This is a genomic window from Rhizobium sp. Rhizsp42 (assembly GCF_047304155.1).
Lineage (GTDB): Bacteria > Pseudomonadota > Alphaproteobacteria > Rhizobiales > Rhizobiaceae > Rhizobium.
Map to the genome: position 1 here is coordinate 1 of NZ_JBGLYS010000006.1, position 210,618 is coordinate 210,618.

Sequence of the window (210,618 nt, forward strand, 5' to 3'; positions counted from 1 at the left end):
GCCAACCCGCTCTTTTGGTTTTTTGTGTTTTGGGGGCCTCTTAAAACCCCGCCCCTAAAAAAATTGATCAGGCTGCGCGCTTCAGCGCGTCGCCGATAATCGAGACGATCGTCTCGATCTGATCCTTTTCGATGATCAACGGCGGCGAGAGCGCGATGGTGTCGCCGGTGACGCGGATTAGCAGCCCCTTCTTGAAGCAATCGACGAAGACGTCATAGGCGCGGGCGCCGATCGCACCTTCACGCGACGAGAGCTCGATGGCGCCGACCAGGCCGAGGTTGCGGATATCGACGACGTTCGGCAGGCCCTTCAGCGAGTGAAGCGCTTCCTGCCAGGTTTCCGTGAGACCGGCGCCGCGCGTCAGCAGGCCTTCTTCTTCGTAAACCTCAAGCGTGGCGATGCCGGCGGCGCTGGCAACAGGGTGGCCGGAATAGGTGTAGCCGTGGAAGAGCTCGATGGCGTTCTCAGGGCCGGTCATCATCGCGTCATAGACCTTGCGGCTTGCAAACACAGCACCCATCGGGATCGCGCCGTTGGTCAGGCCCTTGGCCGTGGTGACGAGATCGGGCACGACGCCGAAGTAATCGGTCGCGAACGGCGTTCCAAGGCGTCCAAAGCCGGTGATGACTTCGTCGAAGATCAACAGGATGCCGTATTTGTCGGCGATCGCACGCAGGCGCTCCAGATAGCCCTTCGGTGGCAGGATAACGCCGGCGGAACCGGACATCGGCTCGACGATGACAGCCGCAATGGTTTCCGCGCCGTGCAGGGCGACCAGACGTTCCAGATCTTCGGCAAGCTCGATGCCATGGGCCGGGAGGCCCTTGCTGAAGGCGTTGCGCTCGACGTCGAGCGTGTGGCGCATGTGATCGGCCGGGATCTGCGGGAAGACGCGGCGGTTGTTGACGAGGCCGCCGACGGAGATGCCTCCGAAGCCAACGCCGTGATAGCCTTTTTCGCGGCCGATGATGCGGGTGCGGGTGCCCTGCCCGATGGCGCGCTGATAGGCGATGGCGATCTTCAGCGCCGTGTCGACGGATTCAGAACCGGAACCGGTGAAGAACACGCGATCAAGCTGCGCGCTCGGACCACCAGGGGCGATCTTGGCAAGGCGCTCGGCGAAATCAAATGCGATCTGATGGCCCATCTGGAAGGTGGGGGCGAAATCCATGGTCATCAGCTGACGCTCGACAGCCTCGGCGATCCGCTTGCGGCCGTGGCCTGCATTCACGCACCACAGACCGGCGGTACCATCCAGCACCATATTACCGTCGACATCGGTATAATACATGCCTTCGGCGGAAGCGAGCAGACGGGGGGCCGCCTTGAACTGGCGGTTGGCCGTGAACGGCATCCAGAAGTTATCGAGCGACGGGCTGTTTGCTTTGCTGATCTGGTCCATGAGGTCTCTCCGGAATGGTGATGATGAAGTGATCGGCCAATTCAGATTCTCGAACAAGCCCTTTTCTCGCTGTTTTCAACCCATTGAAAATCATGGCCTTCAAAGTCGAATGTTGTTATATTTCGAACATTCGAAACTTTGGAAACACCATGTCCGTCGATATCGGCCAGCGCTTGCGCCATTTGCGCATGCTTCACAATCTTTCGCAACGCGAACTGGCGAAGCGGGCGGGCGTTACCAACTCCACCATTTCGCTGATCGAATCCAATTCATCCAACCCATCGGTGGGCGCCTTGAAGCGTATTCTCGATGGAATCCCGATCGGCCTGGCCGAGTTCTTCGCCTTCGAGCCGCAGAAATCGCGCAAGGCGTTTTACGCCGCCGAGGAGCTGGTTGAGATCGGCAAGGGGCCGATTTCCTATCGGCAGATCGGCGAGAGCCTGTTCGGTCGACAGCTACAAATCCTCAAGGAATGCTACCAACCGGGCGCCGACACAGGCAAGGTCATGCTCGTGCATGAAGGCGAGGAAGGCGGCATCGTGCTTTCGGGCCGCATGGAAGTGACGGTCGAAGACGAGCGCCGCATCCTGGGCCCCGGCGATGCCTATTATTTCGAGAGCCGGCGCCCACACCGCTTTCGCTGCGTCGGACCGGTCCCATGCGAGGTGATCAGCGCCTGCACGCCGCCGACGTTCTGATGCAACGTCAATTGGCGGACGAACATCAGGACCCCAAACCTAAGTATAGTGTGGCCGGTCTTCATGTCTGGCTATGGTTGCTTCGCTGCAAAGATGCGGGCACAACGTGCAGGGACGAGCACGCCCGCATTCGAAGCGACAGGATGAGGAGCTCCGCGAAATGACCCAGCTCTGGAGAAATGCCGTGAGTGACATGCGACGAGCGACCGTGGTGCAGCCGGCATCCCCCATGGTGCTGATCGTCGATGACGACATTTCCGTGCGCGAGCCGCTTGTCGATCTCTTTCAATCGGTCCGGATCGATGTGTCCGCTTTCGACAGTCCTGCAGCGCTTCTTGCCGGCGCGGACCTGAAGCGGCCGGGGTGCATTCTGCTCGACGTTCGTCTCCCGGGGCTGAGCGGCCTCGATTTCCAGGGGCAGCTGGAGCGCATGGGAAGCAAGCTCCCGATCGTCTTCATGAGCGGTTTCGGCGATATTCCGATGAGTGTGCGGGCGATGAAGGCCGGCGCGGTGGATTTTCTCGTCAAGCCGTTTCGCGATCAGGACCTGCTCGATGCCGTTTCCACGGCGATAGAGCGCGACGCGGTGCAACGCCGCGACAATGCCGAGGGCGATGCTGTCGTTACCCTGGCCGAGACGCTGACCCCGCGCGAGCGTGAGGTGATGATGGCGGTCAGCAAGGGGCTGATGAACAAGCAGATCGCCTATGATCTCGGGATCAGCGAGATCACCGTAAAGCTCCATCGCGGCAACGTCATGCGCAAGATGGAGGTTCGCTCGGTCGCCGATCTCGTGCGCAAGGTCGAGCTGCTGGCCACGCGCCAGCCGTAACAACTGACATCGACAGCCCGCTTCCGGTTGACTTGACGGCTGGAGCAGGACTAGCTGCGCGCGATCAAGCCGCGACTTGATTGCTGATGAGGCGGTGCAGGTGCGCCGACAAAACAGCGGATCGATATCAAGAGGAATAGCCATGTCGGCCACACCCCGCCCCGCCCCGATTTCCGAAACCGAACGCCGCGAGCGGCTTTCGACGCTGCGCAGCCGCATGGGTGCCGCCGGCGTGGACGCCGTGCTCCTCGGCTCGACGGAGAGCTTGCGCTATTTCACCGGCCTTGTCTGGCATCAGAGCGAGCGGTTGGTCGGCGCGCTGATCACCCAGGCGGACCTCTTCTACGTCGTGCCGGGTTTCGAGCGCAGCCGCGTGGACAGCCTGCCGAAACTCGACGGCGCGATCGTGACTTGGGAGGAAGACGAAAACAGCGCCGAGACCGTAGCCGCCCTGCTCACGGCGAAGGCCCGCGTTGCGCTCGACGACGCCTTGCCGCTATTCGTCTATCACGCGCTTGCCAAGGCGCTCGGCGCGGAGCGCCTTGTCGATGGCGCCCGCCTGATCCGCGATATCCGGCTGCGCAAGTCCGCGGCCGAAATCGGCATCATCCAATACGCGATGAACCTGACGCTAGAAGTCCACCGCCGCGCGCATACCTATATCAAGCCCGGCGTCCTCGCATCGGATGTCGTGCGCTATATCGACGAACAGCACCGCGCGCTTGGTGCTGCTGATGGATCGAGCTTCTGCATCGTCTCCTTCGGCGAGGCGACCTCGCTGCCGCATGGCGCCGACGGCGAGCAGACCTATGCGGCCGGCGATGTCATTCTGGTCGATACCGGATGCCGGATCGACGGCTATCATTCCGATCTGACGCGCACCTATGTCCTGGACGAGCCGGATGCGGACTTTGCCCGCGCCTGGGCGATCGAGCGCGAGGCGCAGCAGGCCGTTTTTGACGCCGCCAAGCTCGGCGCCGCCTGCTCCAGCCTGGATGACGCGGCGCGCGCGGTCATGGTTCGCCATGGCCTTGGGCCTGATTACGCGCTGCCCGGCCTGCCGCACAGGGCCGGCCACGGCCTTGGCCTGGAAATCCATGAGGAGCCCTATATCGTACGCGGCAACAAGACGGCGCTTGAACCTGGCATGTGCTTCTCGAACGAACCGATGATCGTTTTCCCCGACCGCTACGGGATCCGCCTCGAAGATCATATCCACATGACCGAGACGGGCGCGGCATGGTTCACGCAGCCAGGCAAGAGCCCGACCGAACCGTTTGCGTGAGATGCACGACATCGCCTGACTGAGCTGTCGCCGGACAGAATGGAAGCGAGAGGCCGCTGCCCGCGCAGCGGCCTCTCATCGTTTTACGGCGACGGTCCCCACTGCCCCCTGTTCCAAGCGGCATTTGCTGATAAGTCTTGCTCTCGGGGAATGGAGGAGGATGTGATGAGCCGCAATATTGTTCTGGTGGACCCTTTGCCACGAACGCTCGATCTGATCATGAAGCCGGATGTTCGCCGCCGGCTGGAAAATCTCGGCGAGCTGGTGATTTCCGAAGATCGGCAGATGCCGGCTGAGCAGGTCGACGCATTGCTTCCCGAGACGGTGCTGATCTTCGGGCAGACGGACATGCCGCGGGAGCGACTGGACCGGGCGCCGAAGCTGAAGGCGATCATCAATGTCGAATCCAACTTCATGCCGAATATCGATTACCAGGCCTGCGTGGAACGTGGCATCTGGGTGATCACGCCGGCATCGGCCTTCGCATCGCCCGTGGCTGAGGCGGCACTCGGCATGGCGCTCGATCTTGCACGCGGCATCACCCGGGCCGACCGCGACTTCCGTGTGGGAACCGAAGAATATGGGCTGGCCGGCAACGACGGCGTCTTCCGCTTTGCCGGCGCGCCGGTCGGGATCATCGGCTTCGGCGATCTCGGTAGGCAGTTGCGTGATCTGATCCGCCCGTTCAAGAACACGGTGCGCGTGTTCGACCCATGGCTGCCCAGCGAGGTCATCGAGCGGCTGGATTGCGTGCCATCCAGTCTGGACGAGACATTGAGCGAGAGCCAGGTGGTTTTCGTCTTCGCCAGCGTGACCAGCGAGAACGAGCACTTCATCGGCCGTCGCGAGTTTCAGCTGATGAAGCCGGGCGCCGCCTTTCTGCTGATGAGCCGCGCGGCAGTGGTCGATTTTCCCGCGTTGCTGGAGGCGGTGAAATCCGGCCACATCATCGCCGCGACCGACGTCTTTCCGGAAGAGCCCGTGGCCGGCGACGACCCCGTGCGCGGTTTGCCGGGTTTGCTGCTCTCGGCTCACCGCACCGGCGGCACGCGCGATGCCTTCTACGAACTCGGCACAATGGCCGTCGCCGATGCCGAACTCATCATGAAAGGCCTGCCGCCGCAGCTTTGCCGGCGTGCGGATCCGGCAACGGCGAGCCGTTTGCGCTCCAAACCGGTGGCGATGTCCTGAGATCGTCTTGGGATAGAGCAGAAAATAAAAAAGCCTGTCGCGGGAGGAGGTGCGACAGGCTTTTTAAAACAAATGAACAGCAGCTGGGAGGAGGAGTGCTACTGTTCGCGCAAGTCCCTCTGGGAGGAGGAGTGAGGCACTTGCAAAGTCGAAGCTCTGCGGAAGGAGGATGCATCGCTTCGATGGATATGTATGTACACACCCACGCGCCTAAACGGTAGGCAAGTTTGCGCAAGGCAGCCATGCGCCATGCGCTTGGCGCGGAGCTCTCGATATGGCCGTCGGAGCACGAAGCCCCTGTACTGATCGACCGATCCAACTATAGAACCAGCAGTCACGCGGAAATGCTGGTGAAAGGCGACACTGAATGCTGCGCTGGGGAATTCTCGGAACGAGTTTCATCTCGAACACGGTGGCCGAGGCCATCAATGGCAGCGACGGATCGGTGATCGGCGCGGTCTTCGGTCGCGATCCCGAGCGCCTCGCAGCCTTTGCCGACCGCTACGGCATCTCCGTCAGGCATCCCAGCATCGATGCGCTTGTCGACGATCCCGATATCGACGTGATCTACGTTGGACTGCCTAACAACGTGCACCACGACGCGGTCATCAAGGCGGCGGCACGCGGCAAGCCGGTGCTCTCGGAGAAATCGCTGACCACGACGATGGAAGAAGCGCATGCGCTTGCCGCCGCTGTCGAGCAGGCCGACATCTTCTTCCTTGAAGGGCTGATGTATCTCAGCCATCCCGTCATCTTCGAACTCGGCGACATCATCCGGTCCGGCCGTCTCGGCACGATACGCTCGATCTCGGGCGCCTATGCCGCCGATATCTGGCGGGTCGTCAATCCCGCGGGCGGCGGAACGCTCTACAATCTCGGCTGCTATCCGGCCTCGCTGATGCACTACGTCATCCAGACGGCCTTCGGCGCCGACGCCTTCGCGGATCGCGTGATCTCGGGACATGGCAACCGGTCGAGCCACGACGGCAACATCTGCGACGCGGCGCTCACCACCCGCTTCGGCTCGGGCGTTTTGGCGACGCTGCAATCGACGGACAGCTATGGCATGTCGTTCGACTTCACCGTGCGTGGCGACCGCGCCTCGGTCCGATTCCTCACCAATCCGTGGCTGCCCGTTGCCGGCGACAATCTGCTGGAGATCGAGGAATACGGCCTGCCCGCGGAACGCATCGTCGTTCCGTCGGACCATGACGCCTTCGGCCATCAGGTTCGCCTCGTCGAAGACTGCCTACGCAAGGGGCTGAAGCAGGCGCCGCGCCCCTCCCCGCGCCTTTCCGATTCGATCGAGATCATGCAGTTGCTGACCGAATGGGAGCGATGCTGCCGGGCGTAACCGGTCGTCCAGCTTGAGAAAAAGATCGATCCGGTTATATAAAATCATCATGATAACGTCAGCACAGATACGTGGCGCCCGCGCGATGCTCGGTCTCCAGCAAGCCGAACTGGCCGATGCCGCCGGCATCTCCGTAGCGGATCTCGACCGTATCGAGCGCGGAGCCGAAAGCGCCGACGCCACACTTCTCGCCGTCAAGCAGGCGTTCGAAGCCTCGGGCATCATCTTCGAAGCGGACGGAGAATTGATATCAGGCGGGCCGGGCGTGCGGCTGGCGCAATCGGCGGGCAAGTCGTTCGACACGGTCGAGACGGAAGTTGTTCAATATCCGGAATTCATGAAGAACGACGCACCTCCCGGTGCCGGCGGGTGAAGTTGAGGTTGAGGTTGAGGTTTGTGAGATGAGCTACGACTTTCATGTCGGCCAGAAGGTCGTGTGCATCGATGACACGTTCAAGCATGTCAGCATCGATCAGGGTATCCGCAAGGGCGAGATCTACACGCTGCGCTGGGTCGGCGAATACACGCATTATATCGACGGCACCTTCTTCGGCGTGAAGCTGGAGGAACTGCATCGCGGCAACGACGACGGTCCTGAGGGCTACGGCGCCGCCGACATGCCATTTCGCGCCACCCGCTTCCGCCCGCTGGTCAAGGACAAGATTTCATCGCTGCGCAAACTGCTTGCGCCAACACCCGATGCGCCGGTGGAGCCGAAGGTGAAGGTCAAGAAGAAGGAAGAGGTCTGAGCTCGATGCCATATGGCCTCATCGAACCGACCCATTAATTTGAGGACAATTCTTGAATAGCGTTTCCGATCTCGTCGCCTCCGCAAAGACCGTTCACGCACGCTATCTGGCAGGTCGCATGGAGCGTGAAACGGTCAGGGAGTGGGTCATCCGACTTGGCTCCTATCCTCAGCCGCACGGCGACCGGGTGCGCGAGGCAGCAGAGTGGTTTCGCGCCGCCCAGACCGATCCCGTCCCGCTCGAAGTCAAGCTTGTCGATCTCGATCGCCTTTCCGCAATCGTTTCAGGCTGACCGAAATAGGTAGTCTTCGCGCAAAACGAACCCATAAATGGCGCTTGAACTTCCCAGAAGTTGCGTTACACTCAACTTACATAATTCGTCTCTGACGGCTGACCACGGAGGTACTGGCAGTCGTTGTCGAGACGGGTCGAGGAAGGTCGGTGCGGTTTCGCCCCGGCCTTTTTCTTTACCGGATTGGCTGAAAATATGCGCCGGCAGGCTGCAGCGGCGGTGGAAAAAGCTACCGCGCCGCCCTGCTGGTCCTTGGCGGGTTCCACGATACTGCCTGATTGCGGCCATCGCGCTTGGCCTGGTAGAGGCCTTGATCGGCCCCAAGAATAAGCTCGGCGGCGCTTATCTGTTGCTTCCAGTTGGACTTGCCGAAATGCCGATGCTGGCCGTCACCACACCATATTCGCTGCCGGTGTGAGCGATAGCCCGCGCGAGCAAACTGCTGCGGAACTGCTCCGCCAACGCCAGCGCCTTGGTCTCATCGGTATCGGGCAGCAGAACGACAAATTCCTCGCCGCCGAACCGCGCCAGCACGTCCTGCGGCCGGTTCATCGTGTGGCGCAGGCAATCCGCAATCGCCTTCAGACACGCGTCGCCTTCAGGATGGCCGTAGGTGTCGTTATGGGCCTTGAAGCGATCGACGTCGATCATCAACACCGCCATTGGCCGGCGTTCCAGGCGGCTTCGCTCCACTGCAACCGACATCGCGTGGTCAAAGGCCCGGCGGTTGAGCAGCCCGGTCAGCGCGTCGGTCTCTGCGAGGCTCTTCATCTGCTCGGCGACAGTCCTGAGCGCGAATTCGGCCTGCTTCATCGTCGTGATGTCTGAGACCGCAACGAGCGCCATGCCATTGTCGGCGACACGGGTGCGCAGGCTGAGCCAACGTCCGTCATAGAGTTCGATGTATTCTTCCTTGTCGAAGAACAACGCAGCGGCGGCTTCCGACAGCCATTCATCGGTGATCTCCTGACGGAAATCCCGTCGCTCATTCGATTCCACGACCTTCTTCAGTATCTCGCGAATATTCGTTCCGGGCACCCGGACCTCGCCCGACAGCGGAAAGAGCGCCGCATATTGCGTGTTGCTGAAGACGAGCGTGCCTGTCCGATCGAACATGGCGAAACCATCCGACATGCCGGCCATGGCGAGCGACAGCAGATCCTTGCTCTCGCGCAGTTCCTGCTCGATCTTTCGTTCCTCGGTTACATCGCGCGTCGCGCCCGCAAGCCCGATGACGGTGCCGGTCCGGTCGCGTAGCGGCACCTTCGATGTCGAATAGCAACGATCGCGGCCGCCTTCGCTCAGATACTCGATCTTGTCCAACTGCGACTGCCCGCTCTCCATCAGGGCCTGCTCTTCAGCATAGAGCATCTCCGCGCGGCGTTGCGTCGCCAGTTGGAAATCGGACGCGCCGACCATGGCCGCCGGTGACGGGTAGTGGTGGTGCTCGGCAACGTTCTTGTTGACGATGACGAACTTGCCTTCGCGGTTCTTCACGTAGTGAAAGTCGGGCGTCTGCGTCAGCGCCGCCGACAGGATATCGCGGTCATGCGCCATTCTTTCGAACTGGATCAAAACAAAGGCGGCGATCATCATGCTGAGGAAATTGAGAACCGTGATCGGGAACCCGACGAGTTCGACGGCGCGTGCATTGGCCTGCGACGTCAGCACCGACATGACCACCAGCAGCGTGGCCGATACCGCGATACCAAGCACGGCCGCATCGGCCAGCCTGACCTTGCGCCTTCTCACGATCAGATAACCGCAGAGACCGACCATACCGACGACGCATATGCTGGTTACCCCGTCGACCGCACCCGCCCCGCCCTCGGAGAGGCGAAACACCGAGGCGATCACGATCGTCAGGAGCACGGAGAAGGGGCCGCCAAACAAAGCCGAAACCGCCACCAGCGTATAGCGGAGATCGACGAAAACGCCTTGATCCAGCGGCACCGCCAGCATCATGGAGCAGATCGCACCGAGGCCCATGGCGATGCCGAACGCCTGGTTGCGCCGGCGCTCGGACAGGGCACGCGTGTGATAATAGGCGTGCGACCACAGCGATATTGCTAGCGCGGTGATGGCGAGGTTTCCGAGCAGTATCTGCCAAGTTGCGTTCATCGATGGTCTGGTCTGGAACTCAGGACAACAGAGAACCCAACTACATCAATTTTCTTTCCGTCCCTTTAATCCGCAGCGGCAGCTTCTCGCCTCGCGGGCAAGCTCATCCTGCCGCCGCTAGAGCGCCTGAAGACACGGCGCAGCGTCGCCGCAGTCGGTATCATTGCCCGCGCAGGGCGCTCCAGAGCCGGTCGCCTTGCCCACCGCTTATGTTCGCCTCGGCCAACATTTGGCTGGAGAACAGCGCCCCTGGCCCGAGATCGGCGCGCCGGTCCCTGACATGGTCGAGCACCGTTCCCGTCTGCAGGTCGATCCTCAGCGTGTCGCTCACCGTACCGTCGCGCGAGGTGCCCCATACGCGGATATCGATCGAGACGGCGCCGACGGGCGGTCGGCCGATGATCATGCCACCATGCGTCACCGTCATCCAGTCCGGCAGCGCGCGGCCGTCGGACAGCGTCACGCTGAAGGTCGTCTTGTCCGTCTGGCTGCCATAGGCAGGCAGGATGTAGAGGAAGTTCTCGTTGAAGATCGTATCGACCGTGAACCAGGTACTGTCGTCACCCGATCCGGCAATGTGAATATTCGATCCTCCCTTGAAGAAGCCGATGTGGATATCGTCAAGACGGCGCCCGCTTTCGATCCATTCGGAAATCTGGCGCACGGCATGCAGCACCGCGCCGTGGCGCGGCAGCGAACCGATGCCGTTCAGAGGCTGCGCGGCGTTGACGACGGCGTCGATCGGGCCATCCACCGTGATATCATCCGATATCGCACCGAGATCGTCCATGATCTCCTTCGATGCCCCGCCAATCTCCTCCGGGCGGTCGCCGAAGTCAGGCGCGCCGGGATCGTTCGGATCGACCGGGAACACGACCGGCGGATCCCTTTCGAGCGGCGGACGTTCGCCTAGCGGTGTTTCCGGCGGCTCGGTCGGCGGCTCCGTGGGCGGCACTGCAGCGCCAACGGCAATGGTGACCGTGTAGGTCGATGTCGCGTCGCCGTCGGAGACCGTGAAGGTGAAGCTGTCGCCACCTTCATAGCCGGCCGCCGGCGTGTAGCTGTAGCTGCCATCCGGGTTGACGGCGACGACGCCGTGGGCTGCGGCCGATCCGAGCTGGTAGGTGATCGGCGATCCCTCGACATCGAAGGCCGGCGGCAAGGTGCCCGTGACGGTCTGGTCGCGTCCGACCGCGATCGCCGTGCCGGACCCGACCGGCGCGTCGTTGACCGGGGTGACCGTGACGAACACGCGGTAGACGACGGTCGCCCGACCATCGCTCACGGAGTAGCTGAACTGGTCCGTGCCGTTGAAATTGCCGTTCGGCGTGAAGACATAGCGACCGTCCGCGGCAATCGTGACGACGCCGTGGGCGGGCCCGGCGGCAACCGCGTAGCTCAGCGGATCGCCATCGGGATCGGTGGCGACGGGGAGCCTGCCGGTAAACGTCGTATCCTCGGCAATGGTCAGCGTCGTGTCACTGCCGACGGGTGCGCCATTCACCGCGCCGACGGAGACCGTCACGGTATAAACCGACGTCGCCGTGCCATCGGACACCGTATAGGTGAACTGATCGCTGCCGCTGAAGCCAGCGTCGGGCTCGTAGCTGTAGTTGCCGTTCGGGTCGATCGTGACCGTGCCGTGGACGGGATTGGCGCCGAGACCATAGGTGACCGGCGCGCCCTCGACATCAAAGGCCGGCGGCAGGGTGCCGGTCGTGACCGTTCCCTCCTGCACCGAGATCGACGTATCCGACCCGACAGGCGCATCGTTGACGGCGGTGACGGTGACGGTGACGCGATAGACGTTGGTGACCGTGCCGTCGCTCACCGAGTAGCTGAAGCTGTCGGTGCCGTTGAAATTACCGTTGGGTGTGTAGCTGTAGGTCCCATCGGCATTGATGCTGACCGTGCCGTGACCGGCAGCAGTCGCCAGGCCATAGGTGATGGCATCGCCATCGGCATCGGAGGCCGTCGGCAACCGTCCGGTGAAGCTCGTGTCCTCGGCGAGCGAGATGGCGGTATCCGATCCGACCGGTGCGTCGTTGACTGGCGTGACCGTAACGAACACGCGGTAGACCACCGTCGCCCGGCCATCGCTGACCGAGTAGCTGAACTGATCGGTGCCGTTGAAATTGCGATCTGGCGTGAAGGAATATTGCCCGTTCGCCGAAACGGTCACAACACCATGCGCCGGTCCCGCGGCAAGGCCGTAGGTCAGCGCGTCGCCATCCGCGTCGGTCGCGGCCGGCAACTGGCCGGTAAACGGCGTATCCTCGGAAACGGTCAGCGTCGTGTCCTGGCCGGCGGGCGCGCTGTTGACGGCGCCGACGGAGACGGTGACGGTGTAGATCGACACCGCCGTTCCGTCGGAGACGGTGTAGGTGAACTGATCGTTTCCACTGAAGCCGCTGTTGGGCTGGTAGGAGTAGCTGCCGTTTGCTCCGATCACCACGGTGCCGTGCGCGGCCTGCGCGCCCAGTCCATAGGCGACCGGGCTTCCCTCGATATCGTAAGCCGGCGGCAGATTGCCAGTCGCGATCGTGCCCTGCTGCGCCGAGATCGACGTATCGGAGCCGATCGGCGCATCGTTGACGGCGCTGACGGTCACCGAGACGCGGTAGACGTTGGTCGCTGTTCCGTCGCTGACGGAATAGCTGAAGCTGTCGGTGCCGTTGAAGTTGTTGTCGGGGGTGTAGCTGTAGGTCCCGTTGGCATTGATGCTGACGGTCCCGTGGCTTGCCGCGCCGGCGAGAGCGTAGGTGACCGCATCGCCATCGGGATCGACGGCCGGCGGAAGCTGGCCTGAGAAGGCCGTATCCTCGGCAAGCGAGATGGCCGTGTCGGCGCCGACCGGCGCGTCGTTCACACCCTGGACGTCGATTGTCACGGTATAGGTCACCGTCACGGTTCCATCGAACAAGGTGTAGGTGAACTGGTCCGGCCCGGCATAATTCGCCTGCGGCACGTAGCTGAAGGTGCCGTCGGGATTGACCGTGACGGCACCATGGGCGGCCGGCGTGCCAAGGCCGTAGACGATGGTGTCGCCATCCGCGTCGGAGGCTGATGGAAGCGAGCCGGTAAAGCTCGTATCCTCGGAGATGCTGATTGCCAGATCCGAGCCCGTCGGCGCATCGTTTTCGGCACCGACATTCACCGTCACGGTGTAGACGGACAGCACAGTGCCATCGGACACCGCGTAGGTGAAAGTATCAGTCCCAGAGAAATTGGCGGCGGGGACGTAGGTGTAGCGGCCGTCGGACTGCACGGTGGCCACGCCGTGGCTCGGACCGTTCTGCAGCAGATAGGTCAGCGGATCGCCATCGACATCGACGGCGCGCGGCAGCGTTCCCGACGCGGAGCCGTCTTCATCGACAGAGATCGAAACGTTGCTGCCAACCGGCGCGTCGTTGACCGCAGTCACCGTGATCGCGACCGTGTAGGTCGAGACCGCCTGGCCATCGGTCACCTGATAGGTGAAGCTGTCGGCGCCGTTATAATCGGCTGCCGGCACGTATCGGTAGGTTCCGTCGGGATTGACGGTCACCGAGCCATGCATGGGCTGCGTGCCGACGACATAGCGAACCGGATCGCCGTCCACATCGCTGGCGGCCGGCAACACACCGTCGAAGGGCACGTCCTCGGAGACGGTGATCGCGGTGTTCGATCCGACCGGTGCGTCGTTGACCGGCGTCACGGTGATCGAGACCGTGTAGGTCGATTGATCGATGCCGTCGGAGACGGTGTAGGTGAAGCTGTCGGTGCCGTTGTAGTTGGCGTTCGGCCGATAGGTGTAGGTGCCGTCGGTATTGACGGTGACCGTGCCGTGCGCGGCTGGCGCACCCAACCCATAGGTGATCGCGTCACCGTCCGGATCAGTCGCGAGCGGCAGCGTTCCGCTGGCCAGACCGTCTTCGGCAACGGTGATCGCGGCGTTGGAGCCGCTCGGCGGATCGTTGACCGCGCCTACGGTGACATTGACCACGTAGGTCGTGGAATCCCTGCCATCCGAGACGCTGAAGCTGAAGCTATCGGAGCCGTTATAGCCGGGTGTCGGCGTATAGCTGTAGCTGCCGTCGGAGTTGATGACCACGGTGCCATTGGAGGCCTGGGCGGCGAGCCCGTAGGTGATCGGGTCGCCGTCGGCGTCGGTGGCCGGCGGCAGCTGACCGGTGACCGTTTCGTCCTCCTCGGTGGAGATCGAGGTTCCCGAGCTCATAGGCGCATCGTTGACCGCGGTCACGGTGATCGAGATCGTGTAGGTCGACGTCGCCTGGCCGTCGGAGACGGTGTAGGTGAAGCTGTCGGGACCATTATAATTTGCGGCCGGCACGTAGCTGTAGGTGCCGTCGGAGTTGACCGTCACCGTGCCGTGCGCCGCCTGCCCGCCAAGCCCGTAGGTCAGACTGGGGCTGTCCACGTCGGTCGCAACAGGCAGCTGTCCGTTCAGCGTCTGGTCCTCGGCCACCGTCGCCGTCGCATCCGAACCGACGGGCGCGTCGTTAACAGGCGTTACGGTCACCGCGATCGTGACGGTCGTGACACCGCCCTGTCCGTCGCTGACGCTGATGTCGAAACTGTCGGTGCCGTTGAAATCGGTGTTGGGCGAGTAGAGGTAGCGGCCCGCTGCATCGATGACGACGGCGCCGTTGCGCGGGCCAGTTGCCACCGCGTAGGTCAGCGGGTCGCCATCCGGATCGGTGGCGGCCACCACGCCCGACACCGGCACATCTTCGCGCGTCTGGATCATCGAGCCGGTCGCGACAGGCGCATCATTGACTGGCGCGAGAATGATCGTTGCCCGGTCTGTATCGGTCTGGACGCCGCCGGCGCCGCTATTGCCGCCGTCGCTGGTGACCATGGTCAACGTCACCGGCGCATTCGAATTCAGGAGCGGATGATAGACCGGGGCCGATGCACCGGCGAGGTAGGCGTTGATATCGCCGAGCGTGCCGGTGAGCGTGATCGCGCCCGAACCGTTGCCGGTCACGGCCACATTGCCGCCGGCGGTAGCCGTCAGCGTGCCGGCATCGACCGAGAGCGTCACCGTCATGGTGCCCGATCCGGCATCGACATCAGAGATCGACAGGCCGGCAAGCGGCAGCGCCGTATCCTCGGTGCCGTTGAAGGTCGGCGGCAGGCTGTTAACAGGCGCGTCGTTGACGCCTGTCACCGTGCCGCTGACCGTGCCTTGCACGCTCAGGGTTCCGTCGGAGACCGTGTAGGTGAAGCTGGCATTGCCAGCGAAATCGGGCGCCGCCGCGAAAGTCAGCGTACCATCGGAATTCAGGGTTACCGTTCCTGACGCGAGCGCAACGCTGCCACCGACACCGATCGACTGACCGTTGATCTCCGTTATCGTCAGCGTATCGCCATCGGGATCGCTGTCGTTCGCTAGGACCGGAATGACCACCTGGCCGTCCTCGGCGACGGTGAAGTTGTCGTTGACAACAACAGGCGCATCATTGACCGGATTGATGGTGATCGTCACCGTCGCCGTGTCGGTACCGCCATTTCCGTCATCGATGCGATAGACGAAACTGTCGGTGCCGTTGAACCCTGCGGTCGGCGTGTAGGTGAAGGTGCCATCGGCATTGAGTACGAGAGCGCCATGCGCGGCATTCGTCACCAGGGAAACAGTGAGCGGATCATTATCGGGATCGGTGTCGGGGCCATTGCCGTTGGCGACGAGAACCGAACCGCTCAACTGGCCGCCTTCGTTCATCGTGAAGGCATCGTTGACCGCATCCGGCACCGGGTTGGTCACCGTCCAGGCGAAGCTGCGAACGGCTTCGCCGCCGAGGCCGTCTCTCGCCGTGATCGTGACGTTGTAGACCGCGCTGCCGGTCGCGCCGGAGGCGTTCGGGAGGATGTTGCCGGTGATTTCGCCGGTCTGGGTGTTGTAGACGAGACCCGGCGGCAGGCCGGTGATATCGAAGGTCAGCGGATCGCCATCGACATCGGTGAACTGAGCACCAACAGGCAGCACGATCACGGCACCATCGAGGCTTGCCTGTGGTGGCAAGGCCGGCGCATTCGGCGCGTCGTTGAGGCCGGTGACGGTAACCGTCAGCGTCGCGGTGGAGGTGCCGCCATGGCCATCGGAGATCGTGTAGCTCACCGATGTCGTCGCGGTCGCACCGGCGGCAAGGCCGTCGAGGTCCGTGCCTGGGTCGAACGTATAGGAGCCGTCGGCGGCGATCAGGAAGCTCCCGCCGCCCTGGCCGGGGGTTGCGACCCCGACATTGCCGGTGGCCGCACCGACGCCGACAACGGTCAGCGTGTCGCCATCCGGATCGCTGTCTGCACCCGGCCCGCCGACGATCACATTGCCTGAAATCGCGGTGTTCTCGGTGGTCGCGGCGGCATCATCGACGGCAACAGGCGGATCGTTGACCGCGCCGACCGTGATCGTAATCGTTGCCGTGGCGGTGGCGCCGCTCGAGTCCGTGACGACCACGACAAAGCTGTCTGTGCCGTTGAAGTTTGGATTGGGGGTGTAGCTGTAGGTGCCGTCGGGGTTGACGACAGCGGTCCCGCTCGCGGCTGCGGTCTGAAGACCATAGACCAGCGTCGCCGGCGCGTCATCGATATCGGTTGCAACGATCTGGCCCGTCGCCGTGCCGTCTTCATTCATCGACACCGCGACATCCTGCAGAACCGGCGCATCGTTGACCGGGTTGACTGTCACGGTCACCGTATGCGTGACGACGGCGGTGCCATCCGAGATCGTATAGGTGAAGCTGTCGGCGCCGTTGAAGTCCGCGGCCGGCGTGTAGACGTAGGCGCCGGTCGGGTCGATCGTGACGCTGCCATGCGCCGGCTGGCTGCCGACGCCATAGGTCAGCGGATCGCCATCGACATCGGTCGCCGCCGGCAACCGGCCGCTGAGGGCCGTGTCCTCGGGCGTCGTGACCGCGACGTCGGAACCGACGGGGAGATCGTTGGCGCCCGATACCGTCACCGTGAAGGTCGCGGTCGAAGTACCGCCCTGGCCGTCGGAGATGGTGTAAGTGATGCTGGTGGTGCGTTGTTCGCCGGCCTTCAGATTGTCGAAGTCGGTGCCCGGCACGAATGTGTAGCTGCCATCGGTGCCGATCACGAACCGCCCGCCCGCCGAGCCTGCGATCGACGCACCAACATTTCCGGCAACGCCGTTGACGGCGCTGACCACGATCGTGTCGCCATCCGGATCGCTGTCCGCGCCATTGCCATTGTCGGCGAAGACCGAGCCGGCGTTATCAGTGTTCTCGCCGGTGCTGGCGGCGTCGTCGCGGGCGATGGGCGCCGGGTTGGTGACCGCGATGATGAAGGTCTGGTTCGCCGAGCTCGTGCCGTCGCTGGCAAATACCGTGACCAAGTAAGCGCCGCCATTGAGCTGCGACGCGTCGCGGTCGACCGTCCCGGTGATGACGCCCTGCGACGAGATCGAGAGACCTGTCGGCAGGCCCGTCGCGGTGAAGGTCAGGCTGGGCGTATCGATATCACTGAAGTTGCCCGAGACATCGAAGCTGATGGTCTGCGCATCCTGATAGGCCTGGTTGGCGATCGGCGTACCCACGGGTGCGTCATCGACCGGCGTGACGGTGACAGTCATGGTGTAGGTGACCGTCGAGCGACCATCGGAAACGCTATAGATGAAGCTGTCGCTGCCGTTGAAATTGGCTGGCGGCGTGTAACGATAGCTGCCGTCGGCGCTGATCGTGACGACGCCATTGGCGGGCGGCGTGGCGATGGCATAGGTCAGCGCATCGCCATCGGGATCTGTCGCGATGGGCAGGGAGCCGGTCGCAACCGTATCCTCGGCGGTCTGGAAGTTCCCGTCACTTCCGATCGGCGCGTCGTTGACGCCGACGACGGTGACCGACAGCGTGGCGTCCGCCGTGCCGCCATGGCCGTCCGATACCGCGTACGTCACCGAGGTAACCCGTGTTTCGCCGGCCTTGAGGCTCTGGAAATCGGCGCCGGGATCGAAGCGATAGCTGCCGTCGGTGTTGATCACGAAGCTGCCGCCCGTCGAGCCGGCGACCGCCGCGCCGGGCGCGCCGGTACCGACGGCCGAGACGACGAGCGCGTCGCCGTCAGCGTCGGTATCGTTGCCCAGCACACCGGGCACGGCGCCGACAATGGCGGTGTCTTCATCCGTGGTCGCCGTGTCATCGACGGCGACAGGCGCGTCGTTGACGGCACCGATCGAGATCGTCGCGACCGCCGCGGCCGAGGTCGCGCCGCCATCGTCGGTCACCGTGATCGAGACGGTGCGGTCGCCCGTAGTCGGGTTGTCGCTTCTGTTTTCATATTGAATGGCGCGCAGCAGGGCGCTCGTCGCCGCGTTGCCCATCGTGCCGCCGGCCGCATTGGTGATGGAGAGCGCATTAGCGCCGTCATAGCTGAAGCGGAAGGTCGTGCCGCCGAAGATGATCGTGCCGGTGTTGGCCGTACCGTAGACGATATCGACGGAGCCGTTCAGGTGGATGATCTCGGAGCCGGCATTGGCAAAGCCGCCAAGCGCGACGTTCAGCGACGTGATGCCGTTCTCGACATCGAACACGGTTGCATCGCCGCTGGCGATCGCGACCGGTGCATCGCCCTCGTTGAACGAGACGGTGAGATCGACGCCGGCGCCGGCGCCGTTGAGATCGACGACGCCGACATCGTTGACCGCCGCGACGGTAATGACGATCGATGCTTCCGCAAATCCGCCATTGCCGTCACTGATGCGGTAGGTCAGAGGGACCGTGCCGTTGAAATCGGCCGTTGGCGTGAAGGTCAGCGATCCATCGCCGTTGAGACGGATGATGCCGCCCGCAACGGCAACCGTGCCATTGGTGGCAATCGGCTGGCCGTCGATCGCAACGATCGTCAGCGGATCACCGTCGGGATCGACATCCACACCACCGCCGGCCGTGCCGACGCCGGTAATCGGGTTGAAGGTAACGGCTGTATCTTCATTGGTCGCGACCGCGTCATTGGCGGCGATCGGCGCCGGGTTGCTGACGGAGAAGACGAACTGCGTCGAGACCTGGCCGCCATGGCCATCGTCGGCGGATACCACGACAGTGTATGGGCTGCCGGCCGATGCATTGGCATCCAGCGTGCCGCTGATGAGACCGGTCGCGGGGTCGAAGCCGAGGCCGGGCGGCAGGCCGTTGACAGAGATCGCCAGCGTGTCGCCATCGACATCGCTGAAGAAGCCTCTGACATCGAAGCTGACGGCAGAGCCATCGGCCTGCGCGCGATCGGGGATCGGGGTCGCCACGGGCGCATCGTTGACGGGATCGACCGTGACCGTCACCGTCGCCGTGTCGCTGCCGCCATTGCCATCGTTGATCGTGTAGGTGAAGGAAGCGGTTCCAGCGTAGTTGGCGGCAGGCGTGAAGCGCAGCACCTGCGCGCCGTTAACAAGCACGAGCTGCACCGAGCCGTTGGAGATCGGCACGGCCGCGCCATCGACACTCAGGTTGACGCCGTTGACGAGAACGATGCTCTTGGCATCGCCGTCGGTATCGACATCGTTGGCGAGCACATCGATATCGACAGGCTGGTCCTCCTGCGTCCTTGCCGTGTCGTTCATCGCGTCGGGCGCGATGTTGCGGATGACATAGGTGAAATCGGATTCGGCGGTGAGGCCGCCGTCGTCGGTAGCGATGACCTTGACCACGTAATTGGAGAGGCCCATGGGGCCGGATGCGCCGGCGCTGATCCGGCCGCTGATGATGCCGGTTTCGGGATCGAAGGTAAGGCCTGGTGGCAAGCCTTGAACGTCATATGTCAGCACCCCGCCCTCGGGATCGGCGAAATAGCTCGAAATGTCGAAGCTGATCGTGTCGCCGTCATTGCGCTCCATGTCGGCGATCGGAGTTTCGATCGGCGCGTCATTCTGGGCGCCCACCGTGATCGTCAGCACGCCGGTGCTGAGGCCTCCCTGGCCGTCGGTCACGCGGTAGACCACCGTGTCGATGCCGTTGAAATCTTTTGCGGGCGTATAGTTCAACGTTCCGTCGCTGTTGACGGTCACCGTGCCGTGGCCGGCCTGCGGCGGGAAATCGGGATCGATCGTCAGCACGTCGCCATCAGGGTCGGTATCGTTTCCAAGCACGTTGATGTTGAGAAGGGGCACGTCCTCGGTGGTGGTCGCCGTATCGTTGACGGCGGTCGGAGCCGGATTAGTGACGGTGAGGTTGAAGGTTGTCCTGAACGTGCCGCCCTGGCCATCGTTCGCCACCACTGCCACCGTATAGATCGGGCCGCCCTTTGATGCGTCGGCGGCGATCGTGCCGGTGATAACGCCATTCGCGTCCATCGACAGGCCTGCCGGCAGGCCGGATGCCGTAAAGGTCAGCGTATCGCCATCGACGTCGCTGAAGAAATCGCTGACGTCGATCGGCTTTCCATCGAGCGACTGGCCATCAGCGAGTGTCACCGCGGGAATGGGCGTTGCCGTCGGATTGTCGTTCACGCCGGTGACCGTGACGGTGATCGTCGCCGTATCGCTTTCGCCATCGGCATCCGTCACGCGGTAGGTGACCGACGTCGTGCGGGTCTCGCCGGCGCCAAGATCGGCGAAATCCGTGCCCGGATTGAAGGTATAGACCCCCGTGGCGCTGACAATGAAGGTACCGCCGTTCGAACCGGCGACCGCCTGGCCGACGCTTGCCGCCTGGCCGTTGATCCGGTCGATGGTCAGGGCGTCGCCATCGGGGTCGGTATCATTGGTCAGCGCATTGCCGCCACCGCTGGCGTTTTGCCCGACCGACAGAGAATCGCTGAACGCCTTGGGCGGGAAGTTGCTGATTATCCAGGTGATCGTGCGCGAGATCGTGCCGCCCTGCCCGTCCGCTACGTTGATCGTTGCAACATAGGGCTCGGGGCGCGACGCGTTGTTTGGAAGTGACCCCGAGATCACGCCGGTCGCGGCGTCGATCTGCAGGCCGGGCGGGAGATCGGTCGCGGCATAGCTCAGCGTATCGCCATCGCGATCGGAGAAATAGATGCCGGCATCAAAGGAGACGGTCTGGCCGTCGCTGTCCATCTGAGCCGGAAGCGGGCCGCTGACATCGGGCGCGTCGTTGACGGCATTGATCGTGATAGTAACAGTCGCCGTCGAAACGCCGCCCTGCCCATCGGAGATGGTGTAGATGATCGTGTCGGTGCCGTTGAAATCGGCAGCCGGGACATAGGTGATCGAACCGTTCGCCGCAAAGGTCAGCGTCCCGTGCCCGGCGGAGGCGGCAATCAGGCTCAATGTATCGCCATCCGGATCGGTGTCCGCTCCGGCGGTGCCGCTTGCCGTTCCCGCGCCGGTGATGACGTTGAACGTCGCGGACTGATCCTCGTTGATCGCGAGATTGTCGTTGACAGCAGTCGGGCCCGGATTGGTCACCTGGAGCTCGAAGGTCTGGGACACGGACGCGCCAGTGCCATTTGGCCCGTCATGCGCCGTGACCGTGATCTGGTAGAAGCCCGCGGCGCCGCCCTGGCTGGCGTCATGGTCGATCGTGCCGAAGATGAGACCGGTTGCCGCGTCGAAGCTCAGACCGGCCGGCAGCCCCGTGATCGTGTAGTTCAGCGTATCGCCATCTGGATCGTCGAAGAAATCCGAGACGCGATAGATCAGCTGCTGCCCATCGGCCCGCACGCGATCCGGTATCGGCTTGGTCCCCTCGGGCGCGTCGTTCTGCGGGATGATCGTGATCGTCACCGTCGCGGTATCGACGCCGCCATTGCCGTCGTCGATCGAGTAGCTGAAGCTTTCCTGACCGTTATAGTTCGCGTTCGGCGTGAAGCGCAGCACCGGCCGATCGGTCGGGCCGGCGACCAGTTGAACCGTGCCGTTCGTCGTCGCGACTGCCGGGCCGTTCAGCTGCAGCACCACATTGTTGACGCGGATGACCTCGTCATTGTCGCCATCCGGATCGCCATCATTGGCGAGCACGTCGATATCGACGGGCGTGTCCTCGTTGGTGGTCGCGAAATCGTCGCGCGCGATCGGCGGCAGGTTGAGGATGGTGTAGTGGAAGGTGACCGAGGTCGTGCCGCCCTTGCCGTCCGATGCCGTCACCGTCACCGTATAGACAGCCTCGCCTGTCGGACCCGAAGCTTCCGGCGCGATGCGGCCGGAGACCAGGCCGGTGGCCGGATCGATGGTGAGCCCCGCAGGCAGGCCGCTCGCGGCATACGTCAGCGGATCGCCATCGGCATCCGAGAAGAAGGCGGAGATATTGAGGCTGTCCGTATCGCCGTCGTTCCTCGTGCGGTCGGCGATTGGCTGGCCGACGGGTGCGTCGTTGACCGCGAGCACGGTGACGGTGACCGTCGCGGTCGCCGTTCCGCCGTTTCCGTCGGAGATCGTGTAGGTGATCGTATCGGTGCCGTTGAAGTTGGCGTTCGGCTGATAGGTGATCTGGCCGCCGGAGCCAAGCGTCACCGTGCCGTTGGCGGCGCTGGCCGCCGTGACCGTCAGCGGATCTCCATCGGGATCGCTATCCGGCACGCCGCCGCTCGCCGAGCCGTCGAGCACGTTGAAGGTGAGCGGCGTATCCTCCGTCGCGGTGACCGCATCGTTGACGGCGACCGGCGGCGGGTTGCTGACCGAGAAGGAGAAGCTCTGGCTGGCCGTGCCACCATGGCCGTCATTGACGCTGATGGTCACCGTGTAGACGCCATTGCCCGTTGGTCCGCCGACGCTCGCCTGGCGATCGATCGTTCCGGTCACCACGCCGGCCGCGTTGATGGACAGGCCGACCGGCAGGCCGCTTGCGGAATAGGTCAGCGTGTCGTTGTCGGCATCCGTAAAGAAGCCGGAGACATCGAAGGTGACGGCTGCGCCATCGGCGCCCGAGCGGGCCGGAAGCGGAGTACCGACCGGCACATCGTTGACGCTCGCGACATTGACCGTGACCGTATACTCGTTGCTGCCACCCTTGCCATCGCTGACGACATAGGTGAACCGGTCGGTCCCGTTGAAATTGGCCGATGGCGTATAGCTGTATGTGCCATTTGGATTGACGACAACGGTGCCGTGGGCCGGCGTCGTGCTGCCGGCGGCATAGGTGATCGCATCGCCGTCCACATCGGTCGCGGTGGGCAGGGTGCTCGAGATAACGCCATCTTCATCTACGGAGACGGTGGTATCAGAGGCGACGGGCGCGTCGTTGACCGGCGTGACGGTCCCGCTGACGGTGGCCGTCGCGGTGCCGCCATTGCCGTCTGAAATGGTGTAGGTGAAGGATGGGGTGCCGTTGTAGTTGGCAGCCGGCGTAAAGGTCAGCGTGCCATTCGCATTGAGCCTGACGCTGCCGCCGGTGATCGCCACGGACCCGCCGGACGCAATCGCGGTGCCGTTGATCGCGGTCACATTGAGCGCATCGCCATCCACGTCGCTGTCGTTGCCGCGGACATCGAAGGTCACGGCTGTATCTTCAAGCGTGGTGAAGCTGTCGTTGACGGCAACCGGCGCGTCGTTCACCGGCGTCACGCTGCCGCTGACGGTAGCCGTCGCGGTGCCGCCATTGCCGTCGGAGATGGTGTAGGTGAAGCTCGGGCTGCCGTTGAAATTCGCTGTCGGCGTGAAGGTCAGCGTGCCGTTGGCGTTCAGCCGCACCGTGCCGCCGGTAACGGTTACCACCCCACCGGTCGCGATATTGGCGCCATTGATGGCGGTCACGGTGAGCGTGTCGCCATCGACATCGCTGTCATTGCCAAGCACATCGAAGGTGACGGCCGTATCCTCTGCCGTCGTAAAGCTGTCGGCGACAGCGACGGGTATATCGTTGACCGGCGTTACCGTACCGCTGACGGTTGCCGTCGCGGTGCCGCCATTGCCGTCGGAGACCGTGTAGGTGAAGCTCGGGCTGCCGTTGAAATTCGCCGTCGGCGTGAAGGTCAGCGTGCCGTTGGCGTTCAGCGTGACGCTGCCGCCAGTGATCGTCACGGCATTACCGACGGTGATGCCGGTGCCGTTGATCTGCGTGATCGTCAGCGCGTCGCCATCCGGATCGCTGTCATTGGTAAGAACGGCGATGGTGACGGCTTGGTCCTCCGGCGTCGTGAAGCTGTCGTTCTGCGCGACGGGCGGATCCTGGACGGGGTTGACGGTACCGTTGACGGTTGCCGTCGCTGTGCCGCCGTGGCCGTCAGAGATGGTGTAGCTGAAGCTCGGATTGCCGTTGTAGTTGGCCGATGGCGTAAAGGTCAGCGTGCCATCGGCGTTCAGCCGAATGCTGCCGCCGGTGACGGCGACCGAGCCGCCGGACGCGATGTTCGAGCCGTTGATCTGGATCACGGCAAGCGCGTCGCCATCGACGTCGCTGTCGTTGGCGCGCACATCGAAGGTGACCGCCGTATCCTCGTTGGTGGTGAAGCTGTCGTTGGCGGCAACCGGCGGGTCCTGCACCGGATTGACGGTGCCGGTGACGGTCGCGCTCGCCGTGCCGCCCTGGCCGTCGGAAATCGTGTAGGTGAAGGTCGGCCTGCCGTTGTAATCGGCCGTGGGCGTGAAGGTCAGTCGGCCATCCGCATTGAGCGTGACCACGCCGCCGGTGACGGCAACCGAGCCGCCGGTAATGATGGCGGTGCCATTGATCGCCGTGACGCTCAACGTACCGCCGTCGACATCGCTGTCATTAGAGCGCACGTCGAAGGTGACGGAGGTGTCCTCGTTGGTGGTGAAGCTGTCGGCCACCGCGACCGGCGCATCGTTCAGGCCGGTGACCGTGACGGTCACGGTTGCCGTCGAGAAGCCGCCCTGACCGTCGGTGATCGTGTAGGTCACGGTGGTGACACGCGTTGCGCCGGCAGCGAGATCGTCGAAGGCGGTGCCGGGGTTGAAGGCGTAGGTGCCATCGGCGTTGATCGTGAACGTCCCGCCGTTCGAGCCGGCCACGGCCTGGCCGACACCGGCGCCGCTGCCGCCGACCGCGGAGACGGAAATCGGGTCGCCATCGGGATCGGAATCGACACCGTTGCCATTGTTGGCGAAGACTGAGCCTGAGAGCGGAGAGTTCTCGTTCGTCGCCAGATTGTCGGCGGCGGCCACCGGAGGCGGGTTGAGAACGGCCCAGGTGAAGCTGCGGTTCGCTGTCGCCCCGCTGCTGTCGGTTGCCGTCACCGTGACGGCATAGGGACCGTTGACGCTGGCGCTGCGGTTGATGGTGCCGGAGATGACACCGGTGGTGGCGTTGATCGTCAGGCCCGGAGGAAGGCCGGTCGCGGTGAAGGTCAGCGTGTCGCCGGTATCGGGATCGCTGAAATTGCCGCCGACATTGAGCGTCACCGTCTCCGCATCGTTGCCGGTCTGGTTGGCGATCGGCGTCGAGATTGGCGCATCGTTGACGCCAGTGACCGTCACCGTGACAGTCGCCGTCGAGAAGCCGCCATGGCCGTCGGACAGCTGGTAGGTGACGCTGGAGGTGCGGCTCTGGCCGGCCGGAAGATCGGTGAAGGTCGTGCCCGGATTGAACACCGCCGCGCCATTGGCGCCGATCGTGAAAGTGCCGCCGTTCGAACCTGTAATGGCAAGCCCGACATTGCCGGCGACGCCGTTAATGGCCGAGACCTGCAGCACGTCGCCGTCGACGTCGGTGTCGTTGGCGAGCACGTTGAGGCTCGTGCTGACGCCGGCATTGGTCTGGGCGGTATCGTTGACGCCAACAGGCGCGTCATTGACCGAATTGACGGTGACGCTGACCAGATATTGCACCGTAACCGTGCCGTCGCTGACGCTGTAAGTGAAACTGTCGGTGCCGTTGAAATTGGCGGATGGGGTGTAGGTGTAGGTGCCGTTGGGATTGACCACGACGGTGCCGTGCGATGGGGCGATCGATCCGGCGCCATAGGTCAGGCTGTCACCATCGACATCGGTCGCAACAGGCAGCGTGCCGGAGAAGGCCGTGTCCTCGTTGGTCGTGATCGCTGTATCGGAACCGACAGGCGCATCATTGACCGGGGCCACGGTGATTGTCGCCGTATCGGTATCGGATAAGGCGCCGCCGCTGCCGGTATTGCCATTGTCGTTGGTCACCATCGTCAGCGTTACCGCGCCATTGGCGTTGGCGGCGGGGTTGAACACCGGCCGGGTGCCAGCTGCGGCAAGGAAGCCGTTGATGTTGGAAAGTGTGCCGGTCAGCACCAGCGTGCCCGATCCGGAGCCGCTGACCGTGACGCCGGAGCCGCCGGTGGCGGCGAGCGTGCCGGAATTGACGCGGAGCGTCACGGTGATCGAGCCGGAGCCGGCATCGACATCAGCGACCTGCAGGCCGGCGAGCGACAGCGCCGTATCCTCGTTGGTGCCGAAGCTCGCCGGCAGCGTGTTGACCGGCGCGTCGTTGACGGCCGTGACATTGAAGGTGAAGCTGTTCGGGCTCTGGTCGGTATCCTGGCCGCCATTCGCCGTGCCGCCGTTGTCGCGGACCTGGAAGGTGAAGGAGGCGAGCGCGGTCCCGTTGGCATTGGCTGCCGGTGTGAAGGTGAGGTTGCCGAGATTGGCGGCGGAGATCACCTGGCCGGCCGTGACGGCGGTGCCGCCGAGGGAGAGTACGCCGTTGGTCGGCAAGGTGGTGATGACGACGGCGGCAAGGCTGTTGGCCGGGCTGTCGTTGGGATCGGTAAAGCCGAAGCTCGCGGCCGAGAAGGTGTAGACGCTGTCCTCGTTGATCGTGACGGTATTGTCCGTGCCGGCTGGCGCGTCGTTGACTGATGTAATCGCGATCGTTGCCGTGTCGATATCGACGAGCGACGGGCCGCCGGTATTGCCGTTGTCGTTGGTGGTCATCGTCAGCGTGACGCTGGCGGTGGAATTGGCTGATGGTGTAAAGCTCGGGCGCGTTGCTCCAGCGAGATAGGCGTTGATGTCAGTCAGAGTGCCGGACAGCGTCAGTGCCTGGGAACCGGAGCCGCTCACCGAGACACCGCCGGCGCCAAGCGCCGAGAGCACACCGGAATTGACCGACAGCGTCACCGTCATCGTGCCGGAGCCGGCGTCCTGATCGCTGATCTGCAGGCCGGCGAGGCCGAGAGACGTATCCTCGATCGCGGTGAAGGAAGGCGGCAGCGTATTGACGGGTGGCGTGTTCACCGAAGCGACGGCGACACTGACCTGCGCGGTCTCAGTCACTCCGCCCGAGGTGACGGTGTAGGTGAAGGTCGTCACGCCATTGTAGTCGAGCGTCGGCGTGAAGATCAGCTGGCTGGAGGCATTCAACCGCACCGTACCGTTGGCAACGGTGACAGCCGCGCCGCCTGCGGTGATCGCGGTGCCGTTGACGGCGGTGATCGCCCGACCCGGGTTCTCGAAGCTGTCATTGGCGAGCACCGAGATGACGGCAGGCACGTCTTCATCCGTCGACACGGAATCATTGGCGATGTCGGCGACCGGGGTGATGGTCACCGGGATGGTGCTGGTGGCGCTGAGCGAACCGTCGGAGGTCTGGACCGAAATCTGAGCCGAGCCGTTATAATCAGCAACCGGCGCATAGCTTGCGCCCGCGAGCGCCGTATTGATCGCCGCCGTGGTGCCGGTGAAGGTCATCGTCTGATCGGCCGTGCCGTCGCCCGCGCTGAAGGACAGGCCGGATGTGCCTGAAAGCGAGAAGGAGCCGTTGGTGACGGTGACGGTGACCGTCAGCGTTCCATTGTCGACATCGGAGACGACGATCGCATTGCCGGCGGAGGACGAGAAGACGATGGAGGTGTCTTCTGCCGTCGTCTGTGCTGTCGGCACGGTGTTGACGGGCGCGTCGTTGACCGGGTTGACCACGATGGTGACTGTTGCGGTCTCCGTCACGCCGCCTGATGTGACCGTATAGGTGAAGCTCGTCGTGCCGTTGAAATTGGCTGCCGGCGTGTAGGTGATCGTGCCATCGGCGGCGAAGGTGACGGTGCCCTGGCCGGCCGGGGGCTGCGTGACCGATGTGATCGCCCTGCCCGCATTCTCGAAATTGTCGGCCGAGGCGCCGTTCGTGCCGGTGATGGCGTTGAAGGTGATGGCCGTGTCTTCATTGGTCGTCAGGTTGTCGGCGACAATATCGGCGACCGGCGTGATTGTTATCGCCACCGTATCGGTGTCGGTCAAAGAGCCATCCGTCGTGACGACGGTCAACTGCGCCGCGCCGTTATAGTCGGCGGTGGCCGTGTAGGTGAGGCCCGCCAGCGCCGCGTTGATCTGCGCGGCCGTGCCGGACAGCCGGACCGATGACGTGCCGTTGTTGGCGATCGTCGCACCGGTTCCCGTCGTCACGTTGGCGATGCCGTTGGTGACGGTGACCGTCGTCGTCAGCACGTCGCCATCGACATCGGCGACCGATACGCCTGAAACCGCCAGCGGCGTATCCTCGGCAACGGTTTGGGCGCCCGGAACGGTATTCACCGGCGCATCGTTGACCGGCACGATGGTCACGTTGACGGTCGCGGTCTCGGTCACGCCACCCGAGGTGACCGTGTAGGTGAAGCTGGTGCTGCCATTGACGTTGGCGGATGGCGTGAAGGTCAGCGTGCCATCGGCGTTGAGGCGGACCGTGCCGCTGGTGACGTTGACGACGCCGTTGGCAACGATGGCCGAGCCGTTGATCGCGGTGATCGTGTGGCCGGCGTTCTCGAAGCTGTCGTTCGCATCGACGGCGATGACGACCGCCGTGTCCTCGTTGGTCGTGGCTGTATCGTTGGCGATATCCGCGACCGCGGTTATCGCGATTGTCTGCGTGTCGGTGTCGGTCAGCTGGCCGTCGCTGCTGGTCATCGTCAGCGTGACGCTTCCGTTGAAATCGGCGACCGGCGCATAGTTCGGCCGAGCGGTGCTTGCCAGATAGGCGTTGATGCTCGTGAGCGTACCAGACAAGGTGATCGTTGCGGTACCCGAGCCGGTGACGGTCACGCCCGGGCCGTTTGCGGCCGTCAGCACACCGGAGCCGACCGACAGCGTCACGGTCGCCGTGCCCGAGCCGATATCGGGATCAGCCACGGAGAGGCCGGTCAGCGACAGCGTACCGTCCTCGTTCATCGTCCAGCCGCCCGCAGGCAGCGTGTTGACGGGTGGGTCGTTGACGGGCGTGACCGCGACCGTCGCAACAGCCGTGTTGGACGCCGCCGCACCGTCGGATACGGTGACGTTGATCGAGCGGGTGACCGCACCCGGATCGTCGGAAGTAGACGCATAGCGGATCTGGCCGAGCGCCGTTTGGTAGGCGGCCTTTGTTGCCGAGCCGGTCAAGGTTAGCGTGTAGGTCGAGGCGTTGTAGCTGGCGGTGATGCCAGATGGCAGCGTGCCGGTGACCGACAGCACATCGCCCGCCTGCCCGTTGGAGATCACGATCGTCGCCGATGCCATGTTGGTGTTGTCGACGTCGGCGACGAGAACGCCGGTGTTGACGATGGCAACGCCGGCGGCGTTTTCCGTGTAGCTGGTCGCGTAGCCGGTGCCGGCTGCGGATGTGTCGAGATCGAGCGTCGGCGCGTCGTTGACGGCGATGACGGTGATGGTTGCCGTATCCACGTCGGTCAGCGCGCCGCCCGACCCGGTGTTGCCGCCGTCGTTCGTCGTCATCGTCAGCGTCACCGCGCCGTTGAAATCGGCCACGGGCGTGTAGACCGGCCGCGCGGTGCTGGCGAGGTAGGCATTGATGCTGGCGAGCGTGCCTGACAGCGTCAGCGACGCGGTGCCGGAGCCGCTGATCGTGACACCCGATCCGGACACGGCGGTCAGCTGTCCGGAATTGACGCCGAGCACGACGGTCATCGTGCCGCTACCGGCATCGACATCCGAGATCGCAAGCCCGGTCAGCGCGAGCGCCGTATCCTCGTTGACCGACCAGCCGCCCGCCGGCAGCGTGTTGACGGGCGCGTCGTTGACGGGATCGATGGTGATGGTGCGCGTGTCGATATCGGTAAGCGCACCGCCGGAGCCGGTATTGCCGCCATCGTTGGTCGTCATCGTCAGCGTCACCGAACCGCTGGCATTGGCGGCCGGGTTGAATTGCGGAGCGGCGGCCGACGCCAGATAGGCGTTGATCGCCGAAAGCGTGCCCGACAAGGTCAGCGACGCCGATCCCGATCCGGAAATGGTGACACCGGCGCCCGAGATCGCCGAAACCGTGCCGCCGGAGACAGCAAGCGTCACCGTCATCGTGCCGGTGCCGGCATCGACGTCGGAAATCGACAGCCCGGAGAGCGCGATGGACGTGTCCTCGCTGGTGCTCCAGCCGGATGCCGGCAGGCTGTTGACCGGCGCATCGTTGACAGCGCTGACATTGACCGTGACGGTGGCCGTCTCAGTGACCCCGCCCGCGGTGACAGTATAGGTGAAGGTGGTCTGCCCGTTGAAGTTCGCGGATGGCGTATAGACCAGCGTTCCGTCGGCGGCGAAGGTGACGCTGCCCTGCCCGGTGGGCGGCTGCGTGACCGACGTGACGGCGCGGCCGGGATCCTTGAAAGTATCGGGCGTGGCGCCATTGGTGCCGGTGATGACGTTGAAGGTGATTGCCGTGTCTTCGGCCGTCGCCACCGTATCCGGCGTAATGTCGGCAACCGGGGTGACCGTGATCGCGACGTTGTCCGCGTCCGTCAGCGAACCGTCCGACGTGGAGACGACGAGCGTATCCGAGCCATTGTAATCGGCGCGGCCGGTGTAGCGCAGCGAAGCGAGCACGCTGTTGACCTGCGCAAGCGTGCCCGAGACGGTGACCGAGGCCGTGCCGTTGCCGGTGACGGTTCCCGCTATCACCGAAGGCGACAGCGTGCCGTTCGCGACCGACAGCGTGACCGTGACGGAGCCGCTGTCGACGTCACTGACGGAAATGCCGGAGATCGCCGTCTGCACGTCCTCGCTCAGCGTGACTGACGTCGGCACCGTATTCACCGGCGCGTCGTTGACGGCGATGACGTTGACGGTCGCGACCGCGACATTCGAATTGGCGGCGCCGTCGTTGACCGTGACGTTGATGCTGCGCGGCGTGGTGGATGGGTTTTCCGAACTCGACAGGAAGCGGATCTGCTGCAGCGCGGTCTCATAGCTCGCGCGCGGGGCCGAACCCGTAAGCGTCAGGGTGAAGGTCGTGGAATTGTAGCTCGCGGTGATGCCTGAGGGCAGCGTGCCGGCGACAGCCAGAAGGTCGCCCGCCTGACCATTGGTGATGACCGCCGACAGCGAGGCCATGTTGGCGCTGTCGATGTCGGTGATCACGCCATCGGTATCGGCAATCGCAACGCCGGGGTCGTTTTCGGTGTAGGTCGTGGTAAAGCCGGTGCCGGCGCCCGATGCGTCCAGATCGAGGATCGGCGGATCGTTGACGGGGGTTATGTTGATCACGGCGGTATCGGTATCGGTCAGCGGGCCGCCGGTGCCGAAATTGCCGAGGTCGTTCGTCGTCATCGTCACCGTGACGCTGCCATTCGCATCGGCCACCGGCACGTAGACGGGAGCCGCGCTCGATGCCAGGTAGGCGTTGAGATTGGCAAGCGTGCCGGTCAGCACCAGCGTGCCGGTGCCAGAACCTGAGACGGTGACGGAGCCGCCGGCCGTAGCGGTCAAGACGCCTGTCGGCACCTGCAGCCGGACGGTCATCGAGCCTGTGCCGGCATCCGGATCGGTGATCGACAGGCCTGTCAGCGCGACGCTGGTGTCCTCGTTTGTCGTCCAGCTCACGGGCAGCGTATTAACAGGCGCGTCGTTGACGGCGGTGATCGCAACGGCGGTGACGGCCGTGTTGGAATTGGCGGCGCCGTCATTGACGGTGACGCTGATGTTGCGCGATGCGGCGGCGCCGTTCAGCGTCGGGTTGTCGGAGCTCGAGGTGTAGAGCACCTGGCGCAGTGCGGCCTCGTAATTGGCCTTGGTGGCCGAGCCCGTCAGCGTCAGGGTGAAGGTGGTGGCGTTGTAGCTGGCGGCGATGCCCGCCGGCAGGGTGCCGGTGACCGTAAGCAGGTCGCCGGCCTGGCCGTTTGTGATCACGATCGCGGCCGAGGCCATGTTGGTATTGTCGACGTCGATGACGCTGCTGTTGGTATTCGAGATCGCGACGCCGGTGCCGTTTTCCGTGTAACCGACCGAATAGCCGGTTCCAGTCGTCGAGCCATCGAGATCGAGCACGGGCGCGTCGTTGACCGGGTTGATGATGATGTTGCGCGTATCGACATCCGTGAGCGCGCCGCCCGTGCCGGTGTTGCCGTTGTCGTTGGTCGTCATGGTCAGCATGACGGTGCCGTTGGCATCGGCGACGGGGACGTAGATTGGGGCTGAAGCAGACGCGAGATAGGCATTGATATTGGCGAGCGTGCCGGTCAGCACGACGGTGCCGGTTCCGGACCCCGACACGCCGACGCTGCCACCAGCTGTTGCCGTGATCGTGCCTGAAGCGACGCTCAGCGTGACCGTCATCGAGCCGGTGCCGGCGTCGAGATCGGTGACCGAAAGGCCCGACAGCGCCAAGCTGGTGTCTTCGTTGGTCGTCCAGCTGGCGGGCAAATTATTGACCGGCGCATCGTTGACGGCGACGACCGAGATGGTCGAGGTGGCGACGGCCGACGACAGGCCGCCGTCATTTACGGTGACGTTGACGACGCGCGGCGTCGTGCTTGGATTGTCGCCGGTGTTGGAGAAGGTGATGGCCTTGATCGCCGTGGCATAGCTCGCCTTGGTGGCCGAGCCCGTCAGCGTGACGGTGACCTGCCCGGCAACGGACGTGTCGACCGATCCAGTGATGCCGCTCGGCAAGGTGCCAACGGTCAGCACATCGCCGGCCTGCGCGTTGGTCAGCACGATGGTGGCGGAGCGCATGTTGGTGCTGTCGAGATCGCGCACATCCGTCGCGGCGCTGCCGATCGACACGCCGGCGCCGTTTTCCGTGTAAGTCGTCGTATAGTTGACGCCGGCAACCGTATCGACATTGCGGAAGGCGCTGACATTGTCGATGAAGATATCATCCGTGCTCGGCGTCAGAAGGCCGCCGGCTGCGGAATAGCTGAAGACGAGGTCGCCCGTGGCGACCACCGTCGAGGGCAGGTTGATGGTGACGGCGGTGCGACCCCAGGCCGTGGTGCCGGCGGCGGATGCGGCGACCGTGGACGGTGATCCGGTCGCACCGTTGAAATAGGTGATCGTTGCAGTGTTCGGCGTACCGTTCAGTGTACCCGTGGTGATGCGTGCATAGAGCACGCCGCCGATGGTGACATCCACGGTCGCCGGCGTGTTGTTGTCGTTTGAGATGCCGAGCAACAGATCGTTGCTCCAGCCCACATCGAACGTCAGCTGCGCTGCACCAGATGGCGCAAGACCGTCAGTCCAGCCTGACACGTTCGCTTGTGTGAGAGTGCCGGTTCCGCCGTTCAGCGTCCAGGCAAAGCCGCCATTGGCCTGGGCGCCCGTGCCGCCGACCGTCCAGCCTGTCGAGCCCGGCGTGCCGCCATTGGTGATGATCTGCGTTGGCGTCGTGCCGGAATTGAGATCGACGATGGGGGCCTGGGCATAATAGCCGAAGTCGGCCGCGAGGTTGGCGGCGCCGATCGTGGCGAGAGCGAGCTGCTGGGTCGTGCTTCCGGTGGTAAGCGTCGCCGTACCAAGTACACCGTTCGCGTCGGTGACGCGCACGATGTACTGGCCGGGGAGAACGCCGGTGAAGAGATAGTTGCCGTTGGCGTCGGTCGTATCCGTCGCCAGAATGCGTTCGCCGGTGCTGACAAGGCCGTCGCCGTTGACATCATCGATCAGCTGCACCGTGACACCGCCGATGCCGCCATCGCCGGTGTTGAAGGTGCCGCTTTTATCGTTGTCGGCGAAGATCTTATCGCCGATCGTTCCCGTCGGCGGCGTCCAGCGCGCGGCGTCGGAAATGCCGGTGAGCGCGGTCGTGCCGTTGGTCGTGATCGTGACAGCCGATCCGATGGCGGCGCCCGTGACCGGATTGATCTGGCGGATATCGGTGCCGATCAGATAGGTGTTGCCGTTGATATCGCCGCCACCTTGCGCACCTGTGCCGCCCGTGGCATTGGTGATGCTGTCGATAATCGCGCCGGTCGTCAGATTGTAGCGGGTAATGCCAAGCGTGGTGATGCTAAGCAGCGTGTTGTTGGTCGCATCTATGGCGAAGTCGCCCCAGTCGTTCGCAGCCGTGATCTGTGCGCCGAATGCCGTCGCGCCGGCCATGGTGCGGCCGTTGTTGGTGAAGGTGATGCGGTAAATCTGGTCGTTGCTGCCGGAAACGTTCTCGACGCCGAGATAGAGGCCGCCGTTGTAGAATGTCGCGGCGCCGCCGCCGACGCCGGTCGTGCCCGTAACAATATTGGTCGCGGCACCCGTGGTCAGATCGGAATCGACCAGGATATGGGTGTTGTTGATGTAGTCATAGGCAAACAGAGCCCTGTTGCCTGAAACGGCGTTGCTATCGGTGTAGTAGATCAGGCCATTTGACTGATCGGCCGCCAGCGAGTTGATGGTGTCCGACATGGTGATGCCGCCGACGCTTCCCGGCACCGTCGTAATCATCGTCGCCTTGCCGGTCAGCACGTCGACGCTGTAGATCGAGCGCCCGGCCGAGACCAGTAGCGCCCCATTGCCGTTCGACGAGGCGATGTTCAGCGTATCGGCGTAATCCGCATGGCTCTTGTCTGTGCCGATCAGGTCGGAGGCGATATCGCCATCGTGATATTCGAGATCCCAATTGCCGCCGAGGGCAGCACTTCCGGTCGGGTCGGTTGAGGCAGCGACGTCGGCGCCGGTGAGGTAGCCGAGCATCTTGACGGCATTCGTGCCCGTTTCGCCCTCAGCGAAATTGCAGCCATAAACGAGAATATCGGCATTGTCGGTCAAGGAGCCGCGTATCGACGTCAGGTCGGCGGCGTAGTCGGTCGCCATCGTCGTTGCCGTCAGCGACGCGGAACCGAGTTGCAGGAAGCCTTCCTTGCCGTGCGAGATGATGTGGATCGCCTCGACATCGTGCATGGACGAAAGCGTCTCGGCGAGTTCGTGAACACCGTTCTCGTTCGGATCGACCACGATGATCTTGAAATTGTCGCCCAGGTCTTTGACCAGCGCCTGGTAATCGGGCACGGAGGAATCGATCACCACCACCTGACGCGGCTGTGCGACGGCTGATGTCTCGGGTGCTGCCGAGGCGGCCTGGTGTTCGGCAAGTGCAGCGACCAGCGCATCATGGCCATCGCTGGCGCCGTCGTGCTGCGAGGTCTCGGCGGAGCCGTGATCCCCTTGATCCTGGTGAGCTTTTTCCTGGGATTTTTCCACGGTCGCCGCGCCGGCAGCGTCGAATGCGATGCGTTGTTCCAACTCCATCAACATCGAGCCGTATTTCGGCTTGGCATTCCTACCCCGCACCTTTTCGATGCGGTCAGGGGCGGGGCGAACGTAGCGTTCGTTCATGGGGTTTCCTCCACGACAGATCGTTTTCGTTTGGCCGGGTGCCCTATTCGCCCGGCATGTCAGCTTTGTCAGTCAGCCTCAAAAACCGACTCCCAATGTCGGCTTTCGCAACCGTAGTGAGCAGAGAATTAACAATTTCCTAATTTCGACCAACAGGAATTAGTCAACACTAAATCAACCATGACAGGAGCCCGTCACCGTATCCATCCGACACATCATTTAGCACACATCAATAAAGAATGCCCTGAAAGATTGTGTTTTGTTAAGTGTTGATTAACCATGTTAGCAAAGACTGAACGTACTCAGACGACAGTTTCGTATTGCTAAAGCGCGTTCTGATTGCCGAATTTACGCCCCGCAATTGCATATCCGTAGACACGAGCTACCTGCGGCTTAGTCGTATACGGAACAGGTTCGAGGAATGAATGGAATGAAACTCCCAGTCTTTCTAATGGTTTCCGTCAGTCTGATTGCGACAGGATGCACCGTTACCCCCAAACCGCTGCCCCCAGAAGCGCATGCAAACTTCGGCAAGGAGAGACTTGCCCTTGCCACCGCAAATCAGGAGCCCATCTCCGATAGGGTGGATTTGTACGAAGCCATGGCAAGAGCCCTCAAATACAATCTTGACACGAAGGTAGAGGTTATGCAGGCGGCGCTAAAATTGCGGGAGGCGGATTTGGTGAGCTATTCCGCACTGCCTAAGATTGTAGCCGGCGCAGGGTATGCCGGCCGCAGCGAAGCGGACCCCACCGAGGCCTCTACTCGCGATGATAGTATTGTTACGGCCGACCTAACATCCTCCTGGAACATCCTCGATTTCGGCCTCTCCTATGTGCGCGCTAAGCAGGCGACCGACGAAGTGCTGGTTCAGGACGAGATGAAGCGGCGGATGGTCAACAAGGTCATCGAGGATGTGCGCACGGCCTATTGGCGCGCGGTGAGCTACCAGCGTCTCGTCGGCCGCATGCGCGCGCTGGAAGGCCGCGTCGCCCGCGCGCTCAAGGATACCCGCAATCTTTCGTCCAACGGCGAAACGTCGCCGCTGGTGGCGCTGACCTATGAGCGCGAACTGATCGAGGTCAAGCGCGAGGTGGAGCTGCTGGAAGGCGAACTGCTGGTCGCCAAGACGCAGCTTTCCGCTCTGATGAACGTGAAGCCCGGCACGGAATTCACGCTTGAGGTTCCCAAGCGCCGCGATACGCAGCTGAAAATCAGCTACACCTCGCAGGAAATGTTCAATATCGCCGCGACCAACCGCCCGGAGATGCGCGAAATCTCCTACCGGCTGCGGATCAACGAGCGCGAAGTGGATGCGGCGCTGCTCGACCTGCTGCCCGGAATCAACCTTTACGCTGGCCCGAACTACGATTCCAACGACTATATCGCCACCAACGACTGGGTCTCCTGGGGCGCCAAGGTCAGCTTCAATTTGATGAAGCTCGCGACCCTGCCGGCGGTCAACAAGAAGATCGAGGCCGAAAAGCAGATGCTGGATACGCGCTCGCTTTCTGTCGCGATGGCTGTGATGACGCAGGTCCATATCAGCCGCGCCCGCTATGCCCACCTGAAGCACTCCTATTCGACGGCGGCCGCACTTTCTAACGTCTCGCACCGGATCCTGACCCAGGTGCGCACCGAGACGGACGCGCAGAAGACCAGCGAGCAGATGCTAATCCGCGAGGAGATGAACGCGCTGCTCGCGGATGCGAAGCTCGACATGGCCTATGCCGACCTGCAGAACGCCTATGCGAACATTTATGCATCGCTCGGCATCGATCCGTTCCCGCAAACGCTGCGCACCACCCTACCCGTGAAAGAAATGGCTGGCGAGTTGCGTGACATGTGGCTGGAGCGCGGTGAATTGAAGACAGACCTCGTTGCGGCGAAATAACCGCCGGCATGGGAGACCGTGATGAAGCACATAGCGGCATCCGTTCTGATGATACAGCTCTTGGCAGGTGGCGCAGCTTACGCCGCCGGCAATGATGCGGCGGATGCCACGGCATCGCTGGAAGGGCTGCGCGGCATCGTTCGCGCCGCCGATGAAGCCTCGATATCGAGCGATCTCGGCTTTGCCATCGCCACCCTGCCCTTCAAGGAAGGCGAGAGCTTCAACAAGGGCGATATCCTCGCCACCTTCGAATGCGGGGATATCCAGGCCCAGCTCAAATCCGCCGAGGCGGCGCTGGCGGCCGCGCAGATCGCCGTTGCCAATGACGAGCGGCTGGCACGCTCGAATGCTGCCGGCAAATTCGAGGTCGACATATCGCGCGCCAAGGCAAACCAGGCAGCAGGCGAGGCTGATGCCTATCGCAGCAAGCTTGGGCGCTGCACGATAAGAGCGCCCTTCGACGGCCGGATCGGCGCCATGCCCTCCCACGCGCATGAAACCCCGGAACCGAGCCGCCCGATCATGCACATCGTCGCCAGCAACGACTTGCTTGTCGATGTGCTGGTACCCTCCGTCTGGCTGCGCTGGCTGCGCGAAGGCGAAGCGTTTTCGTTGAGCGTCGACGAGACCGCCAAGACATTGCCGGTCGACATTATCAGCATCGGCGCGACCGTCGATCCGGTCAGCCAGACGGTGAAGGTGACCGGGCGTTTTTCCGGCCAGGCCACCGGCGTCCTGCCGGGCATGAGTGGCCCCACAGTGTTCAAAATCCCGAGTGAGTAGGCATACGCAGATGCAAGGTGTCGAAAAGCCAGCCAGCGATCCCATCAAGCTTCAGCCACCGGCAGCGGCCGCCGCCCAGCACGCCTACGAACTGTTGCTCAGGATCGAAGCCGATGCGCGCCGTGTCGAAAGCGTCGGCGAACTGCGCTTCCTCATCGCCAACGAGACAATGAAGCTCACCAAGGCCAGGCAGATCTTCGTGCTGTCGGTATCCAAGGGTGTCTTCAAGGTCGAGACGGTCTCTTCGATCGGCGCGGTGGACAGAAACGCCCCGCGCATCCGCTTCGTCGAGGGCGTCATCAGGCAGCTGTCGCGCGAGGCAGGGCTCGCGAAGATCAAGGCCTTCACCCTTCCCGCCTATTGTCCGCCCGGCGAGATCGAGCAGGACAGCTATCCCTTCCGCTTCATGGCCTGGGTGCCGTTTCAGTTGCGCGACGGCCACATCTTCGCGGGCATGCTTTTGGCGCGCGAAACGCCATGGCCGGAGGCGGATCTGCTGCTGGCCGAAAGGCTGGCCGAGACCTATTCCCACGCCTGGCGGGCGCTGAGCGGACCAAGACGCCTGAAGCGCAATCTGCCGATCAAGCCGCTGATCGGTACCGTCGCAGTGCTGGCGATCGCCGCGATGTTCATACCCGTACACATGACGGTGCTGGCGCCGAGCGAGGTGGTTCCGGTCGCGCCGGAGATCGTCGCGGCACCGCTCGATGGCGCGATCGAGGAGATCCTCGTCAATCCGAACGCAACCGTCGTCAAGGGACAGCCGCTCTTCAGGCTGGCCGACACCGCCCTTCGAAACGAGCTGCGCGTCGCCGAGCAGGATGTGAAAGTGGCGCAGGCGAAGCTGATGCAGATCAGCCAACGCGCCATCGCCGACCCGGAAGCCCGGCGCGATCTGGCGGTCACCCGAAGCGAATTGAGCGTCGCATCGGCCAAGCGCGACTACGCGGCCGACATGCTGGCGCGCACCAGCGTGAAAGCAGAAACCGACGGCGTGGTCATCTTCACCGACAAGCGCGACTGGATCGGCCGGCCTGTGTCGATCGGCGAGCGCGTGATGGAAGTGGCCGACCCTAAGCGCGTTCAGCTACGCATCGACGTGCCGGTGGCTGATGCCATCGCGGTCGAGAACGGCGCTGCTGTCAGCGCGTTTCTGGATGCCGATCCACTGCACCCGGTCGCGGCGAAAACGCTGTCCTCCTCCTTCGATCCGCAGATGATAGAGGGCAACATTCTGGCCTATCGCATCTATGCCGGATTTGACACGGTGCCGGAGCGCGGCCTGCGTCTCGGCATTCGCGGAACATCGCAGATCTTCGGCGAGAAGGTGCCGCTGGCCTATTATCTGTTCCGGCGGCCGATTGCCGCGATCAGGCAGCGGCTGGGTCTATGAGTGTATCACCCTCGCCCGATCTCAGACTGCCGCCCCTGCGCGAGGATCTGCAGATCGTGCGCGGTGGCACTAGCCTGTCTGGCGAGCCGGTCTGGATCGTGCTCGACCCGGTCCGCAACCGCTTCTTCCGCATCACCTTCGAAATGTTTCAGCTGCTGACGCTCTGGAACTTCGCACGCTCGCTGCGCGGCCTCATCCAGGCCGTGCAGGCGCAGTTCGGACGGCTTCCCGAGCAGGAAGAAATCTATGCCGCGATGCGGATGCTGGAGACAAGCTTTTTCGTGACCGAGCCGGCATCCGCGACATGGCGCGCACTTCATGCCAGCGCGACGCGCCGCCATTCGCTCTTCATGCGGCTGATCCACAATTACCTCTTCTTCCGTATTCCGCTGGTCAGGCCGGATCGCTTCATCCGCAAGACAGCCCCTTACATCACCGGGCTCTTCAGCCCTGCCTTCCATGCTTTCACCATATGCGCCGCCATTCTCGGACTCTATCTGGTGTCCCGGCAATGGGATGCCTTCACCGGCACGTTTCCCTACATCTTCACGCTCGAGGGCATCGTGGTCTCGGTAATCTCGGTCGGCTTCATCAAGTCGATGCACGAGTTGGGCCATGCCTATGTCGCGCACCGCCATGGCTGCCGCGTTCCCACCATGGGTATCGCCTTCATGGTGCTGGTGCCGCTGCTCTATACTGACGTCAGCGATGCATGGCGGCTGAAGTCGCGTTTCGATCGGCTGAAGATCGACACGGCAGGCGTGCTGACCGAGATGCATATCGCCGTCTTCGCGCTGCTTCTCTGGGTGTTTCTGCCCGACGGGCCGTTTCGATCCGCGGCTTTCGTTCTTGCGGCGACCGGCTGGGTGCTGAGCCTGATCGTCAATCTCAATCCCTTCATGCGTTTCGACGGCTACTACATCTTCGCCGATCTCCTTGGTGTCGAGAACCTGCAGCCGCGCGCTTTCCGGCATCTGCGTTGGCGGATTCGGAACCTCCTGTTCAACACCGGCGAGGAACGGCCCGATCGCTTCGGTCCGAAGCTCGACGTGATCGTGACGCTCTATGCGATCGCCACGACGATCTACCGGCTGTTTCTCTATTTCGGCATCGCGCTGCTCGTTTATCACTTCACGATCAAGATCGTGGGCGTGATGCTGTTTGCCGTCGAGATCGGCTTTTTCATCCTTCGGCCGATCCTGTCAGAACTCCGGGAGTGGTGGACCATGCGCCATGACATCATCACGAGCAGACGCAGCTATCTGTCGCTGGCGATCTTCCTTGCCATCGTCGCATTGCTCTCGCTGCCGATCTTCAAGAGCGTGTCGGCCCCGGCGGCGCTCTATCCCAACGAGTTCACGCGGCTTTTCCCGATGGAGCCGGGAAAGATCGAGGCGATAGGGATCAAGCGCGGCGATGTCGTGAAGAAGAACGACGTACTGTTTTCCATCGTCCGCCCCGAGTTGCAGCAGGAGCTTCGCACCACCGAGATCGAGGCGGAGCTGACGCGCTACCGCCTGGCACGCGTGCTGGCCGATCCACAAAACCTCGTCGACCGCGGTATCCTTCAATCGCAACTGGCCGCACTCGAGGCCAAGCGTGACGGGCTTGCGCGCCGGCAGGCATCGCTCATCGTTCGCGCGCCGTTCGATGGCACTGTCATCGACATCGATCCGCAGGTTCATCTCGGCCGCTGGATCAGCCGCAAGGATCAGCTCGCGACCATCGCTGGCGCGTCCGGCATGGCGGCGCGCGGCTTCGTGTCCGGCAGCGACCGGGGGCGCCTCGAAGTCGGCGCCACCGGCCACTTCATCCCCGACGACCTCACGCAGTCCTCGCTGCCCGTGCAACTCACCTCCATCGCCTCGGCGGGCGCCTCCGAGATCGATATTCCGCAGCTGACATCCGAATATCACGGCGAGATCGCGGTCCACCCGCAGAACGCCCATGAACGTCTGCGCCTCAGCCCTGTTTCGGCACAGTATGCGATTGCCGCAGAGGTATCCGGCAAGGCTTTGTCGGAGACCGTCAGAGGCGTGGTTGTATTGAACGGCAAAGGCGAAAGTATTGCCGGCCGTGTCTGGCGTCAGGTTGTAAAAGTTCTGGTCCGCGAGGCCGGCGCCTGACGTTTTCGTAACAACTATGAAACCATAGGCGGCACCGTACCCTTGAATAGCTTACCAAGGATAGTATTTGAGATGATGAGGAATCGACTGAAAGGATGCGAAAATGCGCCTCTTCAAGAGAAGAACAAGTCATCATGGTCTGTGGCAACGCGACAACGCGGGCCGCGCCTTTGCGAGCCACGGACGCTTTCGGCTGACGATCAATGGTGCGGACGAACGCTGGTTCTATCGCGTTACGGATATGCGCGGTGAACTGCCCGCCGTCGACAGCAGCCCGTTTGCGAGCGAGCAAGAAACGCTGAGGGCCGCGCAGGCCGAACTTGAGGAAAACGCCGACCAGCTACCGGCACCGGCAGAATACTAGTGTTTCCGGTAGACGCCACGGCGATAGCGCTTGTCAGCCCGTAGCACCGGTGGCGGTTTTCGCCTTCACCAGATGGCTGTCTGTCTTACCCAGCCAGATCATGGCCAGCCGATCACCGGTCTGCTTGGCCAGATACATGTAGTTATCAGCACGCTTCACGAAGGAAGCCGCGTCGTCCTCCGGCTGCAGGAGAGTGACACCCATCGCGGCACCCAGTTCGACAACCACGCCTTCGACGGCGATCGGCTTGAAGATGCGATCGACCGCATCCTTGAGCGTGAGCTCCACGTCGTTCAGATGCGCGGGATCGACCTCCAGAAGAACGACGAACTCGTCGCCGCCGATGCGCGCGATGAAATCATTGGCGCGGAAGCTGTCGCGGAACCGGCTGGCGATGATCCTCAGCACCTCATCGCCGGCGGCGTGCCCCATGGTGTCGTTCACAGCCTTGAAGCCGTTGAAATCGATGAAGGCCAACGCCAGGAGCTTGTCGGTGTCGTCGCGCCGCTCAAGGTGTTCGGCCAGAACTTCGTCGAAGCAGGCGCGATTGGGCAGGCCCGAGAGCGCATCGGTGCGCGCCGAAGCGCGAAGCGCAAGCTCGATCTCGTGTTGATGGCGCACGCGGGCCGATACGTCGAGAATGACTTCTACATCGAAGGACACACCATCGATGACAGTGCGCTGCGCGGAGATCAGCGTCGGCAGGATCGTCCCGTCGGCATGGCGGATATCCACTTCCTCCAGCACGTACCCGCCGTCTTCGGCGAGCATGCGATGGCGCCGATCGCGTGCCGGGCTGCTGATCGCGGCCCCTTCCGCTATCAACGTTCTACCGCTGATATCCTCCCATTTCAGGCCCGTAAGCCGGAGATAGGCGTCGTTTACCTTGAGGTAGCTGGATGTCTCGGTATCGCTGGTCGACACAGCCATGGCGATCGGTGCGAACTCGAACATTCGCATCAATATCGAAGTCAGGATCTCTGGTGGAAGTATCTCTTCGTCGGCCATACACGTGATCGCAACAAGTATGGCTGGTTGTGTAACAGACGAAAGTTAAGCTCTTCTGACTTAAAATGCTAATTTACCAAACACATGGCGACGATGAATTCTCGGGTTCCGTGCGCGATAAAATCGGAGCCGCCGCTTTGCAACCGGTGTGATTGCACCTATCTTGCGTCATCATCGTCAACGAACAAGGGCTCCTGTGTTTCTCGAAATTGGAATTGTGGTCTTGCTCACCATCCTGAATGGTGTGCTCGCCATGTCGGAATTGGCTGTCGTGTCCTCAAGGGCCGCCCGCCTCAAAGTTCTCGCCGATCACGGAAGCAGAGGAGCCGCACAAGCCATAAAACTTGCCGAAAACCCCGGCAGGTTCCTGTCAACCGTGCAGATCGGCATTACGCTCGTCGGCGTTCTCTCCGGCGCGTTCTCGGGCGCCACGCTCGGTAGCCGCCTGACAGCCTGGCTGCAGCTTCAGGGCATGTCGCCGACCGTGGCCGATGCAGTGGGCGTCGGTACCGTGGTCATCGCCATCACCTACCTGTCGCTGATCGTCGGCGAACTCGTGCCGAAGCAGATCGCGCTGCGTGAGCCGGAAGCAGTGGCCGCAAAGGTTGCGCCCGCCATGGCGGTCTTGTCGAAAATGGCACTGCCGCTCGTCTGGCTGCTTGATGCCTCCGGCAAACTCGTGCTGAAGCTCTTGGGGCAATCCGGCAAGGGCGGCGACAATGTCTCCGATGAGGAGATCAAGACGGTTCTCGCAGAAGCGCAATCCGCAGGCGTGATCGAAAGCGAGGAATCCGCCATGATCTCCGGCGTTATGCGCCTTGCCGACCGCACGGCGCGCGCGCTGATGACGCCGCGTCGCGATGTCGAGATCATCGACGTCGACGACAGCCTGGAGGAGATACGCGCCCAGTTGCACAACACCAAGCGCTCGCGCCTGCCGGTCAGAAAGGGCAGCTCGGACGAAGTGTTGGGCGTGCTCGCGGTCAAGGATTTCTACGACGCGATGTCGGTTCAGGGCACCGCCGACCTGAAGGCGATCACGCAGGACGTGCCGATCGTCTCGGATCTTTCCAATGCCATCAGCGTCATCCAGGCGATCCGGACGTCGCCCGTGCACATGGTGCTTGTCTTCGACGAGTACGGACACTTCGAAGGCGTCATTTCCTCCGGTGACATCATGGAAGCGATCATGGGCGCGCTGCAGGATGGTCCGATCGACGAACAGGCGATCGCGCGCCGCGACGACGGCTCCTATCTGGTCTCTGGCTGGACGCCGATCGACGAGTTCGCGGAATTCATGAGCCTGAAGCTTGGCGACGATCTCGAATACCAGACCGTCGCGGGTCTCGTTCTCGAAGAGCTGAAACACCTTCCGGTGCTGGGAGAAAGCTTTACCAAGGACGGCTGGCGCTTCGAAGTCATCGACCTCGACGGGCGACGGATCGACAAGATCCTGGTGAGTTCGCTGGACACGCGCCAGACGGCCGACGTCGAGTAGTCGGGTTGGAAGACATGTCGCGAGCGGTATCCATACAGGATATCCGCTCGCGGCGTAATGCCTATCAGCGTTTCATGTCAGGGCAGATATACGGCACCTTGGCGACGCTGTAGCGGTGCTCGACCGTATCCTTTCCGGCTTTCACGCTCAGTGTCAGCTGGCTCGGCGAAACCGATTTCACCTTCGCGGTGATTTTGGCGCCATCCTCGTCCCAGGTAACGGTATCGTGAGAAGTGCGGCTCCATTTGCGTAGCGCATAGGTTTCCCAGCAGGAATCCATCAGCAGACTGCCATCTGCCATGAACACCATCATCACGCCGGGAAGACCGGATTGCGACTTGGTCTCGATCCACGCGCGACCGACAAGCGGGTCGGCGGGCGGCGTCTCAGCCGCCGCAATCGGCGCGACCATCGTTGCCATGGTTCCCGCCGCAATTGCCAACATCTTGTATAGATTATTCAATTCACGCTCCTCCATTCTGGAATCATATCCCAAGAGATAAGGATCGAAGCGACAGGATTGTGGCCGCCGCACGCTTTTCTTGCAGTCACGTCGCTTTGCAGAAGGCGCGACAAACGGCCACCCGGCTGCGCGCGCCTTCCCCACCTTCCGCGCCGCGCCCGATCCGCCGAACGCCCAAGCAATGAGTCCACGCGTGGCCCAACTGTGCCGATAATTCATTCCTCATAAACGATACGTTAGGGAACTGTTGACCATAATCGACTGCACAGCGACCTCGCCGATCGCAAGAATCCGGCTCTCGCACCCCATCAACAATGACGGAAGTCGTGTTCGTGTACCATGCAGTCTTTTCCGTTCCCGTGACCATGCTGACCCTGGCTGTGTCGCTAGCCGCGCACCGGATGGTGATGATCGCCCTGGTCATATTCGCGGCCATGGCCGGCGCCGCGCAGGCAGCCGCCGACGACCGCGCGCTCAAGCTCTATTTCACCCACACGGGAGAGCGGGCCACCATCGTCTTCAAGCGCAACGGCAAGTTCGATCCGAAGGGCCTGGCGCAGATCAACCGCTTCCTGCGCGACTGGCGCCGCAACGAGCCGACCAAGATGGATCCGCGCCTGCTCGATCTGGTGTGGGAAGTCTATCAGCGCAGCGGTGCCAAGGAGCCCATCCACGTCGTCTCCGCCTATCGCTCGCCCGCCACGAACAACATGCTGCGCACCCGCTCGCGCACCACAGGCGTCGCCAAGAAGAGCCAGCACATGCTGGGTAAGGCGATGGACTTCTACATTCCCGGCGTGAAGCTCGCCACGCTGCGCGCGCTCGCCATGCAGATGCAGGTGGGCGGCGTCGGCTATTATCCGACGTCCGGCTCGCCCTTCGTGCATCTCGATGTCGGCAATGTTCGCGCCTGGCCGCGCATGTCACGTCAGGAGCTGGCACGGATCTTCCCAAGCGGCCGCACGCTGCATCTGCCGGCCGATGGCCGTGCCTTGCCGGGCTATGAGCTGGCGCTTGCCGACCAGAAGAAGCGCAACCGCCCTGTCGCAATCGAGACCATCCGTACGCCTGAAAGCGATGACGACGAAGGCGGTCCGGCACCCTCCCGCGCTCTCGTGACGGCGATGCTGCCGGTGCCGCAGACCCGCGCCGAACGCGGTCTCGAACTTCAACTTGCACGGCCGACGCCGCGCGCCGACAATACCGATAGCAAGGTTCCCGACCTCGCCGCCCTCACCGTGCCACTGCCGACCTTCCGGCCGGCGCTGGATGAAACCGTCACGGCAAGCGTTCCACCGCCAGCTACGCCCGTCCTGCTCGCCACCGCCGTCACCGGCAAGGGATCGGCTGGCCAGCTGCTCTTTGCCCTTCACGCAGGCGGCTCGCTTGCCGGCGGCGCGGCGAAGCGGCCCGACATGACCGCGGTCGCTCCGCGGGAGCCGCAGATCGTATCGGCAGGCGTTGGCGCCATGTCCGGCAAGGCGCTGGTTGCCTGGGCCTTGCAGCCACCGGGAATGAAGATCGAGATGACCGCACCGCGGCCATCAGGCATGCGCCTGACGACGCTCGAAGATGTCGGTCCTGCGATCGACAGCGATGCCGACGAATTCGCAGAAGACGAGTTCGACGAGGACCGGTTCGCCCTCGACGGCTAGGACGAGCCTTCGGCGGTCCCGCCACCAATCATCAGTATTGCGTGAAATCGCCGGTTTCCGATTGCAGCAGCGTCAGCGGATAGCGGGCCGGATGGTGCACGAGCGCCGTCATGTTGACCGGGCGATTGCGGTCGTCGAAAGCGATCTGATCGACCGTCAGGACTGCTGCCGGCGGCGCCAGCTGCAGCAGGCGCGCCTCGTCCTCGCCCGCCAGACGGGCGCTCAGCGTCGTCTGGCCACGTTTCGGAAATATGCCGTAGCGCTGGCGCAGTTCTTCATAGAGCGAGCGGTTGGCGATGCCCCAATCGAGATCGAGCAGCCCCGGCACGCGCCCGGCCGGGATCCAGTCGGTCTGGATCACCGCCGGAATATTGTCGAGCAAACGCAGGCGCGATAGCACCACGACCTCCGCGCCGGGAGCGAGAAAGAGCGGCCTGCTGACTTCGAGCGGCGCGCGGACGAGGCTTGCCTCGATCAGCTGGTGGCCCGGCGCACGACCATTGGCCAGCGCGATGCTGGTGAAACTCTTCAATACCTGCAGCTCGAAGCCGCCACCGCGTTCCGTGACATAGAGCCCCTTGCCGGGCTGGCTATGAACAACGCCCTGCTGGATGAGTTCGCGCACTGCGTGGCGAATGGTGATCCGGCTCACATCATAGAGATCGACGAGCTCGCGCTCGGAGGGCAGCTTGCCGCGCAACGGGAGACGGCCATCGCTGATCGCCGCAAGCAGCGCCTCGTACACCTGCTTGTGCAGCGGCCGGGGGTCGTCGCGATCGATGACGCCGCGTGTTGCGATCAATGTGTCCTCGGTTTCGAGCGTCTTCAAATTCGATTTCCCTGGGCCATAGCCGCCTCTGCCAATGTCATCTTCAACGCAATTCTCTCGAAAGTCCATATTGACATAACTGGTCATAACCAGTCCTATTATCGCAGGGAGCCAGAAGAGCTTCGAAAATGCCGTGCATTATCACAATCAAGGGAACCCACCATGCTTAAGAAGAGCCTTGCCGCACTCGCGTTCTCCGCCGCCCTTTGGAGCGGAACGGCCCACGCTGAGACGATTTCCGTATTTTGCGCGCCGACGGAATTCGAGCTGTGCACCAATGTCGCCAATGCCTGGAAGGAGAAGACGGGCAATGAAGCGAAGATCAACAAGATGCCGGCGCTCTTGGACGACGCCATCCCGATCTATCAGCAGCTGATTGCCGCAAAGTCGACCGATATCGACGTCCTCTTCCTGGATGTCATCTGGCTCGGCATGTTCAAGAACGGCCTTCTCGACCTGAAGACCGTGATCCCACAGGCCGATCAGGACAAGCACTTCGCCTCGACGCTCAACGCCGCCAAGCTCGACGGCAATCTTGTCGCGATGCCCGCCTACATGGACGTCGGACTGATGTTCTACCGCAAGGATCTGCTCGAGAAATACGGCAAGCAGCCGCCGAAGACCTGGGACGAACTGGCCGCGACCGCCAAGGAAATCCAGGACAAGGAGCGCGCTGACGGCAAGGGCGACATGTGGGGTTACGCCTGGCAGGCCAAGAGCTACGAAGGCCTGACCTGCGACGCGATCGAGCTCGTTGCATCGAACGGCGGCGGCACGATCATCTCCGATGACGGCAAGGTCACGATCGACAATCCGAAGGCCGCCGAAGCGATCGAAAAGGCCAAGGGTTGGATCGGCTCGATCAGCCCCGAGGGTACGCTGAACTATGACGAGGAAGCCTCGCGCGCCGTCTTTGAATCCGGCAATGCCGTGTTCCACCGCAACTGGCCTTACGTATGGGGCACGTCGCACAAGGAAGGCAGCGCCGTTGTCGACAAGGTCGGCGTCATGCCGCTGCCCGTCGGCATGGAAGGCCAGAAATCGAGCGGATGCCTCGGCCCGATGTATTACGGCGTCTCGAAATACAGCGCCAAGCCTGACGTCGCGGCCGATTTCGTGAACTTCATCACCGGCCCCGACATGCAGAAGAAGCGCGCGCTGCAGGATGCGGTCAACCCATCGATCCCGGCGCTCTACACCGACCCGGACGTGCTGGCCAAGATCCCCTTCCTCAAGGACAACCAGCAGGCCTTCGCCGATAGCGCGGTCCGTCCTTCGGGCTATACCGGCACCAGCTACAACCGCGTGTCGCAAGCCTTCTATCGCTCCGTCCATGACATGCTGTCCGGCGGTGGCGATATCAAGTCTGGCCTGACCTCGCTCGCCGGGCGACTGGAAAAGCTCAAGGAAAGCCGTTGAGCCTCGACTGAACGCACGAGGGCAGGCGGTCAATCGGTCTGCCCTCGTCTCGCGCATCGCAAATCGCCGCCATCAGGGGGCGAGCCTTTTATCGTGATCAAGTCCGGGTGAAAAATGGCATCGGTTTCGCTTGAATCCGTTTCGAAGAATTTTGGGACGCACACCGTCATTCAAGGCGTCGACCTCAGGATCAACGACGGCGAGTTCGTCGTCTTCGTCGGCCCTTCCGGCTGCGGCAAGTCAACGCTTCTGCGCATCGTCGCGGGCCTTGTCGCCGCATCCAAGGGTGTGGTGACGATCGGCGGCGAGGACGTGACGGATGTCCCGGCCTCGAGACGCGGCGTCGCCTTCGTCTTCCAGTCCTATGCGCTCTATCCGCATATGAGCGTCGCCCGCAACATCGGCTTCGCGCTGGAAACACTGGGCATGGCCAAGGACGCGATCAGCCAGAAGGTTTCGTCGGTGGCGCGCATGCTCAAGGTCGACCACCTGATGGATCGCCGGCCACGCGAACTCTCCGGCGGCCAGCGCCAGCGCGTGGCGATCGGCCGGGCGCTGGTGCGCCAGCCCGAAATCTTCCTGTTCGACGAGCCGCTCTCCAATCTCGATTCCGATCTTCGAATGGAAATGCGCATGGAGATCGCCAAGCTCCATGACGACCTGAAGACGACGATGATCTATGTCACCCACGACCAATCCGAGGCGATGACGCTCGCAGACCGGATCGTCGTCCTGAACCACGGCCGCATCGAGCAGGTGGGAACACCGCAGGAACTCTACCATGCCCCCGATAACCGCTTCGTCGCAAGCTTTATCGGTAGCCCCCGGATGAACTTCCTGGCCGTCTCGCCGAAGACAGGCTCGGACACCGGCACGATCGTCGGTCCCGGCAATCTCTCGATCGCCATGGTCGCCAACAATCCCTCGGGCCCAATCGCCGAGATCGGCATCCGGCCTGAGGGACTGCGGCTTGTTGGCGCGAACGAAGGCCGCATCACCTGCACGCTGGAACGCGTCGAAGATCTGGGCCACGAGCATTTCGCCTATTGCCGGATCACCGACGACACCGTCTGGGTGATCCGCGTCGCGAAGGCGCCTGCGCATGATCTCATCGGTCAGCCTGTCGGCCTGGATTTCGCTGACGCCGCCGTCTTCGCCTTTACGGCGGACGGCAAGCGCGTTCTGCTCAGCCAGCCGGCCAGCGAACAGGCGAGCCAGCCATGAGCGCCAAACTCGCCCGCCGCGATTACCGGGCCGCATGGCTGTTTCTGGTTCCCGTCATCGCCGTCATCCTGTTGGTCGCCGTCTGGCCCTTGAGCCGGACCTTCTTCTTCTCCTTCACCGACGCCTATCTCGACGACCCCTCCGTCTACTCCATGGTCGGTCTCGACAACTTCATGGAGGTCATCAACGACCACAGCTGGTGGGTTGCCGTGAAGAACACGCTCGTGTTCACCATCATCTCGGTCGCGATCGAGACGGCGCTCGGGCTTGCGATCGCCTTGCTGCTCAACGAGATGATTCCGGGCCGTGGCCTCGCGCGCGCCGCCATTCTGGTGCCATGGGCCATTCCTGTGGTGGTCGCCACCAAGATCTGGGAGTGGATGCTCAACGACCAGTTTGGCGTCATCAACAAGATCCTCACCGGGCTAGGCGTCGTCGATCACGGTATTGCCTGGACGGCCAGCAGCTCGCTGATCATGGGCGTCGTCATTTTCATCGACGTGTGGATGACCACGCCTTTCATGGTGCTGCTCATCCTCGCCGGTCTGCAGCTGATATCGCCGGAGATCTTCGAAGCCGCCGAGGTGGACGGCATTCCCGCCTGGAAACGCTTCTGGTCGATCACCCTTCCGATGCTGCGCCCGGCCATCGGCGTCGCCGTTCTTTTCCGCGTTCTCGACGCGCTCAGAATGTTCGACCTTGCTTACGTTCTGGCTGCGAGCAATGAGAACGTCATGACCGTATCGATCTATGCGCGCGACCGGCTGATCAGCTTCCAGGAGCTCGGCGTCGGCTCGGCAGCGTCGACCTGGGTCTTCCTGCTCGTGGCGCTGGTCGCAATCATCATCATCGGGGTTCTTCGCCTCGACAAAGCGGCGGGGACCTGATCGATGGCCAATGCAATCGCACAAAAGGCGCTGCGCAAACCCGCCGGCTACTATCGCATGAGACGGCGCGTGGTGCGCGGCCTGCAGATTTTCGCGCTGCTGCTCGTGCTCGTCTATACGCTGTTCCCATACTACTGGGCCTTCGTCTCCTCGACGAAGCAGGGTGCAGCACTCTATCGCTCAGCCCTGATGCCGGCGCTGGATTTCACTTACTACCGGCAGCTGATCGACAACCCGGTCTTCATGGGATCGCTGCTCAACTCGGCCTATGTCGCGATATCGACGACCTTCCTGTCACTGATCATCGGGCTGTCGGCCGCCTACGCGCTTGGCCGTATCGAGTTTCCGCAGCGGCGCGCAATCCTGATGATCGTCTTGATGATCTCGATCTTCCCGCAGGTGGTGGTGCTCTCGGGCATGTTCGAGCTGATCAACTGGCTGGGGCTCTTCAATCGCCCGAGCGCGCTGATCCTCACCTATCTCCTGTCGACCGTGCCTTTCACGACGTGGATCCTCACCACCTTCATCAGGGAATTTCCACGCGAACTGGAGGAGGCCGCCATCATCGACGGCTGCTCGCACTTCCGCATCCTGATGAAGGTGCTGCTGCCGCTGATGGGGCCGTCGCTCGCAAGCACCGGCATTCTCGCTTTCATCCTCGCCTGGAACGAGTTCCTGTTCGCGCTGACATTCACGCTAACCGACGAGAACCGCACCGTGCCGGTGGCGATCGGCCTGATCGCGGGTACAAGTCGCTATGAGTACCCGTTCGGGCAGATCATGGCGGCCTCGATCACCGTCACGCTCCCCCTCATCGCCGTCGTACTTATCTTCCAGCGGCGGATCGTGGCTGGCCTCACCGCCGGCGCCGTCAAAGGCTGACAGATACAAGGATCAAGACCATGGACATGCTTGTGAAGCTCTACGAGCTGAAGCGCGACCCAGCCCTCGACGAACGCATGACGTCGCAAGGTGTCACCATCCGCCGCGTGCTGGTGCCGGAACTGCCGGCGCTGACATCATGGATCGAACCGCGCTTCGGCGCCGGCTGGGCGGCCGAGGCGACCGCCGCCACCATGCGACAGCCGACCACCTGCTTCATCGCCATTCAGACGGGGGAGCTCATCGGCTTTGCCTGCCACGAGGCGACCGCCAAGGGGTTCTTCGGCCCCACCGGCGTTGATCAGGCAGCCCGCGGAAAGGGTGTCGGCCACGCCCTTCTTCTGGAAACGCTGCTTGACATGCATGCGCAGGGCTATCCCTATGGCGTGATCGGCGGCGCCGGGCCGATGGATTTCTACCGCAAGAGCGTCGGCGCGATCCCGATCGAGGGCTCGGATCCGGGTATTTATCGAGGCATGCTGTCGCTCGCCCACCCCAGCGAAATCTCCTCGTAAAGGACACGATTTCGGACGCATCGGCGCCGGATTTCAGCCTTTGATTTCAAAAATACCTGTCATGCCGGCGCGGCGCTGCTTCGCCGGTACAGCAGGCGTTGTGGCCTGTTTCGACGCTGTCGGCGACCGGTGCATCTGTCACAAAAATTGATTTTAAGATGGACAATTTTTGTATATCGCCCTATATACGCAGATAAGGAGAACAGCGCTCCATCGAAATGATAGTATCAATATTCGAATACATGACCTTTTGTCATATCGGATGGATATTTTCGATAACATATATTTTCCTCGGACGAATTTGATTTATGAAATGTCGATTTGTCTCAGCAACACAATGGATAATACATCCTGATCCAGAAGACATTCTGCAGATCGTGGACGTATGCGAATAAAGGAGAATGCCTGGCCTCTCGAGCTCGGCGCCAAGATTATATGAATGCTGCAACTGAAACAGACGCGCCGACATCATCGGCTTCGACCAAGATCAGTCTCAACAACATCTACAAAGTTTTCGGCGAACATCCGAAAAAAGCCCTGGCGCTACTGCGCGCCGGCAAGTCAAAATCCGAGATCCATGCAGCAACGGGCTGCTCGATCGGCGTAAACGACGCCAGTTTCGATATTCGCGCCGGCGAGATCTTCGTCATCATGGGCCTGTCGGGCTCCGGCAAATCAACGCTGCTGCGTCTCCTCAATCGGTTGATCGAACCCACATCCGGATCGATCAAGATCGATGGCCGCGATATCACCGACATGTCGCGCAGCGAGCTGATCGCGCTTCGCCGCCGCGATATCAGCATGGTCTTCCAGTCCTTTGCGCTGCTCCCCAACCGCACCGTTCTCAGCAACGCCGCCTTCGGTCTCGAGGTCGCAGGCGTCGGCGAAGCCGAGCGTCGCGAGAAGGCATTGGCCGCGCTGAAGGCCGTCGGCCTCGATGGCTACGCCGACAGCCGCCCGGATCAGCTTTCCGGTGGCATGAAGCAGCGCGTCGGCCTTGCCCGCGCGCTCGCCAGCGAACCCACAATTCTCCTCATGGACGAGGCCTTCTCGGCGCTCGACCCGCTGATCCGCACCGAAATGCAGGACGAACTCGTTCGCCTGCAGTCCGAGCACAGCCGCACCATCGTCTTCGTCAGCCACGATCTCGACGAGGCGATGCGGATCGGCGATCGCATCTGCATCATGCAGAACGGCAATGTCGTGCAGATCGGCACCCCCGACGAAATCGTCACCAAGCCGGCCAACGACTACGTCCGCTCCTTCTTCCGCAATGTCGATGTCGCGCATGTCTTCAAGGCGGGCGATGTCGCCCGCAAGTCGCAGGTCACGATCATCGAGCGCGAAGGCGTTTCGGCCGCGGCGGCACTCGAGCGGATGAAAAACTACGACCGCGAATACGCAATCATCCTCGGCCGCGACAAGACCTATCACGGCATGATCAGCCAGACATCGCTGATCGAAAAGATCAGGGCAAAGACGGCGGATCCCTATCGCGGCGCCTTCCTGCCCGAGATCGAGGCCATTCCGGCCGACGAGCCTCTGTCGAACGTTCTTGGCAAGGTGGCGGCCAGCCCCTGGCCGGTCCCGGTCATCGACGGCGGCAAGCGCTATCTCGGCTCCATCAGCAAATCCGCGCTGCTCGAAACGCTCGACCGCGCCGGCTGATCACAAACACATCGGATAAATCATGAACTTCGATATCGGAAACGGCATCGACGCTGCCGTCAATTATGTGCTCGACAACTTCTCACCCGTGCTTGATTTCATCGCGGCCGCGATCGGCTTCGTGACGTCAGGCATTCAGAGCGCCCTGCTTGCGATCCCCATGCCCGTTGGCATCGCGATCTTCGTGATCCTGTCGCTTTGGCGCGTCGGCATCGGCTTTGCGGTCTTCACCGCGCTCGGCCTGCTGCTCGTCAACCACATCGAGCTCTGGGGCCCGATGATGGAGACCCTGTCGCTGGTCATCGCCGCGACGCTGATCGCGATGCTCGTCGGCCTACCGCTTGGCATTGCCATGGCCCGCAAGGATTCCGTCGCCGCCTTCGTGCGCCCGGTCCTCGATCTGATGCAGACCATGCCAGCCTTCGTCTACCTGATCCCGGCCGCCATGTTCTTCGGCCTCGGCGCCGTTCCCGGCGCGATCGCGACGGTCATCTTTTCGATGCCGCCGGTCGTCCGCCTCACCAATCTCGGCATTCGCCAGGTGGATGGCGAATTCATTGAAGCCGGCAATGCCTTCGGCTGCACGGCAACCCAGCTTCTGTTCAAGGTGCAGCTTCCGAACGCCCTGCCCTCGATCATGGCGGGCATCAACCAGACGATCATGCTGTCGCTGTCGATGGTCGTGATCGCCTCGATGATCGGCGCAGGCGGCATCGGCAACACGGTTCTGACCGGCATCCAGCGCCTCGACGTCGGCACCGGTTTCGAGGGCGGCATCGCCGTCGTCATCCTCGCCGTCATTCTCGACCGCATCACCCAGAGCCTGGGCAAGCCGCGCGCCGCATTCTGGCAGGGCTTCTTGCGCAAAAGCGAAAGCGAAGAGCTGAAGCCGGCGACGGCCTGATCTCCAGCAACCCATCATGGCGGGCCACGGCCGCCTGCCAAATGCGAACCTTCACAAAAGGAGCACTCATGTTCAAAACACTCGCAACCCTCGGCCTTGCCGCCGCTCTCGTCAGCGGCGCGGTCACCTCGACCATGGCGCAGGACGCCAAGCCGGTGAAGATCGGCTGGGGCGCATGGTCCGACGCCGAATTCGTAACCAAGCTCGCCGCCAAGCTGATCGAGACCAAGCTGAACCAGAAGGTCGAACTCGTGCAGGCTGACGTCGCGCCGCTCTACCAGGGTGTCGCGCGCGGCGATCTCGACACGATGATGATGGCCTGGCTGCCGCAGACGCATGCCGACTACTATGCGAAGGTCAAGGACAAGGTCGACACCCTTGGCACAATCTACGACGGCGCGAAGCTCGGCTGGGCGGTCCCCGACTACATTCCAGCCGATCAGATCAGCTCGATCGAGGACTTGAAGAAAGCGGACGTGCAGCAAAAGCTGTCCGGCACCATCCAGGGCATCGATCCCGGCGCGGGCCTTACGAGGCTGTCGCAAAAGACGCTGAAGGACTATGGGCTCGATGGCTACAAGCTGCAGATCTCCAGTGAGGCCGGCATGCTGACGACGGTCGACCGCGCGATGCGCGGCGAGAAGTGGTTCGTGGCCACCGCCTGGAGCCCGCACTGGATGTTCGGCAAGCACAAGCTGCGCTATATCGATGATCCGAAGAAGTCGCTCGGCGAAGCCGAACATGTCGATATCCTCGCCCGCAAGGACTTCAAGTCCGACAATCCCAAGGTCGCCGCCTTCCTGTCGCGCATGAACCTGCCGATCCCCGATCTCGAAGCGGCGATGTTTGCCGCGCAGGAAACGTCCTACGACCAGGCAGTGGATAAATATATCCAGGACCATCCAGACCAGGTGAAGAGCTGGATCGGCGACGAAGGCTGACCGCATTATCGCGCCTCGCCCGATTTTCGGCGGGGCGCGACCCTTCGACCGAACAGGAGCGATGAATGTCTATCGACCGCCTGCAACCGACCGACGCCGAAGATGATACGATGGGTGGGCGCATGTCGCTCGCTCGCGACGCGGTGAAGCTCTCCATCGAAGCCGCCGCGAGAAACCTCGGCATTACGCCCGATACCTGGGCATCGTGGGAAAACGATCGCGCGGCGCCGGCCGCCGGCAATCTGGAAACGATCGCCGATACGCTTGAGGTCAGCCTCGCATGGCTGCTGCGCGGCCACGGGGCGGGACCCACATGGCCGGTTGCGAACGATAACGCGCATCGGCCGAGCTGAACGGAAAGCCGCTATGCGGCCGACCGATCACCGCACACAAGAACAAGGAAATGACAATGGATACGAAAGCGATCACCGCCGAACTGGCACAGCATGTCCCTGTTACCTCCACGCTGGAGAACGTCATCGAGGACGTCGCACCTGTCGATCTCGCGGACATGCATACGCTCTATTCCGACATGGGCTGGCTGATTGCCGAGCGGTTCTCGACGCTTGAGGACAAGCAGCGGGTGTTCGAGCTGATCGAGCTCGGCATGCGCAATGGCGACGGAAGACTGAAGGACGCCGTCTCCACCGGGCTGATCGAGGCAATGATTTCGCGCACGGGCGCCCAGCCGGCGCGATGGCGCCAGATATCGGCCGAGCTCGGCCCGCTCTCGTCCGCCTACGTCAGGCAGTAATCAGACAGAAAGGCCGGCTGGCCGCGCGATTTTCAACGCACGGCTCGCGGTTTGGGTTTGCGTGGGGGCGCCGACCTGTCATACGAAGACCCGCAAGAAACAGACGCAGGACTTTCCCCACCATGCCAAACTCCCTCATGCCCGTTTTCGACGGCCACAACGACGTATTGCTCCGGCTCCAGCATTCGGGCATCGCGCAGCCGGCCAAGGCGTTTATCGAGGGAGAAGCGACGGGGCATATCGATCTTCCCAGGGCGCGCGCCGGCGGCCTGGCAGGCGGGCTCTGCGCCATCTACATCCCCTCGCCCAGCATGGGGAAGGACGCCAATGGCGACTTCCTGACACCGGCGCAGCCGGAATCGCTGAACCGCACCCTGGCGATGGCCCGCATTCTCTTCGACATCGAAGCGCAGCGCGCCGGCGGGCTGAAAGTCTGCCGCACCGCTGCCGATATCCGCCAGTCGATCGAAACCGGCGCCTTTGCGGCCGTGATGCATATCGAGGGCGCCGAAGCGATCGCCGCCGATCTCGATGCGCTCTATGTGCTGCATCAGACCGGACTGCGCACGCTTGGACCAGTGTGGAGCCGGCCGAACATTTTTGCCTACGGGGTGCCGTTCCGCTTCCCGTCATCGCCCGATATCGGCCCCGGCCTGACCGACGCCGGCAAGGATCTGATCCGCGCCTGCAACGAGCTCAAGATCATGGTCGACCTCTCGCATATGAACGAGCAAGGCTTCTGGGATATCGCCAAGCTCTCGAACGCACCAATCGTCGCCTCGCACTCCAACGTTCACCAGATCAGCCCGCACAGCCGCAACCTCACCGACCGGCAGCTCGACGCGATCCGCGACACGGGTGGTCTCGTCGGCATCAATTTCGGCGTGCTCTTCCTGCGCGATGACGGCACGCGCAACGCCGACACCAGCCTCGACCTCCTGGTGCGCCACGCCGCCTATATCGCCGATCGCATCGGCATCGACCACGTCGCCCTGGGCTCGGACTTCGACGGGACAACGATCCCGGCAGCGATGAAGGATGCGACCGGTCTTCCTCTGTTGATCGACGCGTTCCGCGCCGGCGGCTTCGATGAGGAGGCGCTGGTCAAGATCACCCACGCCAATTGGATCAACGTGCTCGAGCGCACTTGGGGCGGCTGAGCCGATGCCAACCGCAGCATAAACCGCCGAAAACCACGGACTATTTGGAGACGTGTTCCGGCTTCCCCCTGGTCTTCGTGGAAGCGAAGTCCTCAAGCTGCTTTTCGGTCATCGAATCCACCATCTCGCGGGATGCGCCCTTGAGCTTACTCTTCGGCGTTTCACCGCGTTTGGCGGACAAGGCCGCGCCGGCTGCCTTCTGTTGCGCTTTCGATTTTGCGGGCATGATCGTCTTCTCCCTTTCATTGTGAACTCACGGCGACAGCGAAGGTTCCTGCAAGCTTGCTCAGTCATTCCAACCGCGCGATAGAGTTTCTCGATCGCCGATCCTTTCCTTTTCGAAAGAGAGATTTATCTAACGCTCTGTGACTAAAAGATTTTTCAACGGAGTGGGATCCAAATGGCTGCATCTGTACTGATCGGAATACTGATAACCTTCCTGGTCATCATCCTTGTCTTGTACCTTGTCGCCCGCCTGCCGATCGACGCCAGAGCCAAGCAGATCGTGCAGATCATCGTCATCATCATCGGCATCATTTCGCTTCTGAAATATCTGGCGGTTTTCTAAGGCCGTGGCTCGATCGATGGAGGGATCGCATTGAGCCTGATCCGTGGCAAAAGCGCCGAGAAGACGAAGGCCAGCTTTCCGGAGCTGTTCTTCGATCTCGTCTTCGTTTTCGCGCTCATCCAGCTGTCGCACACGCTGGTCGAGGACTTCAGTTCGACGACGCTGGCGGAATCGATACTGCTGATCCTGGCGATCTGGTGGCTGTGGGTCTACACGACATGGATCACCAACCTGCTCGACACCGACAAGGAAGCGGTGCGGCTGCTGCTCTTCGCCCTTATGTTCGGCGGCATATTGCTGGCGATCGCGTTGCCCGAGGCCTTCAAGCATCAGGGACCGGCATTTGCCGCGCTATACTGCGCCATGCAGCTCGTGCGCTCGGTTTTCATGCTCTACGCCTACAGGGGCGTCGACCGGCCCTCATACCTCACCTTCGTGCGCATCACCGTCTGGGTGGTCGCTTCCAGCGTCTTCTGGATGATCGGCGGCTTCGCCAGTCTTGAAGCGCGCGTCGCCTTTTGGGCCGTCGCGCTTTTGATCGAATACGTCTCGCCTTTGGCCCGCTACTGCGTGCCCGGATTGGGGAGTTCCCCGCGTGAAACGCTTGACATATCGGGCGAGCACATGGCCGAGCGATGCGCGCTCTTCGTCATTCTCTGTCTCGGCGAGACGATTCTAACCACGGGCAGGACCGCGGCGGAGCACATGCAGTCGAACCTCTCCGTCATGGTGTTCTGCAGCGCGTTTTTGACGACTGGCTTCATGTGGTGGATCTATTTCCACCACGGCCAGCAGAAGGCCGCAGACAAGGCGGAGGCGACCTCGGCGCCCGAAACCGTGGCCCACGGTCTTTTCACCTACGGCCATCTGCCGATCGTCGCCGGCATCATCCTGACCGCCGTCGGCGAGGATTTCAGCCTGTCGCATCCCGAAGAGCACAGCAGTCTGAAGACCACGCTCGCGATTCTCGGCGGGCCCGGACTGTTTCTGATTGGAAATATCTGGCTAAAATTGACCGCCGCGCGCAAGCTGCCGCTCTCTCACATCGCCGGGCTGGTGATCCTGCTGGCGACCACCGTTCTGCTGCCGGTGCAGCAGAATTTCACGATACAGATGGTGAGCACCGTCACGCTGCTGCTCGTCGCGCTGTGGGAATATCTGGCATTGCGAAAGGCGAACGCGACCACCGCCTGAGCCGCAATGGCCCACTCATTGACACATAAGCGAAACGCCGCATCCGGATCGCCGAAATGACGACCCGGATGCGACCAATCCGAAGCTTAACCGGCAGCGCCGATCTTATCCTGCGTCTTCGTGTCGAAGTCGCTGGCGTCGTGACGTTCCCACAGTTGGCTCGACGGTTCGCCGGAGAGACGGTTGACCATGCGCCCGCGCTGGACAGGCTTGCGCTCGCCGATCTGATCGGCCCAGCGCTGGATATTCTTGTATTCCTGAACCTGCAGAAACTCCGCCGCTTCGTAGATCCAGCCCTTCACCAGCCCGCCATACCAGGGCCAGACGGCCATGTCGGCGATGGTGTATTCGGCACCGCCGAGATATTCGCTCTCGGCAAGACGGCGATCGAGCACGTCGAGCTGACGCTTGGCTTCCATGGCGAAGCGGTCGATCGCATATTCGATCTTGGTCGGCGCGTAGGCATAGAAGTGGCCGAAGCCGCCGCCGAGATAGGGCGCGCTGCCCATCTGCCAGAACAGCCAGGAGAAGCATTCGGCGCGGGCGGCCGGCTCCGTCGGCAGGAAGGCCTGAAACTTTTCGGCGAGGTAGGTGAGGATCGAGCCGGATTCGAAAACGCGGATCGGCTTGGCGCCGCTGCGGTCGACCAGCGCCGGGATCTTGGAGTTCGGATTTGCCTCGACGAAGCCGCTGCCGAACTGGTCGCCATCGCCGATCCGGATCAGCCAGGCATCATATTCCGCACCGCTGTGGCCGGCGGCGAGAAGCTCCTCGAGCATGATCGTCACCTTGACGCCATTCGGCGTGCCGAGCGAATAGAGCTGCAAAGGATGGCGCCCGACCGGCAGTTCCTTCTCATGCGTCGCGCCGGCAATCGGCCGATTGATATTGGCGAAACGCCCACCGCTGTCCTTGTTCCAGGTCCAGATCTTTGGCGGCGTATACTCAGTCGAATTGGCCATGCTTTGTCTCCAGTGGTGGCGTCTTCATGCGATACGCAACCTGTCTCGATTGCGCTGAATGCGGATAGGTGCGCGTCAGATCTTTCGCCCGACCTCGGCGATCATTTCGAAGGATTGCAGGCGCGCACTGTGATCATAAACGTCGGACACGATCATCAGTTCGTCGGCACCGGTCTCCTCGACCAACCTCTCCAAGCCGGCGCGAACCGTTTCGGGCGAGCCTATGATCGAGCAGGCGAGCATCTGCTGGGCCTGCGCCTTCTCCATCGGCGACCAGTAGGTCTCGATGTCGTCGATCGGCGGCGGGCTCAGGCCGCGCGTGCCGCGAAACATGTTGGTGAAGGACATCTGCTGTGTCGTCGCAAGCCGGCGCGCCTCCGCATCGGTTTCGGCGGCGATGACGTTGACGCCGACCATAGCGTAGGGCTGCGACTGCTGCTCCGATGGCTTGAAACGGGTGCGATAGATTTGCAGCGCCTGGAGAAGAAGTTCCGGCGCGAAATGGGAGGCGAAGGCATAGGGCAGACCGAGTTCGGCCGCGAGCATGGCGCCGAAATTACTGGAGCCCAGAATCCAGAGCGGCACTTCGGTGCCGGCGGCCGGAACCGCCTGTATCCGCTGGTTCGGGCCGGCGGGCGCGAGAAATGCCTGCAGCTCAAGCACATCCTGCGGGAACTGGTCGGCTGACTCCGGCGAGCGACGCAACGCGCGAAGCGTCATCTGATCCGTTCCAGGCGCGCGGCCGAGGCCTAGATCGATGCGATCGGGAAACAGGCGCGCCAGCGTGCCGAACTGTTCGGCAATGACATAGGGAGAGTGGTTCGGCAGCATGATGCCGCCGGCGCCGACGCGGATCGTCTTCGTGCCCGCCGCGAGATGGGCGAGAACGACGGATGTCGCGGCACTCGCGATCCCGATCATGTTGTGGTGTTCGGCAACCCAGATGCGCCGGTAACCCCACTCTTCCGCATGCGCGGCCAGATCGCGCGCGTTGTCGAGGGCGCCACGGGCGTCCGTCTCCTCCGTCACGCGAACAAGTTCGAGGATGGAAAGAGCGGCCATGGCAATACCTTTGTAATCAACAAGTGGAGGCAACCGCTGAAGACGGCTGCCCTAATCAAAAGGTATATGGAGTCCGCGACGCGCCCGAACAATGGTTGAGACGTCTGCTTTTTTGAGATCGGCCGTCGCCCGGCCGATGAGCCCCGCCTACGCGGCTGTCTTGCGGTTCCAGCGCCCGCTCATCTTCTTGGGATTGTCGCCGGCAATCAGGAGTGCGCCGAGGCTCGAACCGCGGCGTCGCCGCCCATCACGCCATTAAGGTTGGCGGCACCCTCGGCCCGCACGCGCGGCAAGCTCGCCGGATACTCCCGCTGCACGAAGTCGATGATCTTCTCGCGCATTTCGCAGCGCAGGTCGAAGGTCTTCGGCGCATTAGAGGCCGAGACGAGGATGCGGATCTCCATGACGTTTTCGCGGAAATCGGTGACCTGCACGGCGACCACCCGCTTGTCCCAGAGCTTGGAGGCGGCGGCGACTTCCTCGACTTTCGTGCGGATGACGGTAACAGGCACAGAATAGTCGAGGTAGATCATGACGGTCCCGATCAGCGCCGAGCTCTCGCGCGTCCAGTTCTGGAACGGGTTTTCGATGAAATAGCTGAGCGGCAGGATCAGCCGTCGCCAATCCCAGAGCTTGACCACGACATAAGTCGAGGTGATCTCCTCCACGTTGCCCCACTCGCCCTCGACGATCAGCGCATCGTCGATGCGGATCGGCTGCGTGATCGCAAGCTGTATGCCGGCGAATACATTCTTCAGCACCGGCTGCAGGGCGAGGCCGAGCACGATGCCGGCAACGCCGGCCGATGCGAGCAGGCTCACGCCATATTGCTGTACGGCCGGAAAGGTCATCAGTCCTGCGGCGATCGTGATCGCGACGATCATGAAGGCGGCGATGCGCTCGCCGATGCGTGATTGGGTGACGTGGGTGCGCGCTAGCAGATTGTCTTCAGCGTCGAGCTTGAAGCGGCGCAGATAGACCGTCATCCAGATGTGCAGCGTGGTCTTGCTGATCCAGCCGACGACGGCGATGAAGCCCAAGAGCAGGATATGGCGGATGAACTCCGCCTGCGGCGTCGTCAACGGCGCGATGGTGGCGCCGAGCGAGAGCGTCAGGGTGAGGATGCTTAGCCTCAGCGGCCGGCGACCGCGCGAAACCAGCGACCGCCAGAACAAATCCCGCGTTTCGACCACGCGGCTTAGAAAGCGAAAAGCGAGGCGATGGATCATCAGGCCCACGGCCAGTGCGGCGGCTAGCACACCGATGCTGACCAGCCACGCAGGCAACCATGCGGTTGCCTCCTGAAAGTCGAGAATGAAGCGTTCCATACGACATGAGCTAGAGTGCAATGCAGCATGGGAAAGGTCGGGCGGAGAAAATCAGGGTTTTCGTGACCGGTCGTGCTTGCGGGAAACATCGCGCTCCAGGCGAACGCGCGCCGGTCTCAACGTGAAGTCAGAGCCAGCGAAACCGTGCCCTGCCGCGTCGATCGATGCGGTGAAGCGCGATCGGCGTTGATCTGCCGCTGATCGTATCGAGCAGGCGGATGCTCTGTTTTCCGGCCACGAGCGCGAGAAATCGCGGGCAACCGCGAATCGTTCCGCCGCTATCGTTCTCGGTAAAAATGCAGGGCACGGAGAGAGCCGTCCCATACACGTTCATTCGTCCACTCTTTGGCATGCGCAAATCCTATCGCTTTGCGTCGCCGTGTAGTGGAGCCGTGATTCCTTCATATGACAATTGCGTGATAATTTTGGACATGTGTGAAATTGTCGGCGCCACGCGATTTCGCGGTCGCTGATAGTGCCCGCGCGAAGGCGCAGGACGACACCAGCTGCGGGCAAGGCCCGCGACTTAACCTTCTTCCCGGCAGCGGGCACGGCCCCTGTTTGGGGAGAGACCACCTGCAATTTCAGGTTCAGACAAGCCACACAACCTACCTTCGGCTCTTAGCTGCGCGGGCTTGGGTGACCGATTCTTCATTCAGACCTTGGGCCGGAAGCCGCCTGCCGTTCGCTATCGGGGTTTCGACCTGGCTTTTTATTGACGCCATTTGAACATTTGGGATTGATGAGCATGACGACCGTTGCATCCACGCTGACGATAACGCAGATCAGATCCCTGTCGTCCGCGGCAGTCGCAGCATGGACAACCGACGACATCGCGTCGCTGTCCACGGCCCAGGTCAAGGCGCTATCGTCCTCTCAGATCGCGGCGCTCGACGTCGAGGACGTCGAAGCGATGAATTCGCAGCAGCTGAGCGCAATCGCCAAGACTTCCATCGTCGGCTTCACCTTCGATCAGCTGCACGCGCTCAACAAATACGCCATCGAGAGCCTGACATCCGTCCAGGTCTCGGCGCTTACCACATCGCAGCTGGGCGCCTTGACGACCGAGCAGTCGGAAGCGCTGACCCCGAACCAGATCAAGGCGCTGTCCACCGCGCAGCTCGCGGCACTCAGCCCCGAGGATATCGCGACCTTTTCGACTGCCGATATCGCCGCCATCACCAAGGCCATCCAGGGTCTCGGGACGGCGGCTCTCGCGGCTCTGTCTCCCGACCAGATCGCGGCCTTGAACACAAGCGCCGTCGCGTCGCTCACGAGCAGCCAGGTCGGTGCATTGAGCGCCGATCAGGTCGAAGCGTTTACGCCGGCGCAGACAGCGGCGATGACCTCCTCGCAGCTGGCAGCACTCGGGCCTGATGACATCGCCATGCTGTCGCTCGAAGACATTGCGGCGATCAACACCAAGGCCATGAAGGGCCTGAACCTGTCTGCTCTGTCGCCCGACCAGATCGCGGCGATGACAACGGCGCAGGCGAACACGCTGACGACGGCGCAGCTCGCCTCGCTCGATGTCGGACAGATCGAAGCCCTCTCGCCGGGCCATATCGCCGCGCTCAGCTCCAGCGCGCTGGCGAGCCTGACGACCGCACAGATCGAAGCGCTCAGCCCCGAGCAAATCGAAGCCTTCACGCCGCAGCAGGTGAAGGCACTCAGCTCCGACCAATTTGCCGTCCTCAACCCCGATGGCATTGCGGCCTTCTCGGTCGCCGATATCGCGGCCATCAGCAGCAGGGCAATCGCCGGCATCAGCCCCGATTCCATCGCGGCGCTGTCGACCGCGCAGATCGCCGCTCTCGGAACCGGCTCGATCGCGAGCCTGACGACCGGGCAGCTCGAGGCCCTGAACGACGACCAATTCCGGGCACTCTCCCTGGTCCAGGTGAAGGCGCTGAGCTCCGGGCAGCTGGCAGCGCTCGACGCCGCCGATATCGAAGCCTTCTCGACCGCCGCCATCGCCGCGATTTCCAGCCGCGCCATGTCGGGCCTGAGCACGGATGCGATCGGCGCGCTGTCGTCGGCCCAGATCGCCGCCATGTCCACCAGCCTGATCGCCAATCTCACCGGCAGCCAGCTCGAAGCCTTGAGCGCCGACCAGATTGCGTCGTTCTCGACCAGCCAGATCACCTCGCTGGGCGCACAGATTGCTGGCTTCAGCACCGGGCAGCTGGAAGGTCTCTCGACCGGCAAGATCGCAGCACTGAGCACGGCCGCAATCGCCAGCCTGACGACCGACCAGATCGACGCGCTGAGCGTGGAACAGGCCGAGGCCCTGACGCCCGCGCAGGTCAAGGCGCTGAGCGCGGCGCAGATCGCGGCCTTCGGTGCCGACGATATCGCAGCCTTTTCGACAGCCGATATCGCCGCGATCACCAGCAAGGGCTTTACCGGGCTCAGCATGGATTCGCTCTCCACCGCGCAGATCGCGGCGCTTTCCACCGCGCAGATCGCGAACCTTGGAACGGACCAGCTGGCTGCGCTGACCACGGACCAGACCGAAGCGCTGTCGCCGACACAGGTGAAGGCGCTGAGTTCGGTTCAGCTCGCCGTGTTCGACGCCGAGCACCTCGCGACCTTTTCGACCGACGATATCGCCGCGATTACCAGCAGGGCCGTTACCGGCCTGACCACCGATATCATCTCGACCTTCTCCACCGCCCAGATCGCGGCGTTGAACTCGACGACGATCCCGCGGCTCACAAGCATGCAGATCGCAGCACTCAGCACCGACCAGGTCGAGGCTTTGACGCCGGCACAGGTCGCATCGCTGACCTCCGTTCAGCTCGCAGCGATCGATGCCGACCACATGGCGACCTTCTCGACGGCCGATATCGCCGCGATCACCAGCAAGGCGATCCCCGGTCTCAGCACCGATATCATCGCAACCTTTTCCACCGGCCAGATAGCCTCGTTGACGACGGCACAGGTGAGCGCGCTGAAGACGACGCAGCTCGCGGTTTTGAGCACCAGCCAGGTCGAGGCATTCACTCCGGCGCAGGTGGCATGGCTGAGTTCGCTGCAGCTCTCGGCGCTCGGCGAAGACGGCATCGCGACCTTCTCGACAGCCGATATCGCGGCGCTATCGAGCAAGGCAGTCCCCGGCCTCAACGTGTCCAGCCTGTCATCGGGCCAGATCGGAGCCTTCACGACTACCCAGATCAGCGTGCTGAAGACGCTGCAGATCTCCACGCTCGGCACAGACCAGGTCGCTGCCCTCTCCGCTGCCCAGATTGCCGCCTTGAGCACCACGTCGATCGCTAGCCTGACGACCGACCAGATCAACGCCCTTAACTCGGCGCAGGTCGAGGCTCTCTTGCCGCTCCAGGTGATGTCGCTGACTTCGCTGCAGCTTGGCGCGCTCGACGCCGGCGATATCGCGACCTTCTCGACGGCCGATATCGCAGCGATCACCAACAAGGCCCTGCCGGGCCTCAGCACGGATGTACTCGCAACGCTGTCCACCGCCCAGATCGCGGCCATGAGCACGAGTGCGGTCGCGAGCCTGACAAGCGACCAGATCGGCGCTCTCAGCACCGCGCAGGTCGAAGCCCTGTCGCCGGCGCAGGTGAAGGTTCTGAGCTCCGCGCAGATGGCGGCGCTCGGCGCCGATGACATCGCGACCTTCTCCACCGCCGATATCGCGGCGATCACCAACAAGGCTATCTCGGGCCTCAGCGGCGACGCTATCGAAGGACTGACGAACGAGCAGATCGCAGCGCTCAACACCAGCGCCATCGCCAGCCTCACCAGCCTGCAGATCGCTGCGATGAGCACATCGCAGATCGAGACACTGTCGCCCGTACAGGTGGCGGCGCTGACGTCCCTTCAGTTCTCCGCGCTTTCTGCTGAGGACATCGCGACCTTCTCGACCGCCGATATCGCGGCAATCACCAACAAGGGCTTGCCCGGCCTCAGCGCCGATGCGGTCGCGGGCCTGACCACCGCGCAGATCGCGTTGTTGAGCACGAGTGCTTTGGCCAGCCTCACGAGCACCCAGGTCGCAGCACTCGGCACCGACCAGATCGCCAAGCTCTCCATCGTGCAGGTGAAGGCACTCACATCGGCGCAGGTCGCAGCACTGGGCGACAATGTCGCCGTTCTCTCCACGGACCAGATCGCCGTCCTGACGCCATCGGGGATCACGGGCCTGACATCCGATCAGGTCGACGCGCTGAGCAGCGCGCAGCTGCATACGCTTAGCACCAGCCAGATCGCAGCGATGACCACCAAGCAGGTGGCGGGGCTCAGCACGGGCGACATGGCCGGACTGACCACACAGCAGCTGGCCGCCATGAGCTCGTCCGGCGTCTCCGGCCTTTCGACCAGCCAAGTCGCGGCCCTTAGCAACACGCAGATCCTGGCGCTCTCGACCAAGCAGATGGCGGCACTAAGCTCCTCTCAGATCGGCGCGCTGCGCACGGACGACATCGCGGCACTCTCGACAGCGCAGATCGCTGCTCTCTCGGTTGGTGGTATCACCGGACTGACCTCGCAGCAGCTGGCGGCACTTTCGACCGCACAGGCAGAGGCGCTCACCAGCAACCAGGTCGGAACGCTGAATTCCAGCCAGCTCTCGGTCCTCGGGCCGGATGATGTCGTGACCTTCTCCACCAAGGATATCGCCGCGATCACATCAAGCGCGCTGGGCGGCATGTCGACGGACACGATCCGGGCCCTGACGACGGCGCAGATCGCCGCGCTGAGCAAGAATGCGATTGCAGGCCTCACCACCCAGCAGCTTGCGGCACTCAGCACCGCCCAGGCGGAAGCGCTGACCAGCAGCCAGATCAGCGGCCTGAGCTCGTCGCAGCTCGCGGCTCTGACAGCTGATGATATCGCGACCTTCTCAACCAAGGACATGGCCGCCATCGGCTCCGGCGCCATCGCCGGCCTGTCGACCGGCACAATCGCGGCGCTCTCGGCGAGCCAGATCGCGGCGCTGAACACGGCGGCGATCACGGGGATGACGACCGGCCAGATCGCGGCGCTGCGCACCGATCAGGTGGAAGCGCTGACGTCGGCGCAGATCGGAGCGCTGAGCTCGAAGCAGACGGCGGCTCTCAGCACCGACGATATCGCCATCCTGTCGGCGAAGAACATCGCCGCGATCAACTCCGGCGCCATCGCCGGCCTGTCGGCAGCCGCGCTCGCGACGCTGACGACAAGCCAGATCGCGGCCCTCAGCACTGCTGGCATCGCCGGCCTGACCGTCGATCTCATCAGCGCGCTCAGCAGCGACCAGATCGGAGCGCTGACCACGAGCCAGATCGCGGCCTTGAGCTCGCGACAGATCGGAGCGCTTGGCACCGACGACCTCGCATCGCTGACGACCGCGCAGGTCGCGGCATTGAGCACGGCCGGCTTGCCCGGTCTCAGCAGCGACCAGATCGCGGCATTGAGCACCGACCAGACCGAGGCCCTGACCAGCCTGCAGGTCGGCGCCTTGAACTCAAGGCAGATTGCCGCCCTGGGCACAGACGATCTCTCGCATTTCTCCATCGCCGACATCGCCGCCATCGGCTCGGGCGCGATCCTTGGCCTTTCGACAGCCGCGATCAGCGCGCTGTCGACGGCCCAGATCGTCGCCATGAGCTCGGCCGGAATTTCGGGTCTGTCCAGCGGCCAGATGGCCGCGCTCGGCTCCAACCAGGTGGAGGTGCTGACAACAGCGCAGATCGGCGCGTTGAGCTCCAAGCAGGTCGGGGCGCTTGCCACCGACCGTATCGCGGCGCTTTCGATCGACCAGATCGCGGCCTTGGGCACGGCGGGGATCGCAGGCCTGACCAGCGATCAGATCGGCGCGCTCAGCGTGCGCCAGGTCGAGGCCTTCACCAGCGTTCAGGTGGGCGCGCTGAACTCGAAGCAGATCGCCGCACTCGGAACGGATGATCTCGACAGTTTCAGTACCGCCGACATGGCCGCGATCACCTCCAGCGCGATCGCAGGGATTTCGACATCGGCGATCGCCTCGCTCTCGGGCGACCAAATCTCTGCCCTCAGCCCCACCGGCATTGCCGGCCTCACCAGCGACCAGATCGGAGCGCTGCGCACCAACCAGGTGGAAGCACTGACGACCGCCCAGGTCGGCGCGCTGACCTCCAAGCAGATCGCGGTGCTGAACACAGCCGACATCGGCGCGTTTTCGCCGGAACAGATCGCGGCGCTGAGCACGGCTGGCATAGCGGGGCTTTCGACCAGCCAGCTGGTTGCGCTGCATAGCGACCAGATGGAGGCGCTGACCAGCATCCAGATCGGCGCCCTTTCCTCACGGCAGGTCGCGGTTCTGACGTCTGGCAATCTCGACAGCTTCACCACGGCCGAGATCGCGGCGATCAGCTCGTCGGCCATCTCCGGCCTGTCGACCGCAGCGCTTGCCTCGCTTTCGCCAAGCCAGATCGCAGCGCTGAGCACCGCAGGCATTGCCGGTCTCAGCACGGACCAGATCGCGGCTCTCAGCGTCGACCAGGCTGAAGCGCTGACCAGCACGCAGATCGGCGTGCTGAGCTCCAAGCAGATCGCCGCACTCGGCACGGATGACCTCGACAGCTTCACCACCGCCGAAATCGCGGCGATCAGCTCGGCCGCCATCTCCGGATTGTCGCCGACGACGATCGCCTCGCTATCGGCCGAACAGATCGGCGCGCTGAGCACGGCGGGCATTGCCGGTCTCTCCACCGCCCAGATCGCGGCCCTGAGCACAAGCCAGGTCGAGATGCTGTCGACAGGCCAGATCGGCGCGCTGGGCTCGGCCCAGGTGGCGGCGCTCAGCACCGGCGATATCGCCGTGCTCTCGGTCGAGCAGGTGGCGGCGCTGAGCGCGCAGGGGATCGCCGGTCTCGGCAGCGCCCAGGCCGGCGCGCTGAATATCGATCAGATGGAAAGACTGTCGACAAGCCAGATCGCGGCGCTCAGTTCGGATGCGCTGAAGGGGCTGACCTCGTCCAGCCTGGACGCGCTGACGCCCGCCAAGCTCGCGGCGATCAGCTCCGGCGCCATGAAGGGGCTGTCGACGGGCTTCATCGCGTCACTCTCCACCGAGGAGATCGCGGCTTTCGGCAGTTCCGGGATTTCCGGCCTGACCAGCGATCAGATCCACGCACTGAGCACGGATCAGTTCAGCACCTTCTCCACCAACCAGATCGCGGCCCTGAGCTCGACCGGGCTTGCCGGCTTGACGACCGACCAGTTGCAGACGCTGTCGACCGAAGAGTTCGCGGCGATTACGCCGACCTCGATCAAGGGACTGACGACAGCGCTGTTTTCAACCCTGCCGTCGAACGACATCGCTGCGCTGACCACGGGTCAGGTGGCGGCGCTCAGCTATAGCCAGGTCGTGGCGATGAGCACGGCGCAGATCGGCATGCTTTCAACGACCCAGATCGGCGCGCTCAATGTCGTTCAGGCCGCGGCTCTCGGTCCGGATGACCTCGCTGGCTTCTCCCCCGAGAGCATCATCGCGCTGAGCTCCAGTGCGGTTTCGGGCCTGAGCACAAGGGCGCTCAGCGCGCTGACGGTGAGCCAGGCCGAAGCCTTCACGCCGGCGCAGATCAACGCGATGACCTCAGCCCAGGTGCAGGCGCTGACCAACGGCCCGCTCTCTGGCGCAAGCGCCGCCGCTGCGACCACGACGACGGCCACCACGCCGCCGGAGACAGCGACCTCGGCCGCAACGGCATCGGACACGAGTGAGCAGGCTCAGGTTGCGTCGGTGATCATGTCCTATCTCGAATAGGGTCGGCACGGTTCGAATGCGACTGCGGGCGCGGCGTTACTCGATGCCGCGCCGCCTGATTTCTTGCCGGAGCAGCGCCATTGGCTAGGCGGCACCGCTGTGGATCAGCCGCGATACCGCAATGCGTCCACGAGTACAGCAAAGGCGGCGGATGGCTGGCGGCGGCTGGGGTAATAGAGATGATAGCCGGCAAATGGCGGGCACCAGTCCTCCAGCACGCGCACAAGCCTGCCGTCAGCAAGATGCTCGGCCACCATATCCTCCATCACGAAGCAAAGGCCGAAGCCGGCGACAGCCGCACGAACGATCATGCGGACATTGTTGAAGGTAAGCTGGCCGTCGACTCGAACCCTGACTTCGCGCCCGTCCTTTTCCAGCTCCCATGTATAGAGCCCGCCCGCGCTTAGCAGGCGCAGGTTTATACAGGTGTGGTCGGCAAGATCCTGCGGCAGGACCGGCTTGGTCTTGCCTTCGAAATAGGCCGGCGACGCAACCACTGCCATGCGCAAGGCGGGACCGATGCGCGTCGCGATCATGTCCTTCGCCAGCGCCTCTCCCAGCCGGACACCCGCGTCGAACCGTTCGGTAACGATATCGATCAGGCCGGAATCAATGCTGAGCTCGACGTGAATGTCGGGATAGTCGACGAGCATTCGTTCGAGCGTCGGCCAGAGCACGGTGTTGGCTGCATGCTCGGACGTCGTGATGCGGATCGTTCCGGCCGGCCTTTCGCGCAGCTCGCTCAGCGAACCGAGCTCCGTGGCAATGCTATCCAGCGCGGGCCGCAACGTACCAAGCAGGCGCTCGCCTGCTTCGGTCGGCGCAAGGCTCCGTGTCGTGCGCGTGAGAAGCCGGACGCCTAACCTTGTCTCCAAACGCCTGATCGTGTGGCTGAGCGCCGATTGCGAGGTACCAAGCTTGGCTGCGGCGCGCGTAAAGCTTTGCTCTTCCGCCACCATCAGGAAAGCATTCAGATCGACCAACTCTTCGCGCTGCATTCATGAACCCCGGACATAACTCCACCGACGTATAGCGCCGATCTCGCCGATTGTCTCGCTCGCTGAAAACGCAACCGGATAGAAGGGAAGAACGAAGCGCTGGGTGGTATTTCGCTTGACGAGAAATTCGATGCTCCGCACGATCCGGCACGAGCCGCCGGCGACCGTTGGGACATGACCGGAATTGATCGATGCGTTATTTTAGAGTTCATATTTACCGAGCCGTTTCATGCCCGGCTTGCCACCAAGAGAACCGCCTAGGCAATGTAGATGACCGAAGATCCTGATGTCGTAGTCGTTGGCGCCGGCGCCGCTGGCACAGGCGCTGCCCGCGGTCTCGTCGAAGCCGGGTTGAAGGTCCTGGTTCTGGAAACCCTCCCTCGGACCGGTGGCCGCGCCTTCACACAACAAGCGGCAGGCAGTGTCGTCGATCTCGGCTGCGGCTGGCTGCACTCCGCCGACAGAAATCCCTGGGTCGGCTTGGCTGGCGAGATCGGCTTTGATGTCGATCGCGGACCGTCCGCCTGGGGTGATCAGTTCCGTGATCTGGGTTTTACCCAATCCGAACGAGATGATGCGTATCTGGCGTTTGAACAGTGGACCGAGCGTGTTGCGACCAATCCTCCTCGCTCCGACGTCGCCGCCGACGCAATCGATCCGGCGGACGGGTGGACGAGTTATCTGCAAGCGCTGAGCGGCTACATCAGCGGAGACGAACTCGAGCGCATTTCCTGCAAGGACTACGCCGCCTACGACGAGGCCTCGACTGATCTCAACTGGCGTGTGCCCGCGGGCTACGGCACGCTTGTCAGCGCCGCAATGCCTGCTCAGGCGATCGTCAGCCTGTCCACGCCCGTTGAGGCGATCGCGCTTGAGGGGCGGCGCATCGAGGTCAAGACAGCTTCAGGGACAGTGCGCGCCAGAGCGGTGATCGTCACCACATCCACCAACGTATTGGCAGGAGATTCGATCCGCTGGCCATCCGCCTTGGACCCCTGGCGGCAGGCGGCGCAGCGTCTGCCTCTCGGCTGGAACGAGAAACTGTTTTTCGAAATCACGGGATCGGCGCCCTTCGAGGATGAGACCCACCTCATCGGCGACCCCCGGGATGCATCGACCGGCAGCTACTATATTCGGCCGTTCGGCCAGCCCGTGATCGAGTGCTACCTGGGCGGTGCGGGCGCGCGCCACGTGGCAGATGAGGGCTCTGAGGCTGTATTCGCCCGCGCGTCGGATCAGCTCGTGGGTCTCTTCGGCGGCGACATCAGGCGCAATCTTCGTCCGCTCATAGCGTCGGATTGGGCAAGAACGGCTTCGATCGGAGGCGCGTATAGCCACGCCCTGCCCGGCCAGGCCGACGCCCGTATCGCGCTTGCCAAACCCTTCGACGAGCGCGTTTTTTTCGCCGGCGAGGCCACCGACACGACCAATTTCTCGACCGCACACGGTGCGCTTCAAAGCGGGCAGCGCGCGGCGCGCGAAGTCATCGCAGCGCTTACTGTCATCCACTCGTAGCGCCGCGGGGCTACTAGATACCAACGGGCGCGGCGCCGTTTGTCCGCATGCAGTTGGCCAACATCGGAGACGTGCCGATCGACACCCTGACACACAAGCGGGCAGTGGCGACAAGCGGGAAGCGCGGCGATTCACCGGTTTGAAACCTGTTTGTGCGACAAGGACGGTTCAAGGGCAGCGCCCTGAAGGCCAAGCCGTGTTGCACTGAGGTACGGAAAAATGAGACCGTTCGCCGTTCTTTCCGCGAGAGTTGTTCTTGCTGCCGCTCTCTTCAGCGCCGCCGCTCCGCTGGTTGCCAACGGCACCGAGGAATGGATCGGATCATCCCGCCAATGGTCGATCGGTTATGTCCATAATGGCGGCGAGCCCTATTGCGCGCTGGTTTGGGACAGCATGACGGGAAAGACCGTCGAATTCCGCGAAAGCCTCAAGGATGCCTCCTGGATCATCAAGAACGATGCATGGTCGCTCCCGGAGCACCTTTCCACACAGGTTTCGGTAACAGGCAAGAGCAACAGCATGGAGGTGCCCGCCATCGGCGCCGACAGCAAGAGCCTGCGTGTCTGGAGCCTGCCTGGGAATTCTAACGCGGGCGGTGTTCAGGGCATTATTCGCGCCGCACTCCGCGGAATGGCTGACATCAATGTCTCGTTCCAGGGCAACGAGCCCGACTGGGTCATTCCGACATCGCGGATCTATCCCATGCATGCCACCTATGCCGGCTGCATCGAGCGGCTGTCGAACAAGAAACCGGTGAAGATCGAAAGCGCCACGACGAACCCGTTCTGAAACTTTGAGCGCCGGAATCCGGAATGCTTTCCCAGCGCAGAATCCGAGCCCTCGATCCCCTCGCCGCTCGTTATTCATCCGTCTAAAATAGCACTTGCCACCATGCAGCCGCTGGCGATATATCCAGCGCAGGGTTGGAGACGTTAAGGTGCTGTCTCCCTCCGTCGGTGCCTGACGCGTGAACTTCGAACCACGTAGGACGAGCCTGATGGACTTTTGCAGATTTCCCGGATTGGCGCCGAACGCGCCGCTTTTCGTAGATCATGGTTCGCCTGCCTGCATGCGCTCGAAACTGCCACTTTTCGCCTGCTGTCGTTAAGACAGCTAACCGAACGGCGGACGAGCGCGGCGAGCATTTCGCGTTGCAGGCTTTCCATTTTCGTTTGCCGGATATGCAATGAGGCTATTCAATGGATAAATCACCGAACCCACCGGCGCTGTTAGGTCGCCTGTGGCTGGTATTGCTCGGCGTGGTCGTCACGCTCGCCGGGCTGTTTTTCGCGGTCGGCGGCGGCAAGCTCGTCTCGCTGGGCGGCAGCTGGTATTTCCTGCTCGCCGGCATCGGACTTGTGATCGCTGGCCTGCTCATCATCCGGCGCAAGCCGCTGGGCGCCCTGCTCTTCGGGCTCATCTTCGTGCTCTCGGCCATCTGGGCAATCTGGGACGCCGGCTTTGAGTTCTGGCCGCTGATCTCGCGACTGCTGGCGATTGCCGTCGGCTCCGTCGTCGTTGCGCTCTCCTTCCCGCTGCTGCGTCGCTCGGCTGGCCGCACGCCCGCTTACGGCGCTTCGTTCGGCCTTGCTCTGATCCTCGCGATCGGCACCGGCGCAGCCTTCTACGGCATGTTCATTCCGCATCCGCCGGTCGTCGCCACTGGCGCCGGCCCGGCCCGCACGCCGGTCGATCCGGCCCGCGAGCAGAAGAACTGGGAAGCCTACGGCAACACCTCGGGCGGCAGCCGCTTCGCGGCGCTCGACCAGATCAACGTCGATAACGTCAACGATCTGAAGGTCGCGTGGGAATACCACACCGGCGACACGCCGATCAGCCCCGGCGCCAACGGCGCGGAAGACCAGGAAACCCCGCTGCAGGTCGGCGATCGCGTGTTCGTGTGCACCCCGCACAACAACGTCATCTCGATCGATGCCGATACCGGCAAGGAAATCTGGAAGGCCGAGATCAACGCCAAGTCGTCCGTCTGGATGCGCTGCCGTGGCCTCGCTTACTTCGATGCGACGCGTGCGCTCGAACAGCCTTCGGCACCGAACTCCACGCCGGTTACCGCGGTTAACGTCGCACCCGGCGCGCTTTGCGAACGCCGCATCCTGATGAACACGATCACCGCCGAGCTGATCGCGCTCGACGCCGACACCGGCGCTTTCTGCCCCGATTTCGGCACCAACGGCCGCGTCGACCTCAAGGTCGGCATGGGCCAGGCGGCTGATCCGAGCTACGTTCTGACCTCGGCGCCTACGCTTGCCGGCACCACCGTTGTCGTCGGCGGCCGCGTTGCCGATAACGTCAGCACCGACATGCCTGGCGGCGTCATGCGCGGCTTCGATGTCGTGACCGGCCAGCTGCGTTGGGCATTCGACCCGGGCAATCCGAACATCACGCTTCTGCCGCCTCCGGGCGAAAGCTACACGCGTTCGACCCCGAACGTCTGGGCGTCGATGTCTTATGATCCGGCTTCCAACACCGTCTTCATGCCGGTCGGTAGCCCGTCAGTCGACCTTTACGGCGCGACCCGCACGGATCTCGACCACAAGTACGGTGCCTCGATGCTGGCGCTGGACGCCACCACCGGTCGTGAGAAGTGGGTCTACCAGACCGTTCACAACGATCTGTGGGATTTCGACGTTCCGATGCAGCCTTCGTTCATCGACTTCCCGAAGGCCGACGGCACCACGGTTCCGGCTCTGGTGTTCGGCACCAAGGCGGGTCAGCTCTACGTGCTCGACCGCGCAACCGGTCAGCCGCTGACCAAGGTCGACGATGTCCCGGTCAAGCCGGGCAACATCCCGAACGAGCCTTACGCTCCGACCCAGAAGCTCTCCGTCGGCATGCCGCAGATCGGCGCCAAGACGCTGACCGAAAGCGACATGTGGGGTGCGACGCCGTTTGACCAGCTGCTGTGCCGCATTGCCTTCAAGGGCATGCGCTACGATGGCGTCTACACGGTTCCGGGCACCGACCTCGCGCTCAACTTCCCAGGCTCGCTGGGTGGCATGAACTGGGGCGGTCTTTCGACCGATCCGAACTCCAACTACATCTTCGTCAACGACATGCGCCTCGGCCTGTGGATCCAGATGAAGGAAGCCGCACCGACCAAGGCCGTCAACAGCGGTGGTGAGTCCGTCAACACCGGCATGGGCCTCGTGCCGATGAAGGGCACGCCTTACGCGGTCGACAAGAACCGCTTCCTGTCGGCGCTCGGCATTCCCTGCCAGGCTCCGCCCTTCGGCAGCCTGACGGCAATCGACATGAAGACGCAGAAAATCGCCTGGCAGGTTCCTGTCGGCACCGTCGAAGATACCGGCCCGCTCGGTATCAAGATGGGTCTGCCGATCCCGATCGGCATGCCGACGCTCGGCGGCACGCTCGCCACCCAGGGCGGCCTGATCTTCATCGCCGGTACGCAGGACTTCTACCTGCGCGCCTTCAGCACGGCGACCGGCAAGGAAGTTTGGAAGGCCCGTCTGCCCGTCGGCAGCCAGGGCAGCCCGATGACCTACAAGTCGCCGAAGACAGGCAAGCAGTACGTCATCATCTCGGCCGGCGGCGCACGCCAGTCGGATATCCGTGGCGACTACGTCATCGCCTACGCTCTGCCGAACTAAACGTCAGCGCAAAGCAACAGAAAGGGGCCGTTCAGCGGCCCCTTTTTTGTGCATGAACGAGATTTGTCACATATCGTGCAAAAAAGAGTGAAAACCTATCTGCGCCCTTGGCGATCTGCCACGTCGGCTGCATAATGTGAGTCTGACGAGTATCGCGGCTATCGGCTACAGACTGTCCCGAACTTCGTAAGCGCATTGTAATAAAATAGTCTGACGCGTTCTTATCTCGCGAGCCGACACGTAGCGATCCCGTCCTCATTCAACCGGCCGCGGGAGAGCAAAGATGCAGAAGAGCGAAAGCGACGTATTCGATCTGTTTTCGGAGATCTATACGAACGCCGCGCAAGAAGAGCTAAGTCTCCAGGAATACCTCCTGGCCTGCCGTGATGACAAACGACTATATGCCACCGCGCAGGAACGCATGGTGGAAGCCATTGGCGAACCTAAACTAATCGACACCAGCGCCGATGAGCGATTAGGCCGCATATTCTCCAACCGCACCGTCAAGATTTATCCCGCCTTTGCCGATTTCTATGGAATGGAAGACACGATCGAGCGGATCGTCGGCTATTTCAGATATGCCGCGCAGGGTCTCGAAGAGCGCAAGCAGATCCTCTATCTCCTCGGTCCCGTAGGCGGCGGCAAGTCGTCTCTCGCCGAACGGCTGAAGAAGCTGATGGAGCGCTTCCCGATCTACACGCTGGCGATCGACGGACAGGTAAGCCCGGTCTTCGAATCACCGCTGGGTCTCTTCCAGCCGGAGCGCATGTCCGATCTCTTGGAAGACAAGTACGGGATTGCCAGGCGCCGGCTCACCGGGCTGATTTCCCCCTGGGCCACCAAGCGGCTCGACGAGATCGGCGGCGATATCTCGCGCTTCAGCGTCGTCAAGCTGATGCCATCGAGACTTCGCCAGATCGCGATTGCCAAGACCGAGCCGGGTGACGAAAACAACCAGGACGTCTCGGCGCTGGTTGGCAAGGTCGATATTCGGCAGCTGGAGAACTACAGTCAGGCCGACCCCGATGCCTATTCCTACAGCGGCGGCCTCAACCGCACGACGCAGGGGTTGCTCGAATTCGTCGAAATGTTCAAGGCGCCAATCAAGGTGCTGCACCCGCTGCTGACGGCAACGCAGGAGGGCAGCTACAACGGCACCGAAAACTTCGGCGCCTTCCCCTATCAGGGCATCGTGGTTGCCCACTCCAACGAATCCGAGTGGCAGCAATTCAAGAACAACCGCAACAACGAGGCCTTCCTCGACCGTATCCTCGTGGTCAAGGTGCCCTATTGCCTGCGCGTGACCGAGGAACGGCAGATCTACGAGAAGCTGTTGCGCGAAAGCGAGCTCGCCAAGAGCGCCTGCGCGCCGGAGGTTCTTGAAAATCTGAGCCGCTTTACGGTGGCGACACGCCTGATCCGCCATGAGAACTCGCCGCTCTACACCAAAATGCGCGTCTATGACGGCGAAAACCTGAAGGACACCGATCCCAAGGCGAAGTCCGTACAGGAATATCGCGATGTCGCCGGCGTCGACGAAGGCATGAACGGTATCAGCACCCGCTTTGCCTTCAAGGTGCTCTCGGAGACCTTCAACTACGACACCAAGGAAGTCGCCGCCGATCCCGTGCACCTGATGTATATCCTCGAGCAGGCGATCAAGCGCGAGCAGTTTCCGAAGGAAATGGAGGCCAGTTACCTCGACTTCATCAAGTCGGAAATCGCCACCCGCTATGCCGAGTTCATCGGTCACGAAATCCAGAAGGCCTATCTGGAATCCTACAGCGAATATGGCCAAAACCTCTTCGACCGCTACATATCCTATGCGGATGCCTGGCTGGAGGACCAGGATTTCAAGGATGCCGATACCGGGCAGATCCTGAACCGCGAAATCCTGGACAGCGAGCTCTCGCAGATCGAAAAGCCTGCCGGCATCGCCAACCCCAAGGATTTCCGCAACGAAGTGGTGAAGTTCACGCTGCGGGCAAGGGCGCGCAATGGCGGCCGTAATCCGGCATGGACAAGCTACGAGAAACTGCGCGAGGTGATCGAAAAGCGGATGTTCGGTCAGGTCGAGGATCTGCTGCCCGTCATCAGCTTCGGCTCCAAGAAGGACAGCTCGACCGAGAAGCAGCATGACGAATTCGTTCAGCGGATGATCGAGCGTGGCTACACCGCGCGCCAGGTCCGCCGACTGGTCGATTGGTACATGCGGGTGAACAAGGCCGGTTGACGATGCCAAAACCGGAGCCAAAGCGAGGGATTGGCGTATGCCGAATTTCATCGACCGCCGGCTTAACCCGAAGGACAAGAGCCTCGGCAACCGGCAACGATTCCTGAAACGCGCCCGCGACGAGCTGAAGCGGGCGATCAAGGATCAGATCAAATCCGACAAGATAGCGGATGTCGACACCGCCCATGGCGTTCCGATGCCTGCGCGCGGCGCCGGCGAGCCGAGCTTCCGCCCCTCTTCCACATCGGGCAATCGGGAACATGTGCTGCCGGGAAACAAGGAGTTTTCGGCGGGCGACCGGATCTCCAAGCCCGATGGCGGCGCGGGCGGCGGAGGTGGACATGGCGCGGGTGGCGGCGGAAGCGATGACGATTTTCAGTTCATCCTGTCGCGCGAAGAGGTGCTCGATCTTTTCTTCGAGGACCTGGAATTGCCCGATCTGGTCAAGCTGAGCCTCAAGGAAACAGTAACATTCAAGCCGCAGCGCGTCGGCTTCACCACCTCGGGTTCTCCCACCAACATCAATATCGGCCGCACCATGCGCAACAGCTTCGGCCGGCGCATGGCCTTGCAGCGGCCGAGCGAGCGACAGGTGAAGCTCATCACCGATGAGATCGCCGCTCTCGAATCCGAGACGCCGCTCTCGACCGAGACCCGCCGCAAGCTGACAGCCCTACGCGACGAGCTGACGACGCTGGAGCGCCGCCGCCGGCGAATTTCCTATGTCGATCCCGTCGACGTTCGCTTCAACCGCTTCGAGCGCCAGCCGGTGCCGAACGCCAATGCCGTGATGTTCTGCCTGATGGACGTCTCGGCCTCGATGGGCGAGCGCGAGAAGGATCTCGCCAAGCGCTTCTTCGTACTGCTGCACCTCTTCCTCAAGCGCCGTTACGGCCGGATCGACATCATCTTCATCCGGCACACAGACGAGGCGCATGAGGTCGACGAGGAGACGTTCTTCTACAGCAAGCAGAGCGGCGGCACGGTGGTTTCCACGGCACTCGAGGAGATGCAGCGGATCATCGAGTCGCGCTATCCGGCCGACATGTGGAACATCTACGCGGCCCAGGCTTCCGACGGCGACAACAGCAGCGGCGATTCCGAGCGTTGCGCAGCACTCCTGCGCGGCGACCTGATGCGGCTTTGCCAATATTACGCCTATGTCGAGATCATCGACGAACGCGAGACCGAGATATTCGGTGCCACCGACAACGGCACCTCGCTATGGCGTGCCTACCGGACCGTCGATGGCGAGATCCCCAACTTCCACATGGCCCGCATCGCAAGACCAGGCAATATCTACCCGGTCTTTCGCAAGCTCTTCAGCCGCAAAGCCGGCGCGCGTACGCATAACTGAGGGAAGACCGACATGGCGAAGCGAGCGGAGAGTTCCGAGCTGCTGTTTGAAGGCTCCGACTGGAATTTCGGAACACTATCGATCGTCCACGACGCCATCCAGGATATCGCGATCGGCGAGATGGGGCTGGATATCTATCCGAACCAGCTGGAGATCATCTCATCGGAACAGATGCTGGACGCCTATTCCTCAGTCGGCATGCCGCTAATGTACCAGCACTGGTCCTTCGGCAAGCGCTTCATTTACGAGGACAGCCTCTATCGCAAGGGCCACCGGGGACTCGCCTATGAGATCGTCATCAATTCCAACCCCTGCATCGCCTATCTGATGGAGGAAAATACGATGGCCATGCAGACGCTGGTCATCGCGCATGCTTCCTTCGGGCACAACCACTTCTTCAAGAACAACTATCTGTTCCGCCAATGGACGGATGCCGGCGCCATTCTCGGCTACATGGACTTCGCCAAGAAATATATCGCCAAATGCGAGGAGCGGCACGGCACCGAGGCGGTCGAGGCGATCCTCGATTCCGCCCATGCGCTGATGGACAATGGCGTCTTCCGCTACCGCCGCCCTCCCCGCCTCTCCTCCGAGAAGGTGCGCGAGCGGGCGCGTGAACGATTGGAATATGAGGAGCATACCTATAGCGACCTCTGGCGCACCCTGCCCTCTTCCGTCGACAGCCGTGATCCGCACGAGGCGGAGCGCAATGCCTCCGAACGCAAGAAAGCTCTCAACCTGCCGGAGGAGAACCTTCTCTACTTCATCGAGAAACACAGCCTGATCCTGGAGCCCTGGCAGCGCGAGATCCTCAGGATCGTGCGCATCATCGCCCAATATTTCTACCCGCAACGGCAGACCAAGGTGATGAACGAGGGGTGCGCGACCTACGTGCACTACACGATCATCAACCGCCTGTTCGACCAGGGCAAGATCAGCGAAGGCAACATGCTGGAGCTTCTGAGCAGCCACTCCAACGTCGTCTTCCAGCCGGGCTTCGACGATCCCCGTTTCTCCGGCATCAACCCCTATGCGCTCGGCTTCGCGATGATGCAGGATATCGAACGCATCTGCACCAATCCGACCGACGAGGACCGGAACTGGTTCCCCTCCATGGCCGGCAACAACGACCCGATGGGGACTTTGCGCGACGCATGGGCGAACCACCGCGATGAATCCTTCATCCTGCAATATCTGAGCCCAGCCGTGATCCGCAAGTTCCGGCTCTTCCGGCTGTCCGACATGGCGGCCGACAAGTTCTGCGAGGTTTCATCCATCCACAACGAGCGCGGCTACGCGGAAATCCGCTCGGCTCTCGCCCGCAGCTACGATGTCAGCGCCAGGCAGCCCGATATTCAGGTCGTCGACGTCGATCTCCTCGGTGACCGCCGGCTGCGGCTGAAGCACACCGTCAATGACGGCCTTCTTCTCGAAGAGACCAGCCGAAACGAAACCCTCACCCATATCCGCCACCTCTGGGGATACGAGGTTAGCCTCTCCGGCGTCGATGGCGCGACCGGCAACGTTCTTTACGATCATTCGACCGGATAAGGGGCCTGACAAACGACGGACCCGAGCCCCTCCGCTCTCAGCTTTGCAGCGTGACAGGCCCTCCATTGCTGCGGACGAGTGACATCAGCATCGGTCCGATCGCGAACTCACCCTTCTCCGTACGCCGCGTCAGGTCTCTCAGATAGCCACCGGCCGAGTTGATCTTGGTGGCGCGCTGGAGAATGCAGGCGATGACGGTCGCGGCGTTGTCGTAGCCCATGATGGTGCAGGCGTCGTGATAGGCCGACGGTGTGACGCCCAGCATCGATTTGACGACGGATGCCGCGCTGATGAGATCCCGCCAGCTGCGGATGCCACCACCGGGCCCATAGGCTGCGATATCGGGGCATGCCTGCAGCACGAGACCGAGCGGGAAGGATTTCAGTTCCGAACCCCGGTTATCCCCAGCCTTTGATTCGACCGTCAAAGCTCTGTCATGGGAGACAATCATCTTAGGCTCAGGCAGGGACGGATTGATGACAACAGCAGGCGTACCAAATGATGCGTTGTCCGCATCCTTTCGATCTTGCTCGACCTTATACCCATCCGCGTGTTGCTCGTTCGCGATTTGAGCAGGCGCTTCAGAATCAAGAATAGATTCGGAATTGGAATTCTGTATGTGGCGCTCATTTTGATAGGGATTGGCGCTCAAATTTTGCAATTTTATTTGTAGATCCAGATGGTTAAGCACTTTCAGGCGCAAACGTTCGATGAGATCGCAAACAACCTCCAGCTCGGTGGTCGTTGGAGCACGCGGAACGCTCTCGACGATGTCGCGAAACTCGTTGAAAGTCTGAGCCCATTCGCCCGGAACCTGGTCGGCGATCGCGGCTTCGATCAGCTTGGCGATATCCCGGCGAAACAGGCTGATCTGCTCACGCAAATGCTGGACATACAATTTCTCCGCCACGACCTTGGCAGCCAGATGCTCGATCTCCTCGGCGCGGGCAAGCAAAGGCGCAAGCGAAAAGCCGAATGCATCGCGAATGGAGCCGGAGCGATCCTTGCGCGCATAACGCTTTCCGTTCGGGCTGTCCTTGCGGGTCAAAAGGCCGGCATCGACAAGCGCTGCAAGATGACGCCGAATGGTCTGCTCGGCCATCCCATGAGAGCGCAGGGACAGCTGGGCATTCGAGGGAAACACCACCAGCCCGCTTTCTTCCGACAGTTCGTTCTGCGGATAGAAGCTCAGAAGCGCGTTCAACACGGCGAGCGCACGATCCGTCACACCGAGCAAGGGCTTGGCCTCGCACAGAGCGCGGTAGAGCTTCCACTTATCGATCGAATATCCCGGCTTGATCTGCTGGGCTCTGATCTGATTTGCGAGCATGCCAAGCGACATCGCTCGCCGCCCAAAGGGCGTCGTTACAAATTGGCCTTCCATCACCTTCACCTTTTCCAAGGCAAAAGAAGTTCGTCCACCAAAACGGTGCCAAAGATGCTTGACAGTGATTCGAGGAAGTGCGATTCTCTAGCTGCTAAACCAATGAGAAGAGCTTCCGCGACGGCAACGTCCGGGGGCTTTTTTCTTTTGCGGCGCTATCCTTTGCTCTTGTTGTCTACGGACTGCAGGAATTCGCCGTGAAGCGTCTCCATGCGATCATTCAGAAAATCGACGAAACTGGTCGGCACCGCCTTGGTGAAGCTGATGCGCGGACCTGATTTCGGGTAGCTGACGGTGGCCAGAAGAAAACCGTTCGCACGGATCTCGGCCGTCTGCGGTGTCTCGATGGCGGCAGGCTTTGCGGCAGCGGTCTTGAGGGCCGCAAGTGCCAGAGCGAAGCGATCGGTCTCCGAACTGCGTTTGATCTCCGAGAGGGCCTCTTCCACGCATTCGGCGGCATCGGGACGCGCCAGGAAAATATCGACAAACTCGATCCAGCGTCGACGACCGATATCCGGCGCCGAACCGATGACGAGCATGGTGGTGCGCGGAATGGCAGATGCGATGCGCAGCATTTCCGAGATATGCGACTTGCCGGTGGCCAGCGACGCCGAAATGATGTCGCGCTTGTATCCTGCCTGTTCCTGAGACAGCGCGAAGGCGCATTTCTCGATGAAGGACAGATCGTTGCGGTTGGCGTTTTCTTCGCCTTGGAAGACGATCGCTTCTTCGTCCGTGAGCTCACGAACGATCGCCCGAAATTTCAGGCCGAGTTTCTTGGCGGCTGCCAGACGGCGGCGACCGAAGACGATCTGATAGGGCTTGGGGCCATTCTTAAACGGACGGATCAGGCCCGGCACGATCTGGCCGCGCTCGCTGATCGATGCGGCGATATCCTCGATGGCGCTATCGTCATAAGCACCGTCGAAGCGATCGGGAATGGTCGAGGGTGCGACGTCATCGGGATCGACATCGACGATATGGTCGCCATCCTTCAGCAGGCGATCGAGAACCTCGCCCTTCTCCTGAATCTGGCGCACGCCGGCAGCGACCTTCAAAAGGTGCGGCGAAGTTGTCTTGGTCTGTGGCGGTGTCGCCGATGGCTGGTCGAGCTGACCGAGCACATTGGCGAACATGCCCCGAGAGTCTTTGCGGCTCATTCACGCCCCCATGCATTCCAGAGTAGTTTTTCGATCTCGGCGTTCGAGGCGTTGATCGATTCCATTGCACGGTCATAGGTCTTCGGTGCGGAGAACCTGGAGCGCTGCACTTCGTAAAGGCTCTGCTTCCAGGTCAGCGCATCGGCAACGGCCGTGGATTTCGTCACCATGTTCAGCAACAGATCATCGCCGAAGACCTGACGCATCAGCGCGGTCATGTTGGCCTGCGGGTGATCGTTTGCTTCGAACTTGGTGACGAGGAACTTCGCGAAATCCCACTGCGCCGAAGCGCCCATGTCGCTCAGGATCTGCATGTAGGAGGATGCGAGCTCCAGGAACTTGCCGGTGGAATCGACATCCAGCATATGCGCCGGCACCGGAATGATGACGGCGGTCGCAGCGGTCAGTGACGACAGCGTCAGGAAGTTCAGCGACGGCGCGGAATCCATGAGGATCACGTCATAGTCGTCGGCAACCTGCTCGAGCGCCTGCGAGACACGCAGCAGGAAGCTGGTGCCACCGCTCTTGCGCATCTCGAGAGCAACCGCGGTTTCGAACTCGGTGAGGTCTAGACCGGCGCAAATCACGTCGAAGCCTGCGATGTGGGTCTGGTGAATAAGCGAACGCGTCGGCTTCGGATCCTCGAAGCGGATCGCGGCATAGAGCGTTTCGTCTTCGCGCGGATTGAAATCCGCAAGGTTCCCGTGGAGGCTGGTCAGCGATGCCTGCGGGTCGAGATCGACGGCCAGTACGCGGTAGCCCTTGAGAGCGAGATAGTGGCCGAGGTGGATCGTGGTCGAGGTCTTGCTAGATCCGCCCTTGAAGTTGGTGACGGCCAGAACTTGGCAGGCTTCGCCGTTGACGCGCCGCGGGTTCATCCACTTCTTGCGGCCCTTCTCGGCGAGCGTCATGCGCAGTTCGAGTATCTGTTCCAGAGAATACATGCGGCGGCCATTGGCCGTTGTCTCCGGCGCCGGCCCTTTTTCCTTCACGACGATCTGGCGGATGTAGGCTTCGGAGACATCCAGAAGCGACGCGACTTCCGACGACGTGAACTTCCGCAGCTCTCTGCGGGCGTCAGGTGGATATTGTGCCATCGATAGGTTTTGCAGAGCCAGTTCCAGCTTCGTGGAAAAGCTCTGCATGAAGTCGAGGCTGCTCAAGTGCCGGTTCACGATTCTATCCTCAATTCGGGTTCAATAACCTAAGCGCCGAGATGGTTAATGCTGAGTTAACCCGCCTGTTGTTTCGCTAAAAAACGATAATTCGCACTTTTTGCGTAGTTGAAGAAGTAGCGCGATTCGCAATTGGCTGCAAATTGCCGAGTTCCCCGCGGGGAACGTCGATTTGGCCACCCATCAGGCGGCAGCGGCGCTCTGTTCCCCGCGGGGAACTCGATCGGTCGATCGAGGGTGTCGCGCCCCACAGGGCCATGGCCCGGTTGTCGTCGGCTTGCTTCGTGCGCGCCGATGATCGGCGACTGCAGCTGATCCCAGTAAGATCATCGAAACGATAACACGGCCCGCCGTCGGCGTCTCGCCCCGTGAGGGGTTTTGAACAGGTGGTTCACGCGTCGTCGTGCTGCGACCGACGCATGGCCGGCTGCCGTTGGGAGGGCGATGCTACCTGTCCGGTGCCGACGGATGGTGCTCCCCTCTCCCTCCTCGGCCGCATGCCTGAGGCGCGCAAGCCGCCTGTCCGATGTTGTTTGGAGAGAGGTTGTGTGCTGCATCGGTCACACGAGAGCGCCTGCCGGTGCCTCACTCTATATCTCCAGACACCCAAGTCGCGTGCCGGTCGCCGCGATCTCGTATGTCGCCGGATCTTCTCAATCGTGGTGGCGCCGGGTTGGCGATGGCGCCAAAACAGAAAGGGCGCTCAACTCTTTCGAGGAGCGCCCTTCGTTCCCGGACAGCAAAAGCGTGTGAGCTCTCGGCTCACTCTGCAGGCTATCGATACGGGTGTGAAAGATAGATGATGCGGGGATTAGCTGATTTCAAGAGTGGACGGCGGGTGACGAATTGACCGGCGGATTACGTCCCGCCCCCGATAGAGACGTCTTCGCTCCGACCTTCATTTTCAGTCGCAACCGCGGGCGAGGGGTTGCGCTCGCGCCTTCGAGCCCGAGCCGGGTTGCCGGATCGCAATCCCTGAGCAGACACCGATGACGGATCGATGCCCGCTTTCTTCGCACGAGTCTTGACGATCAGATTGACCGACTGCGGTGTCAGCATCCGTCGCGAGACATTGCCCCATTGATCGATTTTCCGGAAGACGGGACCGGTATCTATGTCGCCTTCCCGTATCCATTCCATCAGTGCCTTGGCCGCCTCGCCAGACAGGTTCAACTGGTTGCCGCGTTCCGCCGCGCCGATCCTGACGGTCAACCGAGTGCGACGGGAATGCCTTTTGTGAATATCGTTGCCGCCTCCGAAGGACAGGTCTTCGACGCGGAGATTGGCGACATCCGCGCGACGCTGGCCGCCGGCCTCTGCCGCCAGCAACAGGATCGCGCGATCGCGGCGACCGACGATGCCGTCTTTCTTGCAGGTCTGGAGAAGACGGCGGAGGATATCGTCTGTTATTGGCATGGCGCTCATTGCGACCGGCGTGTGCCCGCCATTGTGCTTCGCCTGCTTGATGGCCCCTTTGACAGACGCGCTGTCGAAGGGGCCGGACAGGCCACGCTCTCGCGTCAGCAATGCCCAACTTGCGATCCGCCGACGAACGGTCGAAGGGGCATGTGGGAGGGAGCCTCTGAGAAGGGTCCGCTGGCGCAGACTGTCCTCGACGTGGCGCGGCATGCAATCACTCTGTCCATCCGGCGCATCGGCTGCACAATGAAGGTGCTGCGAGATGAAGGCGTGAACCATCTCTTCTGGCGTTGGCCAGGGCAGGGGCCTCTCAGTGGTGGCGCGAGCCCAAGCCTGAAGATAACCCAAATCAGAGGCGAGAGCGCGGAGTGTATTCTGCGCGATATTTCTCTGCGCCAGTCTTTTCAAGATAAGGGTATCTTCGTCCGTCAGTAGCTGCGCGAGCTGATCGCGCCGGTCGAATGGGAAGATGCTATCAAGAATGTCGAGCGTCTCCGCGCGCGAAAGCGCCTGCGGATCGAGCGTCTCTTGAATATTGGGGTGAATTTTCCGCATGCCGTGCTGATCGTCAACCGTAGAAAGTCGCGACTATACAGACTCTCCGACTCGATAGCGATCACTATCGATAACTGGCAAAAATGATCCCCGAAAATGGCTCGTACGAGTCAGTAAAGAAAACCGCTCGTTATCTTCCGTATTGGAAAAATACCGTTTCAAAACAATGCAATGCTGATGGTGAATCTTCTCTGAAGATCGCACTCTTCGCGCTCGCTCCAATGCAAACTGTATAGCAATTACCGTGCGATCTGGCAATCGCCTCCAGGCCTAAGCGCCGTTTTCATCAGCGAAATCGCCGCCTTCTTTCCCAATCGAACGCCGGTCTTCGCGGCAGCGGAATAATCGGCCAGGCGGAAAGAGCTGTCATATTTATAGCCTCAGCGCCCTCGCATCCTGCGCAGATAAAATGCTAGCCTGCCGTAAAAGAAGACTGCGGAGGCTTGATATGACGAAGAAGACGCTTGGCGAGAGGACACTGGGGGACTGGCAGGCGCTTGCCGAGAAGGAACTTCGCGCTTCGCCGGATACGCTCGTGTGGAAGACGCCCGAGGGAATAGACGTCAAGCCGCTCTATACCGAAGCCGATCAGAGCGCTGTCGCGCAGCCGGGCTCGCTTCCGGGCTTCGCACCCTTCACCCGCGGTCCGCGCGCGACCATGTATGCGGGCCGGCCCTGGACGATCCGGCAATATGCCGGCTTCTCCACCGCCGAGGCATCCAACGCATTTTATCGCAAGGCACTGGCCTCAGGCCAGCAGGGCGTTTCCGTCGCCTTCGATCTCGCTACCCATCGCGGCTACGATAGCGACCATTCGCGCGTCGAGGGGGATGTCGGCAAGGCGGGCGTCGCGATCGACAGCGTCGAGGATATGAAGATCCTGTTCGACGGCATTCCGCTGGAGAAGGTCTCGGTGTCGATGACGATGAACGGGGCGGTGATTCCGATCCTTGCGAATTTCATCGTCGCCGGGGAAGAGCGAGGCGTGTCGCGGGCCGCCCTTTCCGGAACCATCCAGAACGACATCCTCAAGGAGTTCATGGTCCGCAACACCTACATCTACCCGCCCGAGCCCTCGATGCGGATCGTCGCCGATATCATCGAGTACACCTCCAGGGAGATGCCGCGCTTCAACTCGATTTCGATTTCCGGCTATCACATGCAGGAGGCAGGCGCGACGCTGGTGCAGGAGCTTGCCTTCACGCTGGCCGACGGGCGTGAATATGTGCGGGCGGCGATTGCCAAGGGGCTCGATGTCGACGAGTTCGCCGGCCGCCTGTCCTTCTTCTTCGCGATCGGCATGAACTTCTTCATGGAGGCCGCCAAGCTGCGCGCCGCGCGCCTGCTGTGGACGCGGATTATGGAAGAGTTCGCGCCGAAGAAGGCGTCGTCGCTGATGCTGCGCACGCATTGCCAGACGTCGGGCGTCTCGCTGCAAGAGCAGGATCCCTATAACAACATCATCCGCACCGCCTTCGAGGCAATGTCTGCCGTGCTCGGCGGCACGCAATCGCTGCACACCAATTCCTTCGACGAAGCGATCGCGCTCCCCACCGAATTCTCATCGCGCATCGCCCGTAACACCCAGCTGATCCTCCAGCACGAAACGGGCGTCACCAAGGTGGTCGATCCGCTGGCCGGATCCTACTACGTCGAGAGCCTGACCAACGAGCTTGCCGAAAAGGCCTGGGCGCTGATCGAAGAGGTGGAAGGGCTCGGCGGCATGACCAAGGCCGTCAACGAGGGGCTGCCGAAGCGGCTGATCGAGGAAGCCGCGACCCGGCGGCAGGCTGCGGTCGACAAGGGCGACGAGATCATCGTCGGCGTCAACAAGTACCGGCTGGAAAACGAAGAGCCGATCGACATTCTCGATATCGACAACAGCGCCGTGCGGGCCTCGCAGATCAAGCGTCTGGAAGAGACGCGGCGGCGCCGCGACGCGGCCAAGGTTGCGGAAACGCTGGACCGGTTGCGCGAGGTGGCTGAGAGCGGGGAGGGCAATCTGCTGGAGGCTGCGGTGGAAGCGGCGCGGGCGCGCGCCAGCGTCGGCGAAATCTCGGATGCGATGCGGCGTGTTTTCGGCGATCACACGGCGGAGCCCGAGGTCGTGAAAAACGTCTATGGCAATGCCTACAGCGATGAGCCGGAGCTGCAGCAGTTGCGGACGCGGATGACCGCGATTTCCGAAGCACTGGGCGGGGCGCCGAAAATCATGGTCGCCAAGCTCGGACAGGATGGCCATGATCGCGGCGCGAAAGTCATCGCTTCGGCCTTCGGCGACATCGGCTTCGATGTGCTGGCGGGGCCGCTGTTTCAAACACCGGAGGAAGCGGCGAATCTCGCGATTGCAAGCAAGGTGCATGTGGTCGGCATGTCGTCGCTGGCCGCCGGCCACAAGACACTGGCGCCGCAGCTGATCGATGCGCTGAAGGCGAAGGGCGCCGAGAACATCATCGTGGTGGTCGGCGGGGTCATCCCCCGCCAGGACTATGCGTTTCTCACGGAGCATGGCGTCGCGGCGGTGTTCGGGCCCGGAACCAACGTCATGGATGCCGCCAATTCGGTTCTCGACCTCCTTGAAGGCAAGCGCCGCAACCAGTGAGTTGGTCGTCTTCCCCTGTCGCCCGGTTCGGCCGCTAATATAAAGCGCTGGCTTGCGCTCCGCCCCACTTCCCCAAGTCGATGTTTCCGCTACATAACTGGCGGGAGCAACCGGTCGACGTCCATGAAACCTGATGAATTTGATTTTCTCGCCCATGACGGCGAGCTCGCCCGGCTTATCCGCGGCTTCGACTGGGAGAAGACGTCTCTCGGTCCACCTGCGCTTTGGCCGAACGCCGTGAAGGTCACGACCTCGACCATTCTGCAGTCGCCGGTGCCGATTGTGACGCTATGGGGCGAAGACGGCGTCATGATTTATAATGATGCCTATTCGGTCTTCGCCGGCGGTCGGCATCCGCAGCTCCTGGGATCGAAGGTCCGCGAGGGGTGGCCCGAAGTCGCCGATTTCAACGACAATGTCATGAAGGTCGGACTGGCCGGCAAGACGCTCGCCTATCAGGATCAGGAGCTGACGCTGTTCAGAACGGGCAAGCCCGAACAGGTCTTCATGAACCTCGATTATTCGCCCGTCATGGACGAGGACGGTCGTCCGTGCGGGGTGATCGCGATCGTGGTCGAGACGACGGCAAAGGTGGCAGCGGAGCGCTGGCGCAATGGCGAGCAGGAGCGGCTGCGGCGCATGTTCGAGCAGGCGCCGGGCTTCGTCGCGATGATGCACGGCCCTCGTCACGTCTTCGAGCTGACCAACGCGGCCTATAACCAGCTTGTCGGCGGGCGTAGTGTTATCGGCATGTCGGTGCGCGATGCGCTGCCGGAGCTTCGCGGGCAAGGCTATTACGAGCTGCTTGATCAGGTTTACACATCGGGCGTCGCTTATGAGGGACGCGCGCTGCCTGTCGACCTGCAGGTTTCGCCCGACGATCCGGTAGAGCGCAAATATGTCGATCTCGTCTATCAACCGGTGACGGAACCGGATGGCAGCATCGTCGGCGTCTTCGTGCAAGGGTCCGATGTCACCGACCGCGTCGCGGCCGAGGAGGGGCTGCGGGCATCCGAGCGGCAGAGCCGCCAGATCATGGACGGGGCCATCGACTACGCCATTCTCGCTCTCGATCTGGATGGGATCATCCTGCGCTGGAACGAGGGCGCGCGCCGCATTTTTGGCTGGACCGAAGACGAGGTCGCTGGCAAGCATTGGCAACTGCTCTTCACGCCCGAGGATCGCGCGGCCGATAAGGCGAACGAGGCGATGGCTGCGGCACTGAGACAGGGCAACGCCCATCACGACCGGTGGCATCTTCGCAAATCCGGCGAACGCTTCTGGGCCAATGGTGAGATCCGCCCGATCCGCGACGAGGATGGAACGCCCGTCGGCCTGGTCAAGGTTCTGCGTGACCGCACGGAAGAGCACCTGACGGCGCTGGCGCTGAGTGACGCAGAGGCGCGGCTGCGCCGGGCGCAGGAAGCCGGTGGCGTCGGCGTCTTTTCGCTCGATCTGGAAACCAATGTCCTCAACGCCACGCCTGAATTCTGCAAGATCTACGGATACGAGGATGCCGGCGATGTCCGCATCGAGACGCTGGAAGGGCTGATCGTCGAGGAGGACCGCGAGATCAGCTCCAACGGCAGGACGCGCGCGGCGGGCGCCTCGCCCCTGAACGTCGAGTATCGCATCCGCCGCGCCGATAACGGCCAGAAGCGTGTCATCGCCCGCAAGGGAGAGTTCGAGCGCGACGCCAGCGGCAAGCCGCTGCGCTTCGTGGGCGTCGTGCAGGATGTGACCGACCGGCGCAAGGCGCAGCGTGAACTGAGGGAAAGCGAGGCGCGGTTCCGCGCGCTCGCCCAGGCTATCCCCAATCACGTCTGGACGGCGCGGCCCGACGGCCAGCTCGATTGGTTCAACGAGCGCGTCTATGAATATGCCGGTGCCGCACCCGGCGAACTCGATGGCGGCGCCTGGACCAAGATCGTCCATCCCGACGATTTCACCGCCATGGCCGACCGCTGGCGATCCGCCTTGTCATCGGGTGAGGCCTATGAGACCGATCTCAGGCTGCGGCGCGCCGATGGCTCCTATCGCTGGCACATCGCTCGCGCGGTACCGTCGCGCGACGAGGATGGCCGCGTTTTCCGCTGGATCGGCACCAACACCGACATCGAGGACCAGCGCGAGACCCGCGCGAAGCTTGAGGCGCTGAACGAAACGCTCGAGCAGCGCGTCGCCGAGCGCACCGCCGATCGCGACCGGATGTGGCGGCTGTCGACCGATATCATGCTGGTCGCCGATTTCGAGGCCAAGATAACGGCGGTCAATCCGGCATGGAAGACGGTCTTCGACTGGGAGGAGAGCGAGCTCATCAACCGGTCGTTCCTCGACTTCATCCATCCCGAGGACATGGCGACGACGCTGGCCGAAGTCGGCAAGCTCAGCGAGGGCGCAACGACCTTGTCCTTCGAGAATCGTTACCAGGCTAAGGACAAGAGCTACCGCACCATTTCCTGGACCGCGGTTCCCTATGACGCGTCAATCCATGCGGTCGGCCGCGACGTGACGGAAGAGCGCGAGGCGGCTATCGCGCTCCGCAACACCGAGCTTGCCCTACAGCAGGCCCAGAAGATGGAGGCCATCGGCAATTTGACCGGCGGCGTCGCGCATGACTTCAACAATTTGTTGCAAGTGGTGGCGGGCAATCTCCAACTGCTGTCGCGCGACGTTATCGGCAACGACAAGGCGCAGCGCAAGATCACCAACGCGCTGGCCGGCGTGGAACGCGGCGCCAAGCTTGCGGCCCAGCTCCTCGCCTTCGGCCGCAGACAGGCGCTCGATCCCCGCGTCGTCAATGCCGGCCGGTTGATCCGCGGCATGGACGAGATGATCCGGCGCACGATCGGCGAAGGCGTCGAGGTGGAGACCGTCGTCTCGGGCGGGCTGTGGAACACGCTGGTCGATCCGATGCAGATCGAGAACGCGCTCCTCAATCTCGCGATCAATGCCCGCGATGCGATGGAGGGCTTCGGCAATCTGACGATCGAGGCCGGCAACGCCTATGTCGACGACGCCTATGCAAGGCAGCATCAGGATGTCGTGCCCGGCCAGTATGTGTCGATTTCGGTGACCGACACCGGGGCGGGCATACCTTCCGACCTCTTGGACAAGGTGTTCGAGCCGTTCTACTCGACGAAGCCGGAAGGGAAGGGGACGGGGCTCGGCCTCTCCATGGTCTATGGTTTCGTCCGGCAATCGGGCGGACATGTGAAAATCTACAGCGAGGTTGGACACGGAACGACCGTGAAGATGTATCTGCCGCGTTCGCTGCAGCAGGAAGACCTTCAAGTCATCGATCCGCATGCCCCCGTCGAAGGCGGGCCGGAGACTATTCTGGTCGCCGAGGATGATGAAGGCGTGCGCACCACCGTGGTCGAAATGCTGCAGGAACTCGGCTACCGCGTTCTGAAGGCAGGCGATGCGGCGGCCGCTCTTTCGGTCATCGAAAGCGGTATCCACATCGACATGCTCTTCACCGATGTCGTCATGCCCGGACCGCTGAAAAGCAGCGAGATGGCGAAGAAGGCGAAGGAGCGCTTGCCGGGCCTCGCCGTTCTCTTCACCTCCGGCTACACTGAAAATTCCATCGTTCACGGCGGCCGGCTCGATCCCGGCGTGCAGCTTTTGTCGAAGCCCTACACACGCGAGGCGCTCGCCCGCAAGATCCGGCATGTCATCGACGAAACGCAGAAGAACGCGGAGCGCCGAAAGGAGACGTCCATCGCAGCCATACCCGCGCCCGTCTCGCCGGCCGCGTCGCAGGCGCTCCGGGTGGTTCTGGTCGAGGACAATGCTCTGATCAGGATGGCAACCGCCGACATGCTGGCCGAACTTGGCCATGAGGTGATCGAGGCCGAATCCGCCGAGGAGGCGCTTCCGCTCTTTGGCAGCGAGCCGATCGATGTGCTGGTGACCGATCTTGGTCTGCCAGGCATGTCCGGAGACGATTTCTGTCGCGAGGTACGCAAGCGCTGGCCTGAGATCGGCATCGTTTTCGCGACTGGTTCGGAGAAGAAACCCGAGATGGACGACAGTTCCAGGACGGTCCTGCTGCTCAAGCCACACGGGCTGGATGAGCTGAAAAATGCCTTGGACGCTGTCGGGGGCACGAGCTGAGCGGGCGATGCCGCTCGGAAAGGGTAGGCGAGCGATACTCTGCTCTCAAGGTTTCAAAGCGGACGGCCAAACCCTGGCCGTCCGCTTTTCCAATTGACCGGTGTGGCCCTTACCGAGTGCCTGCCTGCAAGCCGGCCGCATCGGAGAGGATCGCGGTTGCTTCGTTCAAGAGAACGTCCTTGGCCTTCTTGCGCGCATTCTCAAGCGCGATATCGGCCGTCAGGCTGCGCTCGTTGGATTGCAGGCCGTCGTCGTTGGTGGTGTCGACGCCATCGTCCAGCTGTGCGCGCGACTTCAGCCGGTTTTCGCGGGCGGTCAGTTCCTTGCGGCGGTCGGCTTCGTTGAGCGAGATCACGCCCTTGTCGCGCTGCGCCTTCAGTTCGGCAACGTCCTCGATAAGACGCTGGAAGTCCGGGTCGGTTTCCACACGCTTGTCGTGAAGGGCCTGCAGCTTCGGCAGTTCCGCCTTGAGGTTGCCGGCCTGCTTGTAGCGGGCGGGCTTGATCTGCGCCCAGGGGAGCGCGTTGTCGTAGCTGGTTTCGCCGAAGGTCTTAGGGTCCGAGAGACCGGGCAGGGCGATATCGGGGGTGACGCCGCGCAGCTGCGTGGTACCGCCGTTGACGCGGAAGAACTGCGCGATCGTCAGCTTCAGCTCGCCGAATTTCGGCTTGTCGTTGCGCGCCACCTGGTCGAGATTGACCACGGTCTGCACGGTGCCCTTGCCGAAGCTCGGTTCGCCGATGATCACGCCACGGCCATAGTCCTGGATAGCGGCCGCGAAGATCTCGGAAGCGGACGCCGAGCCGCGATTGATCAAGACGCCGACCGGGCCGGTCCATGCCGGCGTCGGCAGATCGTCGCTTTGAACCTCGACCTTGCCATCGGCGCCGCGCTGCTGGACGACCGGGCCCTTGCCGACGAACAGGCCGGTGAGGTCGATCGCTTCGGCGAGCGAACCGCCGCCATTGTTGCGCAGGTCGATGAGCACGCCGTCGACCTTCTCCTGCTTGAGTTCGGTCAGCAGCTTGGCGACGTCGCGGCTGGCGCTTCTGTAATCCTTATCGCCCTTTCGGCGGGCTTCGAAGTCTTCGTAGAAGGCCGGCAGCGTGATCACGCCGATCTTGCGGGTGACGTCGCCATCCTTGACAGGGAGAACGGCCTTCTTGGCTGCCTGCTTGTCGAGGCTGATCTTGTCGCGCACGAGGCTGATGACGCGATGACCACCATCGGCGCCGGCGTCGGCGGGCAGGATATCCAGGCGGACGATGGAATCCTTCTCGCCGCGGATCAACTGCACGACTTCATCGAGACGCGTGCCCATCACTTCCTTGATCGGACCGTCGGCGCCCTGGCCGACACCGGTGATGCGGTCGCCGACCGCGAGCTTGCCGGATAGCTGCGCCGGGCCGCCGGGAACGAGTTCGCGGATCGTCGTGTAATCGTCTCGCTCCTGCAGCACCGCGCCGATGCCAACCAGCGAGAGCTTCATCGAAATATCGAAATCGGCCGATGCGGTGGCGCCGAAGTAGTCGGTATGCGGATCGATCGATGTCGAATAGGCGTCCATGAAGGACTGGAAGACGTCGTCGCTCTTGTATTTATAGGCGCGCTCGAGCGCGTTCTTATAGCGCTTGTCGAGCGTGTCGCGAATGGTGGCTTCGGTCTGGCCGCCGAGTTTCAGCCGAAGCCAGTCGGCCTTCACCCGCTTGCGCCAGAGATCGTTGCTCTCGGCTTCGGATTGCGGCCAGGGTTTATCGTCGCGCACCAGCGCGTAGTCTTCCTGCGCGGTGAAATCGAAGCCCTTCTTCAGGAGATCGCGCGCATAGGTCATGCGATCGACGATGCGCTGTTCGTAGAGGTTGAAGATCGAGAAGGGGAGCTTCAGGTCTTCCGTCTTGATCGCGTCGTCGATCTTGGTGCTGTCGGCCATGAAGGTGTTGATGTCCGACTGCAGGAAGATCATCCGATCCGGATCGAGCGACTTGATGAAGCGATCCATGATCTTGACGGAGAGGCTGTCGTCGAGCGCGACCGGCCGATAGCTGTAGCGCGTCAAGAATTGCGCGCTCAGCTGTGCCGCCTGCTCCTGCTGCTTTTGCGGCGCCAGAACCGGCACCGCTCCCATGTCCAGCGCATGGGCCGTGGGCGCAATCGCCAGGAGAATGCCGAGGAAACTGTATTTAATGCGCATCAAGCTCTGATCCAATTCCGACTGCTCGCGTTTGTCTACAATGTAGGTGGAGCAATTATGGTTTTTTAGCAACCGGGTTGATTGGACGGACGAAGGCTGACGACGATATCATCTACAACTTTTGGTGAGACCGGCGTTATGGCGGGCACTCGCGGGGATAAGGACGTGCCGCGACATCAGAAGCGCGGCGGCTGAATGCCCTGAGATCGGTATGCCGCGATCACCGTATTGGCCATCAGCATGGCGATCGTCATCGGCCCGACGCCGCCGGGCACCGGCGTTATCGCACCCGCGATCTCGCTGCACTCCTCGAACGCCACGTCGCCGACGAGATGGGTCTTGCCCTCGGCATTGCCCTCCACCGGCACGCGGTTGATGCCGACATCGATCACCGTTGCGCCAGGCTTCACCCAATCCCTGCCGACCATCCGCGCCCGGCCGACCGCCGCCACAAGAATATCCGCCGTCCTGCAGATCGCGGGCAGGTCCCTCGTGCGGGAGTGCGCGGTGGTCACGGTCGCATTGGCGGCAAGGAGAAGCGCCGACATCGGCTTGCCGAAGAGGTTCGATCGGCCGATGACGACGGCGCTGAGCCCCGAGAGATCGCTGCCATGGACGCCGCGAACAAGCACCATGGCGCCGGCGGGGGTGCAGGAAATCAGCCCTCCATCGAGATCGCCGGTCGCAACCTTGCCGGCATTGACCACGTGCAAGCCATCGACATCCTTCTCCGGACGGACCGATTGCGTGATTTTCTCGGCATCGAGATGGGACGGCAGCGGCAGTTGCACGAGGATGCCGTGCACGGCCTCGTCCTCGTTCAGGCTTGCAACGAGGGCTGCGATTTCGTCCTGCGTCGACGTCGCCGGAAGCGAGTGCTGGATAGAAGTGAAACCGCAGTCCTTGGCCATCCGCCCCTTGGCGCCGACATAGGCGTGGCTCGCCGGATCGTCGCCGACGATGATCACCGCCAGCCCCGGGGGCACGCCAACGCGATCACGCAAAGCCTCGGTCGCGGATTTCACGGATTGGATGACGGCGGCGGCGGATTGCCGTCCGTCGATCAAGCGAGCAGCCATCGAAGACCTCGTTGAGAAGAGAATTATGGGAAAACTGGGGTGGGGAGGGCAGGCGATGTTGTCGTCTGCCCGGTCACCTCAAACGAGCGTCTTGGCGGCTGCCAGGACCTCTTCGCCGACATGAACCTCATGGCGGGTCTCTGGATATTTCCGGTCGCGGACATCGTTGGCGAACGCCCGGAACGCTTTCACGCGCAGTTCCTGCAGGCGCGCTTCCTCGGCGGCGAGATCGGCATATTGCTTGCCGTGGCGGGGCACGCGGCTCGTGCCGGTTCCAAGCACGTCGCAGGAGAAGAGATACTGGGAATCGCAGACGGCGCCGCAGCCCATTCCAAGCGTGATCAGCGGCGTCGAGCGCGTGATCCACTCCGCGATCGCGACGGGGACAACCTCCATCTCGACCGCCCAGGCGCCGGCCTGCTCATAATCTTTCACGCGACGATAGATCGAGGCCGCCTCCTCAGGCGTCTTGCCGATCGAGCGGAAATTCGTCCACGTGGCCCAGCGCGGTACGAGGCCGACATGGCCGCTGACGGGAATGCCCTCCTTGGCCATCGCTTCCAGCAGGCGCAGCGAGCCGGCGAAGTAGATGCAGCTGGCGCCGAGATCGAGCGCGCGAAAGCCCTCGCGGATGGCGCTCGATTCGTCGTGGATGGCGCCCTGTACATGGGCTGCCTGGATGAAGACGGTGGGGGCGGCCTTGCGTATCCTCGGCAGTTGCTCGTCCACCTCGCAGGTGAACATCTCTATGCCGGCCTCGGCGGCGGCTGCTGCCTCCGCCGGGCTATCGACATGCATGGTCAGGAATTGACGCTTGCCCTTGAGCGCGCGCAGATCGGCTACGGTCAATGCACGGGTCATGCCTGGTTGCCTTCCTGCGCTTCCTTGCGGGCGTTCTCGCGTTGCAGCTTCTTCTGCCAGCGCGCGTTCATCGCCTCATCGCCATCCTTGGTGCCGTCGTGCCAGGTGCCGAACCACTTGTCGAACGGGATCAGGCCGTCGGCATAGTTTACCTCGAAATACTTGTGGTGGAGGTAGTGGGCATAGGCATGCGTATCGAGCCCGCCTTCCTCGCCCGCCTCGATCTTGTCGAAGCCGACATGGCCGACCACCGCGCCGAGCGCCAGCGAGTGCAGATTGTAGATGGCGACCAGCGGATGCGAGGATGACCTTCTGTTCAGTCATAACCGGCGTGCTTCTGACTTTTCTCGGCCTGCCGATGCCGCTCGGCATCATCGGTGCGCTGCTGACCGGCGCCTTCTGCGGCGCCATCTCCGGCATCGTCATCGCCAAGTTCAAGATCCCGCCCTTCATCGCGACGCTCGGCATGATGCTGATCCTGAAGGGGCTGTCGCTGGTGATCTCGGGCGTCAAGCCGATCTACTTCAACGACACGCCGAACTTCCCGATGATTTCGATCGACTCCTTCGTGGGCCAGATCGTGCCGGGTCTCGAAATTCCGAACGGCGTGCTGATCCTCTTCGTCGTCGCCATCATCGCCTCGATCATCCTCAACCGAACGCTGCTCGGCCGCTACATCTTCGCGCTCGGCAGCAATGAGGAAGCGGCGCGTCTTTCGGGCGTCAATGTCGACCGCTGGAAGATCGTCACATATGCGCTCGGCGGTCTCGTCTGCGGCATCGCCGGCCTTCTCATCGCCTCGCGCCTCAACTCCGCGCAGCCGGCGCTCGGCCAGGGCTACGAGCTCGATGCCATCGCGGCTGTCGTCATCGGCGGCACTTCGCTCAGCGGCGGCCGCGGAACGGTGCTCGGAACCATCATAGGCGCCTTCATCATGTCGGTCCTGAACAACGGCCTGCGCATCATGGGCGTGGCGCAGGAATGGCAGATCGTCGTCACCGGTATCATCATCATCGTTGCCGTCTTCGTCGACATGATGCTGCGCAAGAAAAACTAAGCAGGGAAGGGAGCAGCACAGGGGATTTCTGACTGTTTGGATACCATTTTCGCCGCCCGGAGGAGGACGGCCACCATCAACGGAGGAAGACATACAATGAAAATGAAAACTGCAATCGTCGCACTCAGCCTCGCTTCGGCTCTGTCCGCGCCCGCCTTCGCGCAGGAATCCTATTTCGCGATCATCTCGAAGGGATTTCAGCACCAGTTCTGGCAGGCCGTGAAATCGGGCGCTGAACAGTCGGCGAAGAAGAATGGCGTCACCATCACCTTCGAGGCGCCGGAAACGGAAGCCATGATCGACAAGCAGATTGACATGCTGAACGCTGCGATCGCCAAGAAGCCGCAGGGCCTCGGTTTCGCAGCGCTGGACTCGCAGGCGGAAGTGCCGCTCCTGAAGAAGGCGCATGAAGCCGGCATCCCGATCGTCGCATTCGATTCCGGCGTCGACAGCGATCTGCCGCTCGCGACCTGCTCGACCGACAACCTGAAGGCCGCCGCCGCCGCCGCCGACAAGATGGCGGAAGCCGTCGGCAAGGCCGGCGAGATCGGCATGCTCGTTCACGACCAGACCAGCCAGACCGGCATTCAGCGTCGCGACGGCTTCAAGAACCAGATCGAGAGCAAATATCCCGACATCAAGATAGTCGACATTCAGTACGGCGGCGACCCGCTGGTGGCGACCGAAAGCGCCAAGGCCATGCTTGCCGCGCATCCTCAGATCAAGGGCATCTTCGCCTCCAACGAAGGCTCGGCGATTGGCCTCCTGCAGGCGGCGCGCGAAAGCAAGGCGAAGATCATCGCCATCGGCTTTGACTCCGGCAAGCAGCAAAGGGCCGCGATCGCGGACGGGTCCGAATATGGCGCGATCACCCAGAACCCTGTCGGGATCGGTGAATGCGTCGTGGATTCGCTCGCCAAGGCGATCAAGGGCGAGAAGCTCGACAAGGTCATCGACACCGGTTTCTACTGGTACGACAAGAGCAATCTGAGCGACCCGAAGGTTTCGGCCGTTCTCTACGATTGATCCTCCCCGCGGTGGCCTTTTAACCGGGGCCACCGCCCGCTTTTTCGGTTCGCCTCACGAACCATTGACGGCCCATCTTCTCCAGCGCCCATCCGGCCCCTCCAGCCCTAGGCGCACGACGGCGGTACCCAGGCGATGTTCTCCCCGCCCCGGTGCCGCCGTTTTTCGTTTTCCGTTCCCCAGCGCAAAACCTGCCCGCACACCGAAATTGGGAAAATGATGAGAAAACGTTTTCTCACGTTGACTTTGCATTTGGGAAACGCTTTTCTCACCTCCGCGAGAAGGAGGAGATCGCGTGGTCGCTCGGAGCAACCGTGTCACAATTCATGACGTCGCCAAGGCTGCGGGCGTCAGCGTTTCGACCGTGTCGAAGGCGCTGAACGATACCGGCCGGATGGCGTCGGAGACGCGCGAGAAGATCAAGTCGATCGCGGCCGACGTCGGTTTTCGGCCGAATGCTTTGGCGCGCAGCCTCCTCTTCAACAGAAGTTTCACGGTGGGGCTCCTCACCAACGATACCTACGGTCGCTTCACGCTGCCGCTGATGTCGGGGATTTCAGAAGCGCTGGTCGATCATGGCGTCTCGGTCTTTCTCTGCGCGATCGAGGATGATCCGGTACTCGCCAAGGTTCATGTCGATGCCATGCTGGACAAGCAGGTGGATGGCATCATCGCGACGGGCAAGCGGGTCGACAGGTCTCTCCCGGTCGATCTCGCTGGCCTGCCGGTGCCGGTTGTCTACGCCTTTACCGAGGGCGTGCCGGGAAGCGTCATCCTGACGGCGGACGATTCCGACGGCGCGCGGCTTGCCGTCGAGCGGCTTCGCAAGGTCGGGCGGAAAAGAATTGTCCATGTGACGGGTCCCGACAGTTTCGTCTCGGCCGTGGAGCGCGCCGATGCCTTTCGCCAGGCCGTCGGTCCGGACGCGCTCGTCATGCACGGCGCATGGACGGAGGCCTGGGGGCATGAGGCCGTCGCCATGCTTTGGGGCGGCGGCAAGGAAACGCCCGACGGCATTTTCTGCGGTAACGACCAGATCGCGAGAGGCGTGGTGGACGCCTTGCGCGAGAAGGGCGTTCGCGTGCCCGAGGATGTGTCGATCATCGGTTTCGACAACTGGGAGATCTTCGCCGACCAGACGCGGCCGGCGTTGACGACGGTCGACATGAATTTGAAGGAGCTCGGCCGAACGGCCGGGCTGACGATCTTGGATCTTGCCGAGGGGCGAACTGTCGAGCCCGGCCTGCGCAAGCTTCCATGCAAGCTCGTTATTCGCCAGTCCTGTGGTGGAAACCGGGAAATCTAAAGGGAGGCGGGGCGCGGTTGCCCCAATGATTGGAGGAAATCATGCATAAGAGAATGCTTGCAGCGACGGCATTGCTGTCGATATTCCTGGCCTCGGCGGCATCCGCCGAAACCGTTAGCATGTGGGTGCGTTCGGGCAGCGGCGGCGGCGCCTTCAAGGCGGTGATCGACGCCTATAACGCGGCCAATCCCGACAAGGTCGAACTCACCGAAATCCCCTCGGACCAGATGGTCCAAAAATACGCCACCGCGGTTGCCGGCGGGCAGGCGCCCGATGCGATCTCGCTGGACCTGATCTACACCCCGTCCTTCGCCTCCGCAGGCCAGCTCGAGGACATGACGGATTTTGCCAAGTCGCTGAGCTATTTCAACGCGCTGGCGCCCGCGCACGTCAAGCAGGGCACCTATGAGGGCAAGGTCTACGGTCTGCCGCTTCTGGTCGAGACCTCCGTCTTCGCCTGGAACAAGGGCCTGTATAAACAGGCTGGCCTCGATCCGGAAAAAGCCCCTGCGTCATGGGAAGAGATCGCTTCCAATGCCGAGAAAATCCATAAGCTCGGTGCCGATAATGCGGGCTTCTATTTCTCGGGCGGCGGCTGTGGCGGCTGCATGATCTTTACATTCGCACCTCTCGTGTGGGGTGCCGGCGCGGATATCCTCTCTGAGGATGGAAAGACCGCGACACTGGATACTCCCCAGATGCGAAAGGCCGTCGAAGACTATCGTACGATCGTCAAGTCGGGCGCCGTGCCTGCCAGTGCCGCGACCGATAACGGTGTGGACTTTCTGAAGTTCCTCGGCGGCAAGATCGGCCAGCAGAGCCTCGGCGCTTTCGCCATCGGCACGATGATCACGCAGCATCCCGAGCTCGACTTCGGCGTGGCGATGATCCCCGGCGTCGACGACAAGCCGTCCTCCTTCGCCGGCGGCGACAACATCGTTGTTACCAAGGGCACGCCGCATGTCAGCCAGATCCAGAAGTTCCTGGAGTTCGTCTATTCCGAGGAGGGGCAGACGATCATGGCCAAGAATGGCAGCCTGCCGACGCGCACCGATATCGCCGAGCAGGTCCTGAAGGGACAGGATCCGCGCCTGCTCGTGGCCGCCGAAGCGATCAAGGTCGCCAAGACGCCCTACACGCTGCAGTTCAACGACCTGATCAACAGCCCGAACAGCCCGTGGTCGCAATTCATCAATGCCGCCATGTTCGGCGATGACGTCGACGGCGCATTCGCCAACGGCCAGGCCGACATGCAGTCGATCATCGACAGCGCACAATAATGCTTCAGGACGGGATCGCGACCCGATCCCGTCCTGTCATTCCCCAAAATAGAACGAGATCAAAGATGACGACTGAAATCATCTCCGTCTCTCCGAAGCGCAGGCGGCGGCGGAGAGGGGGCTGGCGGGGCGTCGCCTATATCGCGCCCGCAATCGCTCTGGTGACCGTGTTCTTCGTGTTGCCACTGCTCTTCACCGTCTGGATGAGCCTGCACCGCTGGCCGCTCATGGGCTCGCCGCGCTGGATCGGCATCGGCAACTACACGCGCATGTTCAACGACCCGCGTTTCTGGACATCGCTCGGCTTCACCGCGCAATACACGCTTGTTGTCACGATCGCGATCTTCGCGCTGGCCTTTCCGCTTGCCTTTTTCGTCGACAAGCCGCGCCGCTTCGTGTCGGCGTATCGAACGATTATTTTCCTCCCCGTGGTCATCGGTCTGGCTTCGGCGTCGCTTCTGTGGGTCTGGCTCGCCAACGTCGATAGCGGCCTGTTCTCGCCCGTCTTCGAAATGCTGGGCCTCACCCAAGGGCGGCGCAACCTGCTTGCGACCTTCGACAGCGCCTTCCTGACGATCATCGTCATGGTCGTTTGGAAGGTCGCCGGCTTCACGATGATCATTCTCTTGACCGGGCTGCAGGGCATTCCATCGGAGCTGACGGAGGCCGCGCGCATCGATGGCGCCGGCGCCTGGCAGCGCTTTCGCCACCTGACGCTGCCCTTGATGCGCAGAACCATGGCGCTTGCGCTCATCCTGTCGGTCACCGGTTCGATTCTCGCCTTCGACCAGTTCTACATCATGACATCAGGTGGACCGCAAAACCGCATGATCTCGATCGTCTACTACATCTTCAACCAGTCCTTCGTGTCGTTCAACTTGGGTTACGGCGCGGCTCTTTCCATCGCGCTGCTCGTCATCCTGGTGGCGCTCAGCATCGTGCAGCTCTGGCTGCTCAAGGTTGGGGAGGATCGTCCATGACCGGCCGTACAGTCCTTCGCGCCCGCCGCAATGCGCGGCGCGCCACAAGCTATCACGTCGCCGGTGCCGCGATCGTCGTGTTCTTCCTGGCGCCGTTTGCGATCATGCTCATGTCATCGTTTCGCCCGCGCAGCGAAACGGCGCTGCCGCCATGGCCGCTCACCGGCATCAGCCGGCTCAGCGTCGATGCCTACCGGACACTCGATACGTTCGGCGCTGGCATCTGGCATCATATGCTGAACTCGCTGATCGTCTCGGTCGCGACGGTTGTGCTCACCGTGGCGATCAGCCTGCTCGCCGGCTACGGCTTCTCGCGCTATCGATTTCCGTTCAAGAACGTGCTGTTCATCCTGATCATCGCCACCTTGATGATCCCGTTCCAGTCGATCCTGACGCCGCTCTTCATCATTCTCTCGCGGCTGGGGCTGAACAATTCGCTGTTCGGGCTGACGCTCGTCTACGTCACGCTGCAGCTACCCTTTTCCGTCTTCATGATGCGCAATGCGTTCGACGCGGTGCCCAAGGAGATCGAGGAAGCCGCTCGCATCGATGGCGCGCGCGATCTCGGCCTGCTTGCCCGCGTGCTGTTTCCGCTGGTGCTGCCGGGGGTCGTCACCGTCGCGATCTTCGCCTTCCTCAATGCCTGGAACGAGTTCTTCGCCGCACTCGTGCTTTTGTCCAGCAACGAGAAATTCACGCTGCCGGTGCTGATGACCGCCGTGCGCTCATCCAGAATGGGCGCCATCGATTGGGGCGCGGTGCAAGCCGGCGTCGTCGTCATGGTCATCCCCTGCTTGCTCGTCTTCCTGCTTTTGCAACGCTTCTACATGCGCGGCCTGATGGCCGGCGCCGTCAAGTAATTCAAAGGAGAATTTGAAACATGACTACCGAAAACAAGAGCCAGTTCCGCCCGGTCGCCGTTCCTGATGTCGAGCTCAATGGCTTCTGGGGCAAGTGGCAGGATGCGGTGTGCGATTCCACGGCGGCGATCCTGCTCGATCGCTGCGAAAAGGCCGGCATGATCCAGGCGATCGACGTGAACCAGCCGAGCCCCGGCGTCGTCATCCCGATCGACGAGAAGTGGACCGGCTCGACGCAGATGTTCTGGGATTCCGATCTCGGCAAATCGATCGAAACCATCGCTTACTCGCTCTACCGCAAGCCGAACGCGGAGCTTGAGGCGCGCGCCGACGCCATCATCGACATGTATGAAAAGCTGCAGCAGGAAGATGGCTATGTGAACGCCTGGTTCCAGCGCGTGCAGCCCGGCAAGCGCTGGACCAACCTGCGCGACCATCACGAGCTCTATTGTGCCGGCCATCTTATGGAAGCCGCCGTCGCCTATTACCAGGCAACCGGCAAGCGCAAGCTGCTCGACATCATGTGCCGCTATGCCGACCACATGATCACCGTCTTCGGCCATGGCGAAGGCCAGATCCCCGGCTATTGCGGCCACCAGGAAGTGGAGCTCGCGCTGGTAAAGATGGCGCGCGTCACGGGCGAGCAGAAATACCTCGATCTCTCCAAGTTCTTCATCGACGAGCGCGGCCGGCAGCCGCACTTCTTCACCGCCGAAGCCATTCGCGGCGGTCGCGATCCTAAGGACTATGTGCACAAGACCTATGAATACAGCCAGGCGCATGAACCCGTGCGCGAGCAGGAGAAGGTCGTCGGCCACGCCGTGCGCGCCATGTACCAGTATTCCGGCATGGCCGACATCGCGACCGAGTACCACGACGACACGCTGACGAACGCGCTGGAGACGCTGTGGGACGACCTGACGGTTAAGCAGATGTATGTCACCGGCGGCATCGGTCCGGCTGCGATCAATGAGGGCTTCACCGATTATTACGACCTGCCCAACGACACCGCCTATGCCGAAACATGCGCCTCCGTAGGCCTCGTCTTCTGGGCAAGCCGCATGCTCGGCCGAGGCCCGAACCGCCGCTATGCCGACGTCATGGAACAGGCGCTGTACAACGGCGCGCTGACCGGTCTTGCGCTCGACGGCAAGACCTTCTTCTACGACAATCCGCTCGAGAGCACCGGCAAGCACCACCGCTGGGTCTGGCACCGCTGCCCTTGCTGCCCGCCGAACATCGCCCGCCTCGTCGCCTCGGTCGGCTCCTACATGTACGCGGTCGCCGACAACGAGATCGCCGTTCATCTTTACGGTGAGAGCAGCGTCAAGGCCAAGCTCAAGGGCGGTAACGTCAAGCTGACGCAGCACACCGATTATCCGTGGAATGGCGATATCCGTATGGACGTCGATGTTGATGTTGATGTCGGGGGCACGGCCGAATTCGGCCTCGCGCTGCGCATTCCCGAATGGGCCGAGGGCGCCTCGCTGAAGGTGAATGGCGAAACGGTCGATCTGGCTTCGTCGGTCATCGACGGCTATGCGCGGCTCAACCGCGCCTGGAAGAAGGGCGATGTCATCGCGCTCGATCTTCCGCTGGAGCTGCGCCCGCAATACGCCTCGCCGAAGGTCCGCCAGGACGTCGGCCGCGTCGCGCTCGCCCGCGGCCCGCTGATCTATTGCGTCGAGGAAACCGACAACGGCCACGATCTCAACGCCTTCGTCGTCCCGAAAAAGCTCGCCGGTCACCGCACAAAGACGATCGAAGGGCTGAACGGCGCGGTTGCGGTCGAACTCGACGTCTCCAGGGAAGACGCCAGCGGCTGGAACGGTTCGCTGTACCGCACCCGTCCGGCAGAGCAGGTGCCGGCAACCGTCACGCTCGTGCCCTATCATCTCTGGGACAACCGCGAGCCGGGCGCCATGCTGGTCTGGCTCCAGACCGGGAAGTAGGCCGATGGTCCCGATGGAAACAGCGAGCGTCTCGCTCAAGGACGTGCGAAAATCCTATGGCAGCCTGCCTGTCGTGCACGGCATCGATCTCGATATCAAGGAGGGGGATTTCGTCGTGTTCGTCGGCCCCTCCGGCTGCGGAAAATCGACGCTGCTCAGGATGATCGCCGGCCTGGAGGAGGTGACCGATGGCGAGATCAGCATCAAGGGGCGGGATGTCACCGATCTCGACCCTTCCGATCGCGGCATCGCCATGGTCTTCCAGTCCTATGCGCTTTATCCGCACATGTCGGTGCGCGAAAACCTCGCATTCGGCTTGAAGATGGCAAAGACTGACGCGGCGGAAATCAAGCGCCGCGTCGACGAGGCGGCCGGCATCCTGAAGATCGACCATCTTCTCGATCGCCGCCCCGGCCAGCTTTCCGGCGGCCAGCGGCAGCGCGTGGCCATCGGCCGCGCGATCGTTCGCGAGCCCGACGTCTTCCTGTTCGACGAGCCTTTGTCGAACCTCGACGCGGAGCTGCGCGTCTCGATGCGTATCGAGATCGCCAGGCTTCATCGTGAGCTCGGCAACACGATGATCTATGTCACGCACGACCAGACCGAGGCGATGACGCTGGCTGACCAGATCGTCGTGCTTCGAAACGGACGGGTCGAGCAATCGGGATCGCCACGGGAAATCTACGAAAACCCGTCCAACATGTTCGTCGCCGGCTTCATCGGCTCGCCCAGGATGAACTTCCTGAAGGCGGTCGCTCAGGGCAATGGTCGCTTCGACATCGCACAGAAGAGCTTCGAGGATCAGGGGCTGCCGGCGAGCCTTCAGCGCGGGACGGAATTCATGATCGGCATTCGGCCGGAGCATATCGTGATCGGCGAGACCGGCGATCGGTCGATCGCGGCGCGCGTTGAGTTTTTCGAATATCTCGGCGGCACGCGCTACATCTATTGCGCGCTTGAGGATGGGCAGAACTTGGTCGTCGAGCAGCGAGCCGGGCCGGATATCGAGCCGGGTGCCGTTATCGCGCTCGATCTGTCGTCCAGCCAGCGGCTGTTCTTCGATGCCGAGGGAAGGCGGTTGCGCGCTTAGAGGCTCTCAGGCTCGGGCGAACGGGAACAGCTTCCCTCGGAAAAGAAGCACGATTGTTCTCGCCGCCAACAAAGCGATCGCGGCCGTCACCAGCCAGAGCAACGGCATGGCGAGCGTCGACAGGATGCCCTGTTCGCCGCGGGCGACCATACGGATCAGATCGGTGGCGAGCGCGGTCAAACCGAAGGAGAAGGCCCAATAGGACGCAGCGAATGGCTGCTTCATGACCCATGGGAGAAGGCGAAGCGCCAGAAGCAGCTGCAGCATGGCGTAGCCCACCATGGCATGGGCCAGCAGATCCGGCGATCCGTTCGTCACGCTCAGATAGGCGGCGGCGCCGACTGCCGGCGGTGCGAGCTGGATGCCGATCGTCGGACGCAGGGGCTCGGCCAGTTCCGTTGCATTGAGCAGCCGGTTCAGGATGACGGATTCCATCGCCAGCCACGAGAAGAAGCCCGCGCCGAACGCCAGTTGCGCCAGATCGGAATAGCCGAGTGCCGCGCCGACGATTGCCGCGACATAGCATCCGGCAACTGTGGGGAGATAGAGGACCGGCGTCGTCGTGGTCGGATCGCGCCCGCCCTGCCATAGGGCACCCGTCCGCCATATCGCGAAGGCGAGCGTCCAGAGCAGGCCTATCCAATAGAATGCCAGCGCCAGCGCGCCGGAAAACGGCGCGACCATCGCTGCGCAGAGCATGGTGGCGACACCGATGAGGCCGATGAAGCAGCACTGGACGGGATGCTCTATCTCCTTGCGCGCCTCCTCGGCGAAGAGGATCCACTTCAGTCCATAGAGACAAATGAGAACGAGCCAGACGGCGAGCGCGAGAAGCGCAATGCCGTCTCCGACAGCAGTGGGAAGCGCGAAGTGGCCGGCGGCCGCGCGCCAGGCGTTGGAAAGGCCCGCGATGCCGAGCACGATGCCGAAGGCCGATGCGGGAACGACAGGAAGCCGCCTTCCAGTGGCTGCGGTCGCCTGATCCGGTTGCGATGGCATTGCGGTCATGTGGACTCCGAGGCTGGAACGGATGGTTACGACGACTGAAATGCGTTCTTGCTGACGACGATGCCGCCGCCAAGGCTTCGGCCCGGGCCCAAGGTATAAAGAGCCTGTTGTATCAGTATTGCAACAAACGGCGGGGCCAAATCATCGAAATTCTGCGAGACCCTCTCAATGCCTGTGTGGCAGCGACTCTTTGCCCCGGCCTGCTCAGGCCTGGATGGCTTGCGCTGATCGACCGTAACGTCCTAATACGCGGCCGCGTAATTTAGACGAGGCCGTTTTAAGAATGAAGTCGAAGTCCAGCCGTGCATCACACGAAGCGATCGCGCTTGCCGCTGATGTCAGCGTCAGCACGGTCGATCGTGTCCTGAACGAACGCGGCGGCGTTACGGAGGAGAAGGCGCGTTGCGTCGTCGAGGCTGCGGCGCGATTGGGCTTCGTGCGGGTTCTTCCCGAGATCTGGCACACGACGAAACGCATCGAAGTGATCCTGCCAAAGAATTCGACGCCGTTCTGGCAATCGCTGGATGATGCCTTTGTCCGCCACGGTGCCGCGCTGCCGCGGCACTATGTGATGCAGCGGACGCACTTGAAAGAGAACGATGCGGCGCTTTGGCGACGCGCCATCCTCAACCCCGCCGCGCCGAGGGCGGCCTTGATCATAGCGGCCGATGCCGGAGCCGAAATCGCGCCTGCCTTGCAGGAGGTCATGGACCGGGGCGAGATTGTGGGGACATTGACGACGGAGATTCCGGGCCTGTCCGGCCACACGCATAGCGGCATCGACAATGTTGCCGCCGGTCGCACGGCCGGCAAGCTGATGGCAGGGCTGCTTCGGCGCGAAGGCGTGCTGGCCGTTTTGCCGCCACATGAGCGGCGTGTTGAACATACACAGAGGATCGAAGGCTTCCGCCAGATGGTCGCGGATCGGTTCGAGGTACAGGTGCATCCGACCTATGACCGCAATCACAAGCTATCCAGTCTTGTGACAAACCTGCTCGATAAATACGGTGTGGTGGGGATTTATGACACTGGCCACGATTCGGTCGAAATCGGCGAGACACTGAGAAGACGTGCCGATCGGCCGGTCTGGATCGCGCATGAGAAGAGCAGCGTTCACCAGTCGTACCTGAAAACGGGAGTTCTCGACTTCGTTCTAGATCAGGATCCGAATCAGCAAGCATCTCATGCGCTCCTTGATGTTCTGCACCGGTGTCGCGAAGAAAAGTTCATGCTCGTGCCGGTGCAGAAGCGGGAACTGAGGATTTACTGTAGCGAAAATCTCTAAGATAGCGGCACGAAACCCAACAGTTGACAATGCGCAAACTTGATGGACTTCCATCAAGGAACATTGTTGCTGCATTGCAGCAGCCGGATTAGTCCTTTTGTCGCAGCGCACAAGACATCTTGTCGCGGGTGCTGCGAATTCGCCAATGGGCAAAACCAATTCTCGGACGCGGTAGTGGCATCGTCGATGCAAATCGAAGGGTGCCATTGTTTGAAGCGTTCGTCGGGACACGGCATATGGAAGACAAATCACTATCAACTTTGAAGCTCGGCAGACGCGGTGTGCTCGGCCTGGGCATCGCGGGTGTCACTGCGGTTGCGTTCGGCATCTGTCCCGGCGCGGCTTTCGCGCAGGAAGCGATTGACGAGAAGGCTTTTCTGGCGCTTTCGCAGCGCTTGACCAATCGTGCCACGCTTGATGCGCAAATCTCGGCGCGCGCATTCGCCGCGCTTTCGGCCGAGGATGCGTCGTTTCCGGCAGCAGCCCTGAAGCTCAGCCAGGCGATGGAGCAGGCCGGTCTCACCGACATGCGCAACTTCAGGGAATTCGCCGCCGCCAATCCGGATCTGTCGCCGACCGCGATGAAGATCATCTCGGCCTGGTATCTCGGCTACACCGGCACGCCCGAAGGCGAAGCCAATCATGACGATGCCCGCTTCGTCGCCTTTGCCGGCGCGCTGATGTACGAGCCGACCAAGGACGTCACCATCGTTCCCACCTATGCACGCGGACACACCAACTACTGGGTCGAACCGCCGGCAAGCCTCGCTACCGACTAACCTCCCTCCCTCTCCCAATTCAACTCATTGATAAGCTGGCCTCTTCCGGGACCGGCCAGCCCAGGATATTGTCATGGCTACCCAATACGACGCTGATGTGATCGTCATCGGCTCCGGCGCGATCGGCAGCAACGCCGCGCATCTGCTTGCTCAACGCGGCAAGTCCGTCATCATTCTCGAAACGGGGGAGTGAATCCCGCGCTGGAAGATCGTCGAGAACTTCCGCTCCTCGCCGCGCAAGAACAACCTCAACGATCCGTATCCGACATTCCCCTGGGCGATGTCCTCCTTTGATAAGGATTACATCGAGAACACCGGCAATTTTCACTACGTCCCCTATCAGCTGTCGCTGGTCGGCGGCACGACGTGGCACTGGGCGGCGGCGACCTGGCGCTTCCTCCCGAACGACATGAAGATGAAGTCGCTCTATGGCGTCAGCAATGACTGGCCGATGGAGTATTCCGACCTCGAGCCGTGGTGCGATCTGGCCGAATACAATCTCGGCGTCGCCGGCAGCGATACGGACGACCAGTCCGGCCACGGTGGTGGTGCGCACCCGCCGCGTTCCAAGCCCTATCCGGTCACGGCGGAAGGCGAAACCTATTACTTCCAGCGGTTGAAGGAGCGCATCGGCGCCGAAGGCTACAATTTCATCCACGAGCCAAACGGTCGTACCAACAAGCCCTATGACGGCCGTCCGGCCTGCTCGGGCAACAACAACTGCATGCCCGTCTGTCCCATCGGCGCGATGTATTCTGGCGATGTGCATGCCCGCCACGCCCAGGATGCCGGCGCCAAGATCATCACGAACGCCACGGCCTACAATCTGGAAAAGGGCGAGGGCGGCAAGATCGTCGCCGTCCACTACCGCACGCCGAAGGGCGACGACGTCCGGCTGACCGCGAAGGCCTTCATCGTTGCCGCCAACGGCATCGAGACGCCGAAGCTGCTACTCCTTTCCGACGTCGCCAATTCCAACGACTTGGTCGGCCGCCACCTGATGGACCATCCGGGTATCAGCCTGATCTTCACCGCCGACGAGCCGCTCTGGCCCGGCCGTGGCCAGGTGCAGCAGGGTGCGATCTTCAAGTGGCGTGATGGCGACTGGCGCGGCCAGCACTCGGCCATCAAGCATGCGCCGCACAACAACGTGCCGAACCGCGACGTCGCCGAAATGCTGATCAAGCAGGGCGTCGTTGGACCGGAACTCGACGAGCAGATCCGCCATCTCTCCGCCCGCTGGGTGGTGATCGAAAGCATGTTTGAAACCCTGCCGCGCGCCACCAACCGCGTGACGCTGTCGACGACGAAGAAGGATGCGCTCGGCATCCCGACGCTCTCCTTCAACTACGATCTCGACGGCGACGAGTATGTCGAGAAGGCACGCGATCTGTGTATGGAAGACTACGGCACGTTCGTGCGTGCCATGGGCGGCAAGGTCATCAACGACAAGACCGGCTGGCAGAACCACGCTCACGTCATGGGCACAGTGATGATGGGCGCCGATTCCAAGACCTCGGTGACCAATCATGAGGGCCGCACCTGGGATCACGACAACCTGTTCCTGTCGACGACCGGCCTCCTGCCGTCGTCGAGCGTTCTCAACCCCACCCTTGCCGGTATCGCGCTCGGTCTGCGCACCGCCGACATCATCTCCAAGGAGGTCTGAGATGCGCAACACGATCCTTTCGCTCTCGGCCGCCGTCGGCGCTCTCGTTTTCTCCGCTATGCCGACCTTCGCGCAGGACGCCGACCTCAAGGCTCTCATCGAGCGTGGGCACGCCGTGTCCATCGCGTCCGACTGCATGGCCTGCCACCGGACTGCGGCGCCCGACGGCAAGCCGTTCGCCGGCGGCTACACGATCGCCTCGCCGATGGGCCCGATCGTCGCGCCGAACATCACTCCCTCCAAGGAGTTCGGCATCGGCAACTGGACAGAAGCGCAGTTTACCGATGCCGTCAGAAACGGTGTCGCCCCTCGCGGCCATCTCTACCCGGCCATGCCCTATACCGCCTATCGCGGCATGACGGATGAAGACATCCATGCGCTCTACACTTATCTGACCCACGACGTTGCGCCGGTGGACGAAGCGCCGTCGGCAAAGACGACGCTGCCATTCCCGTTCAATCAGCGCATCGCGATGTTCGGCTGGAACCTCCTGTTCAACCGCGCCACGCCGTTCGATAGCGCGGCGGTTGCGCCGGGTGCCGCCGAGCGCGGCAAGTATCTGGTCGATGCGCTCGCCCACTGCGGCGCCTGCCACACTCCGCGCAACACCTTCATGGCCGAAGATGCCGGCCAGTATCTCGGCGGCGGCGATGTCGGCGGCTGGCATGCGCCGAACATCACGTCTGATCCGATCAGCGGCATCGGCGGTTGGAACACGCAGGAAATCGTCGCCTACCTGAAGCACGGCATTGCCGTCGGCAAGTCGCAGGCCGCGGGACCGATGGCCGAGGCGGTTGAACACAGCTTCCGCCATATGTCGGATGAGGATCTGACGGCGATGGCCGTGTACTTGAAGACGGTGCCGCCGATCCGCGCCGCCGGCCAGACCGTGCCAGCCTTCGCGCACAAGGATGCGAAACCTGACGATATCGCCAAGCTCGACTACGCGATCGACCGCTCGCCGGCTGCCATGCAGAATGGTTCGTCGGTCGACGGCCAGGAGCTCTATGTCAGCGCCTGCGCAACCTGCCACCAGCTGAACGGTTCGGGCACGCAAGACCAGTTCTATCCGTCGCTGACCAGCAACCGCGCAACCGGCGGCTTGACGGCAAGCAACCTGGTCATGGCGATCGTCGAGGGCATTCACCGCCCGACGAACGACGTCACCGTGGCGATGCCGGCCTTCAAGAACCAGCTGACCAACGCGCAGATCGCTGCCGTGTCGAACTATGTTCTTGCGCGCTTCGGCAATGATACGCTGAAGGTGAGCGAGCAGGATGTAGTCACATTACGCAATGGCGGCGAGGTGCCGCTACTGATCAGGGCGACGCCTTGGCTAATGTGGGGCGGCGCCTGCGCGGCAGCCATCGTCCTGATCCTGCTGATTGGGCTGTTCCTTCGCAGGAAGCCGGCTGCAGCCTGATTTTCTAAAGATAAAGGCGCCTCTCCCTTTACGCGGAGGGGCGCCTGAACTGCTTCGTCGGGGCCGACGCTCGCCGAAGTCCGGCCGTCTGCGGTCGGTACTCGCCTGATACCTTCCGATCGTCCGTCTTGACGGCGGAGGGATTATTCCGAGGGTTGTTCGACAGGGCCCGCCGAACTGATCTTCTTCAGCAGGCTCTTCAACTGCGCGAGTTCATCGGCGTCAAATTGACGAAACTGCGCCATATGCACCTCCAGCAAGGGTGCATCGATGTTCGCCAGAACCTGGTTGCCGGTCTCCGACAGGACGACCCTGACGATACGACGATCGCTCTTATCATTTCTGCGCTTGACGAGGCGGTCGCGTACAAGGCGATCGATCAGCCTCGTGACGTCAGCGCGCGGGTCTGTCATCTGATGGCGGATCTCATTGACCGTCGCGCCGGCCGGCCCAGCGCGGCGAATTGCCCGCAACGCGTTGTACTGCTTGCCGGAAACACCGTTGGACGCAAAAAGATCGGCTACCGGCGCACTGACAATCTCCGCTGCCCTGATCAGGAACAGATAGGCTTCCTGTTCCGTGAGAACCTTGCCGGTTTCCGCGGCGATCATCTCCGGCATGCGAAAGTCGCCGACGCTTTCAATTTCCTCAGTCAAATTCAGGGCCACTTATCGTTTGGTGTGGGGCTTCCACATCGGAAAATACATCAAAAACAAGCGTAGCAAAGTGCGGGTCTGCTCAAGCTGGATGGAACGAGCTGCTGCATATGGGCGCACCTCGAAAGACTTGATTGAGTTTCACGCAAACTCGCGATCCGTCAAACCATCACGACACAGGCGAGATCATCTCGCCGCAGCGTGTTCGATCCCCGTCAAACACTGCATCCTTGATCACGCGCTGATCGTCCACCGACAGTTTGACGATGCAGGTGTGCGTTCGTGTCTTGAGTTTAAGGCTCTCGGTCTCCTGCGTCGCCGACTGGCTGTCTCGTCCCGAAACCATACGGATCACACTCGGCGCAGCATATTGTTCGGTATAACTCTTTTGCCAGAAGACGGTGTGGCGCCCACCGATACGGATTTCGCCTGTCGGTTCGCCGAACATGGACGTCGCCTTTGCAAGCGGTTGGCCGCGAAGCGAGGCCAGGCCCGAGGCGGTGGGGCCGGTCTCGGACGAAACGCAGGCCGATGTAGCCGCAACGACCGAGAGCATGGCGACAAGGCGCGCGGCCAGGGCGGAAGCACGTCGAAAAGCGGCTTGCTGCGGCATGTCATGTCTTTCCATAGGCAATTCCTTTGCTGGCCTTTTTGGGCGCTGCTTCGTCGAGGCGGCCTTAGGATCGGCACCCGATGACGCTGATCCACTTTTCGGTCCCTTCTCGTGAACGGGAGGCCGACCCAGAGGGTAGACGCCATTTCACGGTTTGCATCAAGCCCGATAACGGACGAATTCTAGAATAACCAGGCGGAGCCGCACACGGACGCATCACTTGTTTGTTAATAACATAATATGTTGAGAACATATATATTGCTTGCGTTGGACGATAGATGCTCGGCTGTATGGTGCACGGCAATGACCTGCGCGGCTTTCACGTATCGTCCGGCGCCTCGATATTCAAACAAGGAACTCACCATGAATACAGCCGCACTTCGCCGCCTGGACATTGCAGCGCGGATTTTGATGTCGATCCTCTTTCTCTACAGCGGGGTCGGGAAGCTGATGGACCCGGCATCGGTTGCGACGCGACTGACCGATTTCGGATTTCCCGTACCGATGCTGATGGCCTATCTGGTCACCGCGTTCGAGCTTGTTGCGCCGATTGTTCTTATCGCCGGGTACCAAGTCATGATCCTCAGCGTGCTTCTTGCCGGCTATACGGTGTTGACGGCCCTAATGCTTCATCAGTTCTGGGCGGCCGCGCCCGCCCAGCAGGCCGGCCAGTCGATCAACTTTCTGAAGAACCTGGCCATCGCCGGTGGCTTCTGGTTTGTCGCGAGAACCGAGCTGGAGTTTCGCCTGTCGGCAGGGCGTCCCGTGCTCGATCCACTGAGAAGCGCGCAGTAAGGTCTCTATCGAACGCGTCTCAAGCAAGGCCTCGCTTTGCTTGAGAAGCTTCTGAGCAGGCCCCTTGGTGAAGCCGATGGTCCAACTTCGTGAGCCCCTAGTCGAGCATGACCATATGGGCTGGCAGCTGCTCTTCGAAAAACTTCGAGAATGTCGCGATACGCGGCGGCAGAGCCTGATAGGGGGGGTAATAGAGCGTCAGCCAGAGTTCCGGCGGCGCCCAGCCGGGCAGCACGTGAACCAGCCGGCCGGTGCGGATATGCTCGGCGATGTGAAAGCCCGGAAGCATCGCGACACCCACGCCATCGGCGGCCATATCGGCGAGCACTTCGCCATTGTTGGCGCTGAATGCGCGGCCGGCCGAGATCGAGATGCTCGATCCGCCGTCCGACAGGGCCCAGTTCTCGCGCCGGCTCTCGCCGCTATAGGCGAGGCAATCGTCAGGCGTCAGCTCGTTGGGATGCTGCATCTCCGTGAAACGGCTGCCCGGTGCTGCCACCAAGATCCTCGGCACGGCCCTGATCTTGCGCCAGATGGTGAACTTGTCCGAGGGCGCGGACGAAATGCGGATGGCGAGATCGTAGTCGTCGTCGATGATGTTGACCAAGCCGTCCGACAGCGAAACCTCGAAGCTCATCTTCGGATAGAGCTCGCGGAAGCCCGAGAGAATTGGCGTGAGGATCGTCTTGCCAAGCCAGGTCGGCGCGCTGATCCGCAGCCGCCCCTGGTCGGACTTGTGCGCGTTCTTGACGTCCTTGCGGGCGTTTTCGAGCGCTTCGATCGCCGGCTGGATCTGCGCCGCGAAGACGGCGCCATCAGTGGTCAGCGATACCTGGCGCGTGGTCCGCACGAAAAGCTGAACGCCGAGATCGTCCTCGAGGGCCGCGATCGCACGGGTGACGGCGGCGGGTGTCATGTCGAGCTCGCGGGCGACCTGGGCGAAGTTGCGCTTTTCGGCGGCGAGCAGGAAGGTTTTCAGGGCTTTATAGTCGTTCATCTCAATTATTTCAAAAATCGCAATTCATTCGACAGGAATATTGCAATTCCGCAATGCAATCAACCCGGTTACATCTCTGGTCATCGAAACGGCAACGCCCACAGAGAAAGGCAACGGCCATGATCAAGGATATCAAGGGACTGCACCACGTCACTTCGATGGCGTCGGATGCCCGAGAAAACAACCGGTTCTTCACCAACGCACTTGGCCTGCGCCGCGTCAAGAAGACCGTCAACTTCGACGACCCGAGCGTCTACCACCTCTACTACGGCGATGAAAACGGCACGCCCGGCACGGTCATGACCTACTTCCCTTTCCCGCACATGATGACCGGCCGCCCCGGCGTCGGTGAAGTCAGCGAGACGCAGTTCTCCATCCCGAAGGGATCGCTGGCTTTCTGGAAAGACCGCCTGACGGCCCAGGGTGTCGTCGGTCTGAAGACCGACACGGTCTTCGGTGCCAACCGCCTGCGCTTCGCCGGCCCTGATGGCGATGGACTGGCGCTGATCGAAGCCGCCGAAGACGCCCGCGCTCCATGGCTTGCCGACGGCATCTCGGAAGACAATGCGATCCGCGGCTTCTCCGGCGCGCGCTTCGATCTGCACGACACCGCCGCCACATCCGAACTGCTGCAGTTCATGGGCTATGAGCGAGCCGAGGTCGAAGGTGATGTGACGCGGTTCATCATTCCCGGTGGCAATGGTGCCGATACAATCGACATCGCGTCGCTTCCGAAGACACCGTTTGCCCGCCAAGGCGCCGGTTCTGTCCACCACATCGCCTTTGCCGTCGAGAACCGCGAAAAGCAACTCGAAGTGCGCAAGGCCCTGATGGACACGGGCTACCAGGTGACGCCGGTTATCGACCGCGATTACTTCTGGGCAATCTACTTCAGAACGCCTGGTGGCATCCTGTTCGAAATCGCAACGAACGAGCCCGGTTTCGACCGCGACGAAGATACCGCCCACCTCGGCGAGGCCTTGAAGCTGCCGACCCGGTATGAAGCCTATCGCGGCCAGATCGAAGAGAACCTCGTTCCGCTCGCAGCATAACCCGCACGGCAAACTGCCGCGCCCCTCTAACACCGACAATTTCCGCCTTCGAACGGCTGCCTGAGGCAGGCAGCCGACCGCCGGAGGCATCTCAATCCTTAAGCGCCAGACCGGCAATCAAAACCTAAACGGAGAAATCAAATGTCCAAGCTCGAAGTCCTGACCCCTGCAAACAGCCAGCTCATCTTCATCGACCAGCAGCCGCAGATGGCTTTCGGTGTCCAGTCGATCGACCGCCAGACGCTGAAGAATAATGTCGTCGGTCTCGCCAAGGCTGCCAAGATCTTCAACATTCCGACCACGATCACGACGGTCGAGACGGAAAGCTTCTCCGGCAACACCTTCCCGGAACTGCTCGGCGTGTTCCCGGAGAACGACATTCTGGAGCGCACGTCGATGAACTCCTGGGACGACCAGAACGTCCGCGACGCCCTCGCCAAGAACGCCGCCGGCGGCCGCAAGAAGATCGTCGTCTCCGGCCTGTGGACGGAAGTGTGCAACACCACCTTCGCGCTTTCCGCCCTCAATGACGTTCCCGATTACGAAATCTACATGGTCGCCGATGCATCCGGCGGCACCTCGGTCGACGCCCACAAATATGCGATGGACCGCATGGTACAGGCCGGCGTCATCCCCGTGACCTGGCAGCAGGTCATGCTCGAATGGCAGCGCGACTGGGCCCGCAAGGAAACCTACAACGCCGTCACCTCGCTGGTGAAGGAACATTCCGGCGCCTATGGCATGGGCATCGACTATGCGGTCACGCATGTCCACGGCGGCGCCGAGCGCGTCAGCCACGGAAAGCGCATCGGCCCTAACCCAGCCAAGTAATCACCCGTCACCGCCGCTTCCGCAGGATCGAATGTCCAGATGCGGAAGCGGCTTTCATCTAGAGTCGAGGAAGCCCCCATGAAACTCTACCTTCTTTCCATCGGCGCCGGTCTTCTGGTCGGTATCGTCTACAGCCTGCTCAATGTTCGCTCTCCCGCGCCACCGATCGTGGCTCTTGTCGGCCTGCTTGGCATTCTGGTCGGCGAGCAGCTCATCCCCTTCGCCAAGACACTGATCGCCAGGGAGCCGGCGGCCGTCTCCTGGATCAACCAGATCAAGCCGCACATGTTCGGCCATATGCCGAAGGGCGAGAGCCGCAATGACGTCGTCGTGTCTCGCCAGGATCAGCACAAGTCTGATAGCTGACACCGCAAGAGGAGATTCGCTTGCGGCGGGGCCCAGCCCGGCCAATCCCGGCGCAAAGCGTTGAAATCAATATTAATAATGAAGCCTGGAGCATTTCCCATGTTCGCCGACCTCATCCTCCATCACGGTTTGATCACCACGCTCGATCGCACCAACCCAACCGCCAGCGCCGTCGCCATCAAGGACGGTGCCTTTCTGGAAGTCGGTACCGACGCCGAGATCATGGCGCTCGCCGGCCCGGACACCAAGATCGTCGACCTCAAGGGCAAGCGCGTCCTGCCCGGCCTGATCGACAACCACACCCACGTCGTGCGCGGCGGCCTGAACTACAACATGGAACTGCGCTGGGATGGCGTTCGTTCGCTGGCGGATGCCATGGACATGCTGAAGCGCCAGGTGGCGATCACGCCGGCCCCGCAATGGGTTCGCGTCGTCGGCGGCTTCACTGAACACCAGTTCGCCGAAAAGCGCCTGCCGACGATCGAGGAGATCAATGCGGTCGCGCCGGATACCCCCGTCTTCCTGCTGCATCTCTATGACCGCGCACTGCTCAACGGCGCTGCGCTCCGCGCTGTCGGTTACACTCGCGACACGCCCAACCCGCCCGGCGGCGAGATCACCCGCGACGCCAACGGCAACCCGACGGGCATGCTGCTTGCCAAGCCGAACGCCGGCATCCTCTACTCGACGCTGGCCAAGGGCCCTAAGCTGCCATTCGATTACCAGGTCAATTCCACCCGCCACTTCATGCGCGAGCTCAATCGTCTCGGCGTGACCGGCGTGATCGATGCCGGCGGTGGCAACCAGAATTATCCGGATGACTACGAGGTCATCCAGAAGCTCTCCGACGAAAACCAGCTGACCGTTCGTCTCGCCTATAACCTCTTCACACAGAAGCCGAAGGCCGAGAAAGAGGATTTCCTCAACTGGACGTCCTCGGTCAAATACAAGCAGGGCAACGACTATTTCCGTCACAACGGCGCCGGCGAGATGCTGGTCTTCTCCGCCGCCGACTTCGAGGACTTCCGCCAGCCGCGCCCGGAAATGGCGCCGGAGATGGAAGGCGAGCTCGAGGAAGTCGTGCGGGTTCTGGCCGAAAACCGCTGGCCGTGGCGCATGCACGCCACCTATGACGAAACCATCTCGCGTTCGCTTGATGTCTTCGAGAAGGTCAACAAGGACATTCCGCTGGAAGGCCTCAACTGGTTCTTCGACCATGCCGAGACAATCTCGGAGCGTTCGATCGACCGTATCGCGGCACTCGGCGGCGGTATCGCCACGCAGCATCGCATGGCCTATCAAGGCGAATACTTCGTCGAGCGCTATGGCCACGGTGTCGCCGAAGCCACGCCGCCGATCAAGCGCATGATCGAGAAGGGCGTCAACGTCTCGGCCGGCACCGACGCCACCCGCGTCGCCTCCTATAATCCATGGGTGTCGCTCTCCTGGATGGTGACGGGCAAAACGGTCGGCGGCATGCAGCTCTATCCGCGCGCCAATTGCCTGGACCGCGAGACGGCACTGCGCATGTGGACGGAAAAGGTCACCTGGTTCTCCAACGAAGAAGGCAAGAAGGGCCGCATCGAGAAGGGCCAGTTCGCCGATCTCGTGGTGCCGAGCAAGGACTTCTTTGCCTGCGCCGAGGACGAGATCTCGTTCCTCACCTCCGATCTCACAATGGTCGGCGGCAAGATCGTCTATGGCTCGGGTGATTTCGCCAAATATGACGAAAGCAACATCCCGCCCGCCATGCCGGATTGGTCTCCGGTGCGCAAGTTCGGCGGCTACGCTGCCTGGGGCGAGCCCGATGGCGCTGGCGCACGCTCGCTGCGCCGCACGGCCATCTCCACCTGCGGCTGCGCCAGCGATTGCGGCGTCCATGGCCACGACCACGCCGGCGCCTGGACCTCGAAGCTTCCGATCGCGGATCTCAAGGGCTTCTTCGGTGCACTCGGTTGCTCCTGCTGGGCCGTTTGAGGCTGACGCGATAACCGAACGACGTATCATCTTGGGCAGCGGGAAACCGCTGCCCAGGCTTGTTTTGCAAGCGTAAAAAAGCTCTCGTGGATAATTGCGGATAATGCAATTAAATCGAAACTATTGATGCAATTGTTGGTGGCAATGGTTCCCGTCAATATGGCTCCATCAGACGAACACAGCGCCGCTCGAACCGACCGGCCAAGATCGCAGGAGCAACGATGACCAGCCACTCTCCTTCAACTCAGCGCCGGCTTCTGGCCGACGTCGCTTCGGCGCCGGCCGTGCGAACCGCCGCGCTGCTCGCGCTGTGCGCCGCCTATATCCAGGGCCCGCTCACCAAGATTTTCGATTTCGGCGGCGCAGTCGCCGAGATGGAGCATTTCGGCCTCTCCCCGGCGCCCGTCTTCGCCGTCGTCGTCATCGCGTTCGAGCTGACCGCATCGGCGATGATGGTGTCGGGCAAGCTCCGGTGGATGGGCGCTCTCGCGCTCGCCGGGTTCACTATTCTCGCTACCTTCATCGCGCTTCGTTTCTGGGAACTGCCCGCCGGCATGGATCGAATGATGGCAACCAACGCCTTCTTCGAACATCTCGGCCTCGCGGGCGCCTTCATTCTCGTCACCATCTTCGACATCACCAAGGGAGCTGAACAATGAGCACCGCAAAATCCTCCGGGGGCAGCTTCGCTCCACTCGCCCAACCCGTCTTCGCCGTTCTCTGGGCGGCCACCGTTCTCGGCAATACCGGCAGCTTCATGCGCGATGTCGCCAGCTCCTGGTTGATGACCGATCTCTCGGCCTCGCCGGCCGCGGTCGCTATGGTTCAGGCGGCGGGCACGCTGCCGATCTTCCTTCTCGCCATTCCGGCGGGCGTGCTCACCGATATTCTAGACCGCCGAAAGTTCCTGATTGCAGTGCAGCTGCTGCTCGCCTCCGTCAGCATCAGCCTCATGGTTCTTGCCCAGACCGGCATGCTCTCGGTCAGCGCCCTCATCGGTCTCACCTTCCTCGGCGGCATTGGCGCGGCACTGATGGGGCCGACCTGGCAGGCGATCGTGCCTGAGCTCGTCAAGCGTGAGGACGTCAAAAGCGCGGTTGCGCTGAATTCGCTCGGCATCAATATCGCCCGCTCCATCGGCCCGGCAGCGGGGGGTATCCTGCTTGCCGCGTTCGGGGCGGGTCTTACTTACGGGGCTGACGTTGCCAGCTATCTGGTCGTCATCGCAGCGCTGATCTGGTGGCCCCGCGCCAAGAGCGCCAACGATGCCCTGCAGGAGAATTTCTTCGGCGCCTTCCGGGCCGGCCTTCGCTACACCCGTGCCAGCCGCCCGCTGCATGTCGTGCTGCTGCGTGCCGCGATCTTCTTCGCCTTCGCCAGCGCCGTCTGGGCCCTCCTGCCGCTCGTCGCCCGCCAGCTTCTCGGTGGTGATGCAAGCTTCTACGGCATCCTGCTCGGCGCGGTTGGCGCTGGTGCGATCGGTGGTGCGCTTGTCATGCCGAAACTGCGCCAACGCTTTGATGGCGATGGACTACTGCTCGGTGCAGCGATCATCACGGCGGTCGTCATGGGTATCCTGTCGCTCGCTCCGCCGAAGCTGGTTGCCATCGTCGCTCTGCTCTTCCTCGGTGGCGCATGGATCACCGCTCTGACGACGCTGAATGGCGCGGCCCAGGCTGTCCTTCCGAACTGGGTGCGTGGTCGCGGTCTTGCTGTCTACCTCACCGTCTTCAACGGCGCGATGACGGCCGGCAGCCTCGGCTGGGGTGCCGTTGGCGAAGCGGTCGGCGTCCCTGGTGCCCTCCTGATCGGCGCTGCCGGTCTGCTCGTCGCTGGTCTCGTCATGCACCGTGTGAAACTGCCTGCCGGCGATGCCGACCTGGTCCCGTCCAGCCACTGGCCGGAGCCGCTTGTCGCCGAGCCTGTTGCCCATGATCGTGGACCGGTTCTGATCCTGATCGAATACAATGTCGAGAAGCACAACCGTTCGGCCTTCCTTCGTGCGCTCAACGACATGTCGCAGGAACGCCGCCGCGATGGCGCCTATGGCTGGGGTGTGACTGAAGACTCCGCGGATCCGCAGAAGATCGTCGAGTGGTTCATGGTGGAATCCTGGGCGGAGCATCTCAGGCAGCACAAGCGGGTGTCAAACGCCGATGCCGACCTGCAGGGCAAGGTTCTTGCCTACCACTCAGCCCCGGAAAAGCCCGTCGTCCGGCACTTCCTGACGATCAACCGGCCAGGCATGGCTTAAAAATAGAGACGAAGAAGGGGCCCGCGAGGTCCCCTTCTTTCTGTTTGTCGCGACAGCTGGGGTCATCCTCGCTTCTTTCGTCAGCGCAGCCGCGTCAAATCGACCGGGCGATTGTTGATGATCGCCTCCATTGAGAAAAAGCCCGTCACCGTGGCGAGATCGAAATTCGTGATGAGCTTCTGGTAGAAGGCATCGTAGCCGGACATGCCTTTCGTTACGACCTTGATGAGATAATCCCAGTCGCCGCCGATGCGATAGAAGTCGATCACCTCTGGCAATCGCTCGACATGCGCCCGAAAACCTTCGCTCCATTCTTTCGAATGATGGCGGGTGCGGATCATGACGAAGACCGTCAGGTCGAACCCGAGAGCCTTGAGGTCGATGTCGCTGTGCGATCCCCGGATCAGGCCGAGGGAATGCAGCCGTTGCAGCCGGCGCCAGCAGGCGTTCTGCGACAGGCCGATCTTTTCGGCCAGATCGCGCTGCGACAGGGTCGCATCATTCTGCATGGCGCTGAGGATCTTCATGTCAAACGCATCGATTTTTGCGGTAGAATCGTTCATTTGACACGGTCCAGCGATCAGTGTTGGTATGGTTTCCGCGAAATAGTGTGAGGCGACGCGATTTGTGTCAATCCTCACGCCGCGCTCGATCGAGATGGGCACGCGCATCTTGCCACTTACCCACATGATGATGTGGGTACAGGCGATCCTATCGTCTCGCCTTGTGGCTGACGGCAGGCGCATTGATGATGAAAATCAAAATGCCTGTCAAACAAGCGTCATGAAAATTAATTTCACAGTTCCAACTTTTTCCGTGTTTCGTGTTGACGAGATCGAATTTATGTCTCAACTTGACGAAAATAAATTACGTAAATGGGAACGAGAGCAGCATGAAAGTGGGAATTATCGGGCTAGGTTTCCGGCTCGGCTATCTGGGCTACGTCTTCAAGTCGATTGATGAAAGCTTCGAGATCGTCGGCTATGTCGATCCCGAGCCCGCTGGCCTGCCGGGTCTCGTCGAGAAGGGCGTCTCAGTCGGCAAATCCTATGCCACGCCGCAGGAGCTGATCGCCAACGAAAAGCTCGATCTGTTGATGATCGGCTCGCCCAATCTCTTCCATCTCGAGCATATCCGCATCGGCCTTGAAGCCGGTCTGAAGGTGTTCTGCGAAAAGCCGATCGTGACCACGATCGCCGAAAGCATCGAGCTCGCGCGGCTGATGGCGAAGTTCGGTCACGAGCGGCTGATGGTCGGCTTGGTGCTGCGCTATTCGCCGCTTTATCGCGACCTGCAGGCGGTTCAGGCTGCCGGCAATCTCGGTCAGATCGTCTCGATCGAGGCGTCCGAGCATATCGAGCCCTACCACGGCGCATTCTTCATGCGCGACTGGCGCCGCTATGAGCGTTATTCCGGTAGCTTCATGCTGGAAAAATGCTGCCACGATCTCGACCTTTATAATGGCATCGCCGGCGCGCGGCCCGAGCGGGTCGCAAGCTTTGGCGGCCGCAAGAGCTTTACACCGGCAAACGATCCCGCTCGCGAAGGCATCAACGACCTCGAGCTGTTCCATCGCAAGCCGAGCGGCTGGAAGGGCACCGACAAGGTGTTCGACAGCGATGCCGACATCATCGACTACCAGGTTGCGATCGTCGAATACGCCAATGGCGTGGGCATGAACTTCCACACCAACCTCAACGTTCCCGACCAGTTCCGCCGCTTTGCGATCATGGGTTCTCGCGGAATGGCCGAAGGCGACTTTGTGCGCGGCTATCTCGATGTGCATGAGCAGTTGACCGGCAAGAAGGTCGTCGAGAACAAGTATGCGGCCACGGAACTCTCGCAGCACTACGGTGCCGACGAGCAGATGGCGGTCGACATTCTCGACAGCGTTCGCACCGGCACGGTGCTGCCCGTCTCGACCCTGAATGCCCTTGAAGCCGGCATTCTGGCGCTATCCATGGACGAGGCCCGCATCAAGAAGACGGTTGTCGACCTGCGTCCCGTATGGGACAAGTTCGACGAGGCGCTCCACGCCAGAGCGGCTTGAGGAGGGCGGCAGGATGAACGTTCAAAGAAGCAACCTCATCTTCGCCTGGATCCTTCTCCTTCCGGCAGTCCTCTATGTCGCGGTAATCGTCGCTTACCCGCTCGTCGATACGTTCATTCTGTCCTTCACCGATGCGTCGCTCAGAAAAGTGACCAATTGGGTGGGCTGGGCGAACTATGAGAAGATCTTCAACGCGACCTTCGCAGACGTCATCGTCCGCACCTTCATCTGGACCTTCTTCTCGGTCTCGCTGAAGATGATCATCGGCACCTTCGGCGCCTCGTTGCTGAACAGCGCGGTGCCCGGTCGCTCGCTGTTTCGTCTGTTGACCATGCCGCCATGGGTGGTGCCGATGGCGATCGGCATCTTCATGTGGGGCTGGATGTATAATGGCCAGTTCGGGATGATCTCGGGCATGCTGCAGCGCATCGGCTTCGTGGACGGACCGGTGGCTTTCCTCGCCTATGGCAACACGGCTTTCTGGGCAACGATCATCACCGACGTGTGGATCGGCGTGCCGATGGTCACCATCTATTTCCTGGCGGCCATCCAGTCGATCCCGAAGGATCTCTACGAGGCGGCCTGGACGGATGGAGCGGGGCGTTTCTATCGCTTCCGCCGCATCACCCTGCCGCTGATGGTGCCATCGATCATCACAATGTCGATGCTATCGCTCATTGCCACGTTCAACTCCTTCGATATCATCTGGATCCTGACGCAGGGCGGCCCTAGCGGACAGACGACGACGATGATCATCGATACCTACCAGACGGCCATCGGCTCGAAGAAATATGGTGAGGGTGCGGCCCGCGCGGTGCTGATCTGCATCTTCCTCTCGGCATTCTGCTTTGCCTATTTCCGTGTCACCCGTCGGCTCAACCCGGAGAAGCGCGCATGAAGAACGCGGCCATGATCGATCGCTACAGCTGGTGGGAAATCCTGCTGATCTACCTTGGCGTCGCGGTGTTCCTCACCTTCGTGCTGGCGCCGTTCGTCGAAGGCTTCCTGGTGTCGCTGAAGCCGCTCAGCCAGCTGTTTTCGTCGCCGTACCGCTTCTGGCCGGAGAACGGCTCGTTCGAGGCCTATCGCACCATGTGGATCAGCGTTCCGGGCTTCGGGCGCTATATCTTCAACTCCTTCTTCATCTCGATCATCGTCACGGTGATCGTGCTGGCGCTCGTCATCCCGGCTTCCTACGCCTTCGCGAAGTTCGAGTTTCGCGGCATGGGCCTGCTGCTTGGCGCGTTCCTGACGGTCAACATGTTCTCGGGCGCTGTGCTGCTCATTCCGCTGTTCCGGCTGATGCGCACGCTCGGCGTGCTCAACACCTATTTCGCGATGATCGTGCCTGGCGTCGCATTCCTCATTCCTTCGGCCATCTGGCTGCTGCGGACCTACATGATCCGCATCCCGCAGGAGCTGAACGAGGCCGCCTACATGGATGGCGCCAGTCACTTCTATACGTTGCGCCGCGTGATCCTGCCGATTGCCATGCCGGGGATCATCGTCGTCGCCATCACCACTTTCATCGGCGCCTACGCGCAGCAATTCATCTTCGCGCTGACCTTCAACTCGAAGACCGAATACATGCCGTTGCCGGTGGGGCTCTTCGCTTACTTCGGTAAGCAGGAGGTTATCTGGAACGAGTTGATGGCAGCCTCCTTCGTCGGCATTCTGCCCGCGATGGTCATCATCTTCTTCCTGCAACGATATCTCGTCGGCGGTCTGACTGCCGGTGCGGTAAAACAATAACAAGTGAACAGCTAACTAACGGGAGTATTGACGTGAGCATCGCTTTCAAAACTAGCCTTATGGCACTGGCCTTGCTCGGCTCGACGGCGCTTGGCGCCATGACGGCCGAAGCTGCCGACAAGGAAATCAGCTGGATCTATTGCGGCGACAAGATCGACCCGATCCACGAGAAGTATATCAAGGAATGGGAAGGCAAGAATCCGGGCTGGAAGGTTGCGCCTGAAGTCGTTGGCTGGGCACAGTGCCAGGACAAGGCAACCACGCTCGCCGCCGCCGGCACGCCCGTCGCGATGGCTTACGTCGGCTCGCGCACGCTCAAGGAATTCGCTCAGAACGACCTGATCGTTCCGGTTCCGATGACCGACGACGAGAAGAAGGCCTACTATCCTCACATCGTTGACACGGTCACCTTCGAGGGCAACCAGTGGGGCGTTCCGATCGCGTTCTCCACCAAGGCGCTCTACTGGAACAAGGATCTGTTCAAGCAGGCAGGCCTCGACCCCGAGAAGCCGCCGACAACCTGGGCTGAAGAAATCGCTGCTGCAAAGACCATCAAGGAAAAGACGGGCATCCCGGGCTACGGCCTGTCCGCCAAGACCTTCGACAACACCATGCACCAGTTCATGCATTGGGTTTACACCAACAACGCGACCGTCATCGACGCCGATGGCAAGGTCACGCTGGATAGCCCCGGTGTTCTCGCCGCTCTGCAGGCCTACAAGGACATCACGCCTTACTCCGAAGAAGGCCCGACCGCTTACGAGCAGAACGAAGTTCGTGCGATCTTCCTCGACGGCAAGGTCGGCATGATCCAGGCTGGCTCCGGCGCTGCCGCCCGCCTCAAGGACACCAAGATCAACTGGGGTGTGACGACGCTGCCGCTCGGACCGGATGCCAAGGGCCCGGGCACGCTGCTCATCACCGACAGCCTTGCGATCTTCAAGGGTTCTGGTGTCGAGGACAAGGCGATCGAATTCGCCAAGTACATCACCTCGTCGGATATCCAGCCTGAATACGAACTGCAGGGCGGCGCCGGCCTGACACCAATGCGTCCTTCCGCGAAGGTCGACGAATTCGTCAAGGCCGATCCGTCGTGGAAGCCGTTCATCGATGGCATCACCTATGGTGGTCCCGAGCCGCTCTTCACCGATTACAAGGGTTTCCAGAACTCTATGATCGAAATGGTCCAGTCCGTCGTGACAGGCAAGGCCGAACCGGCTGACGCCATCAAGAAGGCCGCTGGCGAGATCGAAGCGTTCAAGTAAGCCTTTGTTGGGGATCGCGGGCGCGCAACAGCCGCGATCCCTTCGCTATCGAGAGTAAGCGCCGCGCGTGGCGGTGACCGGAGACAGGTTTTGGGACAGTTATTTCTCAACAAGGTTCAGAAATTTTACGGCGACTTCGAGGTTCTGAAGGGCGTTCAGCTCGAGGTGAACAATGGCGAGTTCGTCGTGTTCGTCGGCCCCTCCGGCTGCGGCAAATCCACATTGCTTCGCATGATCGCCGGCCTGGACGCGACGTCCGCGGGTGACATCGTGATCGATGGCGTCCGTGTGAACGATCTGCCGCCGGTCAAGCGCGGCATCGCCATGGTGTTCCAGTCCTACGCGCTCTATCCGCATATGAGCGTTTTCGAGAATATCGCCTTTCCGCTGCGCGTCGAAAAGATGGAAGAGCAGAAGCTCAAGGCCAGGGTCGAAAACGCGGCCCGCATCCTGCATCTCGACCAGCGCCTGCAGCAGAAGCCGGGCATGCTCTCCGGTGGCCAGCGCCAGCGCGTGGCGATCGGCCGCGCGATCGTCCGCGAGCCGAAGATCTTCCTGTTCGATGAGCCGCTCTCCAACCTCGACGCCGCGCTGCGCTCCGACATGCGCATCGAGCTCGCGAAACTGCACCGCCAGCTCAAGGCGACCATGATCTACGTCACCCACGATCAGGTTGAGGCGATGACGATGGCCGACCGCATCGTGGTGCTCAACGCCGGCGAGATCGCCCAGACGGGCGCGCCGCTCGAGCTCTACCACAAGCCCGCAAACATCTTCGTGGCCGGGTTCATCGGCAATCCGAAGATGAACTTCCTGCCGGTCACCTGCACCGCCGTCGGCGACAAGAGCGTGACCGTCGAATACAAGGGCCAGTCGCTGACCGTGCCGGTCACGCCGCGCGCAGGTGTCGCCGGCAAGACGCTGACGCTTGGCGTTCGCCCTGAACATATCCAGCTCGCATCCGGCGATATCTCGCTCACCATTACGCCAAGCGTCATCGAGCGTCTCGGCGCGCAGACTGTCGCCTACGCAGCGCTGAATGGCGAGGGAGAAAACTTCTGCGCCACGCTGTCAGGCAGCGTCGGCGTGCGGCCAGAGCAGCCGATGCTCGTCGGCATCAACGCGGTGGATTGCCACCTCTTCGATGAAGCCGGCATCGCGTTCGAGCGCCATGTGGCGCTGACCGATATCGATCTCAATCTGTTGAACCCGACGGCGCTCGCCTGATCGCGAGCGCCGGTCGCGCTATCAGCGATCGAGGAAGTGATAGAACAAGGTGTTGGCCGGGTACGAATAGGAGCCCCGGTCGACGATCCCGTGGCGGTACATGCAATTTCGCAGCGCCGTCACGTGCCACAGGCTGTTGACGTCGGTCGAGCCGCGGCGAAACGCTTCCTGTTCGCAATAGGGATAGGTATGGTCGAAGCGGGCCAGAATGGTCGGGTCGGAATCGACGCGGACACCGGAATAGGTTTGCCATTGCGAAGGCGCTTGGGCGGCTGAAATGCACGCCAGGCTCCCTGCAATTCCCAATGCAATCAACACTCTCATGAATGATCTCCCATGACGTCGCCGGAATATTGGCGCATCAATAAGATGCGCCGGATATGGCAAACTTCAAGGAGGACGATCCAATGACGTTAGCGGCCGGTGAACGGCCGCCAATCCGGCGCTTCGGTTACCAGACCAGCCCGCGCGCGGCCACGTCTTCGACGCGGGTGACGACACCATTGCGATGGAACACCATCGTGTCGAAAAGGTTCGAGACTACACAGGTGTGGTTCGGGATGATCAGGAGCTTGTCGCCGATTTGCGGCCGAGCGCCCTCGCATTTCGACAGGTCGATCACGCCATGCTCTTCTGACAGGCCGGTGATTGAAGCCTGCGGATAGCCGACGACCTGGCCGTAATCCGTGAAACCGAGCAGATCGGATGTCAGCGCTTTCGAGCCCGCATCGATGACAGCACGATCCCCCGTCGGGCGTGAAACGACCGTGACGAGAATATGCATGGCGCAGTCGTCTTCGGTGCAATGGCCGGCGCGGACCATGGAGCGGTCATTATAGATATAGGTGCCGGCCCGGTGTTCGGTTGCGGCGGGAACCAGATGGGCGTCGAACAGGCTCGGCGATCCGCCGTTGCTGACGATAGGGCAGGCGATGCCCTCGGCATCGAGCAAGGTTAGTGTTTGCGCGAGAAACGCCTGAACCTCGGTGGCGGCGCCCGGCTTCGGATAGTTCAGCAACCCGCCAAAGGTGAGGCCCGCTGCGGCGTCGATGTGCTTGGCGAGCGTCACGGCTTGCGCGGGCTTCTGAACGCCGCAGCGTCCGGCGCCGGTATCGCATTCAACCAGAACCACAAGCGGCTTGCGCGCAGCAAAATAGGTAGCCAGGCCGTCGACGGTATAGGCGCTGTCAGCGACCACCTTCAGCCCGGATATGCGCTCGCTCAGCGCCGCCAGGCGCTCGAGCTTCTGGGCGCCGATGATGTTGAAGGTGATGAGGATGTCCTCGAAGCCCGCGTCGGCAAAAACTTCGGCCTCGGTGACCTTCTGGCAATTGATACCCTTAGCGCCCGCCGCTACCTGTTGGGCCGCCAGCGCCGGAATCTTGTGCGTCTTGATGTGCGGGCGGAAGTCGATGCCGTGCGCGTCCATGTAGGCCTGCGTGCGAGCAATATTGGCCGCCATCCGGTCTTCGTCGATGATCGGCCGAGGTGTCGAGAGTTCCGCGACCTTGTCGCCGGGCTTGGCGACGACGGCAAATGGGCTGTTGTGCATCTGAGGCTACTCCATGCTAGGCGCCGTGGGGATCGGCGATCATGGGCCAGATATCCTTGCGCGCCCGCCGATACGGCGTCTTCGCCGGATTGTTAGGATAAGGCGTGCCAGCCGCGCAATAGATGATTTCGGACGCGATCTTCGAGAACGAGGCGTAGAAGTGGTTCGTCGACTTGATAACGAGGATTTTCTTCTGCGTCGGATCGATGCCCATGACCGAGAACAGGCTCGGATCGAAGCTCTGGGCGCGCGTCGAGTTCAAGATAATGTCGATGCCATCGAGCACGATGTGCGCTGCGTCGCCAAAGGGCGCGAAGCTTTCGCCAAAGCGCATCTCGGCGTTCGGCACGATCTTGATGACTTTGACCAGACCATCGATCGGGTTGCCCGTACCGGGTGCCGACTTGGCGCCGAAGCGCAGCGGAATCTCGGCACCCTCACCGGCCGCCATGCAGATCTGCACCGCCATCGGGTCCCAGATCGTGCCGATCGCCGCATCGGTGACGCCGCGCGCCAAAAGTTCGCCCAGAACGACGGTCGCGTCGCCAGCCGTTCCGCCGCCAGGATTGTCCCACATATCGGCGATCACGACAGGCCATGCGGTTGCCGCCAGAGCCTGCGACACAGCCTCTTTCTCGTCGATCTGCGGCATCATGAAGGTGCCGCGTTTCGAAAAGAGTTCCATGCCGAGTTCGCGCGCCAGCGCATCGCCCTTGTCCTTGCGGTCGTTGGTGACGACGAGAAGCTTGGTGCCCATCTCCGGCACGTCGCCGGCCATGAAGCCGTGGACCACGGAGATGGAGAGAACGTCGGGGTCGTCCTTCTCGATCTGCATGATCTTGTCGACGAAGGAGCGCATGGGATCGCGCGAGGTCGGAAACACGTCGATCATCCGGCAGTTGAAGACGGACATGACCGGTTTAACGCGGCCTTCCAGCGTATCGACGGCGATGCGCCACAGGTCCTCGGCCCGATCGACGAAGTCCGTGTGCGGGAACTCCTTGAAGTAGACGAAGACATTGGCGGCAGCGAAACGCTTGGCCGTCAGATGGCTGTGCGGATCGAGCTCGGCGAAAACGGGGATGTCGGGGCCGACAATCTCGCGAATGCGCGCCAGCGTATCGCCTTCCGTGTCCTCGTAACCGGCGGCGACCATTGCGCCATGCAGCCCGAGCACCACGGCATCGACGGGCATCGCCGCGCGAAGCTGTCCGAGGATTTCGTCGCGCAGGCCTTCATAGGTCGCGCGGTTGACGAGGCCGGCCGGGTCCGCCCAGGTCGCGGTGCCCTCGATCAGTGTCCAGCCCTTCTCCGCGCAGACGCGCCGGCCGACGGTGATCGGCGCGGAGCAGAGCGTCGGCGTTTCGGGATGTTCGCCCGGCGGCGCATAGAGCGACGCCTCGAAAGCGCGCCGATCGACGCAGATTGGAGAGAAGGTATTGGTCTCGGTTGCGAGAGCCGCCGTGAAAATCCGCAATGTCTCGGCCTTTGTGTTGATCAACCCATCGGGTTTGGAAGATAGCCGGTGAAACCGGAGATCTTCCAACGCCCCTCGTGCAGGCGGCAATAATAAAGGGTCTGCCACTGCATGATGTCGCGGCTGCCATCGGCCTTGGCGATGCCGCCATCAAACTTCTTGCGCACCAGCGCCATGTCGCCCTCGATCTCGATATCCTCGAGCGTGGTCGTGGTGAAAATGGCCGTGCGCGTGTCTTCGGCAAAGGACTGCGTCGCGAAATCCTTGGCCTGGCGGACCCACTCATCGCGATAGGCGGCAAGCGTCGGGAAGGCGAGGCGCCACTTGTCTGGGCTCACTTCTTTGCGGCCGTCGATACCGATGAAGCCATCCTCGACGAAATCGTGCTCGACCATCGACCAATCTGCGGCCAGGAAGGCCTCGATATCGCGGTGAACGAGCATCTCCCAGATCGAATGCCTGGCGGTGTCAGAGGCGGGGAAGGGGTTCTTGAAAGGATCGCGCATGGTGTTCCCGATTGAAATTGTTTTCATGAATGACGTTTTTCTCTGGTCAAATTCCGCTTAATATGGTCACTTGTCAACTTATCACGAAAATAATTTGCAAGGATCGGTCAATGTCCATCAAGCGTTATGGCACCGTTCAGACCGGCGCAGGCGGAAAGCCGCTGCCGTTTGCCCGTGCCGTCGAAGCCGACGGCTGGCTCTATGTGTCGGGTCAGGTTGCCATGGAAAATGGCGAGATCATCGACGGCAATATCGTCGCGCAGACGCACAAGACGATCCAGAACGTGATCGCGATCCTGGAAGAGGCTGGCTATGGCCTCGAGCATGTCGTGCGCTGCGGCGTGTGGCTCGACGATCCCCGCGATTTCTGGACCTTCAACGGCATCTATCAGCAGTATTTCGGCGGGCATCCCCCGGCACGCGCCTGTGTACAGTCGTCGATGATGGTCGATTGCAAGGTCGAAATCGATTGCGTCGCGTATAAAGCGAAAGACAAATAGCGCGATAGACCAAGGGGAGCCGGGCGTGGATATTTTCTCGACATTGCAGGAAGAGAAGGCCCGGCTTTCGCCGTCGGAAACCCGTATCGCGGATATTCTGCTCAACGACTTCGAATTCGCTGTCAACGCCTCGATCATCGAGCTGGCGGAGAAGGCGGATGTCTCGCCGCCGACGGTCACCCGCTTCTGTCGCCGTGTCGGTTGCGAAAGCTTTTCCGATTTCAAGGTTCAGCTCGCCCGCACGGCCTATGTCGGGATGCGCTATCTCAGGCCCGAGCCGAAGAGCCGCGATCCCGGTGACGTCGCCCAGGACATCATCACCAAGGCGCAGAACGCGCTGTTTCTGTTACATCGCTCGCTCGACCTTGCCGCTATAGAGCAGGCCGCCGAGAAGATTGCCAAGGCCGAGATGATCTATGCCTTCGGTTCAGGCGGCAATTCCTCGATGATCGCCAGCGAGCTGCAGAACCGCCTCTTCCGCTTCGGCCTGCATGTGACCGCGAGCTCCGATCACGGCATGCAGCTGATGCTGGCGGCGGCGGCGAAGTCGACGCATGTCATCGTCGGCTCGTCGTTTTCGGGCCGCAACACCGAACTCGTCCGTTCCTTCACGCTCGCCCGCGAGACCGGGGTCACGACCATCGCGCTGACGCAGGCCGACAGCCTCGTCGCCAAGGCCGCCGACATCGTCATCCCGATCGATCTTGCCGAGGGTAACAACATCTTCCGGCCGACCTCGACGCGCATCGCCTATCTGGCCGCCGTCGACATCCTGGCCAGCCTCGTCGCCTACAACATCCCGCAGGCGGCGGTCACCCTTCGACGCATCAAACAACAACTCGTTGCCCACCGTGACGGCGATGACCGTCAGCTGCTTGGGGACTGAGGATTTCATGTCAGGAAAGGACTGAGAATGACAAAATCGGTAGCGATCGTGACCGGCGCTGCGGGCGATATCGGCCGTGCCATCGCCAGCCGGCTTGCGGATGACCACGACGTCGTCCTGCTTGTCGATATCGACGGCGCTGCCGCCGAAAAGGCTGCGCGTGCGCTGGGTTCGGCCGAGCGCTTCGTCGCCGTCAGCTGTGACGTCACAAGCGAGCACAGCGTTGCCGAAATGGCGAAGACCGCCGCGTCGCTCGGCGCGCTCAAGACGCTGGTCAACAATGCGGGTGCCGCGCGTGCCGTCAGCCTGCAGTCGACGAAGCCGGAGGATTGGCGCGCCGACAACGCGCTCAACTTCGAAGCACCGTTCCTCTGCTTCAGCGCCGTCGCGGATCTCCTGAAGGCAACGCAGGGCTCGGTGGTCAACATCGCCTCCGTCAACGGCATGCACGTCTTCGGCCATCCGGCCTATAGCGCCGCCAAGGCCGGCCTCCTGCATTTTACCAAGCTGGTTGCCGTCGAATACGGCAAGTTCGGCATCCGCTCGAACGCGATTGCGCCGGGCACGGTACGCACGCAGGCCTGGGCAGCCCGCGCCGCCGCCAATCCGAATGTCTTCGAGGAAGCGCGCCGCTGGTATCCGCTGCAGCGCGTCGTCGACCCGAAGGATGTTGCCAACGCGGTCGGCTTCCTGGCGAGCGCGCAGGCCAATGGCATTACCGGCGTCTGCCTGCCCGTCGATTGCGGCCTCACCGCGGGCCAAGCGGAACTTGCCCGCACCTTCTCCCAATCCGCAGACTACTGATCAAAAAAAGAATACTGAGAGGAACAGTTATGGACACGGTCCCCTATCGTCTGGAGAGCTCCTGGCAGCCGGACGGCGGTCCGAATGGTCGCTTCACCTTTACCCTTTTCAACCTGTCGGATGCGCCGCTTGCGGATTTCAAGATCGTCTACACGTCGCTGACACGGGTGATCGACAAGAAGGCTTGCGAGAATGCGACCTTCCTGCGCCGCAACGCCAATTTTCACGAGTTCGCGCCACCTACAGGCCTTTCCATTGCGCCGGGTGCAGGCTGGACTTTTATCGTGAGCGGCCTGCACCGCCCGGCCAAGCACTGCACCGATGGCGCCAAGTCGGCCTATGTGACGCTTGCCGATGGCAGCCACGTCGCGGTCGCCGTGTCCGATCTCCTGCTCGAAGGCCGTGTCAGCGAGCCGCCGCCGGTGCTGTTGCCTGAGGGCAAGCTCGACCTGCCCTTCGCCCTGCAGCCCTGGCCGGCCGAAATCGACGCCAAGCCGGGCGATGGCTTTCCAGTTGTGCTCTATCCTGCGGCCGGCGCTTCCTCGGATGATCTGCGCGCCATGTCCACGGTCACCTCGCTCGTGCGTCGCCTGTTCGAAAGCGCGCATGCGCCATTCAATCTGCAGCCGTCGCCGCAGGGTCGCGCAGTGCGTTTCATCGCCGATGCCGCGATTGCGGCCGAGTGCTACAAGCTCACCTTCTCGGCCGATGAAATCACGCTTGCCTATGCGGACGCCGCCGGTCGCCAGTATGGCCTGACGTCGCTTGCGCAGCTGCTTGAGGGCGCGCGCAGCCGCCCCGGCAGCTTTCGTTTCCCGGTCTCGGGCACTATCGCCGACAAGCCACGCTACGGCTGGCGCGGCTGCCATCTCGATGTCTCGCGACAGTTCTATCCGGCAGCCGATATCAAGCGGCTTGTCGACATCCTGGCCTGGCTGAAGCTCAATGTCTTCCATTGGCACCTGACCGACGACGAAGCCTGGCGCCTGGAGATCAAGGCCTATCCGGAGCTCACGACCACTGGCGTGCTGCGCGGACCGGACGCACCGCTTCTGCCGCAGCTCGGCAATGGCGCGGAGCCGGTCGGCGGTTTCTATTCGCAGGACGATGTCCGCGAGATCGTCGCGCATGCGCTGGCGTTGAGCGTCGAGGTCGTTCCCGAAATCGATATCCCCGGCCACAGCACGGCGACGCTCGTGGCGCTGCCGGAGCTGACCGACGGACAGGAAGCACCGGACAGCTATCACTCGGTCCAGGGCTATCCGAACAATGCGCTGAACCCCGCCATTCCGCTGACCTATACCTTCTTAGAAAAGGTGCTCGACGAAATGGTCGAGCTCTTCCCGTCGAAGTATCTGCATATTGGTGGCGACGAAGTGGCGAACGGTTCCTGGCTGGCGTCGCCGCTTGCGAAGAAGCTGATGGAGCAGGAAGGCATCGAGGGCACCTTCGCGCTGCAGTCCTACTTCCTGAAGCGCGTCAAGGACATGCTGACGGCGCGCGGACGCAAGCTTGCCGGCTGGAACGAGGTCGCCCATGGCGGCGGCGTCGCGGCCAAGGATACGCTGCTGATGGCCTGGGAAAACCCACAGGTCGGCATCGAGCTCGCCAGGGAAGGCTATGAGGTGGTCATGACCCCCGGCCAGGCCTATTATCTCGACATGGTGCAGGCCGAGGCCTTCCAGGAGCCCGGCGCCAGCTGGGCGGGCACGGTACCGCCGGCCCACACCTATGGCTATGAGGCCGAAGGGGACTTCCCTGAAGAGCTGAAGGACAGGATGAAGGGCGTACAGGCCTGCATCTGGTCCGAGCACTTCCTGTCGCGCGGCTATTTCAACCGTCTCGTCTTCCCGCGCCTGCCGGCCATTGCCGAGGCTGCGTGGACACCGAAGGCGAAGAAGAACTGGGATCGCTTCTCGGCCGTCGTGCCGCTGAGCCCGAAACTCTAAGGAGCTGACGATGCGGATCGCTGTTGGCGGAATTCATACCGAGTGCAGTACCTATTCGCCGGTGCTGATGGCCGTCGAGGATTTTCGCGTGCTCAAGGGCGCGGATCTTCTGGGGGCCGAGTATTTCAACTTTCTGAAGGCCGATGGCGTCGAGCATCTGCCGCTTCTGCACGCGCGCGCCGTGCCTGGAGGCCCGGTCTCCCGCGTCGCCTACGAGGCCTTTAAGACCGAGTTCCTCTCTCTCCTGAAGGCGGCCTTGCCGCTCGATGGGCTCTATCTCGCCATGCATGGCGCGATGAATGTCGAGGGTATGGACGACGCCGAGGGCGATTGGATTTCAGCTGCTCGCGCGGTTGTCGGGCCTGATGTCGTCGTTGCGGCGAGCTACGACCTGCACGGCAATGTCAGCCAGAAGATCATCGATCAACTCGACATCTTCGCCGGCTACAGGACCGCGCCGCATATCGATGTGCGCGAAACCATGGTGCGGGCGTGGTCGATGCTGGTCGATGCCCTGAAGAGCGGCACACGCCCCGGTGTCGCCTGGGCACCGGTGCCGGTTCTCTGGCCTGGCGAGCGCACATCGACGGAAGATCAGCCGGCGAAGGCGCTCTATGAGGCCCTGCCGGTCTTCGACCAGCGCGCCGGCGTCCTCGATGCCAATCTGATGGTCGGCTATGTCTGGGCTGACGAGCCGCGCGCGACCGCCTGCGCGGTCATCACCGCGACCAGCAAGGGTGCCGCGGCCAAGGCTGCGGAAGAGATCGCGCTCTCTTATTGGAACGCACGCGAGGATTTCCGCTTCGGTCCCGTCACCGGGCCGCTGGCGGAGATGCTCGATGCCGCCGAGAAGGCGGAGACCTCGCCCGTCATCCTCGCTGATTCCGCCGATAACCCTACGGGTGGCGGTGTCGGCGATCGCGCCGACGTGCTGAACGCGCTGATCGCTCGCGGCTTTGACGGCGCGCTGATTGCTGGGATTACCGATCGTCCGGCTGTCGAGGCCTGCTTTGCAGCCGGCAAGGGTGCCACGCTTGCGCTGACCATCGGTGGCAGCCTCGATGGATCGAGCACACCGGCCAAGGTGCAGGCGGAGGTCGTGCTGCTCTCTAATACCGGCGTGGCCGCCGAGCGCCAGGCGGTCGTGCGCGTTGGCGGGATCACCGTCGTGCTCGCCGCGCGCCGCCGGCCGTATCACAACATCGCCGATTTCACCCTGCTCGGGCTTGATCCGAAGGCTGTCCGCCTCCTGGTCGTCAAATCCGGCTACCTCTCACCGGAACTCGCGCCGATCGCCAATCCGAACCTGATGGCGCTGACGCAGGGCGTGGTGAACCAGGATATCGAGGGGCTCACCAGCAACCGCCGCGCGCGGCCTGCATTCCCCTTCGATCGCGATTTCAGCTACATCCCGCAAGCGCGCTTCTCGGCGCGCTGGACTGACTAACAGGAAATAACTGACAGCCTGGTGGTTTCGGCACTATACCGAAGCTGCCAGGCGGCGCTCGCCAAAGACGGGCGTCCGCCGCCACCGCCACGAATTCGAACATGACCCGCTTTCTTCCCGCTGTCTTCCGCGACCCGACCATCCGGGTGAGCATGCTCGCCCTCTTTATGTTCGGCGTCGCAAGCGCCGCCACCTCTCCCTATCAATCCGTCGTCGGCATCCGCGAACTGGGCTTGAGCAACGGGCTCTACTCCGCCCTGATTTTCTCCGCCGCGGCCGTCAACGTTACGGTCAGCATCCTGCTCGGCAATCTGGCGGATCGGCTCGGCGAATACCGTACCATGATGCTGGCGACTGCAATCTTTGGCGTGCTAGGCTATGGTGCGATCTACATTCTGCCGCATCAGGCGACCTTCGTGGTCAGCGCGCTGCTGCTCCTGCCGGTCTATGGCTCGCTGAATTCGCTGCTCTTCGGGAATGTTCGCCGAAGGACAACCGGCATGTCGCGCGATGACGTCGCCAGGGTCAATTCCGGTGTCCGCGCGATGATGTCGCTCGCCTGGGTTCTCGTGCCCGGTCTGACCGGCGTGTTGCTTGCCCGGTCGCCAAGCATGCTGCCGGCCTATCTGTTTGCCGGGGTCGCCTGCGCCGCCTGCTTTGGCCTCATCGCCGTCTTCCTGCCGCGCCAGACGGGGACCGACAAGGCCGCGAGCCGCCACCTCTCTTATCTCGCGGCACTCGGCGAAGTCGGTTCGCCGCCGGTACTTGTCCGGGTCATCGCCATCGCGCTCATCAGTTCCATGTTGCATATAAACGGCGCCATCCTGCCGCTGATCGTCACCGGCGCCGCGCATGGGACGGTTGCCGATCTCGGCATCCTCATCGGCATCGTCGCCTTCCTCGAAGTCGTCTTCATCATCGTCTGGGGGCGGGCGCAAAGGATCATGAGCCATGTGACGTCGCTCGCGATCGGCGCGAGCATCTATGTGGTCTATCTCACGCTGCTCGGTTTCGCCTCGGCACCTTGGCATGTCTACTCACTCACCTTGATCAGCGGCTTTGGGGCGGCTGCGCTGATCAGCATCCCGATCACCTATCTGCAGGACCTGATCGCCGAGCGTCCGGGATTGGGCAGCGCGCTCATCTCCGTCAACATCTTCATCAGCGCCGGCCTCAGCGCACTGCTCTTTGCCATCGGCACCGCAATCAGCAGCTATTCCGGCACGGCCTTCATCGGCGCGCTTGCCGGTGTGATCGGGCTGGCGATGCTCCTGTATTTCGACCGCCTGGGGCGTCGCTGAGCCCTGCTGGTAGCGCAATGTTGAACTGACGAGGGGAAACGGTCGTGTAGTATTGCCGCCGAGACGGATGGATGGATGGAGGATCAATCATGAATCGGCTGACCGCGAAGGACTTCCCCCAGGAACTGCTTGAACTCTACGACTATTACGCGCATGGCAGGATCACCAAGCGTGAATTTCTCGACCGAGCGAGCAAGTTCGCCGTCGGCGGGCTGACCGCCGCTGCAATTCTATCCTCGATGAGCCCGAACTATGCGCTGGCGACGCAGGTGGAGTTCACCGACCCCGATATCATCGCCGAATACATCACCTATTCCTCGCCCAAGGGAAATGGCGACGTGCGCGGCTATCTTGTTCGTCCGGCGAAGGCCGAGGGGAAGGTGGCGGGCGTGGTTGTCGTTCATGAGAACCGGGGGCTCAACCCCTATATCGAGGACGTCGCGCGGCGTGTTGCCAAGGCTGGTTTCATCGCGCTGGCGCCCGATGGCCTGACGTCTGTCGGCGGCTATCCTGGGAATGACGAGAAGGGCCGCGAGTTGCAGCAGACGGTCGATCCGCAGAAGCTGATGAACGACTTCTTCGCTGCGATCGAATTTCTGATCAAGAGCGACCTGACAACAGGCAAGGTCGGCATTACCGGCTTTTGCTACGGCGGCGGCGTCGCCAATGCCGCGGCCGTTGCCTATCCGGAACTCGGCGCCGCCGTGCCGTTTTACGGCCGTCAGCCGAGCGCCGACAGCGTCACGCGCATCAAGGCGCCGCTGCTTCTCCACTACGCCGAACTCGACAAGGGCATCACCGACGGCTGGCCGGCCTATGAGACGGCGCTCAAGGCGGACAAGAAGGTCTACGAGGCCTACATCTATCCCGGCGTAAACCACGGCTTTCACAACGACTCGACGCCGCGCTACGACGAAGCTGCCGCCAAGCTTGCCTGGGAACGGACTGTGGCCTGGTTCAAGAAATATCTGGCTTAGGCGCAGCCAATGGGCTTTCGACCGCCAATGCCGGCGGTTGAAAGCCTAGTGCATTCGATCAATAGCCGACCAACAGGTTCTGGCCGAAATCCGGCTGAACGCCCAATATCGGCCCGACCCGCTTGACGATATCGGCCACCATCGGCGCTGCGGTCTGGGCGGCGAAGTTGAGGTTCTGCAAGCCCGTCAGCGGCTGATCGACGAATGACAAAACCACGTATCGCGGGTTTTGCATCGGGAAGCCCGCGAGAAACGAGTTGAAGCTCAACTTGTGTGAATAGACGCCGTGGATGACCTTGTTGGCCGTCCCGGTCTTGCCGCCGACATGGAAGCCGGGGACATCGGCGGTTCGCCCGGTGCCCTGCTCGCCATTCAGCTTGAAGAGATACCGGATGGTGTCGCTTGTGCTCTTCTTGACGACTGGTTGTTCGGTCTCGGCAGCCTCTTCACGCGTGCGCGGCAGGAAGGTCGGCTCGATCAGTTCGCCACCATCCAGAAGAGCCGCGCCGGCGACCGCGGTCTGCATCGGCGTCGTGGCAACGCCGTGGCCGAAGGCGGCGGTGAGGGAGTTGATCTTCTTCCAGACCCTCGGCTGGCTCGGCGCTTTCACTTCTGGCAACTCCGTCTGCATCTTCGAAAGCAGGCCGAAGCGCGTGAGGTATTCTTTCTGGATATCCATGCCGACGACATCCATCATCTTGGCGGTGCCGACGTTTGAGGAGTAACGGAAGATTTCCGGGATCGACAACACGCGCCGCGGAACGTCACGGTCGTCGTGGATCGTGAAGCCGCCGTAATGGAGAGGTGTGCTTGCGTCGAACGTGTCAGACAGCTTGATCTTGCCGGTGTCGATCGCCATCGCGATTGAGAAGGTCTTGAAGACGGAGCCCATTTCGTCGGTGCCATTCGACATCCGGTTGAGCCATCCCTTGTCGCCATCTGCTTGCGGATCGTTCGGGTCGAAGTCGGGTGCCGAGGCCATGGCGAGAACCTCGCCGGTATAGATATCAAGGATGACGGCGCCAGCCGATTGCGCCTGATATCGACCGATCGCATCCGCCACCACATCGTGCACGGCGTTCTGCGCGCGGATATCGATCGAAAGCTTCACCGGCTCCAGGCTGCCGGCGATGGTGAGGCCCGTTGAGGCGAGCGCGGAGAGGCCTTGATCGTCGAGATACTTCTCCATGCCGCTGACGCCGTGATTGTCGATGTCGACATAGCCGAGAATATGCGCGGCGGTTCGGCCACCCGGATAGAAGCGTTTCACTTCGGGGCGGAAGCCGATGGCGGGAATGCCGAGCTTCAGCACTTCGCTCTGCTGCTTCGGGCTGAGCTGGCGCTTCAACCAGGCGAAGTGCGAGCGACGGTTGGAGAGCTTCTGAAATGTCGAGCGCTTGTCGAGATCGGGAAAAACGGTGGCGAGCTTTTCGACGGCATCATCGACGTCGACGATCTTGATCGGCTCGGCGAACATCGACACGGTGCGGATATCGGTCGCAAGCAGCTCTCCGTTGCGATCCAGGATATCCGGGCGCGATGCGACCGACGAAGGCTTGGGCAGGATGGCTGACGTGGAGGGGTCGCCGTGCACGCCGTAATAGATGAGCTTGCCGCCGATGACGCTGTAGGCAAGCACCAGCGCGGTGCCTAATATCGTCAGGCGCGATCTCGGCGTGGGCGCCTTGCGGCGTGGCTTGACCAGGCGCCTGCCGCCATCGCGAGAGCCGAACTCCAGGCTGACGAGACGCCCGCTTCTGGATGCTAGGGTTTGGAGAATGGACATCGGATCCAGCTAGCTCGATAGCGCGCATACGAATTGTTAGTGCACATCAGCTAGCGCCGAGATCGTTAATGGGGTGTTAACGGATTGCCTCGGCTTGGCTCAATTCACAAAGAAGTCACTGCTAAGATGATCGCTTGCTACTGATGGTGGCGCCCGCCCGTAGGCGGGCGCAACGGCAGCGTTTGCCGCGCATGAACGACGCAGGTAGCCGACAGGAAACGCCCTACATCAGCATCGATGCGCCGCGGTCGAGATACGTGTCGAGGAACTGTTCAAGACGCGGATTGCGCGGCTTCTTGAAGACCTCCTGCGGCGGCCCTGAGAACTGCACCTTGCCATGGTCGAGGAAGGTGATCTGCTGGCCGACCGTGGCCGCAAAGCCGATCTCGTGGGAGACGACCACCATGGTCATCCCCTCGGCGGCGAGATCGCGCATGACGTTCAGCACTTCGCCGGTCAGTTCTGGATCGAGCGACGAGGTCGGCTCGTCGAAGAGCATGATCTTCGGCTTCAACGCAAGCGCCCGGGCGATCGCCACGCGCTGCTGCTGTCCGCCTGAAAGCTGCGACGGATAGTGCCCGGCCCGGCTTTCCAGCCCGACCTTGACGAGCTGCGCCATGGCCAGCTCCTCGGCTTGCTTCCTGTTCATCTTTTGCACCAGCTTCAGCGCCTCGCTGACATTGCCGAGCGCTGTCATGTGGGGCCAAAGGTTGAACTGCTGGAACACCATGCCAATCTGCGCCCGGATCGCACGGTTGGCGGCGGCCGGAATACGCTCCCGAACGCCTCGCGCATTTTCCGTGAAGCCGAGCGTTTCGCCATTGATGGCGATCGTTCCCGATGTTGCCTCCTCGAGATAGGCCATGCAGCGCAACAGCGTGCTCTTGCCGGAGCCGGATGGACCGATGAGGCAGGATACCTGTCCCTGCGGGATCTCAAGGTCGATGCCGTGGAGAACCGTGGTTTCGCCGAATGTCTTGACGAGATTTTTGACTGCGATCGCGGGTAGGCTCATGCGTTGAAAAACCTGAATCGTGTGAGTTTCGTTTCGACGAGATGGCCAAGCCTGCCGGTGATCTCGACAAGGACCCAATAAAACAGCGCCAGCACCGACAGCGCCTCGACGAAGGCATATTGCTGCGCGCCGATGGCGCTGAGCGTCGCCGTCAGCTCGGGCACTGTGATGATCGATAAAACCGCCGTCTCCTTCATCAGGAGTACCGCCATGTTGAGCGAGGGCGGCAGCACCAGCATCGTCATTTCGGGGAGAAGGATGCGGCGGATGATCTGCCCCTGCGTCATGCCCACGCATTCGCCAGCCTCGATATGGCCCTTGGGAACCGCGAGAAAGCCGGAGCGGAAGATCTCGCTGTAATAGGCCGCGCCGTAGATCGAGATGCCGATCAGGCCTGCGGGGATCGGATCGAGCGAGAGGCCGATGAAGGGGCCGCCGTAATAGACGAGGAAGATCTGGATCAGGAACGGCGTACCGCGCAGCACGGCGACGGCAAGGCCAAGCACCTTGTCGAGCAGCATGCCGCCGAAGCGCCGGCCGACCGCGACGAAGAAACCGAGGACGGCGGCGGCGATGGTGCCGACAATCCAGATCATGAGCGTAACGCCGGCGCCGCTGACGATGGCCGGCATCTGGTCGAGAATGACGTTGATATCGAATGTCATCTTGGAACTCCCGGCAGGGAGCGCTCGATCACTCCGCCCGCAAGCGCCACGATCCAGTTGATCACGAGATAGATGAGGCCGGCTGCCGCGAAGATCTGCAGCGGCAGGAAGGTGCTGCCGGCAAGGTCCTGCGCCATGCGGGTCAGTTCGATGATGCCGACGACCGAGACCAGGGACGACGCCTTGAGAATGAGGATCGCCTCGTTGACGAGGGCCGGAAATGTCAGGCGCAGCGCGATCGGCGCCTTGATGCGGCGGAAGATCTGGCCCGGTGTCATGCCCACCATCTCCGCCGATTCAATCAGCCCGACGGGCACGCTGGCGAAGCCGCCGCGAAGGTTCTCGGCTTGATAGGCGGCGGTGCAGAGCGACATGCCGGCAATCGCCGCGACGATGCTAGGAACGTTGAGCCCAATCGCGGGCAGCAGGTTATAGATCAGCAGAAGCTGGACGAGCAGAGGCACGCCGCGGAAGAAGCTGATGAAAACTTGGGCAGGAAGAATAAAAAGCGTCTTCTTCGACAGGAGCATACCCGATAGCCCGATGGCGATCGCGAAGCCGATCAGGATCGAGACGACGCTGATCGTCACCGTGTAGATCGAAGCCTGCAGAAGCAGTTCGAAGAGTTTTAGGGACATATGTGGCTTTAGCCTGTCTGGCGCTCACAAAACTTGATCGCGCTCCGGTATCGCCGGAGCGCGACCGATCACTGATTCTTGAAATCAGAACGCCGGGTCCTTGACCGCGTCAGGGGTGTCGAAGGTGGCGCCGAACCACTTCTTCTGCAACTCGGCCATGCGGCCGTCAGCCTTGATCTTCAGCAGAGCGCCGTCGATCGCGTCCATCAGCGGCGCATGATCGGCATCCTTCAGGCCGATGAAGCCGAAGTAGGACTTCTTGCCGAAAGGCGGCTGGACGACTTCGAAGGTTCCCTCGCGTTGCTTGGCGACGAAAGCGATGTTCGGCAGCGAGTTCGCAACGCCGGCGATGCGGCCGGCTGCGAGGTCGGCGTAGGATTCGGTGAAGGCCGGATATTCGCGGATATCAGCCTTGGTCGCCAGGGTATCGGAGAATTCCTTCAACTGGTCGAGCTGCGAAGTCGCCTTGCCGACGCCGATCTTCTTGCCTGCAATGTCTTCCGGCTTGCTGATCGAGGTATCCCCGGCCTTCTTCAGGATCGCGATCGTTGCCTCGGCGATCGGCGGCGTGAAGCGGTAGCGTTCCATGCGCTTCTTGGTGATCGTTGCCGGGCCGGCAACCACGTCGAACTTCCCGGCTTCGAGCGCCGGGAAAACGCCGTCCCAGGGAAGGGCGACCCACTCGATCTTGACGCCGAGTTCCTTTCCGATTTCGGCGAAGAGATCGACGTTGAGGCCCGCGTGCTCGCCGGCATCGATAAAGTCGAACGGCGCGAAGGCGGTCTCGGTGCCGACTTTCAGCGTGCCGGCTGCCTTGACGGCGGCAAGCGTGTCAGCGGCGTGCGCGGAAAGCGTCGCGCCGAACAGGAACGCGGCGCCGACCAGGCCCTTGAGCAATGAGTTTGCGATCATGATCTTCAATCTCTCCAGTGTTTGCTCCCCCGGTGGAGGAGCACGAGTTCCCGAACTTTTAGTCCCTTAAGCGAACTTCTCCGGTGCGCTTTTGACTATACAAATAGATATAGGCTGGCCTAGTGTGTCAACGTCAAACTCCAGGAAAGCAATTTTTGTGCCGAGCAGGTGCGTGAGCTTTGAAGCAGCCCCCGGATCGGCGTTAGCGATTTCCGTCTCGCGCCCGAGAAAAGGTGACGTATTGGACCCGATTCATCAAAGAATTTTTAGCGACATCGAAACGCGGATCCTGAGCGGCGAATGGCGGCCCGGAGATCGCATCCCCATCGAACACGATCTCGTGGAGCAATATCAATGCTCGCGGATGACAGTCAGCAAGGCGCTCTCCATCCTCGTCGAGCGCGGGCTGATCGTGCGCCGGCGCAAGGCCGGCTCGTTCGTGGCCTCGCCGCAGATCGACCGCACGGTGATGGATATCCAGGACATCAGCACCGAGGCGGCGCTTGCGGGCTACGAGCACCGGCACGAAATCCTGTCGCGCAAGATCGAAAGGCTGGATACGGCCGAGGCGGCGCAGCTCCAGGCGCCGGAGGGTTCTGAGGTTCTGAGGCTTCAATGCTTGCATATCGTCGATGGAAAGCCGATCGCCATCGAGCGCCGGCTGATCCTCCTCGATACGGTGCCGCTTGCAAGACACGAGAGCTTTACTGGCGCCCCGCCGGCGAAGTGGCTGTTGTCGCAGGTGCCATGGTCGAGGGCGAGACATGTCATCCGGGCGGTCTCGGCCGACGCCTCGACAGCGCGCCTGCTCCTGATGGAGCGCGGCGAGCCCTGCCTCAATCTCATTCGCCAGACGTGGCAAAACGAGCGTATGGTGACGCATGTCGAGATCATGCATCCCGGCGATCGATTCCAGTTCGCGAGCGTCTTCCAGCCGGCTGAAAAGCGCTCGCGGCGCCAACCCTGACGAGGCCTGATTTGACCGAAAAGCAACAGCTGAGGGCGCTCCCGCTAAAGGCGCTGCAGGCTTTCGAGGCGGCCGGGCGTTGCGGCAGCGTCACGGCGGCGGCGATCGAGCTCAATGTGTCGCCGGGTGCCATCAGCCAGCAGATCAGGAAGATCGAGAGCTTTCTCGGCGTTACGCTTCTGGAGCGCAGCGGGCGAACCGCGGAGCTGACGGTCTGGGGTCGGCTTTATCACCGCGAGATCACCAAGGGCTTCGAGCAGTTCGCGATCGCGCAGCAGGTGCTGGAGCGTGCGCGCAACGAGAACGCGCTGGTCCTGAGCGCCCTGTCTTCAGTGGTGAACAAGTGGATCGGCCGTCGTATCTTCGACTGGCAGGCCCTGCACCCGGCCGCCCACATCCGTGTCATCGGCCGCGATCGGGAGCCGCGCATGGGATTCGACGAGGTCGATTTCCGAGTCAGCTATGGCTCCGACGTGCTGCGGCACGATCACTATACCGAGCTCTTCCGCGACTGGGTCGTTCCCGCCTGCTCGCCGGCTTTGATTGCGGCTGCCAAGCCCACCGTGGCGGAGTTGTTGCGCTATCCGTTGTTGCATGTCGAATGGGAGCGGCATTTCACCCCCTATCCGCGCTGGTCGGAGTTCGCCGCAAAGGTCGGCGTCGATCTCAAGGAAACGACGCCGGGACTGTCCTTTGCGCTGTCGAGCAGCGCCATCGATGCCGCGGTCAACAAGCGCGGCGTGGTGCTCGCGCAGATGTCGATGATATCAGATGAGCTCGATGCGCAGACGCTGGTCATTCCCGTCGACATCAGGATCCCGCTGCGCGAGAGCTATTTCCTGGCCTGGGACCGATCGGTCCTGCAGAAGGCCTATGGGCCGGAGTTCCGCGATTGGGTGGTTGCGATCTCCCGACAGCAGGGGCAGCTCTCGGCGCAGCCCACTCTTTAGAAAAACTAAAACGGAATACAGCTGCGCGATATTGATGAAAAAAGTCGCGTGGCGTTAGCTTGCGCAATTGATAGCGGTCAACTCCGAGGAGACCACGATGGCGCGCAGCGACAAGATGAAACTGGGCACGTTTGTCTATACGTTCGGCTTTCATCCGGCCTCGTGGCTGCATCCTGATAGCAACGTCAACGGCGCCAACGATTACAGCCATCTTCTCGACGTCGCCAAGCGATCGGAAGCGGCAAAGCTTGATTTCATGTTCCTGGCGGATTCTCCGGCAGCCGCCGTTGGCGATCCAGACGCCCTCTCACGCATTCCGACCAAGATGAACCGCTTCGAGCCGCTGTCGCTGCTATCGGCGCTCGCGGTATCAACCGAGAAGCTCGGCCTGGTGGCCACGGTATCGACCAGCTACTACGAGCCGTTCAACGTCGCGCGCCTGTTTGCCTCGATCGATCACCTGAGCGGCGGCCGCGCCTGCTGGAATGTCGTGACCTCAGACCACGACGAGACCGGTTATAATTTCAACCGCGAAGGTCTCGATCCGCATGCGCTGCGCTATGAGCGCGGCTACGAGTTCGTGGATGTCGTGTTCGGCCTGTGGGACAGCTTCGAGGAGGGCGCGCTGCTGCTCGATCGCGAAAGCGGCGTCTATTACGACAAGACCAAGCACCACACGCTCAATCACAAGGGCAAGCATTTCCAGGTGCGCGGCCCGCTCAATATCGCCCGCTCCCCACAGGGCCGGCCCGTGATCGCGCAGGCGGGTGGTTCCGAACCAGGCATGGACATGGCGGCGCGAACGGCCGAGATCGTCTTCAGCCTCGCCTCGAACATCGATCGCAACCGCGCCTTCTACCAGAACGTCAAGGCGCGGATGCCGGCCTATGGTCGCAATCACGATGACCTGAAGATCATGCCCGGCGTCGTCCTGAATGTCGGCGAGACGGAAGCCGAGGCGAAGGCCAAGGTTGATTATCTGATCGACAAGATGCACCCGGATGTCGGTCGCTTGATGCTGTCGGAATTCCTGGAGGCGGATCTGACCGGTGTACCGCTCGACAAGCCGTTTCCAATGGACCGGCTGCCCGAAGCGCCGAAGGGATCGCGGGCGCTATTCGACGAGCTCGTCGATTTCGTCAAGAGCGGCCGCACCGTCGGCGAACTGGTGCGCCACTATGCGGAAAAGCACACCGGCAACGGTATTACCGGCACGCCGAAGCAGATCGCAGATTTCATGGAAGAGTGGTTCGAGACCCGCGCGGCGGATGGCTTCATCCTGATGTTCCCGACGCTGCCGGCGAGCCTCGACGATTTCGTCAAGCTCGTGCTTCCGGAATTGCGCCGCCGTGGCCTGTTCCGCGAGGAATACGAGGGCGCGACGCTTCGCGAAAGCCTCGGCCTTTCGATGCCTGCCAATCGTTTCGCGAAGAGCTGAGAGCGAGGAGTGGCGATGCTGGACAAACCTGTCGTCGATCAAGCAGCCTTCAAACTCTCGATGCGGCATCTGGCCGGCGCGGTCAGCGTGATCACGGTCGGAGAAGGAGACGAGCGGACGGGCTTTACCGCGACATCGGTCTCTTCGCTCTCGGCGGATGTGCCTTCGGTGATCGTCAGCGTCAACCGGTCGTCCTCCTCGTGGCCCGCCGTCGAAAAATATCGTCGCTTCTGCGTCAATGTTCTCTCCGCTGACCAGCAGCACGTCGCGCAATCCTTCGCCGGCTTCGATGGTCGTCGTGGCGCCGAGCGGTATGAGGGCGCGCAATGGTATGAGCTTGCAACGGGAACGCCGGCGCTATCGGACGCGCTGACGGTGCTCGATTGCGAGCTGGACACGGTTCTCAACCACCATTCGCACGCCATCCTGATCGGCCGCGTGCGGGCTATCGAGACGCGCGAGGACGTGGAGCCGCTGCTTTACTGGCGCGGCGGCTACCGCCAATTGTCCGGGAACATCAGCGCCCGGCCGTAAAGCCACTAGCGATTATCGGCCACGTGTTTGGCGATGACGCATAGGAGTTCGAACATCATCGTCGCCCCTGCCAGTGCGGTGATGCCGCCGACATCGAATGGTGGCGCGACCTCGACGACATCGGCGCCGACAATGTCGACGCCGGCAAGCAGCCGGATCATCTGCTGCGCTTCGCGCGTCGTAAAGCCGCCCACTTCGGGCGTTCCGGTTCCCGGCGCCATCGATGGATCAATGCTGTCGATATCGAAGGTGACATAGGTAGGCTGATCGCCGACAATCCGGCGCGCTTCCGCCATCACGTCCTTCGAGCCACGCTCGACGAATTCCTCCATGTAGATCACCCGCACGCCCTGCGCTCTCGCCCAATCATGCTCCGAGGGATGGTAGACCGAACCTCGAATACCGACTTGGACGATCCGCTTCGGGTCCAGCAAGCCTTCCTCGATCGCGCGACGGAAAGGCGTGCCGTGGGTATAGGGGTTGTCGCCGAAGTAGGTGTCGTTGGTGTCGGAGTGGGCGTCGAAATGGATGAGCCCGACCGGCCGCGCCTTGGCGACAGCGCGCAACACCGGCAGCGTGGTCAGGTGGTCGCCGCCGACCGAAAGCGGAATGGCGCCGGCGGCCACGATCTCGGCGATCCCGGCCTCGATGCGGCTCAGACCATCCATCAGGTTGATGGGATTGACCGAGAGGTCGCCGACATCGGCGATATTGGCGATGCTGTATGGCTCGGTGCCGGAGACATGATGCACCCGGCGCATCAGGCTCGATTGGCTGCGCACCTCCCTCGGCCCGTGTCGCGCGCCGGCGCGGTTGGTCGTGCCGCCGTCCCAGGGAATGCCGACGAGCGCGATGTCCAGACCCTTGGCCGTCTCGGCGGTCGGCAGGCGCATGAAGGTCGCCTGGCCTGCGAAACGAGGAACTTCGGCTGCATCGATGGGCTGGTTGTATGATCCGGTCATTGGTCGATCCTATTGGTGCTTCGCTCCATTGGTAGGAACGTCGAACGGGAATGTCACGCTGTTTCGGATCAACGCGCACAAGCAATACGTCACGCCAAACCGCGTGACGTATTTCAGCCGATGAGGATCAGCCGATCGACATAAGGCTCGCATTGCCGCCGGCGGCAGCGGTGTTGATCGAGGTGGCAACTTCTTCCAGCAGCCAGTTGAGGCAATAGGCCTCCAGATTGCGTTCCAATTCGGCCGTCGAGGCAGCCTGCGTCAGGAGCAGCGGGCCGGACATGGCCGCGATTTCCTGCTGCATCGAGGCAATGCGCGCGCTGTCGCCCTCGATCAGGGCACCCGAGAGAATTTCGCCCGTGCTCCTACCGTTACCAAAGGCGATCCGCTGGGAAACGCTGACGGGAAGGTCCTTCAGGTTGCTGCGAAGGCTGTCGCTGCATTCGATGAATGCCTTGTTGCCTGTTGCCAGGACCGAGGAGATCTGCCGATGCAGGCCGACTTCCGACACCGGCGCGCAGAAGATGGTGCCGCGTGCGTGCAGCGCGTAGATGTTGCGCTCGCCGACAGGACCGGTGAGCTCGCTCTCCAGACCAAGCGCCGATTGGCCGCCGAGGTTGCGGGCCATTTCGGCCTCGTCATGCAGTTCGCGCTCATCGAGCCATTTGGCGAAATCCGACAGCGCCGGATCGCTATAGACCGAGCTGTGCTGCGGCGGGATCGGCGGTGTCTTGACCAGGCGCCCAAGATAGAGCGGTCCGCCGGCTTTGGGGCCGGTGCCCGAAAGCCCGCGCCCGCCAAAAGGCTGGACACCGACCACGGCGCCGATGACGTTGCGGTTGACGTAGACATTGCCGACCTCGATGCGGGAGGTTACGCGGGCGATGGTTTCGTCGAGACGCGTGTGCAGGCCGAAAGTCAGGCCATAGCCGGTGGCGTTGATCTCATCGACGAGACGGTCCAGATCCTGGCGGCGCCAGCGGATGACATGCAGCACCGGCCCGAACACTTCGCGCTTGAGTTCGGCGATGTTATTGAGCTCCACGATCGTCGGAGCGACGAAGGTGCCATGCTGCGTCTCTGTCGGCAGTTCGATGCGTTCGACCTTGCGGCCAAGCGCCTGCATCGACTTCACGTGGGTCTCGATGATCGCCTTCGCATCGGCGGTGATGACGGGGCCAATATCGGCGGAGAGGCGATTGGTGTTGGCGATCGTCAGCTCGCGGAGCGCGCCCTTCAGCATCGTTAGCGTGCGATCGGCGACGTCGTCCTGCAGGCAAAGAATGCGCAGCGCCGAGCAGCGCTGGCCGGCGCTGTCGAAGGCGGATGCGATGACATCGCCCACGACCTGTTCTGCAAGCGCCGAGGAATCGACGATCATCGCGTTCTGGCCGCCGGTTTCCGCGATGAGCGGGATCGGCTTGCCGTCGGCGGAGAGACGCTTGGCGAGTTCGGCCTGGATCAGCCGGGCAACCTCGGTCGAGCCGGTGAACATCACGGCCGCCGTCTCCGGCGCGGCGACAAGCGCCGCACCGACGCTACCTTCGCCCGGAACCAGCTGCACGACATCCTTCGGAATGCCCGCTTCATGGAAAATCCTGATGGCCTCGGCGGCGATCAGCGGCGTTTCCTCGGCGGGCTTTGCCAACACGGGATTACCGGCGACGAGCGCGGCCGCGACCTGACCGCTGAAGATCGCCAGCGGGAAGTTCCAGGGGCTGATGCAGACGACAGGGCCCAGTGGCGCGTGGGACGGCCCCAGCGTACGGCGTGCCTGTTCGGCGTAGTAGCGCAGGAAGTCGATCGCCTCGCGCACTTCGGCGATGGCGTTCTGCACCGACTTGCCGGCCTCGCGGATGATGAGGCCGAGCAGCGTCTCCATGCGCGTCTGTATGATATCCGCCGCGCTGTCGAGCAAAGCTGCGCGGTCGGCGGGCGAGACGCCGGCCCAGGATGCCGCCGCCGCTTGTGCCGCCTGCATTGCTGCCGCGACTTCGGATGGTGTTGCCTCACGAACCTGGCCTACCGCGTCCCTGTGATCGGCGGGGTTGAGCACGTCGCGCGCGCCGTTGATGTCGGTCGCCTGGCTTGGCAGGGCGCGCCAGCCCTTCGTGGCGCTTTCGCCCAGCAGACGGGAGAGATGATCGAGCACCGTTTCGCTGGAGAGATCGAGGCCAGCGGAGTTGACGCGGGTTCCGTAGAGTTCGCAAGGGAGCGAGATCTTGTCGTGCTTCTGCCCGACGATCGGCATCCTCGAGACGATCTCGGCAGGGTCGGCGATCAGTTCTTCGATGGAAACGTTTGGATCGGCGATCCGGTTGACGAAGGAGGAGTTGGCGCCGTTCTCCAGCAGGCGACGCACGAGGTAGGCAAGCAGCGTTTCGTGCGTGCCGACGGGGGCGTAGATGCGGCAGGGACGGTTCAGGTTCTGTCGGCCGACGACCTCGTCGTAAAGCGGCTCGCCCATGCCATGGAGGCACTGGAACTCGTACTTGCCGACATAATAATCCGATCCCGCCATCTGGTAGATGGTCGCCAGTGTCTGGGCGTTGTGGGTTGCGAACTGCGGGAAGACGGCGTCCGTCGCCGCCAGAAGCTTCCTGGCGCAGGCGATGTAGGAGACGTCGGTGTAGATCTTGCGCGTGAAAACAGGGAAGTCCGCGAGGCCGTCGACCTGCGCGCGCTTGATTTCCGCATCCCAGTAAGCGCCTTTGACGAGGCGCACCATGATGCGGCGACCGGCACGACGCGCGAGGTCGATGATGAAATCGAGCACGAAGGGGCAGCGCTTGCCATAGGCCTGGACAACGAAGCCCATGCCGTTCCAGCCCTCCAGATCGGGGTCGAGGCAGAGCGCTTCCAGAAGGTCGAGCGACAGTTCGAGCCGGTCGGCCTCCTCGGCGTCGATGTTGAGGCCGATGTCGTAGGACTTGGCGATCAGCGCCAGCGCCTTCACCTTCGGCAGCAATTCGTCCATGACGCGGGCGCTCTGCGCGCGCGCGTAGCGCGGATGCAGCGCCGAAAGCTTGATCGAGATACCAGGACCTTCGTAGATGCCGCGCCGATCAGACGCCTTGCCGATGGCGTGGATCGCGGTCTCGTAGTCCTTGTAGTAACGCTTCGCGTCGGCGCCCGTCGTCGCGGCTTCGCCCAGCATGTCATAGGAATAGCGGAAGCCGCGCTGCTCGAGCGGCTTGGCACGCTGCAGCGCCTCGTCGATGGTCTCGCCGGTGACGAACTGCTCGCCCATCATCCGCATCGCCATGTCGACACCCCGGCGGATCACCGGTTCACCGCAGCGGGCGATCAATCGGGTCAGCGCGGCCGAAAGGCTGCGGTCGGCAACCGTCGACGTCAGCTTGCCGGTGACGACAAGACCCCACGTCGCGGCATTGACGAAGAGCGAGCGACCGCCGCCGAGATGTGCCTTCCAGTCGCCCTCGGAAATCTTGTCGCGGATAAGGGCGTCGCGTGTTGCCGTGTCGGGAATGCGCAGCAGCGCCTCGGCCAGACACATCAGCGCGATGCCCTCCTGGCTGGAGAGCGAGTATTCGTGCACCAGTCCCTCGACGCCGGTTCCCTTGTGTTTGGCGCGCAGCGCCTCGATCAGCTTGCGGGCGGTATCGGCGGCGGCTTTCCTGACGTGATCGGGAAGGGCGGCAGCTTCAACCAGGCGTGGCACGCAGATCGTCTCCGGCGTGCGGTAGGCAGCCGTGATGGCGCGGCGCAGATCGCTCTGTTCTCGGATCGGAGGGGCAAATCCATCAAAGGGATTTGCAGAGCCGTTTGCCTGCTCTACTGTGACTTCGACTGCTGCCGCGTCGGTGGTGATTGCCATGCTGGGCTCCTGGTCCGCTGATGTTGCGAAGCTAGCAGATTTCAAAAAGTCAATTTCACTTGATTTTGAGCGTTCTAGTCTTTAGTTCGCTATTCAATATTCAAATTGAAGGGAATTATTGTGGCTGGTGCGGGAAATATAAGGGAAATCGACCAATTTGATCAACGCATACTTGAGGCGCTCGTCGCTGATGGACGGATGTCGGTGACCGACCTCGCCAAACGCGTGGGCCTGTCCAACACGCCCTGCCAGGTCAGGCTCAAGCGGCTGATCGAGGATGGCTACATTCTCGGCTTCCGCGCCATCATCGACGTCAACAAGCTCGGCCGCAACCATGTGGCGTTTACCGAGGTGAAACTCTCCGACACCAGAGAGAATGCGCTGAATGCTTTCAACGTCGCGGTTCGCAAGCTGCAGGAAGTCGAGGAGTGCCACATGATCGCCGGCGCATTCGATTATCTCCTGAAGATACGCACGTCCGATATCGCCAATTATCGCCTCGTTCTGGGCGAGAAGATCTCCAGCCTGCCCTTCGTCGCCAACACATCGACCTTCGTTGCCATGGAAGCGATCAAGGAGAACGGCGCCTGATCGGCGGTCAATTGCGGGCTCCGGGCTCCTGTCATTTTGCGCGTGACAGCGGTCGGCTTCTCTGACAGAACAGACCCATTGAGAGACAGGGGCGTTTGCCGACGGCAGACTGAGAAGTACCCTTTGAACCTGAACCAGATAATGCTGGCGGAGGGAGTCGCTCGGACCCTTCGGCATTGCTATCAGGGTCCCCGCGTCTTGCCCCGCCCGAAAGGGGCATGATGAAAGACGACAGATCTCCCGGTTCGATGCTTGATGCCATGCGCGCGCAAAAGCCGCTCGTCCAGTGCATCACCAATTTCGTTGCGATGAACATCGCCGCCAACGTGCTGCTGGCAGCCGGCGCTTCGCCAGCCATGGTGCATGCCGAAGAGGAGGCCGGCGAGTTCGCGGCCATCTCCGGCGCGCTGACTGTTAACATCGGCACGCTCTCGCCGAGCTGGATGAACGGCATGCGCGCCGCCGCCGCATCGGCGAATGCCAGCGCTAGGCCATGGGTTCTCGACCCCGTCGCCCATTATGCGACTGCCTTTCGCAGGCAGGCCGTCGCGGATTTGCTGGCGCTTCGCCCGACCATCATTCGCTGCAACGCGTCCGAGATCATCGCGCTCGCGGGCGGCGAAAGCCGGGGGCAGGGCGTCGACAGCCGTGACCCCGTGGAGCAGGCAGAGGCTGCAGCCAGCCATATCGCAAACAAGCATCAGGCCGTGGTCGCGGTAACGGGCGAGGTCGACTTTGTCACCGATGGCGCGCGCGCCTGCCGCATCGAGGGCGGCTCATCGCTGATGCCGCAGGTGACGGCGCTCGGTTGCTCGCTGACATGCCTCGTCGGCGCCTTCGCCGCCACAAGGCCCGATGCGCCGTTCGAAGCGACGATATCGGCACTCGCCATGTTCGCCGTCGCCGGCGAAGAGGCGGCGCGCGGCGCGGAGGGCCCGGGGTCATTTTCCTGGCGGTTCCTCGACGCCCTCGCTGCGATAGATGGCGCTGCTATCGACAACAATGCGCGGGTGCGAATGCTATGAGGACGATCGATCTCTCGCTCTATCTCGTCCTCGATCCCGAGCTCTGTGCCGGCATCGGCATGGTCGAAACCGCAAGGCGTGCTGTCGCCGGTGGCGCGACGGTTGTGCAGCTCCGCGACAAGCACGCCTCCACGGCGCGCATGATCGAGACCGGCCGTGCTCTGAAGGAAGCGCTTGCCGGGACGGGCGCGCTGTTTGTCATCAACGATGACGTCGAGGCGGCTGTCGCGATCGGTGCCGATGGGCTGCATGTCGGCCAGGACGATATGGTCGTGCGCGCCGCGCGCGAGCGGGTCGGGCGCGACATGATCCTCGGCCTGTCGGTGGAAACAGAGGCGTTGGCGAGGGCCGTCGATCCAGCGTTGGTCGACTATGCCGGCATCGGGCCGGTCTTCGCGACGCCGACCAAGCCGGACCACAAGCAGCCTATCGGATTCGACGGCCTTGCACGTCTCGTCGCCGCCTGCCCGGTTCCCTCCGTTGCAATCGGCGGGCTGAAGCTGGCGCATGTCAGCGGTGTTTTTACCGCCGGCGCTGATGGGATCGCCGTCGTCTCCGCAATTTGCGGCACGGCCGATCTTCGCGCCGCCGCCCGCGAGCTTTCAGAGGCTATTCAAGGGAGATCATGATGATCCGCAACGTTCTCTCCATCGCCGGATCCGACCCATCGGGCGGCGCCGGCATCCAGGCAGACCTCAAGGCGTTTGCCGCGCGTGGCGTCTATGGCATGGCGGCGCTCACGGCGTTGACTGCGCAGAACACGCAGGGCGTATCCGGCGTTCACCTTGTCCCGCCAGGCTTCGTGGCGGATCAGATCAGGGCCGTGTTCGCGGATGTCCGTGTCGATGCCGTGAAGATCGGCATGATCGCCAATGCCGAAATCGCCGATGCCGTCGCCGACGTTCTCAGGCTTCATCGCGGCATCCCGATCGTGCTCGATCCCATCATGGTGGCCAAGGGTGGGGCGAAGCTTCTCGATCCCGACGCGGTAGATGTGTTGCTGCGCCAGCTGCTGCCGCTTGCGACGCTGCTGACGCCCAATCTGCCTGAGGCAGCCGCGTTGCTGCGCACCGATCTGGTCGAGAGTCGCCGGGAGATGGGCGAGCAGGCCGAAGCGCTGCTTGCTTTGGGGGCCACTGCCGTGCTCGTCAAAGGCGGCCATCTTGAGGGCGACCAGAGCCCCGATGTGCTGGCAACGGAAGACGGCCTCGCCTGGTTCGAGGCCGCCAGGATCCCGACCGTAAACACCCACGGCACTGGCTGCACGCTGTCGAGCGCGCTGGCGGCCGAGCTCGCCAAGGGCACGACGCTGCCACAGGCAGTGGCCGCCGCAAAAAGCTATCTCGCCGGCGCGGTGGCTGCGGCCGACACGCTCGACGTCGGCTCGGGACATGGCCCGGTCCAGCACTTTCACGAACTTTGGACGACAGCGTAAGGAGACGCGAAATGACATTGCCGATCAGTGAGCAGACGGTGATCGTAACCGGCGCCGCGCGCGGGCTCGGGGCGGCGATCGCAAGCGCTTTCGCCCGCGAGGGCGCCAAGGTGGCGATCAACTATCGCAACAGTCGCGAGCAGGCCGAGGCGCTGGCGAAAAGCCTCGGCGAGCGGGCGCATGCGTTTCAGGCCGACATCCGCGACGGCGCGACGGTGAGCGAACTCGTGGCCGACGTCACGCGCAGACTGGGGCCGCCGACCACGGTGGTGCACAATGCGCTTGCCGATTTCAGCTTCAACGGCGATGCACGCCCGAAACTCTGCGAGCTCCGCTGGGAAGAAATGACCGCGCAACTCGATACGGCGGTGAAGGGCGCTTTGAACCTCATGCAGGCGACGCGCCCGGCCATGGCTGCGGCCGGTTTCGGGCGGATCGTGACGATCGGGACCAATCTCTTCCAGAACCCGGTCGTGCCCTATCACGACTATACGGCGGCGAAGGGTGCGCTGTTGTCGCTGACCCGCACCGCGGCGGCCGAGCTTGGGCCCGAGGGGATCACCGTGAACATGGTCTCCGGCGGATTGCTGCGCACCACAGATGCCAGCGCCGGGACGCCCGAGGCGGTGTTCGATCTCATCGCTGGCAGCACGCCGTTGCGCCGCGTGACGACGCCGGAGGAAGCCGCCGACGCCGTGCTGTTCTTTGCCAGCCCGTGGGCGCGGGCGGTTACCGGCCAGAACCTGATCGTCGACGGCGGCCTTGTTTTTGGCTGATGTCTTCAGCTGAACGTCACGACTTGACCGCGCCTGCGGTCAAGCCGGCGATGATGTGCTTCTGCGCCAGGAAGAAGACGATGACGGTCGGCATGATTGTTAGCGTGATGAAGGCGAGCACCAGCTGCCAGGCGGTGCCGAATTCGCCGCGATAGACCATGATGCCAAGCGGCCAGGGGTACATCTTCTCCGAGTTCAACATGATCAGCGGCAGGATGTAGCTGTTCCAGCTGCCGACGAAGGAGATGATGCTGACCGTCGCGATGATCGGCCGCGAGAGCGGCAGGCAGATATGCCAGAAGAAGCGCATGTAGCCGCAGCCATCGACCACCGCCGCCTGGAACAATTCTTCCGGAAGGTTGCGAAAATAATTCCGGAACAGGAGTATGCTCATGCCGAGCCCGAAGGCCACCTGCGGCAGCACCACGCCCCAATATGTGTTGAGCAGCCCGAGATCGCGGATGCGGATGAAAAGCGGCAGGATGGCGGTTGCTGCCGGAAACATCAGCCCGATCAGGAAGTAGCTCAGCAGGAAGTCGGCGCCGAAGAAGCGGACATGCGCGAAGGTGAAGGCGGCCATGGCCGATACCGATACGGTGAGGAAGACGGTCAGCGCGGCGATAAGCAGCGAATTGACCATCTGCCGCCAGTAGCGATCGCCGAACAGGATATCGGTGTAGTTTTCGACATGCCATTCCACCGGCAGGCCGAAGGGATTGGTGCGCAGGTCGCCCAGATCCTTGAAGCCGCCAAGCGCTGTGGTGACCAGCGGGATCAGGACGATGGCCGAGATGATGACCAGCGACGTGTAGAGATAGGCTTTGGTGCCGGCGTTGAGCCGATCGGATGAAACGACGTCAGTCATGGCGCATGAATATCCGTTTGTAGCTGAAGGCGAGCGTGACGCAGATCAGGAAGAGCACGACGCCGACCGCACTTCCGAGCCCGACCTGCATGCGGGCGACGCCGAAATTGAACAGGAAGGTCACCATCGTCTGCGTGGCATTGAACGGACCGCCGCCCGTCAGAGGCATGATGAGGTCGAACAGCTGCAGCGAGCCGACGACGGCGAAGAAGACGGACAGGCGAACGGTCGATCCAAGCAGCGGCAGGGTGATGTAGCGGAACCGCTGCCAACCGCTGGCGCCATCGATCTCGGCTGCCTCCAGCACGCTCTTGTCGAGCGATTGCAGTCCGGCGATGAACAGCATCATGTGGAAGCCGAAGTATTTCCAGACGATGACGCCGAGCACCGCGTACATCGCAAGATCCTTGTCGGCCAGCACATAGGGCGTCTCGACACCGAGCAGATGAGCGATCGAGGCGAAGAGCCCGTAGTCGCCGTCGTAGACGAAGCGCCAGATCAGGCCGGCCGCGACATCGGCGAGCACGTAGGGCAGGAAAAAAATCAGACGGAAGACAACCACGCCGGCGATGCGGTGCGCCAGCATCATCGCCAGCCAGATGGCGAGCGGAATCTGGATCGCGATCGAGATCACCATGATCATCGCGTTGTTCTTCAGCGCGGTGAGGAAGGCGCCGTTCTTGAACAGGAGTTCGAAGTTGCGCATGCCGACATATTGCGTCGGCAGGCCATAGCCGTCCCACTTGTAAAGGCTGTACCAGGCAGCCTCGCCCATCGGCAGGATCACGAAGATCGAGAACAACAGAAGCGCCGGCGGCAGGAAGAGCAGCAGCACGGGCAGGCGGCCAGCAACGGCGGGATGTTTGCGCCGGGCGGACTGGGTAGCCGGTATGCGCGCGGGTCTGATTGCGGTGGCGGCGCTGACATTGGCCATGGGGACCTCACATTCCAGACATCAAATGGCGGCGCGAGAGTATGTCCCGCGCCGCGATGGTCTTGATCAGAACTGATCCTGCTCGAAGGCATCCTGGATCTGCTGTGCGCCATCGGCAGGCGTCATCTGTCCGGAGACGATGGCGACCGAGACGTCGTTGACGACGCGGCCGATCGAGGGGCCGAGATCCTGGTCGAAGAAGTTCTGGTGCCATGTGGAATGCGCCAGCTGTTCGGCCGATTCATGCAGCAGCGGGTCGGTCACGCCATCCTCGGCGCCGACCGCGACCGGGATGATCATGCCGGCCTTGGCCATGGTCCGCTCGTTTTCGGCATTGGTGAGATAGGCGAGGAAGTCCAGCGTTTCCGGCGGCGCCTTCTTGGTGACGGCCCAGCCGTTCAGGCCGCCCAGCGTGTCGGTGACGGCGCCGGCGCCGCCTGTGACGGCCGGGAAGGCGAAGCGGCCGATATTGTCGGGGTTCAGGCCCTTCTTGTCACCGGCATTGGTGCGCTGGTTGGCCTCGGTGTTCTGGAAGCCGAGGATCATCGCCGCCTTGCCGTCGCCAAAGACGCCGAGTGTCTGCGGCCATGTGGCGCCGAGGTAACCTGGCTGGAAGGGCTCGAGCTTGCCGAGTTCGGCGAGCTGTTCGCCGGCCTTGATCATCGCCGGATCGTTGAAGCCTTCGCCCTGGCCATTCTTGGCCGCATCGAAGACTGTCTGGCCGCCGTTGCGCATCACCAGATAGCTCCAGTAGAAGTGGATCGGCCACTTCTCGCCGCCGCCGCCTGCGATCGGCACGATGCCGGCGTCCTTGATCTTCTTGACTGCGGCCAGATAGTCGTCCCAGGTCTTGATCGTGGTCGCATCGACGCCGGCCTTGGCGAACAATTCCTTGTTGTAGAAGAAGGATACGGTGCCGACGGCATAGGGGACAGCGCCGATCTTGCCGTCATAGCTGAGGCCCTTGACGGAAGCCGGGTTGTAGGTCTTCACCCACGCGCCATCCTTGGCGTTCATCGCCTCGCTGAGATCGAGCAGGGCGCCTGTCGCCAGCTGCTGTTTCAGAACGCCGCCGCCCCAGCTGTAGAATAGATCAGGCGCATCGCTGGACTGCAGAAGCGTCGGCAGCTTCGCCTTGAAGGCCTCGTTTTCGAGGAACTGCATCTCCACCTTCGTGCCCGGATGCTCTGCTTCGTAATTCTTGACGATCTGCTGCCATACGCCGAGATAGGTCGGGTCGATTTCGAGATGCATCCACTTGATTGTTGTGTCGGCAGCGGCTGTGCCGGCGGCGATCAGAAGTGCGAGCGCAGTCGCGGTCGAGCGGACAAAGGCGCGACTATTGAACAGGGCTTTCGCCCTTTGATGATTGAACATAAGGTCTCCTCCTCAAGGGAAAATCGTCCTCTACAATTTTGTCCCTTATGCGGATTAAATGATCGGCAGCTTTGCCGGAATGTCAACTCCCTTGGTCGATTTTGGCGGATTGGCCTTGACAGAGGGCTGAATCTCCACGTTATTTAATTCGCATTCCGACAAAAATACCGACCCGCTTCGGCGGTCGCCAGAAGAGCCGTGCACGAATAGATGAAGACCGCAGACCCGGAATTGATGCGCGCGATCAATCGCCTGAACGTGCTCGACACGGTTCGCCGCCATGGGCCGATCGCGCGCGTCGAGATCAGCGAGCGCACGCAGCTGTCGACCACCACGGTGTCGGCCATCACCGCCTCGCTGCTGGATGATGGGCTGATCCTGCCGCGCCACGAAGGCGATATTCGCAACGAAGCTGCAAGAGGCCGGCCACGCGTCATGCTGGAGCTCAATCCGGATGCGGCGCGTGTCGTGGGCGCCAAGATCGCGGCCAGCCGCATGGTCTTCGTCGTCACCGATTTTCGCGGCGATGTGCTCTCGAATCTCACCCTGCCGATCCGGATCGATCGCCAGCCGATCGCGGTCATCGCCGATCTGGTCGAGGATGGCGTGCGGCGCTGCGTCGTCGACGCCGGCCTGTCGCTTGAGGATGTCGATACCGTCTGCCTCAGCCTGCCGGGTGTCATAGAGCATCGGACAGGCCACATCCGCAGCAGCCCGATTTTTCGGGACGTCAATGTCGATTTCGCCGCCGAGATGACCGCGCGGCTGAACACGTCGACGATCGTCGAAAGCGACGCGCATGCCATCACGCTGGCGCATCACTGGTTCGGCAAGGCGCGCGATCTGGAAGACATGGTGCTGATCTCGCTGGAGCAGACACTGGGGCTCGGCGTGCTCCATGGTAACCAGCTGTTTCGCGGCGCCGGCGGCCTCAGCCATAATCTCGGCGATCTAGTGCTTGGCATGGGACCGCGGGGTATCGTGCGGCTGTCGAGCCAGGCGGGCGAAAGCGAAATTCTGGGCGAGCAGCCGGCGGGTGGGCGATTTGCCGAGGCGATCCGGCTCGGGCGCGGCATGGCGCATGCGCAGGCCTTGATCAAGGCAGAAGACAACGCGCTGATCAGCGCGGCGATCCGGGCGGGGGAGGCCGTCGGCGTCGCGGTTGCCAATATCGTGACCATCTTCGCGCCGCCGCGCGTGATCCTCGTGGGCTCCAGCCTGGCGCTTGGCGAACCTTTCCTAGAGAGCCTTCGAAATGCCTACGCGCTGGCCATCCCACCATCGCTCAGGGGCGTCGCGGAACTCGTCTTCGACGATTCCAGCGATGACTTCTGGGCACAGGGGGCTGCGGCCGTCGCCCTTTACGAACTTTACGAGTCGCCGTGGAACACCACGGGCCCGGCGCTCTGACGCTTTCAGAACCAAAATCTATGGGAGGAAATCATGGATAAAGTCGGCATAGGCATCATCGGATGCGGCAACATATCGGGCGCGTACCTGAAGGCCATGGCGTCTTTCCCCATTCTCGACATCAGGGGCGTGGCGGATCTCAACAGCGAGCTCGCGCAGGCAAAGGCGGCCGAGTTCAACGTGCCGGCCAGAAGCGTCGACGAACTCTTCGCCGATCCCTCGATCGAGATCATCGTCAATCTGACCATTCCCAAGGCGCACGTGGCCGTCGGTCTGCAGGCGCTTGCCGCCGGCAAACACACCTATTCGGAAAAGCCGCTTGGGATCAACTTCGCCGAAGGCAAGCAGCTGGCCGAAGCCGCCAAGGCGAAGGGCCTGCGCATCGGTGCGGCACCCGACACCTTCCTCGGCGCCGGCCACCAGACGGCGCGGGCGTTGATCGATCAGGGCGTGATCGGCCAGCCGGTGGGTGGCACGGCCACCTTCATGTGCCCCGGCCACGAGCGCTGGCACCCCAATCCCGCCTTCTACTACGAGGTTGGCGGCGGGCCGATGCTGGATATGGGGCCGTATTACATCACCGATCTCGTCAATCTGTTCGGACCTGTGGCGCAGGTGGCGGGCTTCGCGGTGACGCCGCGCAAGGAACGCGTGATCACCAGCGAGCCCCGAAACGGCGAGCATATGCCCGTACATGTGCCGACCCATGTGTCCGGCCTGATGGCCTTTGCCAACGGTGCCGTGGTGCAGATCGGCATGAGCTTCGACGTCGCGGGCCACAAGCACGTACCGCTTGAAGTCTACGGGACCGAGGGAACGTTGATCGTGCCCGATCCCAATCACTTCGGCGGTGAGGTGGAGTTGCTGCGAAAGGGCGGCTCGTTCGAGAGCCAGCCGCTGACCGCACCCTATGCCGATGGAAACTACCGATCGATCGGTGTCGCCGATCTCGCCTATGCGATCCGTCAGAACCGGCCGCATCGCGCGAACGGCAGCCTGGCGCTGCACGTGCTGGAGGTCATGGAAGCGTTCCAGACCGCATCGGACACCGGCCGCACCGTGGCGATATCAACGCAGACGGAGAGGCCGGCGCCGATCTCGGAATCCCTCGTCGACGGACGTCTGGGCAAGTAATTATTGAGGAGGAAGTTTAATGCGTGAAGCACTGATCGTTTGGGGCGGATGGAGCGGCCACGAGCCGCAGGAATGCGCCGCCATCGTCAAGGACATACTCGAGGAGGACGGCTTCAAGGTCTATGTCGAGCATACAACCGAGGCGTTCGCCGACCCTTCCGTGCACGACCTTTCGCTGGTCGTGCCGATCGTGACCATGTCTAAGATCGAGAAGGAAGAGATCAAGAACCTTGCGGCGGCGATCGAAGGCGGTGTCGGTCTGGCCGGCTATCATGGCGGTGCCGGCGACAGCTTCCGCGAATGCGTGGAATACCAGTTCATCGTCGGCGGCCAGTGGGTCGCGCATCCCGGCAATATCATCGACTACAAGGTCAATATCACCCGGCCTGACGATCCGGTCATGGAAGGCATTTCCGATTTCGACTATACGTCGGAGCAATATTACATGCATGTCGACCCCTCGAACGAGGTGCTGGCGACGACGACCTTTACCGGCGACCACGCCTATTGGATCGATGGCGTGGTGATGCCGGTTGCCTGGAAGCGGAAATACGGAAAGGGACGCGTCTTCTATTCCTCGCTCGGCCATCAGGCCAAGGAGTTTTCCGTGCCGGAAATGCGCACCATCTTGCGCCGGGGCGCCAACTGGGCGGCGCGCTGAGCTCGCGCGAAATAGGTATTAGCACGCGGTTGGAACATTACCGGCCGCGCGCTATTTCTCCATGGTATTCAAACGTGAAGGAGTTTCCAGCATGCGCAAGCTTCTCGCAGTTACCTCAATCGTCATCATGGGCTTCGCCGGCAGTGCATTCGCGCAGATGAACATGGGCATGGACAGCAGCGGCCGGTTTGACGGTTCCGCACCGCTTGGAACCGGTCCGCAGGACGAACAGTCTAGCGGCCTCTCCATTCCCCTCGATTCGCTTGAGACGGGAAGCACCGCAGACACCGCCCCGGTCCAGTGGACACGCTGCCCGCCCAATCAGCGCAATGCGGCCAACCGCAAGTCCACCAATCCGGCCTGCATCAACGGACAGTGATCTGATCAGGTGCCTGGCTTGCAGCCTCGTGTTTGCGTTTCATCGGCACGATCTTTTGTGCTAGTGGGGCGGCTCAACGCGAGGCCTAAGACATGCTGCCCTGGATACAGCTCGATTCCGCTCAAATTCCCGGCGAAGCCGGCGAACTGCGCCTGAAGCAGCGCGGCAGCGAATTCTCGATCATGCTCGGATCGAACGAGCTGATGAATAGCCGTCTCTCCGGTTCCGAAGAGGCGCTCGCGACGCTCTCCTATGACAAGCTCAAGGGCCGGCCGCGTCCGAGCATTCTGATCGGCGGTCTCGGCATGGGCTTCACGCTGCGCGCCGCGCTCGCCGTCGTGCCCAAGGACGCTAGCGTCGTCGTCGCCGAACTAGTGCCCGCCGTCGTCAACTGGGCGAGGGGGCCGATGGCGGAAGTCTTCAAGGGATGCCTCGATGACCCGCGCGTCGACATTCATCAGGGAGATGTGTCCGAACTCATTCGTTCGAGCCGGGCAAAATTCGACGCTATTCTGCTTGATGTCGATAACGGGCCGGATGGACTGACACGTCAATCGAACGATGGGCTCTACGACTTCGCCGGGCTGAAGGCCGCGCGCGAAGCCCTGCGTCCCGGTGGCGTGCTGGCCGTCTGGTCATCCGGCCCCGACGCCAGCTTCACGCGCCGCGTGCGTGACAGTGGCTTTGCCGTCGAGGCCGTCAATTCGCGCGCCAACGGAAAACGCGGCGGCGCGCGCCACGTCATCTGGCTGGCACAGAAGAAGTAACTCAGCCGGCCTAGCCTTTGCGAGCCGTGGCGATGGCGTTCGCGGCGCCGGCACGAAGCTGTTGTGTGTCCGCGCCGGCGATAACGAGATCGAAGCCCATCTTCAGCAGTTGCCCGGCGCGCTCGCCGTTGCTGCCGAAGATGCAGGCGAACTTGCCATGCGCGCGGCAACGGTCGAGCAGCTGCTTCAGCACCACATCCATTTCCGCCGTGTCGGGCGCCAGCTTGGCGCCGTTCGAGAGCGCGATGGAAAGGTCCGATGGGCCGATGAAGACGCCGTCGATGCCGTCAACGCCGAGAATGTCATCGGCGGCATCGAGCGCTGCCCGGGTCTCGATCATGGCGATCGCGACGGTCTCCATGTTCGCCGTCGCCAGATAGGTCGTGGCGGAAAGGCCGGTATGGTTCATCGCCAGCGTCGGTCCCCAGCTGCGCTCGCCGAGCGGCGGATACTTGGTCGCCTTGACTAGGGCATGTGCATCCGCAACCGAATTGATCATCGGCGCGATAATTCCGGACGCGCCGGCATCGAGCAGCCGCGAGGCCGTCGAGAAATCGCCGACGGGAATACGCGCCATCACCGGCTTGCCGGCCAGCCTGCCCTGCCCAATGCCATTGGCGGCCGACACCATGTCCCAGACGCCATGCTGCATATCGAGCACGACGGCATCAAAAGCTTCCTGCGAGAGGTGATTGACGAAGAGCGGATCGGGTATGCCGATCCAGGCCGAAATCAGACCACCGCTTTCGCCAGACCTGAGGCGTTTCGAAAAGTCGTTGATCGCAGTTGAACCAGGCATGCCAGTCTCCTTCCGCAGCTCAGCCCGTGGCGCGCTGCTCATCTTGATGGAATTGCTCGATAAAGGCCTTCTGAAGAAGGATGCCGTCCCATTCGTCGGGGAAGAACGGCGAATCGTAGATCAGCGTGTAGGGACCGGCATATCCCGCCTGTCGGCAGGCTTCCAGGCACTTGCCGTAGTCCTCGGTGTCCATGCCGGATGCGGTATAGTTTGCCTTGGCGTGGCAGATCTCGGCGCGGCGCATGATATCTGAAAGGCCGGCATATTTGTTTGGCGCTGACCAATTGCCGAGATCGCCGTTGAGGCCGACCTTGCCGGCGAGATCGTCAAGCAGCCAGTTCATTTCTCGCGGCGACGGCAGGAGATCGAACCAGTTTTCGGTGACGACACGGATACCGCTCTCCTCTGCCTGCTCCGCCAGCCATGAGAGATGTCCCGATGAACGGGCGAGGTTCTGGTCGCTCGGCTGCTGCTTTCCCGCGATGACGCGCATGTTTCTCGCGCCAAGTGCCGTCGCGATCTCGATCCAGCCGGCGATCCAGCGGATATCGCGCTCGGCCGTCTCGGGGTTGCTCGGGTCGCCATCCTCGACCAGCAAGGTCTGAAGCAGGACGCCGGACTGATCGAGGGCTGCGCGCAGCCGGCGCAGATAGTCCGCGTCGAGGCTCGGCAGATGGAAGGAGCAGATCTCCAGCCGATAGATACCGCGATCGGCAAGCTGGCGCGGAACGTCGATCAGCTCGACGCTGCCGGGGCCGTAAGACTCTTGTGGCGCCGCGCTCTTGGCCGGATCGGGGCTATAGGGATAGACCGCGCCCAGTGCGCGGTGCAGCGACCATGTGGAGACGGCGAACCGTCCGTTCTCGATATCCTCGATCATTCCATTCCTCCTCCTCGTTCCCGCCCTATCTAGGCAGCAACGCCTTGGAATTTCAAACGGAATCTCCCGTGATCACAGCTTCCGCTGAAAGGCTGGCGGCAAGCAGCGCCTCGTCGCGGCCGGCGGTTGCCGAAAGCAGCAGGCCGACCGGCATATCCGCGTCGCCGGTCCCGCAAGGGATCGACACACCACACCAGTCGAGGAAGTTGCCGAGCATGGTGTTGCGCAAGGTCTTGCCATTGGTCGCGAAAAAAAGATCGTCGTTTGCCTCCAGCGCGGCGATCGGCGGCGCGACATGGGCGACGGACGGGTAGGCAATGAGGCTATCGCCGACCATTCGGTTGACCTCCGCGATCAGCCGCTCGCGCGCTTCGACAATGGCGATGTAGTCAGGCATCGTGATCGTCTGGCCAAGGCGGGTGCGCTGCACGACACGGTGGTCCATTTGATCCGCCTCCGGCCCGGCGAGACGTTCGCGATGAAGCGCGAAGGCCTCCGCGGTCACCAGGCTTCCGTATTTGCCCATGAGGGCGAGAATCTCGTCGAAGGCCGGGATGTTCACGCGGGTGACGGAAGCACCTTCCGCGATCAGCCACTCCACGCCTTGCTCGAAGGCAGCGACGACGCCGGCCTCGGCGCCATCGAACACGACATTATCTGGAATGATCACATCCAGCTGCCGAAGCGAGCTCGGGGTGATGGTGGGCGCGGCGGTCAGGCCGCGCATGGCCGCGTCGACCCAGATCGCGTCCTGAACGGTGCGGCAAAGGGGGCCTAGCGAATCCAGGCTTTTCGCCAGCGGAAAGACTCCGCCCATAGGGTAGCGCCCGCGTGTTGCCTTGTAGCCGACGATGCCATTGAAGGCGGCGGGGATGCGGACCGATCCGCCCGTGTCGGTGCCGATCGCGACCGGAACGAGGCCTGCGGCAACGGCGGCGCCGGCGCCCGAGGAGGAGCCGCCGGGAATACGTGGCTCATCCTTGCCGCGCGGATTGTGCGGCGTGCCGTAATGTGGGTTGATGCCGAGGCCCGAGAAGGCGAATTCGCTCATGTTGGTGCAGCCAACGGCGATCATGCCGGCCTGGGCAAGCGCGGTCACGACAGCGGCGTCGTCTTCTGCGACGGGGGCGTCCCGCAGCACCTTCGAGCCGGCCGTCGTCGCGCGCCCCTTGATGTCGAACAGGTCCTTCCAGGCCACGGGAATGCCCTCAAGCAACCCACGCGACCGGCCGGCCTTCAGCCGCGTCGAGGACGCCTTGGCCTCTTCAAGCGCGCGCTCGGCCAGCAGTTCGGTGAAAATCGACTGATCTGGATGCGCCTCGATACCTTCAAGCACCGCCTCGGTAACCTCGACCGGATCGGCGGCGCCATTCTGGATGAGAACGGAAAGTTGCGCGATCGACATCGCCCCAAATGATTTCGTCATGTCAGTGTCCGTGGTCTGGATGAATACCCGACCTAAGCCGAATTTCCTCGAAGTGCCAAGCCCTTGAAGCCAGATCAAACCGATTGGTTCGATTTTATGAACACTGAGTTTGCGTATCCGGCCTTCAACCGTGGCGGTTGCCACCACATATGGGGAATGCGCGAAAGACGCCACGGGTCGAGGGATGTTGTAGGCACCTCGCGCGGATTTCAGGAGCAAGACAATGAGAGATGTAGACAGCTGGAGCGCCCCTCGCGGCGACACGGTCCATCATCATGCAACGGACGAAGAGTTGGACGGTATGGGCGAGCGCGAATACGTGGAACACATCAAGGCAACCAGCCGACCATCGGTGTCGGAGCGGTTTATGATCGTTGGAGCCCTGCTGGTTCTTGGCGCTGCGGGGTATGTCGCGCATATGAACACCTCGACGGCATCGGCTGTCGATCTCGCGCCCGTCGGGGCGATCTCGGATTCTGGCCCGTCGCTGGATTATTGCCGGGAACATAGCCCGTATCCCGACAAGTCCTGCTGAGGACTTGTCCTGAGTTCTTCCGGCTTAAACTGGAGAAACGGCGATCGTGACATAGTTCTAGTCGGGGGAGGGCATCATGTCCGGTGATATCGACTACGATCTCGATCGCTTTATCGACGCTCAAAATGGTATTTACGATCGCGCGCTTGCGGAGCTCAGGAATGGCCGCAAGCGCTCGCACTGGATGTGGTTCATCTTTCCGCAGATGGCCGGTCTCGGCACGTCGCCAATGGCCGAGAAATATGCGATCCGCTCGGCCGGCGAGGCGTCGGCTTATCTCGCCGATCCCATTCTTGGCGCCCGCCTGTTGCGCTGCGTCGACGCGGTGTTATCGATCGATGGGAAGTCCGCGCATGAAATCTTCGGCTCGCCGGATGACCACAAGCTCCGATCGTCAATGACGCTCTTCGCGGCGGTCAGCGACCACGGATCACCTTTCCACCGGGTTATAGACCAATTTTACGACGGATCGTTCGACCTTCGCACGATCGAACTGCTTGATGCCATCAGCTAGCGGGCGCTATCCTACGCGGGAATGTTCGAGCGTATCAATCTCCGCCGAGATTTCCTCGATCCTCAAGCGCAACTCACGATCAGTGCCGTCGTTGACATCCTCGTCCCCGAAGCAATCGCGCGCATCGTAGAGTTCAAGCTTGGCTTCAAGCTCCGCCCGTTTGGCATACAGGCGATGGAGATAAATGTAGTTCATCTTCTCGCTCAACCGTGTTTCCACATCTGGTTGAAAACGAGTTGCCCTCACGAAAGTTCCAAGCTTAGAGACCAGCGGTCAGGCAAACGCCGCAACAGCGGCGTTGCATGCCTTGGAGAAGTGGCCGCAACAGTTGTCCTTGCCCATCGACTGACGGGTGACGCGGGCGCCTTCGAGGAGCAGGGTCAGCGTGTCTGCCAGCAGCTGCGGTTCACGCGCGCCGGCGGCGAGACAGAGCGCCTCGAGCCTGTCGCGCTGCTCAGCCTTATGGCGTTCGATGACGCTATAGGCCGGGTGTCCTTCGCCCTTGAGCTCGATCGCGGCGTTTGCCAGATCGCAGCCGACTTGATCGCCGCAAAGGCTCTGTGTCCTGAGCTCGATCCAGGCAAGCAGCTGGGCGCGCGCATCATCCGGGTGCGTGGCTTCCAGCTCGCGCCAGATTGCCTCGGCCTTCTCGGAAGCGCGGCGCAGCGTTTCGCACACCAGCTCGTCCTTCGATCCGAAGTGGCGGTAGAGCGTCATCTTGTTGGTGAGAGCACCTTCGGCAATGGCATCGACACCGATGCCACGGATCCCGTGCTCACGAAAAAGCTCCGCCGCGGTCGAGACGATACGTTCCCGGGGAGGGATCTTTTCATCGGCGCCTGCAGGCAGAAGAGCTGTCGAAGTTTTTGATTTTTCTGCGGACAATGTCCTTGACATCCATGTGACCGATCGGTAACAAATGCATTGTTACTTACCGGTAACACCACTTTTCGCGGAAGTCAATTGCCGAGAGGGCAGCGCGGCCGAAGTGGAACACGGGCGACCGCCCACGAAAGGAGGACTGAGCCATGAGAAAGACCAGAGACGACCTGACGATATCCGAAGCCCTTCGCGACCCCCTGATCGCCATGGTGATGCGCGCCGATGGCGTGAAGCTTGAAGATTTCAAGCGGCTCCTGGAGACGGCGGCGGTAAAGCGCGAACAGCGTTCCAACCCGGTCAAGAAATTCATCGACGTCATCAAGAGCAATCCGGCCGCGATCTGCAGCTATTGCTAACGCCTTGGGCTTCCCTGCCCCCCGAAAGCCGTCGCCACATTGGCGGCGGCTTTTTTGTTTTTGGCGATCCACGCTGATGCCGGCGATCGCGCGGTGCGTCTGCATAAAAAAACGGAGCCTTTCGGGCTCCGTTCTCTAAGCGATACAGGTCAGAATTCAGACCATTCCGGCTCTTGCTTGAGCGCGGCGTTTCCGCGAAACGCGTTGGTCAACTTCTGGCCAAGCTGCCGTGCAGGCGAGGCGACGGGGCCGTGGCTGGCGGTCGTCGCCGCAGGCTTGGCAAAACTCGGGCGTCCCTGGTTCGCAACGGCGCCCCCGTCCAGCTTGAACTGCGCCATGAGCTGAGACAGCGCCATGGCTTCATGCGCGAGGCTGTGGCTGGCCGCGGTCGTTTCCTCGACCATGGCGGCATTTTTCTGGGTGCCTTCGTCCATGGTGTTCACGGCCGTGTTGATCTCCTGCAGGCCGAGTGACTGCTCGCGCGACGCTTCGGCGATCGCGTGAACATGTCGGTTGATCTCCTGCACTTCGGCGACGATCGCATCGAGAGCCTTACCGGCTTCGCCGACCAGTTCCACGCCGGACTCGACCTGCGAACCCGAGGCGGTGATCAGCGCCTTGATCTCCTTGGCGGCGCGCGCCGAACGCTGTGCCAGTTCACGGACTTCCTGAGCGACGACCGCGAAGCCCTTGCCTGCCTCACCGGCACGCGCGGCTTCCACGCCGGCATTGAGGGCGAGAAGGTTGGTCTGGAACGCGATATCGTCGATCACGCCGATGATGTTGCTGATCTCGTTCGAGGACTGCTCGATCAGGTGCATCGCGGTCACGGCGTTGCGCACGACTTCGCCGGAGCGTTCGGCTGCTTCACGCGTCTTGGCGACAAGCTGGCTGGCGTCGCTTGCGCGCCCTGCTGCATCCTTGACCGTCGTCGTGATCTGCTCGAGTGCCGCAGCGGTTTCCTCAACGGAGGCTGCCTGCTGCTCGGTACGCTTGGAAAGGTCGTCGGCGGAGGCGCGGATCTGGCTCGACCCTGCACTGATGGCGCTCGCATTGGCGCCAACCGCCTGGAGCGCGTTATTGAGCTTGGAGATCGCGGCGTTGAAGTCCTGGCGAAGCGTATCGAGGTCACCGGTGAACGGCGTGTCGATGCGGCAATTCAGATCGCCATCGGCGAGATTGCCGAGCGCGCCGCCCAGAGCTTTGACTGCTCGCTGCAGGTTGGCCGCCTCATTGGCCTTCTCCGCTTCGCGCTCAAGGCGTTCGCTCTCGCTCATCGAGCGGGTGGCTTCCGCCTGCTGCTCGATGCGCATGCGGTCGATCGCATTGGTCCGGAACACGGCAACCGCTGCAGCCATCTGGCCGATCTCGTCGCGTCGATCGAGACCGTCAACCTCTTTGCCGGTCTCGCCGGAGGCAAGCGTTTCCATGCGTTCGCGAAGCTTCGCCATCGGCGTCGTCACACCCTTCTGGGCGATGACCATGGCAAAGGCGATTGCCGCGATAACGCCAAACGTAATGCCGACAAGGGTGTAGGAGATGGTAGAGGAAACGGAAGCCGAGAGCTGGCTGCCTCCCTGTTCCAGCAGATCTGCCATTGCCTTGTTGTTGGCGCCGAACTTGGGCGACAGGCCAATGATCGTATCATCGAGCTTTGTGGAAAGCTGTTGCGTCTGCTCCGCGTTTCCGGCGGCATGCGCAGCAAGAAGCTGATCGCCGAGCGACTTCAGGCCATCGGCGCCGGTAAGCAGTTCGTCGATCGCGCTTTTGCGGCTGGGGACCAGCTCAGACACCTGCGCGAGGCGCTTGCGCGCGCCGTCGAATTCCGTGGCAAAACGCTTGGAGATATTGTCGAAAGCGGGGGAACCGGGCTGCTGCGCGACAGCGCGGCTCAGCCATGTCGTGGATGTCCAGATGCCTGCTGCCGCGCGGGCGCTGAAGGTCGCCGCTTGGCTCTCGTTCTGAAGGAAGCCGGTATACTGCTGATTGGCCGCGCTGAACTTGTCGGTGAGGTACAGCAAGCCTGCCATGGAAACGAGGCCGAGCATGGCAATAGCCATAAGGAATTTGGTTTTTATCTTCAGGTTTTTCAACATGAGGCACCTTGGAAATCGTGGTGAAATGGCATCGGGCCGCCTGCGGTCGAGGGGACCTCGATCGCAAGAAAAAATGACATCAGAAAACGGTGAGACAACGCATCATGCGCAAAACATCGGGGAGACATCCACGATATTGTGGCTTCAACCTAGGCGCTTATCATTAAAGAAATCTGACCTTGCCAAGCCAAGCGAATAGAATCGACAGTAGAGATGCGTTTTGTCAAAGCATGTCGGTGTGAAAGCATAAGCATATATTTATGCTGTCTAATTTTCCGTCATGTTATCGACGGTGTTCTGGTCACGGCTGATTAACCAGTTGGCTGAATGACCTAAAAGTGTCATTGCGGCACACGTATAGGTCAACATACATGAGCGCGCGGTCACAATTTTGATCGCAGCCCGCGAGCCCGTGGGTCCTTTTGACACAAATCATATTGAGGATGCTTAGTGGTTTACACACGCCGCAACGTCATTGCCATGTCCGGAGCCGCGCTGGCGGGCGCCGTTCTGCCGAAGGTCGCAGCCGCACAGTCGATCGGCTTCACCCCATCGCCGATCTATCCGGATCCGGCCATTCAGGTTCTCGACCCTAGCTTTGCCAAATATCGCGTCGCCAGCTCTTCGCTGGAACAGGTCGCCACCGGCGCACGCTGGCTGGAAGGCCCTGTCTGGTTCGGCGATGGTCGCTATCTTCTCGTCAGCGACGTGCCGAACAACCGGGTCATGAAATACGACGAGACCAACGAGACCTGGAGTGTCTTCAACCCGAATTCGAACTATTCGAACGGTCATGCGCGCGACATGCAAGGCCGGCTTTTGTCGTGCGAGCACCTGACGCGCCGCGTCACCCGCACCGAATATGACGGCTCGATCACGGTCCTAGCCGATAATTACAAGGGCAAGAAGCTCAACTCGCCGAACGACATCGTCTGCAAGTCGGACGGTTCGATCTGGTTCACCGACCCGACCTTCGGCATTGCCGGTGAATGGGAAGGCGACAAGGCCGAGCCGGAACTGCCGCACTCGGTCTATCGCATCTCGCCGGATGGGAAGCTCAGCCTCGTCACCGACGAGCTGAAGGGTCCGAACGGCATCGCCTTCTCGGAAGACGAGAAGAAGCTCTATATCGTGGAAGGCCGTGCACAGCCCTATCGCATCGTCTGGTCCTACGACGTCGCCAAGGACGGTTTCTCGCTTTCCAACAAGAAGGCGCTGATCACCGCCGACGACAATGGCGGCCTCGACGGCTTCAAGGTCGATGTCGACGGCAACTTGTGGTGCGGATGGGGCTCTTCGGGTGCGGCCGGCGCCAAGCCGGAAGATCTCAACGGCGTGAAGATTTTCAACAAGGCCGGCAAGCCGATCGGCTTCATCAAGCTGCCGGAACGTTGCCCGAACCTCGTCTTCGGCGGGCCGAAGAAGAACCGCCTCTACATGGCTTCCAGCCATTCGGTCTACGCGCTCTATGTAGAGACGCGCGGAGCAGTCTGATCAATAAAAATCGAGCCGCCGCGATTGTCGCGGCGGCTCGAGCAAGCCTTCGACCTCAGATGATGCCGCCGCTGCCGCCCACGGACGCCGGGCGCTCCGCGGCAACCTTCTTGCGGTAGCCGCTGGCGCGATAGGTGGCAACCGGATCGATAGCGCCGCCGGCGCGACGACGGGCTTCGGCAAGGATCGGCTCGACATCTGTGCGATAACCGCGCTTCAGCGTCTCCGTCGCCATCAACGCATCGTTCTCGTCCTGGAAGCCTGCCAGCGCCTTGCGGTCGACGATCAGCGCCTGCGCGTAGGCGCGGCGGATTTCGTTGGCGCTGTTGATCAGGCTTTCGATCGGATCGGTCACATTGTGCGACTGGTCGATCATGTGGGCCGGGTTGAAGTCGTTGACGCCGCGCTGCTCGGCCTCGACCAGCTCGTTGAAGACGAGGAACAGGCGGTAGGGCTCGATCGAGCCGGCGTCGAGGTCGTCGTCGCCATACTTCGAGTCGTTGAAGTGGAAGCCGCCGAGCTTGCCGAACTGGATCAGACGGGCGACGATCATCTCGATATTGGTGTTCGGCGCATGGTGGCCGAGGTCGACAAGGCAATGCGCCTTCGGACCGAGCGTCTGGGCGATCAGGTAGTTCGTGCCCCAGTCCTGCACGACCGTCGAGTAGAAGGCCGGCTCGTACATCTTGTGTTCGGAGAACAGCTTCCAGTCGTCGGGCAGCGCCTTGTAGATGTCGGCCATCGAGGCGAGGTAGCGTTCGAAGGAGCGGGTGAAGTTGCTCTGGCCCGGGAAGTTGGAACCGTCGCCGACCCAGACGGTCAGCGCCTTGGAGCCGATCGCCTTGCCGATCTCGATGCATTCGATGTTGTGCTCGACGGCCTGCGCGCGGGTTGCCGCGTCGGTGTGGCTGAGTGAACCATACTTGTAGGAATGGGCCTGGCCGGGCGCGTCGGAGAAGGTGTTGGAGTTCATCGCGTCGAAACCGAGGCCGAGCTGGTCGCCCTTCGCCTTCAGTTCCTTGACGTCGGTCTTGTCCCACGGAATGTGGAGCGAGACGTTCGGCGTGGCGCGGGTGAGCTCGTTGATGACGGAGCAATCGTCGAGCTTGTCGAAGATCCCGCGCGGCTCGCCGGTGCCGGGGAAGCGGGCAAAGCGCGTGCCGCCGGTGCCAACGCCCCAGGATGGAACGGCGACGAAGAATTCGGAGACGCGGCGCGTGATCGCTTCAATATCAATTCCACGGCGGGAAAGATTGGCGCCCAGCGCTTCGTAATCGGATTTGAGCGCAGATGCGCGCTTGTCGTTTTCCTGCGCAATCACATCCTGCGCGATTTTGGTCTCGGCCATCAGTTCCTCCCTCTTCGCATCGAACCAAACGGCTCCTGTCCGCGTTTCGATGCGTGAAATAGCTAAATCAATAACGAGGCGACCTTGGACATCATACGCATTCTTTTCGCGATCATCCTGCCACCTGTCGGCGTGTTCCTGCAGGTCGGTATCGGCCTGCAGTTCTGGCTAAACATACTGCTGACGCTGTGCGGCTACGTGCCGGGGATCATCCATGCGGTATGGGTGATCCTCCGGCGGTAGCGATCAGCGCGGGAAGCTCTGCGCGTTGCCGGCATCGACATTGATGATGTTGCCGGTGGATTTTGCCGAGAGATCGGACGCCAGGAAGTAGATTGCTTCGGCGATGTCTTCAGGGAAGACGTTGAGCTTCAGCATGGAACGCTTGCGGTAGTGCTCCTCCAGCTCGTTGATCTCGATCTTCGACGAGGCCGCACGCTGCTCGCGCCACTCGCCATTCCAGATCTTCGATCCGCGCAGGACCGCATCTGGGTTGACGGTGTTGACACGAATGCCGGCTTCCGCGCCTTCCAGCGCCAGGCAACGTGCGAGATGGATCTCGGCGGCCTTGGCCGTGCAATAGGCGGCCGCGTTCGGAGACGATGCCAGGCCGTTCTTGGAGGCCACGAACACGACGTTGCCGCCGAGATTCTGCTTGCGGAACAGGCGGAAGGCTTCGCGCGAAACCAGGAAGTAGCCGGTCGCCAATATATCGATGTTCTTGTTCCACATCGAAAGCTCGGTGCTTTCGATCGGCGCGGACGAGGCAATGCCGGCGTTCGAGACGAGGATATCGACGCCGCCGAACTCGACGCAGGCTTCAGCGAAGGACGAGATCACGCCGTCTTCCTTGGTCACATCGAGCTTGACGCCGCGAACGGCATCGGCGCCGAACTGCTTGGCGAAATCGGCCTTCGTGCTGTCGAGCGCTTCCTGGTCGATATCGGCCAGAACCACGCAGGCACCTTCGCCGATCAGGCGGGCCGCCGTCGCGCGGCCGATGCCGCCCGCACCGCCAGTGACGAAGGCAACCTTGCCGGCCAGGCTCTTCGGCTTCGGCATGCGCTGAAGCTTGGCTTCTTCGAGCAGCCAGTATTCGATGTCGAAGGCTTCCTGCTCAGGCAGACCCTGATATTCTGAAACGGTCGACGCGCCGCGCATGACGTTGATGGCGTTGACGTAGAACTCGCTGGCGATACGCGCCGTTGCCTTGTCGCGGGCAAAGGACAGCATGCCGACGCCGGGAACGAGGAAGATGACCGGGTTCGCATCGCGCATGGCGGGCGAATTGTCATGCTTGCAGTCGTTGTAATAGCGCGCGTAGTCGGCGCGGTAGTCTTCCAGCGCCTTGTCGAGGCCGGCAACGATCGCATCCACATCCGGCTTTGCCGGGTCGAAATCGATGATCAGGGGGCGGATCTTGGTGCGCAGGAAGTGGTCGGGGCAGCTGGTGCCGAGGGCGCCGAGCGGTGCCAAGTTCTTCGAGTTGACGAATTCGAGAACGGCGTCCTGGTCATCGAAATGGCCAAGCTTGCGTTCCGACTTGCCGATGCGACCGCGAATTTCGGGCATGAGGCGGGCGGCGATGGCGCGGCGCTGTTCGCCGGCCAGGCTTTCGGTGGCCGCACCACCGAAGATCGTCTTGCCTTCGGTCTTCTCGGCGAACCAGACGATCGCCTTGTTGATGATCTCGAGTGTCAGTTCGTAGCAGGCCTTGGCATCGTTGGCCCAGGTGAAGAGGCCATGGCTTTCGAGCACGACGCCCTTCGAATTTGGGTTTGCCTTGACGAAGGCTTCGAGATCGAGGCCTAGCTGGAAGCCCGGGCGGCGCCAGGGCAGCCAGCCGATGTCAGCGCCGAAGATCTGCTGGGTCAACTCCTTGGAGTTCTTCGAAGCAGCGATCGCGATGATCGCATCGGGGTGCATGTGGTCGACATGCGTGAAGGGTACGAAACCATGCAGCGGCGTGTCGATCGAAGCGGCGCGGCTGTTGAGGTTATACGTGCAATGCGGAAGGAAGCCGACCATGCGGTCTTCGTCTTCGACGCCCTTGTAGATGCCCTTCAGCGAATCCAGCTTGTCCTGGTAGAGGGTGGCGAAACCGTCGAGCTTGATGGTGCCGACGTCACCGCCCGAACCCTTGACCCAGAGAACCTTAACCTTTTCGCCGGTCAGCGGGTCGGTTTCCATGACCTTGGCAGAGGTGTTGCCGCCGCCATAGTTGGTGATGCGCTTGTCGGCGCCCAGCAGGTTCGAGCGATAGAGCAGCTTTCCAGGCTCATCCAGGCCTGCAGCGTACGAGTCATCCCAACGGTTATCCAGAAGCCGGACGGTTGCCGCCATGTCATCCTCCCATGTAGAATTCTTCAGGACGCGAAAATGAGTAATACGCCCTTTGCGGTGACGGTATCGCTCATCAAAAGCGCCGTTGTCAATCGAAAACGATCAAAAACGATTATGTTGCAACGCAATATGGAAAAATATGATCGTTTGTGATTGACACATAGTCACAACTGCGAAATAAACGATGCAGGAGGAACCCATGCACGAACGCGAACGCCATCGCATCATATTGAGCGCCGTACAGGAAAAGTCGGTCGTGACGGTTCAGGATATTTCCGAGCTGACCGAGGCTTCCGAGGCGACGATCCGGCGTGATATCGCAGCGCTTCACGTGCAGGGAAAGATCCGGCGCGTGCGTGGCGGGGCGGAAGCGGTGCATCCGCCGCAGCTCGGCAATCTCGCCGGTCGGCCTTTCAGGGTTTCAGAATCAGTCAATTCCGATAAAAAACGCGCAATTGCGCGCGCAGCCGTCGATCTCTGCGATCCTGGCGACGCCATCATCATCAATGGTGGAACGACCACCTTCCAGATGGTGCATTTCATGGCGGCGCATCGCATGCAGGTGATGACCAATTCGTTCGCGATCGCCGAGCATCTGGTCAAGCATTCGAAGAACACGGTGACGGTTCCGGGTGGCGTGATCTATCGCGAGCAGAGCCTGATCCTGTCGCCCTTCGACAATGACGCGATCCGCAATTTCTATGCGCGGCGCTTCTTCATCGGTGCGCAGGGCGTCGGGCCGCTCGGCATCATGGAAGCGGATGCGCAGATCATCCAGAGCGAGCAGAAGCTGATGCATCAGGCCGACGAGTTGATCGTCATGGTCGATTCCAGCAAGTTCCATCGCCGCTCGAGCCTCATTCTGTGCGGGCTCGATCGCGTCACGACGGTGATCACGGACGAGGGCGTGTCCGATGAGGCGGTGCGGATGATCGAGGATGCGGGCGTCAAGCTCGTCGTTGCGAGCATGGTCTCGCAGGCAAGGGAGGATTCCTCGTCGGTCGCCTGAACGGCGCCGGCAGGATGTAGTCAAGTCAATCAACGTGGGAGGAAGAAAGCATGAAACTCGCAAAGACACTGGCGGTGGGCGTCGCCTTTGCCGTCGCATTGATGGCAGGTGCTGCAAGCGCCAAGGACATCAAGATTGGCCTCGTGGTCAAGTCGCTCGGCAACGGCTTCTTTGAAGCCGCCAACAAGGGCGCCCAGGAAGCAGCCAAGGAACTCGGCGGCGTGGAAGTCATCTACACCGGCCCGACCTCGACGACGGCCGAAGGCCAGATCGAAGTCATCAACTCGCTGATCGCGCAGGGCGTCGACGCCATCGCTATCTCCGCCAACGATCCCGACGCTGTCATCCCGGCCCTCAAGAAGGCCAAGCAGCGCGGCATCAAGGTCATCTCCTGGGATTCCGGCGTCAACAAGGACGGCCGTATCCTGCAGCTGAACCCGTCGTCCAACGAACTGATCGGCAAGATGTGCCTGACGCTCGTCAAGGATCATCTGGAAGGTGGCAAGGGTGACTTCGCGATCCTGTCTGCAACCACGACGTCCACGAACCAGAACATCTGGATCGGTGAGATGAAGAAGCAGCTCAAGGACTTCGCCGGCATGAACCTCGTCACCACCGTTTACGGTGACGACCTCTCCGACAAGTCCTACCGCGAAGCCGAAGGCCTCCTGAAGTCCAACCCTGATGTCAAGGTCATCGTCGCTCCGACGACGGTCGGCGTTCTGGCCGCTTCCAAGGTCGTCGAAGACAAGGGTCTCGTCGGCAAGGTCTACGTGACAGGTCTCGGCCTGCCGTCCGAAATGGCCGGTGCGATCAAGTCAGGTGCTACGAAGGAATTCGCGATCTGGAACCCGATCGACCTCGGCTACTCCGCAACGCAGATCGCCTATCACCTCGTAAAGGGTGACGCGACTGGCGCACCGGGCACCGAAATCGAAGCCGGCCGCATGGGCAAAATCAAGGTAGACGACAAGGGCGAAGCCGCAATGGCCGACCCGTTCATCTACAACGCGTCGAACATCGACCAGTTCTCGAAGGTTTTCTAAGCCTTTCGCGGACAGACAAAACCCGGCGGCACTGCCGCCGGGCCCTTCCCAATGAACACTGGTAAGCGCTGATGAACAACGCCCTTCAACACCCTGTTGCAAGCGTCGCGACAAACGACGTACCCGCAATTCTCGAGATGCGCGGCATCTCGCAGATATTCCCTGGCGTGAAGGCGCTCGATAACGTCAGCATCGCGCTCTACCCCGGCAAGGTCACCGCGCTGATCGGCGAAAACGGCGCCGGCAAGTCGACCCTCGTCAAGATCCTCACCGGCATCTACCGCCCGAACGAAGGGGAAATCCTCGTCGACGGCAAGCCGACGACGTTTGCCAATGCGCAGGCCGCGATAGATGCCGGCGTCACCGCGATCCATCAGGAAACCGTACTCTTCGACGAGCTGACGGTTGCCGAAAACATATTCCTAGGCCATGCGCCGCGCACGCGTTTCCGTACCATCGACTGGAAGCTGATGAACAGCCGCGCCAAGGCGCTGCTCACCTCGCTTGAAAGCAATATCGATCCGACGATCCGACTGAAGGACCTCTCGATCGCGCAACGCCATCTCGTGGCGATCTCGCGCGCGCTGTCGATCGAGGCCCGCATCGTCATCATGGACGAGCCGACCGCCGCCCTGTCGCGCAAGGAGATCGACGATCTCTTCCGCATCGTCGAAGGCCTGAAGGCTCAGGGCAAGGCGATCCTCTTCATCAGCCACAAGTTCGACGAACTCTATGAGATCGCCGACAATTTCGCGGTCTTCCGCGACGGCCGCGCTGTCGGCCACGGCAATCTGAAAGCCACACCACAGGACGAGATCGTCCGCATGATGGTCGGCCGCGATGTCGAGAACGCGTTCCCGAAGATCGACGTCGCGATCGGCGGACCGGTGCTACAGGTCGAGAAATACTGCCACCAGACCGAGTTCCGCGATATCTCGCTGACGCTGCGCAAGGGCGAAATTCTCGGCATTTACGGCCTGATCGGCGCCGGCCGCTCCGAGCTCTGTCAGTCCCTGTTCGGCATCACCAAGCCGCTATCGGGCAAGCTCACGCTTGATGGCCGGGAGATCAGCATTAATTCGCCGCTCGACGCCATCAGGGCGGGCATCGTCTACGTGCCGGAAGAACGCGGCCGCCACGGCCTGGCGTTGCCCATGCCGATCTACCAGAACATGACGCTGCCATCGCTCGGACGCACCTCGCGCAAGGGCTTCCTGAAGGCAGCCAATGAGTTCGCGTTGGCGCGCAAATATGCCGAGCGGCTCGATCTGCGCGCCGCGGCGCTTTCGGTTCCAGTCGGAACGCTGTCGGGTGGCAACCAGCAGAAGGTGGTGATCGGCAAGTGGCTGGCGACAATGCCCAAGGTCATCATTCTCGACGAACCGACCAAGGGCATCGATATCGGCTCGAAGGCGGCGGTGCATGGCTTCATCAGCGAGCTCGCCGCCGAGGGCCTCTCCATCATCATGATCTCTTCAGAACTGCCGGAGATCATCGGAATGTCCGATCGGGTGCTTGTCATGAAGGAAGGCCTGTCGGCCGGCCTATTCGAGCGCAAGGACCTGACGCCGGAAACGCTGGTGCGCGCCGCCACCGGTAACGCTTGAGGTAACCAGCATGTCCAGACTCTTGAGAAAACGCGAAACGCTGCTTTTCATCATCATCGCGGTGATGATCGCCGCCTTTTCGACCCGCGCTGATGGCTTTGCAACGCCTGGAAACCTCGCAGGCATCTTCAACGACACGTCGATCCTGATCATCCTGGCGCTGGCGCAGATGACCGTCATCCTGACCAAGTCGATCGACCTGTCGGTTGCCGCGAACCTCGCCTTCACCGGCATGGCGATCGCGATGCTGAACGCCGCGCATCCGGATCTGCCGCTGATCGTCCTGATCCTCGCCGCGGTCCTGATCGGCGCCTGCCTCGGCGCCATCAATGGCTTCCTCGTTTGGGCGCTCGAGATTCCACCGATCGTCGTGACATTGGGAACGCTCACCATCTATCGCGGCATGGCCTTCGTGCTCTCGGGCGGCGAGTGGGTCAATGCGCATCAGATGACGCCAACCTTCCTCAATGTTCCTCGGACCGTCGTTCTCGGCATGCCGGTGTTGAGCTGGGCCGCAATCATCATCGTCGCGCTCATATACGTCGTGTTGAAATACACCCAGTTCGGCCGCTCCACCTATGCCGCCGGCGGCAATCCGACAGCGGCCGTCTATGCCGGTATTGATGTCGGCTGGACCAAGTTCCTTGCCTTCGTTCTGTCTGGCGCGCTTGCCGGCCTTGCGAGCTATCTTTGGGTCTCGCGTTACGCGGTCGCCTATGTCGATATCGCCAATGGCTTCGAGCTCGATAGCGTCGCTGCCTGCGTCATCGGCGGCATCTCGATCGCCGGCGGCGTCGGATCGGTGCTGGGCACCGTGCTCGGCGCGCTCTTCCTCGGCGTCATCAAGAACGCACTTCCCGTCATCGGCATCTCGCCCTTCACGCAGATGGCGATCTCCGGCACCGTCATCATTCTCGCCGTCGTCTTCAACGCAAGGCGCGAGCGCAATCGCGGCCGCATCATCCTGCGCGACAAGGCCGCCGCGGAAACTCCAGTAGAGGTGGCAGCATGAGCACCGTCGTTTCCACGCCCACCGAAAAGCGCGTCATCCCGGATCGTCTGGGAACGCCGTTCAAGCGGATCATGTCCAGCTGGGAAGTGCTGCTCTTCGGTGTGGCCGTCGTCATCTTCATCTTCAATTCGCTGGCATCGCCCTACTTCCTCGATGCCTGGAACCTCTCGGACGCGACCTTCAACTTCACCGAAAAGGCGATGATCGCCTTTGCCATGGCGCTGCTCGTCATATCCGGCGAGATCGACCTATCGGTCGCCGCCATCATCGCGCTCGCCTCGACCGCCATGGGCGCCGCGGCGCAGGCGGGTGTCGGCGCGCCGGGTCTTGTCGCCATCGGTGTCGGCGTCGGCCTGCTGTGCGGCATGTTCAACGGCTTCCTCGTATCGGTGATGAAGCTGCCCTCCATCGTCGTCACCATCGGAACGATGAGCCTGTTTCGCGGCATCTCCTACATCGTGCTGGGCGATCAGGCTTACGGCAACTATCCCGAGGAATTCGCCTTCTTCGGGCAGGGTTATGTCGTCTGGGTCTTCTCCTTCGAGTTCGTGCTCTTCATCGTATTGGCGATCCTGTTCGCGATCCTGCTGCACGCCACCAATTTCGGCCGCCAGATCTACACGATCGGCAATAATGATTTCGCCGCGCGCTTCTCCGGCATCTCGGTCGAGCGGGTGAAGTTCATTCTCTTTATGCTGACGGGCGTGATGAGTGGCATCGCCTCGGTCTGCCTGACCTCGCGGCTCGGCTCGACGCGGCCGTCGATCGCGCAGGGCTGGGAGCTTGAGATCGTCACCATGGTCGTTCTCGGCGGCGTCTCGATCCTCGGCGGTTCCGGCAAGATCGGCGGCGTGGTCATCGCGGCCTTCGTCATGGGCCTCGTCACCTTCGGCCTCGGTCTGCTCAACGTTCCCGGCATCGTCATGTCGATCTTCATCGGCCTGCTGCTGATCATCACCATCGCGATCCCGATCATCGCTAGACGCATCAAAGCCATGAGTTCGAAATGACGCTGGAAAAACACGCCTTCAAGATGACGCTCAATCCCGGCATGGAAGCCGAGTACATCAAGCGCCACGACGAAATCTGGCCGGAGCTGGTCGATCTGCTGCACCAATCCGGCGCCAGCGATTACTCGATCCATCTCGACCGCGAGACCAACACGCTGTTCGGCGTCCTTACGCGGACAAGCGACAACACGCTGGCGAGCCTGCCGGAGCATCCCGTGATGAAGCGCTGGTGGGCGCATATGCGCGATATCATGGCCACCAATCCGGATAATTCGCCTGTCCAGACTGACCTCGTCACCGTCTTTCATATGCCATGACATCAAGCCAGAGCTACGTCCGCGTCGCGGTTCTCGATATCGGCAAGACGAATGCCAAGGTCGTCGTGCTCGACAGCGCCACCGGCGCCGAGGTCGCGGTCGTCAAGACCCCGAACGTGGTGATCAAGTCGGGTTCCTATCCGCATTACGATGTGGAGGCGCTGTGGGCCTTTGCGCTCGATGCGTTGAAGCAATTTGCCGTCTCGCCCGGTTTCGATGCGATCTCGATCACCACCCATGGCGCTGCCGCCGCTCTGCTCGATGCGGATGGGGCGCTCGCCATGCCGGTGCTCGATTATGAACACGAATATCCGCGCGAGATTATCGACGCCTATACCGCGCTGCGCCCGTCATTCGACGAAACCTATTCGCCGCGCCAGTCGATGGGACTGAACATCGGAGCGCAGCTGCACTACCAACAGACGGGCTTTCCGGAGGCGTTCGCCAGTGTCGCCACCATCGTCACTTATGCACAATACTGGGCGGCGCGCCTGACGGGTGTTGCGGCCAACGAGGTGACGTCGCTCGGTTGCCACACGGATCTTTGGAATCCGCGCGCATCGAGCTATTCCAGTCTTGTCGATACGCTTGGCATCCGGCCGCTGATGGCGCCGATCCGTTCGGCCTTCGACGCGCTCGGCCCGGTTCGGCCTGAAATCGCTGAGGAGATCGGGCTTTCCAAATCCGTTCCCGTCTACTGCGGTATCCACGATTCCAACGCTTCGTTGCTGCCGCATCTGGTCAGCCGGCAAGCGCCGTTTGCCGTCGTCTCGACGGGCACGTGGGTGGTCAACTTCGGCGTGGGTGGCGATCTTGACCATCTCGATCCGAAGCGCGATACGCTTGCCAATGTCGATGCCTACGGGCGCGCGGTTCCGTCGTCACGGTTCATGGGCGGGCGCGAATTCGAGATTCTTTCCGCAGAGATCGGTCCCGTGGCGGTCGAGGACGCGGTTGCGGCCATGCCCGGCGTCATCGAGAAGGGCATGATGCTCTTGCCGAACGTGGCGCCCGGGTCCGGCCCATTCCCCGGCAAGGAGCGATGCTGGATCAACGCCGAGGCGGCGAGCGGTGGCGAACGTTACGCGGCGGTCTGCCTCTATCTGGCGCTGATGACCGAGGCGTGCCTGGGCTTGATCGGCGCCGGTGGGCCTGTTGTGGTCGAGGGGCCGTTCTCGCTGAACGAGACCTATCTGGATGTGGTCGCGGCGCTTACCGGCCGGGATGTGATCGCCGTTCCAGGCTCCACGGGCACAAGTGCCGGCGCTGCACTTCTGACCGGAATTGCTCCGATGACAGGCAAGGAGAAGCATTTTCCGCCGCGCGAGATCTTTCACTTGCATGACTATCGGCGGCGCTGGTACGCCGCGCTAGCATAAGACTCTTTCCGGATCGGCTCTTTGCGCCATCTATGAATGCCGATAGAGTTGAAGCGCATTTCATACCAGGTGAGGAAAGCACGACATGACAGTTTCATCCGGCGAGGGTTTCGATCCGCAGGCGCTGGCCGCGCGTTTGAGCGGCCTTGAAAAGGCAGGCGAAAAAGCACCGACGGCGGACTTCGTATTGCCCGCGACTTTGCGCGAAGCGATGGACGCGCAGAATTTTCTGGCCGCCGAAGAGCGCATATCCACGCATGCCTGGAAGGTGGCGATGTCGCCGGCGGGCGAGCCTGTCCTGGCGCCGTTGCACCCCTATTTCGAGGCTGTGTCCGGTGCATCGATTTCGTGGCGTCCGGGCATGAAGTTCGAGGCGGAAGTGGCAGTCCGCCTGGGACAGGATCTCCCGGTTCGTCAGAACGGTGACTACACCCGCGAGGAGATCGTCGAGGCGATCGCAGACTGCCATCTCGGCGCCGAGCTTTTGGCCAGCAGCATTGTGGAAAGCGGACAGGTGTCCTTCCTGCTCTATCTGGCCGAACGCATCGGCAACAAGGGCTATGTTCTCGGGCCCACTCTTCCGAAAAGCATCGTCGACACGATCGGCAACACAACGCTCAAGGTGACGCATGGCGAAAAGGTGATCTATGACGCCCTGGCGCGCCATCCGAAGGACGACGTGCTGGTATGGCTGCTGGCCTACGCCAATGACAAGCTGCGCCCGCACACCTCGCTGAAGAAGGGCGCTCTGATCACCACGGGCACGCTGTGCGGAGCGATCGAACTGACGTCGCGCGGCCCAATCGAGATCGTCCTCGGAAACGAAGCGCGTCTCAGCCTCTCGATCGTCTGATTGAGAGACGCGTCGTTCTCCGTTTTTGTATCGGCGGTGGACAAAAACGCGGAACATTGCCGCTGTTCACGCATTCTCCCGGATTGAACTTCGGGAGGATGTGATGGTGAAATGTCTCGCCTTGTGCGTGCTCATTGTCTGCACCGCTGGGGGTGCGTCCGCGAACGAGTCGCCGTTTCTGAAGTCGTTAGCCGGTAGCTGGACCGGTAGCGGGATGATGAAGCGCACAACGGCCTCTTCTCCGATCAATCTAAGCTGCAGTTTTCAATCGAAAGCCAACGGTGAAGCGCTATCGATGGATGGCAAATGCACCGGTATGCTTGTCGTCTCGCGTGCGGTCTCCGCGCAGCTGAAAGCCACCGGCGGGAGTTACGCTGGCCGTTACATCGGTCCCTCGGGCAGGGTTTCCACACTCAACGGTGCAAGGCGCGGGGATGCCATCGAGCTTGCGGTCACGTGGTCCAGAATTGTCAATGGCGATCGTGCTGCGACAATGACAATCCGGCGCGCGGGCGCAAACGCGCTGCGGATCAGAACGGTCGATAAGGACCCCACGTCCGGCAAGCAGGTCGTTACAAGCGAGATTAACCTGCAACGCAACTAGCGACGTGCGTGGTAGCGCTGCGCACCGATTTTGCTAGTAGCCGTACTTTTCCGCACTGAACTTGCACTTGTTCAGCACGACGCCAAGCACGTTTGCTTTCTCGGTAAGCGTCTGTTCACAGATGTCGATTTCGCTCAGAGTGCTCTGCTCCGCCGCGGCGACCAGGATTATACAGTCAACATTTGGCAGGAACGCCAGAACGTCGTCGGTGGAAAGCATCGGCGGCAGATCGTAGATGACGATATCGGGACGCATTCTCCGACGCATGTCCTGAAGCGCCTGAGTTGACGCGACGCTTTGGAGCAATTCCGCGGAAAACTGGACGGACTGCTTGTTGGCCGCGATGGCGAGATTGTCGCCATGACGTCTGAATATGTCGTCGGCCTGCAACTCGCCGCGCAGAAAGGATTCCATCGATGCGGCATCGCGCATTCCGAGCGTCTTGCCGACCTGCGGGCGCTTCATGTCGAGATCGAGCAGAACTGTCCGGCAGTCCTTCTGGTTCGCGAGGCTGAAAGCCAGATTGAGCGCGGTAAAGGTCTTTCCGCAGCCTGGTGTGGGCGAGGTAATGGCGACGGATGTCCAGTTGTTCTCCCGCATGTTCTGCAGGATCCTGGTTCGCATCATGTCGAACGCGCTGTGCGCTGTGTCGGAGCGATTGACCGTCACGATACGGTTTCGTGCAACGAGGCTCGCATCAGGGGTGAACGGCTGAAGCTTCTCCCAGGCTATCTCGCTGATCTCCCGCGAAGGCGCTGTGGACATGTTATTCTTCTCCTGGAGCGCTTGCGAAAACGACGATACCAGAGTCTGTTCCATAGGGTTTGCCTCAACTTTTCTGTTCGATGTCGCTGATCGGTTTCAGTGGTCCTGCGTTACATCGAACCGGGCTTCATGAAGCCGGATAGCAGCCTTTGAAAAGCGCTCGCCAACGGCGCGTAGAAGTAATGGATGATCAAGAGGAAGGCGGGGATGACGCTTGCCGAAACGGCGGCGGCCGCAAACCGCTTGTTATAGAAACCGCCCGTCGTCTCCGCAGGTGACGCGATGTAGGGAATGACGCCGAGTGGCTGACGCTGCAGGAGTTGGCTCAGTTCCGATGGTCTGCGGATCGTGCGGTTCATCAGCTCAAGCAGCAAGGTAAGGCCGAGACCAAGACCGATCCCGCCGAGGGCCCCGGCAAGCACGATCATCCGGCGCTTCGACTTCACCGGCGTTTCCGGCGGCTTGGCCGCTTCAAGCAAGGAGAATCGTCCGCCGTCCGAGCGCGCTTCGATCTGCGTACCAAGCGATGCTTCAGCGCGTCGTGCGATTGCGGTGTTGTACTGTGTCTGAATGTTTCCGAGATTGCGCTCGATGACGTTCAGCGCCGTTTGCGTCGCGGGGGTTTCGCTGACTGATTTCGTGAGATTGGAGATGCTCTGTGTCAGGGTCGCGCGTTCGCGTTCAATCGCCTCCAGTCGTTTGTCGATGTCCGCCAGCTGCAGATCGACAGCTGACGCGCCCTGCTTGCCGGCTTCGCCGGTAAGCTTCGCAGCACCCCGGCCGCGCAGGGCTGCGATGCGGGCGCGCAGGTTGACGATATTGGGGCTGTCTTCCGAGAAGATCGCCAGCTGTTCGGCGAGCGCCCTGTTCAGATCCAGCAACATCTGTTGCTCGGTGCTCAGCGGACCGATATTGCCTGTGGCGATGGCATTTTCCGCGAACAGGCTTCTCCGCGCGCGGAGGTCCGCTTCCTCACGTTCCAGCGCCACAAGGCGTTCTTGCTGGCTAACCTGTTGCTGTCGGCGGAACTCAAGGCTTTCGGGAAGGGTATCTTTGTTTTCGGTCTTGAATTTCAGAAGTTCGTCCTCAAGTCGGTTCAGGTCGACATCGAGCCGTTTCACTTCGTCGTTGAAGAACTGCAGCGTATCGCCAGCGCGGTCGGTGCGCTGGCGCTGGTTGTCAAGCAAGATCGATGACGCCAGCTCGTTGGCGGCTTTGGCCGCCAATTCGGGTGTTCCTGCTTCGAAGACGACGCTGAAAACCGTCGTTGCTCCATCGCCGAGCGGCAATTGATCGAAGGTGATGCGCGAACGCATGTCCTTGATCACAGCGTCGGTCGAAAGGTCTTCTCTATCACTGCCGTAGACATCCAGCTTGTCGGCGAGCTGCACCAGATTGTCGCCTGTTGTCATCTGCTGCTGCAGGATCAGCAGCTGTTCAAGCGAGCTGGTGGGAACCGTCGACTTGACGAGATTTGTCGGTATCTGTGGCGCTTCGACGAGAATTTTCGCGGTTGACTGGTAGGACTTCGGTATCAGCAGAGCGAACGCCAGCGCAATCGTTGTCGTGATCAAGGTGAGAACTATGATGTGCGGCAGTCGCCTTAGCAGGATCGACAAGTAGAAACGAATATCAATATCACCCATTACAAGTTCGCCTGACTGATCCTGAGAAGCTGAAGGTGTTTTACCTGCCCACATTTTCGATCAGTTCCCCACTGGAGGGTAGTTCGTCGATAGTGGATGCCGCGCCACGGTTGCTAGTACCTTTGGACAGGGTTTCGGTTTTTATAGATCTGATCGAAGGTTAATTTTTATACATCTCAAATTATACTTATTATACTATTTCTATCTGTCGATTTTTCTCCGTATCCTTGTATAATTCGCTTAAATGTCGTCAAGGCGTTTTATAATTCTGCTCTGGCTCAAGAAATGTGCGCAACAATTAGTCTATTTTGGTAGACGGGGAGATATTGATCTCGGGCAGAAATGTAATGAATAATAGCTTTGCGAAATTCGATGAAGCACTGGTTTCCCGAGTGAAAAGCTTCTCGAATGAAAGACAGGGAAGCATTCAGCGGCACCGCAGTATTTTGAGCGTTTTTGGCGCTAGGATGAGGAATGATCGGGCATGGTGATGCAACGCTTGCGTTTTTCGACAGGTCGCCATCAGCCGACGCGGCTGGGTAGGTTCTTGATCCTGCTTGCGCTTGGAACGACGACATGCGCCGGCGCCGCCGCTAGCGCTCCGCTTCCGCCTCACACGAAAATCAGGCTGAGCGTCGTCCAATGGATGCCCACCAAGGGCGTCTATGAACAATGGGGCTCCATCGGCGGCGATCTCACTGTTTCGGATGCCGGCACGGTGTCCGTACCGGTGCTGGGGAGTGTTGCTGTCGGCGATCTTGACGACGACGGCTTGGCCGCGGAAATCGGCAAACGTCTCAAGGAAAAGATCGGACTGGTCGATGCGCCGGCGACAACTGTCCAGGTACTCGAATATCCGCCGGTGTATGTCGTTGGGGATGTGTCCAGACCCGGTGAGTATAAATTCAGTTCGGGGCTGACTGTCTTGCAGGCGCTCGCTTTGGGCGGCGGCGAGTTTCGCGCGCCCCTCGCGCTCGAGGGCGCCGGCGAGGTGACGCGGTTGGCCGGCGCGTTGAAAGAACTGGACGATTCCATCACGCGCAGTAGCGCGAAGATCGTGCGACTGGAGGCCGAGATGGCGGGGGCTGCCTCGGTCGATTTTTCGCGGCAGCCCGACAAGGCCGAACCGTTCGCGGCCGCCGTTTATAATCAGGAGCAGGTTATCTTCGAGGCTAGGGCGAACGCCGTTGATCGAAAGGCGAAGTCATTTGCCGAGCTGCGAGATTTGCTGAACGAGGAAATCGGCGTTCTCGAACAGAAGACAAAGAGTACTGACGAGAATATCAAATCCATCCAGCAACAGGTGGATAGCACCGCGATGCTTGTTGCCAAGGGCGCCGTGGTGGCGACCCGGCAGGGTGAGGTCGAGCGGGCGCTGAGAAGCTATCAAGACACCCGGCTGGACATCAGCACGGCGATAATGCGCGCTCGCCAAAGCATCAGCCAGACGACGAGGGATCTGCAGGCGCTTTACGACGAACGAAAGACAGAAGTTGCTTCGGAACTACAGTCCGAAAGAGCCGCGCTCGTCCAGCTGAAGGTCAAGCGCGAAACCAGCCAAAGACTTTTGCTGGACAGCCTGTCATCTCTCGGCGGAGTCGCAAGCGGGGACGGGAAGCCGCTCCTGACGTTTGTCATCGTGCGCAGGGAAAACGGAACGGCAAACGAGATTTCCGCGTCCGAGACCACCACACTTATGCCCGGCGATGTCGTCAAGGTAACCCGGCCTTCCCTGCAAACCGCGAAACCGGTCGAGCAGGTTTCGTCAATCACCGGCGCTGACCAAGCCAGTCGATGAGTATTATCATCTGGCGGGAGAACCAAAAGCGTATTGCGTATTGGCGGCCGCTACCCAAAGAGCGTGCCGAGCTAGAGGGTAGCGTGCCTTGATGGCCACGGATGTGAACGTAACTGGACGACAGAGCTACACTCAGATCCTGAAATCCACGGTCTTGATCGGCGGATCATCAGTTGTGAATATCGGCTTTTCGATCATTCGCAACAAGGCAATGGCGCTCCTGCTTGGGCCGGAAGGCGTGGGTCTAATGGGCCTTTACAGCGCCACGGTCGACATCGTCCATTCCGTTGCGGGCTTCGGGATGAACGCCAGCGGCGTCCGCCAGATCGCCGAATCCGTCGGCAGCAATGACCCCGATCGCATTGCCAGAACGGCGACAGCCTTGAAGCGTATCTCGGTGGTGCTGGGGCTTCTCGGAACACTGGCGATGGCGCTGCTTGCCGCGCCGATCGCCAGGTGGACATTCGGCGACGACCAACATGCGACGGCAATGCGGCTGCTGTCGATCGTGATCGTTTTCCAGGTCATGTCGGGCGGGCAGGCGGCCCTTGTTCAAGGGGTGCGCGACATTGCCAGTCTCGCGCGCCTCAGCGTGCTGGGTGCATTTTTCAGCACCGTCATCAGCATTCCGATCATCTATCTTTACGGTGAAAAAGGCATTGTGGCATCGCTGGTCTGCATTGCGGCCGCGACGCTTGCGACTTCGTGGTGGTACAGCTGCAAGATCGAGATCAACCCGTGCCGTCTGTCGTTCGGGGATCTGCGCGTCGAAGCCGGTGGCCTGTTCAAGCTGGGCTTCATCTTCATGGTGAGCGGCTTCCTGACGTTCGGCAGCGCCTATGCGATCCGCATTATCGTTCTCGATGAGGCGGGTATAGTCGCCGCCGGCCTCTATCAGGCGGCATGGTCGCTCGGCGGACTATACGCCGGGTTCATTCTGCAGGCGATGGGAACTGATTTCTATCCGCGACTGACAGGCGTTGCCAATGACAACGAAGAGTGCAATCGCCTGGTCAACGAGCAGACGCAGGTCAGCGTCTTGCTTGCCGGTCCGGGGTTGCTGGCAACGCTCACGCTTGCGCCTGTCATCATGCATGTCTTCTACTCGCCGGCGTTCTATGCGGCAGTAGACCTGTTGCGCTGGATTTGCCTGGGCATGATGCTCCGCATCGTCGCATGGCCGATCGGCTTCATCATACTGGCCAAGGGCGCTCAGAGGATTTTCTTCTGGACTGAAGTGGCGGCGGCTATCGTTCATGTCGGGCTTGCGTGGCTCTGCGTTAAAACGTTCGGAACGGTCGGCGCCGGTATTGCCTTCTTCGGCCTTTATGTGTGGCACAGCATTCTCATCTATTGGATTGCCCGGCGCTATACCGGCTTTCGATATTCCGCGATCAATCGTGTTCTGGTTTTTGTATATCTGCCGCTTTCGGGAATGGTGTTTCTGGGCTTCCAGTTCCTGCCGCTGTGGCTGGCGAGCTCGATTGGTCTCGTCGCCACCGCCGCAACCGGGCTCTACTCGCTCAAGACCCTCGCCGAATTGCTGCCGCCCGAAGCGCTGCCGCGCGTGGTTAGAACCAGGTTTGGCCGTGCGGCAATGTCCTGGTCGGGCTCCGTACGCCAAGTCCCATGAGCTCGGGAGCAGCCCGGCAGCGCCTGCTGATTGCCTAAACTGTCGCATTGAGATTTGCTGGCGTTTTGCGTAAAGACGATGCGAGTGAGCGGTGAGGACTCAGGTGAAAGCGGCGGAAGCAGGCATAGTTCGATGGCTGGTGCGTATCAGCTGCGTCGTTGCGCTGGTCCTTGTGGGCTTCGCGCATCAGGCGCCGGCCTTCGCCGATGGCGCATTCATCCCCGATGAGCTTTCCGAGTTTGTGCTGCCGGATGGAACCGCGCCCGTTATCTGCACGGTCGACAAGGCGCAGCCCACGCATCACAACAGTAAGGTCCACGCGCATGGCTGCGAGGCTTGCAGGATCAGCGCGTCGACCGTCTTGCCGGCTCCCGCTTTTGTCGCATGGCGAGGCATCGCGATCCTCACCAATCCTGGCCTGCGCCGCGACTCCGCGGTCGATGAAAGCAGGCCTTTATCACCCGGCGGCGGTCCCAGAGGGCCTCCGTTAGGCGTTGCTCAAGTTTGAGCTGCCATGCGGTTCGCTGCTTAGTCGGTGACCCCGCATCGATATCCAATCTGTCTCACACATCCATCCGCTGCCGATGCCGCATGACATGTTGGTCACGCGAGCCTCCTGAAACAGCGTTCGCTCTGGCAGGAACAATCATCATGAAGAAGCTTACAGCCCTTCTGGCTATTCTCTTTCTTGCAGTCACTTTCGGTGTGCCCGCCGGCGCGCAAACGGTCACCGCAGGCGATATAGAGATCTCCAATCCGAATGCCCGCGCCATGGTTCCTGGTGCGAAAGTCGGTGGCGGCTATCTCAGCATCACCAACAAGGGCAAGGCCGACGACAAGCTCGTCGGCATCACCTCAACGCGCGCCAAATCCTCTGAAATTCACCAGATGAGCGTCAACAACGGCGTCATGACCATGCGGGCCGTCGCTGATGGCCTCGTCATTCCGGCGGGGCAGACGATCGAGCTCAAGCCGGGCGGTTACCATGTCATGTTCACTGATGTCGCCGAGCCCTTCAAGCAGGGCGAGACGGTGAAGGCGACTCTGACCTTCGAACAGGCAGGACAGGTGGATGTCGAATTCACGGTAGGCGGCGCCAACGCCATGAAGATGGATGGTCATTCCGGGATGAGCGATATGTCCAAGCCGCAATAGGCGGCAGGTATTAGACTTTCATCAGCAATCAGCAAATCATTACAATGAGCAATCCTATGTCTAAAACGAGCAAACTCCTTATCGCGTCCTTCGTTGCCACTCTTGTTGCCGCAGGGCAGGCGAGCGCCCATGCGCATCTGACGTCAAGTGTTCCCGCCGATAAGTCGACGGTGCAGGCATCTCCTGCGGCGGTCGAACTGCATTTCTCCGAGGAGCTTAACCTCCGCTTCTCGGGCGCGACGATTGCCGGTGCCGACGAAAAGCAGGTTCCGACCGGCGATGCAAAGCTGTCGGATGACGGAAAGACCCTCACGGTCCCGGTTTCTGGAAGCCTCGATGCCGGCGGGTATGTTGTCGAGTGGCATGTGCTGTCGACGGATGGGCACAAGACGAAGGGCAGCTATGGCTTCACGGTCAAGCCGTGACGCCTGATGCGGCCCTTATCGTCTGCCGCTTTCTCTTCGACGCCGCGGTCATTCTGATCTGGGGTAGCTCCGCCTATCTCTGGGCGCTTGTTTCACCCGAACTTGCGCGTGTTGTCGGAGACCGGCTGCGCGGGTTGAACGCGGCTGCAATCGTAGTCGCGTTCGCCTCCACCGTTGCCATGTTGCCGCTGCGCACGGCGATCATCGGCGATGGGTGGTCCGATCTGTTCGCGCCGGAGATGCTTTGCGCCGTGCTCACGCAGACGGATGTCGGGACGGCCTGGATGGTCCAGGCCGTCGGTGTGGTGCTGCTCGGCGCGGCGGTGGGTCTCCCGTCACGCTGTCGGCAAATGGGACGGGCCGTCTGTGCGGCACTCCTGTTGCTCAGCCTGACGCTGAGCGGCCATGCGGCTATGAACAGCGGCTGGCTGCGGCTGATGCACCGCATCAATGATGGTGTGCATCTTCTGTCCGGCGGTGCCTGGCTGGGTGCGCTCGTGCCGGTGCTCTTGATCCTGCCGATGCTTGGACGCGGCGCGCTGCAGGCCGATGCGCGCTTGGCGGTCATGCGGTTTTCGACGGCGGGGCATGTCGCCGTTGCGCTCGTGCTTCTCTCAGGCGCCGCGAACACGCTGCTTATCCTCGCAGGAGTGCCGTCGGATTGGTCGTTCAGCTATCAGCGCCTGCTGAGCGCCAAGATCGCGGTGGTGGCTGCTATGGTCTTGATTGCGATCGTCAATCGTTATGTCTTCGTGCCGAAGTTCGCCCGAGATCACTCTCTTGTTCCGCTGAAGGTCTGCGTCATCACCGAGATCGTTCTCGGCTTGACGGTTGTCGGGCTCGTCGCCTGGTTCGGCATGTTGCAGCCACGCTAGGCGCGAAAGCCGCCGGCCAATCCATCTACGTCAAATAACGGTGCTGCCTGTTTTTTCGCTTTGAAGCCTTGATTCTCCATGTCATTTTCAGCGCAACACTGCATACCGATAATGGGGACGATCATGTTTTCAAAAAGCATCAAATTCAACGCCGCGCTTGCTGCACTCCTGCTTGCGCCATCGCTTGCCCTTGCCCATCCGGGCGCCGGTCAGGCGATTGGCTTTGCGCATGGCTTTAGTCACCCGATGTCCGGGCTCGACCATATCCTGGCGATGATCATGGTCGGTGTTGTTGCGTGGCAGCTTGGCGGCCGCGCGGTCTGGATGGTACCTGCCACCTTCGTTGCCGTGATGGGCCTCGGCGGAGCGCTCGGCATGATGGGTATCTCGATCCCCTTCGTGGAAGCCGGGATCGCGCTTTCGGTGATCGTTCTCGGCGCCGTCATCGCGCTTAACGTTCGTGCGCCGGTTGCCGTTGCCGCCGGTCTGGTTGGTCTGTTCGCCGTTTTCCACGGTCATGCGCATGGTTCCGAAATGCCGGCTGCCGCCGCGGGCATGTCTTACGCCGCCGGCTTCATGATCGCGACGGCCACGCTGCACGCCATCGGTCTTGCTATGGGCTTTGCGATTGCACGGGCCGGTGATGCCAAAGGCGCTCTCGTCACGCGCTCCGCCGGTGGTGTCGCGGCGCTGGCCGGTATCGGCCTGCTGACCGGTCTTATCTGATTGCTATATGCTCAGGAATGAGGTGCTTTTATCGGCTCCTCATCCCACGCATCTATGAGGCAACTTCGCGGTTCTAATTCAAACCGCGGCGAAGTTCCGCTGCTTTTCTCAGCGTGCGTTGCACGGTCGAGGGCATGGCCGGCTTGGTGACGACACCAAGCGCGCCGTTCAGCTTATCCGCCACGGCCTCAGGATTGCCCGTCATGAACACCACCATCACCCCGAATTCCTCCACCAGGCGACGGCCGATTTCCGGACCGGTCGGCCCATCCGAGAGGTTGACGTCGACGAAGGCGATATCGGCATCACGTGCAAGCTGCAACGCCTGATCGCGACCGTTCGCCAGGCCGGCGACGTCGAAGCCCATGGCTTTTACCGTTTCCTCGAGATCAAGAGCGATGAAGAGCTCGTCCTCGACGATCAGGACGCGCTGCTTGGTGCTATTTTCAGTCTGTGAACTGTACTCAACGCCGGTGCCCATACTTGGCCCCCTGTTACTCATTTTCACCAGAACTCGGACGGAAAACGGCTCGGCAACAGATATGTTCCGGCGCGGGACAGCTTTATTTTCAGTTAAGATATTGTTAGTATTAACAAAACGCTAATTTCTGCATCTTATGGTGCATGCTCTCTCAGAGATCCACAGCTGGTCTTGATGGTGCTGTAACACGATTGAGATTTACTGCGGGGCGACGCTCCATCCGAGTTGACAACAGGGATGCGAGTGGGGAGAGTTGCCGCCAAATGAGGCGCCAGCATATTGGGGGGAACCTATGTTCGCACGCGCGTTCTTGACAGCCGTAACCGTTGTTCTTTCAACCGCTCTGATCGGTTCACCTGCCTTTTCGGCAGACAGCAAGCGCCAGGTGCAGACCGTGCGCGATGCCGACTATTTCGGTTTTGATCTGCGCAGCGAGCAGAATGTCACGCTCGACCAGTGCAAGGCATCGTGCATCGGCGACAAATCGTGCAAGGCCTTCACCTATAACCCCAAGGCCAGCTGGTGCTTCCTGAAATCCGACTTCAAGACGATGAATGCGTTCCCAGGCGCCATCGCCGGCAAGATTGTCGAGACAGTGGGCAGCCAGGAGCCGGATCTCGGGGCGGCACCCCGCATCGGCTTCCTCTCGGGCGATGTGCTGCAACAGGCGCGCGACGACAAGGCCAATCTCGAACTCGCCGATGACCAGCAGGGCCAATCCGCCAACAGCCTCATCGCCAATGCGCGGATCGACCTCACGGCCAACAACGTCGTCGACGCCCTGAAGTCCTTCCGGGGCGCGCTGGCGCTTACGCCTGACAATGCCGACCTGTGGCTGGAGACGGCGCGCGCGGGCGATAGCTTCGTCAAGACCGACGACAATAACGGCAGCGATATCTATGCCCAGGCCGTGCTCGCCGCCATCAATGGCTACGACCTGACGCGGACGACGACCAGCCGAGCCGATGCGCTTGCGGTTCTGGCGGTGGCGCTGGAGAAGAACGCGAACTACCGGGCCGCGCTCAATGCCTACAAGGCAAGCCTGGCGCTGGTGAATTCGAAGGAAGTTCAGGCCGCCTACCTGCAGCTGAAATCGACGCAGGGTTTCCGGATCACCGACCATACGGTCGACGCCGACAGCGCCACGCCGCGCGCCTGCGTCACCTTCTCGGAATCGTTGGTCAAGACCACCGACTACACCCCCTTCGTGACGCTCAATGGCGCCTCGCCGAAGGCGCTTGAGACCAAGGACAAACAGATCTGCGTCGAGGGCCTGACGCATGGTGAGAACTACAAGATCTCTTTCCGCACTGGCCTTCCTTCGTCGGTCGACGAGGTTCTGGAGGCGCCGGTCAGCCTCGATATCTACGTCAAGGACCGCACCGCAAGCGTCCGCTTCACCGGCGACAGCTTCGTGCTGCCATCGACAGCCCGTCGCGGCATCCCGATCGTCTCGGTCAATATGGCTTCGGCCAACCTCAAGCTCTACCGCATCGGCGATCGCGGCATCGCGCCGTTGCTGACCAGCTCGCAGTTCCTCACCCAGCTCGATGGCTATAGCGCGCAGCGGATCGAGGACGAGAGCGGCGAGCTTGTCTGGCAGGGCGCGATCGATATCGCCAATGATCTGAACAAGGACGTCGTCACAAGCTTCCCCGTCGACGAGGCGCTGCCGGAGCGCAAGCCTGGCGTCTACGTGCTGACGGCCACATCGCCGACCGGGCCGGACCAGGAATGGAACTCGCAGGCGACGCAGTGGTTCGTGGTCTCCGATATCGGCGTGACGACCTATGCCGGGACCGACGGCCTCAATGTCTTCGCCCGCTCGCTTGCATCAGCCAAGCCGATGGCCGGCGTCGAACTGCAGCTTCTCGCCAAGAATAACGAGGTGCTCGGCACCGCCACGACCGACGACAATGGCCGCGCCACCTTTACCGCCGGCCTGATCCGCGGGACATCGGCGCTGACGCCCGCCGTGATCACGGCGAAGAACGGAACGTCGGACTACGTCTTCCTCGACATGACGCGGGCCGGTTTTGACCTCTCCGACCGCGGCGTAACCGGCCGCGCGTCGCCCGGCGCGATCGACGTGCTGACATTCACCGAGCGCGGCATCTACCGTGTCGGCGAAACAGTTCATGCTTCTGCGCTGGCGCGCGATACGGATGGCAAGGCGATCGAAAATCTGCCGCTGACCTTCATCTTCATGCGTCCTGATGGTGTGGAGGATCGCCGCATCGTCAGCCAGACCAGCAATCTTGGCGGCTACAATGTCGATTTCGCCGTGCAGGACAACGCCATGCGCGGCACCTGGACGATGAACATCCATACCGATCCGAAGGGTTCGCCGATCGCGAGCAAGAGCTTCCTGGTCGACGATTTCGTGCCGGATCGGACCGACATGGAGCTGAAGACCGAGGCGAAGGTGATCGGCCCGGACACGCCGGCGACGATCAACATCACCGGCAAGTATCTTTATGGCGCACCCGCCGCCGGGCTCACGCTCGAAGGCGATGTCGTGATCAAGCCGACACGCCAGGCCGATGCGTTTCCGGGCTATTTCTTCGGCCTTGCCGATGAAGAAGCGAGCGAGGATTCGCGCCAGTCGATCGAGGGCCTGCCGGATCTCGACGAAAAGGGCGAAGGCGTCACCGATCTGACGGTCGGCGAGCTGCCGGCAACGACGCAGCTTCTGAATGCGACCGTCTATATCAGAATGCAGGAAGCAGGAGGCCGCGCGATCGAGCGCTCGCTTGTACTGCCGGTGCAGAACCAGGGGCCGATGATCGGTATCAAACCGGAATTCTCGGGCGATCTTGGCGAGAACTCGATCGCCAACTTCACCGTCATCGGCGTCAGTGCCGATGGTGCGAAAGAAGAGATGAAGGGGCTTCGCTGGAAGCTCTTCAAGCTCAACCGCGATTATCAGTGGTATCGCGATGGCACGGCCTGGAAATACGAGCCTGTTTATACCGCCGAGCAGGTGGGCAACGGCAATGTCGATGCCGGCATCGATGGCGCCAAGATCGCCTCGCCCGTGCAATGGGGCCGGTATCGCCTGGAGGTCGAGAGCACCGACGCGGATGGCCCGACCTCCAGCGTGGAGTTCGACGCCGGCTGGTTCGTGCAGGCTACATCCACGGAAACGCCCGATGGGCTGGAGATCGCGCTCGACAAGGATAGCTACAAGGTCGGCGAGACCGCGAAGCTGAAGGTCTCCTCGCGTTATGCCGGCGAACTTATGATCGCGGCCGGCACCGAGACACTGGTTGCCGTGCAGAACGCGGCGATCGGCGAAACAGGCGGCGAGGTGGATATTCCCGTTACCGCCGACTGGGGCGCGGGCGCCTATGTGACCGCGACGCTTTTCCGTCCGGGCGATGCCCAGGACAGTCACATGCCGATGCGCGCGATCGGAGTGAAATGGCTGAAGGTCGATCCAGAGGATCGGGCCTTGCAGGTCAAGATCGACGCACCTGAGAAGATGCTGCCGCGCGGCCCTCTGCCGATCACGCTCGCCGTTGCGGGTGCCGGCGCAAACGAGGACGCGTATGTCACCGTTGCCGCCGTCGATGTCGGCATTCTCAACCTGACGCGCTATGAGCCGCCGAACCCGGAAGAATGGTATTTCGGCCAGCGCCAGCTCGGTCTCGAGATTCGCGATCTCTATGGCCGGCTGATCGACGGTTCGCTCGGCGCCACCGGCAAGCTGCGCACTGGCGGCGATGGCGGCGCGATCGCGCTGCAGGCAAGCCCTCCGACGCAAAAGCTCGTCGCCTTCTTCTCCGGTCCGCTGAAGCTGGACGGCGAGGGCAAGGCGCATGTGAGCTTCGACATTCCTCAGTTCAACGGCACGGCGCGCCTGATGGCGGTCGCCTGGTCCAAGTCCGGTGTCGGCCATGCGACGCAGGACGTGATCATTCGCGATCCCGTTGTCGTCACAGCCAGCCTGCCGCGCTTCCTGGCGCCGGGGGACAAGTCCGAACTGCGCCTTGATATCGCCAATACCGATGCTCCCGCCGGTGACTACAAGCTTGCCGTCACAGGCAATGACGCCGTCGGCATCGACAAGGCCACGCAGACGATCCGTCTGGATGCCGGCGCGAAACAGGCGGTGACGCTCGCCGTGACCGGTCTTCAGTCGGGCAACGGTATTGTTTCGATCAATCTGTCGGATGCATCCGGCCTATCGCTCGACCAGAGCCTCGATGTCCCCGTCCGGCCCGCGGTGTTGCCGGTCACCGAGCGTCGCGTGCTGGCGCTGAAGCCGGGCGCGAAGCTGACGATCGACAAGGCGCTTCTGGCCGATAGCGTTCTTCCGGGCGCGTCGGTCAGCGTCAACGTCACGCGCTCGGCTGCCTTCGATATTCCGGCCTTGCTGATGTCGCTCGATCGCTATCCCTTCGGCTGCGCCGAACAGACAACCAGCCGGGCTCTGCCGCTGCTCTATCTGAGCGAGCTTGCCGAGCAGGCCGGGCTTGATGGCGATGCCGATATCAAGAAGCGCGTGCAGGACGCCATTTACCGCGTCTTGTCTTACCAGGCATCCGCCGGCAGCTTCGGCCTGTGGGGGCCGGATAGCGGCGATCTCTGGCTCGACTCCTACGTCACCGATTTCCTGACGCGGGCTCGCGAGCAGAAATACGACGTGCCGGATCGCGCGCTCGCACAGGCGCTGGAGAACCTGCAGAACGCCTTGAGCTACGACGTTAACGTCAAGGATCAGGGCGACCAGATCGCCTATGCGCTCTATGTGCTCGCGCGCAACAAGAAGGCCGCGATCAGCGATCTGCGCTACTATGCGGACACGATGATCAACGACTTCCCGACGCCGCTCGCCAAGGCCCATATCGCGGCCGCGCTGGCGCTTTACGGCGATGCGACGCGGTCGAAGAACATCTTCGTCGATGCGCTGCAGATGTCGGCCCAGTCGATGGTCACGAAGGTGAACCTGTCGCGCACCGACTACGGCTCGGTGCTCCGAGACGGCGCCGCCATTCTCGCGCTCGCCGCCGAAAGCCGGCCGGTGCCGCCGATCGTGCCGGAGCTGGCGAAGGCCGTGGCCAAGGAGTGGGAGCGCAGCAAGTACACCAGCACCCAGGAACAGGCCTGGATGCTGCTGGCCGCCCGCGCCATCCAAGGGGGCGACGACTCGCTGAAGATCGACGTCAACGGGGCGCTGCACAACGGCGCCTACATGGCACGAATGAACGGCGAGGCGTTGGCCGATCACGCGCTGACGCTGACCAACCAGACGAGCGATGCCGTTTCGGCTGTTGTCACGACCGTTGCCGCACCGGTGACGCCGCTGCCGGCAGGCGGCGATGGCTTTGCCATCGAGCGCAGCTACTACACGCTGGACGGCGAGGAAGCGAATGTCTCGGAGGCGAAGCAGAACGAGCGCTATGTCGTCGTGCTGCATGTCACCGAGAGCAACAAATGGCCGTCGCGCATCGTCATCACCGACCTGCTGCCGGCCGGCTTCCAGATCGACAATCCGAGCCTGGTCGACAGCGCGCAGCTGACCAACTTCGATTGGATCGGCGATGTGACGGCCGCGCATACCGAGTTCCGCAACGATCGCTTCGTCGCCGCCTTCAATCGCAGCGCCGATGACAACAGGGAGATCAACGTCGCCTACGTCGTGCGCGCCGTGACACCCGGCGTCTACGATCACCCGGCGGCGAACGTCGAGGACATGTACCGGCCGCAGCTTTCGGCGCGGACAGCAACCGGCAAGATGGAGGTCGTGGCAGCACAGCCATGAGACTGAGGCGGAAAATCGCGATCAGCGTCGTAGCGGCGGTGGCAATTGCCGGCGCCGGGCTGATCGGGCTCGACGCGGCGGACAAGGCATTTCCGCCGCCGCTCGACAAGGCGCGCGTATCCGCCGAGGTGCTTGATGCCGACGGAGAGCTTCTGCGCGCCTTCGCGACACCGGAGGGGCGCTGGCGTCTGAAGACTGATGTCGGCGATGTCGATCCGCAATTCCTGCGCATGCTGGTCGCCTATGAGGATCGGCGTTTTTACGAGCATGGCGGCATCGATCCGCGTGCGATCGGCCGCGCCGCCTTGCAGCTCGTCACTAACGGTCGCATCGTGTCCGGTGCTTCGACCTTGTCGATGCAGGTCGCGCGGCTGATCGAGCCGCGTCAGGGGCGATCGCTTTCGGCAAAGCTGCTGCAGGTGGTGCGCGCGATCCAGATCGAGCGACGCCTGTCCAAGGATGAGATCCTCGACCTCTATCTGACCCATGCGCCCTATGGCGGCAATCTGGAGGGCGTCCGGGCTGCCAGCCTTGCCTATTTCGGCAAGGAGCCGAAGCGGCTGACGGTGGCGCAGGCAGCGCTCCTCGTGGCATTGCCGCAGCTTCCCGAAAAGCGCCGTCCCGATCGCAACCTGAAGGCCGCCGAGGCGGCGCGCAAGCGCGTCCTGGAGCGCGTGGCGGTCGTAGACGCTATTGGGGAAGGGGAGGCTGAGCGCGCCGAGGCGACGCTTGTGCCGGCAAAACGCATGCAACTACCGGCGCTGGCTGCCCATGTAGGCGAAGCCGCGCTGCGCAAGGCACCCGATGCGTCGCCGTACCAGACCACGCTGAAGAAGCGCGTGCAGGAGGGGCTGGAGACCGTCGCCAAGGCGGCCGCGCTGAAGCTGGGCCCGAAACTGTCGCTGGCGATGGTGATGGCGGATGCTCAGACTGGCGATATTGTCGGCGAAGTCGGCTCCGCCGATTATTTCGACGCCGGCCGATCCGGCTGGATCGACATGACGCGCGTCCCGCGCTCGCCGGGCTCCACGCTAAAGCCGTTCATCTATGGTCTCGCCTTCGAGGAGGGATTGGTCAGCCAGGAGACGATCATCGAGGATCGGCCCGCGGATTTCTTCGGCTACCGCCCGCGCAATTTCGATATGAGCTACCAGGGAGACGTGACGGTGCGCGACGCGCTGCAGCTCTCGCTTAATGTTCCCGCCGTCAAGCTGCTCGATGCCGTCAACCCGGCCAAGCTCCTCATCCGCTTCCGCCGCGCGGAGGTGCGCCCGCTGCTGCCGGCGAACGAAACGCCGGGGCTAGCGATCGGGCTTGGCGGCGTCGGCCTCACGCTCAAGGATCTGGTGCAGCTCTATACCGCGCTCGCCAATAAAGGGCAGGCGGTTCGGATCGGTGATGGCATATCCGGAAAGCCCGGAGAGATCGAAGGTGAGGCGCTGCTGGAGCCGGTCGCGGTGTGGAATGTCGCCGATATTCTCTCTGGCGTCATCCCGCCCGCCGGCGCGCCGCAGCGCGGCATCGCCTACAAGACCGGCACGAGCTATGGATACCGTGATGCCTGGTCGGTTGGTTATGATGGTCGCTATGTCCTCGGCGTCTGGGTCGGTCGCCCGGATAACGGCGCCTCACCCGGGCTGACCGGTTATGGCACGGCCGCGCCGATCCTGTTCGAGGGTTTCGCCAAGTCGGGTATCGCGACGACGCCGCTGCCGCGCCCACCGTCAGGCGCCGTGCGCATCGCGCAGGCTCAGCTGCCGATCAGCCAGCGCCGCTTTGCCATCAATCCCAGCGGATTGCTGGCCACCTCAGGCCGTGAGCCGGCGCCGCAGATCGTCTATCCGCCTGAAGGAGCGCATGTCGATCTTGGCGCCCAAGGCCTGGCAAAGGGCGGCGAGCTCTCGCCGCTGATGCTGAAGTTGCAGGGTGGTCGCGCGCCCTTCCGGTGGCTCGCCAACGGCAAACCTCTGCCCGACTTGTCGCGGCGGCGCACCAACCAATGGACGCCCGATGGCGGTGGCTATTCCAAGCTGACGGTCATCGATGCGATGGGCCGCGCTGCAAGTGTCGGCGTGTTCATCGATTGAGCCGGTTTTGACCGCCGTCAAGACACGTGCATTTTGCGCTTGACCTTCCAGTCGCTGGAAGGTTGATAAGCATCTCCACTGCCTTGTCAGGCAAAGGAGATACAAATGGACAGCACCCACGCACATCACCACGGCAACAGCGACCACCACCATCATCCAGCGGATGACGGCGTGGTCCGCGACCCTGTCTGCGGCATGACGGTTGATCCCGCCGCCGGCAAGCCGTCGCTTGAGCATGAAGGGCGGCGCTATTTCTTTTGCTGTGAGGGCTGCCGCACTAAATTCGAGGCCGCGCGGCAGGATTATCTGACGGCAAAAGACCCGGTCTGCGGCATGAGCGTCGATCGTGCGACGGCCAAGCACTTCTTGCGGCATGAAGGCGAGAAGCACTATTTCTGCTCGGCCGGCTGCAAGACGAAATTCGAGGCAGCGCCGGCGGATTATCGCGACGGCAACAAGCCGCAACCAAAGCCTGCTCCGAAGGGGACGCAATATACCTGCCCGATGCATCCTGAGGTGATCAGCGATCATCCGGCCGATTGCCCCAAATGCGGCATGGCGCTGGAGCCGATGGGCATCCCGCCCATGGATGAAGGCCCGAATCCGGAGTTGGTCGATTTCACGCGCCGCCTCTGGATCAGCGGCATTCTCTCGGTTCCGCTGCTTGTCATCACCATGGGGCCGATGGTCGGCCTGCCTGTGCGCGATTGGCTCGGCGAACCGCTTGCGACCTGGGCCGAACTTGTTCTCGCGACACCCGTGGTACTCTGGGCGGCACTCCCGTTCTTCCGCCGTGCCTGGGCGTCGCTTGTCAATCGCAGCCCGAATATGTGGACGCTGATCGGCCTCGGTGTCGGGACGGCTTACATCTATAGTCTGGTCGCCACGCTGGCGCCGGGCATCTTCCCACATACGTTCCGTGGGCATGGCGGCGCCGTGCCTGTTTATTTCGAGGCGGCGGCCGTTATCGTGGCTCTGGTTTTCGTTGGACAGGTGCTGGAGTTGAAGGCGCGCGAGCGGACCGGCTCGGCCATTCGCGCACTGCTCGATCTCGCGCCGAAGACCGCAAGGCGTATCGGTCGCGATGGCAGCGAGGCCGATGTGCCGGTCGACGATATCGTGGTTGGAGATCGTCTGCGCGTTCGGCCGGGCGAGCGGGTTCCTGTCGATGGGATGGTCAGCGAGGGGCAGTCGACGATCGACGAATCCATGCTGACGGGTGAACCGATGCCCGTCGAAAAGGCTGTGGGCGATACTCTGACTGGAGGTACGATCAACAAGAACGGCATGCTGGTCATGACCGCCGAAAAAGTCGGTGCGGAGACCACGCTGTCGCGCATCGTGGAGATGGTCGCCACGGCGCAGCGCTCGCGCGCGCCGATCCAGGGCGCCGTCGATCGCGTCTCGGCCTTCTTCGTCCCGGCCGTTGTCGCCGCTGCGATTGCTGCGTTTGCGATCTGGGCTCTCGTCGGTCCCGAGCCGCGCATGGTTCACGCGCTGCTCGCCGCCGTTTCCGTCCTCATCATCGCCTGCCCCTGCGCATTGGGGCTTGCCACGCCGATGTCGATCATGATCGCAACAGGTCGCGGTGCCCACGAAGGCGTGCTGATCAAGGATGCGGAAGCGCTGGAGCGTCTTTCGAGAGTCGATACGCTGATTGTCGACAAGACGGGCACGCTCACCGAAGGAAAGCCCCGGCTGACGGATGTCGTGGCGCTCGGCGACGTGGCGGATGACCAGCTCCTGCAGCTTGCCGCCAGCTTGGAGCGCGGATCGGAGCATCCTTTGGCGGCCGCTATCGTGTCGGGGGCGGAAGAGCGGGGGACCGCCTTGGCCGATATCACGGGCTTTGAGGCGGCAACGGGCAAAGGCGTGCGCGGGAATATCGGCGAGACGGCGGTGGCGCTTGGCAACGCGGCGATGATGGCCGATCTCGGCATCGACGTCGCCGGCCATGGTGGGCAGCTGCAATCGTTGCGGGACGAAGGCAAGACGGTGATGTTCGTCGTCGTCGACCAGCGCATCGCCGGGCTGGTGGCCGTCGCCGACCGCATCAAGCCGACAACAGCCGCCGCGATCAAGGCGCTGCATGCGAGCGGGTTGAGGATCATCATGGCGACGGGCGACAATGAGCGCACGGCGCGCTCGGTCGCCAGGAGCCTGGGGATCGACGATGTGCGCGCCGATATTCTGCCCGAGGGCAAGAAAGCGCTGATCGATGAGCTGCATGCCAAGGGGGCGGTGGTCGCCATGGCCGGCGATGGCGTCAACGATGCACCGGCGCTGGCCGCGGCCGATGTCGGCATCGCCATGGGCACGGGTGCCGATGTCGCGATGGAGAGCGCCGGCATCACCCTGGTCAAGGGCGATCTCAACGGCATCGTCAGGGCGCGGCGTCTGGCCGAGGCGACGATGCGCAATATTCGCCAGAACCTCGGCTTCGCCTTCGGCTACAATGCGCTCGGCGTTCCGCTCGCCGCCGGCGTGCTCTATCCGGTTTTCGGCCTGTTGCTGTCGCCGATGATTGCGGCGGCGGCGATGAGCCTGTCGTCCGTCTCGGTCATCGGCAACGCGCTGCGGCTGCGCGCCGCCAAGCTCTAGGAGGTCGCCATGAATATCGGTGAAGCATCGGCACGCTCCGGCCTGCCATCGAAGACCATCCGGTACTACGAGGATATCGGCCTCATCCGCCCTGATAGAAACGACAACGGCTACCGCGACTACGCGGTCGCCGACGTTCACAAGCTGCGCTTCCTGCAGAAGTCGCGCGGGCTCGGCTTCTCTGTGGAGGAGTGCCGGCAGCTGCTGGCGCTCTACGAGGACAAGAGCCGGGCCAGCGCCGACGTGAAGGAGTTGACCCAGGCCAAGCTCACCGAGATCGACCGCAAGATCCGCGAGCTCAGCGAACTCCGGCACACACTTGAGCATCTGGTCCACGCCTGTCACGGTAATGACCGGCCGGACTGTCCCATCCTCGAGGAACTGTCGGACGAACAGCATGCCTGACGATTTGCGCGCATGGGCGGCATCTCCGAGCAATGCTTAAAGTCATGATTTCCATGTGATATTTCGCGTGCGTTCTGCGGCGTCGTTCGCTGGATGACGAAAAAGCAGAAAAAATCGCGGCCGCGGGGAATAAAACAACGCGCGGCTTCGTATACTCAATCATGGAACGGAAAGAACGCCCATTCGATGTCATCGGTCAGCTCGCAGCGCTTCGGCGCTACGCGCGCTCCCTGGTGCGCAACTCGGATGACGCCGAAGATCTGGTTCATGATGCCCTGGTCCGGGCATACGAGAAGAAGCAGAGCTTCCGCAGCGGCGGTAACTTGCGTACGTGGTTGCTCTCGATCGTGCATAACGCTCACATCGACCGCGTCCGACAGGGGCGATCGCTGACACGACGGCATGATGAGGCCGCCGTAGAGGCCGAGCAGTCCTTGCCAGCCGCGCAGGAACATGCCGTGCGTCTGCAGCAGGTGCGTAACGCTTTCTTCCGCTTGCCGGAGGAGCAGCGCGAGGCCCTCCATCTCGTGGCGATTGAAGACCTCTCCTATCAGGAAGCTGCTGCAGCGCTCGGCGTTCCGATCGGTACATTGATGTCGCGCATTTCGCGCGCTCGCGCCCAGTTGCGCGAAATTGAAGAAGCGACACCGCGCGCACCACATTTGAGATTGATCGAAGGAGGCGGCAATGAAAGCAGTTGATCCCATTATCGACGCCGATCTCGATGCCTATGTCGATGGCGAACTCGATGTGACACGCCGTATCCAGGTGGAATCCTATCTTTCCGAAAATCCTGAAACGGCCGCCAAGGTGATGGCGGATCTGAGCATGCGCGGCGAGTTGCGCCTTGCGCTCGCTCACGAAGGCGCCTCCGGCCGGGCGGAAACGCGCGATCTTGCGCGCCGTCTTGAGCGCGGGCTTGCCTATGGCCGCATCTTCCACGCGGTGCAGCGGGTTGCTGCCGTCGGCGTCATGGTGGCGGCCGGCTGGGTAGCGCACACTTCGTTCGGCGCGTTTACCGCAACCGAGGTGGCAGCGTCCGTTCCGGCGCCCGCCTATGTCGAAGAGGCCGTTCAGGCCTACAAGACGGCCTTGGTGCGCCAGTCCGTCTCGTCGCAGCCGGCGGAAGGCTACAAGCCGGATGAAATTCGCGCCGCGACCGGCATCGTCATGCCGCAGCTCCCGCGCGACTGGACGATTTCGGACGTACAGATATTCCCGTCCGAGTTCGGCCCGAGCGTCGAAATGTCGATCACGGCCGAAAAGAAGCAGCTGTCGCTGTTTGCCGTTCGTCCGGGCGTCTTCTCCGTTCAGTCGGTCAACCATATCGCGCTCGATGGCGCCGAGGCCGCCTATTGGCAGATCGGTGACGTCGCTTACGCGCTGGTGACTGCGGATCGCTCCATCTCACTGGATCAGGCAGCCGATGGGCTCGCCCGTACCCTTTACTAGTTCACTCGAGGAGATCTCAATGAACCCAATCAATCAGCAGCGTTACGGTGCGGCCGTTGGCTCGCAGGCCATGTTCGACGAGGGTCTTCGCCAGCACATGCTGCGCGTCTACAACTACATGGGCATCGGCCTTGTCATTACCGGCAGCGTCGCGTTCATCGTTGGCTCGACGCCGGCGCTTTACGTGCCGATCTTCCAGTCGCCGCTCAAGTGGGTGGTCATGCTGGCGCCGCTCGCCTTCGTCTTCTTCTTCTCGTTCAAGATCCAGACGATGTCGGCAAGCGCAGCACAGATGACTTTCTGGGCCTTTTGTGCCGTCATGGGCCTGTCGATGGCCTCGGTGTTCCTGGTCTTCACCGGCACCAGCATCGCACGCACCTTCTTCATCGCCGCCACCATGTTCGGCTCGACCAGCCTCTATGGCTACGTGACCAAGCGTGACCTGTCCCGCATGGGCTCGTTCCTGATGATGGGCCTGATCGGCGTGGTGATTGCCAGCGTGGTCAACATTTTCCTTGGTTCGAGCGCTCTGCAGTTCGCGATCTCGGTCATCGGTATCGTCGTCTTCGTTGGCCTCACCGCCTACGACACGCAGAACATCAAGGAACAGTATTCGGAGAACTACGATCAGGAATCGAACCAGAAGCTTGCCGTCTTCGGCGCTCTCTCGCTCTACCTGAACTTCGTGAACATCTTCCAGTTGCTGCTCAACTTCACAGGCGAGCGCGAATAGTCGAGCTACAGCGCTTCTGGGGGCAAAGGAAGCGCTAGAACGCCCGATCCGCACTCTGTGACAGGATGCGTGGATCGGGTGTTCACCATAGGGAAGCGGGGGGGGGGGGGGGGGGGGCGGGGGGGGGGGGGTGGTTTGTGTGGTGTTTTTTTTGTGTGTGAGTGTTGGTGAGGCCTCGGGGCGGTAGGGGCCGGCCGGAGGGGAG

159 protein-coding genes, 2 pseudogenes and 1 riboswitch are annotated in these 210,618 nt (G+C 62.1%); of the genes and pseudogenes, 112 read left to right on the forward strand and 49 right to left on the reverse strand.

Going from position 1 to position 210,618, the window contains the following annotated elements; all coding sequences use genetic code 11:
• Nucleotides 1-67: 67 nt before the first annotated feature.
• Entirely contained in the window at nt 68-1,402 is a 1,335-nt protein-coding gene (locus tag ACCD05_RS08325) for an aspartate aminotransferase family protein (RefSeq protein WP_112436624.1), read from the reverse strand.
• 149 nt (nt 1,403-1,551) lie between these two features.
• Here ACCD05_RS08325 and ACCD05_RS08330 point away from each other — a divergent pair, with 149 nt between their 5' ends.
• From ACCD05_RS08330 to ACCD05_RS08365, 8 genes are all read left to right on the forward strand, one after another.
• Nucleotides 1,552-2,100: a cupin domain-containing protein gene (locus tag ACCD05_RS08330; protein WP_047504707.1), complete on the forward strand. Its 549-nt coding sequence runs from the start codon at nt 1,552-1,554 to the stop codon at nt 2,098-2,100.
• A 184-nt stretch (nt 2,101-2,284) separates the two neighbouring features.
• Complete coding sequence (locus ACCD05_RS08335; RefSeq protein ID WP_413392079.1) at nt 2,285-2,932, forward strand: response regulator transcription factor; 648 nt, start codon at nt 2,285-2,287, stop codon at nt 2,930-2,932.
• A gap of 142 nt (nt 2,933-3,074) precedes the next feature.
• Nucleotides 3,075-4,217 (forward strand): M24 family metallopeptidase, encoded by a 1,143-nt coding sequence (locus tag ACCD05_RS08340; RefSeq protein ID WP_112436626.1) that lies wholly within the window; start codon nt 3,075-3,077, stop codon nt 4,215-4,217.
• A 165-nt stretch (nt 4,218-4,382) separates the two neighbouring features.
• Entirely contained in the window at nt 4,383-5,408 is a 1,026-nt protein-coding gene (locus ACCD05_RS08345) for a hydroxyacid dehydrogenase (protein ID WP_112436638.1), read from the forward strand.
• A gap of 367 nt (nt 5,409-5,775) precedes the next feature.
• On the forward strand, nt 5,776-6,762 hold the full coding sequence (locus tag ACCD05_RS08350) for a Gfo/Idh/MocA family protein (RefSeq protein ID WP_112436627.1): 987 nt from the start codon (nt 5,776-5,778) through the stop codon (nt 6,760-6,762).
• Between the two features lie 49 nt (nt 6,763-6,811).
• Nucleotides 6,812-7,135, forward strand: a complete 324-nt coding sequence (locus tag ACCD05_RS08355; RefSeq protein ID WP_112436628.1) for a helix-turn-helix domain-containing protein — start codon at nt 6,812-6,814, stop codon at nt 7,133-7,135.
• Nucleotides 7,136-7,163: 28 nt separating this feature from the next.
• Nucleotides 7,164-7,511 (forward strand): CAP-Gly domain protein, encoded by a 348-nt coding sequence (locus tag ACCD05_RS08360; RefSeq protein ID WP_112436629.1) that lies wholly within the window; start codon nt 7,164-7,166, stop codon nt 7,509-7,511.
• A 52-nt stretch (nt 7,512-7,563) separates the two neighbouring features.
• Nucleotides 7,564-7,803: a hypothetical protein gene (locus ACCD05_RS08365; protein WP_018896699.1), complete on the forward strand. Its 240-nt coding sequence runs from the start codon at nt 7,564-7,566 to the stop codon at nt 7,801-7,803.
• Nucleotides 7,804-8,145: 342 nt separating this feature from the next.
• Here the strand turns inward: ACCD05_RS08365 and ACCD05_RS08370 are convergent, their stop codons facing one another.
• Together ACCD05_RS08370 and ACCD05_RS08375 are read right to left on the reverse strand one after the other, a co-directional pair.
• Nucleotides 8,146-9,924: a diguanylate cyclase gene (locus ACCD05_RS08370; protein WP_112436630.1), complete on the reverse strand. Its 1,779-nt coding sequence runs from the start codon at nt 9,922-9,924 to the stop codon at nt 8,146-8,148.
• A 160-nt stretch (nt 9,925-10,084) separates the two neighbouring features.
• Nucleotides 10,085-35,284, reverse strand: a complete 25,200-nt coding sequence (locus tag ACCD05_RS08375) for an Ig-like domain-containing protein (RefSeq protein WP_112988779.1) — start codon at nt 35,282-35,284, stop codon at nt 10,085-10,087.
• Nucleotides 35,285-35,735: 451 nt separating this feature from the next.
• On the opposite strand from ACCD05_RS08375, the gene ACCD05_RS08380 reads away from it, so the two are divergent.
• From ACCD05_RS08380 to ACCD05_RS08400, 5 genes are all read left to right on the forward strand, one after another.
• Complete coding sequence (locus ACCD05_RS08380; RefSeq protein ID WP_413392105.1) at nt 35,736-37,178, forward strand: TolC family protein; 1,443 nt, start codon at nt 35,736-35,738, stop codon at nt 37,176-37,178.
• 21 nt (nt 37,179-37,199) lie between these two features.
• A complete protein-coding gene (locus tag ACCD05_RS08385) occupies nt 37,200-37,961 on the forward strand; it encodes an efflux RND transporter periplasmic adaptor subunit (RefSeq protein WP_112435329.1) in 762 nt (253 codons plus the stop codon).
• 10 nt (nt 37,962-37,971) lie between these two features.
• Nucleotides 37,972-39,354 carry an efflux RND transporter periplasmic adaptor subunit gene (locus ACCD05_RS08390; RefSeq protein ID WP_112435330.1) on the forward strand — a complete coding sequence of 461 codons (1,383 nt, stop codon included), beginning with the start codon at nt 37,972-37,974 and terminating at the stop codon, nt 39,352-39,354.
• Nucleotides 39,351-41,480 carry an HlyD family efflux transporter periplasmic adaptor subunit gene (locus ACCD05_RS08395; RefSeq protein WP_112435331.1) on the forward strand — a complete coding sequence of 710 codons (2,130 nt, stop codon included), beginning with the start codon at nt 39,351-39,353 and terminating at the stop codon, nt 41,478-41,480. The genes ACCD05_RS08390 and ACCD05_RS08395 overlap by 4 nt, the downstream gene beginning before the upstream one ends.
• A 103-nt stretch (nt 41,481-41,583) precedes the next feature.
• Nucleotides 41,584-41,844 (forward strand): hypothetical protein, encoded by a 261-nt coding sequence (locus tag ACCD05_RS08400; protein WP_112435332.1) that lies wholly within the window; start codon nt 41,584-41,586, stop codon nt 41,842-41,844.
• A 33-nt stretch (nt 41,845-41,877) separates the two neighbouring features.
• Here the strand turns inward: ACCD05_RS08400 and ACCD05_RS08405 are convergent, their stop codons facing one another.
• Nucleotides 41,878-42,798 (reverse strand): GGDEF domain-containing protein, encoded by a 921-nt coding sequence (locus tag ACCD05_RS08405; RefSeq protein WP_112435433.1) that lies wholly within the window; start codon nt 42,796-42,798, stop codon nt 41,878-41,880.
• A 250-nt stretch (nt 42,799-43,048) separates the two neighbouring features.
• Between ACCD05_RS08405 and ACCD05_RS08410 the strand changes: the two genes are divergently transcribed.
• Nucleotides 43,049-44,350 (forward strand): hemolysin family protein, encoded by a 1,302-nt coding sequence (locus ACCD05_RS08410; RefSeq protein ID WP_112435333.1) that lies wholly within the window; start codon nt 43,049-43,051, stop codon nt 44,348-44,350.
• 64 nt (nt 44,351-44,414) lie between these two features.
• Here the strand turns inward: ACCD05_RS08410 and ACCD05_RS08415 are convergent, their stop codons facing one another.
• Complete coding sequence (locus ACCD05_RS08415; protein WP_112435434.1) at nt 44,415-44,813, reverse strand: hypothetical protein; 399 nt, start codon at nt 44,811-44,813, stop codon at nt 44,415-44,417.
• A 365-nt stretch (nt 44,814-45,178) separates the two neighbouring features.
• Between ACCD05_RS08415 and ACCD05_RS08420 the strand changes: the two genes are divergently transcribed.
• Nucleotides 45,179-46,468: a DUF882 domain-containing protein gene (locus ACCD05_RS08420; protein ID WP_413392106.1), complete on the forward strand. Its 1,290-nt coding sequence runs from the start codon at nt 45,179-45,181 to the stop codon at nt 46,466-46,468.
• A gap of 31 nt (nt 46,469-46,499) precedes the next feature.
• Here the strand turns inward: ACCD05_RS08420 and ACCD05_RS08425 are convergent, their stop codons facing one another.
• Nucleotides 46,500-47,297 (reverse strand): GntR family transcriptional regulator, encoded by a 798-nt coding sequence (locus ACCD05_RS08425; protein WP_112435335.1) that lies wholly within the window; start codon nt 47,295-47,297, stop codon nt 46,500-46,502.
• 162 nt (nt 47,298-47,459) lie between these two features.
• Here ACCD05_RS08425 and ACCD05_RS08430 point away from each other — a divergent pair, with 162 nt between their 5' ends.
• The 11 genes from ACCD05_RS08430 to ACCD05_RS08480 all read left to right on the forward strand — a co-directional run bounded on the left by ACCD05_RS08430 (nt 47,460) and on the right by ACCD05_RS08480 (nt 57,651).
• Nucleotides 47,460-48,716, forward strand: coding sequence for an ABC transporter substrate-binding protein (locus ACCD05_RS08430; protein WP_112435336.1), 1,257 nt, complete (start codon nt 47,460-47,462; stop codon nt 48,714-48,716).
• A 114-nt stretch (nt 48,717-48,830) separates the two neighbouring features.
• The gene (locus tag ACCD05_RS08435; protein ID WP_112435337.1) at nt 48,831-49,940 is read left to right on the forward strand and encodes an ABC transporter ATP-binding protein; all 1,110 of its coding nucleotides are present in this window, start codon (nt 48,831-48,833) and stop codon (nt 49,938-49,940) included.
• A complete protein-coding gene (locus ACCD05_RS08440) occupies nt 49,937-50,827 on the forward strand; it encodes a carbohydrate ABC transporter permease (protein WP_018896684.1) in 891 nt (296 codons plus the stop codon). Before ACCD05_RS08435 ends, ACCD05_RS08440 begins: the two co-directional genes overlap by 4 nt.
• Nucleotides 50,828-50,830: 3 nt before the next feature.
• Entirely contained in the window at nt 50,831-51,709 is an 879-nt protein-coding gene (locus ACCD05_RS08445; RefSeq protein ID WP_018896683.1) for an ABC transporter permease subunit, read from the forward strand.
• A gap of 20 nt (nt 51,710-51,729) precedes the next feature.
• Nucleotides 51,730-52,224 carry a GNAT family N-acetyltransferase gene (locus ACCD05_RS08450; protein ID WP_112435338.1) on the forward strand — a complete coding sequence of 165 codons (495 nt, stop codon included), beginning with the start codon at nt 51,730-51,732 and terminating at the stop codon, nt 52,222-52,224.
• A gap of 435 nt (nt 52,225-52,659) precedes the next feature.
• Nucleotides 52,660-53,892, forward strand: coding sequence for a glycine betaine/L-proline ABC transporter ATP-binding protein ProV (proV, locus tag ACCD05_RS08455; protein ID WP_111560786.1), 1,233 nt, complete (start codon nt 52,660-52,662; stop codon nt 53,890-53,892).
• A 22-nt stretch (nt 53,893-53,914) separates the two neighbouring features.
• Nucleotides 53,915-54,796: an ABC transporter permease gene (locus tag ACCD05_RS08460; protein ID WP_112435340.1), complete on the forward strand. Its 882-nt coding sequence runs from the start codon at nt 53,915-53,917 to the stop codon at nt 54,794-54,796.
• A gap of 68 nt (nt 54,797-54,864) precedes the next feature.
• Nucleotides 54,865-55,737 (forward strand): glycine betaine ABC transporter substrate-binding protein, encoded by an 873-nt coding sequence (locus ACCD05_RS08465; protein WP_112435341.1) that lies wholly within the window; start codon nt 54,865-54,867, stop codon nt 55,735-55,737.
• Nucleotides 55,738-55,802: 65 nt separating this feature from the next.
• Nucleotides 55,803-56,090 carry a helix-turn-helix domain-containing protein gene (locus ACCD05_RS08470; protein ID WP_112435342.1) on the forward strand — a complete coding sequence of 96 codons (288 nt, stop codon included), beginning with the start codon at nt 55,803-55,805 and terminating at the stop codon, nt 56,088-56,090.
• Between the two features lie 56 nt (nt 56,091-56,146).
• Nucleotides 56,147-56,491, forward strand: a complete 345-nt coding sequence (locus ACCD05_RS08475) for a hypothetical protein (RefSeq protein WP_112435343.1) — start codon at nt 56,147-56,149, stop codon at nt 56,489-56,491.
• A 122-nt stretch (nt 56,492-56,613) separates the two neighbouring features.
• Nucleotides 56,614-57,651, forward strand: coding sequence for a dipeptidase (locus ACCD05_RS08480; RefSeq protein WP_413392080.1), 1,038 nt, complete (start codon nt 56,614-56,616; stop codon nt 57,649-57,651).
• Between the two features lie 40 nt (nt 57,652-57,691).
• On the opposite strand, the gene ACCD05_RS08485 is transcribed toward ACCD05_RS08480, so the two are convergent.
• A complete protein-coding gene (locus ACCD05_RS08485; protein WP_112435344.1) occupies nt 57,692-57,877 on the reverse strand; it encodes a DUF3008 family protein in 186 nt (61 codons plus the stop codon).
• Nucleotides 57,878-58,051: 174 nt separating this feature from the next.
• On the opposite strand from ACCD05_RS08485, the gene ACCD05_RS08490 reads away from it, so the two are divergent.
• Both ACCD05_RS08490 and ACCD05_RS08495 read left to right on the forward strand, forming a co-directional pair.
• A complete protein-coding gene (locus ACCD05_RS08490) occupies nt 58,052-58,219 on the forward strand; it encodes a Thivi_2564 family membrane protein (protein ID WP_112435345.1) in 168 nt (55 codons plus the stop codon).
• A 30-nt stretch (nt 58,220-58,249) separates the two neighbouring features.
• Nucleotides 58,250-59,413 (forward strand): low temperature requirement protein A, encoded by a 1,164-nt coding sequence (locus ACCD05_RS08495; protein ID WP_112435346.1) that lies wholly within the window; start codon nt 58,250-58,252, stop codon nt 59,411-59,413.
• 86 nt (nt 59,414-59,499) lie between these two features.
• Here the strand turns inward: ACCD05_RS08495 and yghU are convergent, their stop codons facing one another.
• From yghU to ACCD05_RS08510, 3 genes are all read right to left on the reverse strand, one after another.
• Nucleotides 59,500-60,375 (reverse strand): glutathione-dependent disulfide-bond oxidoreductase, encoded by an 876-nt coding sequence (gene yghU, locus ACCD05_RS08500; protein WP_112435347.1) that lies wholly within the window; start codon nt 60,373-60,375, stop codon nt 59,500-59,502.
• Nucleotides 60,376-60,450: 75 nt separating this feature from the next.
• Nucleotides 60,451-61,437, reverse strand: coding sequence for an LLM class flavin-dependent oxidoreductase (locus ACCD05_RS08505; protein WP_112435348.1), 987 nt, complete (start codon nt 61,435-61,437; stop codon nt 60,451-60,453).
• A 206-nt stretch (nt 61,438-61,643) separates the two neighbouring features.
• Nucleotides 61,644-62,765 (reverse strand): mechanosensitive ion channel domain-containing protein, encoded by a 1,122-nt coding sequence (locus ACCD05_RS08510; protein WP_112435349.1) that lies wholly within the window; start codon nt 62,763-62,765, stop codon nt 61,644-61,646.
• A gap of 748 nt (nt 62,766-63,513) precedes the next feature.
• Between ACCD05_RS08510 and ACCD05_RS08515 the strand changes: the two genes are divergently transcribed.
• Nucleotides 63,514-70,515 (forward strand): beta strand repeat-containing protein, encoded by a 7,002-nt coding sequence (locus ACCD05_RS08515; protein WP_413392081.1) that lies wholly within the window; start codon nt 63,514-63,516, stop codon nt 70,513-70,515.
• A gap of 104 nt (nt 70,516-70,619) precedes the next feature.
• Here the strand turns inward: ACCD05_RS08515 and ACCD05_RS08520 are convergent, their stop codons facing one another.
• A complete protein-coding gene (locus ACCD05_RS08520) occupies nt 70,620-71,513 on the reverse strand; it encodes a LysR family transcriptional regulator (RefSeq protein ID WP_112435352.1) in 894 nt (297 codons plus the stop codon).
• 270 nt (nt 71,514-71,783) lie between these two features.
• On the opposite strand from ACCD05_RS08520, the gene ACCD05_RS08525 reads away from it, so the two are divergent.
• From ACCD05_RS08525 to ACCD05_RS08550, 6 genes are all read left to right on the forward strand, one after another.
• Nucleotides 71,784-73,028: an NAD(P)/FAD-dependent oxidoreductase gene (locus ACCD05_RS08525; protein ID WP_112435353.1), complete on the forward strand. Its 1,245-nt coding sequence runs from the start codon at nt 71,784-71,786 to the stop codon at nt 73,026-73,028.
• Between the two features lie 219 nt (nt 73,029-73,247).
• On the forward strand, nt 73,248-73,817 hold the full coding sequence (locus ACCD05_RS08530; RefSeq protein ID WP_112435354.1) for a hypothetical protein: 570 nt from the start codon (nt 73,248-73,250) through the stop codon (nt 73,815-73,817).
• Between the two features lie 410 nt (nt 73,818-74,227).
• Complete coding sequence (locus ACCD05_RS08535; RefSeq protein ID WP_112950009.1) at nt 74,228-76,657, forward strand: glucose/quinate/shikimate family membrane-bound PQQ-dependent dehydrogenase; 2,430 nt, start codon at nt 74,228-74,230, stop codon at nt 76,655-76,657.
• A 283-nt stretch (nt 76,658-76,940) separates the two neighbouring features.
• Entirely contained in the window at nt 76,941-78,890 is a 1,950-nt protein-coding gene (locus tag ACCD05_RS08540) for a PrkA family serine protein kinase (protein ID WP_018896655.1), read from the forward strand.
• A gap of 37 nt (nt 78,891-78,927) precedes the next feature.
• Nucleotides 78,928-80,247 (forward strand): YeaH/YhbH family protein, encoded by a 1,320-nt coding sequence (locus ACCD05_RS08545; protein ID WP_112435356.1) that lies wholly within the window; start codon nt 78,928-78,930, stop codon nt 80,245-80,247.
• Between the two features lie 12 nt (nt 80,248-80,259).
• On the forward strand, nt 80,260-81,798 hold the full coding sequence (locus ACCD05_RS08550; RefSeq protein WP_112435357.1) for a SpoVR family protein: 1,539 nt from the start codon (nt 80,260-80,262) through the stop codon (nt 81,796-81,798).
• Nucleotides 81,799-81,835: 37 nt separating this feature from the next.
• Here ACCD05_RS08550 and repC read toward each other — a convergent pair whose 3' ends face one another.
• The 4 genes from repC to ACCD05_RS08570 form a co-directional block, all read right to left on the reverse strand.
• Nucleotides 81,836-83,182 (reverse strand): plasmid replication protein RepC, encoded by a 1,347-nt coding sequence (gene repC / locus ACCD05_RS08555; protein WP_112435358.1) that lies wholly within the window; start codon nt 83,180-83,182, stop codon nt 81,836-81,838.
• Nucleotides 83,183-83,337: 155 nt separating this feature from the next.
• Nucleotides 83,338-84,342, reverse strand: coding sequence for a plasmid partitioning protein RepB (gene repB, locus ACCD05_RS08560; RefSeq protein WP_112435359.1), 1,005 nt, complete (start codon nt 84,340-84,342; stop codon nt 83,338-83,340).
• Complete coding sequence (repA, locus tag ACCD05_RS08565) at nt 84,339-85,517, reverse strand: plasmid partitioning protein RepA (protein ID WP_047504819.1); 1,179 nt, start codon at nt 85,515-85,517, stop codon at nt 84,339-84,341. Before repA ends, repB begins: the two co-directional genes overlap by 4 nt.
• Before the next feature lie 858 nt (nt 85,518-86,375).
• Nucleotides 86,376-87,491 (reverse strand): tyrosine-type recombinase/integrase, encoded by a 1,116-nt coding sequence (locus ACCD05_RS08570; RefSeq protein ID WP_112435360.1) that lies wholly within the window; start codon nt 87,489-87,491, stop codon nt 86,376-86,378.
• 448 nt (nt 87,492-87,939) lie between these two features.
• Between ACCD05_RS08570 and scpA the strand changes: the two genes are divergently transcribed.
• The 3 genes and pseudogenes from scpA (at nt 87,940) to ACCD05_RS08585 (ending at nt 94,215) form a co-directional block, all read left to right on the forward strand.
• Nucleotides 87,940-90,093 (forward strand): methylmalonyl-CoA mutase, encoded by a 2,154-nt coding sequence (gene scpA / locus ACCD05_RS08575; protein WP_112435361.1) that lies wholly within the window; start codon nt 87,940-87,942, stop codon nt 90,091-90,093.
• Nucleotides 90,094-90,216: 123 nt separating this feature from the next.
• Nucleotides 90,217-92,229, forward strand: a pseudogene (locus ACCD05_RS08580) (PAS domain S-box protein); the annotation flags it as partial.
• A gap of 18 nt (nt 92,230-92,247) precedes the next feature.
• Nucleotides 92,248-94,215 carry a response regulator gene (locus ACCD05_RS08585; protein WP_413392107.1) on the forward strand — a complete coding sequence of 656 codons (1,968 nt, stop codon included), beginning with the start codon at nt 92,248-92,250 and terminating at the stop codon, nt 94,213-94,215.
• Between the two features lie 109 nt (nt 94,216-94,324).
• Here the strand turns inward: ACCD05_RS08585 and ACCD05_RS08590 are convergent, their stop codons facing one another.
• The 4 genes from ACCD05_RS08590 to ACCD05_RS08605 all read right to left on the reverse strand — a co-directional run bounded on the left by ACCD05_RS08590 (nt 94,325) and on the right by ACCD05_RS08605 (nt 98,597).
• Nucleotides 94,325-96,406, reverse strand: a complete 2,082-nt coding sequence (locus tag ACCD05_RS08590; RefSeq protein ID WP_112950007.1) for a carboxy terminal-processing peptidase — start codon at nt 96,404-96,406, stop codon at nt 94,325-94,327.
• A 176-nt stretch (nt 96,407-96,582) separates the two neighbouring features.
• Nucleotides 96,583-97,485, reverse strand: a complete 903-nt coding sequence (gene folD / locus ACCD05_RS08595; RefSeq protein ID WP_112950006.1) for a bifunctional methylenetetrahydrofolate dehydrogenase/methenyltetrahydrofolate cyclohydrolase FolD — start codon at nt 97,483-97,485, stop codon at nt 96,583-96,585.
• A gap of 78 nt (nt 97,486-97,563) precedes the next feature.
• Nucleotides 97,564-98,346 carry a 3-methyl-2-oxobutanoate hydroxymethyltransferase gene (locus ACCD05_RS08600; protein WP_112435364.1) on the reverse strand — a complete coding sequence of 261 codons (783 nt, stop codon included), beginning with the start codon at nt 98,344-98,346 and terminating at the stop codon, nt 97,564-97,566.
• Nucleotides 98,343-98,597, reverse strand: a complete 255-nt coding sequence (locus ACCD05_RS08605) for a hypothetical protein (protein ID WP_413392083.1) — start codon at nt 98,595-98,597, stop codon at nt 98,343-98,345. The genes ACCD05_RS08600 and ACCD05_RS08605 overlap by 4 nt, the downstream gene beginning before the upstream one ends.
• Before the next feature lie 53 nt (nt 98,598-98,650).
• Here ACCD05_RS08605 and ACCD05_RS08610 point away from each other — a divergent pair.
• The 8 genes and pseudogenes from ACCD05_RS08610 to ACCD05_RS08645 form a co-directional block, all read left to right on the forward strand.
• Nucleotides 98,651-99,403: pseudogene (locus ACCD05_RS08610) on the forward strand (ABC transporter permease); the annotation flags it as partial.
• A gap of 96 nt (nt 99,404-99,499) precedes the next feature.
• The gene (locus tag ACCD05_RS08615) at nt 99,500-100,429 is read left to right on the forward strand and encodes an ABC transporter substrate-binding protein (protein ID WP_112435365.1); all 930 of its coding nucleotides are present in this window, start codon (nt 99,500-99,502) and stop codon (nt 100,427-100,429) included.
• 295 nt (nt 100,430-100,724) lie between these two features.
• Nucleotides 100,725-101,735: a LacI family DNA-binding transcriptional regulator gene (locus tag ACCD05_RS08620; RefSeq protein WP_112950005.1), complete on the forward strand. Its 1,011-nt coding sequence runs from the start codon at nt 100,725-100,727 to the stop codon at nt 101,733-101,735.
• 41 nt (nt 101,736-101,776) lie between these two features.
• A complete protein-coding gene (locus tag ACCD05_RS08625) occupies nt 101,777-103,015 on the forward strand; it encodes an ABC transporter substrate-binding protein (RefSeq protein WP_112435436.1) in 1,239 nt (412 codons plus the stop codon).
• A gap of 65 nt (nt 103,016-103,080) precedes the next feature.
• Nucleotides 103,081-103,995, forward strand: a complete 915-nt coding sequence (locus ACCD05_RS08630; protein WP_112435367.1) for a carbohydrate ABC transporter permease — start codon at nt 103,081-103,083, stop codon at nt 103,993-103,995.
• Nucleotides 103,992-104,855: a carbohydrate ABC transporter permease gene (locus ACCD05_RS08635; RefSeq protein ID WP_112435368.1), complete on the forward strand. Its 864-nt coding sequence runs from the start codon at nt 103,992-103,994 to the stop codon at nt 104,853-104,855. Before ACCD05_RS08630 ends, ACCD05_RS08635 begins: the two co-directional genes overlap by 4 nt.
• 20 nt (nt 104,856-104,875) lie before the next feature.
• Nucleotides 104,876-106,807 (forward strand): glycoside hydrolase family 127 protein, encoded by a 1,932-nt coding sequence (locus tag ACCD05_RS08640; RefSeq protein WP_413392084.1) that lies wholly within the window; start codon nt 104,876-104,878, stop codon nt 106,805-106,807.
• Between the two features lie 4 nt (nt 106,808-106,811).
• On the forward strand, nt 106,812-107,897 hold the full coding sequence (locus ACCD05_RS08645) for a sn-glycerol-3-phosphate ABC transporter ATP-binding protein UgpC (RefSeq protein ID WP_112435370.1): 1,086 nt from the start codon (nt 106,812-106,814) through the stop codon (nt 107,895-107,897).
• A 6-nt stretch (nt 107,898-107,903) separates the two neighbouring features.
• Here ACCD05_RS08645 and tehA read toward each other — a convergent pair whose 3' ends face one another.
• A complete protein-coding gene (gene tehA, locus ACCD05_RS08650; RefSeq protein ID WP_413392108.1) occupies nt 107,904-108,896 on the reverse strand; it encodes a dicarboxylate transporter/tellurite-resistance protein TehA in 993 nt (330 codons plus the stop codon).
• A gap of 292 nt (nt 108,897-109,188) precedes the next feature.
• Here tehA and ACCD05_RS08655 point away from each other — a divergent pair, with 292 nt between their 5' ends.
• The 5 genes from ACCD05_RS08655 to ACCD05_RS08675 all read left to right on the forward strand — a co-directional run bounded on the left by ACCD05_RS08655 (nt 109,189) and on the right by ACCD05_RS08675 (nt 114,061).
• Nucleotides 109,189-110,190, forward strand: coding sequence for a LacI family DNA-binding transcriptional regulator (locus tag ACCD05_RS08655; protein WP_112435372.1), 1,002 nt, complete (start codon nt 109,189-109,191; stop codon nt 110,188-110,190).
• Between the two features lie 236 nt (nt 110,191-110,426).
• A complete protein-coding gene (locus ACCD05_RS08660; protein ID WP_112435373.1) occupies nt 110,427-110,969 on the forward strand; it encodes a sugar dehydrogenase complex small subunit in 543 nt (180 codons plus the stop codon).
• A 73-nt stretch (nt 110,970-111,042) separates the two neighbouring features.
• Nucleotides 111,043-111,162 (forward strand): FAD-dependent oxidoreductase, encoded by a 120-nt coding sequence (locus ACCD05_RS08665; protein WP_413392085.1) that lies wholly within the window; start codon nt 111,043-111,045, stop codon nt 111,160-111,162.
• Nucleotides 111,163-111,249: 87 nt separating this feature from the next.
• Nucleotides 111,250-112,638, forward strand: coding sequence for a GMC family oxidoreductase (locus tag ACCD05_RS08670; protein WP_413392086.1), 1,389 nt, complete (start codon nt 111,250-111,252; stop codon nt 112,636-112,638).
• Between the two features lies 1 nt (nt 112,639).
• Nucleotides 112,640-114,061, forward strand: a complete 1,422-nt coding sequence (locus ACCD05_RS08675) for a cytochrome c (protein WP_112435374.1) — start codon at nt 112,640-112,642, stop codon at nt 114,059-114,061.
• A 143-nt stretch (nt 114,062-114,204) separates the two neighbouring features.
• Here ACCD05_RS08675 and ACCD05_RS08680 read toward each other — a convergent pair whose 3' ends face one another.
• Nucleotides 114,205-114,717, reverse strand: a complete 513-nt coding sequence (locus tag ACCD05_RS08680; protein ID WP_112435437.1) for a MarR family transcriptional regulator — start codon at nt 114,715-114,717, stop codon at nt 114,205-114,207.
• Between the two features lie 169 nt (nt 114,718-114,886).
• Complete coding sequence (locus ACCD05_RS08685) at nt 114,887-115,345, reverse strand: hypothetical protein (protein WP_162717994.1); 459 nt, start codon at nt 115,343-115,345, stop codon at nt 114,887-114,889.
• Nucleotides 115,346-115,693: 348 nt separating this feature from the next.
• On the opposite strand from ACCD05_RS08685, the gene ACCD05_RS08690 reads away from it, so the two are divergent.
• A complete protein-coding gene (locus ACCD05_RS08690) occupies nt 115,694-116,125 on the forward strand; it encodes a DoxX family protein (RefSeq protein WP_413392087.1) in 432 nt (143 codons plus the stop codon).
• Nucleotides 116,126-116,222: 97 nt separating this feature from the next.
• On the opposite strand, the gene ACCD05_RS08695 is transcribed toward ACCD05_RS08690, so the two are convergent.
• Nucleotides 116,223-117,122 carry a LysR family transcriptional regulator gene (locus tag ACCD05_RS08695; protein WP_112435377.1) on the reverse strand — a complete coding sequence of 300 codons (900 nt, stop codon included), beginning with the start codon at nt 117,120-117,122 and terminating at the stop codon, nt 116,223-116,225.
• Between the two features lie 119 nt (nt 117,123-117,241).
• On the opposite strand from ACCD05_RS08695, the gene ACCD05_RS08700 reads away from it, so the two are divergent.
• The 6 genes from ACCD05_RS08700 (at nt 117,242) to ACCD05_RS08725 (ending at nt 123,602) form a co-directional block, all read left to right on the forward strand.
• Nucleotides 117,242-118,174 (forward strand): VOC family protein, encoded by a 933-nt coding sequence (locus tag ACCD05_RS08700; RefSeq protein WP_112435378.1) that lies wholly within the window; start codon nt 117,242-117,244, stop codon nt 118,172-118,174.
• A 141-nt stretch (nt 118,175-118,315) separates the two neighbouring features.
• Nucleotides 118,316-119,005, forward strand: coding sequence for a hydrolase (locus ACCD05_RS08705; protein WP_112435379.1), 690 nt, complete (start codon nt 118,316-118,318; stop codon nt 119,003-119,005).
• Nucleotides 119,006-119,083: 78 nt separating this feature from the next.
• On the forward strand, nt 119,084-119,371 hold the full coding sequence (locus ACCD05_RS08710) for a XapX domain-containing protein (protein WP_112435380.1): 288 nt from the start codon (nt 119,084-119,086) through the stop codon (nt 119,369-119,371).
• A gap of 99 nt (nt 119,372-119,470) precedes the next feature.
• Nucleotides 119,471-121,348 (forward strand): amidohydrolase, encoded by a 1,878-nt coding sequence (locus ACCD05_RS08715; protein WP_112435381.1) that lies wholly within the window; start codon nt 119,471-119,473, stop codon nt 121,346-121,348.
• A gap of 221 nt (nt 121,349-121,569) precedes the next feature.
• On the forward strand, nt 121,570-122,007 hold the full coding sequence (locus ACCD05_RS08720; RefSeq protein ID WP_413392088.1) for a DoxX family protein: 438 nt from the start codon (nt 121,570-121,572) through the stop codon (nt 122,005-122,007).
• The gene (locus ACCD05_RS08725) at nt 122,004-123,602 is read left to right on the forward strand and encodes an MFS transporter (RefSeq protein ID WP_112435383.1); all 1,599 of its coding nucleotides are present in this window, start codon (nt 122,004-122,006) and stop codon (nt 123,600-123,602) included. The genes ACCD05_RS08720 and ACCD05_RS08725 overlap by 4 nt, the downstream gene beginning before the upstream one ends.
• Before the next feature lie 80 nt (nt 123,603-123,682).
• Here ACCD05_RS08725 and ACCD05_RS08730 read toward each other — a convergent pair whose 3' ends face one another.
• On the reverse strand, nt 123,683-124,165 hold the full coding sequence (locus ACCD05_RS08730) for an Lrp/AsnC family transcriptional regulator (protein WP_026282647.1): 483 nt from the start codon (nt 124,163-124,165) through the stop codon (nt 123,683-123,685).
• A gap of 329 nt (nt 124,166-124,494) precedes the next feature.
• Between ACCD05_RS08730 and ACCD05_RS08735 the strand changes: the two genes are divergently transcribed.
• The 5 genes from ACCD05_RS08735 (at nt 124,495) to ACCD05_RS08755 (ending at nt 129,896) form a co-directional block, all read left to right on the forward strand.
• Nucleotides 124,495-125,652 (forward strand): Gfo/Idh/MocA family protein, encoded by a 1,158-nt coding sequence (locus ACCD05_RS08735; RefSeq protein WP_111560836.1) that lies wholly within the window; start codon nt 124,495-124,497, stop codon nt 125,650-125,652.
• Nucleotides 125,653-125,665: 13 nt separating this feature from the next.
• Nucleotides 125,666-126,550 (forward strand): carbohydrate ABC transporter permease, encoded by an 885-nt coding sequence (locus ACCD05_RS08740; protein ID WP_018896583.1) that lies wholly within the window; start codon nt 125,666-125,668, stop codon nt 126,548-126,550.
• Nucleotides 126,547-127,404, forward strand: a complete 858-nt coding sequence (locus tag ACCD05_RS08745) for a carbohydrate ABC transporter permease (protein ID WP_112949995.1) — start codon at nt 126,547-126,549, stop codon at nt 127,402-127,404. The genes ACCD05_RS08740 and ACCD05_RS08745 overlap by 4 nt, the downstream gene beginning before the upstream one ends.
• Before the next feature lie 59 nt (nt 127,405-127,463).
• On the forward strand, nt 127,464-128,669 hold the full coding sequence (locus ACCD05_RS08750) for an ABC transporter substrate-binding protein (protein ID WP_162717999.1): 1,206 nt from the start codon (nt 127,464-127,466) through the stop codon (nt 128,667-128,669).
• Between the two features lie 90 nt (nt 128,670-128,759).
• Nucleotides 128,760-129,896 (forward strand): sn-glycerol-3-phosphate ABC transporter ATP-binding protein UgpC, encoded by a 1,137-nt coding sequence (locus ACCD05_RS08755; protein ID WP_112949994.1) that lies wholly within the window; start codon nt 128,760-128,762, stop codon nt 129,894-129,896.
• Between the two features lie 21 nt (nt 129,897-129,917).
• Here the strand turns inward: ACCD05_RS08755 and ACCD05_RS08760 are convergent, their stop codons facing one another.
• The 4 genes from ACCD05_RS08760 to ACCD05_RS08775 all read right to left on the reverse strand — a co-directional run bounded on the left by ACCD05_RS08760 (nt 129,918) and on the right by ACCD05_RS08775 (nt 133,431).
• A complete protein-coding gene (locus ACCD05_RS08760; RefSeq protein ID WP_112949993.1) occupies nt 129,918-130,220 on the reverse strand; it encodes a hypothetical protein in 303 nt (100 codons plus the stop codon).
• A gap of 127 nt (nt 130,221-130,347) precedes the next feature.
• Nucleotides 130,348-131,448 (reverse strand): D-TA family PLP-dependent enzyme, encoded by a 1,101-nt coding sequence (locus tag ACCD05_RS08765; protein WP_112949992.1) that lies wholly within the window; start codon nt 131,446-131,448, stop codon nt 130,348-130,350.
• 16 nt (nt 131,449-131,464) lie between these two features.
• Nucleotides 131,465-132,925: a M81 family metallopeptidase gene (locus ACCD05_RS08770; RefSeq protein ID WP_112950012.1), complete on the reverse strand. Its 1,461-nt coding sequence runs from the start codon at nt 132,923-132,925 to the stop codon at nt 131,465-131,467.
• Between the two features lie 20 nt (nt 132,926-132,945).
• On the reverse strand, nt 132,946-133,431 hold the full coding sequence (locus ACCD05_RS08775) for a hypothetical protein (RefSeq protein ID WP_112949991.1): 486 nt from the start codon (nt 133,429-133,431) through the stop codon (nt 132,946-132,948).
• Between the two features lie 110 nt (nt 133,432-133,541).
• Here ACCD05_RS08775 and ACCD05_RS08780 point away from each other — a divergent pair, with 110 nt between their 5' ends.
• The 7 genes from ACCD05_RS08780 (at nt 133,542) to yghX (ending at nt 141,295) form a co-directional block, all read left to right on the forward strand.
• The gene (locus tag ACCD05_RS08780; RefSeq protein WP_112949990.1) at nt 133,542-133,931 is read left to right on the forward strand and encodes a RidA family protein; all 390 of its coding nucleotides are present in this window, start codon (nt 133,542-133,544) and stop codon (nt 133,929-133,931) included.
• A 25-nt stretch (nt 133,932-133,956) separates the two neighbouring features.
• Nucleotides 133,957-134,817, forward strand: a complete 861-nt coding sequence (locus ACCD05_RS08785; RefSeq protein WP_018896574.1) for a MurR/RpiR family transcriptional regulator — start codon at nt 133,957-133,959, stop codon at nt 134,815-134,817.
• A 27-nt stretch (nt 134,818-134,844) separates the two neighbouring features.
• Nucleotides 134,845-135,621, forward strand: a complete 777-nt coding sequence (locus ACCD05_RS08790; RefSeq protein WP_112949989.1) for an SDR family oxidoreductase — start codon at nt 134,845-134,847, stop codon at nt 135,619-135,621.
• 29 nt (nt 135,622-135,650) lie between these two features.
• The gene (locus ACCD05_RS08795) at nt 135,651-137,570 is read left to right on the forward strand and encodes a beta-N-acetylhexosaminidase (RefSeq protein WP_112949988.1); all 1,920 of its coding nucleotides are present in this window, start codon (nt 135,651-135,653) and stop codon (nt 137,568-137,570) included.
• A 10-nt stretch (nt 137,571-137,580) separates the two neighbouring features.
• Complete coding sequence (locus ACCD05_RS08800) at nt 137,581-139,017, forward strand: M81 family metallopeptidase (RefSeq protein WP_112435391.1); 1,437 nt, start codon at nt 137,581-137,583, stop codon at nt 139,015-139,017.
• A gap of 101 nt (nt 139,018-139,118) precedes the next feature.
• On the forward strand, nt 139,119-140,318 hold the full coding sequence (locus ACCD05_RS08805; RefSeq protein WP_413392089.1) for an MFS transporter: 1,200 nt from the start codon (nt 139,119-139,121) through the stop codon (nt 140,316-140,318).
• A gap of 89 nt (nt 140,319-140,407) precedes the next feature.
• On the forward strand, nt 140,408-141,295 hold the full coding sequence (gene yghX / locus ACCD05_RS08810; RefSeq protein WP_112435393.1) for a YghX family hydrolase: 888 nt from the start codon (nt 140,408-140,410) through the stop codon (nt 141,293-141,295).
• A 58-nt stretch (nt 141,296-141,353) separates the two neighbouring features.
• Here yghX and ACCD05_RS08815 read toward each other — a convergent pair whose 3' ends face one another.
• From ACCD05_RS08815 to ACCD05_RS08835, 5 genes are all read right to left on the reverse strand, one after another.
• Nucleotides 141,354-143,081 carry a peptidoglycan D,D-transpeptidase FtsI family protein gene (locus ACCD05_RS08815; RefSeq protein ID WP_111560848.1) on the reverse strand — a complete coding sequence of 576 codons (1,728 nt, stop codon included), beginning with the start codon at nt 143,079-143,081 and terminating at the stop codon, nt 141,354-141,356.
• Between the two features lie 223 nt (nt 143,082-143,304).
• Nucleotides 143,305-144,096, reverse strand: a complete 792-nt coding sequence (locus tag ACCD05_RS08820) for an amino acid ABC transporter ATP-binding protein (RefSeq protein WP_111560849.1) — start codon at nt 144,094-144,096, stop codon at nt 143,305-143,307.
• Complete coding sequence (locus tag ACCD05_RS08825; RefSeq protein ID WP_112435395.1) at nt 144,093-144,761, reverse strand: amino acid ABC transporter permease; 669 nt, start codon at nt 144,759-144,761, stop codon at nt 144,093-144,095. The genes ACCD05_RS08820 and ACCD05_RS08825 overlap by 4 nt, the downstream gene beginning before the upstream one ends.
• Nucleotides 144,758-145,399, reverse strand: a complete 642-nt coding sequence (locus tag ACCD05_RS08830; protein ID WP_111560851.1) for an amino acid ABC transporter permease — start codon at nt 145,397-145,399, stop codon at nt 144,758-144,760. The genes ACCD05_RS08825 and ACCD05_RS08830 overlap by 4 nt, the downstream gene beginning before the upstream one ends.
• Nucleotides 145,400-145,483: 84 nt before the next feature.
• Nucleotides 145,484-146,311 carry a transporter substrate-binding domain-containing protein gene (locus tag ACCD05_RS08835; RefSeq protein WP_112435439.1) on the reverse strand — a complete coding sequence of 276 codons (828 nt, stop codon included), beginning with the start codon at nt 146,309-146,311 and terminating at the stop codon, nt 145,484-145,486.
• A 241-nt stretch (nt 146,312-146,552) separates the two neighbouring features.
• Between ACCD05_RS08835 and hutC the strand changes: the two genes are divergently transcribed.
• The 4 genes from hutC to ACCD05_RS08855 all read left to right on the forward strand — a co-directional run bounded on the left by hutC (nt 146,553) and on the right by ACCD05_RS08855 (nt 150,200).
• Entirely contained in the window at nt 146,553-147,278 is a 726-nt protein-coding gene (gene hutC / locus ACCD05_RS08840; RefSeq protein ID WP_112949986.1) for a histidine utilization repressor, read from the forward strand.
• Nucleotides 147,279-147,289: 11 nt separating this feature from the next.
• On the forward strand, nt 147,290-148,228 hold the full coding sequence (locus tag ACCD05_RS08845) for a LysR family transcriptional regulator (protein ID WP_112435397.1): 939 nt from the start codon (nt 147,290-147,292) through the stop codon (nt 148,226-148,228).
• Between the two features lie 97 nt (nt 148,229-148,325).
• On the forward strand, nt 148,326-149,666 hold the full coding sequence (locus ACCD05_RS08850; protein WP_413392090.1) for an LLM class flavin-dependent oxidoreductase: 1,341 nt from the start codon (nt 148,326-148,328) through the stop codon (nt 149,664-149,666).
• Between the two features lie 15 nt (nt 149,667-149,681).
• On the forward strand, nt 149,682-150,200 hold the full coding sequence (locus ACCD05_RS08855) for a flavin reductase family protein (protein WP_111560855.1): 519 nt from the start codon (nt 149,682-149,684) through the stop codon (nt 150,198-150,200).
• Nucleotides 150,201-150,205: 5 nt separating this feature from the next.
• On the opposite strand, the gene speB is transcribed toward ACCD05_RS08855, so the two are convergent.
• A complete protein-coding gene (gene speB / locus ACCD05_RS08860) occupies nt 150,206-151,162 on the reverse strand; it encodes an agmatinase (RefSeq protein ID WP_112949985.1) in 957 nt (318 codons plus the stop codon).
• 127 nt (nt 151,163-151,289) lie between these two features.
• The gene (putA, locus tag ACCD05_RS08865) at nt 151,290-155,000 is read right to left on the reverse strand and encodes a trifunctional transcriptional regulator/proline dehydrogenase/L-glutamate gamma-semialdehyde dehydrogenase (protein ID WP_413392091.1); all 3,711 of its coding nucleotides are present in this window, start codon (nt 154,998-155,000) and stop codon (nt 151,290-151,292) included.
• Between the two features lie 120 nt (nt 155,001-155,120).
• Here putA and ACCD05_RS08870 point away from each other — a divergent pair, with 120 nt between their 5' ends.
• The 5 genes from ACCD05_RS08870 to ACCD05_RS08890 all read left to right on the forward strand — a co-directional run bounded on the left by ACCD05_RS08870 (nt 155,121) and on the right by ACCD05_RS08890 (nt 158,827).
• Nucleotides 155,121-155,591, forward strand: coding sequence for an Lrp/AsnC family transcriptional regulator (locus ACCD05_RS08870; RefSeq protein ID WP_047504963.1), 471 nt, complete (start codon nt 155,121-155,123; stop codon nt 155,589-155,591).
• A 77-nt stretch (nt 155,592-155,668) separates the two neighbouring features.
• A riboswitch (TPP riboswitch) is annotated at nt 155,669-155,764 on the forward strand.
• 48 nt (nt 155,765-155,812) lie between these two features.
• Nucleotides 155,813-156,616 (forward strand): hydroxyethylthiazole kinase, encoded by an 804-nt coding sequence (gene thiM / locus ACCD05_RS08875; RefSeq protein ID WP_112950011.1) that lies wholly within the window; start codon nt 155,813-155,815, stop codon nt 156,614-156,616.
• Complete coding sequence (gene thiE, locus ACCD05_RS08880) at nt 156,613-157,245, forward strand: thiamine phosphate synthase (RefSeq protein ID WP_112949984.1); 633 nt, start codon at nt 156,613-156,615, stop codon at nt 157,243-157,245. Before thiM ends, thiE begins: the two co-directional genes overlap by 4 nt.
• A complete protein-coding gene (gene thiD, locus ACCD05_RS08885) occupies nt 157,245-158,051 on the forward strand; it encodes a bifunctional hydroxymethylpyrimidine kinase/phosphomethylpyrimidine kinase (RefSeq protein WP_413392092.1) in 807 nt (268 codons plus the stop codon). The genes thiE and thiD overlap by 1 nt, the downstream gene beginning before the upstream one ends.
• An 11-nt stretch (nt 158,052-158,062) precedes the next feature.
• Complete coding sequence (locus ACCD05_RS08890) at nt 158,063-158,827, forward strand: 3-oxoacyl-ACP reductase (protein WP_112949982.1); 765 nt, start codon at nt 158,063-158,065, stop codon at nt 158,825-158,827.
• Nucleotides 158,828-158,843: 16 nt separating this feature from the next.
• On the opposite strand, the gene ACCD05_RS08895 is transcribed toward ACCD05_RS08890, so the two are convergent.
• The 3 genes from ACCD05_RS08895 to ACCD05_RS08905 form a co-directional block, all read right to left on the reverse strand.
• Complete coding sequence (locus ACCD05_RS08895; protein ID WP_112949981.1) at nt 158,844-159,692, reverse strand: carbohydrate ABC transporter permease; 849 nt, start codon at nt 159,690-159,692, stop codon at nt 158,844-158,846.
• Nucleotides 159,685-160,626: a carbohydrate ABC transporter permease gene (locus ACCD05_RS08900; protein ID WP_112818798.1), complete on the reverse strand. Its 942-nt coding sequence runs from the start codon at nt 160,624-160,626 to the stop codon at nt 159,685-159,687. The genes ACCD05_RS08895 and ACCD05_RS08900 overlap by 8 nt, the downstream gene beginning before the upstream one ends.
• A gap of 66 nt (nt 160,627-160,692) precedes the next feature.
• The gene (locus ACCD05_RS08905) at nt 160,693-162,003 is read right to left on the reverse strand and encodes an extracellular solute-binding protein (RefSeq protein ID WP_112949980.1); all 1,311 of its coding nucleotides are present in this window, start codon (nt 162,001-162,003) and stop codon (nt 160,693-160,695) included.
• 210 nt (nt 162,004-162,213) lie between these two features.
• On the opposite strand from ACCD05_RS08905, the gene ACCD05_RS08910 reads away from it, so the two are divergent.
• From ACCD05_RS08910 to ACCD05_RS08930, 5 genes are all read left to right on the forward strand, one after another.
• Nucleotides 162,214-163,413 (forward strand): ROK family protein, encoded by a 1,200-nt coding sequence (locus ACCD05_RS08910; RefSeq protein ID WP_209235713.1) that lies wholly within the window; start codon nt 162,214-162,216, stop codon nt 163,411-163,413.
• A 33-nt stretch (nt 163,414-163,446) separates the two neighbouring features.
• Nucleotides 163,447-164,547 carry a Gfo/Idh/MocA family protein gene (locus tag ACCD05_RS08915; RefSeq protein WP_413392093.1) on the forward strand — a complete coding sequence of 367 codons (1,101 nt, stop codon included), beginning with the start codon at nt 163,447-163,449 and terminating at the stop codon, nt 164,545-164,547.
• Between the two features lie 19 nt (nt 164,548-164,566).
• Nucleotides 164,567-165,208: a ThuA domain-containing protein gene (locus ACCD05_RS08920; protein ID WP_413392094.1), complete on the forward strand. Its 642-nt coding sequence runs from the start codon at nt 164,567-164,569 to the stop codon at nt 165,206-165,208.
• A gap of 91 nt (nt 165,209-165,299) precedes the next feature.
• Nucleotides 165,300-165,587: a hypothetical protein gene (locus tag ACCD05_RS08925; RefSeq protein WP_413392095.1), complete on the forward strand. Its 288-nt coding sequence runs from the start codon at nt 165,300-165,302 to the stop codon at nt 165,585-165,587.
• A 92-nt stretch (nt 165,588-165,679) separates the two neighbouring features.
• Complete coding sequence (locus tag ACCD05_RS08930; protein ID WP_413392096.1) at nt 165,680-166,354, forward strand: spermidine synthase; 675 nt, start codon at nt 165,680-165,682, stop codon at nt 166,352-166,354.
• 10 nt (nt 166,355-166,364) lie between these two features.
• On the opposite strand, the gene ACCD05_RS08935 is transcribed toward ACCD05_RS08930, so the two are convergent.
• From ACCD05_RS08935 to ACCD05_RS08945, 3 genes are read right to left on the reverse strand one after another with little or no spacing between them, the layout of a single operon-like run.
• Complete coding sequence (locus tag ACCD05_RS08935) at nt 166,365-167,153, reverse strand: aldolase/citrate lyase family protein (RefSeq protein ID WP_112949975.1); 789 nt, start codon at nt 167,151-167,153, stop codon at nt 166,365-166,367.
• A gap of 19 nt (nt 167,154-167,172) precedes the next feature.
• Complete coding sequence (locus ACCD05_RS08940; RefSeq protein WP_413392097.1) at nt 167,173-168,033, reverse strand: sugar phosphate isomerase/epimerase family protein; 861 nt, start codon at nt 168,031-168,033, stop codon at nt 167,173-167,175.
• Between the two features lie 52 nt (nt 168,034-168,085).
• Nucleotides 168,086-169,459: an amidase gene (locus tag ACCD05_RS08945; RefSeq protein ID WP_112435409.1), complete on the reverse strand. Its 1,374-nt coding sequence runs from the start codon at nt 169,457-169,459 to the stop codon at nt 168,086-168,088.
• A 223-nt stretch (nt 169,460-169,682) separates the two neighbouring features.
• Here ACCD05_RS08945 and ACCD05_RS08950 point away from each other — a divergent pair, with 223 nt between their 5' ends.
• Both ACCD05_RS08950 and ACCD05_RS08955 read left to right on the forward strand, forming a co-directional pair.
• Nucleotides 169,683-169,994 carry a hypothetical protein gene (locus tag ACCD05_RS08950; RefSeq protein ID WP_018896541.1) on the forward strand — a complete coding sequence of 104 codons (312 nt, stop codon included), beginning with the start codon at nt 169,683-169,685 and terminating at the stop codon, nt 169,992-169,994.
• Nucleotides 169,995-170,070: 76 nt separating this feature from the next.
• Nucleotides 170,071-170,508: a DUF1810 domain-containing protein gene (locus tag ACCD05_RS08955; RefSeq protein ID WP_112435410.1), complete on the forward strand. Its 438-nt coding sequence runs from the start codon at nt 170,071-170,073 to the stop codon at nt 170,506-170,508.
• A gap of 6 nt (nt 170,509-170,514) precedes the next feature.
• On the opposite strand, the gene ACCD05_RS08960 is transcribed toward ACCD05_RS08955, so the two are convergent.
• Complete coding sequence (locus tag ACCD05_RS08960) at nt 170,515-170,703, reverse strand: hypothetical protein (protein WP_112435442.1); 189 nt, start codon at nt 170,701-170,703, stop codon at nt 170,515-170,517.
• 78 nt (nt 170,704-170,781) lie between these two features.
• The gene (locus tag ACCD05_RS08965) at nt 170,782-171,405 is read right to left on the reverse strand and encodes a TetR/AcrR family transcriptional regulator (protein ID WP_112435411.1); all 624 of its coding nucleotides are present in this window, start codon (nt 171,403-171,405) and stop codon (nt 170,782-170,784) included.
• A gap of 131 nt (nt 171,406-171,536) precedes the next feature.
• Between ACCD05_RS08965 and ACCD05_RS08970 the strand changes: the two genes are divergently transcribed.
• The gene (locus ACCD05_RS08970) at nt 171,537-171,746 is read left to right on the forward strand and encodes a hypothetical protein (protein WP_112435412.1); all 210 of its coding nucleotides are present in this window, start codon (nt 171,537-171,539) and stop codon (nt 171,744-171,746) included.
• Nucleotides 171,747-171,895: 149 nt separating this feature from the next.
• Here the strand turns inward: ACCD05_RS08970 and ACCD05_RS08975 are convergent, their stop codons facing one another.
• Nucleotides 171,896-173,842, reverse strand: coding sequence for a methyl-accepting chemotaxis protein (locus ACCD05_RS08975; protein ID WP_112949973.1), 1,947 nt, complete (start codon nt 173,840-173,842; stop codon nt 171,896-171,898).
• Between the two features lie 450 nt (nt 173,843-174,292).
• Here ACCD05_RS08975 and ACCD05_RS08980 point away from each other — a divergent pair, with 450 nt between their 5' ends.
• The gene (locus ACCD05_RS08980) at nt 174,293-175,336 is read left to right on the forward strand and encodes an SMP-30/gluconolactonase/LRE family protein (RefSeq protein ID WP_112949972.1); all 1,044 of its coding nucleotides are present in this window, start codon (nt 174,293-174,295) and stop codon (nt 175,334-175,336) included.
• Nucleotides 175,337-175,391: 55 nt separating this feature from the next.
• On the opposite strand, the gene rhaI is transcribed toward ACCD05_RS08980, so the two are convergent.
• The gene (rhaI, locus tag ACCD05_RS08985) at nt 175,392-176,684 is read right to left on the reverse strand and encodes an L-rhamnose catabolism isomerase (RefSeq protein WP_112949971.1); all 1,293 of its coding nucleotides are present in this window, start codon (nt 176,682-176,684) and stop codon (nt 175,392-175,394) included.
• Nucleotides 176,685-176,768: 84 nt separating this feature from the next.
• Between rhaI and ACCD05_RS08990 the strand changes: the two genes are divergently transcribed.
• Entirely contained in the window at nt 176,769-176,927 is a 159-nt protein-coding gene (locus tag ACCD05_RS08990) for a YqaE/Pmp3 family membrane protein (RefSeq protein ID WP_018896533.1), read from the forward strand.
• Nucleotides 176,928-176,930: 3 nt separating this feature from the next.
• Here the strand turns inward: ACCD05_RS08990 and ACCD05_RS08995 are convergent, their stop codons facing one another.
• A complete protein-coding gene (locus ACCD05_RS08995) occupies nt 176,931-179,027 on the reverse strand; it encodes a bifunctional rhamnulose-1-phosphate aldolase/short-chain dehydrogenase (protein ID WP_112949970.1) in 2,097 nt (698 codons plus the stop codon).
• A 199-nt stretch (nt 179,028-179,226) separates the two neighbouring features.
• Here ACCD05_RS08995 and ACCD05_RS09000 point away from each other — a divergent pair, with 199 nt between their 5' ends.
• The 9 genes from ACCD05_RS09000 (at nt 179,227) to ACCD05_RS09040 (ending at nt 187,864) form a co-directional block, all read left to right on the forward strand.
• Complete coding sequence (locus ACCD05_RS09000) at nt 179,227-180,036, forward strand: DeoR/GlpR family DNA-binding transcription regulator (protein WP_018896531.1); 810 nt, start codon at nt 179,227-179,229, stop codon at nt 180,034-180,036.
• Nucleotides 180,037-180,086: 50 nt separating this feature from the next.
• Entirely contained in the window at nt 180,087-181,082 is a 996-nt protein-coding gene (rhaS, locus tag ACCD05_RS09005) for a rhamnose ABC transporter substrate-binding protein (protein WP_111560873.1), read from the forward strand.
• A gap of 71 nt (nt 181,083-181,153) precedes the next feature.
• Nucleotides 181,154-182,689 (forward strand): sugar ABC transporter ATP-binding protein, encoded by a 1,536-nt coding sequence (locus ACCD05_RS09010; protein ID WP_047505027.1) that lies wholly within the window; start codon nt 181,154-181,156, stop codon nt 182,687-182,689.
• A gap of 10 nt (nt 182,690-182,699) precedes the next feature.
• Nucleotides 182,700-183,701, forward strand: coding sequence for an ABC transporter permease (locus ACCD05_RS09015; RefSeq protein ID WP_112949969.1), 1,002 nt, complete (start codon nt 182,700-182,702; stop codon nt 183,699-183,701).
• The gene (locus tag ACCD05_RS09020) at nt 183,698-184,711 is read left to right on the forward strand and encodes an ABC transporter permease (RefSeq protein ID WP_112949968.1); all 1,014 of its coding nucleotides are present in this window, start codon (nt 183,698-183,700) and stop codon (nt 184,709-184,711) included. The genes ACCD05_RS09015 and ACCD05_RS09020 overlap by 4 nt, the downstream gene beginning before the upstream one ends.
• Nucleotides 184,708-185,028, forward strand: coding sequence for an L-rhamnose mutarotase (gene rhaM, locus ACCD05_RS09025; RefSeq protein ID WP_112949967.1), 321 nt, complete (start codon nt 184,708-184,710; stop codon nt 185,026-185,028). The genes ACCD05_RS09020 and rhaM overlap by 4 nt, the downstream gene beginning before the upstream one ends.
• Nucleotides 185,025-186,407, forward strand: a complete 1,383-nt coding sequence (locus tag ACCD05_RS09030; RefSeq protein ID WP_112949966.1) for an FGGY-family carbohydrate kinase — start codon at nt 185,025-185,027, stop codon at nt 186,405-186,407. Before rhaM ends, ACCD05_RS09030 begins: the two co-directional genes overlap by 4 nt.
• Before the next feature lie 85 nt (nt 186,408-186,492).
• A complete protein-coding gene (locus tag ACCD05_RS09035) occupies nt 186,493-187,260 on the forward strand; it encodes a fumarylacetoacetate hydrolase family protein (protein WP_413392098.1) in 768 nt (255 codons plus the stop codon).
• 214 nt (nt 187,261-187,474) lie between these two features.
• On the forward strand, nt 187,475-187,864 hold the full coding sequence (locus tag ACCD05_RS09040) for a hypothetical protein (protein ID WP_413392099.1): 390 nt from the start codon (nt 187,475-187,477) through the stop codon (nt 187,862-187,864).
• A gap of 33 nt (nt 187,865-187,897) precedes the next feature.
• Here ACCD05_RS09040 and ACCD05_RS09045 read toward each other — a convergent pair whose 3' ends face one another.
• Both ACCD05_RS09045 and ACCD05_RS09050 read right to left on the reverse strand, forming a co-directional pair.
• Complete coding sequence (locus ACCD05_RS09045) at nt 187,898-188,629, reverse strand: CpsD/CapB family tyrosine-protein kinase (RefSeq protein WP_413392100.1); 732 nt, start codon at nt 188,627-188,629, stop codon at nt 187,898-187,900.
• A gap of 110 nt (nt 188,630-188,739) precedes the next feature.
• The gene (locus ACCD05_RS09050; RefSeq protein WP_112949963.1) at nt 188,740-190,275 is read right to left on the reverse strand and encodes a Wzz/FepE/Etk N-terminal domain-containing protein; all 1,536 of its coding nucleotides are present in this window, start codon (nt 190,273-190,275) and stop codon (nt 188,740-188,742) included.
• Nucleotides 190,276-190,759: 484 nt separating this feature from the next.
• On the opposite strand from ACCD05_RS09050, the gene ACCD05_RS09055 reads away from it, so the two are divergent.
• The 7 genes from ACCD05_RS09055 (at nt 190,760) to ACCD05_RS09085 (ending at nt 196,887) form a co-directional block, all read left to right on the forward strand.
• Nucleotides 190,760-192,073, forward strand: coding sequence for an SLBB domain-containing protein (locus ACCD05_RS09055; protein ID WP_112949962.1), 1,314 nt, complete (start codon nt 190,760-190,762; stop codon nt 192,071-192,073).
• A gap of 91 nt (nt 192,074-192,164) precedes the next feature.
• Nucleotides 192,165-193,706, forward strand: coding sequence for an O-antigen translocase (locus ACCD05_RS09060; RefSeq protein ID WP_112949961.1), 1,542 nt, complete (start codon nt 192,165-192,167; stop codon nt 193,704-193,706).
• 103 nt (nt 193,707-193,809) lie between these two features.
• Nucleotides 193,810-194,214, forward strand: coding sequence for a hypothetical protein (locus ACCD05_RS09065; protein ID WP_112949960.1), 405 nt, complete (start codon nt 193,810-193,812; stop codon nt 194,212-194,214).
• A gap of 143 nt (nt 194,215-194,357) precedes the next feature.
• On the forward strand, nt 194,358-194,861 hold the full coding sequence (locus ACCD05_RS09070) for a copper chaperone PCu(A)C (RefSeq protein WP_112949959.1): 504 nt from the start codon (nt 194,358-194,360) through the stop codon (nt 194,859-194,861).
• A 56-nt stretch (nt 194,862-194,917) separates the two neighbouring features.
• Nucleotides 194,918-195,286 (forward strand): copper homeostasis periplasmic binding protein CopC, encoded by a 369-nt coding sequence (gene copC, locus ACCD05_RS09075; protein ID WP_112949958.1) that lies wholly within the window; start codon nt 194,918-194,920, stop codon nt 195,284-195,286.
• Nucleotides 195,283-196,161 carry a copper homeostasis membrane protein CopD gene (gene copD, locus ACCD05_RS09080; protein WP_112949957.1) on the forward strand — a complete coding sequence of 293 codons (879 nt, stop codon included), beginning with the start codon at nt 195,283-195,285 and terminating at the stop codon, nt 196,159-196,161. Before copC ends, copD begins: the two co-directional genes overlap by 4 nt.
• Nucleotides 196,162-196,284: 123 nt before the next feature.
• Nucleotides 196,285-196,887 (forward strand): HupE/UreJ family protein, encoded by a 603-nt coding sequence (locus ACCD05_RS09085; protein ID WP_112949956.1) that lies wholly within the window; start codon nt 196,285-196,287, stop codon nt 196,885-196,887.
• A gap of 73 nt (nt 196,888-196,960) precedes the next feature.
• On the opposite strand, the gene ACCD05_RS09090 is transcribed toward ACCD05_RS09085, so the two are convergent.
• Nucleotides 196,961-197,368 carry a response regulator gene (locus tag ACCD05_RS09090; RefSeq protein WP_112949955.1) on the reverse strand — a complete coding sequence of 136 codons (408 nt, stop codon included), beginning with the start codon at nt 197,366-197,368 and terminating at the stop codon, nt 196,961-196,963.
• A gap of 292 nt (nt 197,369-197,660) precedes the next feature.
• On the opposite strand from ACCD05_RS09090, the gene ACCD05_RS09095 reads away from it, so the two are divergent.
• From ACCD05_RS09095 to ACCD05_RS09125, 7 genes are all read left to right on the forward strand, one after another.
• A complete protein-coding gene (locus tag ACCD05_RS09095) occupies nt 197,661-203,135 on the forward strand; it encodes an alpha-2-macroglobulin family protein (RefSeq protein WP_413392101.1) in 5,475 nt (1,824 codons plus the stop codon).
• Nucleotides 203,132-205,222 (forward strand): penicillin-binding protein 1C, encoded by a 2,091-nt coding sequence (pbpC, locus tag ACCD05_RS09100; RefSeq protein WP_112949953.1) that lies wholly within the window; start codon nt 203,132-203,134, stop codon nt 205,220-205,222. Before ACCD05_RS09095 ends, pbpC begins: the two co-directional genes overlap by 4 nt.
• A gap of 105 nt (nt 205,223-205,327) precedes the next feature.
• Nucleotides 205,328-207,823: a heavy metal translocating P-type ATPase gene (locus ACCD05_RS09105; RefSeq protein WP_413392102.1), complete on the forward strand. Its 2,496-nt coding sequence runs from the start codon at nt 205,328-205,330 to the stop codon at nt 207,821-207,823.
• A 9-nt stretch (nt 207,824-207,832) separates the two neighbouring features.
• Nucleotides 207,833-208,228: a Cu(I)-responsive transcriptional regulator gene (gene cueR / locus ACCD05_RS09110; RefSeq protein ID WP_018896509.1), complete on the forward strand. Its 396-nt coding sequence runs from the start codon at nt 207,833-207,835 to the stop codon at nt 208,226-208,228.
• A gap of 161 nt (nt 208,229-208,389) precedes the next feature.
• The gene (locus tag ACCD05_RS09115) at nt 208,390-208,929 is read left to right on the forward strand and encodes a sigma-70 family RNA polymerase sigma factor (RefSeq protein ID WP_047505082.1); all 540 of its coding nucleotides are present in this window, start codon (nt 208,390-208,392) and stop codon (nt 208,927-208,929) included.
• Nucleotides 208,916-209,680, forward strand: a complete 765-nt coding sequence (locus ACCD05_RS09120; RefSeq protein ID WP_413392103.1) for an anti-sigma factor family protein — start codon at nt 208,916-208,918, stop codon at nt 209,678-209,680. Before ACCD05_RS09115 ends, ACCD05_RS09120 begins: the two co-directional genes overlap by 14 nt.
• A 19-nt stretch (nt 209,681-209,699) precedes the next feature.
• Nucleotides 209,700-210,413, forward strand: a complete 714-nt coding sequence (locus ACCD05_RS09125; RefSeq protein ID WP_413392104.1) for a Bax inhibitor-1/YccA family protein — start codon at nt 209,700-209,702, stop codon at nt 210,411-210,413.
• Nucleotides 210,414-210,618: the final 205 nt, after the last annotated feature.

Bases quoted from the DNA above. Each gene is read 5' to 3' on its own strand.
- ACCD05_RS08355 (WP_112436628.1), top strand. From the start codon at position 6,812: ATGATAACGTCAGCACAGATACGTGGCGCCCGCGCGATGCTCGGTCTC.
- ACCD05_RS08570 (WP_112435360.1), bottom strand. From the start codon at position 87,491: ATGCGGAAAATTCACCCCAATATTCAAGAGACGCTCGATCCGCAGGCG.
- ACCD05_RS08935 (WP_112949975.1), bottom strand. From the start codon at position 167,153: ATGCCTGGTTCAACTGCGATCAACGACTTTTCGAAACGCCTCAGGTCT.
- ACCD05_RS08510 (WP_112435349.1), bottom strand. From the start codon at position 62,765: ATGGAACGCTTCATTCTCGACTTTCAGGAGGCAACCGCATGGTTGCCT.
- ACCD05_RS09015 (WP_112949969.1), top strand. From the start codon at position 182,700: ATGTCCAGACTCTTGAGAAAACGCGAAACGCTGCTTTTCATCATCATC.
- ACCD05_RS08670 (WP_413392086.1), top strand. From the start codon at position 111,250: ATGTCCTCCTTTGATAAGGATTACATCGAGAACACCGGCAATTTTCAC.
- ACCD05_RS08390 (WP_112435330.1), top strand. From the start codon at position 37,972: ATGCAAGGTGTCGAAAAGCCAGCCAGCGATCCCATCAAGCTTCAGCCA.
- ACCD05_RS08975 (WP_112949973.1), bottom strand. From the start codon at position 173,842: ATGTTGAAAAACCTGAAGATAAAAACCAAATTCCTTATGGCTATTGCC.
- ACCD05_RS08665 (WP_413392085.1), top strand. From the start codon at position 111,043: ATGGCTACCCAATACGACGCTGATGTGATCGTCATCGGCTCCGGCGCG.
- ACCD05_RS08420 (WP_413392106.1), top strand. From the start codon at position 45,179: ATGCTGACCCTGGCTGTGTCGCTAGCCGCGCACCGGATGGTGATGATC.
- ACCD05_RS08370 (WP_112436630.1), bottom strand. From the start codon at position 9,924: ATGAACGCAACTTGGCAGATACTGCTCGGAAACCTCGCCATCACCGCG.
- ACCD05_RS09000 (WP_018896531.1), top strand. From the start codon at position 179,227: ATGCACGAACGCGAACGCCATCGCATCATATTGAGCGCCGTACAGGAA.
- ACCD05_RS08690 (WP_413392087.1), top strand. From the start codon at position 115,694: ATGAATACAGCCGCACTTCGCCGCCTGGACATTGCAGCGCGGATTTTG.
- ACCD05_RS08535 (WP_112950009.1), top strand. From the start codon at position 74,228: ATGGATAAATCACCGAACCCACCGGCGCTGTTAGGTCGCCTGTGGCTG.
- ACCD05_RS08395 (WP_112435331.1), top strand. From the start codon at position 39,351: ATGAGTGTATCACCCTCGCCCGATCTCAGACTGCCGCCCCTGCGCGAG.
- rhaM (WP_112949967.1), top strand. From the start codon at position 184,708: ATGACGCTGGAAAAACACGCCTTCAAGATGACGCTCAATCCCGGCATG.
- pbpC (WP_112949953.1), top strand. From the start codon at position 203,132: ATGAGACTGAGGCGGAAAATCGCGATCAGCGTCGTAGCGGCGGTGGCA.
- ACCD05_RS08470 (WP_112435342.1), top strand. From the start codon at position 55,803: ATGTCTATCGACCGCCTGCAACCGACCGACGCCGAAGATGATACGATG.
- tehA (WP_413392108.1), bottom strand. From the start codon at position 108,896: ATGCCATCGCAACCGGATCAGGCGACCGCAGCCACTGGAAGGCGGCTT.
- ACCD05_RS08825 (WP_112435395.1), bottom strand. From the start codon at position 144,761: ATGACATTCGATATCAACGTCATTCTCGACCAGATGCCGGCCATCGTC.
- ACCD05_RS08695 (WP_112435377.1), bottom strand. From the start codon at position 117,122: ATGAACGACTATAAAGCCCTGAAAACCTTCCTGCTCGCCGCCGAAAAG.
- ACCD05_RS09035 (WP_413392098.1), top strand. From the start codon at position 186,493: ATGACAGTTTCATCCGGCGAGGGTTTCGATCCGCAGGCGCTGGCCGCG.
- ACCD05_RS08630 (WP_112435367.1), top strand. From the start codon at position 103,081: ATGACGACTGAAATCATCTCCGTCTCTCCGAAGCGCAGGCGGCGGCGG.
- ACCD05_RS08995 (WP_112949970.1), bottom strand. From the start codon at position 179,027: ATGGCGGCAACCGTCCGGCTTCTGGATAACCGTTGGGATGACTCGTAC.
- ACCD05_RS08900 (WP_112818798.1), bottom strand. From the start codon at position 160,626: ATGGCCAATGTCAGCGCCGCCACCGCAATCAGACCCGCGCGCATACCG.
- ACCD05_RS08800 (WP_112435391.1), top strand. From the start codon at position 137,581: ATGCGGATCGCTGTTGGCGGAATTCATACCGAGTGCAGTACCTATTCG.
- ACCD05_RS08405 (WP_112435433.1), bottom strand. From the start codon at position 42,798: ATGTTCGAGTTCGCACCGATCGCCATGGCTGTGTCGACCAGCGATACC.
- ACCD05_RS08660 (WP_112435373.1), top strand. From the start codon at position 110,427: ATGGAAGACAAATCACTATCAACTTTGAAGCTCGGCAGACGCGGTGTG.
- ACCD05_RS08625 (WP_112435436.1), top strand. From the start codon at position 101,777: ATGCATAAGAGAATGCTTGCAGCGACGGCATTGCTGTCGATATTCCTG.
- ACCD05_RS08815 (WP_111560848.1), bottom strand. From the start codon at position 143,081: ATGTCCATTCTCCAAACCCTAGCATCCAGAAGCGGGCGTCTCGTCAGC.
- ACCD05_RS08325 (WP_112436624.1), bottom strand. From the start codon at position 1,402: ATGGACCAGATCAGCAAAGCAAACAGCCCGTCGCTCGATAACTTCTGG.
- proV (WP_111560786.1), top strand. From the start codon at position 52,660: ATGAATGCTGCAACTGAAACAGACGCGCCGACATCATCGGCTTCGACC.
- ACCD05_RS08895 (WP_112949981.1), bottom strand. From the start codon at position 159,692: ATGACTGACGTCGTTTCATCCGATCGGCTCAACGCCGGCACCAAAGCC.
- ACCD05_RS08505 (WP_112435348.1), bottom strand. From the start codon at position 61,437: ATGGCCGCTCTTTCCATCCTCGAACTTGTTCGCGTGACGGAGGAGACG.
- ACCD05_RS08540 (WP_018896655.1), top strand. From the start codon at position 76,941: ATGCAGAAGAGCGAAAGCGACGTATTCGATCTGTTTTCGGAGATCTAT.
- rhaI (WP_112949971.1), bottom strand. From the start codon at position 176,684: ATGGCCGAGACCAAAATCGCGCAGGATGTGATTGCGCAGGAAAACGAC.
- ACCD05_RS08530 (WP_112435354.1), top strand. From the start codon at position 73,248: ATGAGACCGTTCGCCGTTCTTTCCGCGAGAGTTGTTCTTGCTGCCGCT.
- ACCD05_RS09040 (WP_413392099.1), top strand. From the start codon at position 187,475: ATGATGAAGCGCACAACGGCCTCTTCTCCGATCAATCTAAGCTGCAGT.
- ACCD05_RS08350 (WP_112436627.1), top strand. From the start codon at position 5,776: ATGCTGCGCTGGGGAATTCTCGGAACGAGTTTCATCTCGAACACGGTG.
- ACCD05_RS09030 (WP_112949966.1), top strand. From the start codon at position 185,025: ATGACATCAAGCCAGAGCTACGTCCGCGTCGCGGTTCTCGATATCGGC.
- ACCD05_RS08930 (WP_413392096.1), top strand. From the start codon at position 165,680: ATGCTGCCCTGGATACAGCTCGATTCCGCTCAAATTCCCGGCGAAGCC.
- ACCD05_RS09045 (WP_413392100.1), bottom strand. From the start codon at position 188,629: ATGTCCACAGCGCCTTCGCGGGAGATCAGCGAGATAGCCTGGGAGAAG.
- repC (WP_112435358.1), bottom strand. From the start codon at position 83,182: ATGGAAGGCCAATTTGTAACGACGCCCTTTGGGCGGCGAGCGATGTCG.
- ACCD05_RS08645 (WP_112435370.1), top strand. From the start codon at position 106,812: ATGGTCCCGATGGAAACAGCGAGCGTCTCGCTCAAGGACGTGCGAAAA.
- ACCD05_RS08720 (WP_413392088.1), top strand. From the start codon at position 121,570: ATGACCAGCCACTCTCCTTCAACTCAGCGCCGGCTTCTGGCCGACGTC.
- repB (WP_112435359.1), bottom strand. From the start codon at position 84,342: ATGAGCCGCAAAGACTCTCGGGGCATGTTCGCCAATGTGCTCGGTCAG.
- ACCD05_RS08700 (WP_112435378.1), top strand. From the start codon at position 117,242: ATGATCAAGGATATCAAGGGACTGCACCACGTCACTTCGATGGCGTCG.
- ACCD05_RS08460 (WP_112435340.1), top strand. From the start codon at position 53,915: ATGAACTTCGATATCGGAAACGGCATCGACGCTGCCGTCAATTATGTG.
- speB (WP_112949985.1), bottom strand. From the start codon at position 151,162: ATGACCGGATCATACAACCAGCCCATCGATGCAGCCGAAGTTCCTCGT.
- rhaS (WP_111560873.1), top strand. From the start codon at position 180,087: ATGAAACTCGCAAAGACACTGGCGGTGGGCGTCGCCTTTGCCGTCGCA.
- ACCD05_RS08360 (WP_112436629.1), top strand. From the start codon at position 7,164: ATGAGCTACGACTTTCATGTCGGCCAGAAGGTCGTGTGCATCGATGAC.
- ACCD05_RS08475 (WP_112435343.1), top strand. From the start codon at position 56,147: ATGGATACGAAAGCGATCACCGCCGAACTGGCACAGCATGTCCCTGTT.
- ACCD05_RS08910 (WP_209235713.1), top strand. From the start codon at position 162,214: ATGAAGACCGCAGACCCGGAATTGATGCGCGCGATCAATCGCCTGAAC.
- ACCD05_RS08760 (WP_112949993.1), bottom strand. From the start codon at position 130,220: ATGAGAGTGTTGATTGCATTGGGAATTGCAGGGAGCCTGGCGTGCATT.
- ACCD05_RS08835 (WP_112435439.1), bottom strand. From the start codon at position 146,311: ATGATCGCAAACTCATTGCTCAAGGGCCTGGTCGGCGCCGCGTTCCTG.
- ACCD05_RS08970 (WP_112435412.1), top strand. From the start codon at position 171,537: ATGAGAAAGACCAGAGACGACCTGACGATATCCGAAGCCCTTCGCGAC.
- folD (WP_112950006.1), bottom strand. From the start codon at position 97,485: ATGGCTGCTCGCTTGATCGACGGACGGCAATCCGCCGCCGCCGTCATC.
- ACCD05_RS09010 (WP_047505027.1), top strand. From the start codon at position 181,154: ATGAACAACGCCCTTCAACACCCTGTTGCAAGCGTCGCGACAAACGAC.
- ACCD05_RS08635 (WP_112435368.1), top strand. From the start codon at position 103,992: ATGACCGGCCGTACAGTCCTTCGCGCCCGCCGCAATGCGCGGCGCGCC.
- ACCD05_RS08745 (WP_112949995.1), top strand. From the start codon at position 126,547: ATGAAGAACGCGGCCATGATCGATCGCTACAGCTGGTGGGAAATCCTG.
- ACCD05_RS08915 (WP_413392093.1), top strand. From the start codon at position 163,447: ATGGATAAAGTCGGCATAGGCATCATCGGATGCGGCAACATATCGGGC.
- ACCD05_RS08855 (WP_111560855.1), top strand. From the start codon at position 149,682: ATGCTGGACAAACCTGTCGTCGATCAAGCAGCCTTCAAACTCTCGATG.
- ACCD05_RS08545 (WP_112435356.1), top strand. From the start codon at position 78,928: ATGCCGAATTTCATCGACCGCCGGCTTAACCCGAAGGACAAGAGCCTC.
- yghU (WP_112435347.1), bottom strand. From the start codon at position 60,375: ATGGCCAATTCGACTGAGTATACGCCGCCAAAGATCTGGACCTGGAAC.
- ACCD05_RS08890 (WP_112949982.1), top strand. From the start codon at position 158,063: ATGACATTGCCGATCAGTGAGCAGACGGTGATCGTAACCGGCGCCGCG.
- ACCD05_RS08340 (WP_112436626.1), top strand. From the start codon at position 3,075: ATGTCGGCCACACCCCGCCCCGCCCCGATTTCCGAAACCGAACGCCGC.
- ACCD05_RS08345 (WP_112436638.1), top strand. From the start codon at position 4,383: ATGAGCCGCAATATTGTTCTGGTGGACCCTTTGCCACGAACGCTCGAT.
- thiM (WP_112950011.1), top strand. From the start codon at position 155,813: ATGAAAGACGACAGATCTCCCGGTTCGATGCTTGATGCCATGCGCGCG.
- ACCD05_RS08640 (WP_413392084.1), top strand. From the start codon at position 104,876: ATGACTACCGAAAACAAGAGCCAGTTCCGCCCGGTCGCCGTTCCTGAT.
- ACCD05_RS09085 (WP_112949956.1), top strand. From the start codon at position 196,285: ATGTTTTCAAAAAGCATCAAATTCAACGCCGCGCTTGCTGCACTCCTG.
- ACCD05_RS08675 (WP_112435374.1), top strand. From the start codon at position 112,640: ATGCGCAACACGATCCTTTCGCTCTCGGCCGCCGTCGGCGCTCTCGTT.
- ACCD05_RS08400 (WP_112435332.1), top strand. From the start codon at position 41,584: ATGCGCCTCTTCAAGAGAAGAACAAGTCATCATGGTCTGTGGCAACGC.
- ACCD05_RS08955 (WP_112435410.1), top strand. From the start codon at position 170,071: ATGTCCGGTGATATCGACTACGATCTCGATCGCTTTATCGACGCTCAA.
- ACCD05_RS08765 (WP_112949992.1), bottom strand. From the start codon at position 131,448: ATGCACAACAGCCCATTTGCCGTCGTCGCCAAGCCCGGCGACAAGGTC.
- ACCD05_RS08710 (WP_112435380.1), top strand. From the start codon at position 119,084: ATGAAACTCTACCTTCTTTCCATCGGCGCCGGTCTTCTGGTCGGTATC.
- ACCD05_RS08735 (WP_111560836.1), top strand. From the start codon at position 124,495: ATGAAAGTGGGAATTATCGGGCTAGGTTTCCGGCTCGGCTATCTGGGC.
- ACCD05_RS08940 (WP_413392097.1), bottom strand. From the start codon at position 168,033: ATGATCGAGGATATCGAGAACGGACGGTTCGCCGTCTCCACATGGTCG.
- ACCD05_RS08790 (WP_112949989.1), top strand. From the start codon at position 134,845: ATGACAAAATCGGTAGCGATCGTGACCGGCGCTGCGGGCGATATCGGC.
- thiE (WP_112949984.1), top strand. From the start codon at position 156,613: ATGAGGACGATCGATCTCTCGCTCTATCTCGTCCTCGATCCCGAGCTC.
- ACCD05_RS08730 (WP_026282647.1), bottom strand. From the start codon at position 124,165: ATGAACGATTCTACCGCAAAAATCGATGCGTTTGACATGAAGATCCTC.
- ACCD05_RS08830 (WP_111560851.1), bottom strand. From the start codon at position 145,399: ATGTCCCTAAAACTCTTCGAACTGCTTCTGCAGGCTTCGATCTACACG.
- ACCD05_RS08795 (WP_112949988.1), top strand. From the start codon at position 135,651: ATGGACACGGTCCCCTATCGTCTGGAGAGCTCCTGGCAGCCGGACGGC.
- ACCD05_RS08430 (WP_112435336.1), top strand. From the start codon at position 47,460: ATGCTTAAGAAGAGCCTTGCCGCACTCGCGTTCTCCGCCGCCCTTTGG.
- ACCD05_RS09095 (WP_413392101.1), top strand. From the start codon at position 197,661: ATGTTCGCACGCGCGTTCTTGACAGCCGTAACCGTTGTTCTTTCAACC.
- ACCD05_RS08380 (WP_413392105.1), top strand. From the start codon at position 35,736: ATGGTTTCCGTCAGTCTGATTGCGACAGGATGCACCGTTACCCCCAAA.
- scpA (WP_112435361.1), top strand. From the start codon at position 87,940: ATGACGAAGAAGACGCTTGGCGAGAGGACACTGGGGGACTGGCAGGCG.
- ACCD05_RS08960 (WP_112435442.1), bottom strand. From the start codon at position 170,703: ATGAACTACATTTATCTCCATCGCCTGTATGCCAAACGGGCGGAGCTT.
- ACCD05_RS08520 (WP_112435352.1), bottom strand. From the start codon at position 71,513: ATGCAGCGCGAAGAGTTGGTCGATCTGAATGCTTTCCTGATGGTGGCG.
- ACCD05_RS08750 (WP_162717999.1), top strand. From the start codon at position 127,464: ATGGCACTGGCCTTGCTCGGCTCGACGGCGCTTGGCGCCATGACGGCC.
- ACCD05_RS08925 (WP_413392095.1), top strand. From the start codon at position 165,300: ATGCGCAAGCTTCTCGCAGTTACCTCAATCGTCATCATGGGCTTCGCC.
- ACCD05_RS08705 (WP_112435379.1), top strand. From the start codon at position 118,316: ATGTCCAAGCTCGAAGTCCTGACCCCTGCAAACAGCCAGCTCATCTTC.
- ACCD05_RS08440 (WP_018896684.1), top strand. From the start codon at position 49,937: ATGAGCGCCAAACTCGCCCGCCGCGATTACCGGGCCGCATGGCTGTTT.
- putA (WP_413392091.1), bottom strand. From the start codon at position 155,000: ATGGCAATCACCACCGACGCGGCAGCAGTCGAAGTCACAGTAGAGCAG.
- ACCD05_RS08965 (WP_112435411.1), bottom strand. From the start codon at position 171,405: ATGTCAAGGACATTGTCCGCAGAAAAATCAAAAACTTCGACAGCTCTT.
- copC (WP_112949958.1), top strand. From the start codon at position 194,918: ATGTCTAAAACGAGCAAACTCCTTATCGCGTCCTTCGTTGCCACTCTT.
- ACCD05_RS08715 (WP_112435381.1), top strand. From the start codon at position 119,471: ATGTTCGCCGACCTCATCCTCCATCACGGTTTGATCACCACGCTCGAT.
- ACCD05_RS09115 (WP_047505082.1), top strand. From the start codon at position 208,390: ATGGAACGGAAAGAACGCCCATTCGATGTCATCGGTCAGCTCGCAGCG.
- ACCD05_RS08550 (WP_112435357.1), top strand. From the start codon at position 80,260: ATGGCGAAGCGAGCGGAGAGTTCCGAGCTGCTGTTTGAAGGCTCCGAC.
- ACCD05_RS08780 (WP_112949990.1), top strand. From the start codon at position 133,542: ATGTCCATCAAGCGTTATGGCACCGTTCAGACCGGCGCAGGCGGAAAG.
- ACCD05_RS08600 (WP_112435364.1), bottom strand. From the start codon at position 98,346: ATGACCCGTGCATTGACCGTAGCCGATCTGCGCGCGCTCAAGGGCAAG.
- ACCD05_RS08945 (WP_112435409.1), bottom strand. From the start codon at position 169,459: ATGACGAAATCATTTGGGGCGATGTCGATCGCGCAACTTTCCGTTCTC.
- ACCD05_RS08465 (WP_112435341.1), top strand. From the start codon at position 54,865: ATGTTCAAAACACTCGCAACCCTCGGCCTTGCCGCCGCTCTCGTCAGC.
- ACCD05_RS09020 (WP_112949968.1), top strand. From the start codon at position 183,698: ATGAGCACCGTCGTTTCCACGCCCACCGAAAAGCGCGTCATCCCGGAT.
- ACCD05_RS09055 (WP_112949962.1), top strand. From the start codon at position 190,760: ATGGTGATGCAACGCTTGCGTTTTTCGACAGGTCGCCATCAGCCGACG.
- ACCD05_RS09050 (WP_112949963.1), bottom strand. From the start codon at position 190,275: ATGGGTGATATTGATATTCGTTTCTACTTGTCGATCCTGCTAAGGCGA.
- ACCD05_RS08920 (WP_413392094.1), top strand. From the start codon at position 164,567: ATGCGTGAAGCACTGATCGTTTGGGGCGGATGGAGCGGCCACGAGCCG.
- ACCD05_RS09060 (WP_112949961.1), top strand. From the start codon at position 192,165: ATGGCCACGGATGTGAACGTAACTGGACGACAGAGCTACACTCAGATC.
- ACCD05_RS08820 (WP_111560849.1), bottom strand. From the start codon at position 144,096: ATGAGCCTACCCGCGATCGCAGTCAAAAATCTCGTCAAGACATTCGGC.
- ACCD05_RS08850 (WP_413392090.1), top strand. From the start codon at position 148,326: ATGGCGCGCAGCGACAAGATGAAACTGGGCACGTTTGTCTATACGTTC.
- yghX (WP_112435393.1), top strand. From the start codon at position 140,408: ATGAATCGGCTGACCGCGAAGGACTTCCCCCAGGAACTGCTTGAACTC.
- thiD (WP_413392092.1), top strand. From the start codon at position 157,245: ATGATCCGCAACGTTCTCTCCATCGCCGGATCCGACCCATCGGGCGGC.
- ACCD05_RS08655 (WP_112435372.1), top strand. From the start codon at position 109,189: ATGAAGTCGAAGTCCAGCCGTGCATCACACGAAGCGATCGCGCTTGCC.
- ACCD05_RS08435 (WP_112435337.1), top strand. From the start codon at position 48,831: ATGGCATCGGTTTCGCTTGAATCCGTTTCGAAGAATTTTGGGACGCAC.
- ACCD05_RS08950 (WP_018896541.1), top strand. From the start codon at position 169,683: ATGAGAGATGTAGACAGCTGGAGCGCCCCTCGCGGCGACACGGTCCAT.
- ACCD05_RS08805 (WP_413392089.1), top strand. From the start codon at position 139,119: ATGACCCGCTTTCTTCCCGCTGTCTTCCGCGACCCGACCATCCGGGTG.
- ACCD05_RS08385 (WP_112435329.1), top strand. From the start codon at position 37,200: ATGAAGCACATAGCGGCATCCGTTCTGATGATACAGCTCTTGGCAGGT.
- ACCD05_RS08615 (WP_112435365.1), top strand. From the start codon at position 99,500: ATGAAAATGAAAACTGCAATCGTCGCACTCAGCCTCGCTTCGGCTCTG.
- ACCD05_RS08905 (WP_112949980.1), bottom strand. From the start codon at position 162,003: ATGTTCAATCATCAAAGGGCGAAAGCCCTGTTCAATAGTCGCGCCTTT.
- ACCD05_RS08525 (WP_112435353.1), top strand. From the start codon at position 71,784: ATGACCGAAGATCCTGATGTCGTAGTCGTTGGCGCCGGCGCCGCTGGC.
- ACCD05_RS08485 (WP_112435344.1), bottom strand. From the start codon at position 57,877: ATGCCCGCAAAATCGAAAGCGCAACAGAAGGCAGCCGGCGCGGCCTTG.
- ACCD05_RS08480 (WP_413392080.1), top strand. From the start codon at position 56,614: ATGCCAAACTCCCTCATGCCCGTTTTCGACGGCCACAACGACGTATTG.
- ACCD05_RS09105 (WP_413392102.1), top strand. From the start codon at position 205,328: ATGGACAGCACCCACGCACATCACCACGGCAACAGCGACCACCACCAT.
- ACCD05_RS08490 (WP_112435345.1), top strand. From the start codon at position 58,052: ATGGCTGCATCTGTACTGATCGGAATACTGATAACCTTCCTGGTCATC.
- ACCD05_RS08775 (WP_112949991.1), bottom strand. From the start codon at position 133,431: ATGCGCGATCCTTTCAAGAACCCCTTCCCCGCCTCTGACACCGCCAGG.
- ACCD05_RS09070 (WP_112949959.1), top strand. From the start codon at position 194,358: ATGAAGAAGCTTACAGCCCTTCTGGCTATTCTCTTTCTTGCAGTCACT.
- ACCD05_RS08445 (WP_018896683.1), top strand. From the start codon at position 50,831: ATGGCCAATGCAATCGCACAAAAGGCGCTGCGCAAACCCGCCGGCTAC.
- ACCD05_RS08330 (WP_047504707.1), top strand. From the start codon at position 1,552: ATGTCCGTCGATATCGGCCAGCGCTTGCGCCATTTGCGCATGCTTCAC.
- ACCD05_RS08740 (WP_018896583.1), top strand. From the start codon at position 125,666: ATGAACGTTCAAAGAAGCAACCTCATCTTCGCCTGGATCCTTCTCCTT.
- ACCD05_RS09120 (WP_413392103.1), top strand. From the start codon at position 208,916: ATGAAAGCAGTTGATCCCATTATCGACGCCGATCTCGATGCCTATGTC.
- ACCD05_RS08685 (WP_162717994.1), bottom strand. From the start codon at position 115,345: ATGGAAAGACATGACATGCCGCAGCAAGCCGCTTTTCGACGTGCTTCC.
- ACCD05_RS08590 (WP_112950007.1), bottom strand. From the start codon at position 96,406: ATGCGCATTAAATACAGTTTCCTCGGCATTCTCCTGGCGATTGCGCCC.
- ACCD05_RS08375 (WP_112988779.1), bottom strand. From the start codon at position 35,284: ATGAACGAACGCTACGTTCGCCCCGCCCCTGACCGCATCGAAAAGGTG.
- ACCD05_RS09125 (WP_413392104.1), top strand. From the start codon at position 209,700: ATGAACCCAATCAATCAGCAGCGTTACGGTGCGGCCGTTGGCTCGCAG.
- cueR (WP_018896509.1), top strand. From the start codon at position 207,833: ATGAATATCGGTGAAGCATCGGCACGCTCCGGCCTGCCATCGAAGACC.
- ACCD05_RS08515 (WP_413392081.1), top strand. From the start codon at position 63,514: ATGACGACCGTTGCATCCACGCTGACGATAACGCAGATCAGATCCCTG.
- ACCD05_RS09090 (WP_112949955.1), bottom strand. From the start codon at position 197,368: ATGGGCACCGGCGTTGAGTACAGTTCACAGACTGAAAATAGCACCAAG.
- ACCD05_RS08725 (WP_112435383.1), top strand. From the start codon at position 122,004: ATGAGCACCGCAAAATCCTCCGGGGGCAGCTTCGCTCCACTCGCCCAA.
- ACCD05_RS08450 (WP_112435338.1), top strand. From the start codon at position 51,730: ATGGACATGCTTGTGAAGCTCTACGAGCTGAAGCGCGACCCAGCCCTC.